This is a genomic window from Actinomadura physcomitrii, from assembly GCF_008923205.2.
Classification (GTDB): Bacteria; Actinomycetota; Actinomycetes; order Streptosporangiales; family Streptosporangiaceae; genus Spirillospora; species Spirillospora physcomitrii.
Genome location: NZ_WBMS02000005.1, coordinates 110,462 through 321,987, shown reverse-complemented (window position 1 = coordinate 321,987; position 211,526 = coordinate 110,462). Strand labels below are relative to the sequence as shown.

Here is a 211,526-nt window from a genome sequence, read left to right as displayed (position 1 = left end):
GGCCGGGGAGCCGCCGGCGGAGGAGCCGCCGCCCGCGGCCGCGCCGCCCGCGCACGTCCCGGAGGCGCCCGCGCCCGAACCGGTGCCGAGCCCGCCGCCGCCCGCACCGCACCCGGCACGGGCGGCGGCCCCGGCCCCCGCGGTCCCGGCCGCTCCGCACGCGCCGCCGCGCGTACCGAAGCCGCCGGCCTCGCCGCACCCGGTCAACCGCGCCGCGACGTCCAAGCCGAAGACGCTGGAGCAGCGCCGTGACCCGCTGAGCACCTCGCTGGTCCTGGTGGTCATCGCGGTCGTCGTCAGCGCCGGGACGGCCATCGCGTTCGCCCGCTGACCCGGCGGCCCCGCCCGCGGGCCGCCGGTCGGCGCGTCCCGCTCGTCCCCGCCGCGCCGGGGCCGGGCGGGGACGCGCCCCGCACCGGCCCGCACGCCGCACGCCGTCGCCGGCCCCCCGCAGGTCAGGGGCGGCGGCCGACCCCGCCGAACACCAGGAACCGCTCGGGGTCCTTCACCTCGTCATCGTCGTCGGGGCGCCACAGCGGCACGTGCACCAGGCCCGGGTCCAGCAGGTCCCAGCCGTCGAAGAAGCGCAGGATCTCCGCGTGCGAGCGCGACTGCTGGCCCTCGCCGGCGGGACCGCCCGGCACTTCGCCGTCCCGCACGGGCTGCCGCTCGGGGTGTCGGACCCGGCGCACCCGCCCGAGTACGAGCAGGTCTCCGCGGTCGTCCCGGCGGGCGCGACCCTGGCGTTCTACACCGACGGGCTGGTGGAGAGCCGGATGCGCAACCTCGACGAGGGCATCGCCCGGCTGGCGTCGGCGCTGGTCGCCTCGCAGTCGCCGGCGCTGGACGCGACCGCCGACGGTGTCCTGGCCCTGCCGGCCGACCAGCAGGGCCACGACGACATCGCCCTCCTCCTGGTCCGCGCCGCCGGCCCCGGCGGCGCCGGGTCCCGCTGACCGGACCGGCGGCCCCTACAGGCCGGGGATGAGGTGGTTGCGGAACGCGTCGACGAAGTACTCGTGGTCGCGGCGGACGACCTCGGCGTAGCCGGTGCCGAACGCGACCATGTCCGCCACGAACGCCGACTCGTCGGCGCCGATCACCGCGTTGATGGCGTCCTCGACCTGGAAGCCGACCAGGGTGTGGTCGGAGTCGGTGTCGGACACGCAGTGCACCTTGGCGGTGGCGCGGCCGAGGTCGTCCAGCACCGACAGCATGTCCTCGGGCTCGGTGAGGCCGCCCCAGTCCAGGTCCTCCTCGTAGGGCGACAGCTCCTGCACCACGTAGCCGACCCCGTCGATCTGGGTGTAGCCGAGCCACGGGTCGGTGTTGGCCTGCAGCGCCCGCCGCGACACCGCCGTGCGGTGCCCGTGGTGCTGGAAGTACTCGCGGATGCGGGCGTCGTCGACGACCCGGCTCGGCGCGGCGACGTTGCCCTGCTTCATCGACAGGATGACGTCGTTCTCCAGCGCCTGCGTGTTGCCCTCCACCAGGATGTTGTAGGCCGACAGCCCGGCCGAGCCGATCCCGAAGCCGGACGCGCCGACGATGTCCTTCACCTCGTAGGTGAGGCTGCCGAACCGCTTCTCCGACGGGATGGTGCGCAGGTAGTCCTGGTAGGCGGCCTCCACCTTGGCGCGCTCGGCGTCGTCCAGGCGGCGGACGCCGGCGCGGTCGCGGAAGCGGCGGTCGGGGCCCTCGACGACCGTCATGCCGTCCAGCAGCCCGATCCGGGTGCCGCCCATCGCCTGGACCAGCACGTCGCGGACGTACCCGTCGGAGTTGTCGAGGGTCAGCGCGAACTTCTCGTCGCCCGTGTGCGCCGCGAACCGGCGGACCTGGTCGACGTAGCCGCGCACATAGGTCTCGATGAGCCGCCGGATGTCGTCGTCGGAGATCGCCTTCTGCCAGGCCAGCAGCGCCAGGCTCGCCACCAGCCGCTTGACGTCCCAGGTGAAGTGCCCGACGTAGGCCTCGTCGAAGTCGTTGACGTCGAACACGAACACGCCGTCGTCGTTCATGTAGGTGCCGAAGTTCTGCGCGTGCAGGTCCCCCTGGATCCACACCCGGCTCGTCCGCTCGTCGGTCCACCGGTCGTCGTCGTGCTGGACGTCGGCGTAGAACAGGCAGGCGCTGCCCCGGTAGAACGCGAACGGGTCGGAGGCCATCTTGCGGAACCGGCGGCGGAACTCGGCGGGGCTGCGCTCCATGAGGTCGGAGAACGCCTGCACCAGCACGTCCACGATCTGGGTCTGCCGCTCCTTCGGATCACGCCCGTGCAGTTCCTCGACCACGCTCGCCATGCTCTCTCCCTCGATGATCACCTGGTCCCGCCGGTTGCGCGGGATTCGACGATCATTCTGCCGAATCGGCTCCCGCCCGGGCGGTGAACAGCGGGAGAAGGGCCGGTTCCGACCGCAGCAGGCCGAGCGCGGTCTCGGCGTGCCCCGGGACGTAGCCGTTGCCGATCAGCATGGTGACGTCGGCGGCCAGGCCCTCGGCGCCGAGCGCGGCGGCGGAGAACGAGGTCGCCATCGAGAAGAACACCACGGTCCCGCCGGGCGCGGTGGCGAGGATCGCGCCGTGCTCGCAGCCCGGCACGTCCACGCACACCACGGTCACGTCGGCGGGCTCGCCGATCGCCGCGGCGACCGCGACCGGGTCGCGGGCGTCGGCGCGCACCACGGTGTCGGCCAGGCCGGTGGCGGCGAGCCGCTCCTCCTCCTGCGCGGTGGGGACGAGCCCGATCGTGCGGGACGCGCCCGCGCGCCGCGCCGCCGCCAGCGACAGCGAGCCGCTCTTGCCGGCACCGCCGAGCACCGCGACGACCGGGCGCTCGCGGGACGCGACGACCCGCTCGGTGAGCGCCGGCGCGCCGCACACGTCCATCACCGCGAGCGCGACCGGCACCGGCAGGTCGCCGGGCAGGACGGCGGCGATGGAGCGGGCGAACAGGATCGCGTGCCCGTCGGCCGGGACCTGCTCGGAGCGGCCGTCCCAGCGGGCCAGGCCGTCGGCGATCGCGAGCGGGGTGAGGGTCAGCGAGACCAGGGTGGCGACGCGGTCGCCGGGCACCAGCCCGAGCGGGGAGTCCGGCCCGGCCTCCTCGACGGTCCCGACGAGCATCCCGCCGGACCCGGTGACCGGGTTGTGCATCTTGCCGCGCTCGCCGACGATCCGCAGCACCTCGGCGCGGATCGCGTCGGGGTCGCCGCCGTGCGCGGTGTGCAGCTGCCGGTAGGACGCGGCGTCCAGGTTGAGCCGCTCGACGCGGACGCGGACCTCGTCGGGGCGGATCGCCGGGTCGGTGTCCAGCCGCCGCGCGGCCTGCGGCAGCACGCCCGCCGGCTCCAGCACCCGGTGCAGCCCCACCGCGGTCCCCGCCCCCGCCGCCGTCCCGGCTCCGCTCATCCCCGTGCCCCTTCGCAACGTCCGTGTCCCGTGTGAACCATGGTGATGCCCCGGAAGATATACCGAGGACCCCTGGTTTCAGTGGAAGTCTTCCCGTAACGTCGGCTCCATACAAGACTTTTATGCGATCGATGTGACGCGAGGAGGCGGTCGACGATGACCACTGCCCTGCATCCGGACCCGGACGCGGCCGTCCGCGCCCAGGCGGCCGGCCGGGACGCGGCGGGCCAGCCCTACGCCTACCGGCGCCGGCCGCTGGAGGAGCCCGACTGGCGGCGGCTGCCCGGCTGGCGCGACGTCACGGACGCGGAATGGGAGTCGGCGCAGTGGCAGCGCGCGCACTGCGTGAAGAACATCCGCCAGCTCCGCGCGGTCATGGGCGACCTGTTGGACGAGCCGTTCTACGCCGACCTCGAGCGCGACCAGGCGGAGCGGGCGACGATGTCGATGCTGCTGCCGCCGCAGATGCTCAACACGATGGACACCTCGTCCACCGAGGCCTTCTACGCCGACCCGGTGCGCCGGTACATGCTCCCGGTGTTCAGCGACCGGCGCACCGACTGGCCGTCGCACCCCTACGCCACCCGCGACTCCCTGCACGAGGCGGAGATGTGGGCGGTCGAGGGGCTGACCCACCGCTACCCGACCAAGGTGCTGGCCGAGCTGCTGCCGACCTGCCCGCAGTACTGCGGGCACTGCACCCGGATGGACCTGGTCGGCAACTCCACGCCCAACGTCGACAAGCACAAGTTCACCATCCGGCCCCCCGACCGGCACGAGGCGATGCTCGACTACCTGCGCCGCACGCCCGGCGTCCGCGACGTCGTGGTGTCGGGCGGCGACGTGGCGAACCTGCCCTGGCCGCGGCTGGAGTCGTTCGTCGGCGCGCTGCTGGACATCGACAACATCCGCGACATCCGGCTGGCCAGCAAGGCGCTCATGGGGCTGCCGCAGCACTGGCTGCAGGACGAGGTCCGCGCCGGCATGGAGCGGCTCGCCGCCAAGGCGCACGAGCGCGGCGCGCAGATCGCGATCCACACCCACGTCAACGCCGCCCGGTCGGTGACGCCGCTGGTCGCCAGGGCGGCGCGGGCGATGCTCGACACCGGCATCCGCGACGTCCGCAACCAGGGCGTGCTGCTGCGCGGGGTCAACGACTCCCCCGGCGCACTGCTCGACCTGTCGTTCGCGCTGCTCGACGAGGCGGGCATCATGCCGTACTACCTCTACATGTGCGACATGATCCCGGGCAGCGAGCACTGGCGGCTCGCGGTCTGGGAGGCGCAGGAGCTGCAGCACGCGATCATGGGCTACCTGCCCGGCTTCGCGACGCCGCGCATCGTGTGCGACGTCCCCTACGTCGGCAAGCGCTGGGTGCACCAGCTCTCGGACTACGACCGCGAGCGCGGCGTGTCCTACTGGACGAAGAACTACCGCACCGGGCTGGAGCTGTCGGACCCGGACGCGCTGACGCGCCAGTACGAGTACTACGACCCGATCCACACGCTGCCCGACCGCGGCCGCGAATGGTGGCGGGAGCGGGCCGAGGCGGCGTGACCGCCCGGCGCCTTTACAATGTAGATCTGTTACGGGGTCGATCGGGCGGAATATCCTCGGGCGGGTGGCCTCCGAGCCGACGTCCCGTTTCCCGGCCGGCGCCACCGCGACGGTGGCCGAGCTGGAGGACGACCCGCATCCCCTGCCGGCCCGGCTGCGCGCCGCCGAGCCCGTCTCCTGGCTGCCCGCCCTCGGCGGCTGGCTGGTCACCTCGCGGGACCTGGCGCAGCGGGTGATGCGGGATGCGGCGGCGTTCACCGTCGACGACCCGCGCTTCTCCACCGCGCGGGTCGTCGGGCCGAGCATGCTGTCGCTGGACGGGCCCGTCCACACCCGGCACCGCGACCCGTTCGCCCGGCCGCTGCGGCCCGCGCGCACCGGCGAGCGCTTCACCGCGTTCGTCGAGGCGGAGGTCGCGCGGCTGGTCGGCGGCCTCGCGCCGGCGGGCCGCGCCGAGCTGCGCGGCGAGCTCGCCGGACCGCTCGCCGTCGCGGTCGTCGCCGAGGCGCTCGGGCTGGTCTTCCGCAAGCCGCCGCACCTGCACGTCGTGTGGGACCGGTAGCGGCCGCTCCCGCGCGGGTACCGCGGGCCGGGACGGCACCGTTTATGGGAGCATTCCGCTCATGATCGTGGAACGCCGGGTCGAGCTGCGCTTCGGGCTCGCGAGCCGGGAAGCCGGGACGCACACCAACCTGTCCGCCGTGCGCCAGGACGGCCGCTGCCTGTGGGTGGCGGGCGACGAGACGGCCACCATCGAGCGGCTCACCGCCGTGCTCGACGCGGACGGGCTCGTCACCGGCTACGAGGGGCACACCACCGTCGCGCTCGCCGACCTGGTCGACCTGCCCGCCGGCCCCGACGAGGAGGCCGACATCGAGGGCCTGGCGCGCAGCAACGGCTGGCTGTGGGCGATCGGGTCGCACAGCCTCAAGCGCAAGAAGATCAAGCCGGGCCAGACCGGGTCGAAGGCCCGCAAGCGGCTGGCGTCGGTGGTCCGCGAGGACAACCGCTTCGTGCTCGCCCGCCTGCCCCTCGCCACCGGCGCGGACGGGCTGCCCGAGGTCGTCCGCGAGGACGGCGACCGCACCGCCGCCGTGCTCGGCCTGCGCGGCGACTCCGTCACCGACCTGCTCCAGGACGACCCGCACCTGGCGCCGTTCCTGTCGATCCCCAGCAAGGACAACGGCATCGACATCGAGGGGATCGCCGCCCACCGCGACCGGCTCTACATCGGGCTGCGCGGGCCGGTGCTGCGCGGCTGGGCCGTCCTGGTGGAGATCCGCCCGGACACCCACCCCGGCGACCCGCGCCGGCTGCGGCCGCTGCCGGTCGGCGACGGCAGGGCCCTCTACCGCACGCACTTCCTGGACCTCGGCGGGCTCGGCATCCGCGACCTGTGCCCGCAGGGCGACGACCTGCTGATCCTCACCGGCCCGAGCATGGACCTGGACGGCCCGGCGCGGGTGCACCGCTGGCCGGGGATCGCCGGCGTCGACGCGCCCGAGGTCGTCCCCGCCGAGCAGCTGCCCCTGCTCGGCGACGTGCCCTACGGCGACGGCGACGACCACCCCGAGGGCCTCGCCGTCCTGGACGGCCTGCACGGCGAGGGCGCGCGGCTGATGGTCGTGCACGACAGCCCGTCCCCCGAGCGGCTCACCGCCGGCGGCGGCGTGCTGGCCGACGTCGTCCGGCTACCCGAATAAGCGCTCGCTTGCCGGATCTGCTTGGATGGTGCCCGCAACCTGCGGGAACCGGAAGGGCGAGGCTGAGCATGATCGAGTGGTCCGACGAAGACCTGATGATCCGGGACGCGGTCCGGGGCTGGATCGACGCGGAGGTCCGGCCGAACCTGGACGCGCTGGACTCCGGCGAGCTGCCGCCCTACGACCTGCTCCGGAGCCTGTACAAGACGTTCGGGATGGACGAGATGGCGCGCTCGTCCTTCCACGCCCGGATCGCCAAGGAGCGCGAGGGCGGCGGCAAGACCGACGGGAAGGCCGGGAAGAAGGACGCCGACGGCGCGGGCGGCGGCAACGCGACGATGACGATGCTGCCGATCATCGAGCTGTGCAAGGTCGCCCCCGGCATGGTCTCGGCGATGGGCGTCGGCCTCGGCCTCGCCGCCGGGACGATCATGAAGCGGGGCACCCCCGAGCAGAAGGAGCGCTGGGCGCTGCCGCTGCTCACCATGGAGAAGGTCGGCGCCTGGGCCATCACCGAGCCGAACTCCGGGTCCGACGCGTTCGGCGGCATGCAGGCCACCGCGAAGAAGGTCGGCGACGAGTACGTCATCAACGGCGGCAAGACCTTCATCACCAACGGCCCCTACGCCGACACGATCGTCTTCTACTGCAAGCTCGACGACGGCCGCGACCCCCGCGACCGCGAGATCCTCACGTTCGTGCTCGACCGCGGGATGGAGGGCCTGGAGCAGAGCAGGCCGCTGCGCAAGATGGGCCTGCACTCCTCCCCCACCGGCGAGCTGTTCCTCACCGACGTGCGCGCCGGCGCCGACCGGCTGCTGTCGTCCGGCTCGCAGGGCGGCAAGGAGTCGGCCAGGCAGAACTTCGTCACCGAGCGCGCCGGCGTCGCCGCGATGGCCCTCGGCGTCATCGAGGAGTGCCTGAAGCTGTCGGTCGAGTACGCCAGGACCCGCGAGCTGTGGGGGCGGCGGATCGGCGACTTCCAGCTCATCCAGCTCAAGCTCGCCAAGATGGAGGTCGCCCGCCTCAACGTCCAGAACCTGGTGTTCCGGCACATCGAGATGCAGCGCGCCGGCCGCGCGCCGACGCTCGCCGAGGCGTCGGCGATGAAGCTGTACGCCGCGCAGGCCGCCAGCGAGGTCGCGCAGGAGGCGGTGCAGCTGTTCGGCGGCAACGGCTACATGAGCGAGTACCGGGTGGAGCAGCTGGCCCGCGACGCCAAGTCGTTCCAGATCTACGCCGGCACCGACGAGATCCAGGTGACCCACATCGCGCGGGACCTGCTGTCCCGCTGACCCGGCGCGGCACCGGAGAACCGCCGTCGCGGGCCGCGAGGAACGCCGGGAGCGCTCCCGAACTTCCGGCGGCCCGGAGGCATCGAAAAGGTGGAGGGCGGGTGAGGGCGATCGCCCGCCCTCCACCTGACGGCCTTTCTGGACAGCCGACGACGGGGACTGGATACTCACAGCCATGGACGGTCAGCCCTCTTACCCGGTGCGAGCGTCCGACACCGAGCGGGACCGGGTGCTGCGCGTCCTCAGCGACCGCGTGTCCGAGGGCCGGATGTCGCACGAGACGTTCGAACGCCGCGTCGACCAGGTGCTGCAGGCGCGCAGCCGCGCCGAGCTCGCCGACATCGTGCACGACCTGCCGCCGACCAGCCGCGTCGTCGGCCGGCTGACCGGCCTGGTCGCGACCGTCTCGCAGGTGACCGCGCGGATCGAGGCGGCCTGGCGGGGCCCGCGGCTGCCGCGCTTCGTGCTGCCGCCCGCCGGGTCGTCCCGCATCGTGGTCGGCCGCGCCCCCGCCTGCCAGTTCGTGCTGACGGACCTGACGGTGTCCCGCTTCCACGCCGAGCTGTACCAGGCCGACGAGGGCTGGATGGTGTCCGACCTGGGGTCGATGAACGGCACCCGCGTCAACGGCTGGCGGCTCACCGGCCCGGCGCGCGTGCGGCCGGGCGACGAGATCGGGTTCGGCAACGTCGGCTTCATCGTCGCCGCCCCCTGACGCCCCGCCCGTCCCGCCTGTTCCGCTCGCCGCGCGCACGGCGCGCGCGCCGCCGGGGGGAGGCGTTCCGATGCCCGCGAGTCCGGTAGATTCGGCGCTTTGACCAAGCCGCACCAGGCCCCGCCCTTGACGCTGTAAGGTGCGGCCCGACGAGGAGGAGGAGCGCCGTGCAGATCGGGTTCGCAGTACCGGTGACGGGGGCGTGGTCCACCCCGGCCAACCAGGTGCTGATCGCGCAGCGGGCCGAGGAGCTCGGCTACCACTCCCTGTGGACGCTCCAGCGCGTCGTCAACCCGGCCGGCTCGGCCGACCACACCTATCGCAACGTGCCCGACCCCCTGGTCACACTGGCCTACCTCGCGGGCTACACCAGCCAGGTGCGGCTGGGCGTCGCCGTGGCGAACATGCCGTTCTACTCCCCCGCCATGCTCGCCAAGCAGGCGATCACCCTGGACCACGTCACCGGCGGGCGGCTCGACCTCGGCCTCGGCAACGGCTGGATGCCCGAGGAGTTCGCCGCGGTCGGCGCGTCGATGCCGCGGCGCGGCGCCCGCGCCGAGGAGTTCCTCGCCGCGCTGCGCGCGATGTGGACGGGCGAGCCCGGCGAGGTCAGCGAGTTCCACGGCGAGTTCTACGACGTCCCGCCCGTCACCATGGACCCGAGGCCGCTGCAGCAGCCCGAGCCGCCGATCCTGCTCGGCGGCGCGTCGGAGGGCGCGCTGCGCCGCGCCGGGCGGCTCGCGGCCGGCTGGGTCAGCTCCAGCCGCGCCGACCTCACCGCGATCGGCCGCTCGATCGAGATCGTCCGGGACGCCGCCGCCAAGGCCGGCCGGGACGCCGGCGCGCTGCGGTTCGTCTGCCGGGGCGCGGTGCGGGTGCGCACCGAGGAGGCCGCACCGCCCGAGGACGAGCGGCGCCCGCTGACCGGCACCTACGAGCAGATCATCGGCGACTTCGCCGCGCTGGAGGAGCAGGGCGTCACCGAGCTGTTCGTCGACCTGAACTTCGACCCGGAGCTGACCGGCCCGGACGCCGACCCGTGGGACTCGATGTACCTGGCGCGCGAGGCGCTGGAGGCCTTCGCCCCGCGTTCGTGAGCGGGCGCCGCCGCCGGGGGCGGCCGCCCGCGCTCGTCCTCACAGCGCCGGGCGCCGCCCCTCCCACGGGGTGCTGAGCACGACGGTGGTCCGGGTGGCGACGTTCGCGGCGGCCCGGATCTGCTGCAGCAGGTCCTCCAGCTCGTTGGGGGACGCGACCCGGACCTTCAGGATGTAGCTCTCGTCGCCCGCCACCGAGTGGCAGGCCTCGATCGCCTCCAGGTGCGCCAGCCGGTCGGGCGCGTCGTCGGGCGCCGCCGGGTCGATCGGCTTGATCGACACGAACGCGGTGAGGGGCAGCCCGATCTGCTCGTTGTCGAGCTGGGCGGTGAAGCCCCGGATGACGCCGCGCTTCTGCAGCCGCCGCACCCGCTGGTGCACCGCCGACACCGAAAGGCCCGTCCGCTTGGCCAGATCGGTGAAACTCATCCGCCCGTCGTCGGCCAGCAGCGCCATGATCTGACGATCGATCTCCTCCACGCGGGAAATCTAGCGCGCCGCGGCCGGTGGGCGTGCCCCCGGCAGATCACAGATCAGCTCTAAATCGCCGGTTCCGCGCGGGGGCGGGCCCGTCCGGTGCCCGGGGTCAGCGGCGGGAGCCGCGCAGCGCGCCGCAGCTCCCCCGCACCACCAGCTCGGCCGGCAGCAGCAGCGGGCCGCCGCGGCTCCGCCGGGCCCGGTCGCGCAGCAGCAGCTCGCAGGCCCGGTGGCCGATGTCGCGGGCCGGCCGCGCCACCGCCGTCAGCGGCGGGTCGCACAGCTCGGCCCACACCACGTCGTCGATCATCGCGATCGACACGTCGGCGGGGACGCGCAGGTCCAGCTCCCGGGCGACCAGCACGGCCGCCTCGCCCAGCAGGTGCCCGGCGGCCAGCACGGCGGTCACGTCGGCGCGGCGCTGCAGCAGCCCCGCCGCGGCGGCGTACGCGGCGTCCCGCGCGGGCCGGGCCGCGACGACCAGGTCCTCCTCCACCGGAACGCCGAGCCGGGCGAGCGCGTCGCGGAACGCGCGCTCGCGCACGCCGGGCGGCTCGCCGGGCGCGGCGCCGCCGAGGAAGGCGATCCGCCGGTGCCCGAGCCCGGCGAGGTACTCCACCAGGGACCGGACGCCGCCGGCGTCGTCGGCGAGCACCGCGGGGATCTCCGGCAGCCCCGGCAGCACCCGGTCGGCGAACACCACGCTGGAGCACACCCGGACGGCGGCGCGCCAGTCGGCCGCGTCCCCGGCGGGCAGCGCGATGATCCCGTCCACCCGCTGCTCGACGAGCCGGTCGACGATCTCGGCCTCCCGCTCGGGATCGCCGTCCGAGGCCTCCACGATCACGTGCCCGCCGAGCGTGCGGGCGCTGGCCAGCACGCCGGCGAGCAGCTCGGCGTGGAACGGGTCGGTGACGCCGGGCAGCACGAGGCCGATGCCGCCGCTGCGGCGCAGCTTGAGGCCGCGGCCGAGGGCGCTCGGCCGGTAGTCGAGCTCGGCGGCGGCGGCCAGCACCCGCTCTCGGGTGGCCGCGGCGACCGAGCCGCCGGAGAACACCCGGGAGACCGTGGCGATGCCGACGCCCGCGGCCGCCGCCACGTCCTTGATCGTCGCCGACCGTCCGTCCCCCACCGGCTGCCCGCCCTTCATATCCGCAGATCTGCGATCTTATCCTGATCAACTCTCCCATGGAAACGATTCCATGTTGTTTACTCCAGCCAGTGAGCGAAGGCCCTGCTCAGCAGGGGTGAATCGGAAACGTTTCCAACAAGGGGGCGGGATGGCCGAGATCAAGCTGGACCGGGTGGACAAGATCTACTCGGGCGGGGTCAAGGCGGTGGACGGCCTGGACCTGACGATCGAGGACGGCGAGTTCATGGTGCTGGTCGGGCCGTCCGGCTGCGGCAAGTCGACCGCGCTGCGGATGATCGCCGGCCTGGAGGAGATCAGCGGCGGCAAGATCTCCATCGGCGGCCAGGTGGTGAACGACCTGGCGCCCAAGGACCGCGACATCGCGATGGTGTTCCAGAACTACGCGCTCTACCCGCACATGACCGTCGAGCAGAACCTGGCGTTCGGCCTGAAGCTGCGCGGCACGCCGAAGGCGGAGATCAAGCAGAAGGTGCACGAGGCCGCCAAGATGCTCGGCCTCGAGCAGTTCCTGTCCCGCAAGCCCGCCGCCCTGTCCGGCGGCCAGCGCCAGCGCGTCGCGATGGGCCGCGCGATCGTCCGCGAGCCGCAGGCGTTCCTGATGGACGAGCCGCTGTCCAACCTGGACGCCAAGCTGCGCGTGTCCATGCGGGCCTCGCTGAGCCAGCTGCACGAGCGGCTCGGCGTCACCACCGTGTACGTCACCCACGACCAGATCGAGGCGATGACCCTCGGCTCGCGGGTGTGCGTGCTGCGCGAGGGCAAGCTGCAGCAGGTCGACACGCCGCAGCGGCTGTTCGACAACCCGGTCAACATGTTCGTCGCCGGGTTCATCGGCTCGCCCGCGATGAACTTCGTCTCCGCGCAGCTCGCCGGCGGCGACGGCGGCGCGCAGGTCTCCTTCGCCGGGTTCACGCTGCCGGTGCCGGACGCGATCCTCGACGAGCGGCCCGCGCTGCGCGACCACCTCGGCCGCGAGGTGATCCTCGGCGTCCGGCCGTCCGACTTCGAGGACGCCGCGCACGCCAACGCCGACTGGGCGCCGATGTCGGTGAAGAGCAGCGTCACCGAGGAGCTCGGCAGCGAGATCAACGTCATCTTCACCATCGACGCCCCGCCGGTCGAGCACAAGGACACCGCCGACCTCGCCGAGGACGCCGCCGAGGGCGACGCCGACATGGCGATCCCGCTGGTGGACAACAAGGCGCTGTGGACCGCCCGCGTCAACTCCCGCTCGCACGTGCGGCCCGGGCAGGACATCGACCTCGCCGTGGACACCAAGCGGCTGCACTTCTTCGACCCGGCCAGCGGCCTCGCGATCGGCCACCCGGGCGCTGCGGCCGCCGCCGCGCCGGACCTGGAGAAGGCCGCGGACCCGAAGAAGGGCTGACCCGGAGCCCCATCGCGGACACGCGCGAAGGCCCGTGCGGGACGGCTCATGATCTGAGTCGTCCCGCACGGGCCTTTTCCGTGTCCGCTGAGCGGCGGCGGCGCGCCCGGCTACTTGACCGACCCGGCGAGGACGCCCTGGACGAAGTAGCGCTGGAAGGCGAAGAACACCACCAGCGGCACCAGCAGCGACAGGAACGCGCCGGGCGCGAGGATGTCGATGTTGCCGGTGAACTGCCGCATCTGCGACTGCAGCCACTTGGTCATCGGCTGCGCGCCGGTGTTGGCGAACACCAGCGCGACCAGCAGGTCGTTCCACACCCACAGGAACTGGAAGATGCCGAGCGAGGCGATCGCCGGGCCGCCCAGCGGGAAGATCACCCGCCGGAAGATCGTCCACTCCGAGCCGCCGTCCATCCGGGCGGCCTCCAGCAGGTCCCGGGGGATCGCGGCGAAGAAGTTGCGCAGCAGGAAGATCGCGAACGGCAGCCCGAACGCCACGTGGAACAGCACCACGCCGGTGATCGAGCCGTACATCTTGAACCCGCCGACGTCGATGTTGCCGTACAGCTTCGCGACCGGCAGCAGCGCGACCTGCACCGGCACCACCAGCAGCGCGACGACGACCAGGAACAGCCAGTCGCGGCCGGGGAACTCCAGCCACGCGAACGCGTACGCCGCCAGCGAGGCGATCACGACCACCAGCACCGTCGCCGGCACCGTGATCAGCACGGTGTTCCAGAACGAGTCGACGAAGTCGGGTTTGTCCAGCAGCGAACTGTAGGCGCTGGCCGTGATCTGGGACGGGTGGGAGAACACCTTCCACCAGCCGCCGGCGTTGTTGTCCTCGGTGGAGCGCAGCGACTCCACGAACAGGCCGAACGTCGGCACCAGCCAGAACAGCGCGACCAGGACCAGCAGCACCTGCGCGACGGTGCCGCCGGCCCGGCCCACCAGGCGCGACGCCAGGCTCCGGTGCGGCGCGCCTGCGGCACCGTTCCCCGCGCCGTTCCCGGCACCGTTCCCCGCGCCGTTCGCAGCCCGGCCCTTCGCCGGCGCGCCGGCGGTCGCGGCGTCCGTGCCGCCGCCTTCCGGCGCGCCGTCCGGGGTGACGTCAGTGCCGTCCGCGGTGCTCATTTCCGCTCCTGCCGCAGTCGCCGGATGTTGAACAGCATGGCGGGCAGCACCAGCAGGAACAGCAGCACCGCGATCGCGCTGCCGGCGCCGGGGTCGTTGCCGCCGCCGAACGACTTGGTCCACATCTCCAGCGCCAGCACGTTGGCGTTCGGATCGCCGCCGCCGATGATGAACACCAGGTCGAAGACCTTCAGCACGTTGATGACGAGCGTGACCAGCACGACCATCAGGACCGGCGCGAGCAGCGGGATCGTCACCCGCCGGAACACCTGCCACTCGGTCGCGCCGTCCACCCGGGCCGCCTCCAGCGCGTCGCGCGGGATCGCGGCCAGGCCCGCGGCGATCAGCACCATCGCGAACCCGGACCACACCCACAGGTACGACCCGATGATCGCGGGCGTGATGAGGGTGCTGCCGAGCCATTCGGCGCCGCCGTAGGAGGCGGTGAAGTTGCTCTTGGGCAGCCGCACCGTGACCGCGCCCGACACCTTCTTCAGCGTGAACGTGCCGTCCTCGCCGGTGGTGGCCGAGGCGACGACCTTGCCGCCGCGCACCGCCTCCACCTTGACGCCGGGCAGGCCGGACTCGCCGGCGTTCGGCTTGTTCGGCTCGCCGCCGCCGCCCTTGGTGAAGTCGAACCAGACCGCCCCGGTCACCTGCCCGGCCTTCGCCGCCGGCGGCTGCGCGGCCGGCTTGGCGTCCTTCGGCAGGTACTCGGGCTTGACCTTCACCAGGGGCATCAGCGCGGTCTGCCCCGCCTGCACCGGTGCGGATCCGAGCACCGCGCCGCCCTGCTCGTGGACGGGCTGGTCGCCGCCGGTGCGCGGGCCCGCGCCCGGATAGGTCGTGCCCGACTTGAACGTGTCGTGGATCGCGACCAGCGCCGCGTTCGCCACGCCCTGGTCGGGGTCCTGCTGGTACACCAGCCGGAAGATGACGCCGGAGGCGAGGAACGAGATCGCCATCGGCATGAACACCACGAGCTTGAACGCCGTCGCCCACCTGATCCGCTCGGTGAGGACGGCGAAGAACAGCCCGATGATCGTGACGAGCGTCGGCGCGACCACCACCCAGACCACGGTGTTGCGCACCGCGACGAGGTCGTCGTGCCCCTGGAACACCCCGGTGTAGTTGTCGAAGCCGACGAACGAGCCGCCCGAGGCGTCGAAGAAGCTGCGGATCACCGAGTACACGATCGGGTACACGACAAGGAAGCCGAGCAGCAGCAGCGCGGGCAGCAGGAACAGCAGCGCCAGCCACGACGGCGGCGTCAGCCGCTCGCGCGCGCCGCGCCCGCGGCCCGGTGCGGCCGGGGCGGTGACGGCGGCGGCGCCGCCGGCCGTGGCGGCCGGCGGCACCCCCTCATTCGAAGGCTTCATCCGGGGTCGTCCGCTCCCCTACTTGAACGCCTTGGCGGCCGCGGCCTCCAGCTTGGCCTGCGTCCCCTTGACGTCGGTCGGCTTGCTCACGAACTGGCGCAGCGCCTCCCACTCGCCGGCGCCCGGCGTCGCGCCGAACGCGGCGGGCGCGAGGTCGGACATGTCGTAGCGGGCGGCGTCGCCGGCCTGCTGCATCTGCTGGATCAGCTGCTTGGCGATCGGGTCGGAGTAGGCGTCCGGCGGGACGGACTTGTTCGGCGTCAGGTAGCCGCCGAGCCCGGCCCAGACCTTCCCGGCCTCCGGGGAGGCGAGGAACTTCATCAGCGCCTGCGCGCCCTTGCCGTCCTTCATCGCGACCGCGACGTCGCCGCCGATGACCGCCGGGGCGGTGTCGCCGGCCTTCGGGAACGCGAACACCTTCGCGTCGGTGCCGACCTTGGCCTTGGTGGTGGCGATGTTGGCGGCGGCGAAGTCGCCGCCGTAGGCCATCGCGGCCTTGTTCTGGCCGAACACCTGCGTGATCGACTCGTCGAACTTGGTCTTGGTCGCGGTGGCGACGCCGCCGTTGAGCAGCTGCGGCTTGCCCCAGATCTCGGCGAGCGTCTGCAGCGCCTTGGCGACCGTCGGGTCGGTCCACTTGATCTCGTGCTTGGCCAGCTTGTCGTAGTTGTCCGGGCCGGCCTGCGAGAGGTAGACGTTCTCGAACCAGTCGGTCAGCGTCCAGGAGTCCTGCGGGCCGGCGGCCAGCGTGAACGGGGTGGTGCCCGAGTCCTGCAGCGTGCCGGCGTCCTTCACCAGGTCGGCCCAGGCCGCCGGGGGCTGGACGCCCGCGTCGGAGAACGCCTGCGGCCGGTACCAGATGATCGACTTGTAGGCCGCCTTGGCGATCACGCCGTAGGTCTTGCCCTGGTAGGAGCCGAGGTCCTTCCAGTACGGCGAGAAGTTCTGCGACACCTCCGCCACTACGTCGTCGGCCAGCGGCTTCAGCTGGCCCTTGGCGGCGTACTGCTGCATCAGGCCCGGCTGCGGCAGGATCGCCACGTCCGGCGGGTTGTGCGCCGCCAGCTTCGGCCCGAGGTAGGCGTCGGTGTTCTCACCGGTCGAGGCGTACTGGACGGTCGCGCCCGTCTGCTTCTCGAACGCCTTCAGGACCTTGCGGAAGTTGGCCTCCTCCGTCCCGGTCCACTTGGCGGCCACCGAGACGGTGACGCCCTTGAGCTCCGTCCCCCCGGCCGAGGTCTTCGAGCCGTCCCCCTTGTCGTCGTCGCCACCGCCGCACGCGGCCGCGGCCGACAGCAGCAGTCCCGCCGCGACGGCGGCGCCCACCGTCCGGCGGCCCATCCCTCTGCTGACCCTCATCCCTCATCCTTCCTGGGCGAACCGGCCGCGTCCGATCCCCAGATCGACGCGCCGGACTCGATATCGAAGAAGTGCAGGCGACCGGTGTCGACGCGGATCGTCACCGGGTCGCCGACCTTCACGCGGGTGCGGGGGCTGAACCGCGCGACCAGGTCCGTGCGGGGCCGCTCCATGTGCCCCAGCACGTCGGTCCCCGCGTCGCGGGCGAGCTCCTTGGTGTCCTCGGTGACGACCTGGGCGGCCTCGACCGCGAAATGGACCAGCACGTCCGAGCCCATCGCCTCCACGAGGTCGGCGGTGGAGGACAGCCCGGACCCCTCGGGCGCCTCCACGAGCTCGGAGTCCTCCATGTCCTCGGGGCGGATGCCGACGACGACGTCGCGCCCGAGGTAGGACGCGAGGGCGGGGCGCTCGTGCAGCACCGCGGCCGGCAGCGTCAGGGTCTGGCCGCCGATCTGCAGGCGCGGGTTCGCCGCGTCCCCGGACAGCGAGCCGTGCAGCAGGTTCATGGCGGGTGAGCCGATGAAGCCGGCGACGAACAGGTTCGCCGGCCGGTCGTAGAGCTCCTGCGGCGGTGCCACCTGCTGGAGCTCGCCCTTCTTCATCACCGCGACCCGGTCGCCGAGCGTCATCGCCTCGGTCTGGTCGTGCGTGACGTAGATCGTGGTGACGCCGAGGTCGCGCTGGATGCGGGCGATCTCCGCGCGCATCTGCACGCGCAGCTTGGCGTCGAGGTTGGACAGCGGCTCGTCCATCAGGAACGCCTGCGGCTCGCGGACGATCGCGCGGCCCATCGCGACCCGCTGGCGCTGGCCGCCGGACAGGTTGCGCGGCTTGCGGTCCAGGTGGTCGGTGAGGCCGAGGACCTCCGCGGCGCGGTCGACCTTCTCGCGGATCTCCTTCTTCGGCAGCTTGCGCAGCGACAGCCCGAACCCGATGTTGTCGCGCACCGACAGGTGCGGGTAGAGCGCGTAGCTCTGGAAGACCATGGCGACGTCGCGGTCCCGGGCGGGGACGCGGTTGACGACGCGGCCGCCGATCGTGACGGTGCCCTCGGAGATGTCCTCCAGGCCGGCGACCATCCGCAGGGCGGTGGTCTTGCCGCAGCCGGACGGTCCGACGAGCACCAGGAACTCCCCGTCGGCGATGCTGAGGTTCAGGTCGGTCACGGCCCGCGTCCCGTCGGGATAGACCTTCCCGACGCTGGTCAGGTCGACCTCTGCCACGGCGTCTCCTCTGCTTGACAAGCGCTACCCCGGCGTAACTCGAAACAAGGTGGTACAGGGCCGGACGGCCGGACCGCAATACGCGCGGCACCGGCTGACCCATTTGGTGCAGAGATCGTTACCGACCCGTTTCCGGGTTATTTTCCGCCGCCCGAAACAAGCCGAAGGCGCGGACGAAAACGCCCGCGCCTCCGCGCCCTCATCATCCCCCGGACGGGCCCCGGGGGCCGGTGGTTCAGCCGACGACCGCCAGTCCCCGCTCGATGACGTTCATGGCCTCGTAGCCGTCCTCGGTGCACACCACGATGTCCTCGATGCGCGCGCCGTGCGGGCCCGGGTAGATGCCCGGCTCGATCGAGAACGCCATGCCGGGCTCCAGCGGCTCGCGGTTGCCCGCCACGATGTAGGGGTCCTCGTGCGACTCCAGGCCGATGCCGTGCCCGGTGCGGTGGAAGAAGTGCTCGCCGTGCCCCGCCGCCGCGATGACCTCGCGGGCCGCCGCGTCCACCGCCTCCGGCGTCGCGCCCGGCCGGACCGCCTCGCGCGACAGCCGCTGCGCCTCCTGCAGCACCGCGAAGTACGCCGCGTAGTCGGCGGGCGGCTCGCCCACGCAGTAGTTGCGGGTCGAGTCCGAGCAGTAGCCGCTCGGCATCGTCCCGCCGATGTCGACCACCACGGGCTCGCCCGCGCGGATCACCCGGTCCGACAGCTCCGCGTGCGGGTTCGCGCCGTTCGGGCCCGACCCGACGATGACGAAGTCGACGGCCGCGTGGCCCTCCGCGATGATCGCGTCGGCGATGTCCCGGCCGACCTCCCGCTCCGTCCGGCCGGCGCGCAGGAAGTCCGGGACGCGCCGGTGCACCCGGTCGATCGCCGCGCCGGCCTCGCGCAGCGCCGCGACCTCGGCCGCGCTCTTGCGCATCCGCAGCTCCCGCAGCACGCCGCCCGCCGCGACCTGCTCGGCGGCCGGCAGCGCCGCGCGGAACCGCAGTGCCATCACCGCCCACATCCGGTCGGCCACCCCCACCGACGCCAGGCCGCCCGGCAGGCGCCGCGCGACCAGCGCGTACGGGTCGTCGGTCTCGTCCCACGGCACCAGCTCCACGCCGAGCGAGCCCGCGGGCGACGCCTGCGCCGCCGGCAGCTCCAGCCGCGGCACGACCAGGAACGCCTCGCCGTCCGCCGGCACCACCAGGCAGGTGAGCCGCTCGAGCTGCTTGGCGTCGTAGCCGGTGACGTAGCGCAGGTCCGGGCCGGGCGTCAGCAGGACCGCGCCGAGCCCCGCCTTCGCGGTCGCCTCGCGCACCCGCCCCACCCGCTCGCGCGGATACAACTCCGTTGTCACATCCGTCTCCATACCGGTCGCGGTGCCGGGCCGCCCCGCCGCCGGGCGTGGGCCGCGCCGCGGACCACCGCTTCCTCCTCCCCTGTGACCTGCTCCTGTTACATTCTGTCCGTGCTCCGACACAGTTCGCACCGCCTCGGATACCGCACCAGCATCCCAACAACGCCGTCCCGGCGCCGCCCCGGCCCGCCCGCGGCGCCGCGGCGCCTCTGAGCCGATGCGGCGCACCCGGGACACCGCCCCGGTCGAGCGGGCGACCGTCGAACAAGCGAAGGGCGTGCTGGCCGAGCGGTTCGGCTGCGATGTGGAGACCGCCTACGACCGGCTGCTGGAGCTCGCCGCCGGCGCCGGCGTGGAACCCGAGACGGCGGCGGCGCTGCTGCTCGGGGCCGTCCCGGACGCGGCGCCCCGCGCTCGCCACCCGAGCGCGCCCGCCCACGGGCACGGCGAGGTGCCACTGCCACGCGGCGGCCCCGGCGCGGCAGACGACGCCGATCCCGCCGCGCAGCTCGCGCTCGTCGAGCGGCTCGGCGGCCTCGGCTGGGCGCGCTGGGACCTCGTCACCGGCGAGGCCCGCTGGTCCGCCGGGCTGTTCGCGCTGTTCGGGCGCGACCCCGCCGCCGGGCCGGTGCCCCTGGACCGGCTCGCCGAGCACGTCGTCCCCGCCGACCTGCCGCACGCCGAGCACTTCACGCGCACCCTGCTCGGCCGGCTCGAACCCGCCGAAGCGGAACTCCGCGTCCGCGCCGGGGGCGCCGTCCGGCTCCTGCGGGCGGTGGCCGAGCCGGTCCTCGGCGCGGACGGCGCGCCCGCCGCGCTCCGCGCCGTCTTCCAGGACGCCGCGCGCGGCCCCGGCGGCGAGCCGCTGGCCGCGACCCGGCTGCAGCTGGCGCGGCGGCACCGCCGCATCGCCGAGGAGCGGCGCACCGCGGTCGAGCTGCAGCGGGCCCTGCTGCCGCTGCCCCGCGGCCCCCGCGAGCTGCCGGGGCTGCGCGCCGCCGTCCGCTACCTGCCCGCGTGCGGCGGGACGCGGGCCGGCGGCGACTGGTACGAGGCGACCGCGCTGCCCGACGGCGAGGTCTTCCTCGCGATCGGCGACGTCGCCGGGCACGGGCCTCCGGCCGCCGCCGCGATGGCGCGCGTCCGCAACGCGCTCAGCGGCCTGGCCTGCACCGGCGCGCCGCCCGACCGGCTGCTGGCGGCGCTGAACCGGATGCTGCTGAGCCGGACCACGCTCGACGGGCCCGCGCACGGGCGGGACCGTCCGCCGGCCGCGAGCGCCGTCGCCGCCCGCTACGAGCCCGGACCGGGCGTGCTGACCTGGGCGCGGGCCGGGCACCCGCCGCCGCTGCTGGTCCGCGACGGAGCCGCCGCGCTGCTGGAGTCCCCCGAGGGCGTGCTGCTCGGCGCGCATGAGGCCCCGGACCTGGCGCCGGTCATCACCCGGCTGCACCGCGGCGACCTGCTGCTGCTCTACACCGACGGGCTCGTCGAGCGCCGCGACCGCGACCTCGCCGACGGGTTCCGGACGCTGCTGGCCGCGGCCGCGGCGCGGCCGGGCGCCGGGCCCGACGCCGTCATCGACCACGTGCTGCGCTCGCTCGGCGCCGCCAACCCCGACGACGACACGTGCGTGCTCGCCGTCCAGGTCGTCTGAGCCGCCGCGATGTCGGCGGCGGCGAGACATGTCAGCCACGAGCAGGTTAATGCTGCTCAATACACCGCTGTCATATCACCCGACGACCGAGCATGCGTCGAGACGCGTCATCGGGTACGCCCGGATCTCGAAGGCCACGGACGAGAGCACGTCCATCGAGCGCCAGCGAGGCGTCATACAGGCCGCGTGCCACGCACGCGGATGGGCACTTGCCGACATCATCGAGGACGTCGACGTATCCGCCACGAAGACCCGCCTCGACCGTCCTGGGCTTGCCCGCGTACGGGATGCCGTCGCGGCCGGACGCGTCGACACAGTGATGGTCTGGCGCATCGACCGCGTCGCCCGGTCTGTGGCCGACCTATCCGCGCTCACCGAAGAGTGGAATCACGCCGGGGTCGCTCTCGTGTCTGCGACCGAGGCATTCGACATGACTACATCGTCCGGTCGTGCGCTCCTTCAGATGCTCGGCATCTTCGCCGAGTTCGAGGCGGCCACCATTCGCGACCGCGTCACCGCCGCCCGGGCCGCCCTGGTGAAGGCCCAGCGATGGCCGGGGGGCTCGGCCCCGTACGGATACCGCATCGTCGACAACCCCGACGGCGCCGGAAAGGCCCTTGAAATCGACCCCGTCGAGGCCGCGTACGTCCGCAAGGCCGCCGACCTGGTGCTGAACGGGAAATTCGAATACGTGAGCCTCGGTATGACCTTCGCGGAAGCCTGGGAAGCGCGCGACACCGACGGACGGCGCGATCTGCTGTCATCCGCGCTTGAGCACATCGTCGTCAAGTCGGGCGTGCGCGGACGACGCGGCATCGACCCCGATCGGCTCGACGTCCACTGGCGCGGCTGACGGCACGGCCGATGGCCCGCACCGGGAACCCCCGGGCGGATCACCCGGGCGGTGGCCGTCCGCCTGCCGACCACATGACGGCCGAGCCGACGCCCCTGGGACACTCCCGGGGCAATCGCCGTTTCGGGACGCCCAGCGTGCAGCAGTGCGATCCTGACCGCATGACCACCAAGCCCAAAAGACTCCTACTGCTAGATACACCTTCACTGTACTTCCGTGCCTTCTACGGGGTGCCCGAGTCGGTGACGGCGCCGGACGGCACGCCGGTGAACGCCGTCCGCGGGCTGATCGACATGATCGCCCGGCTCGTCCAGGACCGCTCCCCCGACCGCCTCGTGTGCTGCATGGACGCCGACTGGCGGCCGGCGTTCCGGGTCGAGGCGCTGCCGTCGTACAAGGCGCACCGCGTCGCCGACGACGGCGGCGACCAGACGCCCGACGCGCTCGAGGCGCAGCTGCCCGTGATCGACGCCGTGCTGGACGCGTTCGGGCTGGCCCGCGCCGGCGTCCCCGGCTACGAGGCCGACGACGTCATCGGCACCCTCGCGGTGCGGGGCGCGGCGGACGGCCCGGTCGACATCGTCACCGGCGACCGCGACCTGTTCCAGCTGGTCGACGACGCCGGCCCGGTGTCGGTGCTGTACACCGCGCGCGGCATCCGCAACCTCCAGGTCATGGGCGAGGCGGAGGTCGCGGCCAAGTACGGCATCCCCGGCCGCGGCTACGGCGACTACGCGACGCTGCGCGGCGACCCCAGCGACGGGCTGCCGGGCGTGCCGGGCGTCGGCGACAAGACCGCCGCCGCGCTGATCACCCGGTTCGGGTCGGTCGACGGGATCCTGGCGGCGCTGGACGCGGGGACCACCGACGGGTTCCCGGCGGGGGCGCGCAAGCGGATGGAGGCGGCGCGGGAGTACCTGGCGTCCGCCGAGACCGTGGTCCGGGTCGTCACCGACATCGACGCGCCGGAGCTGGCGAAGCTGGACGACCGGCTGCCGTCCGAACCGCGGGACGCCGAGGCGCTGGTGGAGCTCGCCGACACGTGGAACCTCTCCAGCCCCGTCAACCGGCTGCTGAACGCCCTGTCACGCTAGCCCGCCCGTCCCGGCGTGCCCCGGAGCGCGCGCGGGTCTCGGCGCGGGGAATTCTTCGCTGCAATTTTCCGCGAAAGTGTCAGAAGACGCAGACGCGGTGCGCCCGCGCGCGCAGCATGTGGATCAATGAGGGGTTCTCCTAGGGACATGCGGAGAGCACGCACGCCGCCGCGGGACGGGCGATGACGGCCGTCGACCGGGCACCGGGTCCGGCCGCGGCGGCCGCACGAGCGGACCGGTATCCGCGGCACTGGGCCTCACCGCCCCACTCCCCCCATCTGCCGCGGGTACCGGTTCACCGAGCGGCGCGCACCGGCGCGCGCCCGTCCGTCCCGACCCGTGAGCCCCGCGGGGCTCGGAAAGCCGGCACCCCGTGAACACCAGGACACCGCACCTCGGCGGCCTCGCCGCTCCCGCCGCGCCCGGCGGCGACGGCTTCTGGACCGAGCTCGACCGGGCCCAGCGCGCCGCGCTGGCGGCGGCGGCCCGGCAGCGCAACTACCCGGCGCGGACGCCGCTGTGCTACCAGGGCGAGGACTCCGACCACATCATCGTCATCCGGTCCGGCTGGGCGAAGGTGACGTCCACGACGCCGGACGGCCATGAGGTGGTGCTGGCCGTGCGCGGCCCCGGCGACCTGGTCTGCGAGAGCGCGGTGCTCGGCAGCCGGCACCGGTCGGCGACCGTCACGGCGCTCACCCCGGTCCGCGGGCTGGTGGTCCCGGCCGGCCGCTTCACCTCCTTCCTGGACGCCCATCCCGAGGTCTGGCGGCTGGTGAGCGGCACGTTCGTGCGGCGGCTCGACGACGCGGACCGGCGGGTCCAGGCGAACGTCTCGGCGCAGGGCCCGCAGCGGCTGGCGATGCTGCTGGCGCATCTCGCCGAGCTGTCGGCGGCGTACGCGCCGCCGGCCGTGGACGGCTCGGTGGACATCGGGCCGCCGCTGTCGCAGGAGGAGCTGGGCAGCTGGATGGACGCCTCGCGCGAGACCGTCGCGCGGGCGCTCGCGGTGCTGCGCCGCGCGGGCCTGGTCCGGACTGGCCGCCGGCGGATCACCGTGGTGGCGCCGGGCGCGCTCCGCGCGTTCGCCCGCGACCTCGCCGAGTGACCGGCCCGGCGCCTTTACATTGTAGATCAATAACCGTCGGCGATGCCGCGGTACAGCCGCATCGCGTTGCCGCCGAGGACGAGCGCGACGGTCTCCTCGTCCAGCCCGAGGCCGGCGATCGCGCGCGCGTTGCGGGCGACGCCGGGGACGCCGGGCCAGTCGGTGCCGAACACGAACTTGCGCGCCAGCCGCTTCAGGTCGTAGCGGGCGTAGTACTCGGGGAGGCGGCACGGCGGCAGCCCCGACAGCTCGATCCACACCTCCTCGCGGGACAGCGCGAGGAACGCCGCCGCGTCGTACCACCAGCCCCGCCCGCCGTGGGCCAGCACGAACGCCAGCCCGGGGAACAGCCGGAGCACGTCGTCGACCGGGGTCGGGTCGGCGTACCGGTTCGCCGAGCCGGGGAAGGAGCTGGTGCCGCAGTGCACGACGACCGGCAGCCCCGCGTCCCGGCACAGCGCGTACGCCGGGTACAGCTCGGGATCGGCGACGGAGAACCCGCCGTGCACGGGGTGCAGCTTGAGCGCGACGGCACCGAACCCGAGCTGGCGCTCCAGCTCGGCGTCGACGGGGTAGTGCAGGTGCGGGTTGAGGTTGGCGACGGGCTTGAAGCGGCGCGGGTTGTGCTTGAGCAGCGGCACCAGGTCCTCGATGGGCTGGTACCCGGTCGTCCTGGGGCTGTACTCGCACAGCAGCAGCGCGACGTCCACGCCCTCGGCCTCGAAGTAGGCGTCGACGCGGTCGGGGACGAGGGCGCCGGAGTCGTCGTAGAGGTCCTGCCAGGGGTGCGCGGAGCCGAACTCCTCGGCCCACTGCCGCCAGGCCGGGGGCAGGGTCGGCAGCCGCGCCGCGTGGACGTGGGCGTCGACGAGGGGACGTCCGTCGAGCATGTGCGCCTCCCCCGCGTCAGTCCTGGATCCGCCTGAGCTCGGCGGCGTAGCGGCGCCCGTTGGCGACGTACCCGCCGACCGCCAGGCCGTGCCACTTCTCGTCGATGCCGCCCGGCCTGATCTTGGCGGGGACGCCGAGGGCGGTGTGCCCGGCCGGGACGACGGCGCCCTCGGTGACGACGGCCCCGGCGCCGACGACCGCGCCGGTCTCCACGCGGACGCGGTTGAGCACGACGGAGCCGGACCCGACGAGGCAGCGGTCCTCGACCACGCAGCCTTCGAGGTGGGCGTTGTGGCCGACGACGCAGTCGGCGCCGATGACGGTCGGCCACTCCTCGGTGGTGTGCACGACGGTGCCGTCCTGGACGGAGGTGCGGGCGCCGACGGTGATCGTGCCGTAGTCGCCGCGCAGCACGGCGCCCGGCCAGACGGAGGCGCCCTCGCCGAGGGCCACCGACCCGATCACGGTCGCGGCGGGGTGGACGTACGCGGTCGGGTGGATGTCGGGGACCTGGTCTCCCAGAGCGTAGACGGCCATGCGGCGGAGCCTACCGGCCGGTCCCGGCGCGTCCGCCTAGGCGTCCACCGACTCCTGCTCGTCGAGCCAGGAGACGATCCCCTCCAGCGCGTCGCGGCAGCTCCCGCAGCCGGTGCCCGCGCGGGTCCGCCGGGAGACCTCGTCGGCGGTGCGGGCGCCGTCCTGCCAGCAGGCGCGGATCTGCCCCTTGCTGACGTTGTTGCAGTTGCAGACCGTCGCCGCGTCCGGCATCCGCACCGGCGACGCCGCCTCCGGAGCGCCGCCGAGCCCCGGGAACAGCAGGTCGAGGCGCTCGGACGGCAGCGGCGAGGCCCGGTCGTAGAGCTGGGTGAGCGTCCCGGCCGCGGACGTCTCGCCGAGCAGGATCGCGCCGATCAGCCGGCCGTCCCGGATCACCGCCTTCTTGTAGGTGCCGCGCGCCGCGTCGGTGAACCGGACGACCTCCACGCCGTCGTCGTCGTCGCCGAAGTGCGTCTCCCCCATCGACGCCAGCTCGATGCCCGCCGCCTTCAGCCGGGTGATCTGCCGGGCGCCGGTGAAGCGCGCGGCCGGGTCGGTGCCGGCGAGCAGCCCGGCCAGCACGGCCGCCTGCTCCCACGCGGGCGCGACGAGTCCGTACACCTCGTCGCGGTGCTCCGAGCACTCTCCGATCGCGCGGACGGACGGGTCGGTGACCGAGCGCAGCTCGTCGTCGACGACCACCGCCCGGCCGATCGCCAGGCCGGCGTCGCGGGCCAGCGACACCTCGGGCCGCACGCCGCACGACAGGATGACCAGATCGGTGTCCAGGACCTCCCTGCCCCCGTCCGGCAGCGCCAGCTCGACGCCGGTGACCGTGCGGTCGCCGCCGGTGCCGGTGGTGCGCAGCCCGGCGACGTTCGCCTGCAGGCGGGTGCCGATGCCGAGGCTCGCGAGCGTCCGCGCCAGCACCTTGCCCGCGGCGGGGTCGAGCTGCCGCTCCATCAGGTGCCCGGCAAGGTGCAGGACCGTCACCTCCAGCCCGCGGCCCATCAGCCCGCGCGCCGCCTCGATGCCGAGCAGCCCGCCGCCGACCACGACCGCGCGCTTCGCCGACTCGGCCAGCTCGGAGATCCGGCGGCAGTCGTCGAGCGTGCGGAACACCAGCGCCCCGACGGGCAGCCCGTCCCGCAGGCCCGGCATCGGCGGGACGAACGCGGTGCTGCCGGTCGCCAGCACGAGCGTGCCGTAGCGGGTGACGGTGCCGTCGGAGGCGTGCACGGCGCGCGCCTCCCGGTCGACGCGGACGACCTCCACGCCGAGCCGGGCGTCCACCCCGTGCGAGGCGTACCAGGCCGCGTCGACCAGGCTGATGTGGTCCGGCCTGGTCTTCCCGGCGAGGACGTTCGACAGCAGCACCCGGTTGTAGGGCCGCTGCGTCTCGGCGCCGAACACCGTGACGGGCACGCCGGGGTCGCGGGAGCGCAGCTCGCTGACGAACCGGGCCCCGGCCATCCCGTTCCCGACGACGACGATCCGTTCGCGGTTCACCTGACCTCCAGCGGCAGGAGCACGGGCTTGATCTGCTCGCGCTCGACCTCGAACTCGATGCTCGGGTCGGGGGTCTGCGGCGCGTTGACGAACGAGACGAACCGGCGGAGCCGGTCGGGGTCGTCGAGGGTGTCGCGCCACTCGTCGGAGTAGGCGGCCACGTGCCGCTCCATCGCGGCGTCCAGCTCGGCGCAGATGCCGAGCCGGTCGTCCACGATCACCTCGCGCAGGTAGCCGACGCCGCCGTCGAGGGCCTCCAGCCAGCTCGCGGTGCGCTGCAGCCGGTCGGCGGTGCGGATGTAGAACATCAGGAACCGGTCGATGGTGCGGATCAGCTCCTCGTCGGACAGGTCGGAGGCGAACAGGTCGGCGTGCCGTGGCCGCATGCCGCCGTTGCCGGCGAGGTAGAGGTTCCAGCCGTTCTCGGTGGCGATGACGCCGAAGTCCTTGCTCTGCGCCTCCGCGCACTCGCGGGCGCAGCCCGACACCGCCGACTTCAGCTTGTGCGGGGCGCGCAGCCCCCGGTACCGCAGCTCCAGCCGGATCGCCATCGCGACCGAGTCCTGCACGCCGTAGCGGCACCAGGTGGAGCCGACGCACGACTTCACCGTCCGCAGCGCCTTGCCGTAGGCGTGCCCGGACTCGAACCCGGCGTCGACGAGCCGCCTCCAGATCTCCGGGAGCTGCTCGACGCGGGCGCCGAACAGGTCGATCCGCTGCCCGCCGGTGATCTTGGTGTAGAGGCCGAAGTCGCGGGCCACCTCGCCGATCACGATCAGCTTCTCCGGGGTGATCTCGCCGCCGGGGACCCGCGGCACGACCGAGTACGTGCCGTTCTTCTGCAGGTTGGCCAGGAAGTGGTCGTTGGTGTCCTGCAGCGCGGCCTGCTCGCCCTCCAGGATGTGCCCGTTGCCGAGGCTGGCGAGGATGGACGCGACGGCGGGCTTGCAGATGTCGCAGCCCCGGCCGCGGCCGTGCTCCTGGACGAGCTGGGTGAAGCTGGTGACCCGCCCGCCCCGGATGATGTCGAACAGCTCCGCGCGGCTGTAGTCGAAGTGCTCGCAGATCGCCTTGCTGACCTCGATGCCGGCGGCGGTCAGCTCGGCGTCCAGGATCTTCTTCACCAGCGGAACGCAGCTGCCGCAGCTCGTCCCGGCCTTCGTGCAGCCCTTGACCGCGGCCACGTCGGTGAGCGACTCCGCCGCGATCGCGCCGCGGATCGTCTCGGCGGTGACGTTGTTGCAGGAGCAGATGACGGTCGCGCCCGGCAGGTCGCCGCCCGCGGCCTCCGTCCCGCCGAACAGCATCTGCTCGGGGGCGCCGGGCAGGTTCCCGCCGACGTAGGCGCGCAGCGTCCCGTAGGACTCGGCGTCGCCGACCAGCACACCGCCGAGCAGGGTCTTCGCGTCGTCGCTGACCACGAGCTTCTTGTAGACGCCGGCGACCGGGTCGGTGTAGGTGACGCCGAGCGCGCCCTGGTCCGGGCCGGCGAACGGGTCGCCGAAGCTGGCGACGTCCACGCCCATCAGCTTCAGCTTCGTGGACATGTCGGCGCCCTCGAACGCCGCGGTGCTGTCCGGGTTGAGCAGCCGGTCCGCGACCACCTCCGCCATCGAGAAGCAGGGCCCGACCAGCCCGTACACCGTCCCGTCCACGAGCGCGCACTCGCCGATCGCCCAGATCGCCGGGTCCTCGGTGCGGCAGGACGCGTCGACGACGATCCCGCCGCGCTCCCCCACCTGCAGCCCGCAGCCGCGGGCCAGCTCGTCGCGCGGCCGGATGCCGGCGGAGAACACCACGACCTCGGCGTCGATCCGCCGCCCGCCGGCGAGCGCGATGCCCGCGACGGCGCCGCCCGCGCCCGCCTCGAGCCGCTCCATCGGCTCCCCGGCGTGCACGGCCATGCCGAGGGCCTCGATGTGGCGGCGCAGCATCGCGCCGCCGCCCTCGTCGAGCTGGCGCGGCATCAGCCACGGCGCGACCTCCACGACGCCGCTGCGCAGCCCGAGCCCCTGGATGGCGCGGGCGGCCTCCAGGCCGAGCAGGCCCCCGCCGACCACGGCGCCGGTCGCCCGGCCCTTCGCGTACTCGCGGATCGCGTCCAGGTCGTCGATGGTGCGGTAGACGAACACGCCGGGCAGGTCCCGGCCCTGCACCGGCGGCACGAACGGCGCCGACCCGGTGGCCAGCACCAGCGCGTCGTAGCGGACGGTGCGTCCGGCCGAGGTCGCCACGGTGCGGGCGGCGCGGTCGATCGCGGTGACCTGCTCGCCGGTGACGACGGCGACCTCGCCGCCGTGCGCCGGGTAGGCGAGGTCGGCGCCCTCCAGGTGGGTGGTCAGCGCCACCCGGTCGTAGGCGGTGCGCGGCTCCTCGCCGATGACGGTGACCGTCCACGTCCCGGCGGCGTCGCGCTCGCGCAGGGCCTCCACCAGGCGGTGCGAGGCCGGTCCGTGGCCGACCACGACCAGGTGCATGTCCGGTTCGTTGCGGGCTTCCATGCCTTGATCCTCGGAGAGCCTTATTTCCCGTATGGGTCCCGAACGTCACCCCCGCGTTAACTGGCGCTCACACCCGCGGCGCGGGTCCGGCGGGCGCGGGCGGCACTGTGCGGCACTGGGCGACCGCACAGAATTTCGATTTCCCACGGCGTACGCATTCATTTCGCCGCCTTCTTGGCGGACGATGTGCGGACCGGGCGCGCGCCCGGTGATCGGGGACGCGGGAGCCGGAAACGACGAGGAGGCGGCATTGCGCAACGTCATCGGCATGGTGCTCACGGGTCTGGGCGCGTTCCTCCTGATCACCGCCGTGCTGGTCCGCTTCTACGTCACCCCTCGGCTGATCGCCGCGCCGACCGACGTCTACCAGGTCACGCGGCTGCGCGCCGACAATGCCACCTATTTCGACGCCGCGTCCGTCAAGCAGGTCACCGGCGCGACCGTGGTCGCCACCAACACCGTCCGCGGCGACGTGACGTCCTCGCACGGCGACGTCGCCGTCTGGGACTCGGCGACGGTGATCCAGGACGTCGCGCGCGGCACCACGATCGAGGTCCAGAACCAGCGGGTCGCCTTCGACCGCCGCACCGGGCGGCTCACGGCCTGCTGCGGCGCCTCGGTGGACGGCGACGTGTCCGCGCGGCAGACGGGGCTCGGGCTGTTCTGGCCGGTGCACGCCACCAAGAAGGCCAAGCCGGTGTACGACCCGGCGACGCGGCGGGCCTGGCCGGCGGTCTACGCCGGCACGGAGCGGGTGCACGGCATCGTCGCCTGGCGGTTCGTCCAGCACATCCCGGACACCAAGGTGGCGGGGAAGGCCCTGCCGGACGTGCCGGGCGAGCTGCTCGGGCGCGCCAAGGGCGGCCCCGCGGTCCCGGTCGACCGCTACTACCAGGCGGACGCGACGTACTGGGTGGACCCGCGCACCGGCAACCCGATCGACCAGGAGCAGAAGGTGCTGTCCACCCTGCGGCCGAAGAGCGGCCCGGGCCGCCTCGTCGTGGGGCGGATGGACCTGCGGATGACGCCGGAGTCGCAGAGATCGCTGCGGGCGAAGTCGGCGGACGGCGCGTCGAAGATCGACCTGCTGCGGATCGCCGTCCCGGTCGGCGCGGCGGCGGTCGGCGCGGTCCTGCTGGCGGCCGGGGCCGTGGTCGGCGGGGCGGGGCGGCGGCGGTCGCCGGGCGGCCGGCAGCGCGGCGAGCCGCTCGCCGCCACCCGCGGATCCGCCCGTTGAGTCCCTGATTTAGGGGTACGCCCTTCGGGACGCCCGGACCGGACCTGTGGGCGGCGGCTGCCGCAGGCGGCGCTCAGGCGGGGGTGAGGACGAGCGCGGCGTCGTGGCCGCCGAACCCGAACGAGTTCGACAGCACCGGCGCCGCCGCGGGGATCGCGCGCGCCTCGCCGTGGACGACGTCGATCAGCCCGGTCTCCTCGTCCGGACCGGCGAAGTTCGCCGTCGGCGGGACGAGCCCGGCGGCGGCGCAGCGCAGCGCGACGATCGCCTCCAGGGCGCCGCCCGCGCCCAGGATGTGGCCGGTCACGCCCTTGGTCGCGGTGACGGGCGGGGCGTCGCCGCCGAAGCAGCGGTCGATCGCCAGGGCCTCGGCGCCGTCGTTGCTGCGCGTCCCGGTGGCGTGCGCCGAGACGTGCCCGACGTCGCGCGGGCCGAGCCGCGCGTCGGCGAGGGCCGCGGCCATGCAGCGGGCGGCGACGCGGCCGTCCTTGCGCGGCGCGACGATGTGCGCGGCGTCGCTCGCGGCCGCGTACCCGGCGATCTCGCCGTGCACGCGGGCACCGCGGGCGGCCGCGCGGTCGGCGCGCTCCAGCACCAGGAACGCGGCGGCCTCGCCGACGACGAACCCGTCCCGGTCCGCGTCGAACGGGCGGCTCGCGGTGTGCGGCGCGTCGTCGCGGCGGGCGAGCGTGCCGATGCGCGCGAACGCCGCCATCACGAACGGCGTGAGGACCGCGTCGACACCGCCCGCCACGGCCGCGTCGATCCGGCCGGCGCGGATCGCGAGGGCGGCCTCGCCGATCGCGGTGGCGCCGCTGGCGCAGCCGGTCGAGTACGTCGGGCACGGGCCCTCGAACCCGTGCCGGATCGAGATGTTCGCGGCGGTCGCGTTCGGCATGACCATCGGGACGGTGGGGACCGGGACGCGGTGCAGGGTGCCGGCGTGCTCGTGCCCGCCGAGCGCGACCACCGAGGCGAGGTTCGCGGCGGCCGTCCCCACGTACACGCCGCGCCGCCAGGGCGCGGGGGCGTCCGGGCCGCCCAGGGCGGCGTCGGCGAGCGCGTCCTCGGCGGCGGCGACGCCGAGGCGCGTCATGCGGTCGAGCCGCCGCATCTCGGGGCGGGTGAAGTAGCACTCCTCCTCGAACGGCTGCGCGGGGCATCCGTAGGAGACGGCCGTCCCCGCCTCGAGCAGCTGCTGGACGTGGACGGCCTGCGACTTCCCGGAGAAGACGGCGGCGACGACCTCGTCCGGGGTGCCGCCCGCCGGGCTCTTCACGCCGAACCCGGTGACCACCACCCGGGGAGTTCCGTCGGCCCGGCGCGCAGTCGCCATCCGTCACCTCGCGGTCGTCTCGGAAACGCAGGGATTGGACGCTAGCGGCCGCCCGCGCGCCGCCACTTGCCTCTGCGGGCACATTTCCGGCGGGTGTTTTTGTCACCACCACGCGAGAACTCCGGAAACGCCTTTACCGCGGCGCGGATGAAGGGGCGCCGGCGCCCCGCGCTCCCGGCGAGGGCCCGGGCACGGCCGGCTCAGCGTTCGCGGCCCGCGGCCGACGTCATGGGCAGGCGCGGGTCGGCGGCCAGGCCGGCCCAACCGTCGCGGACCCATGCGTGCGCCGGGTCGTCGCAGATCCGCCAGGCCCGCTCCTCCCCCGGGCCCGCCATCACGTTCAGGTAGTACAGGTCGTAGCCGGGCACCGCCATCGAGGGCCCGTGCCAGCCGTGCGGGATCAGCACGACGTCGCCGGTCCGGACCTCCTCCAGCACGTCGATCGGGCGGTCCGCGGTCCCGTACACCCGCTGGTAGCCCATGCCGGGACGGCCGCCGGGACCGTCCGCGACCTCGAAGTAGTAGATCTCCTCGAGCACCGATTCGGTGGGCGTCGGCTCGTCGTGCTTGTGCGGCGGGTAGGACGACCAGTTACCGCCGGGGGTCAGCACCTCGCAGGCGATGAGCCGGTCGGCCTCGAACGCGTCCGGGGTGCAGAAGTTGTTCACCTGGCGGCTCGCCGATCCGGCGCCGCGCAGCTCGACCGGCACCCGCTCGGCGGGGCCGTAGCGCGGCGGCAGCCGGCGCTCGCAGCGGGCGGACGGCAGCGCGAACCGGCCGCCGTCCCGCGACGACACGGCCACCGCGGCGTCGCGCGGCGCGTAGGCGAAGTCGGTGACGCGGGAGAAGACGTCGGCGCGCCCTCGCAGGTCGAACGTCACCTCGTCCTCGCCCGGGATGGTGACGGCGGCGCGGAACGACCCGGCGAGCGGCAGCACGAGCGTCTCGGCGTCCCCCGTCTCGACGGTCGCCTCCTCACCGGGGCCGAGCGTCAGGACGCGCAGGCCCGAGTAGGCCCATCCGGCGTCCGCCGGAGCGATGTCCACATCGGTCATCGCGTCCTCCTCGCAGGTGTGCACGGCGCCGCCACGATCCCGGCGGGGGCGGCGCGGCGTTCGGCGAACATTCCCGTGCTCACGCGGTGGCCTCCTCGCCGGAGCCCGGCGCGCGCCGGGCGGTGAGCAGCCGCTCGACCTCGCCGGCGGTCGGCATGGCGTCGGCGCAGGCCCGCCGGGACGCGACGATCGCCCCGGCGGCGCCGGCGAACCGCACGGTCCGCTCCAGGTCCCAGCCGCGCAGCAGCCCGTGGCAGAGCGCGCCGCCGAACGCGTCCCCGGCGCCGAGCCCGTTGACCACCTCGACCGGCGTCGGCGGGACCTCGACGGCGCCGTCCGCGGACGCGGCGAGGACGCCGCGCGGGCCCTGCTTGACGACGGCGACCGACACGCCGAGGTCCAGCAGGGCGCGGGCGGCGGCGCGCGGCTCGCGCTCGCCGACGGCGACCTCGCACTCCTCGAGGTTGCCGACCGCGACGGTCGCGTGCCGCAGCGCCTCGCGCACCCGCGCGCGGGCCGCGTCCGGCGACTCCCAGAACATCGGCCGGTAGTCCAGGTCGAGGACGGTGGTGCCGGGGTGCGCGGCGAGCGCGGCGACCGTCGCCGCGCGGCTCGGCTCCTGCGACAGCCCGGTGACCGTCGCCCAGAAGATCCGGGCGGCGGCGATCGCGTCCAGGTCCAGCTCGGCGGCGCGGATCTGCATGTCGGGCGCCTTCGGGTACCGGTAGAAGTACAGCGGGAAGTCGTCCGGCGGGAAGATCTCGCAGAACGCCAGGGGCGTCGGCAGGCCCGGCACCTCGGTGACGAACCGGTCGTCCACGCCGTAACCCTTGAGCGCAGCGCGGACGAACCGCCCGAACGGGTCGGCGCCGGTGCGGGTGACGACCGCCGTGCGGTGCCCGTACCGGGCGGCGGCGACCGCCACGTTCGTGGGGCTGCCCCCGAGGTACTTGCCGAACGTCTCGACGTCCTCCAGCGGGACCCCGATCTGCTGCGGGTAGACGTCGACGCTCACCCGGCCCATCGTGATCAGGTCGTGGGGCGCTCCGGTCTCGGGCGCGGGCGTCATCGGCGGACCTCCTCGATCGCGACGGTGCGGCGCTCGCGGCGGGAGATCTCGCACGCCTCCGCGATATAGAGCGCCTCGAGGCCCTCCTCGGGCGGGCACGGGCTGGCCGTGCCGTCGGCGACCATCCGGGCGAACGCCGCCAGTTCGGCGGCGTAGGCGTCGGCGAACCGCTCCAGGAACCCGGTGTGCGCGGGCCCGGCCGGGCGGATGCCCCCGGCGGCCGGGGACAGCGGCGTCCCGTCGTCCAGCCCGGCGACGACCCCGTCCAGCGACCCGAGGACCTCCAGCCGCACGTCGTAGCCGGCCGCGTTGTAGCGGGTCGCGGACACCAGCGCGAGCGTCCCGTCGTCCAGCGTCAGCGTCGCCGCGCCGGTGTCGACGTCGCCGGCCTCGGCGAAGGCGGCCGAGCCGCGGTTGGCGCCGGTCGCGGTCGCCTCGGTCACCTCGCGGCCGGTGACGAACCGGACGGCGTCGAAATCGTGCACCGAGCAGTCGCGGAACAGCCCGCCGGAGCCGGGGATGTAGTCGTCCGGCGGCGGCACCGGGTCCAGCGTGCAGGAGCGGACGGTGTGCACCCAGCCGAGCCGGCCCGAGCGCACCGCGTCGCGCGCCGCGGCGTGGCCGGGGTCGAAGCGGCGCTGGAAGCCCACCTGCACGGGCACCCCCGCGCCGCGCACCGCGGCCAGGACCTCGATCGTCCCGGCCAGGTCGGGGGCGACGGGCTTCTCCACGAACACCGGCGTCCCCGCCTCGACGGCGCGCATCACCAGGCCGGCGTGCGCGTCCGTCGGCGCGGCGACGACCAGCGCGTCCAGCCCCGCGGTGAACAGCGCGCCGACGTCGGCGGCGGCCTGGACGCCGAGCCCGGCGGCCGCCTCCCGCGCCCGGCGCGGGTCGGCGTCGGCGACGACGACCTCCGCGACCCCGGGCAGCGTGCGCAGCGTCCGCGCGTGCGCGGTCCCGATCCGTCCCGCTCCAGCGAGCCCGATCCTCATCGCACCCCTTCCGGCCGTGAATCCGGACCGAGTCTCATGGAACGCTCCAAGAGCTGTCAACATTATGTCCTGACATGATGTCTTAATTATCTCCAGACGGCCGGTGGACTAGGCTGCCTCCCGACCCGCGAAAGGAGGCCCGCGTGCACGGACCGACGGTCACGCTGGACCGCGGCAGCCCGGTGCCGCTGTACTTCCAGGTCGCCCAGCAGCTCGAGGCGGCCATCCGGTCCGGCGAGCTGCCGCCGGGCGCCCGGCTGGACAACGAGCTCGACCTCGCCGCCCGGTACCGGCTGTCCCGGCCGACCGTCCGGCAGGCGATCCAGCACCTGGTCGACAAGGGGCTCCTCGTCCGCAAGCGCGGCGTCGGCACCCAGGTCGTCCAGGCGCAGGTGCGGCGGCCGATCGAGCTGACCAGCCTGCACGACGACCTCGCCGCGGCGGGCGCCGAGCCGCGCACCCGGGTGCTGGAGTTCGGGCCCGCGCCGGCCGGCGACGAGGCCGCCGAGCGGCTCGGCGTCCCGCCCGGCACCGAGGTGCTGCGGCTGCGTCGGCTGCGGCTCACCGGCGGCGAGCCGCTGGCGCTGCTCACCAATGTGCTGCCCGCCGGGCTGATCGACGTCACCGCCGAGCACCTCGCCGAGCACGGCCTGTACGAGACCCTGCGCGCGGCCGGGGTCAACCTGCGGATCGCGCACCAGACGATCGGGGCGCGCGCCGCGACCGCCGCGGAGGCGCGGCTGCTGGACGAGCGGAGCGGCACCCCGCTTCTCACCATGACCCGCACCGCCTTCGACGACAACGGCACCGCCGTCGAGTACGGCGACCACGTCTACCGGGCCGACCGGTACTCCTTCTCCCACACGCTCGTGGGCCGCTGACCCTCCCGCCGGCCGCGCGCCGGCGGGAGGCCGCCGCGCTAGGCGGGAGGCCGCCGCGCTAGGCGGGAGGCCGCCGCGCCGGGCGCGGGCCCGGCGCGGCGGCGCCGCTCACCGGCTCAGCCGGGCGATGCTGCTCGCCGTGCCCCCCTTCTCCGCCTCGAACGCGACGGCGAGCAGACCGCTCGCACCCGGGACGGTCACGGACTGCGCACCGGCGCGCTTCACCTCGACGGTCTTCGTGCCGAGCACCTTGCCGTCCCAGACCGTCACGTGCGCGGTGCCGGGACCGGTCGCCCGCAGCCGGAAGGTCGTCGAGCCGCCGGACACCTTCGGCGCGCCGGTGATGCGCGCGCTGTCGGAGCGCGGCGCGGCCGTGCCGCCCGCGAGCGCGATCCCGGTGCGGACGGCCTGCTCGATCGACTCGGGCGAGTTCACCGAGGCCGCCGCGTCGGTCGGCATCACCGGCGCGGGCGGGGTGGTCGGCAGGCCAGGGTCCGGAGTGTAGCCGGGCAGGGTCGTCTGACCCCACCGGTACGGGTCGCCCTGCACGCCGCCCCAGGTCGACCAGCCGATCCGGGTCTGGCCGGTCTTGTCCTGGGTGTCGGAGTCGTAGACGAACACGTTCAGGCCCATCCGCGCCGGGTCCACGGCGGTCGGCAGGTCCTTGAACGGGATCTTCGCCTCGATGGTGTAGCCGTCGTAGGGCTGGTTCACCGTGGCTGCCACCTGCATGCCGGGCGCGGCGTCGGCGCCGCCCTGGTGGGCGTCGGCGTCGCGCTCGAAGCACGGCTTGCCGTCCGCCATCTGCGGGAAGATGCCGGTCTTGAAGGTGGTCGAGGTGTTCTCGGAGTCGCCGCGCGGGTCGATCCCGATCTCGACCGAGTCGGTGCGCCAGTGCCGCTTGCAGTCGTCGGCGCCGAGAACCGTGCCCTGCTTGTCGTCGCGGACCTTGACCAGCACGTTCAGCGCGTCGTCGGTCCAGGTGACCTTGCCGGTCGCCGAGCAGTCGGCGGCCGACGCGCAGGCGTCGCCCTCCCACACCCGCGACAGGTTCAGCTCGGCGCCGGCGTACTCGCCGGCCTCCTCCTTGCCGTCGATCTTCGGCGCGGCGGACGCCTTGGGGATCTCGGCGACGGGGACCAGCTCCAGCGCCGCCTGCTCCACGTCGGCCGGGCCGGACGACGGGGTGGTGGTGATGGTGTAGTCGTAGTCGCCGCCGGAGCCGCCCTCGTTCGAGGTCGGCAGCGAGGCGTCGGTGTCGGTGACCGTGAAGGTCGCCGTGCCCTTGGCGCCGGCCGCGAGCGTGTACGGCTTGGACGCGGCGTCGGCGGAGAAGCCCTTCGGCAGGTCGAGCTTGACCGTGCCGGACTGCGCGGACGAGGTGGTGTTCACCAGGTCCACCCGCACGTCGCGGGACTTGCCCGATCCGACCGTCAGCACGCGCTTCATCTGCCCGATGAGCGCGGGCACGCCGGTCTTGGCGGCCCAGGTGTCGAAGTCGTCGACGCGGGGCAGCGGCTGCTGCTGCCCGGTGACGGGCGGCTGGACGTTCACCATCGTGGCGGTCTGGCCGGTGGCGCGGCCGGACGCCAGCGTCGCGGCGATCCGCGCGCGGCCCACGGAGGCGCCCGCGGGCGGCGTCACGGTGAACGTCGCGGTCCGCTCACTGGATCCGACTTTGCCCAGGTCACCGCTGCCTGTCACGTTCCATCCGGACGGCACGGACAGCGCCGCCCGCGCGTTCTTCAGCTGCTTCGGCGCGCTCGCGTGCGCCGTCACCTTGAACGCCGCGCCGGGCGTCACCCCGTACGACGCCGTCGTCAGGTAGAACTGCGTGCCGAGCGGCAGGCCGCCCTTGCCGGGCGTCACCGCGCCCTCCAGCGGCGCCGACGGGTCGGTGTTGCCGAGCGTGAACGGCACGCGGCTCGCGATCTGCGTGAGGTAGTCGCAGCCGATCTTCGACGGGTCGGACGGCGCGTCCGGGAACCCGGCCCAGCCCTGGCTGACGTACAGCCGCTGCGCCTCCCGCTCGACCTGCGCCCACGTCTTGCCGCCGTTGCGGGCCGACGCGCGGCCGCCCCAAACCCCGTACGCCACCGACGCCGGCGTGTCGGGGGTGACCTTGGCGGCGCACTCCTGCCCGGTCGGGCCGGTCGCCCCGCCGCCCTGGAACAGCCGTCCCGGCGCCCAGGTCTTCAGGCCCTCCTTGCTCAGCTGGGTGGGGAACGCCTTGGGGTCGGCGGCGGCGTAGTACGCCTCGGTCGCCAGCCGCGCGGCCTCCTGGTGGTTGCCGTGCTGGCCGGGCAGCGGCGCCGGGTTCATCGTCACGATCACCTTGGGCCGGGTCTCGCGGACGATCCGCACGACCTTCGCCAGGGCGTCGTCGTGGCCCCAGGTGTCCTCGGTGAGAGGGGCGCTCACCGTGTAGTAGAAGTCGACCTTGTCGAGGTTGTGGACGTCGGTGACGCCCGCCTTGCCGACCGCGCGGCGCTCCTCGTCCTCGCGGAGCAGGCCGAGCGCCGGGCCCTCCTCGGTCCCCGCGGCGTTGCCGCCGCCCTCGCCGCGGGTGACGGTCAGCACGCCGGTCCTGGCCTTGTCGAACTCGTTCCACTGGCCCAGGGTCGACAGGGTGCCGGACTCGTCGTCGGGGTGCGCCCCGACGAACAGCACGTCCAGCCGGCCCCGCTCTGCCGGTGCCGTGCGGTCGGACGGTGCCGTCCGCGCCTGCGCGGGCTGGCCGGCCAGCGCGATGGCCGAGCCCGCCAGCGCGGCGGACAGGACGGCGGGTAGGGCGAGTCTTCGCATGAACTCTCCTGTTCCATTGCGGGGCCGCTGGGGGGCGGCCCCGGACTCCCTACTCCTTGATGGCCCCCGAGAGCATCCCTGCAATGAACCGCCGTTGCAGGAAGACATAGACGATCACGATGGGCGCGGCGATGATCAGCGCGCCCGCCATGAGCAGCGAGTAGTCGGTCTTGTGCGCGCCCTGGAAGAACGACAGCCCGAGCGGCGCGGTGCGCAGCCCCTCGTCGGAGTTGACGATCACCAGCGGGAGCAGGAACTCGTTCCAGGTCCACATGGTGATCAGCACGACCATGGTGAGGATGGCGGGCCGGCCGATCGGCACCAGCACCCGCCACAGGGTCGTCCAGCTCGACGCGCCGTCCATCCGGGCCGCCTCCATCAGCGACGGGGGGACGCTGCGGAAGTAGGCGCGCATCCAGAACGTGCCGAACGCGACCGACATGGCGACCTGCGGCAGGATCAGCCCGGCGTAGGTGTTGTCCAGCCCGGCCGAGCGCAGGTCGAAGTACAGCGGCACGACGACGGCCTCGGTGGGGATCGTGAGGCCCGCCAGGAACAGCAGGAACACCGCCCCCGCGCCGCGGAAGCGCATGACGCCGAGCGCGTACCCGGACATGATCGAGAATACGCTCGCCAGCACCACCGTGACGGCGGTGACGATGACGCTGTTGCGCAGGTAGCCGGCGAAGTGGCCCTCGTTCCAGGCGACCCGGAAGGTGTCGAACGACAGGCTGCCGGGCAGCTTCAGCGCCTGCGCGACGATGCCGATCATCGGGAACAGGGCGACCACCGCGAACAGCGCCAGCACGGCGTGGTTGAGGATCCGCTCGTAGCGCCTGCTCATTCGCCCTTCCCCTCGACCAGGCGGCCGATGCCCGCGGTGATCGCGAACGCCAGCACGGCCAGCGTGACGCCGATGGCGCAGCCGAGGCCGACCTCGCCGGTGTTGAACGTGCGGTTGTAGACCTCGTAGGCGGGCACCTTCGTCGAGTCGCCCGGGCCGCCCGAGGTCGCCATGTAGATGAGGTCGAAGTTGCGCACCGCCATGATCGTGGTGAGCGTCAGCGCGACCGACAGCTCGCGGCGCAGCCCCGGCAGGGTGACGGTGAAGAACTCCCGGACCGCGCCGGCGCCGTCGATCCGCGCCGCCTCGTACAGCTCCCGGGGGATCTTCTGCACGCCGGCGAGGAACAGCACCAGCGCGAGGCCGATCTCCACCCAGGTGCCGACGAGCCCGATGGCGGGCAGCGCGAAGGTGAAGTCGCCGAGCCAGCCGTGCCGCCAGTCGGGCAGCCCGAGGTCGTGCAGCCAGCCGAGGACGGTGTTGACGGGCCCGTGCGTGGAGTACACCCACTGCCACGCCACCGCGACCGCGACCATCGCGATGACCTGCGGCATGAACAGCACGGTGCGGAAGAACGTCAGGCCGCGGATCTTCGTCCGGGACATGACGGCCACCAGCACGAACGCGATGCAGCACGGCAGGATCGCGTAGAACACGATCAGCACCAGCAGGTGCCCGAACGCGCCTCGCAGCGTCGGGTCGGTCCAGGTGGCGGTGTAGTTGGACAGCCCCGCCCAGGTCGCCCGGCCGATGCCGTCCCAGTGGTAGAGGGAGAACTGCGCCCCGCGCACCAGCGGCCACAGCAGGAACGCCCCGTACACCGCCAGGGCCGGCAGCACGTACAGCCAGCCGACGGAGCGGGGCTCCCCCGGCGGCCGGGACCTGGCCCGGCGCCCCGCGGGCCGCCCGTTGCTCGAGCCGGTCGCCTCGGGCCCCGGCTCGGGGGTCTTCTGCCGCGCGACGGTCGTCATCTGCGCGCTCCTCGCTGTCACCTCGTCGGCGCGGGCCGCCGCCGCGTTCCGCGCGGGGGCGGCCGGTGCCCCGCCGCCGCTCCGGGGTGCCCGGGGCGGCGGCGGGACCGGCGGTCACGCCGGGCCGGTCGTCACTACTTCTTCTTCTGGAAGGCGCTGTAGTCGTCCTGGGCCGCCTTCATGGCCTCCTGGGCGGACATCTTGCCGGCGACGAGGCCCTGCAGCGGACCGCCGAACGCGTCGGTGAACGTCGGGGTCGTGTAGTCGATGTAGGGGGTGGTGCCGTCGTTCTTGCTGAGCTCGGCCCAGGCCGCCGACACCTCCTTCATCAGCGGCTTGTCCGGCTGCGCGGTGGCGGGCAGCACGGGCAGGCTGCCGGCCTGCACCGCCACGTTCATCGCCTCGGGCGAGGTGATGAAGTTGATGTAGGCGGCGGCGACATCGGCGTGCTCGGACTTGGAGGTGATCGACCACGGCAGGCTCTCACCGCCCATCGTCGCCACCGGCCGGCCCGCCTGCGGCGCGGGCGGCAGCGCGAAGCCGACCTTGTCCTTCATCCGGTCGCTCAGGTCCGGCGCCCACCAGGTGCCGCCGAACATGAACACGCCCTCGCCCTTGGCGAAGTTCACCGGGGTGTCGTCCCACTTCACCGAGTTGGAGTCCTTGGTGAGGTAGCCCTTCTTGGCCCAGTCCGCGAGCTTCTGCGCGGCCTGCACGTTGGGGGCGTCGGTCCAGGAGCCGCCGCTGCCGAACACCAGCTTGCGGACGGCGTCCTTGCCGGTCGCGGCGTCCTGCAGGATGCCGTACAGCTGCATCGCGGGCAGCTTCTCCAGGTTGCCGAACGCGATCGGCACCTCGCCCTTGCCCTTGGCGGCGGCGAGGTCCTGCTCGAACTCGTCCCAGGTCTTCGGCGGCTGGATGCCGAGCTTGGCGAGCTTCTCCTTGTTGTAGTAGAGCCCGACGATCTCGCCGTTCAGCGAGACGCCGTACAGGTCGCCCGAGCCGATGAGCTTGCCGTCCTTGGTGACGCTGTTGAGGTCCAGCAGGCCCTTCGGGTACCGCTTGGACCACCCGTAGGCCTTGTCGTAGGCGCCGAGCGGCAGCAGCATGCCGTCCTTGACGTACTGCGCCATGGACGCGTAGCCCTGGTTGGCCTCGACGACGTCGGGCGGGTTGCTGCCCGACAGCGCGAGCCGCAGCGTCTTCTGCAGGTCGCTGAAGGAGCGCGACACCCGCTTGATCTTCACGTTCGGGTACTTGGCCTCGAACTGGGCGTTGAGCTTCTCGATCTGCTCCTTCAGCCCGCCCTGGACCTCCTGGTCCCAGACGGTGAGCGTGACGTTGCCGGCCTTGGCGACGTCGGTGCTGACCGCCGCGGGCGCCTTGCTCGCCGGCTTGTCATCCGACGAGCCCGGCGCGCAGGCGGCGGCGAGCGCGGTCACCAGGGCCGCCGCCGCGGCGACCGTGCTCCGTCTCGTGAGCGTCGGCATTCCTGCGGCTCCTTTCTGTGCTGCTGCCCCGCGCCGGCGCGGGGCCGCGCCGGCACGGGTCCTGGGGTGGGGCGGGGGGCGGGACGGTCCGTCAGGGAGAGTGCTGCAGGTCGTCGCGGAGCGTCGGCTCGGCCCGCACGACGGTGTCGGTCGCCGAGTCGGGAATGTAGTCGACGACGAACGCGTACGGTTCCAGGACCTCCTCGGGGACCTCGCCGGACTCGCCGAACGCGGCGATCTCCCCCCAGCAGGGGGCGCCGAGCGAGCCGCTGCGGTGCCGGACCGACAGGCCCGCGCACAGGTTGGCGAACCTCAGCCGCTCCGCCAGCGGAAGCCCGGCGAGGGTGCCGAACAGGAACCCGGCGCCGAACACGTCGCCGGCGCCGGTGGCGTCCAGCGCCCGGACGGGCAGCGCGTCGGTCTCGGCGACCTCGCCGGTGCGGGCGTCGATGGCGATCGCGCCGGCGCCGCCGCGCTTGACCACCACGACCGGCACCCGCTCCGACAGGGCGCGGGCGGCGGCCTCGGGCGAGGCGGTGCGGGTGTAGGCCATCGCCTCGACCGCGTTGGGCAGGAACACGTCGACGTGCTCGAGCCGGTCCAGCACCTCGCTGGACCAGGTCTCGGTGGCGTCCCAGCCGACGTCGGCGAAGACCGCGGTCCCGGCGGCGCGCATCTCCCGCGCCCAGGCCGGCACCGGCCGCTCGATGTCGATGAAGCAGGCCCGCGCCGACGGCGGCGCCGACCCGAGCACCTCCTCGTAGGAGCCGTCGGCGGAACCGTCGGCGGAGCCGATGTCGGGGACGGGCTTGGCGTAGGTGACCATGCTGCGGTCGGCGTCGTAGGCCAGCGACACCGTGACCGGCGTCGGCCAGGCCGGGACGCGGCGCGAGTGGCCGAGGTCCACGCCCTCCTGCTCGGCGAGGGTCCGCCACAGGTAGGCGCCGAACAGGTCGTCGCCGAACGGGGCGGCGAGCCCCACCCGCAGCCCGAGCCGGCTCATCGCGACCGCGATGTTGGCGATGCCGCCGGGCGCCGAGCCGAGCCCGTCGGTGAACAGCTCGGTGCCGGGCGGCGGCAGCCCGGGCAGCCCGGTGAAGATCATGTCCATGAAGACCTGGCCGGACAGGAACACGTCCAGGTCGGGCGCCGGCCCCTCGCCGCCGTCCGCGCGCGCGGCGAGCAGCCGCTCGGTCACCGCGCCGCGCTCGGCGCACGGGTCGGCGAGCGACGGCTCGGGCGGCCGGCCGGGCGCCCCGGCCCCGCCCTCGGGCGCGGCGGCCTCGTCGCGCCCGGCGGCGGTCGGAGCCCCTCGCAGGGTTCCTGCTGTCATTGCGCCTCCTCACGAGGGCCGTCAGAGATGGGACCAGGATGACCGAATGTCCGGACAAAACGGGGTGGGGTGCGGGCCGGAACGGGCGGCGGTGCCGCGGCCGGCCTGCGGCCCGTCACGTCCCGCCCGCGAACACGGCCGCGACCTCCGGGATGCGGGCGGCGTAGCCGTCCAGCAGCCGCCGCCCCACCGACACCGAGTCGACCAGCGGGTGCAGCGCGAACGCCTTGGCGGCCTCGGCCCGCGAGCCGGTCCGCGCGGCGCTGATCGTCAGCCGCTCCACCGCCTTGACCTGCTGCATCAGGCCCGCCTGGTGCAGGTCGGGCTGCGCGAGCGCCAGCGGGTGCACGCCGCCGGAGTCCACCAGCACCGGCACCTCCACCACGGCGTCCTCCGGCAGCGCCGCCACGGTCGTCCCGTTGCGGACGTTCAGGATCATCGTGGCGGGCTCGTTGCGGCTGATCGCGGCCATCACGCTCAGCGCGACGCCCGCGTATCCCTCGTCGACCGGGTCGACGCCGGAGTGGCCCGCCAGCTCGGTCCCGGTGGCGGCGCCCTTCATCTCGGCCATGTAGCTCGCGCTGCGGGACGCGACGGTCTCGCGCCACAGCTCCATGGCAGCGCCGCCGGACGCCGCGGCGATCCGCTCGTAGAACGCGGCCTGCTGCCCGGCCAGGAACTCGCCGCGGGTCTGCGGCGCGTCGAGGGTGGCACGGACCGCCTCGCGGTTGAAGTAGTAGTAGTACAGGTACTCGTTCGGGATCATCCCGAGGTCGCGGAGCCAGTCGCGGCCGAACACCACGCCTTCCTCCAGCGAGCCGAGCAGGTCGTCGTCGGCGAGCAGCCGCGGCAGCACGTCCACGCCGTCGTGCAGGATGCGGCGCATCCAGCCGAGGTGGTTGAGCCCGACGTAGTCCAGCTGCACGCGGGCCGGGTCGAGGCCGAGCGCCGCGGCGGCCCGGGTGCCGAGCCCGGACGGGGTGTCGCAGATGCCGAGCACCCGGTCGCCGAGCACCGACTGCATCGCCTCGGTGATCATCCCGGCGGGATTGGTGAAGTTGATGACGTAGGCGTCCGGCGCGAGCGCCTTCACCCGGTGCGCGATGTCGAGCATGACCGGGATGGTGCGCAGCCCGTAGGCAAGGCCGCCGGGGCCGGTGGTCTCCTGCCCGAGCACGTCCAGGTCCAGCGCCACCCGCTCGTCGCAGACCCGCCCGGCGAGCCCGCCGACGCGGATCGCGGCGAAGACGAAGTCGGCGCCCTCCAGGGCCCTGTCCAGGTCGGTGGAGGTGAACACCTTCGGCGCCGGGCCGGCCCCGTCCCCGCTCTCCGCCGCGAGCGCGGCCAGCACCGCCGCCATGCCGTCGAGGCGGCCGGCGTCGGAGTCCTGCAGCCAGACCTCCTCGATGCGCGGGGAGCCGTGGTCGCGCAGCAGGGCCTGGTACACGTAGGGCACCCGGAACCCGCCGCCGCCGAGAATGGCCAGCTTCATGCGATGAACACCTTCCCGCCCGCCTGCCGGCAGAGCTCGAGAGTCTTCGGATCGGCCCCGGCCGTGGTGACGAGCGCGTCCACCTGGTCGAGGGAGCACACGCGCAGCGAGCCGGTGCCGGGGAACTTGGCCTCGGAGGCGACGAGCGCGACCCGGTCGGCGGACTCGATCATCGCCTGCTTGATCGGGGTCTCGACCTCCATGTCGTCCACCACGAGGCCGTTCGGCCGCACCCCGGTGCAGCTGAGGAACACCAGGTCGGCGCGGACCTGGCGGAGCGCGGCCTCGGTCAGCGACCCGACGAGCGTCAGGTAGTTGCGCCGGACCACGCCGCCGAGCAGGCACAGCCGGACGGCCTCGTCGTCGCGCAGCTCGTCCAGCACGGCCAGGTTCGCGGTGATCACGGTGACCGGGCGGCCGCGCAGGTGCCGGGCGAGCAGCCGCGTGCTCGTGCCGATGTCGAGCACGACGACCATGTCGTCCTCGACCAGGGCGGCGGCCCGCGCCGCCACCGCCTCCTTCTCGGCGCTGTCGTGCTCGGCCGACGCCGCGAAGGAGATCTCCGGGGCCGCCGCCCGCGGGGTCAGCGCGGCGCCGCCGTAGGTGCGGACCAGCTCCCCGTTGCGGTCCAACAGGTCCAGGTCCCGGCGGATCGTCGACTCGCTCACCTGAAGGCTCTCGGCCAGTTCCCTGACGGAGGCCGCCCCCTTCGTGCGCAGCGAGGACACGATCTGCGCGCGTCGCTTGCTCGAGGTCACGCAGGGGAACGTAGCACCTATGACCGACTTCGGTCATCACCTGGTGGAAAGTTGCTCGAACTCCGTCATGCACGCACCTGACCTGCACATATCCCGGTCATCCCTTGGCAGGAGTCAGTCAGTGCTGTCAAGACCATTCCGGGTGCGGACGCGCCGGCGGTCACCGTCTGTCAGGGCGTTCGGTCAACCGTCCCGTCGTGCACCATGGAGAGGTGACGCAGGTTGCAGAGGAGCGGGCGGAGGCGGTCCCGGGGCTGGCGGCCCTGGCGGACCTGGTCGCCGACGGCGACGTGGTGGTGCTGAGCGGCGCCGGACTCTCCACAGAATCCGGCATTCCGGACTATCGCGGCGAGACCGGCCGGCGGCGGCGCGCCGAGCCGATGACCTACCAGCGCTTCACCGGGGACGCCGCGGCGCGGCGCCGTTACTGGGCGCGCAGCCATCTCGGCTGGCGGCACATCGCGGGCGCCCGGCCGAACGCGGGCCACCGCGCGGTCGCCGAACTGCAGCGGCGCGGCCTGCTGGCGGGGATCATCACCCAGAACGTCGACGGGCTGCACCAGGCGGCGGGCGCGGACGGCGTCGTCGAGCTGCACGGCGGCCTCGACCGGGTGGTGTGCCTCGGCTGCGGCGAGCGCACCCCGCGGACGCGGCTGGAGGAGCGGCTGCGCGCCGCCAACCCGGGCTGGGACGCCCGTCCTGGCATGATCAACCCCGACGGCGACGCCGTGCTGTCCGACGCCGACGCCGCCTCGTTCCGGACGGTGGACTGCGCGCGGTGCGGCGGGCTGCTGAAGCCCGACGTGATCTTCTTCGGCGAGAACGTGCCGCCCGCGCGGGTCCGCGACTGCTACGCGCTCACCGAGTCCGCCGGCACGCTGCTGGTGCTCGGGTCGTCGCTGACGGTGCTGTCGGGGTACCGGTTCGTCCGGCACGCGGCGCGGCACCGCGTACCCGTCGCGATCGTCAACCGGGGCGCGACGCGCGGCGACCCGCACGCGCTGCTGACGCTGGACGCGCCGCTCGGCGCGACCCTGGAGGAGCTCGTCGCCCTGACCTCGTGACGGCCCCGCCGGGGGGTTGCGGGAAACGGCGGATGCCTCCGGCTCCGTCCCGCTACGGTGATCATCATGGACATCGGGGCGGAGGACGCCGCGGAACTGCTCGCGCGGATGCTGGCGGAGGGGCACGCGCTGCCCGCGTCGGCCGCCGGCGCGGAGGTCGACGTGGCGGGGACGGGCGTGCGGATCGCGATCGCGGCGCCGCAGCCGCAGGACGACGGGCTCGTCCAGCTGCCCATCGGGGTGTCGCATCCGAGCTTCGGCGGGATGTTCGCCTGGGACCAGGCGGTGGGCGTGCCCGGCGGCGACCGGCCCCCGGCCGCCGACGCGCTCGACGGGTGGGCGCACACGGGGTTCCCGGTGTTCGCCGCCGCCCTGCTGCCCGGCTGCGACCTCGCCGCGCACGCGACCGCGGTGCCGCTGGACGGCGGCGGCCGCGAGGCGGAGGTGTTCTACGGGCCGGCCGCGACGCGCGACTTCGGCGGCCTCACCGGCGCCGACCGGGCGGCCATGGCCGCCCGACCGCCGACATGGGTCGTGATCGAGGAGCTGTTCACCGGGTACGCGCTGCCGGACCGCCCGGTGTGGGCGTTCACGTTCTGCGCGCGGCTGCCGTCCGGGCCGGTCACGGAGGTGACGCTGCTGAACGGCGAGGCGGGCTCGTCGTTCGGGCACATCGCCGACCACCTGCCCTGGCACGGGCACGGCTCGGTCAAGTCGTGGGCGCTGGTGATGCCGCGCGGCTGAACCGCCGGAGCCGCGGGAGCCGCGCGGGGGCAGGCCCGTCAGGTCCAGCCGAGGCGGGCGAGGTTGGTGAGGGGCGGCTCGCCGCCCGCGTCGTTGAAGGCGCGCAGCGCGGCGACCAGCGCCCGGCGCTGCCCGGGCGGCATCCGGGCGACGACGGCGGCGATGCCGGCGCGGCGGCGGGCGGTGACGTCGTCGACGATGCCGCGGCCCGCCGCGGTGAGCTGGATGCGCACCTCCCGGCCGCTGGCGGGGCTGGCCTGCCGGTCGACCAGCCCGGCCGCGGCCAGCCGGTCGACCATCCGCAGCGCGGTCGAGGGGTTGACCTCCAGCAGCCCGGCGAGCGTGACGAGCTTGGCCGGCCCCTGCGCGGACAGCACGACCAGCAGCCGGAACTGCGGCAGGGTGACGGCGTCCTCGACGGCGGCGAGGGACCGCGCGGAGATCGCGACGAGCAGCCGCGACGCGGTGAGCAGCGCGGAGGTGACCTCGTCGGCGCCCTCGCCCCCTTCCTCGGTCATGACGACTTTCTACCGCTCCGCGACCGGCGCCGCCAGCGCCGCCCCCGTCCGGCGCGGTGGACGGGGCGGCGGGCTCTCGGCCCGCGTCCTCGGTCCGGCTCTCAGTCCCGGCCGGCGCCGTCCGGGAGCAGGTCGGCGAGAAGTTCGGTCCGGGCGCATACCCGTGCCGCCCGTTTCAATCCGAAACCGCCGCCGGGCCGCACGCCCGGCGGCCTCCGCGATCGCCCGTGCCGGGCGCCGCGTTTGGGATAGGGTGTCGGCCGGTTCGAACTGATCTTGTCTCGGGGGACGTCGTTGCAGGGTGCCCGACCAGCCGGTGATCTCACGCCCGAGCTGCTCCGGTCGCCGGTCTGGCACGATCGGCAGGTGCAGGCCGCGGGCATCCCGCTCTACGACGTGCCGCTGGTCACGGTCGGCGGCGGGCTGGGCTCGTTCACGCTGGTGGACGTCCTGCGGATCCAGGGGGCCGCGGCGGGCGCGATCCGGGTGCTGTCCGGCCGGGACGCGCCCTGGCAGTCGTGGGAGTACCTGACCCGGGTGTCGCAGCTGCCCGCGGGCGAGCGGATCCGCTCCGACGCCGGCGCCCGGCCCGACAACATCTGGGGCTTCCCGTCCTACGCGCTGCACGAAGCGTGGCAGGACAAGTCCGTGAAACTGCTGTGGCAGGTGCTGACCGAGCCCATCCTCACCGACTTCTTCAGCCCGCGCGCCGCGACGGTGTTCGAGACCGTCCGCCGCGAGGCCGACCGGATCTCCTACTGGCAGATGCTCTCCAAGGGGCAGGTCCGGATGGTGCGGCGCCGCGCGGGCGGCGGCTACTTCACCGTCCTGACGCCGCCGCCCGGCACTTCCGCGACCAAGCGGGTGGTGATGCGCTCGCAGTACGTGCACCTGGCGGTCGGCTACCCCGGCCTGAAGTTCCTGCCCGACCTGCAGCGGTTCCGCGAGACCCACAACGACTACCACCGCGTCGTCAACGCCTACGAGCCGCACGAGCACGTGTACGAGACGCTGAAGTCGCGGCCCGGCGTGGTCGTGGTGCGCGGCGCGGGGATCGTCGCGTCCCGCGTCCTGCAGCGGCTGATGGACGACCGGGAGCGGTTCGGGCTGCAGACGCAGATCGTGCACATGTTCCGCACGTTCGTCACCGGCGCGCACGGCCAGGGGATGTGGATGCGGCGCAAGGGCGGCGACGGCTGGGCGTACCAGGCGTTCACGCTGCCGAAGTCGGCGTTCGGCGGGCAGCTGAAGGCGCAGTTCCGGCGGGCGGGGCCCGAGCGGCGCGCCGCGCTGTCCAAGGCCGTCGGCGGGACGACCACGCCGAAGCTGCGCCGCTGGCAGGAGCAGATGCGGCGGGGCCGCGCGGGCGGCTGGTACCACCCGTTCCAGGCCGTCGTCGACCGGGTCGAGCCGACCCCGGACGGGCGGCTGGTGTCGCTGACCCGCGGCGACGACGGGCGCCTCGGCCGCTACACCTCGGACTTCATCATCGACTGCACCGGGCTGGAGGCCGACATGCCCGAGCACCGGGTGCTGGCCGACCTGCTGCAGTACGGCGGCGCGCGGCGCAACGGCGCGGGCCGGCTCGCGGTCGGCGAGCACTTCGAGGTGCTCGGCGCCGAGAGCGAGGGCGGCGTGCTGTACGCCTCCGGCGCCGCGGCGGCGGGCAACCACTTCCCCGCCGTCGACAGCTTCCTCGGCATGCAGACCGCCGCGCTGGACATCGCCGCGGACCTGGCCCGCCGCGGGTTCTGCGCGCGGCTCGGCCCGGTGCGGTCGACCCGCCAGTGGATCAGGTGGATGACGGGCCGTCCCGTCTGACCGCCGCCCGGCCCCGCCTCTCTTCACTCCCCTCCCCCGACGCAGGAGTTCGCACCGTGATCCCCACCCTCGCCGGACGCCTGCAGACGCGGATCTTCGTGCTGGCCACCGTCGGCGCGCTGCTGACCGCGCTGGTCGTCCCGGTTTCGCCGGGCCGGCCGGGCTCGCTCGGCGCGGCGTACCGGACCGCGTACCCGATACTCCTCGCGGTGATCGTGGTGGGGCTCGCGTGGGAGCTGCTGTACCACCTGCTGATGCAGTTCCGCTGGGACAAGGACTGGCCGACGCTCTTCGGTCTGGTCACCATCGTTCCTGAGGGGGCGGTGATGTGGACGCTGCTGAACACCGGGCTCGTTCCCGGCGTCGGAGACCATGTGCCGGCGTCGATGTTCCTGACGATGTTCGTGTTCGTGTGGCTCGGCCAGTGGCTGTTCGTCAACGGGCCCATGCGGGTGTTCTTCGTGCAGTGGAGGCTGCGCGGCGGACGGCTGCTGTGAGCGGCCGGTCCCGGGCGTTCGCGCGGCCGCTGCCCGGCGACGGGCTGGTCGCGCAGGAGGGCGAGCTGTCGCTGGTGTGCGCGGCACCCGACGCGGTCGCGGCGCCGCTGGTGGACGCGCTGCTGACCGCGCTGCGGGACGTCGCCGAGGCGGGCGGCGACGGGGCGGAGCTGGTGCGCCGCGCCGCCCGGGCGCTGGCCGGCCGGGCCGGGGCCCGCCCGCCGGCGTGCGCGGTCGCCGGGCCGTCCGGGCCGTCGGGACTCGCGGTGCTGGTCAGCGGCGAGGCGACGGCGCGGGTGATGCTGGCGGACGGCGGCGAGGTCCGCGTCCGCGCAGGCGCGCACGGGCCGTCGGAGCGGACCTTCGAGGGACCCGTGGCGAGCCTGGAGCTGACGCTCGGCGGCGCGGGCCGGGCCGAGCCGCGGCTGCGGCTGGCCTCCGGCGTGGTGCGCGGCGGCGGCCTGCGCCGCGCGCTGCGCCGCCCCGCCGCCGCGTCCGCGCCGCCCGCCGACGTTCCGGCCGCGGGCGGGCCGCGGGTCGTCCCGTCCGAGCGGCTCAGGACGGTGCTGGACGAGGCGGCCCCCGCGCTGCGGCGAACTCCCTCCCCGGGCCCGCCGGTCCCCGGGCCGCCCGCGCCGCGTCCGGTCGCGCCGGCCCGGCCGACGACGGCGGAGCCCGCGCCGCCGCCGGCACCGGCCGACGGCGCGCCCGCCTCCGCCCCCGGCGCACCCGCCTCCGGTGCACCCGCCTCCGGCGGGGCGCCGCCGGAGAAGGTCAGCCTGATCCGCAGGCATCCGAAGCGGCGCCCGGGCGGGCCGCGGGTGCTCGGCGTCAACTGCAAGAACGAGCACTTCAACGACCCGCGCGCGCACTACTGCGCGGTCTGCGGGATCTCGATGCTGCAGCTCACGCTGTCGCCGTTCCACGGGCCGCGGCCGCCGCTCGGCGTGCTGCTGCTGGACGACGGGCAGGCGGTCCCGCTCGAGGACGACCACCTCATCGGGCGGCGGCCCGAGCGGGCGCCCGAGGTGGCCGAGGGCCGCGCGCATCCGCTGCGGATGACCGACGCCGAGGAGTCGATCTCCCGCCGGCACGTCCTCGTCCGGCTGGAGGAATGGCAGGTCAGCGTGGTCGACCTCGGCTCGGCCAACGGGACCGCGGTGCGCGCTCCCGGCGCCGCCGACTTCGTCCGGCTGCCGCCCGGCGCCCCCGCCGAGCTGGCGCCCGGCGCGACCGTCCGCGTCGGGCTGTCCCGGACGTTCCGCTTCGAGTCCAACCGGAAGGTCTGATTTCAGATGGCCGGAACCGGACTCGCACCGCACGACCCGGCGCTTCGTCCCACTCCCCGGGCGCCGCGGCGGCTCCCACCGCGGCCGGCTCGCCGGCCTCGTCCCCCCTCGAAAGGACAGTGATGCGAACACGGCCCGTGGGCGGTATCACCTTCGCCCATCCGCCCGCCTTCTGGACCGGGTTCATCGCCTGCGTCGCGGGCGTCGCCCTGCACCTGCCGATGTACATCGACTCGGCGGACATGCACTACATGATGCGCGGCATGTCGATGGACGCCCCGATGATCACCGGGATGGCGCTCATCGTGGCCGGTCTGGCGCTGACCGCCTACGGGCTCATCCCGCGCGGTCTCGCCGCGTCCCGCCGCGGCGGGGAGGCGCGCGTGCGCGCGGCGTACGACGCGCCGTTCCGGCCGGCGCACATCGGCCTGGTCATCGTCATGACGACGGCGGTGACGATCGACGCGATGAAGCCGATCACGCTGTCGTTCGTGGCGCCCGGGATGGGCAAGGAGTACGGGCTGAAGTCGGCGCTGAACCCCGGCGGGCACTGGCCGGTGGCGCTGCTGCCGCTGTTCGGCCTGGCCGGGACGGTCGCCGGCTCGTTCCTGTGGGGCTGGCTCGGCGACCGCATCGGGCGGCGCTCGTCGATCCTGCTGGCCGGGGTCATGTTCGTGACCACGGCGATCTGCGGGGCGATGCCGTCGTTCACGTGGAACCTGGTGATGTGCACGATGATGGGGCTCGCCGCGGGCGGGATGCTGCCGATCACGTTCTCGCTGCTTGCGGAGATGATCCCGGGCCGGCACCGCGGCTGGGTGATGGTGCTGATCGGCGGGAACCTGGCGCTCGCCTACGCGATCACCAGTTCGCTGTCGTCGGCGCTGGTGCCGCACTACTCGTGGCGGATCCTGTGGCTGCTGGGCATGCCGACCGGGGTGCTGCTGATCGCGCTGAACCACTGGATCCCCGAGTCGCCCCGGTTCCTGCTGGCGCACGGCCGGGAGGACGAGGCCCGCGCGATCATGGCCCGGTACGGCGCCGTCGAGGACGTCGCGGAGACCGAGGCGGCCGAGGCGGCCGGGGCGGAGCCGCCGGCCGAGGAGCGCAAGGAGGCCGCGCACGGCGGGGGCTTCACGCCGCTGTTCCGGCCCCCGTTCGCCGGGCTCAGCATCGCGGTGGTGGTGCTGGGACTGGGCATCGGCCTCGTCACCTACGGGTTCCAGCTGTGGATCCCGTCGAACCTGCAGAAGCTCGGGCTGGCCCAGAAGTCGGCCGACGCGGCGCTGCGCGACTCCTCGCTGCTCGGGCTGCCGCTGGTGTTCGTCGCCGCGGCGATGTACGGGCTGTGGAGCGCCAAGAAGACGATCATCGTGCTGACCGCGCTGACCGCGGCGGCGCTGGTGGCGTTCTCCTTCTCCGGCGAGTCCCTCGCGCACGACCGGACGTGGCTGTACGTGCTGCTGGCCGGCCCGATCGTCGGGACCGCCACGATCGCCGCGGTGCTGGCCGCCTACAGCTCGGAGATCTACCCGACGCGGATCCGCTCGCGCGGCTCGGGCCTGTCGGCGGGCGTCGGCAAGCTCGGCGGGGTGGTCGTGACGATCGTGCTGGTGGTGGGTGCGACGGTGCCGTCGATCAACACGACCGCGCTGCTCGGCGCCGTCCCGCTGCTGCTCGCGGTGCTGGTCGTCGCGGTGTTCGGGGTGGAGACGAGGAGGCGGGCCGCGAGCGGCGGCGCCCCCGCCGCCCGGCCGGCGGACGCCTGAGCCCCGGCCGGGCGGCCGGGACGGTGTCGTCCTGGCATGTGCCGCGCGGCGGCGCTTCCGGTGGGGTGACTCCCCATGGAGGCGCCGCCGGTCCGGGCCACGGTGATCGTTCCTCGGACGCCGCCATCGCACCGCGGCGCCGGGTCAGCCCGAGCGCTCCCGGACGAGGGCGCCCAGGTTCTGCCGGGCGAGGGCGCGCAGGCCCGGGCGCTGCGCGAGGAACGCGACCGCGAGGACGGCGAGCGCCGACCAGGCGAGCGTGGCGGGCCTGATGTCGGTGTGGAAGGCCATCAGGTCGCTGTTGAACGCGCCGAGGAACGCGCCGGTCGCGAGCCGTCCGAGGATCAGCCCGGGGACGGCGCCGACCGCGACGGCCAGGAGGTTCTCGGTGGTGACGAGCCGGGCGAGCCGGCGACGGCCGACGCCGGAGGCGCGCAGGGTGGCCAGTTCGGTGCCGCGTTCGGCGAGGTTCACCGACAGGGTGGCGAACAGGACGGTGAAGGCGAGCAGCCCGCCGAAGGCCAGCATGACGGCGACGAACACGTAGAACAGCTTCATGTAGCCGTCCATGGTGCGCCTGAGCGCGTGCGCGTCGGTGCAGGCGACGACGCCGGGACGGGCCGACAGGGCGTGCTCGGCGGCGGCGCGGTCGGCGCCGGGGGCGAACCGGACGAGCGCGGTGTCGCGGCGACCCGAGCTCCCTTGGGCGCCGCCGGCGGGCGCCCAGGCGTCGACCTGGGCGAGCGAGGTGTAGGCGTAGGTGCCGAGGGGTTCGTCGACGAACCCGGCGACGGTCGTGGCGGCGGTGCGGCCGCCGGGCAGCCGGAGGGTCACGCGGTCGCCGGCGGTGACGCCGAGGCGCCCGCGCATCGCCCGGCCGAGCAGCACGCCGCGCGCCGGCAGGGCTCGGGCGCCGCCGCCGGGCGTGAGGAACCGGTGCATCGCGGTGCCGGGGCGGTACCCGACCAGCGCGGTGGAGTACGCCTTCCCGCCGGCGGTGACGGTGGCCTGGACCTGCGCGGACGGCTCGGCGGCGCGGATGCCGGGGACGGTGGCCAGCGCCGCGAGGGCGGCGGGGCCGGCGGGCCCGGCGAGGGTCAGTTCGGCGTCCTGCCGCTGCACCTGGTCGAACTGCCGCGACACCGTCGCCTTGGAGGAGTCGAGCATCCCCCACGACACCAGGATGAGCACGAGCGCGAGGACCACGCCGCTCATGGTGTAGACGGTGCGGCGGAACTGGCGGGACGGGCCGCGCAGCACCAGCCACGCGCCCGCGGGGACGGCGCGCCCGACGCGGCGGAGGCGCCCGATGCGGCCCAGCCGTCCGAGGCGGGCGAGGGCGCCGCGCCCGCCGGCGGAGGGGACGATGCCGCGCATCGCCTCGGCGGGCGGGACCCGCGCGGCCGACAGCGCCGGCGCGAGCGCGGCGAGCGCACCGGCCGCGAGCCCGTATCCCAGCCCGGCGGCGACGGTCGCGGCCCGCACGGACACGAACGTCTCCGGCAGGCCGATCGCTTCGCCGTAGAGCCGGGTGACGGTGCCGGCCAGCAGCACGCCGGCGGCGGCGCCGGGAACCGCGCCGGCGAGCCCGGCGGCCAGGCCGGTCGCCAGGTAGTGCCCGACGAGGGTGCGGCGGCGGAAGCCGCTGGCGCGCAGCGTGCCGATGACGACGCGGTCGCGGGCGACCCGGCGGGCCAGCACCACGTACACCGCGACGCCGGCGGCGGCGAGGAACAGCAGCGGGAACAGCACGGCGAGTTCGGCGAATCCCTTGATGTCCTCGGCGAGGGTGGCGTTGCCGGGCTGGTCGGCGCGGGTGACGGCGGCGCCGGCGCCGTGGCGGCGGGCGGCGGCGGTGAGCGCGGCGTCGAGCCAGCCGGTGTGGCGGCGTCCGGCGGCGGTGTAGTAGACGGCGACCTGGTTGGGCGCGGACGTCCCGGCGATCCGCTCGGCGAGCGGCTCGGCGACGAACAGCACGCCGAACGAGCCGGGCGCGGGCAGCGCGTCCTGGCGGCTCGCGGCGGGCCACAGGTACTCGGTGGACGAGGCGGTGCCGCGCACCTCCAGCGGCTGCCAGGCGCCGCCGTGCCACACCGCGACCCGCGCGCCGGGGCGCAGGCGGGCGTGGTCGGCGACGTGCTTCTCGGCGAGGACGCCCGCCGGCGCGGACGCGTCCAGGTAGCGGCCGCGGAGCACCTGGACCTTGTCGACGGCGGGCTGCGACCCGGCGGGCATGCCGATGACGCGGCCGACGAAGGTGCCGCCGTCCGGCATGCGCATCGGCACGTCGGCGACGGTGCGGGCGGCCGTCGCGGCCACGCCGGGCTCGGCCGCGGCGGCTGCGGCGATCGCGGCGGTGTCGCCGCCCGACAGCGTCAGGTCGGCGAACCGGTACCGCTCGAACAGCCGCTGGTACCCGGAGTCGAGGTTCCTGTAGGCGTCGTAGGACGCGCCGAACAGCGCGACGCCGAGCATCACCAGCACCACCACCGACACCAGCTGGGCGGGGCGGCGCCGCAGGTCCCGGCGGAGCTTGACGGTCAGCACGCTCACCAGGTCACCTCCTCGGCGGGCGCGGGCGCGGCGTTGCGGGCGACCTCGACGATCCGGCCCGACCGCATCCGCACGACGCGGTGCGCCATCGACGCGATCGCGGCGTTGTGGGTGACGACCATGACGGTGCGTCCCTCGCCGTTGAGGTCCTGCAGCACGCGCAGGACGCCGCGCCCGGTGTCCAGGTCGAGGGCGCCGGTCGGCTCGTCGCACAGCAGCAGCGCCGGGTCCTTGGCGATGGCGCGGGCGATCGCGACACGCTGCTGCTCGCCGCCCGACAGCTGCGCGGGGAAGCGCCCGCCGCGCTCGGCGAGGCCGACGGCGGCGAGCGCGGCGGCGGACCGCTCGCGGTCGCCGCGGCCGGTGAGCTCGGCGACGAGCCGGACGTTCTCCAGCGCGGTCAGCGACGGCACGAGGTTGAAGAACTGGAACACGAACCCGACGGTGTCGCGCCGGTAGGCGGTGCGGCCGTCCTCGTCGAGCCGGGAGATGTCGCGGCCGCCCGCGACGACCTGCCCGGCGGTGGGCGGCTCGATGCCGCCGATGAGGTTCAGCAGGGTCGTCTTGCCGGACCCGGACGGGCCGAGCAGCACCACCAGCTCACCCTCGGGGACCTCCAGGTCCGCCTCGCGCAGCGCGTGCACCGCGGCGTGGCCCTTGCCGTAGGTCTTGGACGCCCCGCGCAGCAGGACCGCCGCGCGTTCCCGCGCGCCGTCCGGTCCGGGCGCGGGCTCGGGCGCGCCGTCCCGCGCGGACGCCGGGGCCCGTTCACTGCCGTGCCGCATCGTCATCGTCTCCTTCGTCGGCCGGGGGACGGCCGGTCGGTTCGCCGGACACGCCGTCCGGGGCGGGGGCGGCGGCGCGCAGCAAGGCGGTGAGGGACGCCGCCGAACCGGCGGCGTCGGTCTGCGGGTCCATCACGGCGTGCAGCAGCAGCCCGTCCAGCAACGCGGTGATGACGACGGCCAGCGCGGCGGGGTCGGCGTCGGCGCGCAGCCGTCCCGCGTCGCGGTCGGCAGCGAGCCGGGACGCCAGCAGGTCGCGGAACATCCGCACCTGCACGGCGCTCTGCTCGCGCAGTTCCGCGTCGCGCAGCCCGGCCACCAGCGCCTCGGCCATGACCCGCTGCCCCGGGCTCGCGGCGCCGCGGGCGGCGAGCCCGGCGACGGCCTCGACGACGCCGTCGAGGACGTCGGGGGCCTGCAGGATCGCGGTGACCGGGCCCTCCAGCTCCGCCTCGATCCCGTGCATCACCGCCGCGCGGCGCAGCGCGTCCACCGAGCCGAAGTAGTAGTGCACGAGCGCGTTGTTGGCCTGCGCGCGCTCGGCGACGGCGCGCGAGGTCACCGCCGCCCAGCCCCCCTCGGCCATCACCGCGACGGCCGCCTCCAGCAGCCGCACCCGCGTCGGCACCTCGCCGGACGCCATCCCGCCTCCCCTGTTGGTCATTTGCTTAAAGCATCTGACCAACAGGGTAGCTCCGGACCTTTGCACGATGCAACGGTCGCGGCGACGGCGGGTGCCGGGGCGAAAGGGGCGGCGCGGGCGATGGACACCTGACCCGGCGGTGCGGGTTCCGGAACTTTCCGGCCGTCCCGGACGCGGCGGCGCTACCGTGGCGATACCGGATCACGGCGGCCGTCTCCCCCCGCGCGGCGGCGCCGGGCCCGCAGGGCCGCCCCGCCCGCGGCGGCGCCCGCTCCCCCTCCCACCGCCGTCCAGAGGTGAGACCGTGCGCACCACCACGGGGTGGCCGGTCCCCGACGACCCCGCGCAGGTCGCCGCAGCCCGCGTCCGGATCCGCGAGGTGCTGCGCGAGTGGGGCCACGCCGCGGGCGCGGACGTGGTGCTGCTGCTGGCCGACGAACTGCTCGCCAACGCGCTCACGCACGGCCGCCCGCCCGTGCATCTGCGGCTGGAGGCCGACACGGCGGCCGGGACGCTGCGCTGCGAGGTGTCGGACGCCGACCCGCGGCCGCCGCGCCACCGCTCCCCCGGCGCCTGGGACGAGCACGGCTACGGGCTGCTGCTGGTACAGGCGCTGTCGGTGGCGCGCGGCTGGCACCGGACCGCCGGCGGGAAGGTGGTGTGGTTCCGCACGGCCCTGGACCCGGGCGGCTGACCGCCCGGGGCCGGGGCGGCGGCGTCGTGGGGCGTCAGGCGTCGCGGCGCCTGAGCAGGAACGCGGCGAGGGCCATCAGCGCGGCCGTCCACGCGGCGAACACCGCGTACCCCTGCCAGGGGGTGAGCAGGTCGTCCTTGCCCTGGTGCGCCTTGGCGATCAGCTGCCCGGCCTCGGACGGCAGGTAGGCGTGCACGTGGTCGCCGAGGCTGCCGGGCAGCAGCGCGGCGAGCGGCGCGAGCACCAGCACGAAGCCGATGACGCCGGTGATGCCGCCGGCGGGGTGCCGGACGATCGCGCCGATCGCGAGCGCGAACAGCCCGAGCATCGCCAGGTAGAGGCCGCCGCCGACGACGGCCCGCAGCACGCCCGGGTCGCCGAGCGCCACGTGCACCTTGCCGCCGAGGATCGCCGCGCCGATGAAGAACGACACGAACGACACCACGACGCCGAGGACGAGGACGATCAGCCCGAACACCACGGCCTTGGCCCACAGCATCGGCAGCCGGCGCGGCACGGCGAGCAGGCTGGCGCGGATCATGCCGGTGGAGTACTCCGAGGCGATGACCAGCACGCCGAGGACGCAGACGGTCAGCTGGCTGAGGAAGAAGCCGCTGCCGAGGATGGCGGAGACGGGGTCGGCGGCGATCTGCGCGCGGTCGCCGGCGTCGGTCTTGTCCCACTGGCCGACGGTCAGGCCCATGAACAGCGCGGTGAAGCCGAGGTCGAGCAGCACCAGCAGGATGAGCGACCACAGCGTGGAGCGGACCGAGCGGATCTTGGTCCATTCGGCGATCAGCAGCCGGCCGAAGCCGGGGCGGGCGAACGCGCCGGGGTCGCTCGCGGGCGTGCGGGCGGGCGCGTCGGCGGCGGTCATCGGTTCTCCCCCTGTTCCGCGGGCGCGGCGTCCGGCGCGGTTCCGGCGCCCCGCGCGGGCGGGGCGCCCGGCGGCGCGGGCGGCGGTACGGCCGCCGCGTCCGGCCCGGCCGCGGCGCCGTACTCGACGCTGTCGCGGGTGAGCTCCATGAACGCGGCCTCGAGGGAGCCGCGGCGGGGCGTCAGCTCGTGCAGGACGATGCGCTCGGCGGCGGCGAGCTCCCCGACCCGGGGCGCCTCCATGTGGGTGACGGTGAGCGCGGTGTCGCCGTCGGGGGCGACCTTGGCGCCCTCGGCGGCGAGCACGTCGGCGAGCCGGGCCGCGTCGGGGCTGCGGACGATCACCATCTTCTCGGTGCTGCGCTCGATGAACTCCTCGGTGGAGCAGTCGGCGATGAGCCGGCCCCGGCCGATGACGATGAGGTGGTCGGCGGTGACGGCCATCTCGTTCATCAGGTGGCTGGAGACGAACACGGTGCGGCCCTGCGCGGCGAGCCGCTGCATGAGGGTGCGGATCCAGACGATGCCCTCGGGGTCCAGGCCGTTGACGGGCTCGTCCAGGATCAGCACGGACGGGTCGCCGAGCAGCGCGGCGGCGATGCCGAGCCGCTGCCCCATGCCGAGGGAGAACCCGCCGGCGCGCTTGCGGGCGACGTCGGTGAGGCCGACGAGGTCGGCGACCTCGTCGACGCGCCGGCGTCCGATGCCCTGCGTCTGCGCCAGGCACAGCAGGTGGTTGTAGGCGCTGCGGCCGGTGTGCACGGCGCGGGCCTCCAGCAGCGCGCCGACCACCCGCATCGGCGCGGGCAGGTCGCGGTAGTGGCGGCCGGCGATGCGGGCGTCGCCGCGGGTGGGCCGGTCCAGCCCGAGCAGCAGCCGCATGGTCGTCGACTTCCCGGCGCCGTTCGGGCCGAGGAAGCCCGTCACCCGCCCGGGCACGACGGTGAAGGACAGGTCGTCCACGGCGGTCTTGTCGCCGTACCGCTTGGTGAGGTGCTCGGCCTCGATCATGCGCGCGTCCCCGGGGGTCGGTTCCAGTGATCGGGATCACAGTAGCGCGCCGGGCGGCCGGCACGGATCCTCCCGTGAGCCGATGCGTCTCCACCTCCGGTAGGGGATCGGCGGCCGGGGACGGCCCGCGCCTACCGCGCGGGGAGCAGCCGTGATCACTCCCGGCGCCGGACGCCTGAGCGGGCGCGTTCCGGGGAGGATGAGCGGGACCCCCTGGAGGAGTGCGATGACCGCCGTGCCCGATCCGCCCGCGCCGCCGTCCGGCGCGACCGCCGTCCCGGCGCCCGAGCCCGCCGGGCGCCGCCGCCCGCGGCTGCGCAGATGGGGGCGGCGGCTCCTGATCGTCGCGGTGGCGCTGCTCGCGGCGGTCACGGTGTTCTCGTTCGCCTACAACGCGGCGACGGCGGGCCGGGCGAAGGCCCCGGCCGGTGCGCTGTTCACCGAGGCGGACGGCGTGCGGACCAGGTACCGCGAGTGGGGGGCGCGGGGGACGCCGGTGGTGCTGGTGCACGGCGCGTTCGAGTCCGCCGACACCTGGTCGCGGGTGGCGCCGCTGCTGGCCGCCCGGCACCGCGTGTACGCGCTGGACCTGACCGGCTGGGGGTACAGCGAGCGGCGCGGCCCGTTCGACGCCGCGCGCCAGGCCGCGCAGCTGCTGGGGTTCCTGGACGCGCTGCGCCTGGACCGGGCGACGCTGGTGGGGCACTCCAGCGGCGCCGGGGTGATCGCGGCGGCGGCGCTGAAGGCGCCGGGGCGGGCGGCCGGGCTGGTGCTCCTGGACGGCGACGCCCTCGACACCGGCGCCGGCGAGGGCGCCGACAAGCTGCGGTCGGTGCTGCGCGACCCGTACCGCACGACGGTGACCCGGCTGGTCGTCCGGTCCGACTGGGCGATCCGGACGATCTACCGGGCGCAGTGCGGCCCGGCGTGCCCGCGGCTCTCCGAGGCGGGCGTGGAGCAGTGGCGGCGCCCGTTCCAGATGCCGGGCGCGGAGGACGCGCTGTGGCGGATGCAGGCCGTCGTGGGGCTGCCGAAGGGCCGGGTGGCGGAGCTGGCGCGGCTCCGGGCGCCCAAGGCGGTGGTCTTCGGGGCGGACGACGACGTGTTCTCGCGCCGGTCGCCGTCCGAGACGGCGCGGCGGATCGGCGCCCCTTCCCCCGTGATCATCCCCGGGGCGCGCCACCTGTCGCTGGTGTCGCATCCCGGGCAGGTGGCGGACGCGATCCTGGCGGCGGCGCCCTGAACCGGGGCGATGCCGGCGGCCCGAAGGGGCCCGGGGACGGCGGCGCCCTCCCCGCGGGCGTGCGGGGAGGGCGCTCGGCCGTCGCGGGCGCGGGAGATCAGGCGGTGACGCCGTCGGCCGCGTTGACGTCCTTGTGGAACCGCTTGTGCACGTAGAGGCGCTCGCCGAGCGAGTCGCAGCGCCACCACAGGCCCGACGGCGGGCCGATCCGGATGTGCCGGGGCAGCTCGCGCAGCACCTCGTTGACCGGGGTCGTGCGCAGCCGCCCGGACCGGCACACCAGGATGCGCCGGTCGGTGACCACCACGACCCGGTAGGCGTTGGTGAACAGGATGATCCAGTACGACAGCAGCGCGAAGTACTGGCTCGTCGTCTGGGCTCCGAAGACGGCCTGGACGTTCTCGCCCGGCTGCAGGACGTGGGCCGCGTTGGCGCGCATCTTGTCGCGGATGGCCACGGGGCTGGGACCTTTCTCGCGGAGCGCGTGGGCGGCCCGGCCGGCCGCCGTCACGGCGCCGCACCGGCGGTCCCACTGCCCTCGGGGGTTGTCAGAAGCCTCGATTGTGCCATCACCGGCCCGCCGTAGTGCATCATTTCGTGTGTTACGGCCATATCTAACGACGATTCCGTGCAGGCCGGGTGCCGTGGCGCGGCCGGGACGGGACGCGGCGCCCGCGGCCGGACCGCCGCCCACGGCGCGACCACGTTTATTGACGCACTGCCAATAGTTGCGGGAGGATGGCGGCAGGAACAGGCCGCCGACCCCGGGAGGCCCCGTGACCACCCCCCGCGCCTCGTCCGCGCACGTCCCCGCCCGCGACCTGCTCGCCGAGCGGCTCGCCGACCGGGACGTGCTGCGCACCCTCGCCGCCGAGCCGCTCGTCGGCCTCGGCGCCGGCCGCGCGCTGCTGATGCAGCTGGCGCACCCGGCGGTCGCGCGGGGCGTCGCCGAGCACAGCGACTTCGCCGACCGGCCCCTCGCCCGGCTGTTCGGCACCCTGGACTTCCTGCTCGTCACCACGTTCGGGACGCCGGACGAGGTCGCGCGGATCGCCGCGAAGGTCCGCGGCGTCCACGGCACCGTTCGCGGCGACGGCTACTCCGGCAACGACCCGGACCTGCAGCTGTGGGTGAACGCCACCCTCATCGACTCCGCCCTGCACATCTACGAGCACCTGATGCGGCCCGGCGGCGGCGAACCCGGCCTGGCCGAGGAGTACTACCGGCAGGCGCGGATCGTCGCGGAGGTCCTCGGCTGCCCCCTGGACGCCCAGCCGCCCGACCTCGCCTCGTTCCGCGCCTACATGGCCGAGACGGTCGCGTCGCTGGAGGTGACCGACACCGCGCGCGAGGTCGCCGCCGCCGTCCTGCACCCGCGCAAGCTGCGCGCGCTCGCCCCCGCGCTCGCGGTGTTCCGCCTCGTCACGACGGCGCTGCTGCCGGAGCCGCTGCGCGACCAGTACGGGCTGCCCTGGACCCGCGACCGGCGCCGCGCCGCCCGCCTGGTGCTGGGCGGCGCCACCGTCCTGCACCGCCTCACCCCGGCGTTCCTGCGGCGCCCGCCGCGGCCGCTGCTGGTCCGGCTGGCCCGGCACCGCGTCGACCGCACCCTCCAGAGCCGCCGGGACCGCCGCCGGCGCGGCCGCCCCTCACCTCCCGATCAGCCGCCCTCTGATCAGCCGACGGAGGTGTAGGCGACGACGCCGCGGCGCATCGCGTCCATCGCGCGGCGCGCCGTCTTGCGCAGATGGGAGTTCTCCGGCGCCGCGTCGACGACCTGGCCGAGCAGGTCCAGCAGCTGCTTGACCGCGCGGACGAAGTCGCCGGCGGTCAGGTCGCTCTCCAGCAGCACCTCGTCGAGGTCGTCGCCCTTGGCCCACCGGTACGCCGTCCACGCGAACCCCAGGTCCGGTTCCCGCAGGAACGACACCCGGTTGTCGCGCTCGACGGCCTCCAGCTCGCCCCACAGCCGCACCATCGCCGCCAGAGCGTCCTGGGACGGGCCGGTCGGGGTGCGGGGCGGCGCCGCGTCGTCGGGCTGCCGCGACTCGTACACCAGCGCCGACACGCACGCGGCCAGCTCGGCGTGGTCCAGCTTCTCCCACAGCCCGGCGCGCAGGCTCTCGGCGGTCAGCAGGTCCAGCTCGTTGTAGATCCGGCCGAGCCGGCGGCCCTCGGCGGTGACGTCGTCGCCGTCGAGGTACCCGAGCTGCTGCAGCACGGCGCAGACCCGGTCGAACGTCCGGGCGATCACCTGGGAGCGGCCCTCGACGCGGCGCCGCAGCTGCTCGGTCTCGCGGTCCAGGCGGTGGTACCGCTCGGCCCAGCGGGCGTGGTCCTCGCGCTTGTCGCAGCCGTGCACCGGGTGCGCGCGCAGGTCGGCGCGCAGCCGCGCGATCTCGGCGTCGTCGGTGGCGGCGGAGTCGCCGCGAGTGCGGCGCCGCTCCCGCACGTCGCCGGGCACCCTGGTGCGCAGCGTGGACGCCAGGTCGCGGCGGTCCTGCGGGTTGCGGGGGCTGAACGACTTCGGGATGCGGATCCGGTCGACCGGTTCCACCGCGTGCGGGAAGTCCTGGATCGACAGCCGCTGCACCGACCGGTTCACCGTCAGCACCAGCGGCGCCGGCCCGTCCGAGCGGCGCCCCACCCCCGGGTCCAGCACGACGGCGAGGCCCGACCGCCGCCCCGACGGCACCAGGATCACATCGCCGGGCCGCAGATGCTCCAGTGACCTGGCGGCCTCGGCGCGCCGCGACGACGACCGCTCCCGCGACAGCTCCGCCTCCCGGTCCGACAGCCGCCGCCGCATCGCGGCGTACTCCATGAAGTCGCCGAGGTGGCATTCGGCGGCCTCGGCGTACCCCTGCAGCGCCTCCTCGTTCTTGCGGACCTGACGCGCCAGCCCCACCACGGCCCGGTCGGCCTGGAACTGCGCGAACGACTCCTCCAGCAGCGTCCGCGCCCGCTCGATCCCGACGGCGCCGACGAGGTTCACCGCCATGTTGTACGACGGCCGGAAGCTGGAGTTCAGCGGGTAGGTGCGGGCCCCGGCCAGCCCCGCGACCGACGCGGGCTCCACGCTCGGGCCCCACACCACGACGGCGTGGCCCTCCACGTCGATGCCGCGGCGCCCCGCCCTTCCCGTCAGCTGCGTGTACTCCCCCGGCGTCAGGTCGACGTGCGCCTCGCCGTTCCACTTGTCGAGCTTCTCGATCACCACGGTGCGGGCCGGCATGTTGATGCCGAGCGCGAGCGTCTCGGTGGCGAACACCGCCTTGATCAGCCCGCGGGTGAACAGCTCCTCGACGATCTCCTTGAACGTCGGCAGCATCCCCGCGTGGTGCGCGGCGACCCCCCGCTCCAGCGCCTCCAGGAAGTCCCCGTACCCGAGGATCCGCAGGTCCTCCGGCGAGATGTCGGACGTGCGCAGCTCCACGTGCGCGCGGATCTCCTCCGCCTCCTCCTTGGAGGTCAGCCGGATCCCCGCGTGCAGGCACTGCAGCACCGCCGCGTCGCACCCGGCGCGGCTGAAGATGAACGTGATCGCCGGCAGCAGCCCCGCCCGCTCCAGCCGCTCGATCACGTCGGGGCGCGCCGGCGGCCGGAACCGCTGCGGCCGCGGCGCCCGCCGGCGGCCGGTGCGGCGCCCCTGGTTGACCTTGGCGCGCCGGACCTCCTCCACCGCCATCCGCGTCAGCTGCGGGTTCAGCCGCGCCTGCCGGTCCTTGCCCTTGCCGGTGTCGACGAACAGGTCGTACAGCCGCGTCCCCACCAGCATGTGCTGGAACAGCGGGACGGGCCGGTGCTCGTCGACGATCACCGCGGTGTCGCCGCGGACCTCGTGCAGCCACTCGCCGAACTCCTCGGCGTTGGACACCGTCGCCGACAGCGCCACGATCCGCACCGAGTCCGGAACGTGGATGATCACCTCTTCCCAGACCGCGCCGCGGAACCGGTCGGCGAGGTAGTGCACCTCGTCCATCACCACGAACGCCAGCCCCGCGAGCGTCGGGGACTGCGCGTACAGCATGTTGCGCAGCACCTCGGTGGTCATCACCACGATCGGCGCCTCGCCGTTGACGCTGTTGTCGCCGGTCAGCAGCCCCACCTTGTCGGGCCCGTAGCGGCGGACGAGGTCGGCGTACTTCTGGTTCGACAGCGCCTTGATCGGCGTGGTGTAGAAGCACTTGGTGCCGCCGGTGAGCGCCAGGTGGACCGCGAACTCCCCGACGACGGTCTTGCCGGATCCGGTCGGCGCGGCGACCAGCACGCCGCTGCCGTCCTCCAGCGCCCGGCACGCCTCGATCTGGAAGGCGTCCAGCTCGAAGTCGTACAGGGTGCGGAAGTCCAGCAGGGCCGGGCCGTTCCCAGCGGTGCGCGCGCGGTACGCCGCGTACCGCCCGGCCGGGCTGTCCGCGGCCTGCGCGGTGTCGGGGGAGGTCATGACATCGAGCCTACGGTTTCGACCGGCCCGATTCCCAATTCGGGACGCCTTTTCCCTCGCGTTCCCACGCGTCCCTTCAGGACGCCCACGTACCGGCCCCCGGAAGCCCCGGATACGGCGGTCAGCGGGTGCGGCCGCCGCCCTCCAGCTCGGCGTCGATCGCCTCCAGGTCCAGCGGCGACGCCTCGTCGTCGGACAGCTCCGCGTCCGGTTCGGGCCTGCGGGCCTTGCGCCGGTCGTGGAAGAACGCCAGCACCTCGGCGATCTCGAACAGCACCACCGTCGGCAGCGCCAGCGCCAGCATCGTGAACGGGTCCTGGCTGGGCGTCGCGACCGCCGCGAACAGGAACACCCCGAACACCAGCAGCCGCCGCGACTTGCGGATCCGCTCGTGCGTGAGGACCCCGGCGAGGTTCAGCATCACCACGAACAGCGGCAGCTCGAACGTCAACCCGAAGATCAGCAGCATCGCCTGGGCGTACCCCAGGTAGTCCTGGATGCCGACCAGCACCTTGGTGTCGCCCGGCGCGAGCCCGATGAAGATCTTCAGGCCCTTGTCCATCGTCAGGTACGCCAGCGCCGCGCCCGCGAGGAACAGCGGGACCGCCGCGCCCATGAACGTGTACGTCCAGCGGCGCTCCCGCCTGTACAGCCCCGGCGCCACGAACGCCCAGATCTGGTACAGCCAGATCGGCGACGACAGCACCGCCCCGACGATCAGCGCGACCTTCAGGTGCACGAAGAACCCGTCGAAGATGCCGTGCACCACGAGGTCGCACTCGCCGCCCAGGCAGTGCTCCTGCGGGATCCGCGTGTAGGGCTTCTGCAGGAACTTCCAGATCGGGTCGAACAGCAGCCACGCCACGACCCCGCCGGCGACCAGCCCGAGGATCGCCTTGATCAACCGGTTGCGCAGCTCGCGCAGGTGGTCCATGAGCGGCATGCGGCCGTCGGGCGCGCTGCTCTGCCTGGGCTTCATGACGGGCTTTCCGGGGCTCGGTTCGGCTGGGGGTGTGCGGCCTGGTCGGCCTGGTCGGGCGGTCAGCCCTGGCGCATCCGGCCCGGGTCCGACACCGGCACGCCCTCGATCGGCTCACCCGACGCCAGCGCGCCCCGGCTGCGCTGCGCACCCTCGGCGGCGGCCGCCTCGCGCTCCAGCCGCGCCGCCTCCTCGCGCAGCCGCGCCGCCCTGTCGCGCGCCTCCGCCGACGGCTCGGCGGCGGTCGGCGCCGCCGGGGCGGCCTTGGCGTCCTCGGCGCCGTCGTCGTGCAGGCCCTTGGTCTCGGCCTTCAGGATCCGCGCCGACTTGCCCAGGGACCGGGCGAGCTGGGGCAGCTTCGCCGATCCGAACAGCAGTAGAACGACCACCAGAATGATCAGAATCTCGGGCGTACCCAGTCCAGCCATGACAATCCTCTTCAGCAGGGGTCCTCAGGACGATCGTACGCCGTCCCCGGGCGCTTGTGGCACTCGAGCGTCCTGGAGTTCGGACAGTTCATCGCGCAACGCCGACTGTTTGGGCGCCAGCCGCCGCCTGGTGCGCTCCAGTTCACGACCGAACCGCCGGACGCCCAGGTACACGCGGAACGCGCACCAGGCGAGGACGGCTAGGCCGACGAAGCCCAGCGACACCGACACCCCAACCCACGACACGCCGCCACCGTAGCCGATCCCCCGGCCCGGCGCCCCACCGGCACGGCGCGAGCACCCCGCCGGGGTCTTCCCGGCGCGTCCCGGCGCGTCCCGCAGTGCTGCACGCGGGTGCGCGAGCTCACACCATCCCGTACAGCGCCAGCGCCCGCGACGCGTCGTCGCGCACGCCGTCCGCCAGGTCCTCCGGCGACACCACCCGGCCCTGGTCGCCCAGCCGCAGCGCCAGGCCCCGCACCCACCGCGTGTCGGGCGTGCGCAGCACCACCCGCAGCCGCCCCTCCCCGAGCTCCTCCACGCTCTCGCACGGGTAGTAGTCGGCCACCCACCGGCCCCGCGCCGTCAGCTCCAGCGTCACCGCCACGTCCTGCGGCGACGGCCGGAACAGCCCCGCGTCCACGTCGATCGGCTCGGCCTCGTCGGGCACCTGCGCCGGCACGTCCAGCACCGTCAGATCGAAGATCCGGTCCAGCTTGAACAGCCGCACCGCCTCCGCCCGCCGGCACCACCCCTCCAGATAGGTGTTGCCCTCCACCACCAGCAGCCGCATCGGGTCCACGTCCCGCTCGGTGTTCTCGTCCCGCGCCGGCACGTAGTACCGCAGATGGACGCGGCGCCCCTGCGCGATCGCGTCCCGCAGCGTCCCGAGGCCCGTGCGAGCCGAGTCCGCCGACCCGCCCCGCGCGTCCACCTCCACCGCCACCTTGCTCGACACCGCCGCCGCCGCGCCCGCCGCCGACTCCAGCTTCGCGATCACCCGCGACAGCGCGTCCCGGTCGTGCAGGTCCGGGATCCCCGCCAGCATCCGCAGCGCCACCAGCAGCGCCGACGCCTCGTCCACCTTCAGCCGCAGCGGCCGCGCGATCGACTCCGCCTCCGCCACCGTGATCTCCCCGCCCTCATAGGACAGGTCGATCGGGCAGTACGGGTCCGGCGCCCGCAGCTCCACGCACCACAGCAGGTTCAGGTCGTCGATCAGCTGCTTCTCGGTCACCCCGAACGCCGCCGCCGCCTCGCCCAGCAGCACCGAGTCCCGGTTCACCACGTACGGCACCAGCGCCAGCAGCCGCGCCAGCCGGTCCGTCGACGTCGTCGCCGGCGCCCTGCCCGCCTTCGCCCCGGACTTCCCCGCCGCCTTGCCCGCAGCCTTGTCCGCCTTCGCGTTCGCCATCGCCCCGCTCACCCCAGCACCGACTTCAGCTGCTGGATGACCGCCTCCCGCAGGTCCGGCGGATCCAGCACAACCACGTCATCGGCGAACCGCGCCAGATACGGCGCGAACCGCTCCACGTCCCGGAACGTCAGGACCGCCTCGTCCCACTCCCCGTCGCCCGCCGAGCGCACGTCCCGCGCCCACCGCCGCGGCCCCTGCGCCGCACCGGCCCGCAGCCGCACCGTCGCCGGCCGCGGCTCGGTCACCGGGTCGCCCCAGTCGAACGCGATCTTCCGCACGTCCACCCCGTCCGGGACCGTCACCGACCCGTCCGGCCCGTCCGCCGCCACCTCGCCCACGATGCGGCTCAGCCGGAACACCCGCTCCTCCTCGCGGTCCCGGTCGAACCCCACCACGTACCAGCGGCCCCGCCGCGACACCACGCCCCACGGCTCCAGATGCCGCCGCGCCACCGACGTCCGCCCGATCCCCTGGTAGTCGAACGCCACCGGACGGCCGTCGCGGACCGCCTCCCACAGCGCCGGGAACGCCGGATCGCCGGTGTTCACCCGCGGCTCCACCCCCACCGCCGTCGTCACGTCCGTCTCCACCCCGGCCGCCCGCAGCTTCAGCAGCGCCCCGGACGCCGCCTCCGCCATGCTCGCGCGCTGCCACACCCGCGCCGCCAGCCCCAGCACCGCCGCCTCGTCCGGCGTCAGATGGATGTCGGGCAGCTCGTAGGCCTGCGGCGGGATCCGGTACCCGATCTCCTCACCGCCGCCGCCCTGCTGGTCGCTGCCCACCTCCAGCGGCACGCCAAGCTCGCGCAGCTCCTCCTTGTCCCGCTCGAACATCCGCTTGAACGCCTCGTCGGAGTCCGGATAGCCCGGCACCGCCCGCCGGATCTGCTCGGCGGTCAGATAGCGCCGGGTGGCGAGCAGGCAGACCACCAGATTCAGCAGGCGCTCGGTCTTGCGCCGCGACACTTCGCCACCAACCCCTTCCGCGGAGCCTCGCGCTCCGCCCTCCGCTCCGCGACCTCCGGCGGCCCCGGCCGGGCCGGCCGCCCGATCGCGCCCCCGCCCGTCGCCCAGGACGCTACCGTTTCCCGGTGTGATCCGATGGCGCAAAGGCACAGTAGAGGGCATCCGCCGCGAATGGCCGGGGGCGGTCGAACTCGACGTCGTGATCGAGGGCGACGGCGCGCACCGCGCACTGGCCTACCCCGACCTGGTCGGACGACCCGAACCCGGCGACACCGTCCTGCTCAACACTACGGCCTTGGCGCTCGGGCTCGGCACCGGCGGCTACGCCATGGTCGTCGCCGTCCCCGACCGGCTCCCGCCCGACCCGACCGGCCCCGGCCACCTCGTCAAGGCCCGCTACACCCCGCTGCAGGCCACCGTCCTCGGCGCCGACGAGCAGGACTCCCCCCACCACGACACGCTCCGCGACGCCGACTCCCTCGGCGGCATGCCCGTCGTCGTCGCCGACCTGCACTCCGCCCTCGCGCCGATCCTCGCCGGCCTGCTCGCCGCCCGCCCCGGCACCCGCGTCGTCTACCTCATGCCGGACGGCGGCGCGCTGCCGTCCTGGTTCTCCATGTCCATCGCCCGCCTCAAGGACGCCGGCGCCCTCGCCGCCACCGTCACCACCGGGCAGGCCTTCGGCGGCGACCTGGAGGCCGTCACCGTCCACACCGGCCTCCTCGCCGCCCGGCTCGTCCTGGACGCCGACGCCGTCGTCCTCGCCCAGGGCCCCGGCAACCTCGGCACCGGCACGAAATGGGGCTTCTCCGGCGTCTCGGCGGGCGAAGCCGTCAACGCCGCCGCCGTGCTCGACGGCCGCCCCGTCGCGTCCCTGCGCGTCAGCGAGGGCGACAGGCGGGAACGCCACATCGGCGTCTCCCACCACTGCCTCACCGCCTACGGCCGCGTCGCCCTCGCCCGCGCCGACGTCCCCGTCCCCGAACTCGGCGGCGCGTTCGGCGCCCGCGTCGCCGCCGAGGCCGCCCCGCTCGGCGACCGCCACACCCTCGTCCCCGTCCCCGTCGACGGCCTCCACGACGCGCTCGGCACCGCCGAGAAGAACTGGGGCGTCCGCCTGTCCACCATGGGCCGCCGCCTCGACGAGGACCTCGCCTACTTCCTCACGGCCGCCGCCGCGGGCCGCCACACCGCCGCCCTCCTCGGCTGACGCGCCGGGGCCGGCGTCCCGGCCCCGGCCCCGGGCCCGCCCTCACAGCGCCGCCGGCTCCGCCTCGTCCGCCACCGCGCCGGCGGCCGCGGCCTCCTCGGCCGTGTACGCCGCCGCGAACGTGAACGCGCGCGGCGACGGCCCCTCCTCGCGCACCAGGCTCAGCCGCTCCAGCGCCTCCTCCACGGTCGGGGCGCGCCCGGCCGGGATCCACCACAGCACCACATGCGCCTCCGCGTGCCGGTGGAACCACTCGCGGCGCCGCCGCATCGCCGCCAGGTGCGTGCTGCGGTACACGAAGTCCCACAGCGCCTCCTGCGACTCCCACACCGAGAAGGTGATGATCACGTCGTCGCCGGCGGGGCGCAGCCGCGTCGCGTCCGCCTCCCCCTCCTCGACGAGCCGCCACACGAACCCGGGCGCCCCGTCGGCGGCCGCGTTCACCGGATCGAGCAGCGCCACGAAGTCCGCGGTCCGCGGGTCGTCCAGCGGGTGGCGGAGCGTGGCGACGTTGAACTGGGCGAGATGCAGGCCGGCGCGAGCGCCCTCATGTGCGGTCATGGCGTCACCTCACCATGCCCCCGCCTCTATGTCAATGCTCATTGTTTTTAGAAGGTTCGGCCACCACACAGCACCACCCCGGCCGCGAGTCCATCCGCACCCGCACCCCCTCCGCCCCCTCCACCAGCCCCTCCAGCAACGCCAGATTCATCCCGCACACCAACGGAGGGAACCGCTCCGCCACCGTATGGAACGGGCAATTGCGCATCCGCAGCACCGGCCCGCCCTCCCCAGCGCCCTCACCGCCCTCAAGGACCGGCTCGTAACCACGCGCCACCAGCACCTCCGCCAACGCTTCCAGATCACCGCACGGCGCACCCGCCGCCAGCGCCGCACCCTCCCGGCGCGCCGCCTCCTGCACCTCCCCGTCCAACCCCGCACGCTCCACCGCCTCCGCCAGCAGCCCCGCCACCGTCCGGTAATCCCGCGCCGGCAACGACACCCCCCGCTCCACCGCCGACCGCCGGTACACCTTCGCCGGACGCCCCGCCCCCGGCCCCGACCGCCCCGACAACCGCCGGCTCCCCGCCTCCAGCAGCCCCCCGTCCACCAGCTTGTCCAGATGGAACGCCGCAAGCGTCCGCCCCACCCCCACCGCCTCCGCCGCCTCGTTCCGCCCCACCTCGCGGCCCCGGCCCACCACGAACTCGTACAACCGCCGCCGCACCGGATCCTGCAGCAGCGCCACCGCCTCGATGTCCTCCACCCCGCCATTCTAAGAACAGCGGACATGGAACATAGAAACGCGAACGGCCGCCACCGGAGACGTCGATGCCCCCGGCGACGGCCGGCCCAGCCAGGTCAAGGCACGCGGATCAGTGCACGCGGATCAGTGCACCCAGGTCAGTGCGCGCCCAGCAGATCCACCACGAACACCAGCGTGTCCGACCCCCGGATCCCATACTGCGCCAACCCCTTCGACCCGTACCCCAGCGACGGCGGCACCACCAGCAGCAACCGGCTCCCCACCCGCTGCCCCAGCAACGCCTGATCCCACCCCTTCATCACCTGGCCCGTCCCCACCACCACACCGAACGGATGCCCCGCCGACCACGACGAATTGAACACCCGCCCATCACGCCAGAAATACCCCGCATACTGCGTCGCCAGCAACTGCCCCTTCCGCAGCACCGGCCCATCACCCCGCACCAGCGTCCGCACCTGCAACCTCTTCGGCGCCGCCACCTTCGGCACCGTCACCACCGGCGCCTGCCCCGCCGGCGCATCCGACACCCTCGGCAACGCCGGATCGTCCAACGGCGCCTGCTTCACCCCATGCGGCCCCGCCTTCCCCGAATACACCCCCAGCACATCCAGCACGTACACCAGCGTGTCCCCAGGACCCACCTGATGCCGCGCATCACCCGCCGCCCCGAACCCGTCCTTCGGCGGAATCCGCGCCACCACCCGCGCCCCCGCCCGCGCCCCCTCCAACGCCTTCACCAGCCCCGGCACCAGCTGCCACGTCGAAAAGAACCCCGGACGCCCGTCCGCGTAACTGCTCGCCACCAGCTTCTTGCCCGACTTGTTCCAGCGGTACCCCACATAGTCCGCCATCACCAGATCGCCCTTGCGGGCCGCCGCGCCCTTCCCCTCCTTCAGCGTCTTCACCGCCAGCGACCCCTCCGGACCGCCCTTCGGAAACGACACCTCCGGCAGACGCCCGAACGCGCCCTTCACCGACACCTTCACATCCGACCCACCCGAACACCCAGCGACGAGCGGCACCGCCAGCACGGCGACGGCGGTCAGGGCGACGACACGACGGAGAACACGACGGCGCATACGGGTCCTTCAGGGGGTGATGAGCGCTGCTGCGCGCTCACCCTACCCCCAAGTGACCAGCCGGTAGCCCACACCACGCGAGACGCACCGACCACATCCGCCCCGAGCGCCGTCGCCCTGCGACGGCCCCCGGAACCGGCCCCCGAAACCGGCCGTCACATCCCCGCGATCAACTTGTCCACCCGCTCGTCCACCGACCGGAACGGATCCTTGCACAGCACCGTCCGCTGCGCCTGATCGTTCAACTTCAGATGCACCCAGTCCACCGTGAAGTCACGCCGCTTCTCCTGCGCCTTCCGGATGAACTCCCCCCGCAACCGCGCCCGCGTCGTCTGCGGCGGCACCGACTTCGCCTCGAAGATGTCCAGATCCCGCGACACCCGCTCCACCGAACCCCGCTTCTCCAGCAGGTAGTACAACCCCCGATCACGATGCACATCGTGATACGTCAGATCCAGCTGAGCCACCCGCGGCGACGACAACGGCAGATCGTACTTGCGCCGATACCGCTCGATCAGCTTGTACTTCATCACCCAGTCGATCTCCCGCGACACCAGATCCAGATCCCCCGTCTCCACCGCCCGCAACGTCCGCTCCCACAGATCCAGCACCCGCTTCGCCGTCGCGTCCCCGCCCCGCGAATCCACGAAGTCCCGCGCCTTCCCGAAGTACTCCTTCTGGATCTCCAGCGAACTCGCCTCACGCCCGTTCGCCAACCGCACCTTCCGCCGCCCCGTCATGTCATGACTGACCTCACGGATCGCCCGGATCGGGTTCTCCAGCGTCAGATCACGCATCACCACACCCGCCTCGACCATCCGCAGCACCAGGTCGGTCGCCCCGACCTTCAGCAGCATCGTCGCCTCGCTCATGTTCGAGTCACCGACGATCACATGCAGCCGCCGGAACCGCTCCGCGTCCGCATGCGGCTCATCCCGCGTGTTGATGATCGGACGCGAACGCGTCGTCGCCGACGACACCCCCTCCCAGATGTGCTCCGCCCGCTGCGACACGCAGTACACCGCACCCCGCGGCGTCTGCAGCACCTTCCCCGCACCACAGATGATCTGCCGCGTCACCAGATACGGGATGAGGACGTCCGCCAGCCGCCCGAACTCACCGTGCCGCCCCACCAGATAGTTCTCGTGGCACCCGTACGAGTTCCCCGCCGAATCCGTGTTGTTCTTGAACAGATAGATGTCGCCGGCGATCCCCTCCTCCCGCAACCGCCGCTCCGCATCCACCAGCAGACCCTCCAGGATCCGCTCCCCCGCCTTGTCATGCGTCACCAGGTCCACGACACTGTCGCACTCCGGCGTCGCATACTCCGGATGACTCCCCACATCCAGGTACAACCGCGCACCATTGCGCAGGAACACGTTGCTGCTCCGGCCCCACGACACCACCCGCCGGAACAGATAGCGCGCCACCTCATCCGGTGACAACCGCCGCTGCCCCCGGAAGGTGCAAGTGACGCCGTACTCGTTCTCAAGCCCGAAGATGCGCCTGTCCACACCCCGACCCTATGCGGCCCGGCCCCGACTTGGCAGTCTCAAAAGCCCACCGTTTCCCCCACGAAACAAACCCGCCGCGGCCGGACGGCACCACACCACCCGGCCACGACGGGCCAAACTCACCCCGGCGCCACAAACCCCCCGCGCCACCGGCAGACGATCAACCCTCGCCGTCCCCCAGCACGTCGTCCACATCCTCCACCGACGGACCCGCCGACGACCCGCCCGACGACCCCGACGACCCCGCGGACGACCCGCCACCGTCACCCGCCGCCAGCAACTCCTCTATCCGCCGCGCCGGCAACCGCCGGAACAGACGATGCTCCCGATTACGGTCCAGCACCGCCACCTCCAGCGACTTCGCCTCCAGCCGCCGATCCGAATCCTGCGCCTCCAGCGCACGCACCGCCGTCCGCAGCGCCACCTCCAGCGACGCCCCCTCCTCGTACCCGTCCTTCAGCGCCTGCGCCACCGACTCCGTCTGACCGCCCATCGCCACATAACCGTGCTCATCGGCCACCGACCCGTCGAACGTCAACCGGTAGATCTGGTCCGTCTCCGCGTCCTCACCGACCTCCGCGACGACCAGCTCCACCTCGTACGGCTTGTTCGTCTCCGTGAAGATCGTCCCCAGCGACTGCGCGTACACGTTCGCCAGCCCCCGCGCCGTCACATCACGCCGGTCGTACTGGTACCCGTTGATGTCCGCGTACCGGACCCCGCCCAGCCGCAGATTCTCGAACTCGTTGTACTTCCCCACCGCCGCGAACGCGATCCGGTCATAGATCTCACTGATCTTGTGCAGCGCCCGCGACGGATTGTCCGCCACGAACAGGATGCCGTCGTCGTACTGCAGCACCACCACACTGCGGCCACGCGCGATCCCCTTACGCGCATAGTCCGCCTTGTCCTTCATCTGCTGTTCGGGCGACACATAGAACGGCATGGACACCGGTCGGCTCCCTTCTATCGCAGCGGGGCGGTCGGACCGCCCGGCGAGTCGTAACGTCCATCCACGACGGCCTGCGCCAACGCGCCCACCTCGTCCTCACCCAGCCGGCGATACCCCTCCGACGTCACCGACGCCACCACCGGGAAGATCCGCCGCATCAGATCGGGACCGCCCGTCGCCGAATCATCGTCCGCCGCGTCGTACAGCGCCTGCACGCACACCAGCGCCGCATCCTCCGCCGACAGATCCGCCCGGTACAGCTTCTTCAGCGCACCCCGCGCGAACACCGACCCCGAACCGATCGAGTGGAAGTCCCGCTCCTCGTACCGGCCGCCCGCCGGATCATAGGAGAAGATCCGCCCCCCGTCCCGCTCCTCGTCATAGCCCGCGAACAGCGGCACCACCGCCAGCCCCTGCATCGCCATCGCCAGGTTCTGCCGCACCATCGTCGCCAGCCGGTTCGCCTTGCCCTCCACCGACAGCGTCCGGCCCTCACGCTTCTCGTAATGCTCCAGCTCGACCTGGAACAGCCGGACCATCTCGATCCCGATCCCGGCCGTCCCCGCGATCGCGATCGCCGAGAACTCGTCCGCCCGGAACACCTTCTCGATGTCCCGCTGCGCGATCACGTTCCCCGCCGTCGCCCGCCGGTCCCCCGCCATCACCACCCCGCCGGGGAAGCTCACCGCGACGATCGTCGTCCCATGCGGGACCTCATCCCCCACCGGCGACACCGGCACCGCGCGCCGGCCCGGCAGCAGCTCCGGCGAGTACACCCCCAGGAACTCCGTGAACGACGACGTATCGGGGCTCGCGAACAGCCCCGGCAGACGTCCGGTGTGCGAATCGTGGGACGCCACGCGACTCCCTTCCCTCCACCAGGCGCCGGTGACCCTCGCATACCCCACCGGCGCAGACGACTACGACCCTACTGTTCAACCCTCACCCGGCGCATGCCGCGTGATCCACCACCGCGTCAGCCCACGGCGAACCTTCCCCCGCGAACGGCCGCTCACCCGCACCCGACGAACGCCGGCACGACGAACGCCGAAACGACGAACGCGCACACGACGGGCCGGTCGTGCGCGCGTCTCGCCACCGTCCGCGTCCGGTGACCCTCAGGAGTACGTCAGGAGTAGACGAAGTAGCCCTCCTCGTCCGTCCCCACCCACGTCGGCATGTCGAGCTCCTCGTCGAACGGCAGCGTCTCCTTGCGGTACCGGCCGTCCTCCTCCCAGAGCTCCTTCCACCCGCCCCTCGGCACCGTCGCCGGGTCGACGTCCGGAACCGTCAGCGACAACCGCGTACCGCCATCGGGCGTCTCCACCGTCCGCACGAGCCGCCCCTCCACGTAGTCCGCCGCCCGCCGAAGCGCGATGGGATCGTCCCTCAGCTGCCCCATGCCCGTGTTGCAGCCCGAACAGGCCAGGCCCCGCACCGCGCCAGTGACGTGGTCATGGTCGACGTGCTCCGCCGGGTTATCGGCGCAGACCGCACAGAGGCCGACCTGCACCTTCAGGAGCCACTTGGCGTCCTCATCGTTGATTCCGTACTTCTGCCGCAGGTGGTAGTGCCGCGCCGACTGCAGCTGGTCCCCGCGCGTCCGCCAGAACGGATCCCACCGGACGCGATCCGGGCCGCCGAGGACCGGCGCCCCGATCTCGATGCGCAGCCTCCGCGCGTGCGAGCCCCGCAGCTCGAGGTAGTCCGCCGCCAGGCGGAGCACGGACGGGTCGTCGTGGAACTGGCCGAGCCCGCCGTTGCACTTGAAGCAGAGGATCCGGCGGACGAGGCCCGTGAGGTGGCTGTGGTCGACGTGCTTCGCGTCCGCCCGCAGGCAGATGACGCAGACGCCGCCCTGCTCGGCGACCATCCGCGCGACCTCCTCCTCGGTCACCCCGTAGCGGAGCTTGAGCAGGAAGTTCCGCTGGCTTCCGTGCTTCTCCCTCTTGTGCTCCGCGATCACCTGATTGTGACAGGGCTTGCAGTATGTGGAGAGACCGGACGTTCGAGAGCGATTACGTCCGAACTCGTCGATGCTCTTGACCGTTTCGCACCGAGGGCAGTACTTCATCCCCTCAGGGACCTTGCGGCGCCTGCGATAGGGCTGCACGGTTTTGCCGAGGCGTTCCTGCCTCCTGCGCCTCGAAGCCGCGTTTCGCAGCCCGAAGCACTCCCTGCAGTACAGGGCCAGGCCATCCGCGGATGCCGCCCGCTTGAAGAAATCCGCGGCGGGCTTTGTCTGGCCGCAGTCGCGGCACGTCTTATAAGACATGGGCGAGACTTTACAGGTCCGCCCATGTCTTGAATCGAGTTTTCGAATATTTTCTTGTGCGGAGCCCTATCGGTTTCGAACCATAGGCGGCATGTCCGTTTTATTCACTGACCGCCCTTTTGTATGAAACCGCGAACAAATTCCTCTGCGTTCTCTTCGAGGACTTCGTCGATTTCGTCGAGAATTGAATCGACGTCGTCGGTCAGCTTCTCCTGCCGCTCCTGGACGTCGTCGGTGGTCGTGGCCTCGGTCTCCTCGACCTCTTCCGTGCGCCGGGTGGTCTGCTTCTGACCGCCGGTGTCCTTCGTGGCCATTCCGTACCTCCGCTTCTTGCCGGTACCCCGACCCTATCTCCGATCTTCCTAGACGAGCGGATCTTATGGTCCGTTTCGTCCGGTAGCTCTAGGCGCCGGGGGCCTGATCCGGTTATCGCCCGTCTACTGACCCGCGAAACAGGCAAAGCGGTCACGAAACCGCGACATCGCCCGTCGCCGCAGGTCAGCGCGGGATGTCGCTCGATAGCAGCACTATCCAACGGGCGCCGCCCGAAATCGGACGGCGCCCGTGTGGTGTCGGCCCTCGGAGGGGCTCCGTTCAGCTCTGGCCGGTCAGCGTGGCCACCAGGTCGGCGGCGGTGCGGCAGCGGTCCAGGAGGGCGCCCACGTGCTGCTTGGTGCCGCGCAGCGGCTCCAGGGTCGGGACGCGTTGGAGGGACTCGCGGCCCGGCACGTCGAAGATGACCGAGTCCCAGGAGGCGGCGGCGACGGAGTCGGCGTACTGGCGCAGGCAGCGGCCGCGGAAGTAGGCGCGGGTGTCCTCGGGCGGGTCGTCGATGGCGTGCTCGACGTCGGCCCCGGTGATGAGGTGCTCGATGCGGTCGCGGGACGCCAGGCGGTTGTAGAGGCCCTTGTCGGGCCGGATGTCGGCGTACTGCAGGTCGACGAGGTGGAGGCGGGGGTGGGACCAGTCGATGCCGTCGCGGCTGCGGTAGCCCTCGAGGAGGGCGAGCTTGGCGACCCAGTCGAGCTCGCGGGACAGCTGCATGGGGTCGTCGCCGAGGCGGTGCAGGACGGACTCCCAGCGGTCCAGGACGTCCTTGGTCATCTCGTCGACGTCGGCGCCGTAGCGGTCCTCGACGTACTTGCGGGACTGCTCGAGGTACTCCATCTGGAGCTGGACGGCGGTCATCTTGCGGCCGTCGCGGAGGGTGAGCAGGTGCTTGCAGGACGGGTCGTGGGAGACGGCGCGCAGGGCGGCGACGGGCATGTCGACGGACAGGTCGACGGTGAGGAAGCCGTCCTCGATCATGGCGAGGACGAGCGAGGTGGTGCCGAGCTTGAGGTAGGTGGACAGCTCGGCCATGTTGGCGTCGCCGATGATGACGTGGAGCCGCCGGTACTTCTCGGGGTCGGCGTGGGGTTCGTCGCGGGTGTTGATGATGGGGCGTTTGAGGGTGGTCTCGAGGCCGACCTCGACTTCGAAGAAGTCGGCGCGCTGGCTGATCTGGAAGCCGTCGCCGCGGCCGTCGACGCCGATGCCGACGCGGCCGGCGCCGCAGACGACCTGGCGGGAGACGAAGAAGGGGGTGAGGTGGCGGACGATGTCGGCGAAGGGGGTCTCGCGGCGCATGAGGTAGTTCTCATGGCAGCCGTAGGAGGCGCCCTTGTTGTCGGTGTTGTTCTTGTAGAGCTGGATGGGGTGTGTGCCGGGGACCATGGCGGCGCGGGCGGCGGCGTCGGCCATGACGCGTTCGCCTGCTTTGTCCCAGATGACGGCGTCGCGGGGGTTGGTGCATTCGGGTGCGGAGTACTCGGGGTGGGCGTGGTCGACGTAGAGCCGGGCGCCGTTGGTGAGGATGATGTTGGCGAGGCCGAGGTCCTCGTCGGTGAGCTGGGTGGGGTCGGCGACCTCGCGGGCGAGGTCGAAGCCGCGGGCGTCGCGGAGGGGGTTCTCCTCTTCGAAGTCCCAGCGGGCCCGGCGGGCCCGTGCGGCCGACGCCGCGAGGTAGGCGTTGACGACCTGGCTGGAGGTCACCATCGCGTTGGCCCCTGGCTGCCCGGGTACGGAGATGCCGTACTCGGTCTCGATGCCCATCACCCGCCGAACACTCATATCGTCGAGCCTATCGGGGCCGGGAGGGTGGAGCCATGGGGCCGGTCTTTCCCGGGGCGTGTCGGGGCGTCCGGCGGGGTGCGGGAACGGCAGGCGGCGGCCGCCCCGTGGTGGGGGCGGCCGCCGCGTGGCCGTTGGTGTGGTGCGTCTTACAGGTACTGGCCGGTGTTGGCGACGGTGTCGATGGATCGGCCGGCTTCGGCGCCCTTGGTTCCGGAGACGAGGGTGCGGATGTAGACGATCCGTTCGCCCTTCTTGCCGGAGATGCGGGCCCAGTCGTCGGGGTTGGTGGTGTTGGGCAGGTCCTCGTTCTCGCTGAACTCGTCGACGCAGGCGGCGAGGAGGTGGTTGACGCGCAGTCCCTTCTGGCCGGTGTCGAGGAACTGCTTGATGGCCATCTTCTTGGCGCGGTCGACGATGTTCTGGATCATCGCGCCGGAGTTGAAGTCCTTGAAGAAGAGGACTTCCTTGTCTCCGTTGGCGTAGGTGACCTCGAGGAAGCGGTTCTCCTCGCTTTCGGCGTACATGCGTTCGACGGTCCGCTGGATCATGGCCTCGACGGTGGCCTCTTCGGAGCCGCCGTGCTCCTTGAGGTCGTCGGGGTGCAGCGGGAGGCCGCTGAGGATGTACTTGGAGAAGATGTCCTTGGCGGCTTCGGCGTCGGGCCGTTCGATCTTGATCTTGACGTCGAGGCGGCCGGGCCGCAGGATCGCGGGGTCGATCATGTCCTCGCGGTTGGAGGCGCCGATGACGATGACGTTCTCCAGGCCTTCGACGCCGTCGATCTCGCTGAGCAGCTGCGGGACGATGGTGTTCTCGACGTCGGAGGAGACGCCGGATCCGCGGGTGCGGAAGATGGAGTCCATCTCGTCGAAGAAGACGATGACCGGGGTTCCGGCGGAGGCCTTCTCGCGGGCCCGTTGGAAGACCAGGCGGATGTGCCGTTCGGTCTCACCGACGTACTTGTTGAGGAGTTCGGGGCCCTTGATGTTGAGGAAGAAGCTCTTGCCCTCCTTGCCGGTCTGCTCGGCGACCTTCTTGGCGAGGCTGTTGGCGACGGCCTTGGCGATGAGGGTCTTGCCGCATCCGGGCGGTCCGTAGAGCAGGACGCCCTTGGGGGGCCGGAGCTTATGCTCGCGGAACAGGTCGGCGTGCAGGTAGGGCAGTTCGACGGCGTCGCGGATCATTTCGATCTGGGAGCCGAGTCCGCCGATCTCCTCGTAGGAGATGTCGGGGACCTCTTCGAGGACGAGCTCTTCGACCTCGGCCTTGTGGATCTTCTCGTAGGCGTAGCCGGAGCGGGGTTCGAGCATCAGGGAGTCGCCGGCGCGCAGCGGGACGCCGCGGAGCGGTTCGGCGAGCTTGATGACGCGTTCCTCGTCGGCGTGGGCGATCACGAGGGCGCGTTCGCCGTCGTCGAAGAGCTCCTTGAGCATGACGACCTCGCCCTGCTCTTCGAACTCGAGTGCTTCGACGACGTTGAGGGCCTCGTTGAGCATGACCTCCTGGCCGCGTTGGAGTTCGTCGACGTCGACGGCGGGGCTGACGTTGACGCGCAGCTTGCGTCCGCCGGTGAAGATGTCGACGGTTCCGTCGTCGCGGGTTTCGAGGAACACTCCGAATCCGGAGGGTGGTTGCGCGAGCCTGTCGACCTCCTCCTTGAGCGCCACGATCTGTTCGCGAGCCTCTTTGAGGGTCGCTACGAGTCGCTCGTTCTGGCCTGTTACGGCGGCCAGGTTCGCTTGTGCCTCATGGAGGCGTTCTTCCAGGACACGTACTTGGCGCGGGGATTCCGCGAGCTTGCGGCGCAGCACGGAGATCTCCTCCTCCAGGAAGGAGATCTGCGTTTGGAGGTCCCTGACCTCCTTGTCGTGCTGCGCCCTGCGCGCCCCAGCATCGTCACGAGCGGCCACGCCCCGTCACCTCCTCACGAAGAGAGCCGACGACCTACTGAGACCCTACCTATCTGGAGGGCTTCCGTAACCTGCCCATTCGGTACTCGTGTCGTGCGGGTGTGGTTCGGGTGGTGTTCGGGGGGCGGGCCGGGGGTGGTGTTGGTGGTGATGTTGTGCTGGGCGGACCTGGGGTTTTGGGTGTGGGGGCGTGTCGGGGTGGAGGGTTTGTCGATTTCGGGGTGTGCGGGGTGGCGCACGGCGTGTCGCTGTGCCTATTGCAAGCCGTTCGCAGGGTTCGGGTCTGTTGCGGGGGCGGGGTGGGCGCCTTTGGCGGGGCGTCGGCGGCGGACGGGCGGGGTGACGCCGTCGGCGAGGCGGCGGGCGGTGACGAGGAAGCCGGTGTGGCCGACCATGCGGTGGTCGGGGCGGACGGCGAGGCCGTCGACGTGCCAGGTGCGCAGGAGGGTCTCGAAGGCGTAGGGCTCGGCGAAGGCGCCGTGGTTGCGCAGGTCTTCGACGACGCGGGACATCTGGGTGGTGGTGGCGATGTAGGCGCAGACCATGCCGCCGGGGATGAGGGCTTTGGCGACGGCGTCGAGGGTCTCCCAGGGGGCGAGCATGTCGAGGACGACGCGGTCGGCTTCGGTCTCGGTGAGGGCGTCTTCGAGGGAGCCGACGGTGAGGCGCCAGGAGGGGTGGGGGCCGCCGAAGAACTTCTCGACGTTGGCGCGGGCGATGTCGGCGAAGTCGGGGCGGCGTTCGTAGGAGGAGACGAGTCCGTGTTCGCCTACGGCGCGCAGGAGGAAGCAGCTGAGGGCGCCGGAGCCGGCGCCGGCCTCGATGACGCGGGCGCCGGGGAAGATGTCGGCCATGGCGACGATCTGGGCGGCGTCCTTGGGGTAGACGACGGCGGCGCCGCGGGGCATGCGGACGGCGAAGTCGGCGAGGAGGGGGCGGAAGGCGAGGTATTCGACGCCGCCGGTGGAGCGGTAGACGGTGCCTTCGGGGCTGCCGATGATGTCGTCGTGGGGGACGGAGCCTTTGTGGGAGTGGTAGAGCTTGCCGGGTTGGAGGGTGATGGTGTTGATGCGGCCTTTGGGGTCGGTGAGCTGAACCTGGTCTCCGGGCCGGAACGGGCCGTGCGGGATGCGGCCGGTGGAGGGTGCGGGCTCGGTGGGCTGGGGTTCGCTCATGGTGGTCAAGGCTAGCGCCGGGTGACCGGGGCTCGGGCCGTCCGGCGGGCGCTCCGGCGGGAGGTTCTGCAGGCGCTCCGGGCCGGTGGGACGGTGGGCGGCGGGGTGCGGTCAGACGCCGGCGAAGGCGCGGTCGACGTCGCTGACGGCGAGGACGCCGTAGAGGCGGCCGTCGGGTTCGGTGAGGAGGTATTCGGAGGCGGGGTTGCGGCGGAGGGCGGCGATGAGGTCCTCGCCGGTGAGGTCGGCGGGGAGGGTGAGGTCGGGTTCGAGGCCGCGGGACAGTTCGCCGACGGTGATCCAGGGGCGGCGGTGCTCGGGGGTGGCGGTGACGGCCTTCTCGCTGACGAGGGCCTGGGGGTTGCCGTCGTGGTCGGCGATGACGAGGGCGCCGGCCTGGTCGGCGTGGGCGCGGCGGACGGCCTCGGCGAGGGGGGTGTCGGCGGTGACGAGGGTGGCGCGGCGGGCGAGGCGGCGGGCGGACAGCAGGGGGAGGCGGTCGCGGAAGCGTTCGGCGCGGATGGCCTGGGTGGCGCCGACCCAGATGAAGGAGGCGACGAGGGCGGACCAGAGGAGGGCGAGCCAGCCGAATCCGCCGTTGCCGTTCTCGTCGGTGCGGTAGGTGGCGAGGTAGGCGCCGGAGATGAGGCAGGCGACGGCGACGGCGCGGCCGACCCAGCCAGCGAAGATGGCGCCGCTGCGGCTGTGGCCGGTGGCCTTCCAGACGGCGGCGCGGACGAGGCGTCCGCCGTCGAGGGGGAGGCCGGGCAGGAGGTTGAAGGCGCCGACGAGGAGGTTGGCGAAGGTGAGGGCGTCGATGAGGAGGAGGGCGACGTCGGGGAGGGGGAGGGCGGCGTGGGCGAGGAGGCCGAGTCCGGCGAGGACGAGGTTGACGAGGGGGCCGGCGAAGGCGATGAGGAATTCGCGGCCGGGGGTGGCGGCCTCGCGTTCGATGGAGGTCTCGCCGCCGAGGATGTGGAGGGTGACGGAGCGGACGGGGAGGCCGAGGACGCGGGCGGTGACGGCGTGGCTGAGTTCGTGGACGAAGACCGAGCCGTAGAGCAGGACGGCGTAGGCGAAGGCGACGAGGTAGCTGGCGGGGCGGTCGATGACGCCGTTGACCTGGCCTTCGAACATGACGGTGACGAGGATGGCGACCAGGAACCAGCTGGGCGAGACGTAGACGGGGACGCCGAAGGGGCGGCCCATGTAGAGGCCGGGCCGGGCGTCGGGGCCGCCTTTGCGGGGGCCGGGGTCGCCGGCGGGCGTCTTGCCCTGGGTCGGGGGCGCGCTGTTGGTCACGTCTCCGATGCTACGGCCCTGCGGGTGCGGGTCGGCGGGCGGTGCGATGATCATGGCGGGTGGTGCGGGGGTGCGGGATTTCGTCGGGGGTGTCGCCTACGCTGCTGTGCCATGACGACGACCGAGGCCGGTGGTGGGGTGTCCGTTCCGTCTCCGCGGGGTGGGGGCGGGCCCGTGGTGGAGGGGTCTGCGGTGGAGGGGTCCGTGGTGGAAGGTCCGGTGGTGGTGGGGTCGCTGTCGCCGTCGCGGGCGGGTGATTTCATGACGTGTCCGCTGCTTTACCGGTTCCGGGTGATCGATCGGCTTCCGGAGCGGCCGTCGGCGGCGGCGGCGCGGGGGACGCTGGTGCATGCGGTGCTGGAGCGGCTGTACGACCTGCCGGCGGGCGGGCGGACGGTGGGGGCGGCGCTGGAGCTGCTGGGTCCGCAGTGGGAGCGGCTGCTGTCGGCGGAGCCGGAGCTGGCGGGGTTGTTCGGGGAGGACGAGGCGGGGGCGGCGGAGCGGGCGGAGTGGCTGGCGCAGGCGGAGCGGATGGTGGAGCGGTATTTCACGCTGGAGGATCCGCGGCGGCTGGAGCCGGCGGAGCGTGAGCTGTTCGTGGAGACGGTGCTGGATTCGGGGTTGAAGCTGCGGGGGTACATCGACCGGGTGGACGTGGCGCCGAGCGGTGACGTGCGGATCGTGGACTACAAGACGGGGACGGCGCCGCGGGCGGATTTCGAGGCGCGGGCGTTGTTCCAGATGAAGTTCTACGCGCTGGTGCTGTGGCGGTTGCAGGGGCGTGTGCCGCGGTTGCTGCAGCTGATGTATCTGGGGAACGGCGAGGTGCTGCGGTACGAGCCGGACGAGCGGGATCTGCGGGCGACGGAGCGGAAGGTGGAGGCTCTGTGGCAGGCGATCCGGCGGGCGATGGATTCGGGTGAGTGGCGGCCGCGGACGAGCCGGTTGTGCGACTGGTGCGATCACAAGGAGCGGTGCCCGGAGTTCGGGGGCACTCCCCCGCCGTTGCCGGCGGTTCCGGTGCGGCGTCCGTCTCCGGCGGATCTGGAGGGTGCGGCGGCGGGCGGCGCGGTGCGGGAGCGCGACGACCTGTAGCGGCGGCCGGTGGCGGCGCCGCGGGGAGGACGGCTCGCGGCCGCCCGGTGGCGCAGGGGGCGGTGTGCGGGGTCATCCTTGGGGAGGAGCGCGGATCCGCGCGCAGGATGGGTCGCGACCTGCTGTGACCTCCTAGGGTGAGAGTCGTGTCACCCCGCATCCGTGGTCTTCGTACCTTTCGTGCCTGGCTGCAGGCGCGTCCGCAGGCGGCGGACGCGTTGCTCGCGCTGGGGCTGCTGCTGGTGGGCCTTCCGCAGCTGTATCTGCAGGCTTTCCCGGAGAGCGGTGACTACGCGGCGTTCCGGTCGCCGGACGCGGTGAACGGGCTGATCGTCGTGGTGGTGACGATGGCGCTGGCGTGGCGGCGGCGCCGTCCGCTGCCGGTGCTGCTGGTGATCGTGGCGGGTGAGCTGGCGCTGGCGGTGTGGGGGTATCCGCCGTCGGTGCCGGACGTGATGGCGTTCCTGATCGGGATTTACAGCCTGGCGGCGCACCGGGGGCTGGCGCAGAGCGCGCTGGGGGGTGTGGCGGGTTTCGTGTCGTTCCTGGTGTCGCTGGTGATGCTGCCGGTGGGGATGTCGCCGGTGGTGCTGGTGAGCGATTGCGCGCTGGTGGCGGGGGTGTGGGTGCTGGGCCGGAACCTGCGGTTGCGGCGGGCGTACTTCGCGGAGCTGGAGGACCGGGCGGCGCGGTTGGAGCGGGCGCGGGGGACGGACGCGCGGGCGGCGCGGATCGAGGAGCGGTCGCGGATCGCGCGGGAGCTGCACGATGTGGTGGCGCACCATGTGAGCGTGATGACGGTGCAGGCGGGGGCGGCGCGGCGGATCATCGACCGGGATCCGGGGAGCGCGCGTGAGGCGATGTCGACGATCGAGGAGGTCGGGCGGACGGCGCTGAGTGAGATGCGGCGGATCGTGGGGGTGCTGCGGACGGAGCGGGACGCCGATCAGGCGGGGCGGGAGCTGGCGCCGCAGCCGGGTCTGGGTGATCTCGGGGAGCTGCTGGACCATGTGCGGGAGACGGGGCTGTCGGTGCAATTGTGGATCGAGGGTGAGGCGCGGACGCCGTCGCCGGGGGTGGACGTGGCGGCGTTCCGGTTGATCCAGGAGGCGTTGACGAACACGTTGAAGCATGCGGGGGCGCAGGCGCGGGCGTGGGTGCGGTTGTACTACACGGACGCGGATCTGACGGTGGAGATCGAGGACGACGGGCGGGGGACGGCGACGATCGTGGCGGACGGGCCGGACAATCCGGGGCACGGGTTGGTGGGGATGTACGAGCGGGTGGCGTTGTACGGGGGTGAGCTGCGGATCGGGCCGCGGGTCGGCGGGGGGTTCGGGGTGCGGGCACGGTTCCCGTTGGAGGCGTGAGCGGTGCCGGTGCGCGGTTGGGGAGGGCATAGGGTGGCGTTCACCGGTGCGAGGCGAGGAGCGGGGTCGATGGACGCAAGCGGGGTGGCCGGGTGAGCGCGGTTCGGGTGCTGCTCGTGGACGATCAGCCGTTGCTGCGGACGGGGTTCCGGTTGATCTTGGAGGCCGAGGCGGACATCGCGGTGGTCGGTGAGGCGGGGGACGGTGCGGCGGCGGTGGAGATGACGCGGTCGCTGCTGCCGGATGTGGTGCTGATGGACATCCGGATGCCGGGTGTGGACGGGATCGAGGCGACCCGGCGGATCATCCGGGAGGGTGCGGCGTCGCATGATCCGAAGGTGCTGATCCTGACGACGTTCGATCTGGACGAGTACGTGATCGAGGCGGTGCGGGCGGGGGCGAGCGGGTTCCTGTTGAAGGACTCGCCGCCGGAGGATCTGGTGCAGGCGATCCGGATCGTGGCGGCGGGCGATGCGATCGTGGCGCCGAGCGTGACGCGGCGGTTGCTGGACCGGTTCGCGACGCGGTTGCCGGCGGTGCGGGACGCGGCGCCGCCGCCGGGGCTGGACACGCTGACCGAGCGGGAGCGCGAGGTGCTGACGCATGTGGCGCGGGGCCAGTCGAACGCGGAGATCGCGGCGGAGCTCGTGGTGAGCGAGACGACGGTGAAGACGCATGTGGGGAACGTGCTGGCGAAGCTGGGGCTGCGGGACCGGGTGCAGGCGGTGGTGTACGCGTATGAGACGGGGTTGAGCCGTCCCGGTCAGAGCTGACCGTCTCGTCGCGGCGTTCCGGTCGGGGGTGCTTCTCCCCCGTGTGCCCGGGCTGCGTCCGGGGGTGTCCCGGAGCCTGTGGGGCGGGTGTCGTGGCTGGTGGGGCGGTGGTGGACGGCCCTGGTCTCAGGGGCGGCCCCTGAGCGGACCCTTCCTTCGCCGGTGGGGCCCCTACTCCGGGAGGACGACCCCGGTGCCGTCTCTCCTGCCAGGGATGGAGTGGTAAGTCCATTCCTGGGGTGCATCTCACGGAGCCGCCGGACTTCTACTGTTCTGAGGGACGGATCGCCGGGGGACGAAAGCGCGGTCCGCGCAGCTCGATTCCACCCTCATCAACTCACACAGGGGAGTTCACGTGACGAACACCGCCCCATCGGCCGCTGACGCGCATTTCGCGCCCGGGGCGGACGACTTCGCCGCACGGGCCCATCAGATCGCCAAGGTGTACGGGCGCGGCGACGCCCAGGTGGTCGCGCTGGATTCGGTGACCGTGGGGATCCCCCGCGGCCGGTTCACCGCGATCATGGGCCCGTCGGGTTCGGGGAAGTCCACGCTGATGCACTGCATGGCGGGTCTGGACTCGGTGGACTCCGGGCAGGTGTTCATCGGCGGCACCGAGCTGACGGGGCTGAAGGACAAGCAGCTCACCCGGCTGCGCCGCGACAAGATCGGGTTCATCTTCCAGGCGTTCAACCTGGTTCCGACGCTGACGGCGCTGGAGAACATCACGCTGCCGATGGACATCGCGGGCCGCAAAGCCGACAAGGCGTGGCTGGACGCGGTGATCGACACGGTCGGGCTGCGGCCGCGGCTGAAGCACCGGCCGTCGGAGCTGTCGGGCGGGCAGCAGCAGCGGGTGGCGTGCGCGCGGGCGCTGGCGTCCCGCCCGGAGATCATCTTCGCGGACGAGCCGACCGGGAACCTGGACTCGCGGTCGGGCGCCGAGGTGCTGGCGTTCCTGCGCGACTCGGTGCGGCGGATGGGCCAGACGATCGTGATGGTGACGCACGACCCGTCCGCGGCGGCGTACGCCGACCAGGTGCTGTTCCTGACGGACGGGCAGATCGTCGACACGATGACGGGACCGACCGCCGAGCGGGTGCTGGAGCGGATGAAGGGCTTCGAGACGTCGGGCCGTCCCGCCGCGGCGCCGGGCGCGCAGGAGCCGGGGGTCGCGGCGCGATGATGGGCAAGGTCACGCTCCGCAACCTCGCGGCGCACAAGATCCGGCTGGTGCTGACGGCCGTCGCGGTGATCCTCGGCGTGGCGTTCGTGGCCGGCACGCTGATCTTCACCGACAGCATGAACAAGCGGTTCGACGACCTGTTCAGCCGGGTCGGCAAGAACGTCGCCGTGGACGTGCGGGCCAAGAAGGTCGTCGGGGGCGACGACGACGGGCAGGCGGCGCAGCCGGTGCCGGCGTCGGTGCTGACGGCGCTGCAGGGCGTCGACGGGGTGAAGAACCCGCAGGGCAACGTGAGCGGGTACGCGGCCGTCGTGGGCCGCGACGGGAAGATCGTCGGGTCGGGCGGGGAGGGCCCGCCGCAGCTCGGCACGAACTGGAACGCCGACGGGTCGTTCGACCTGAAGGCGGGCCGGGTGCCGCGCGGCCCCGCCGAAGTGATCATCGATGCGGGGACCGCGAAGAAGGGGAAGCTGGCGGTCGGCGACACCGTCGGGGTCGTGTCGTCGGGTGGGGCGCGGCGGATGCGGCTCGTCGGGCTGATCGACACCGGGAACCTGATGGGGGCGAGCGTCACCGCGTTCGACACCCCGACCGCGCAGCGGCTGATGCTGAAGCCCGGCTACTTCAGCGACATCGAGATGGGGTCGTCGGGGCCGTCGGAGACGCAGCTGCGGGACCGGGTCGCGAAGGTGCTGCCGGCCGGTGTGGAGGCCGTCACCGGCACGAAGATGCGCGATGAGAACAAGAGCGACGTCGCGCAGATCATGGGGTTCTTCCGCACGTTCCTGCTGGTGTTCGCGCTGATCTCGATCTTCGTCGGGGCGTTCATCATCTTCAACACGTTCTCGATGCTGGTGGCGCAGCGGACGCGGGAGCTGGCGCTGCTGCGCGCGATCGGCGCGGCGCGCCCGCAGGTGACGCGGGCGGTGATCGGTGAGGCGGTCGCGGTCGGGTTCGTCGGGTCGACGCTGGGCCTGGCGGCCGGCGCGGGGCTGGCGGCGCTGCTGCAGGGGCAGATGGGCGACGCCGGGTCGGGCGGCCTGACGTTCACCGCGACGCCGGTGATCTGGTCGTACGTCGTCGGGATCGTGGTGACGGTGGTGTCGGCGTACTTCCCGGCGCGGCGCGCGGCGAAGATCCCGCCGGTCGCGGCGATGCGCGACGATGTGGCGCTGCCACAGCGGACGCTGCGGATCCGGGTGGCGCTCGGTTCGCTGCTGGCGCTGATCGGGGCGGGCCTCATCGGGGCGGGCCTGGCCGGGAACGGCGGGAACCCGGCGGTGCCGGTCGGCGCGGGCGCGTTCGCGGTGTTCATCGGGGTGGCGATGCTCGCGCCGGTGATCAGCGTCCCGGTGGTGAAGGTGCTGGGGTGGCCGTTCGCGCGGCTGATGGGCGCGCCGGGGCGGCTCGCCCGGCAGAACGCGCTGCGCAACCCGCGCCGCACCGCCGCGACCGCCGCGGCGCTGATGATCGGCCTGGCGCTGATCACCACGGTGAACGTGCTCGGCGCGACGATGCGCGCCTCGATCGACCAGCAGGTGGACGCGCAGTTCGGCGCGGACTACCTGGTGCAGGCCAAGGGCGGCGACATCGCTCCGGACGCCGCGCAGAGGATCAAGGCGGCGCCGGGGGTGGAGTCGGCGTCGGCGGCCTACGAAGGCACCGCGAAGATCGCTGGGAAGCGCGGCACGTACATGTCGGGCGATGTCGGCGTGATCGCGAAGGCGGCCCGGTTGAAGATCGTGTCGGGTGGCACCGCGATCGGCGCGGCCGGGCTGATGGTGAACGAGTCGACGGCGAAGGACAACGGCTGGCATGTCGGGTCGACGGTGCCGGCGCTGTTCCCCGACGGGAAGACCGAGCAGCTGAAGGTGACGGGGATCTTCGCCAAGAGCGACCTGATCGGCAGCCGGCTCGTGTCGCAGCAGGTGTACCTGCGGCACACGGTGCGGCCGTCGGTGGACGCGGTGCTGGTGAACGCGGCGAAGACGGACGCGGCGACGAAGACGTCGATCGAGTCGGCGCTGAAGGCGTACCCGAACCTGAAGGTGTCGGACCAGTCGTCGCTGAAGAAGGACGCCCGCAAGCAGGTGGACGGGTTCGTGACGTTCCTGTCGATCCTGCTGGCCATGTCGGTGATCATCGCGGCGGTCGGGGTGGTCAACACCCTCGCGCTGTCGGTGATCGAGCGGACCCGGGAGATCGGGCTGCTGCGGGCGATCGGCATCAGCCGCCGCCAGCTGCGCCGGATGATCCGGATCGAGTCGATCGTGATCGCGGTGTTCGGCGCGGTGCTCGGCATGGGCATCGGCGTGGCGTTCGGCGCGGCGCTGCAGAACGCGCTGAAGGACGACGGTCTCGGGGTGCTGGCGGTGCCGTACGGGACGCTCGGGGTGTACCTGGTGGTCGCGGCGGTGATCGGTGTGCTGGCGGCGCTGTGGCCGGCGTGGCGCGCCGGGCGGATGGACGTGCTGAAGGCCATCTCCGCCGAGTAGCCGGCGGTTCCGGCGTCCGGAGCCCCGGCCCCTTCCGCCAAGGGGGCCGGGGCTTCGGCTTGCGGAGGGGTGTGCCGGCTCAGCCGTGGCTGCCGGACGGGAGGGGCGGCGGCGGGAACGAACGGCGAAGCCCCGGTCCCCCTGTGCGGGGGCCGGGGCTTCGGTGTGCGGGAGGCGCGTCCGAGCGCGAGCGGGGGCCGGGGCTACTCGCCGGTCTCGGCGTCGGCCTCGGCGGCCGGCGCGGCGCCGGGCGCCACCGCGGCCTTGGCGACCTCGTCGGTCGCCGACACGGTGGTGTTCTCCGGGAAGTGGCAGGCGGCCTGGTGGCCGTGGCTGAGCTCGATCAGCGGCGGCTCGACCTGCTTGCAGATGTCCTGCGCCTTCCAGCAGCGGGTGTGGAAGCGGCACGCGGGCGGCGGGTCGAGGGGGCTCGGCACGTCGCCCTGCAGCCGGATCCGCTGCCGGTTCCCGCGCTCGCTCGGGTCGGGGACCGGCACCGCCGACAGCAGCGCGTTGGTGTAGGGGTGCATCGGCCGCTCGTACAGGTCGTTGCGGTCCGCGATCTCGACGATCTTGCCGAGGTACATGACGGCGACCCGGTCGGAGATGTGCCGGACGACCGACAGGTCGTGCGCGATGACCACGTAGGTGAGGTCGAGTTCGTCCTGCAGGTCCTCCAGCAGGTTGACGACCTGCGCCTGCACCGACACGTCCAGCGCCGACACCGGCTCGTCCGCGACGATCAGCTTCGGCTTGAGGGCCAGCGTGCGGGCGATGCCGATGCGCTGGCGCTGGCCGCCGGAGAACTCGTGCGGGTACCGGTTGTAGTGCTCGGGGTTGAGGCCGACGAGCTCCAGGATCTCCTGGACGGCCTTCTTCACGCCGTTCTCGGTCTCGATGTTCTGCAGCCGGAACGGGGCGCCGACGATCGCGCCGACCGTCTTGCGCGGGTTCAGCGACGAGTACGGGTCCTGGAAGATCATCTGGAGGTCGCGGCGGAGCGGCCGGAGCCGCCCCTGGGACATCGTGGTGATGTCCTCGCCCTCGAAGGTGATCTTGCCGAAGCTGGGGTCCAGCAGCCGCATGATCATCCGGCCGGTGGTGGACTTGCCGCAGCCCGACTCCCCCACCAGGCCGAGGGTCTCGCCCTTGCGGACCGAGAACGACACGCCGTCGACGGCCTTCACCGCCGCGACCTGCCGGCGCAGCAGCCCCGCGGTGACGGGGAAGTGCTTGCCGAGGTTGTCCACCTCCAGCAGCATCTCCCCGTCCCGGGCGGGACGGGCCGCTGCCGCGTCGGCGGAGGTCTCCGCGGCGCCGGGGACGGCGGTCCCCGCCGCGGCGGTGTCAGAAGTGCTCACAGTCTTGTTCCCACCCGTGCTCGTCACAGCTTCGGCCGGATCTCGGATTCCCAGATCTCCTGCTTCTTCTCCAGCGGGAGATGGCAGGCCACCTTGTGGCCCGGGACCGCCTCGACCAGTTCGGGGCGCACCGTCGTCGACTTGTCGCCGTTGAGGTCCTTGTAGGCGCACCGCGGGTTGAACGCGCAGCCCTGCGGCACGTTGATCAGGCTCGGCGGGGTGCCCTTGATCGGCATGAGCCGCTCGGTGCGCTCCCGGTCCAGCCGCGGCATCGAGCCGAGCAGCCCCCAGGTGTAGGGGTGCAGCGGCCGGTGGAAGGCGTCCTCCACCGATGCGTACTCGGCGCAGCGGCCCGCGTACATCACCAGGATGTCGTCGGACAGCTCGGCGACCACCCCGAGATCGTGGGTGATCATGATGACGGCGGAGTTGAACTCCTCCTGCAGGTCCCGGATCAGGTCGAGGATCTGCGCCTGGACGGTGACGTCCAGCGCCGTGGTCGGCTCGTCGGCGATCAGCAGCTCGGGGTCGCAGGACAGCGCCATCGCGATCATCGCGCGCTGCCGCATGCCGCCGGAGAACTGGTGGGGGTAGTCGTCGACGCGCTTGTCGGGCTTGGGGATGCCGACGCGGCCGAGCATGTCGATGGCGTGCTTGCGCGCGACCTGCTTGGACACGTCGTTGTGGACCCGGTAGGCCTCGATGATCTGGGCGCCGACGGTGTAGAACGGGTGCATCGACGACAGCGGGTCCTGGAAGATCATCGCCATCTTGCGGCCGCGCAGCCGGCGGACGTCGGCGGGCGAGGCGCCGACGAGCTCCTGGCCGTCCAGCCAGATCTCGCCGGACACGTTGGCGTTGTGGCGGTTGTGCAGCCCGAGGACGCCGAGGCTGGTGACGCTCTTCCCGGAGCCGGACTCGCCGACGATGCCGAGGGTGCGGCCCTTCTCCAGCTGGAACGACAGCCCGTCGACCGACTTCACCAGACCGTCGTCGGTCGGGAAGTGGATCTTCAGGTCGCGGACCTCGAGGAACGCCGTGGGAGCGTCCCCGGAGCCCGTGGCGGGCCCCGCGGCCGGCGTGGTGTCGGTCATCAGCCAAGCCTCACTCTCGGGTCGATCACGGCGTACAGCAGGTCGACGACCAGGTTGATCACGACGATGAAGGTGGCGGCGAGGGTGGTGACGCCGAGCACCATCGGCAGGTCGCCGGTGCCGATCGAACTGATCGCCAGCTGCCCGAGGCCGGGGATGCTGAAGGTGTTCTCGGTGAGCACCGCGCCGCCGATCAGCAGCCCGAAGTCCAGGCCGAAGACGGTGAGGATGGGCGTCAGGGAGGCGCGGAGCGCGTGCCGGGTGATGACCGTCTTCTCCGGCAGGCCCTTGGCGCGGGCGGTGCGGATGTAGTCCTCGTTCATCGTCTCCAGCATGCCCGCTCTGGTGAGCCGCGCGTACATCGCGGCGTACAGGAACGCCAGGGTGACCCAGGGCAGCACCAGCGACTCGAACCATTTCACCGGGTCCTGGCTGAAGCCGACGTAGCTGCCTCCGCCGGGGAAGATGCCGAGCTTGTAGGAGAACAGCGCGAGCGACACCAGGCCGGTGAAGTAGATCGGCAGCGACACTCCGCTGAGGGCCACCACCATCGCGGCGCGGTCCCAGATGCTGCCTCTCTTCAGGGCCGAGACGACGCCGGTGGCGACACCGGCGACGAGCCAGACGATCGCGGCTCCCACGGCCAGCCCCAGGGTCGCCGGGGCGCGGTCCATCAGCGTCGGGAGCACGGGCTGGCTGGTGCGGAAGGAGTAGCCGAGGCAGGGCGCGGGGCAGTGGTCGGTGACCGGTCCGGCCTTGAAGTCCTCACCGGCGACGATGCCCTTGAGGTAGTTGCCGTACTGCACCACGATCGGCTTGTCGAGGCCGAGCCGCTCCTTGGTGGCCTCGATCGCCTCCTGCGTCGGGGCCTTGCCGACATAGGACGCCGCGAGCTGGTCGGTGGTCTGACCGGCCAGCTTCGGAAGCCCGAAGAAGATGCCGAAGGTCACCAGGGTGATGAGCAACAGCATGAGAACGACGCCGACGAGGCGCCGGATGATGTATGCGAGCACACTTCGCGGCCCCACCCGCCGGCCGGCCGGACCTGTGGGCCCGGTACCGGCCGGCGGGCATCGCCTTCACCTGCCTTCAGATGAACGCACGGACGGAGGGAGAATTACTTCTCCACGCCCATGTTGAGGTAGTCGTACATTCCGCCATAGCCCATGGTGATACCGACGTTGGTGACCCTCTTCGGCCGGTACAGCAGCGCCTTGGCGTAGATCAGCGGGACCTCGACGGCGTCCTGCATGACCATCTGGTCGATGTCGCCGTAGGCCTTCATGCGGGCCGCCTTGTCCGGGTTGGCGATCGCCTGGTCGAGCGCGTCGTTGACCTTCGGGTTGTCCTCCTCGGCCAGGTTGTTGCCGCCGGAGGGCTTGATGGCCCGGCCGTCGACGATCTGGGAGAGGAAGCCGTAGCCGGTCGGCCAGTCCGCCGCCCACGCCATGAGCATCATGCCGACGCCGTGCTGGTGCACGTAGTTCGGGACGCCGACGTACTTGTTGAAGTAGTCGCCGGCCGGCCACTGCACGATGCTGACGTTGATGCCGACCTTCTTCAGGCCCTGCTGGATGGCCTGCGCCATCGCGACTTCCTTCGGCCGGTCGGACCGAGCGGAGATCTTGGTGCTGAAGCCGTTCGGCTGGCCGCACGCCGCGAGCTCCTGCTTGGCCTTCGCCAGCGTGGCCTGGTCCAGGCCGTTGCCGCCCGACGCCTGCTTCTGCGGGTACAGGTCGAACTTGCGGTAGCCGGCGACCGACGGGGGCAGGATCGTGGTCGCGACGTCACCGCCGGCCAGCGGGCCTCCGTAGGCGGTCTGCGCGGCGACCTTGTCGGTCGCGTACTGCACGGCGATCCGGCAGTGGATATTGTCCAGCGGCTTGACGTGCTGGTTCAGCGACATGAACCGCAGGTAGCCCTGGATCGGGTTGTCGGTGTAGGGCTTCTGCTGCGGCGTCAGCACCTTCGGCTGCGTGCCGGACTGCACACCGACGCCCGCGACGTCCATGTCGAGCGAACCGGCCAGCAGGCGGTTGTCGATGTCGTCGGCGTTCTGCTTGAGCTGCAACTCGATCCGGTCGGGCAGCGCCTTGCGGATCGGGTCGGTGCTGGGGTCCCAGTTGGGGTTCCGCGACAGCGTCATCGACTTGCCGCGGGTGTAGTTGTCGACCTTGTACGGGCCGCTGGAGACGATCGACGACTCGTACTTCAGGCCGGTGTCCTTGGCCTTCGGCACCGGGATCGTCTGCGACATCGCCACCAGGTAGTCGAACTCCGCGAACGGCTTCGACAGGTGGAAGACGATCGTGTTGTCGTCCGGCGTCTCGATCGACTTCAGGCCCTCGTCGCTCTTGTCCTTGTAGGGACCCTTGTACGCGGGCTTGTTGTCGACCAGGTAGGTCTTGAAGTACTTCGGACCGAGCTGCAGCTCGTCGGTGAAGTTGCTGCGCTCGACGGCGTACTTGACGTCCTTGGAGGTGACCGTCGTGCCGTCGTCGTACTTCACGCCGGTGCGCAGCTTGTAGGTCCAGGTCTTGCCGCCGTCGGCCATCTGGCCGGGCGCGGTCGCCAGGTCGGGGATGACGTTCAGGCTGTCCTTGCCCGCGGCGGGCTTGAACGTCATCAGGCCCCGGCCGTAGAGACGCGAGAAGTTCTGGTCCCACGCGTAGTACTGGTTGCCCGGGTCCGGCGCGTCGAAGTCGTCGGACATCGCCAGGCGGAGCGTGCCGCCCTTCTTGTCCGACTGGTTGACGATCTTGTCGATGGCCGCGCCGTAGCCCGGCCCGCTCCCCGAGCCGCCCGAGTCGCCGCCGCCGCAGGCGGCGAGGCCCGCCGCGGCGAGCGCGCCGGCGGCGAGGGCCGCGATTGGTCTCATCTTGTTCATGTGCAGGCGCACCCCATTCATTTCGCCGGGTCGGAAGAACCCGAGGTCACTTGGCCCGAGGGTCGAGAGCGTCCCGCAGCCCGTCACCGAGCAGGTTGAAGGCGAGGACGGTGATGAAGATCGCCACACCGGGGACGATCATGTACATCGGGTCCGAGGAGTAGATCGGGACCGCGAGGGTCAGCATGCCGCCCCAGGACGGGGTCGGCGGGATCACGCCGACGCCGAGGAACGACAGCGCCGCCTCGAACAGGATGTTCGTCGGGATCAGCAGGGTCGCGTAGACCAGGATCGGCGCGACGAGGTTCGGGAGGATCTCCTTGAACAGGATGTAGGAGTTCCGGGCGCCCATGCTGCGGGCCGCGTCGACGAACTCGCGTTCGCGCAGCGACAGGGTCTGGCCGCGGATGATGCGGCCGATGTAGGGCCAGTTGAAGAAGCCGATGACGACGACGAGCACGCCGATGCGCAGCCCGTTGCCGCTCAGCCCGAACGAGCCGTCGGAGATGACGGCGACCAGCGCGATCGCGAACAGCAGCAGGGGGAACGCCAGGAACGCGTCCATCGCCCGGCTGATGAGCATGTCGACCCAGCCGCCGAAGTAGCCGGCGGTGATGCCGAGGATCGTGCCGATGACCACCGACAGCAGGGTCGCCAGGAACGACACCAGCAGCGAGATCCGGGCGCCGTGCACGATCCGGGAGAGCAGGTCGCGGCCGGTGCCGGGCTCGACTCCGAGGAGGTGGTCGGCGCTGATGCCGGTGTGCCAGATGCCGGTCTTCGGGCGGTTGTAGGTCGGGTCGATCAGGTTCTGGTGGTAGTCCAGCGGCGACTGCACCAGCAGCGGCCCGAAGATCGCCAGGAGGATCAGCAGGATGACGATGACGCCGCCGGCGAGCGCGACCTTGTCGCGCTTGAGTCGCATCCAGGCGATCTGGCCCAGGGAGCGTCCCTGGATCGCCTTGCCGTCGACACCGGCGAGGACCGCTTCCGGCTGCGCTTCGGTGTCGGACCCGGTCACCTCAAGGGGTGCGGCCACGCTCTGTACCTCCTACCGTCCGGCCACTGGTTCGGCCATGCCGCCGCCGGCGCGGTGACCGGCGGTCGCGGAGATCATCCGCTGACCCCGTGCCCGTTACGCCGCGTTTGCTGAAGGGAAAGGTAGCCCCTCGGCCATGACTGTCCATCCGTGAGCCGGGCTGCGCCAGTACCCGTATCTGAGTTGTGATCTCGTTGTCATCTCGGGCACACGTGCTCGGCGGCACTGTGGGCAAATCGCCCGAATAGTACGTTCGCCTGTGCCGTGCTCCGCAACACGAACGCGGTCTAGACCGGCAAGCTTTACCGTACTGAGTCCGTTCTGAGATCGATCGTCCGCAGGTCAGCGCCCCGGAACGCAGAAACGGCGGGCCGAGACGCCCCTGCTGGGGACGTCCCGGCCCGCCGCGGGCCCCGCCGGGGCGGGGCGTCAGGAGATGCCGCGGTCGCGCAGGATCTTCTCGATCTCCGCCATCTCGGGGTCGCCGGACGGCTGCGCGCCGCCCACCTCGCCCTTGGGCCTGCGGCCCGCGCGGCCCGCCGCCTTCGGCTCGTCCGCGCCGCGCGCCGCCGCGTTCCCGCCGGCCCGGCCGTTCCCCTCGGCTCCGGCGCGGCGGCTCAGCATCGCGCCCGAGGTCAGGTAGAGCAGGACGGCCAGTCCCGCCACCCCGACCCCGGCCCACTTCACCGGGCTGAACGCCAGATCCACGAAGAACTCGGTCACCCCGGTCATCGCCGCGGCCAGCGGCACCAGCGACAGCGCGGCGCCGCGCATCCCCGACGCCGCGCCGCGGCGCCGGTAGACACCCCAACTGATGACCAGCCCGACCAGGGTCACCCCGAGGCTGATCAGATCGATCGCCGTGTCGCTCATGTCGGCCCCTCACTCCGTACGGTGCTGCGCCGCCGGCCTGCCGCTCCGGTGCTCTCGTGCTCTCGTGCTCTGGTGGTTCGCCGGCGGTGCTCCCTCCATCGTCACACGTCCGGGCGCCAATCACGCTCCTCCCGGCGGACGGTTTCCGGAGATTCCGGTCTCCTCCTCCGGCGTGAACCGTCCCCTAGGGACCGCCCCCGAGGTCGCGGGCGCGGCCTGCCGCCGCGGGAGCAGGCCCCCGCTGCGCCGCCGCTCCGGCCGGCGTACCCGCCCGGCGGAGATCAACATCTCGCAACGGTTGGACGTCGAACCGGTCGAGCGGGCGGTCCCGGCGGCCCCCGGGACCTCATCCGACCAGCGACAACAGCCGCTGCAGGGTCACCTCGCGCAGCGAGCCGACCACGGTGCGTCCGGGCGCCGGCGGGATCGGCAGGACGTTCGGCACCGCGACCGTCACGCAGCCCGCCGCCTCCCCCGCCGCGACCCCGTTCGGGGAGTCCTCCAGCACGACGCAGCGGCCCGGGACCGCGCCCAGCCGGGCCACCGCGGTCAGGTACGGCTCGGGGTCGGGCTTGGTGCGTGCGACCTCGTCGCCGGCGACGCTGAGCGCGAAGAACTCCCGGCCGACGGCGTCCAGCACCGGCTCGATCAGCCGCCGGTGGCTGGAGGACACCAGCGCCGCGGTGACGCCCGCGTCCTTCAGCTCCGCGAGCAGCTCCTTGGCGCCGGGCATCAGCGGCACGCTCTCGCTCAGCCGCTCGTGCATGCCGTCCAGCATCCAGCGCCCGACCTCCTCCGCCGGGACGTCCGCGCCGGTCATCTCCAGCATGTAGTCGGCGGCGACGCTGAGCGACCCGCCCACCAGCGCCTTCTGGTGCTCCTCGTCCCACCGCCCGCCGAGCCGGGCGACCACCTCGAACTCGACCTCCAGCCAGACCCGCTCGGAGTCGACGAGCAGCCCGTCCATGTCGAACAGCACGGCCTGCAGGCCCCCGTGACCGTCCCCCACAACGTCCTTCCCTTCCTCGTCGCAGCCCCCGGCACGTCCCGGCCTCCGGATGGGCGGCGCTCCAGACTATCCGCGGGCCCGCGGCGCGCTCCGATGCGTCCACATGGCGGACCACGCCCCGCGGGGCCCCGGGCGGCGGGACCGGGCGGCGCCCCGTGGAACTGGACGGGCCGTGCAAGAAGACGGTGACGGATGGGTCACCCGACCGATAACGTGCCCCAGGAAACTACCAACGGGTAAGGGTAAGGAACGGCATGAGCGCGTACCGCATGATCCTCGTCGGCACCGACGGCTCGGACTCCTCGTTCCGCGCGGTCGACCGGGCCGCGCAGCTGGCCGCCGCCACCGGCGCCACCCTGCTGCTCGCCTCCGCCTACAGCCCGATGCCCGAGCGCGAGCGCGCCAGCGCCGCCGACCGGCTCGGCGACCTGGCCTACAAGGTGCAGGGCTCCACCCCCGCCGACGACGCGCTGCGCGCGGCGCGGGAGCGGGCCGTCGCCGCGGGCGCCCGCGACATCCAGCAGGAGTCGGTCGAGGGCGACGCCGTCGACGTCATCAGCCGCCTCGCCAAGGACCGCGGCGCCGAGCTGGTGGTGATCGGCAACCGCGGCCTCAACAGCCTCGCCGGCCGCATCCTCGGCTCCGTCCCGGCGAACCTGTCGCACCGCTCCCCGTGCGACGTGCTGATCGTGCACACCACCGACGGCAAGTGATCCGATCGTGACCCGCGTTCCGCCGCGGGCGTACAGCGCGGGCGTCTGGCGGCGGAACGGTGGGGTAGGTCACTGTCAGGACGTAGGCTGACAGCCACCGATCATGAGCGGGGCCCCCGACCCCGGGAATGAGACCCCCGCCGGTGACGCTGTACCCAGGCGTCGGAAGGAGGCAGCGCGTGATCGAGCTGGAGAGCGTGCCGGAGCTCGTCGAACCGGTGCTCGTGGCCGCCTTTGAGGGATGGAACGACGCCGGGGAGGCCGCCAGCGGGGTCATCCAGCACCTGGAGTCCAGCTGGGACGCGGTACCGGTCGCCGAGCTCGACCCCGACGACTACTACGACTTCCAGGTCACCCGCCCGATCGTGGAGATGGTCGACGGGGAGACCCGCGACATCACCTGGCCCACCACGCGCATTTCGTGGGCGCGGCTCCCGAACGGCAGGGACGTCGTGCTGATCCACGGCATCGAGCCGAACATGCGGTGGCGGTCGTTCTGCCGCGAGCTGGTCGGGCTGATGCTGGAGATGGACGTGCGGAACGTGGTGCTGCTCGGCGCGCTGCTCGCCGACGCGCCGCACACCCGTCCCGTCCCGGTCACCGGCGCCGCGTCCGAGGCCGGGCTGGTCAGCACCCTGCACCTGGAGCCCGCCCGGTACCAGGGCCCCACCGGGATCCTCGGGGTGCTGCAGGACGCCTGCGCCAAGGCCGACCTGGATACCGTGTCGCTGTGGGCGGCGGTTCCGCACTACGTCGCGCAGCCGCCGTCGCCGAAGGCGACGCTGGCGCTGCTGCGCCGCGTCGAGGACCTGCTGGACGTCACCGTCCCGCTGGGCGAGCTGCCCGAGGAGGCGCGGGCCTGGGAGAACGGCGTCAACGAGCTCGCCGAGGAGGACTCGGAGGTCGCCGAGTACGTGCGGACGCTGGAGGAGCAGAAGGACGCCACCGAGCTGCCGGAGGCGAGCGGCGACGCGATCGCCCGCGAGTTCGAGCGGTACCTGCGGCGCCGCGACCCGGGCTGACCCGGCCCCGGCCGACCCGCGGTCCCGCGGCCCGGCGGCGGCCGGTCAGTCCCCCGGCTCGTCCGGGCGCTTGACCGACGCGAACACCACCAGTGCGACGAGGACGCCCGGCAGCAATCAGCCCATGCGCCGGACCCTACCGTTCCTCAACGGTGTCCAGGAGTGTGCTTTGTGTCCATGTCCTGGTGCTGCGCGCGTCCCGAACGGTGTTGGACGTGCTGGTCGCCCGCGTTCTCGGTGCCCGCCTCCGGGGGCCTGCATCGTGTGCAGGCTCCATGACGGGGTGGCGGGGTCCCTCACGCCCTGGGGTACCCGGTCCGGCCTGGACGCTCCGATGCCCGCGATCATCGCTCTGGTGATGGCGGGGCGGTGCCGTCCGTCTCCGGATCGGGTGCCCCTAGGGCGCGTCTCGCGCACCGCCACCCCCGACGGCCCCGCCACCACGAACGGTGTGGCGAACCGTGCTGCCGACCGTGCTGCGGACGGGGGGTCCTCCCCACCACCGAAAACAGTTCGCAACATGGTCGGTACTTTAAGTTACCGCATTCGAACGCGCAATCGACATCATGCAGACAAGCCCCGAAGGCACGGCCCCGCCGTCGCCCATGGTCCGCCCGTCCCTCAGCACGCCGACCAACGCGTCCCGAACACCCCTCTCGACGCTTATGAAACCGCATGGACACTCAGACGCCAGCAGTTCCGACCCCGCTACACTCGCGGGGGTAACGGACCCGCCGGTGATGGCCCGCGCACGCCGACAAGTGCGCCCACCATGAGCATCAGCGATGTGAAGGGCGGCGCCGCCCGGAGGCGGTGACCCGCCCCGCCCGGCCGCCCGCGATCCGCGTGCGGACCCCCCGCGAGCTGCGGCGGCAGCGCCGCGGCCGCGCCCATTCCTGCTGGGACCATCTGATCGCCGCGCCGCTGTGGCCGCTGCACGGCGCGAACCTCGGCACCCTGCTGCGGACCTGCGACGCCGTCGGCGCGTGCCTGGCCGTGCCGCGGTTCCCGTGGGTGCCCGCCGCGCTGGAGCGCGGCAACACGCTGCGCCGCCCGGCGTGCGTGCACTGGGTGAACGACCCGCTCGGCTGGCTGGAGCGCGCCCGCGGCGACGCCGGCACCCGCGTGGTCGGGGTGGAGCTGGCCGACGAGGCGGTGCGGCTCGCCGACCTGCCCGCCGCGCGGACCCGGACCGTCGCCGTCCTCGGTCACGAGCAGCACGGCATCCCCGCCGAGGCCCTCGACCTGCTGGACGCGGCCGTCGAGATCCCGATGGTCGGGGACGGCAGCAGCCTCAACGTCGCCGTGGCCGGGTCGCTCGTCCTCTACAAGCTCGCCGGCCTGCTGTGAGCCGCGACGCCGCGGCCGTGCTCACAGGGCGACGCCGAGCAGAGCGTCGGCGAGGGCGCGGACCTGCGCCGGCGCCGCCTCGTCGGTGCCGTCCGCGGCGGCCCACGCGTCGATCGCGGCGAGCGCCGCCGGGGCGTCCAGGTCGTCGGCGAGGCGCTCGCGGACCGTCTCGGCCACCGGCCCCGCGGGCGGCCCGGACGGGCGCGCCAGGGCCGCCCGCCACCGGTCCGCGCGGGCGTTCGCGGCGTCCAGCTCCGCGTCCGTCCACTCCCAGTCGGAGCGGTAGTGGTGGGCCAGCAGCGCCAGCCGCACCGCCATCGGGTCGACGCCCGCCTCGCGCAGCCTCGACACGAACACCAGGTTGCCGCGCGACTTCGACATCTTCTCGCCGTCCAGGCCGACCATGCCGGCGTGCACGTAGGCGCGGGCGTGCGGGCGCTCCCCCGTCGCGACCTGCGCGTGCGAGGCGCCCATCTCGTGGTGCGGGAACGCCAGGTCCGACCCGCCGCCCTCCACGTCGAAGCCCATGCCGAGGTACTCGATGGAGATCGCCGAGCACTCCACGTGCCAGCCGGGGCGGCCCTCCCCGAACGGGGAGTCCCAGCCGGGCTCCCCGGGCCGCTTCGCCATCCACACCAGCGGGTCCAGCGGGTCGCGCTTGCCGGGCCGGTCCGGGTCGCCGCCGCGCTCGGCGAACAGCGGCGCCATCTCCTCCCGCGTCAGCCGGCTGACCTGCCCGAACGCGGGGTCCGCGGTGATCGGGAAGTAGACGTCGCCGTCGACCTCGTAGGTGGCGTCCCGGCCGCGCAGCTTCTCGATCATCTCGACGATCAGCGGGATCGCCTCGACCGCGCCGACGTAGCGCTCCGGCGGCAGGATCCGCAGCGCCGTCATGTCGTCGCGGAACAGCTGGATCTCCCGCTCGGCGAGCTCCCGCCAGTCCTGCCCGGTCTGCTGGGCACGTTCCAGAAGGGGGTCGTCGACGTCGGTGACGTTCTGCACGTAGTGCACCGCGTGGCCGAGGTCGCGCCAGACCCGGTTGACGAGGTCGAAGGTCAGGTAGGTGTTGGCGTGCCCGAGGTGCGTCGCGTCGTAGGGGGTGATCCCGCACACGTACATCCGCGCGGTCTCGCCGGGCTCCGTGGGCCGCACCGCGCCCGTCCCGGTGTCGTACAGGCTGAGCCGCCGCGCCGCGGCGGGGAGTCCCGCGTCGGTGAGGCTGGGGACGCTGGAAGCGGGCCACGATCGCATACGGAAAGCTTATCCATGCGTACCTCGCGGCATTACTCCGAGATCGCGTTGACCGTCCCGAGTGTCCGCATCGTGACCCGGCCCGGACGCCGTCACGACAGCCGGACCCGCGGATCCAGGAACGAGTAGCCGATGTCGACCAGCAGGTTCGCCACGATCACGAAGAACGTCACCATCAGCGTCACCCCGATGATCACCGGGGTGTCGCCGAGCGCGATCGACTGGTACACCAGTTGACCCACCCCCTGCAGCCCGAACACCTTCTCGGTGACGATCGTGGAGCCGATCAGCGCGCCGAGGTCGATGCCGAACTGGGTGACCACCGGGGTCAGCGCCGCGCGCAGGCCGTGCCGGTAGACGACGCGGCGCCGCGACAGGCCCTTGGCGCGGGCCGTCCGGACGTAGTCCTCCCCCAGCACGTCCAGCATCGCGCCGCGCGTCAGCCGCGTGTACGCCGCGACCATCAGGAACGCCAGCGCGATCCACGGCAGGATCATCCGGCGCCAGAAGTGCATCTGCAGCGGCGGGCCCGCCTCGAAGAAGTAGACGCCCGCCTCGCTCAGCTTGGTGGAGAACAGGTACAGCAGCACCAGCGCCATCACGAACGGCGGCGTCGACAGCCCGATCAGCACGAACACCGTCACCGTCCGGTCCGCCAGGCTGCGCGCCCGGGTCGCCGACAGCACCCCGGTGACGACGCCGCCGACGAACCAGATGACGCCGGCGCCGAACACCAGCCACAGCGTGGTCGGCAGCCGGTCCCCGATCAGGGTCGTCACCGGCTCCCCGTTGATGTAGGAGTCGCCGAGGTTCGCGTGCAGCAGCCGGCCGAGGAACTGCCCGTACTGCACGATGACCGGCTCGTCCAGCCCGAGGTTGCGGCGGATCTGCTCGAGGGTGTCGGTGGTGGCGCGCGGCCCGCCGATGACCCGCTCCACCGGGACGGGCGAGACGTGCAGGAACACGAACACCAGCGTGGACACCAGCCACAGCACGACGACCGCGTACAGCAGCCGGCGGATGACGAAGCGGATCACAGCGCGCTCACTTCCCCGAGGCCCGGTCGCCGCGCGGGTCCAGGGCGTCCCGGATCCCGTCGCCGAGCAGGTTGAACGACAGCGTGGTCAGCAGCAGCAGGACGCCGGGCACCGCCAGCAGCCACCACGCGGTCTGGAACACGTCGCTGCCCTCGCCGAGCATCGACCCCCACGACGGCATCGGCAGCCGCACCCCGACGCCGAGGAACGACAGCGTCGCCTCGAACACGATCGACGTCGGGATCAGCAGCGAGGTCAGCACGGTGACCTGCGCGACCAGGTTCGGCAGGATGTCCACGAACATGATCCGCGCGTTGGAGGAGCCGAGCGAGCGGGCCGCCTCCACGAACTCCTTCTGCTTCAGCGACAGCACCTGCCCGCGGATGATCCGGCCGAACGCCGCGAACGAGAAGAACGCGATCACCAGGATCGTCAGGGTCAGGCTGGCGCCGACCGAGGAGATCTGGAACGTGGTCGCCAGCATGATCGCCACCAGCAGGTAGGGCAGCGCGAGGGTCATGTCCATCAGCCGGGCCAGCAGCGTGTCCATCGCCCCGCCGACGAACCCGGCGAGCACCCCGACCAGCGTCCCGACGATCGAGGCGAGCACCGCCGACAGGATCCCGACCAGCAGCGAGATCCGCGCCCCGTAGGCGGCGCGGACCAGCACGTCGCGGCCGAGCTGGTCGGCGCCGAGCCAGAACGTGCCGGACGGGCCGCGCGGCTGCCCGTTCACGTCCAGGCCCGTCTTCGGGAACGTAGCGTCGTAGGGGTGGCCGGTCAGGTCCGCCCACACCGGCGCGAGGATCGCGAAGACCGCGATCAGGACCAGCACGACGATGGACGCGACCGCGAGCCGGTCGCGGCGGAACCGCGCCCACGCCAGCTGGAACGGGGTGCGGCCCTGCACCCGGGCGGGCGCGGTGCCCGCCGCCGGGTCGACCTCCTGCGCCTCGAGATCGGTGTAGCTGCTCATTCCTCCGCCTCCGGGAGTTCCGGCTGGGTGGAGACCTGCGCGATCGCCGCGTGCTTGTGCGCGAGGCGCTCGCCCGGCTCCACCGGGAAGTGGCAGGCCGTCACGTGGTCGGGCGGGTCGCCCTCGCGCGGGACCAGCGGCGGGTCCTCGCGGACGCAGCGGTCCGCGGCCTTCGGGCAGCGCGGATGGAACCGGCAGCCGGACGGCGGCTCGATCGGCGACGGGACGTCCCCGGTCAGCACGATCCGCTCGGCGCGCTCGGCTTCGTCCGGGTCGGCGATCGACGCCGCCGACAGCAGCGCCGCGGTGTAGGGGTGGCGGGGCCGGCCGTAGAGGACCTCCGCCTCGGCGGCCTCGGCGACCTTGCCGAGGTACATCACCGCGACCCGGTCGCTGACGTACCGGACGACCGACAGGTCGTGCGCGATGAACACGTACGTCAGGCCCAGCTCGTCCTGCAGGTCCTTGAGCAGGTTGATGACCTGCGCCTGGATCGACACGTCCAGCGCCGACACCGGCTCGTCGCACACGATCAGCTTCGGCTTGAGCGCCAGCGCCCGCGCGACCCCGATCCGCTGCCGCTGCCCGCCGGAGAACTCGGCGGGGAACCGGTTGTAGTGCTCGGGGTTCAGCCCGACGAGCTCCATCAGCTCCTGCACCCGCCGCTTGCGCTCGGCGCCGCCCGCGATCGAGTGCACCGCGAAGGGGTCGCCGATGATGGAGCCGACGCGGCGGCGCGGGTTCAGCGACCCGTACGGGTCCTGGAAGATCATCTGGACGTCGCGGCGGAACGCCTTCAGGCCGGCCCTGCCGAGCCGGGTGATGTCGTCGCCCTCGAACAGGATCCGGCCCGCCGTCACCTGGTGCAGCCCGGTGATGCAGCGCGCCAGCGTCGACTTCCCGCAGCCGGACTCCCCGACGATGCCGAGGGTCTCGCCGCGCCGGACCTGCAGGTCGACGCCGTCGACCGCGTGCACGCGGCCGATCTCCTTCTTGAACACGATCCCCTGCTTGATGGGGAAGTGCTTGTAGACGTCGTCGACTGCGACCAGGACGTCGCCCTGCCCGCTCGCGTCTCCGTTCATGCGGCGCCTCCGTCCCCGCGCGTCCCGCCGTCGTCCTCGCCCTCCGCCGGGCCGTCCCGGTCGGCGGCGCCGGTGTCCCCGCCGTCGCCGCCGTCGGCCGTGGCGTCGACCGCGCCGGAGGCCTCCGGGGCGCCGCCCCGCGCCGCCGCCGCGGGGCGCGCCCGCACGCGTCCCTCCTCGACGGCGCGGCGCCGCAGCCGCTCGGCGTCCTCGCCGAGCCCGAGGGCCTCCAGCGGCAGCCAGCACGCCGACACGTGCGTCGGGTCGTCGTCGCCGGTGACGGGGTCCAGGACCGGCTCGTCGGTGACGCAGCGGTCCATCACGTACTCGCAGCGCGGATGGAACACGCAGCCCGACGGGATGTCGATCAGGCTCGGCGGCTGCCCGGGGATCGGCCGCAGCCGGTCCGCGCCGGCCGCCGCCGACGGCGTCGACTGCAGCAGCCCCTTGGTGTACGGGTGGTGCGGGCGGTAGTACAGCGGGCGCCGCCGCGCCTTCTCCGCGGCCTTCCCGCCGTACATCACCAGCACGTCGTCGGCCATGTCGGCGATCACCCCGAGATCGTGGGTGATCATGATGAGGGCGGTGTCGTACTCGCGCTGCAGCCGCCGCATCAGGTCCAGGATCTGCGCCTGGACGGTCGCGTCCAGCGCGGTCGTCGGCTCGTCCGCGATGATCAGCTTCGGGTTCAGCGCCAGCGCCATCGCGATCATGGCGCGCTGGCGCATGCCACCGGAGAACTGGTGCGGGTACTCCTCGGCGCGCCGCGCCGGCTGCGGGATGCCGACGGTGCCGAGCATCTCCACCGCCCGCCTGCGGGCCGCGTCCCGGCCGGTGTCCGGCTCGTGCGCGCGGATCATCTCCTCGATCTGCCGGCCCACCCGGTACAGCGGGTGCAGGCTGGACAGCGGGTCCTGGAAGATCATCCCGATCTCGGCGCCGCGGATCCGGCGCATCCGCCGCTCCCCCGCGGTGAGCAGGTCGGCGCCCTCGAACAGGGCCCGCCCGCTCACCGTCGCGCCCGGCGTGAGGCCCATCAGCGTCTGGGTGCTGACGCTCTTGCCCGAGCCGGACTCCCCGACGATGCCGAGGGTGCGGCCCCGGTCCACCTCGAACGAGACGCCCCGCACCGCGCGCACCACCCCGTCCGGCGTGCTGAAGGAGACCCGCAGGTCGGTCACCTCGAGAAGACTCATCGACGCCCCTTCGCGTCCTGCATCCGGCCGGCCGGCGGCCCGCGCCCGCGCGGGCGGGGACGGGCCGGTGCCCGGGCGCGGCGCCGCCGGCGGTGCGTCCGGGCGCCGCCGGCTACGAGAGCTTGACCTGGTTGAGGTCGTACGCCTGGTACTGCGGCAGGTACTGCGCGTTCTTCACCCGCGACGAGTGGAAGATCGGGTACTTCTGGTTCATCAGCGGCACGACCGCGGCGTCCTGCATGATCTGCTTGTCGGCCTGCGCCCAGAACCCGGCCGCGGTGCCGGTGTCCTTGGCCTTCAGCGCCTGGTCGATGAGCGTGTTGACCTTCGGGTTGTTGTAGTCGCCGTAGTTGGTGGAGTTCGGCCCGTACTGGCGGCCGTCGAACAGCGGCACGATGTTGGTGCGGCCGTTGTTGCCGTACCAGTCCGGGACCCAGCCGGGTCCGGCGATGTCCCACTTGCCGGCCTTGGCGTCGGCGGGCGTCACCAGCGTGGTGTTGTAGAAGGTGCCGTTGGTGTCGGGCGTGAGGTTCGCGGTGATCCCGCACGCCTTCAGGTTCGCCTGCACCGACTGGGCGACCTTCGGGTGGTTGCTGGACACCCGGTAGGGGAACTTCAGCGTCAGCCCGCGGGGGTACCCGGCCTGCGCGAGCAGCTGCTTGCACTTGTTCGGGTCGCCGGCGTTGCCGGGCGTCGGGTACAGGTTGAACGGCTGGTAGCCGACGCTGCGCGGCGGGATGACCTGGTTCAGCACCTCGCTGACGTCCGGGCCGCCGTAGATCTGGATCAGCGCGGTCTTGTCGATCGCGTAGTTGATCGCCTGCCGGACCCGCGCCTTGCCGAGCGCGCCGTTGTTGTTGGGGCTGAGGGTGTTGAAGACGAGGTAGGGGTTGCTGGACGACCCCTCCATGATCTTGAAGTCGGGGTTGGACTTCAGGCTCGGGATCCGGGAGGTCGGCACCGGCTGGTCCCAGGCGAGGTCGGCGGAGCCCTGCTCCATCTGCTGCTGGACGACGTCGGGCGAGTCCTGCCCCATGGTGACCTGGATCCGCTCGGGGTTCTGCGCCCGGGTCGGGTCGGAGGCGGCCCTCCAGTTCTTGTTGCGGTCGAGGACGTACTGCTTGTTCGGCGTGTACGAGACGATCTGGTACGGGCCGTCGGAGATCGTGTGCTGGCGGAACTGGGGGCTGTCGGGGATGTACCCGTCGTACTCGGCCGGGGCGGCCGCCGCGAACTCCAGCGCGAGGATGTTGGTGAAGTCGCTCGCGGGCTGGGTCAGCCGGATGACGAGGGTCTTGTCGTCCTTGGCCGTCAGCCCGGCCACGTCGTGCCCGTTCTGGTAGGCGGCCATCGCGGACGCGCTCTTCGGGTCGACGCTCCCGTAGCCCTTGCAGAAGGCGCTCATCCCGGCGATGGTCTCGGTGTAGTACGCCTTGCCTCCGGACGGCTTGGCCGGGTTGCAGATCCGCTTGATCCCGCGGATGAAGTCCTGCGCGGTCACCTCGCGGGCCGGATTGGTGTTCCACAGCACGCCGCTGCGCAGCTTGATGGTGTAGGTCCTGCCGTCCTGGCTCAGGCCCCCGTTCTGGGTGGTGGGGAGCTCCTGCGCGACGTCCGGCTGCACCTTGATGGCGTCGTCGAAGTTGTTGGCGGCCTTGAACCCGAACAGCGTCCGGGCGAACTGGCGGGCGAGCATGTTGCCCCAGGTCGTGTAGACGCTGGAGGTGTCGAGGTGGTCGACGTCGGAGGACCCGACGACCTTCAGCGTGCCGCCGGCGCTCCCCCCGCCACCGCCGCCGCTTCCGCAGGACGCCAGCGCGAGCACCGCCGCGCCGAGCCCGGCGGTGACCGCCGCACCTCGCCTCACTGCTGTCATCTGCGCACTCCCCCCGTCTGCTGATGACCGACTGCCCCAGAGCGATCCGCGGGCCGGGCCCGCGCACGACACCCACGAAGATCGCATTAGGTAGTCAAATTAGCACCCAGCGTCGTGATCGCGGGGAGGCGGGGACGAAAACCGCCGCGGCCGGTCAGAGCACGCGGGTCCAGGCCGCCGCGTCGCCGGGGGCGGCGGAGAAGTCGTAGCGGACGCCGTCGGGGGTGAGCGCGGCGAGGCTGACGGAGGTGGTGCCCCAGACGCGGCCGTCGCCCATGTCCAGGATCGGCAGCAGCGCGCGGTGGTCGGCGCGCGGCAGCCCGTCGCCCTCCAGCAGCGGAAGCCACGCGCCCCACGCCGCCCGCACGTCCTCGCCGGACCCGGGCTCGGGCCTCGCGGCGGCGGCCAGGCGGGGGCGGAAGTGGGCGAGGCGGGCCGCCATGTAGGCGTCCTCGGTCTCGCCCTCCTGCTGGCCCTCGCCCTCGAGCCCGCTGTTGACGATCATGTGGAGGCCGCGGCCGAGGTCGCGTTCGGTGAGGTCCCGGCCGTCCCAGCTCCACAGCCGCACCCGGTCCGGTTCCGCGCCGACGAGGTGGAACGGGTCGAACGCGGCGAGCTCCAGCTCGCCGAGCTTGCCGTCGGCGGCCATCCGCAGCGGCAGCTCGCCGCGGGTGGCGCGGCCGTCCTCGGGCGCCATCCGGCCCCGCCCGTTGAGCACCAGCGCGACGCGCGGGGCGGCGGGCTCCACGGCGAACCAGGTGCCGCCGGCCCGCAGGTCGCGGCCGCCGACGAGGCCGGGCCGGTCGGGCCAGTGCCGCCCCGGCGGCTCCCACTCCCGGGCGATGAACTCGTCCCGCACCCCCGCGACGAGCACGGGGACGGGGGCGGAGGGCTCGACACCGATGATCGCCGTGCACATACCCCAATTGGAGCACTCCCCCCAAAACACCCCGAACCCCGGGGTCCCGCGAACCCGCGCGACGCGACCACGAGCAAGGCCAGGCCCGAGCCCGCGAAAGCCCGACCGCGCAGCGAGACCTTAGCGCCGAGTCGGACCTGGACGCCCGCAACGCTTGAACCGCGACCACGCGACAACCTCGAGCGCTGCGATCGCGTGCGAAGCCAGGTTCGAGCCTGCGAGAACCTGATCGCGCAGCGAGGCCCCCAGGGCCGAGTCGGAGCGATGCTAGCGATCGCCGCATCGCCCGCCGAAGGAAGGCCGTCTAGCGGCCTGACGCCAAGGGCGATGCAATCAAAGGGGCGGCCACGGGATGGCGGGCCAGTCCTCGGGCGGGTACGGGTGGATGCGGTGCTTGAGCATGAGCTCGACGCGGCGGCGGGTGGCGTCGACCTCGTCCTCGGTGAGCAGTTCGGCGAGGCGGGCGGCGAGGGGGCCGCCGCGCAGCGCGCGGTCGACGCGGGTGAGGGCCTCGACCGCCTCGGGGGTGAGCGGCTTGCCGCGCCACTGCCACAGCACCGTCCGCAGCTTGTACTCCACGGAGAAGCAGACGCCGTGGTCGCAGCCGTAGACGCGGCCGTCGCCGGGCGGCAGCAGGTGCCCGATCTTGCGGTCGGCGTTGTTGACGACGGCGTCGAACACCGCCATGCGGCGGATCGCGTCGTCGTCGGAGCGCGACAGCGCGACCAGGTCGATGTCGGGGTCGGGCTCGACCCACAGCTGCACCATGCCGGGCCCGTACGGGCCGTCGCGGTGGACGGTCGGGGGGACGGTGCCCCAGCCCATGGTCTTGGACACCTCGTAGGCGGCGACCTCGCGCTCGGCGAGGGTGCCGTCGGGGAAGTCCCAGAGGGGCCGCTCGCCCGCGACGGGCTTGTAGACGCAGGCGGCGCTGACGCCGTCGTGCTCGACCGTGCAGTACAGGGTGGCGTTGGAGGCCTGGACGAGGCGGCCCTCGATCGCCAGCCGGCCGCCCAGCAGCAGCCGCTCGGCGGCGGGGACGTCGCGGGGGGAGACCCGGTCGCCGGCGGGCTCGCCGGCGGGGGCCCGGTCCCGGGAGGACTGCGTCATGCGCTCATTCTCCCGGGCGGCCCGTCCTTGATCCAGTGCGGGTCCCGGTCAGGGGCGGCGGGGCCCCGCCCCGGTGTGCCGACCGCGCGCATCTCAGCCCAGGTATCCGTTCTGGCGGGGGCAGACGTGGCCATCGGCGTCCAGCGGCAGGCCGCACAGCGGGCACGGGGGCCGCCCGGCGGCGACCACCTGCAGCGCCCGCTCGGCGAACGCGCGGGCCTGGGCGGCGCTGATCCGGACCCGCAGCACCGCGATGGCGGGGTCGTCCTCGCCGACCTCGGCGTCCTCCTCGTCGCCTTCGGTGACCTCCTGCGCCTCGATGACGACCCGCTCGTCGTCGGGGTCCCAGGCGAGGGCCATCGTGCCGACCTTGAACTCCTCTTCGACCGGCTGGTCCAGCGGGCCGTCGTCGCGCAGCTCCGAGGGGGTGACGGCGGGGACGTGCGCCTCGCCGCCGCTGCGCCGCAGCACCTCGTCCAGCAGCTCCTCGAGCCGCTCCGCCAGCAGCGTGACCTGGAACTTCTCCAAGCCGACGCTGGTGACGCGGCGGCCCGCGCGGGCCTGCAGGTAGAAGGCGCGGTCGCCGGGGCGCCCGACGGCGCCGGCGACGAACCGCTCCGGCAGGTCGTAGGAGATGACGGGCATGGCATCGACCCTACGCGCCGCCGCCGACGACCGCGTCACTCGCCCCGGATCCGGTTTTCCCGTCATCGCCCTCGTCCGGCTTGGGGACGAGGGCCGCGACGTCGCCGCCGGTGTCGTTGAGGCGGACGACGAACGGCCGCAGCTCGGTGTAGCGGATCGCGGTCACCGACGCGGGGTCGGCCTGGATCCGCTGGAACTGGTCCAGGTGGAGGCCGAGGGCGTCGGCGACGATCGCCTTGATGATGTCGCCGTGGCTGCACACCGCGTACAGGGCGTCCGGGCCGTGCGCGGCGGCGACGCGCTCGTTCCAGTCGCGGACGGCGGCGACGGCGCGGTGCTGGGCGTCGGCCATCGCCTCGCCGTCCTCGCCGGGGAACCGGGCGGCGCTCGGGTGGGCCTGCACGACCCGCCACAGCGGCTCCTCGGCCAGCTCCTTGAGGGGGCGGCCCGTCCAGTCGCCGTAGCGGACCTCGCCGAACCGCTCGTCGATCTCGACCTTGTCGACGGCGCCGCCGGCGTCGCGGGAGTGGGGGGCGGCGACGGACTCGGCGGTCTCGACGCACCGGTCGAGGGGGCTGGAGACGACCGCGGCGAGCGGCAGCGCCGCCAGGCGCCCGGCGACCGCGGCGGCCTGCGCGCGGCCGCGCTCGTCCAGCCGCACGCCGGGGGTCCAGCCGGCGAGCACCGGGCCGGTCATAGCGGTCAGGCCGTGCCTTACCAGGAGAAGGGTCGTCACAACGGCCACTGTAGGAGATGCGCGGACCGGATGTGATCACCGGCGCGATTCCGCGCGGCGGACCGCATGCGCGACAATGCCTAGCGTGATCGTGGACAAGGCCATCTACGCGGGCGGCGTCCGCAGCGACATCGAGGGCGACATCAGCGACGCCTTCGACCTGGCGCGGGCGGACGGCGACTGCTTCCTGTGGATCGGCCTGTACGAGCCGGACGAGGAGGAGTTCGAGCTCGTCAAGGACGAGCTGCGGCTGCATCCGCTCGCCGCGGAGGACGCGGTGTCGGCGCACCAGCGGCCGAAGATGGAGCGCTACGACGACACGCTGTTCGTGGTGCTGAAGACGCTCGCCTACGTCGACGAGACGTCCGACATCGAGGTCGGCGAGATCATGGTGTTCCTCGGCGCGGACTTCGCGGTCACCGTGCGGCACGGCGCCGGCAATCCGCTCGGCCCCGTCCGCAAGCGGCTGGAGGAGGACAAGGACCTGCTCCAGCACGGCGCGACCGCGGTGCTGTACGCGGTGTGCGACGAGGTGGTGGACCGGTACGGGCTGGTCGCGCACGAGGTCGAGGTCGACATCATCGGGCTGGAGCGGGCGGTGTTCGACCCGCGGGCCCGCGACGTCACCGCCGACATCTACTCGCTGAAGCGGGAGGTGCTGGAGTTCCGCACCGCGGAGGACCCGCTGGTGCCGGTCCTGCGGGAGATCGTGAAGGGCCGGGTGTCGGAGTGCGTCGGGACCCGGGAGTACTTCCGCGACGTCCTCGACCACCTGCTGCGGGTGGACGCGCAGGTCGACGCGCACAACGAGCTGCTGAACAGCGTGCTGAACGCGCATCTGGCGCTGCTCGGCAAGCGGCAGAACGAGGACATGCGCAAGATCTCGGCGTGGGCGGCGATCATCGCGGTGCCGACCGCGATCGCCGGGATCTACGGCATGAACTTCACGCACATGCCGGAGCTGGCTTGGCCGTGGGGCTACCCGGTGGTGCTGCTGGTGATGGCGGCGATGTGCGTCCTGCTCTACCTCAGGCTCCGCAAGAGCGGCTGGCTGTAGGGCGCGGGCTAGTAGGCGGCGTCGCGGCCGGGCGTCCTGCCAGGGAGCAGCTCGGGCGGCGGCGCGGCCAGGAGCACGGCCCACAGGTGCGACTCGGCGCCCTGCGCCTCCAGCCGGCGGCGCACCCGCTCGACCCCGCCCCGGGTCGGCAGCGCCAGCCACAGTAGCAGCGGGTAGCCGACGGCGAACCCGGCGACGAACACGACCACGGCGTGCCCGATCATCGCCAGCGGGAGGCCCAGCAGGATCACGCCCTCGGCCAGCGCGAACCGCAGCAGCACCGCCTGCCGGAACTGCGTCAGCGCCAGCCGCGCCGCTGCGGGCGGCTCGGCGCCCGGCGGCATCGGCAGCGGGGCGCGCGGCCCGGCCAGTGCGGCGACCGCCGCCGCGAGCAGCAGCGGCGCGTAGATCCACGGCGGGGCGCCCCCGGCGGCGCCGCCGCGGTTGTCGACGATCAGCGGGGTCAGCGCGAGGATCAGCACCGGCGCGCCGACGAGCACCAGCATCATCAGCCGCATCCGCCCCAGCACCGTGGCGTTCCGGAGCGAGGCGAGATAGCCGGGGTCGTCGCCGGGGCCGGCGCCGAACACCGGGTCGGCGGACGGGCCGCCGTCGCCCTCCGGGAGGTGCTCGGAGTACGGGGGTGGGGCCATGGCCCGGCACTTTAGCCCGGCCGCGACCGCCGGAACAGATCCCATCGGGATCTCCGTGCCGCCGGTCCGCCGCGCCGGACGGACGGGACGGCGCGCGAGGGTCAGGTCGCCGAGATCGAACCGGCGGCGAGCAGGCCCATCAGGACGCCTCCGAGCGCCACCCGGTAGAACACGAACACGTTCGTGGAGTGCCGGGTGAGGAACTTCAGCAGCCAGGCGATGCACGCGTAGCCGACCACGAACGACACCGCGGTCGCGATCAGGGTGGGGACGACCTCCAGCGACCCGTCGAACGCCTTGCGCAGCTCGAACAGCCCCGACAGCACCACCGCGGGGATCGACAGCAGGAACGAGTACCGGGCGGCGGCCTCGCGGGTGTAGCCGAGGAACAGCGCCCCGGTCATCGTCGACCCCGACCGCGACGACCCGGGGATCAGCGCGAGCGCCTGGAACCCGCCGATGATCAGCCCGTCCCGCATGTTCAGGTCGGCGACCTCGCGCTTGCCGATGCCGGCCCATTCGGCGACCATCAGCAGCAGCCCGAGGACGATCAGCGAGGACGCGTTCAGCCACAGGTTCCGGGCGCCGTTCTCGATGAAGCCGTTGAGGGCGAGGCCGATGACCGCTACCGGGATCGTGCCGAGGCCGATGTACCAGCCGAGCCGCGCGTCCTGCCGCGGGCGCAGCTCCGGCGTCCACAGGCTCCTGGTCCACGTCGTCAGGATGCGGACGAGGTCGCGCCAGAAGTAGATGACGACCGCGGCCATGGTGCCGAGCTGGATGACGGCGGTGAACGCCGCGCCCGGGTCCTTCCAGCCGAGCAGTTTCGGCACGATGAGCAGGTGGCCGGAGCTGGAGATCGGCAGGAACTCGGTGAGCCCCTGGACGACCCCGAGCACGGTCGCTTCCACGACGTTCACGAGCGGCGGGTTCCCTCCGAATGCGAGATCGGCCACGGCGCCGACCCCGGTGAAGCGTATCCGCCGCGCGCCGCGCTCCGAATCCGGCCGCGCGCCGGCCTGCCCGCGGGATGCCCCGCCACCTGCGGCGACACCCCCGCCCGTCACCGGCGGGACCGATCATGCTCATGCCCCCGTCACCTGCCGTTCACCTGTCTCCGCGCACGTCACCGGGCCGGTGCGGACGGTGACGGCGCCGTGGGAGGGCCGCGATGACCGCTAGATTGACCGCCTATGAAGGAGCGTCACCTCGGGCGGAGCGGGCTGCTGGTGTCCCGGCTCGGGCTGGGCACCATGACGTGGGGCCAGGACACCGGCCCGGACGAGGCCGCGGCGCAGCTCGTGGCGTTCGCGGAGGCCGGCGGCACGCTGGTGGACACCGCCGACGTCTACTGCGACGGCGACAGCGAGCGGATCCTCGGGGCGCTGCTGCGCGAGGTCGTCGACCGCGACTCCCTGGTCGTCGCCACGAAGGCGGCGATCCGGCCGAACGGCCGCTACGACGGGTCGCGGCGGCACCTGCTGCGCGCCCTGGACGCGTCCCTGGACCGGATGGACCTCGACCACGTCGACCTGTGGCAGCTGCACGTCTACGACCCGGCGACGCCGCTGGAGGAGACGCTGTCGGCGCTGGACGAGGCGGTGGCGTCGGGCCGGGCCCGGTACGTGGGCGTGTCCAACTACGCGGGCTGGCAGGTGGCCAAGGCGGCGGCGTGGCAGCGCGCCTGGCCGGGGCGCGCCCCGATCGTGTCGGCGCAACTGGAGTACTCGCTGCTGAGCCGCGACATCGAGCGCGAGGTGGTGCCGGCGGCGCTGGACGCGGGGGCCGGGCTGCTGCCGTTCTCGCCGCTCGGGCGGGGCGTGCTGACCGGCAAGTACCGCACCGGCATCCCCGCCGGGTCGCGGGCCGCCGCGCCGCGCTTCGCCGACTTCGTCCAGCCGTACCTGGACGAGGAGTGCGCGCGGATCGTGGAGTCGGTGGTGACCGCCGCCGAGGGCCTCGGCGTGTCGCCGCTGAGCGTGGCGCTCGCCTGGGTGCGGGACCGGCCGGGGGTGGCCGCCCCGGTCGTCGGGGCCCGCACCGCCGCTCAGCTGGAGGCGATCCTGGACAGCGAGGACCTGACGCTGCCGAACGAGATCCGGTCCGCCCTGGACGACGTCTCCGACATGTCCCCGGCGCACCAGTGACCGCGCCCGCCCCGTGGCCGCCCGCGTGACCGCCCCCCGCGTGCCGGCCTGCGTGACCGGCTCCGCGACCGGCCCTGTGCCCGCTTCCGTGACCGGGCGGGCCGTCCGTGGCACGCTCGGGACGGTCCACCGCCAACCGTGAGAAGCCGCGACGGGAAGCCCGTGACCGACACCCCACCCGACATCGACAACTCCTCCTCCGAGTCCCCGCGGGAGCGGGCCGCGCGCGCCGCTGAGGCGCTGCGCGCGGCCGAGGCCGCCGGAGCCCGCGCCGCCGAGGCCGCCCGCCCGGACGGACCGCCGGCCCGCAGGGGGCCGGGCCGCAGGGACCCGCCCGCCCCGGGGCGCCCGCGCCCGCCGACACGCCCGCCGACGCCGGGGAGGGCCGGGCCGCTCTCGACGAGCTGTTCGCCTCCGCGGGCGTCCCCGCCGCCCTGGCCGCCCGGACGGCGGCGCGGCTCGGCCCGGGCGCCGCCGCGCGGCTGCGCGAGGACCCGTGGCGGCTGCTCGCCGTCCCCGGCGTCCGGCCGGAGCAGGCCGACCACTTCGCGCGCGCCCTGCTCGGCCCGGACGCCCGGCCCGGCGATCCCCGGCGCGGCGGCGCGCTCGTCCTGCACCTGCTCACCGAGGCGGCCCGCCGCGGCCACACCGTCACGCCCCTCGCCGACGTGGTGTCCGCGCTCGAGCGCGCCCGCGTCGCGGACGCGCGCGCCGCGGTCGAGGCGGCGCTGGACGGCGGCGAGGTCGTCACGCTCACCGAGGAGCCGGAGTTCGACGAGGAGTCCTTCGACGAGGACGCCGAGCCACCCGAGCCGGAGGAGACGCTCGGGCCGGCGCGGTGGGCGCTGGCGGAGGAGGCGGCGGCCGAAGGGTTCCAGCGGCTGACGCTCACCGCCGCGCCGCTGCCGGACGACGCGGCCGTCAAGGAGCTGCGGGCCGGGCTGCCCGAGGACCGCTCGCTCGCGCTCACCGCCGCGCTGCGCACCGGCGTCAGCGTGCTGCGCGGCGCGCCCGGCGCCCTCGCCGAGGCCGCCGCCGGCATCGCGGCCGCCGCCGCGTCGCGGGGGCTGCGCGCCGCGGTGGCCGCGCCGACCGAGCGGGCCGCCGCCGACCTCGCCACCGCGCTCCCCGAGGCGCTCCCCGGCGAGGGGACGGCACCGGTGGTGGCGAGCCTGCACCGCCTGCTGGAGCCGCAGGACGGCGCCGCGGCGGCGCCCGGCGCCGTCGTGTACGGGCGCGGGGAGCAGCGGCCGTTCGAGCTGGACCTGCTGGTGGTGACGGAGGCGGCGGCGCTCGACGTCGAGCTGTGCGCGGTGCTGGTCGAGGCGTGCCCGGACGGCGCGCACCTCGTGCTGTGCGCCGAGCCGGGCTCGCCGCCGCCCGCCGGTCCCGGCCGCCCGCTGGACGACCTGGAGGCCTCCGAGACCGTCCCGGTGGTCGAGCTGGACGCCGGGCCGCCGGCCGGTCCCGTCGCGGCGCTCACCGAGGCGGTGCGGGGCGGCGAGCTGGCGGCCGTGGACGCGCCGGGCCGCGAGGTGGTGATCGTGCCCGCGGGTGACCCGGCCGAGGCGGTGCACCGGGCCGTGCAGCTCGTCACCGACTCGATCCCCCGGGCGCTCGGGATCGCGGTGGAGGACGTCCAGGTCGTCGCGGCCGCCGCGGGCGGCGAGGCGGGCACCGCGGCGCTGAACGCGGCGCTGAAGGCGAAGCTGAACCCCGGGCCCGGCGCGTTCGGCGGGATGGACCCCGGCGACCGGGTGGTGGTGGCGGCGCCGCTGCCCTCGGCGGCGGTCGGCGAGACCGGTGTGGTGACCGCAGGCGGCCCGCGCGGGCTGGAGGTGGAGTTCCCCGGCGGAGCGGTGACGATCGCGCCGGCGGACGCGGCGCGGCTGCGGCACGGGTGGGCGGTGCCGGTCGCGCAGGCGCGCGGGACGCGCCGCCCGGCGGTCGTCGCGGTGCTGGTGCCGGACGGCCTGTCGCGGCCGCTGGTGGCCACCGCGTTCGGGCTGGCGCGCCGGCACCTGTCGGTGGTGCAGGCGGCCGGACCGGCGCTGGCCAGGGCGGTCAGGGAGACCGGGGCGCGCGAGCGGCGGACGCGGCTGGCGCGTCTGGTGATGCGGTAAAGAAAGCGCCGTGTCGCGGTTTACGGTCGGCCATTCATGGGGCACGATCTGACCAATTGGCGCGCGTTTTGACCGTGACCTCTGCGTCCTCCTTTCGTTGGACCAGATGTCAACAACAGCATCACCGGTAGGCGGAGGAGCGACATGCCCCAGCGGCTCAGGCGGCTCGGTACGGCTTCGGCCGCGGTCTCGGCGGGCGCCCTGGTCCTGGTCCTGGCCGCGCCCGCGGGCGAGGCGGCGGCGGAGACCTGCAAGAAGGGCACCGACCCGGCCAGCACCATCGAGAACTGGAAGTGCAACCTCGGCAACCTGCGCAAGGCGCTGACCCCGACACCGACCCCCACGCCGAAGCCGACGCCCACCGAGCAGACCAAGAAGCCCGCCGCCCCGAAGGCGCCGAAGAAGACCAAGGCGCCCGCCCGCAGTGGCAGATCAAGCGGATCGGGCGGATCGGGCGGATCGGGCTCGGCGCCGTCCGGCGGCGCGGGCGGCGGGGCGTCCGCGATGACCGGCGGCGAAGGCCTCAAACCCTACGACGGCAAGGCGCCCCTGCCCTCCTCCGGGCTGCCGGGCGTCCTGCCCACCCCCGAGATCGCGGCCGACCCGAACGCCTACCGCGCCGCCCCGGGCACCGCCGCGATGCCGCAGACGCGCCTCATCTCGCCCGTCGCGTCCTCCGAGCGCGACGGCGACCAGATGCTCTGGGTGGCCGCCGCCGCGGGCGCCGCGGGCGCCGTGGCCGCGCTCAACATCAGCGTCGCGGGCCGCTCGCTGCGCCGGTCCGCCGCCGCCCGCCGCCGCTGACGCGAACACGAAAGGCCCCTCCCCCGGTCGGGGGGAGGGGCCTCGTCATCCGCCCGGACTACACGTCCGGCGCGCCGATCGAGTGCAGGCCGCCGTCCACGTGGACGATCTCGCCGCTGGTGGCGGGGAACCAGTCCGACAGCAGCGCCACGCACGCCCGCGCGGTCGGCTCGCTGTCCTTGATGTCCCAGCCGAGCGGCGCCGCCTTCGGCCACAGCTCCGTCATCCCCTCGAACCCGGGGATGCTCTTGGCCGCCATCGTGGCCAGCGGGCCCGCCGCGACGAGGTTGACGCGGATGCCCTGCGGGCCGAGGTACTTGGCCAGGTACCGGGCGCACGACTCCAGGCCGGCCTTCGCCACGCCCATCCAGTCGTACACCGGCCACGACTTGGTGGCGTCGAAGTCCAGGCCGACGACCGAGCCGCCGCCCTTCATCAGCGGCAGGCACGCCATCGTCAGCGACTTCAGCGAGTACGTCGAGGCGTGCACCGCCGTCGCGACGTCCTCCCAGGGCGTCTCCAGGAAGTTGCCGCCGAGCGCGGTCTGCGGCGCGAACCCGATCGCGTGCACGACCCCGTCGAGGTGGTCGAAGCCGTGCGCGCGCAGGTTGCCCTCGAGGGCGTCCAGCTGCTCGGTGTTCATCACGTCGAGCTCGATGACCGGCGGCGGGTTCTCCGGACCGGACGGCAGCCGCTTCGCGGTCCGCGCGGTGAGGGTCGGCCGCGGGTAGGCGGTCAGCACCACCTCGGCCCCCTGCTCCTGCGCGACCCGCGCGACGTGGAAGCCGATCGAGGCGTCGGTGAGGACGCCGGTGACCAGGATGCGCTTGCCTTCGAGGATTCCCATGCCGTCAGTGCCCCATTCCCAGGCCGCCGTCCACCGGGATCACGGCCCCGGTGATGTAGGCGGCGTCCTCGCTCGCCACGAACGCCACCGCCTTCGCGACCTCCTCGGGCCGCGCGATCCGGCCCAGCGGGATCGCCGCGGTGATCCCCTTCTGCTGGTCCTCGGTCAGCACCGCGGTCATGTCGGTGTCGACGAACCCCGGCGCGACCACGTTCACCGTGATGTTGCGCGACCCCAGCTCGCGAGCCAGCGACCGCGCGAACCCGACCAGGCCCGCCTTGGACGCGGCGTAGTTCGCCTGTCCCGGCGAGCCGAGCAGCCCGACCACCGACGACACCAGCACGATGCGCCCCTTGCGGGCCCGCATCATCCCCTTCACGCCGCGCTTGGCGACCCGGAACGCGCCGGTCAGGTTGGTGTCGAGCACCGAGGTGAACGACTCCTCGCTCATCACCGCCAGCAGCGTGTCCTTGGTGATGCCCGCGTTGGCGACGAGCACCTCGACCTTGCCCTGCTCCGCCTCGACCTTCGCGAAGGCCGCGTCGACGTCCTCGGCGCTGGTCACGTCGCAGCGGACGCCGAACAGCCCCTCCGGGGGCTCGCCCGACCGGTAGGTGACGGCGACGGCGTCGCCCGCCGCGGCCAGCTCGCGGGCGATGGCCAGGCCGATGCCCCGGTTCCCCCCGGTCACGAGGACAGAGCGACTCATCACGACCCTCTCGTAGGCTGTTATCCGTTCCGGTCTCCGGCGCGCGGCTCGCGGCGCGCGCGGGGCCGCCCGCGGCGGGGCGGCCGCCTCCGGAGTCGCCGTCCTGGGACGACATCGCCTGACCCTAGCGGCCCCCGCGCGGGAACAGGATGTGCCTTACCGACAAGATCCGCACCCCCGCTTTGTTCGCCACGCCGCACCGGTGGGGCGGGAGCGATCTCCGGGTAGGTTGCGGAAGGTGCATGACATCGATCCCGCCTTCACCGCGCTGCCGCTGCGCGCGCTGGCCGACGCGGCCCTCGCCCGGGCCCGGGAACTCGGCGCCGAGCACGCCGACTTCCGCCTCGAACGCATCCGCAGCCAGACCCTCGCGCTGCACGACGCCGCCCTGGAGACCGCGCTGGACGCCGACGACGTGGGCCTGTCGGTCCGCGTCGTCAAGGACGGCACCTGGGGCTTCGCCGCCGGCATCGACCTGACCGCGGCCGGCGCCGCGCGGGTCGCCGAGCAGGCCGTCGAGGTCGCCGCCGTCGCCCGCGCCGTCAACCGCGAGCCCATCGAGCTGGCGCCCGAGCCCGCGCACGGCGAGCGCACCTGGGTGTCCGCCTACGAGACCGACCCGTTCGACGTGCCGACCGGCGAGAAGATCGCGCTGCTGGCCGACTGGAGCCGCGGGCTGCTCGCCGACGCCCGCGTCGACCACGTCGACGCGACCCTGCTGCAGGTCAAGGAGAACAAGTTCTTCGCCGACCTCGCCGGCACCGTCACCACCCAGCAGCGCGTCCGGCTGCACCCCGTCGTGAACGCCGTCGGCATCGTGGGCGGCGTGTTCGACACGATGCGGACCCTCGCGCCGCCCGCCGGATACGGGTGGGAGTGGCTGACCGGCGCCCACTGGGACTGGGACGGCGAGCTCGCCCGCATCCCCGAGCTGCTCGCCGAGAAGCTCGCCGCGCCCAGCGTCGAGGCCGGCGCGTACGACATCGTCGTCGACCCGTCCAACCTGTGGCTGACCATCCACGAGTCGATCGGGCACGCCACCGAGCTGGACCGCGCGCTCGGCTACGAGGCCGCCTACGCCGGCACCTCGTTCGCCACCCCCGACAAGCTCGGGAACCTGCGGTACGGCTCCGAGGTCATGAACATCACCGGCGACCGCACCACCGAACACGGCCTCGCCACCATCGGCTACGACGACGAGGGCGTGCGGGCCCAGTCGTTCGACATCGTCACCGGCGGCCTGTTCACCGGCTACCAGACCGACCGGCGCATCGCCCGGCTCACCGGCGCCGACCGCTCCAACGGCTGCGCCTTCGCCGACGCCGCGTCCAGCATGCCGATCCAGCGGATGGCGAACGTGTCGCTGCGGCCCGCGCCGGGCGGGCCGTCCACCGACGAGCTGATCTCCGGCGTCGACCGCGGCATCTACATCGTCGGCGACAAGAGCTGGTCGATCGACATGCAGCGGTACAACTTCCAGTTCACCGGGCAGCGGTTCTACCGGATCGAGAACGGCCGGCTCGCCGGCCAGCTCCGCGACGTCGCCTACCAGGCCACCACCACCGACTTCTGGAACTCGATGGAGGCCGTCGGCGGCGAGGACACCTACGTGCTCGGCGGCGCGTTCAACTGCGGCAAGGGCCAGCCGGGGCAGGTCGCGCCGGTCAGCCACGGCTGCCCGTCCGCGCTGTTCCGCGGCGTCAACATCCTCAACACCCTGCAGGAGGCCGGCCAGTGAGCACGATCAGGCCGCAGGAGGCCGTGGAACGGGCGCTCGCCCTGTCCCGCGCCGACGACTGCATCGTCATCGCCGACGAGTCCACCACCGCGAACCTGCGGTGGGCGGGCAACACCCTCACCACCAACGGCGTCACCCGCTCCGCGCGGCTCACCGTGATCGCGCTGCGCCGCACCGGCGACGGCGTCGCCGCGGGCGTGGTGTCGCGGTCCGCCGTCGGCGCCGACGGCATCGAGGACCTCGTCCGCGCCGCCGAGGCCGACGCCGCCGGCAACGAGGCCGCCGAGGACGCCGCGCCGCTCGTCACCGACGGGCCCGCCGCCACCGGCTGGGACGACCCGCCCGCCGAGACCGGCATCGGCGTGTTCGCGGGCGTCGCGCCCGCCCTCGGCGAGGCGTTCGCCGCCGCCGAGTCCGCCGGGAACCGGCTGTACGGGTTCGCCAACCACGTGCAGACCTCGACGTTCCTCGGCAGCTCCGCCGGGCTGCGGCTGCGCCACGACCAGCCGACCGGGCTGCTCGAGCTGAACGCCAAGGGCGCCGGCGGCTCCGCCTGGACGGGCGCCGGCACCCGCGACTTCACCGACGTCGACGTCCCCGGCCTGGCCGCCGGCCTCGCCCGCCGGCTCGGCTGGGGCGACCGCCGCGTCGACCTGCCCGCCGGGCGGTACGAGACGATCCTGCCGCCGTCCGCCGTCGCCGACCTGATGATCTACCTGTACTGGTCCGCGGGCGCGCAGGACGCCGCCGACGGCCGGACGGTGTTCAGCGCCCCCGGCGGCGGCACCCGCGTCGGCGAGAAGCTCGCGAGCCTGCCCGTCACGCTGTCCAGCGACCCCGCCGCGCCCGGCCGGGAATGCGCCCCGTTCGTCGTCGCGCACGCCTCCAGCCGCGAGGCGTCGGTGTTCGACAACGGCCTCCCCCTCGGCGCCACCGACTGGATCGCCGACGGCACCCTCACCTCGCTCGCCCAGACCCGGCACTCCGCCGAGCGCACCGGCCTGCCGCTCACCCCGTCGATCGACAACCTGTCGATGACCGGCCCCGGCGGCGGCGCGTCCCTCGATGAGATGATCGCCCGCACCGAGCGGGGGCTGCTGCTCACCTGCCTGTGGTACATCCGCGAGGTCGACCCGCAGAGCCTGCTGCTGACCGGCCTCACCCGCGACGGCGTCTACCTCGTCGAGAACGGCGAGGTCGTCGGGGCCGTGAACAACTTCCGGTTCAACGAGAGCCCCGTCGACCTGCTGTCCCGCCTCGCCGAGGTCGGCGGGACCGTCCCGACGCTGCCGCGCGAATGGTCGGACTACTTCACCCGCGCCGCCATGCCCGCGCTGCGGGTCGCCGACTTCAACATGTCGACGGTGTCGCAGGCGTCTTAAGTGTGTGTGGGGGGCGACCCCCCACACCCCCCGCTGCGGGGTTGACCGTCGCCTCGCGCTCCGCTGGCGCTCCGCTCTAGGCTCCGGTCAACCCCGGTGGGGGATCCGCCCCCACACCCCCGGCGCCTTTGGCGCCTTGCTCAGGTGTCTTCTAGGCGGAAGCCGACCTTCATGGTCACCTGGTAGTGCGCTACCTCGCCGTCCTCGATCTGGCCGCGCACCTCCTTCACCTCGAACCAGTCGAGGTGGCGCAGGGTCTGCGAGGCGCGCCTGATGCCGTTGCGGACGGCGGTCTCCACGGACTCCGGCGAGGTCCCGACGATCTCCGTCACCCGGTACGTGCGGTCCGTCATGTGATGCCTCCCATGTCTTGACCGTCCTGCTGTCGCCTATCGGACTCCATGGGCTTACCGTGGAATGGTGAAGGTCAATCACCATCGGGGACCGGAGGTCTACACGGTCACCGACGCTCCCCGCCCGATGTCCGAGGACATCGGCCACCGGCAGCGGCGCTACCTGTGGTCGATGGGAGTGCGGACGGTCTGCTTCGTCGGGGCGGTCGTCAGCGTGGTGGCCGGGGCACCGGTGTGGCTGGCCGCGCTTCTGGTGGTCGGGGCGCTGTTCCTGCCGTACGTCGCGGTGATCTTCGCGAACGGCGGCCGGGAGCCCACGCCGTCGGCGCGCTTCGAGGACCACGAGGGCCACGAGGGCCACGAACAGAAGCGGGTTTCCGGACAGCGACCGGAAATCGGGTCGTGACATTCTCTTGACTAACCGCGGGGGGTTTCGGTGTACGATTTGTACCGGCGCTCTGGTCCCCCGTCGGAGCGCCCGTGCCGGTGTTCCGGGCCCCCGTCGGAACACCGATGATGCGGCGCCGGGTGGGTTGCCCCCGTATCCACCCGGCGCCGCTTTTCATATCTCCTGGTCCTCGCACCACCGCCCCGATGCCCCGGCTTGACCCGGGCCGGCGGCCCCAGCACATCTCCGCGAAAGCGCAAGTCCCCGCGCTGGCCTGCTCCGGCCACGAGCCGAAACCCGGACGGTTCGAACTTTTTCCTCTCTGATCCGTGCCGGGTCCGCGGTGCGTACTGCACCGTGGGTAACGCCATCCCCGCGCCAGAGGGGAGGTCCCGTGGATCCGGGTTTTCTGCTCGACGGCCGGTACCGCATGGAGCGGCGCCTCGCCCGGTACGGCCGGACGCAGGTGTGGTGCGGGCACGACAGGCCATGGCGACGGGCGAGGTCCGGCCGGGATTCGGCACGGAGCTCGCGACGCAGGTGACCACGCTGCTGGACGAGGTGGACGGCGGCGCGCCCGTCGACCTCGGACGGCGGATCGAGGGGCTGCGCTGGGCGCTGGCCGGGCGGGGTCCGGGGGACGTCGCGCCCGCCCGCGCGGCCGGGCTCGGCGCGCTGCTCGACGAGGTCCCCGTCCCGTCGTGACGCCGTTCTCCTCGCGCTTCCAGTCCGGTACCGGCGAAACAGGGCTCGGTGTTCCTCGACCACCCCGTCGCCGTCACGTGGCCGAGACGCCGCGGCAGATCCAGGGGATCTTCCTCAGGGCGGTGTCGCGGCGCGTCTGCGAACCGTCCTGCTGACCCTCCGAACGGAACGCTAGATTCCGTAGTGTGGGTGCCGGGTGCCGGGTGCCGGACCCGCGCTTCTCCGGTATTTGCTGCTAGAACGAGATTCGAGCTAAGTTAGCGTTCTGTTAGTTACGCAGCGAAAGGGGCCGAGCGTGCGCCGCACCCTGTTCAATGAGGACCACGAGGCGTTCCGGGAGACGATCCGGGACTTCATCCAGGCCGAGGTCGCTCCCGTCTACGAGGAGTGGGAGCAGGCCGGGCACCCGCCCCGCGACTTCTACAACAAGCTCGGCGAGCTGGGCGTGTTCGGCATCCAGGTGCCCGAGGAGTACGGCGGCGCGGGCGAGACCAGCTTCAAGTACCAGGCCGTGATCTCCGAGGAGTGCGCCCGCGCCGGGGTGAGCTTCGGCGGCTACGGCGTGCACGTCAACCTCGTGCTGCCCTACCTGCTCAAGTACGCCTCCGAGGAGCAGAAGAAGCGCTGGCTGCCGCCGTTCATCAGCGGCGAGATGATGACGGCCATCGCGATGACCGAGCCGGGCACCGGCTCCGACCTCGCCGGCATGCAGACCACCGCCAAGCGCGACGGCGACCACTACGTCCTGAACGGCGCCAAGACCTTCATCACCGGCGGCGTCCTCGCCGACCGGGTGCTGGTCGTGGCGCGCACGTCGCCCGCGACGCCGGAGAACCGCCGCGCCGGGCTGTCGATCCTGGCGGTGGACACCAAGAGCGAGGGCTACTCGGTCGGCCGCAAGCTGGAGAAGATCGGGCTGCGCAGCTCCGACACCGCCGAGCTGTCGTTCGTCGACGTGAAGGTGCCCGTCGAGGACCTGCTCGGCGAGGAGGGGGCGGGTTTCGGCTACCTGACCCACAACCTGGCCGAGGAGCGGCTCGGCATCGCCACCAGCTCCTACGCCTCCGCGGCGGCGGCCGTCGAGTTCGCCCGCAAGTACGTGCAGGAGCGGACGGTCTTCGGCAAGACCGTGTCCTCGTTCCAGAACACCAAGTTCGTCCTCGCCGAGTGCGCCACCGAGGTCGAGGCGGCGCGGTCGCTGGTCGACCGCTGCATCGAGGCCCTCGACGCCGGCGAGCTGACCCCGGCCGACGCCGCGGTCGCCAAGCTGTTCTGCACCGAGGTGCAGCAGCGCGTCGTCGACAAGTGCCTGCAGCTGCACGGCGGCTACGGCTACATCCTGGAGTACCCGATCGCGCGCCTGTACGCCGACGCCCGGGTCACCCGGATCTACGGCGGCACCAGCGAGGTGCTGAAGACCATCATCGCCAAGGACATCCAGGTCTGACGAAGGTTCGAGGAAGGGCAGGGAGCACCACATGACCGACACCAGGGTCGCCATCGTCACCGGTTCCGCGCGGGGAATCGGCGCCGCCACGGCCGTCCGGCTCGCCCGCGAGGGCTTCGCCGTCGCGGTCTGCGACCTCGACGAGGCCGCCTGCGCCGGCACCGTGGAGACCATCGAGAAGAACGGCGGGAAGGCGCTCGCCGTCGGCGTGAACGTCGCCGACTCCGGGCAGGTCGCCGCCGCCGTCGCGCGGATCGCCGGCGAGCTCGGCCCGCCGGTCGTGCTGGTGAACAACGCCGGCATCACCCGCGACAACCTGCTGTTCAAGATGTCCGACGACGACTGGGACTCGGTCATGTCGGTGCACCTGCGCGGCTCGTTCCTGATGAGCCGCGCCGCGCAGGAGCACATGACCAAGGCCGGCTGGGGCCGCATCGTCAACCTGTCGTCGACGTCGGCGCTCGGCAACCGCGGCCAGGTGAACTACTCGGCGGCCAAGGCGGGTCTGCAGGGCTTCACCAAGACCCTGGCGATCGAGCTGGGCAAGTTCGGCGTGACCGCGAACGCGATCGCGCCCGGCTTCATCGAGACCGAGATGACCGCGGCGACCGCCGAGCGGATCGGCGTCGGCTTCGAGGACTTCAAGACCGCCGCCGCCAAGGAGATCCCGGTCCGCCGCGTCGGCAGGCCCGAGGACATCGCGGGCGTGGTGGCGTTCCTGGTCAGCGAGGACGCCTCGTTCGTGTCCGGCCAGGTGATCTACGTGGCGGGCGGCCCCAAGGCGTGACCGCTCCGCAGCCGGGGCGCCGGGACGAGCGGACCCGCGACCGGGACGCGACCGAGGAGTCGCTGCGGGCGGCGGCGATCGCGCTGCTGCGCCGCGGCGGCGTCCTCGCGGGCCTCAACCTGCGGCAGGTCGCCGACGAGGCCGGCGTCAACCGCGGGCTGGTCTACCAGTACTTCGGGTCGCGGCGGGCGCTGCTGCGCTCGGCGCTGTTCCACCGGTCCCGGCCGAACGCCGAGGACGCGGCGGGCGCCGCGGGGCTGCCGCTGCGCAAGCGGCTGTCGCGGCTGTTCTGGACGAGCCTGCGCCACCCCGAGCCGGTGCTGCTGGCGACGCTGCTGGTGCTGGACGGCGACGACCGCCCCCGGGTGCTGCTGAACCGCGGCGAGGGCCGCAAGGACCTCGCCGCGGAGGCGGCCCGGGGCGAGCTGCCGGTCGAGGACGTGGAGGCCGTGCAGGCGGCGATCGCGTCCACGATCTACGGGTACACGCTGCTGCGCGAGCACCTGGCGCGGGAGATCGACGTCCCGGCGGAGGAGCTGGACGGGCGGATGGCGCGCTGCGTGGAGGCGATGTTCACCCGCCGCCCGCCCGGCGGCGAGCAGGAAACCGGTCAGTAGGTCCGGGCCGCCGCGAGCCGTTCGCACAGCTCGGCGGGCGCCTGGACGAGCGACGGGCCGTACCAGGTGAGGTGCCGTCCGCCGACCAGCGCGACGTCGGTGCCGGGGAAGCACTCGGGGCCGTCGTCGGCGGTGAACCGGTACGGCTCGTCCGGGAGGACGACCAGGTCGGCGCCGGCGGCGTTCAGCTCCTCCAGCGGGATCTTCGGGTACCGCTCGGGGTGGCCGGCGTAGACGTTGGCGACGCCGAGGCGGGCCAGCACGTCGCCGGTGAAGGTGTCGCGGCCGACGACCATCCACGGCCGCCGCCAGATCGGGACCACCGCGGCGCGCGGCTCGCCGGGCGCCGCGTCCGCCCAGGCGCGGGCGGCCTCGTCCAGCCAGTCCGGGGCGGGCACGCGGCACGCTTCGGTGAGCATCCGGCGCAGCGAGGCCAGGGCCCCGTCCACGGTGCGGATCTCGGTCATCCACACCGGGACGCCGGCGGCGCGCAGCGCCTCGACGTCGGCGGGGCGGTTCTCCTCGGTGTTGCCGAGGACGACGTCGGGCCGCAGCCGCCTGATGCGCTCCACGTCCGGGTTCTTCGTTCCGCGCACGCGCGGGACGTCGAGGCCCTCGGGGTGCGTGCACCAGTCGGTGGCGCCGGCGAGGAGGCCCGGCGCGCTCACCGCGACCGTCTCGGTCAGCGACGGGACGATCGACACCACCCGGCGCACCCGCTCCGGCACGGGAACGGGCACGCCGGTGTCGTCGCGGGCGGTGTCGTCGAACGCGGGCATGCGGCGCGGCGCTCAGACGTTGCGGCGGTACTGGCCGCCGACCTCGAAGAACGCGTCGGTGATCTGCTGGAGGCTGCACACCCGCGCCGCGTCCATCAGCACCGCGAACACGTTGTCCCCGGCCCGCGCCGCCTCCTTCAGCGCCGCCAGCGCGGCCTCGGCCTCGGTGCCGTGCGCGGCCTGGTAGGAGCGGACCCGCTCCAGCTGGGAGCGCTTCTCGTCCTCGGTGGCGCGGGCCAGCTCGATCGTGTCCGGCGTGCCGTCGCCCGCGTCGGGCAGGCGGAAGGTGTTGACGCCGACGATCGGCAGCGAACCGTCGTGCTTGCGCTGCTCGTACAGCATCGACTCGTCCTGGATGCGGCCGCGCTGGTAGCCGGTCTCCATCGCGCCGAGGACGCCGCCGCGCTCGCTGATCCGGTCGAACTCGGCGAGGACGGCCTCCTCCACCAGGTCGGTCAGCTCGTCGATGATGAACGACCCCTGCAGCGGGTTCTCGTTCATCGCCAGGCCCCACTCGCGGTTGATGATGAGCTGGATCGCCAGCGCGCGCCGCACCGACTCGGCGGTGGGGGTGGTGACGGCCTCGTCGTAGGCGTTGGTGTGCAGGCTGTTGCAGTTGTCGTAGATGGCGATGAGCGCCTGCAGCGTCGTGCGGATGTCGTTGAAGTGCATCTCCTGCGCGTGCAGGGAGCGGCCCGAGGTCTGCACGTGGTACTTGAGCTTCTGGCTGCGCTCGTTGGCGCCGTACCGGTCCCGCATGGCGACGGCCCAGATGCGGCGGGCGACGCGTCCGAGCACGTTGTACTCGGGGTCCATGCCGTTGGAGAAGAAGAACGACAGGTTCGGCGCGAAGTCGTCGATGTCCATGCCGCGCGCCAGGTACGACTCGACGTACGTGAACCCGTTGGCGAGCGTGAAGGCGAGCTGGCTGATGGGGTTCGCGCCGGCCTCGGCGATGTGGTAGCCGGAGATCGACACCGAGTAGAAGTTGCGGACCTTGTTGGCGATGAACCACTCCTGGATGTCGCCCATCATCCGCAGCGAGAACTCGGTGGAGAAGATGCAGGTGTTCTGGCCCTGGTCCTCCTTGAGGATGTCGGCCTGGACGGTGCCGCGCACGGTGGACAGCACCCGCGCGCGGATCCGCGCGGCCTCCTCGGCGGACGGCTCGCGCCCGTTCTCCTCGCGGAACCGGTCGACGCCCTGGTCGATGGCGGTGTTGAGGAAGAACGCCAGGATCGTCGGCGCGGGGCCGTTGATGGTCATCGACACCGACGTGGTCGGCGAGGACAGGTCGAACCCGTCGTAGAGCGCCTTCATGTCGTCGAGCGTCGCGATCGAGACGCCGGACGTGCCGACCTTGCCGTACACGTCGGGACGCTCGTCGGGGTCGCGGCCGTAGAGGGTGACCGAGTCGAACGCGGTGGACAGGCGGGTCGCCGGCTGGCCCTCCGACAGCAGCTTGAAGCGCCGGTTGGTGCGGAACGGGTCGCCCTCCCCCGCGAACATGCGGGCCGGGTCCTCGTTGTCGCGCTTGAACGGGAACACCCCGGCGGTGAACGGGAACCTCCCGGGCAGGTTCTCCGCGCGCAGGAACCGCAGCAGCTCGCCGTGGTCGGTGTAGCGGGGCAGCGCGACGCGCGGGATGCGGCTGCCCGACAGCGACTCGCGGGTCAGCTTCGTGTGCAGCTCCCTGTCGCGGATCTTCACGACCTGCTCGTCGCCGGAGTAGGACTCGACGACGGCGGGCCAGCCCTCGATCAGCTCCGCGTTCTGCGGAGCGACGGCGCGGCGGGCCTTCTCCAGCAGCCCTTCGACCTCGGACGCGTCGGTCAGCTCGGCGCGGACCTCGTCGAGGCGCTGCACCCGCCGGACGGCCTCGGCCTGCGCCGCGGTGTCGGCGTGGTAGCCGCGGACGGTCTCGGCGATGTCGGACAGGTACCGGACGCGTCCCGGCGGGATGATCGTGGCGGCGCCGGTGGAGACCCTGGTGTCGACGCGCGGCAGCGTGCCGTCCTCCAGCCGCAGGCCGTGCTCGGCGAGCATGCCGCCGAGGTGCTGGTAGAGCGCGGTGACGCCGTCGTCGTTGAAGGTGGCGGCGCTGGTGCCGAACACCGGCATGTCCTCGGGCCTCAGTCCGAACGCCTCCCGGTTGCGCACCAGCTGCCGGGACACGTCGCGGCGGGCGTCCTCGGCGCCGCGCCGCTCGAACTTGTTGATCGCCACGACGTCCGCGAAGTCGAGCATGTCGATCTTCTCGAGCTGGGACGCGGCGCCGAACTCCGGCGTCATGACGTACAGCGAGACGTCCACGAGGGGGACGATCGCGGCGTCGCCCTGCCCGATGCCGGGCGTCTCCAGGACGACCAGGTCGTATCCGGCGGCCTTGACGGCGGTGAGGATGTCCTCGATGCCCTCGGGCAGCTCGCGGGCGCCGCGGGTGGCGAGCGAGCGGAAGAAGACCTTGTCGCCGTCCAGGGAGTTCATCCGGATGCGGTCGCCGAGCAGCGCGCCGCCGCCGCGCCGCCGGGTCGGGTCGACGGCCAGCACCGCGACGCGGAGCCGGTCGCCCTGGTCGACGCGCAGCCGGCGGATCAGCTCGTCGGTGAGCGACGACTTGCCCGAGCCGCCCGTGCCGGTGATGCCGAGCACCGGGACGCGCCGTCCGGACGCCGCGTCGGCCAGCGCGGCGCGGTCGGCGCCGGCCAGCTTCCCGGCCTGCAGGCAGGTGATCGTCCGGGCGAGGGCGCGCCGGTCGCCGGCGACCACCGCGTCCGCCGGGACGGGCTCGGCGGCGAGGTCGACGTCGCAGTCCCGGACCAGCTCGTTGATCATTCCGGGCAGGCCGAGCCGCTGCCCGTCCTCCGGGGAGAAGATCCGCACGCCCGCGTCGGCGAGCCGGGCGATCTCCTGGTGCACGATCACGCCGCCACCGCCGCCGAACACCCGCACCTGCTCGGCGCCGGCCTCCTTGAGGCTGCGCGACAGGTACTCGAAGTACTCGACGTGGCCGCCCTGGTAGGAGCTGATCGCGACGCCCTGGGCGTCCTCCTCCAGCACGGCGTCGACGACCTCGCGGACGGACCGGTCGTGCCCGAGGTGCACCACCTCGGCGCCCTGCGACTGCAGGATCCGCCGCATGATGTTGATCGCCGCGTCGTGCCCGTCGAACAGCGCGGCGGCCGTCACGAAGCGCACCGGGTTGACCGGCTTGTGGAGCGGTTCGGTCACGTCCCCCACCTCAACCTTTGGACGTCTAATATTTGGAAGTTAAAATAGTTTCCGTGCGCGACGAGGTCAAGACGCCTTACGGTGGGGCGGTGCCCGACATTCCCGACCCCATCTCCGAGGCCCACCGGCAGTGGAGCGCCCGCTGGCCCGAGCAGGCCGACCGCATGGCGGCCGTGACCTCGGTGATGCGGGCGCAGCAGCTGCTGCTCGGCCGGATCGAGGCCGTGCTGAAGCCCCACGGTCTGACCTTCGCCGCCTACGAGGCGCTCCGGCTGCTCGCCTTCACCCGCACCGGCACGCTGCCGATGGGCAAGATGGGCACCCGTCTCATGGTGCACCCGGCGTCGGTCACCAACGTGATCGGCCGGCTGGAGCGGCGCGGGCTCGTCGGCCGCGCCCCCTCCCCCGACGACCGCCGCGTCGTCCTCGCCACCATCACCCCCGCGGGCCGCGGCCTCGCCGAGGAGGCCACCGCCGCGCTCAACGAGGCCGGCTTCGGCATCGCCGCGCTGCCCGCCGAGCACGCCGCCGAGATCACCGCCGCGCTGCGCGCCGTCCGCGTCTCGGTGGGCGAGCTGCCCGAGGAGTAGCGGGCGCACGGCCCCGCCTTGCCCGCCGCGTTCGGGCGGTGACACCGTGGGAACGATCAGCGGTACCGGCTTCGAGGGGGCGGACATGGCGAACGAGACGGTCTTCACCTACGGCGCGCCGCAGCTGAAGTTCGGCACGGGCGCGGCCGAGGAGATCGGATACGACCTCGTGCAGTACGGCGCGCGGCGGGTCCTCGTCGTGACCGACCCGGGCGTCGCCGCGACCGGCGGGCCGCGGCGGGTCGCCGACGCGATGAAGGCCTACGGGATCGAGGCGGCCGTGTTCGACGGCGTCCGCGTCGAGCCGACGGACGCGAGCATGCGCGAGGCGGTCGGGCACGCGCGGGACACCGGGCCGTACGACGCGTACGTCGCGGTGGGCGGCGGGTCGAGCATCGACACCGCCAAGGCCGTGAACCTGCTCACCACCAACGACGGCGACCTCGCCGAGTACCTCAACCCGCCGATCGGCGCGGGACGGGCGCCGGAGCGGCCGCTACTGCCGCTCGTCGCCGTCCCCACCACGACCGGGACCGGCGCGGAGAGCACGACGGTCTGCGTGCTGGACGTCCTGGACCTGCGGGTCAAGACGGGCATCAGCCATCCGCGGATGCGCCCCGCGCTCGCGGTCGTCGACCCCGACCTGATGGTGACGCAGCCGTCCGGGGTGACCGCGTCGGCCGGGATGGACATCGTGTGCCACGCGCTGGAGAGCTACACCGCCAGGCCGTTCGACGCGTACGAGCGCAAGCGGCCCGAGCAGCGCGTCCCGTACTGCGGCGCCAACCCGGTCTCGGACATGTGGTCCGAGCGGGCGCTCGGCCTGATCGCCCGCTCGTTCCGCGCGGCCGTCCGGGACGGCGAGGACCGGCGGGCCCGCGCCGACATGGCCCTCGCCGCGACGTTCGCGGGCCTCGGATTCGGGAACGCGGGCGTGCACATCCCGCACGCCAACGCCTACCCGATCGCCGGGCGGGTCAAGGACTTCCGGCCCGCCGGGTACCCGGACGGGGAGCCGATGGTCCCGCACGGGATGTCGGTGTCGCTCACCGCGCCCGAGGCGTTCCGGTTCACCTTCCGGGCGCGGCCCGAGCGGCACGTCCGCGCGGCCGAGCTGCTCGCCCCGGAGATGGACCGGCCGGACGACCCGGCCGAGCATCTGCCGCGCGCGCTGCTGAGCCTGATGCGCGACATCGGCATCCCGGACGGGATCGCGGGGGTCGGCTACGGGGAGGCCGACATCCCCGGCCTGGTCGAGGGGACGATGCGGCAGCAGCGGCTGCTGGTGGCGTCGCCGCGTCCGGTCACCGAGGACGACGCGGCGGGCATCTTCCGGCGCTCGCTGCGGCTCTGGTGAGCCCGCGCCGCCGCACGTAGGGCGGATTGCCGGATATGTCCGCCGCTGGCGCACCCACCGGCCGAATGGGCAGAACGATCCAATATGCTGCGGACCACATCCGTTGTGTCGCAAGGAGGCGGTGATGGCGGATTCGCCGACGATGACGTACGGCGGGTACCTGCGGCTGGACCGGCTCCTGGACTGCCAGGAGCCCGAGACCGACGCGCACGACGAGCTGCTCTTCGTGATCATCCATCAGGTCTACGAGCTGTGGTTCAAGCAGATCCTGCACGAGGCCGCGCTGCTGCAGCGCCGCCTGGAGGAGGGCCGCAGCGCGGGCGCGCTGCACACCGCGCGCCGGATCGCCAAGATCCTCAAGACGGTGGTCGGGCAGCTGGACGTGCTGGAGACGATGACGCCCCGGCAGTTCGCGGGGTTCCGGCACGCGCTCGGCACCTCCAGCGGGTTCCAGAGCGACCAGTTCCGCGAGATCGAGGCGGTGCTCGGCCGGCGCGAGTTCCCGGCGTCGGTGCTGCGCGGCGACGAGCGGCTGCGCGCCGCGGTCGCGCGGCCGTCGATGTTCGACTCGCTGCTGCGCTACCTCGCCGTGCAGGGCCACCCCGTCCCGCGCGAGGCGCTCGAACGCGACACCTCGCGGGCGTGGGAGCCCGACGCCGGCGTCCAGAAGGTGCTGCTGGCGGTCTACGCCGACGAGAACGGGCCCGCCGCCGAGGTGTGCGAGGCGCTCGTCGACGTTGACGAGGGCGTCCAGGAGTGGCGGTACCGGCACCTGAAGATGGTCGAGCGGACCATCGGCGCCAAGCTCGGCACCGGCGGCTCCGCCGGCGCCGACTACCTGCGCTCCACGCTGTTCGCGCCCGCGTTCCCCGACCTGTGGGAGGTCCGCTCGCAGACCGAGCAGCCCACCACCGGGGAGCAGCCCACGACCGGGGAGGAGCCCGCCCATGGCGGCTGAACGGCGGAACGAGCGGGTCGCGATCGTCGGCGCCGGACTCGCGGGCAGCCTGCTCGCGGTCCTGCTCGGCCGCCGCGGCATCGAGGTGACCGTGTACGAGCGGCGCCCCGACCCGCGGATCGCGGGCGCCGAGCGGGGCCGCTCGATCAACCTGGCGATCTCCGCGCGCGGGCTCGCCGCCCTGGAGCAGGTGGGTTTGCGGGACCAGGCGCTCAAGCAGGCGCTGCCGATGCACGGCCGGATGGTGCACCCGCTCGGCAAGGAGCAGAACTTCCAGCCCTACAGCGCCGATGGCGAGCGCGCCATCAACTCCATCAGCCGGGCTCAGCTCAACGAGTCGCTGCTCGACACGGCCGAGGCGACGCCCGGCGTGACGCTCCGCTTCTCCCAGCGCGTCACCGGCGTGGACGTCCAGGCCGGGGCGCTGCTACTGGAAGACGGCGGCACCGAGCCCGCCGGCGTGGTCCTCGCCGGGGACGGCGCGTACAGCGCCGTGCGCCGCTCCCTCGGGCTGAACGAGGACGCCGACTTCCTGGAGCACGGGTACAAGGAGCTGACCGTCCCTCCGCGCGACGGCGACTTCGCGCTCGACCCCGACGCGCTGCACATCTGGCCGCGCGGCACCTCGATGATGATCGCGCTGCCGAACCTGGACCGCTCGTTCACCTGCACGCTGTTCTGGCCGAAGTCCGACCTCGCGGCGCTGGACGCGCCCGAGAAGGTCACCGCGTACTTCGCCGAGCACTACCCGGACGTCGCGGACCTGATCCCCGACCTGGTCGGCGACTACGCGCGCAACCCGGTCGGGTCGCTGGTGACCGTCCGGTGCCGGCCGTGGACGCGGCGGGGCGACGGCGCGATCGTCGCGCTGCTCGGCGACGCCGCGCACGCGATCGTCCCGTTCTTCGGGCAGGGCGCCAACTGCGCGTTCGAGGACTGCATCGAGATCGACCGGTGCCTGACCGAGACCGGCGGCGACTGGGCGCGCGCGCTGGCGCTCTACGAGGAGCGCCGCAAGCCCAACACCGACGCGATCGCCGAGATGGCGCTGGACAACTTCATCGAGATGCGCGACCGCGTGTCGTCGCCGGTGTACCGGGCGAAGCAGGCGGCGGCGCACGCGCTGGAGCGGCGGCTCGCGGGCCGGTACGTCTCGCGGTACGAGCTGGTGTCGTTCTCGACGATGCCGTACGCGCGGATCCCGGCGCGGATCCGGCGGCAGAACCTGGCGCTCGCGGGCGCGGCGTCAGCAGCCCTCGCGGGCCTGGCCGTGCTCCTGCGCCTCGCGCTGCGCCAGCGCCGCTGACCGGGCGCGGCGGCCGGCGGCCAGGTCGGCGAGGGCCGCCGCCAGCGCCAGCACGACGAGCGCCAAGACGACGACGAGGCCGCGGCGGAACGCCCCGGGCCAGTCGCCGTGCGTGCTCGCGAGCGCGGAGAAGAACACCGACCCGGTCGCCGCGATCCCCATCGCGGTACCGACCCGCTGCCCCGTCTGCAGCACGCCGGCGGCGCTGCCGCCCTGCGCGAAGTCGACCTGCGACAGCGTGATCGTCTGGTTCGGGGCGATGACGAGGCCGCTGCCGCAGCCCGCGAACAGCAGCGGCAGCGCGGTCGCGACCCCGACGCCGCGTCCCGGCTCCAGCTCGACCGCGAGCCACGCGGCGGCCAGCCCCACTGTGACCACCACGAGCCCGGCGGCGACGAGCGGGCGCCCGTACCGGGCGACGATGCGCCCGCCGACCGCCGCCGCCACGCCCGACCCGACCGCGAACGGCGTGATGGCGAGGCCCGCTTCCAGCGCGCTGTAGCCCAGGCCGTTCTGCAGGTACAGGGTGAAGATGAAGAAGATCGCGGTGAAGCCGGCGAAGTACAGCAGCGCGATCGCCGTCCCCAGCGCGTACGAGCGGAGCCGGAACAGCCCGAGGTCCACCATCGGCGCGCGCGCCCGCCGCTCCCACCAGGCGAACGCGGCGATCAGCAGCGCGCCCGCGAGGAGCAGCAGCCATTTGCGGTTCCCGTGCCACTGCTGCTCCTGGACGAGCGGGAGCAGCACGCACACCACGCCGGCGCCGAGCAGCAGCACACCGGGCGGGTCGAGGCCCTGCTTCTCCCCGCGCGCCGGCGGCGGCAGCAGCCGCCATGCCAGGAACAGCGCCGCCACGCCGACCGGGATGTTGACGTAGAACACCCAGCGCCAGCCCTGCGCGGGACCGGCGAGCGCGATGATGCCGCCGCCCAGCAGCGGCCCGGCGGCCGTCGCGATCCCGATGACCGCGCCGAGCGCGCCGAACGCGCGGCCCCGCTCGCCGCCCCGGAACAGCTGCTGGATCAGGCCGGCCACCTGCGGGTTGAGGATGCCTCCCGCGACGCCCTGGACGAGCCGGGCCAGCACCAGCCACGTCATGGCCGGCGCGATGCCGGCCGCCGCGCTGGCCGCGGTGAACAGCGCCAGCCCCGTCATGAACACCGCCCGGCGGCTGCGCGCGTCGCCGAGCCGCCCCGCCGGCACGAGCACCAGCCCGAAGGTCAGCGCGTAGCCGGACAGGATCCACTGCAGCTCCGCCTCGGAGGCGTGCATCCCCTGCTTGATCGACGGCAGCGCGACGTTGACGATGCTGACGTCCAGCAGCGTCATGAACGCGGCGACGAGGCAGACCGACAGCGCGCGCCAGGGGCGCTGCACCCGGCCCTCCTGGTCGGCGCCCGCCGTGGCCTCCGTCCGCACGAGCGATCTCCTTTCCGGAGATCATCCGGCCAAACCCGGCGCGCGGGGCACCCCGGCCGCTGTGCCAGAGTTGGCCGGTGACCGAATCCGCACCGGGCCCCGGCCCCGACGAACCGCAATGCTCCGCCAAGGGCTGCCGCGCCGCGGCGGTGTGGGCGCTGCGCTGGAACAACCCGAAGATCCACACCCCGGACCGGCGGAAGATCTGGCTCGCCTGCGACGAGCACCGCGAGAGCCTGTCGGCGTTCCTCGCCCGCCGCGACTTCCTCAAGGACGTGGTCCCCGTCGAGGACCGCGACGCCTGACCGGCGCCTGGAGCGGAGCGCCAGCGAAGCGGAAGGCGCCGGTCAGGCTGCTCTTGCCGGGGGGGTGTGGGGGTCGCCCCCCACCCAGATGCATCTTCGGTTTGGGCGTCAGGCCTCGTCGAGGATGCGTTCGCCGGCCTGCTCGGGCACGTCGCGCTGCGCCGCCGGCTCCGCGGCGGGCTCGGCGCCCCAGGCCTCGGCCATCTCGGTGAGCCGGGCGGCGGCGTCCCGGGCGGGCGCGCCGCGGCCGACCGCGAGGCCCAGCAGGTAGGCGGTGAGCGGGGCGCCCGGGCGCGCCACTCCGTGCGCGACGTCGCGGGCCAGGTCGAGCACCAGGTCGCGGTCGATGTCGCCGCGTTCCAGGCCCAGCTCGTCGCAGACCGCGCTCATCCAGTCCTCCAGTACCGACATGGCCGTCCCCCTTCAACGCATCGACGTACGCGATGCCCACTCTCGCACCGTCAAAGCGCGTCCGGCCGGGCGAGGCCGTCGGCGCGGGCGAGGTCCTCAGGGGTGTCGCAGTCGTACCACGGGGGCCGGTCCCCGGCGGGGAGCGCGACCTTCGCCGGGTCCAGCGGGCCGAGGACGCCGCGCAGGGACGCGCCGTTGTACGCGGCGAGCGCGTCCCGCAGCCGGGCGGTGCGCCAGCACCCGGCGAGCCACTGCGCGCGGCCGTCGCCGTCCACCAGCACGGCCCCGGCGCGCTCGCGGGCCGCGTCCAGCAGCGCGGCGACGTGGACGGGACGCAGGAACGGCAGGTCGGCGGCCAGCAGCGCGAGCCAGGGCGCGCGCACCTCGGCCAGCCCGGCGCGCAGCGCGGGCACCGGCCCGGCGCCCGGCGGATCCTCGCGGACCCGGACGGCCCCCGGCGGCACATCGCGCGGGGGGCCGACGACGATCGTCCGGGACGCGCCGGACGCGGCGGCGGCGACCCATTCGATCAGGGCGCGGCCGCCGACCGGCGCGGCGGGCTTGTCGACGCCGCCGAGCCGCCGGGCGCGGCCGCCCGCGAGCAGCACCGCGTCGAACGCGGGCACGCGGGTCAGCCGCCGATCGCGGACATCGGCCGGGCGGGCTGCAGGAACGCCGGGTCGTCGATGCCGTGCCCGGCCCGCTTGGCCCACACCGCCTTGCGCCACCGGTCGGCGATCTCCTCGTCCGTCGCGCCGCCGCGCATCGCGTCGCGCAGGTTGGACTCCTCGGTCGCGAACAGGCAGTTGCGGACCTGGCCGTCGGCGGTCAGCCTGACCCGGTCGCAGGCGCCGCAGAAGGGCCGGGTCACCGACGCGATCACGCCGACCGCCTCCGGGCCGCCGCCGACCGCGAAGGTCTCGGCGGGGGCGCTGCCGCGGTCGTGCGCGGCGTCCGGGGCCAGGTCGAACTCCGCCGACAGCCGGTCCAGGATCTCGTCCGCGGTGACCATGCCGTCGCGGGTCCAGCCGTGCTGGGCGTCCAGCGGCATCTGCTCGATGAACCGCAGCCGGTAGCCGCGCTCAAGGCAGAACCGCAGCAGCGCGGGCGCCTCGTGGTCGTTGACGCCCCGCATCAGCACCGCGTTGATCTTGACGGGGGCGAGCCCGGCGGCGCGCGCCGCCTCCAGCCCGGCGAGGACGTCGGCGAGCCGGTCGCGGTGCGCGAGCCGCCTGAAGGTCGCCGGGTCGAGGGTGTCCAACGAGACGTTCACCCGGTCCAGCCCGGCGGCGGCGAGCGGCGCGGCCAGCCGCGCCAGCCCGATCCCGTTGGTGGTCAGCGAGATCTCCGGACGCGGCTCCAGCTCCGCGGTGCGCCGCACGATGCCGGACAGCCCGCGCCGCAGCAGCGGCTCCCCGCCGGTGTAGCGGACCTCGGTGACGCCCAGCTCGCCGACCGCGAGGCCGACGAGCCTGACCACCTCGTCGTCGGTGAGCAGCTCCGGCTTGGGCAGCCAGTCCAGGCCCTCGGGCGGCATGCAGTACGAGCACCGCAGGTTGCACCGGTCGGTGAGCGAGACCCGCAGGTCCGTAGCGGTACGACCGAAGGTGTCGGCCAGCACGGGCGCCCCTTCCTGCCGGGCGGACGGCGCGCTGGGCGGGCCGTCCGGGTTGCGGTCGTTCGACCCAGCCTATTGCGGCGATCGCGATCCGTCGCATCGCGGGCTGCGGGCACGGCCGGTTCGGACGAGGAGGTACGGGTGACGGCGGCACGGGAGTGGGAGTTCGCGGGCACGCGGGGCGCGATCACCGCGCGGATCTGGGCGGACGGCGAGCCCCGCTACATCGCGGTCCTGGCGCACGGGTACGTCGAGGCGATCCGGGGCGGCGACCTGGCGCAGCGGATCTACCCCGGCGCGCGTCATGAGGTGTTCAACGAGACCAACCGCGACGAGGTGCTCGGTGACGTCACCGCGTTCGTCGACCGCGTCCTCGGCTGACCGGCGGCGGGGGGGGGGGGGGGGCGGCGGGGGGCGGCATCGCCACCCCGCCCCCCCCCCGCAGGCCCGCGCCCGGCGCCCCGGCCTCCCGGGGGCCGCGCGGGGGGCGGGGGGGGGGGGGGGCCGCCGCCCGCCGCGCCGCCGCCGCGCTCGGCTCTTCACGCCCTCAGCCCTTGACGCACACGAGCTGCCGCAGGTGCGCGACCACCTCGACGAGGTCGGACTGCGACTCCATCACCGTCTCCAGGTCCTTGTAGGCGCCGGGGATCTCGTCGATGACGCCGCTGTCCTTGCGGCACTCGACGCCCCTGGTCTGCTCGACCAGGTCCTCGACGGTGAAGTTCTTGCGCGCCTTGTTCCGGGACATCTTCCGGCCCGCGCCGTGCGAGGCGGAGTTGAACGCGGTCTCGTTGCCGAGGCCGCGCACGATGTAGGTGCCGGTCGCCATCGAGCCCGGGATGATGCCGAGGTCGCCGGCGCCCGCGCGGATCGCGCCCTTGCGGGTGACGAGCAGCTCCTCGCCGCCGTACTCCTCCTCCGCCACGTAGTTGTGGTGGCAGGAGATGACCTGGTTCCAGCGGCAGCGCTTCTCGCCGAACCGCTTGGTGACGACGTTCTGCGCGAGCGCCATCATGACCGCGCGGTTGCGGCGCGCGTACTCCTGCGCCCAGAACAGGTCGTGCCGGTAGGCGTCCATCTTCGCGGTGCCGCTGAGGAACACGGCGAGGTCGGTGTCCGGAAGGTCCTGGTTGTGGGGGAGCTTGCGGGCGGCCTCGATGTGGTGCTCGGCGAGCACGTTGCCGATGTTGCGGGATCCGGAGTGCAGGACGAGCCAGATCGCGCCCTCGTCGTCCGCGCACAGCTCCAGGAAGTGGTTGCCGCCGCCGAGCGTGCCCATCTGGGAGCGCGCGCGGCCGAGTCCTGAGCGGACCGCCGGATGCAGGTCCTCGAACTCCTTCCAGAAGTCGTACCAGCCGCGCTCCTTCAGGTTCGGGAGCGCGGACGGGTCGACGGCGTGCTTGTGCGAGCCGCGCCCGACCGGGATCGCCTTCTCCAGCCCGTGCCGGACGCCCGACAGGTCGTCCGGCATGTCCTCGACGGTGAGCGTGGACTTCGCGGCGGTCATCCCGCAGCCGATGTCGACGCCGACCGCGGCCGGCGACACCGCGTTCTTCATCGCGATGACCGAGCCGACCGTCGCGCCCTTGCCGTAGTGGACGTCCGGCATGACCGCGAGCCCCTCCACCCAGGGCAGGGCGGAGACGTTGCGGAGCTGGTCGAGCGCCTGGTCCTCGACGGTGCCGGGGTCGGTCCACATCCGGATGGGAACGCGGCCGCCCTTCAGGGTCTGGTACGGCATGCCTTCTCCTTCTCGACGGGATCCGAACCGTGATCTATGACGCCAGAGCCGCCCATCGCGGTTCAACCGGTTTTCCCGCCGCGACCGGGTTCATCCCGGCCGGCGTCAGCGCCGCCGCTCGGTGAGGCCGAGGCCGTCGAGGTGCTCCAGCAGCGCGACGGCGACGCGGCGGCTCGTGGACAGCGCGTCGCCCGCCTGCCGCGGCGTGAACGGCTGCGGCAGCGCGGACAGGATCCGCAGCGCCTCGCGGTCGGCGCCGGGCAGCAGGACGACGCCGTCGCGCAGCCGCAGCACCGCGCCCGCGCGTTCGGCGGCGGCGAGTGCGCCGCCGGTCAGGCCGAGCTCGGCGAGGCGCTCCTCGGCAGGCGCCTCGAACGGGGCCTCCGCGAGGTCGGCGCGGAGCCGCTCCACGGCCGCGGCCAGCCCCGGCGGCAGCGCCGACCGCTCCCCTTCCGGCCCGTCCGCGGCCGTCCCTCGCGCCGCGGCATCGGGCGCCGGGCCTTCGGCCGCCGGCGCGGCATCATCCGGACCGGCGGTCCCGGACGACCTCGCAGGCCGAGCCGAGATCGCCGAAGCGTGGGCCGTCGGCGCGGGATCGGGCTGCGAGGCGGCGGGCGGGGCGTGGACGCGGCCGGCGTCCAGGCGCAGCGGCGGGCGGACGAGGGCGGCGACGAGGTGCCGGGCGGGCAGCCCGAGCCGCAGCCGCGCGGTCTCCAGCGGGACGCCGGGCGCGTGCGGGGTCGCGGCGGCGTGCCGCGCCGCCTCCTCGGCGAGGCGCGCGTGGAGCGCCTCCCAGTGGGCCGGGTCGGCGAGCCATCCGCCGTCGAGGGCGACGGCGCCGTCCGGCGGCGCGCAGCCCATCAGGTCCAGCTCGGAGGCGCGCAGCACGCCGTGCCGGCGCAGCACCAGCGCGCCGTCCGGCCGGTCGGGCCAGGTCGCCAGCTCGCGGGCGCGGGCCGCGCCCGCGTCGCGCCGCACGAGGGTCGGCGGGCGGACGTCCAGGACGCTGACGCCGGCGATGGCGCGCCGCTCGGGGTCGCGCAGCAGCGCGGTGTCGCCGATGTGCAGGGCGAGCCGGGCGTTCAGGGTGAGGCGGGCGGTGTCGGGGCCGAGCGGGCGCAGCCGGACCGGGACGGCGGCGGCGCCGATGTGCAGGGTCATCCGCCGCGCCAGCCGCCCGGACGCCTCGCCGAACCGGGTGCGCACGTCCACGCAGGTGGTGAGGGACCAGCGGCCGGGGGTGACCAGGGCCATGCCGGCGTCGACCCGGCCGGCGTCGCGCAGCGTGAGGACGACGCGGGAGACGCCGGTGACGCTCTCGCGGGGCCCGCCGGTGCTGCCGATGGTCCGCACGCGGACGCGGCGGCCCGCGGGCATGAGGAGCAGCTCGTCGCCGACCGTGATGGTCCCGGCGGCGAGGGTGCCGGTGACGACGCTCTGCCGTCCGGCGGTGAAGGCGTGCTCGAGCCAGAGGCGCACTGGCGCGGCGGGGTCGGGCACGGGCAGCCGGCCGGCGAGCCGGTCCAGCGCGGCGGCCAGCTCGGCCAGGCCGGCGCCGGTCTCGGTGCTGACGGCGACGGCCTCGGCGCCGCGCAGCGCGGTCCCGGCGAGCCGGTCGCGGGCCTGGCGGAGCGCGAGCTTGGGGTCGGCGACGTCGGAGCGGGTCACGGCGAGCACGCCGGCGCGGACGCCGAGCGCGGCGAGCGCGTCCAGGTGCTCCTGCGACTGCGGCATCCAGCCCTCGTCGGCGGCGACGGCGAACAGCACGGCGGGGACGGCGCCCGCGCCCGCGAGCATGGCGGGGACGGACCGCTCGTCGCCGGGGACGTCCACGAACGCCAGCCGGCGGCCGGAGGGCAGCTCGGTCCAGGCGCCGGGCTCCTCGGGCTCCATGCCGGTGAGGGCGCGCACCAGGGCGGACTTGCCGTGTCCGTGGTGGCCTGCGGTCGCGAAGACCTGCATCAGCGCCCGTCCCGGGTCGCGGCGCGCGGGGCCGCGGGGAAGGGCGCAGGCCCGGCGAGCGCTGCGCGCGCGCCGGCGGGGACTGCATAACGGGGGTTTTGCAGACGTAGGTCCACGGAAGGCAACCCTAAGGACGCCGAGCCCGGGAGCAAAACCGGATCGGACCCACACCGCGAGATCACAAACTTCACTAATTTCGCGTAAACCTCAAGCGGCAATGAATCGTCACGCCTGGGGCACGGCTACCCGGCGGTACGGGACTCGCAGCGCGCGAGGTGCTCGGAATGGGCGAGAAAGTCGTCGACCATCCGGTGCACCAGTCCGGCGAGCTGCTCCCGCTCGTCGGGCGACCACGCCGCCAGCGCGTCGGCCATCCACTGCCGCCAGGCGGCGCGGACCCGCTCGAACGCCTCCAGCCCCGCGTCCGTGATCCGCACGCGCTGCGCGCGGCCGTCGTCGGGGTCGGGGACGCGCTCGACGTAGCCGGCCCGCTCGAGCCGCTGCACCTGGCGGGTGACGTGCGGCGCCTCCACCGCCAGCAGGACGGCGAGCTCCCCCGGCCGCAGCGGGCCGGACGCGTCGGCGAGGGCGCGCAGCAGCGGCACGGCGGCCCGGTCGACCGGGACGCCGGCCTCGGCCACCGTCCGGTCGTGCTGCTTGGCTCGGGTCAGCATGTGCGCGACGCGGCTGATCGCGCGCTCGATCTCCACGATGTCGGGCGGCGCCGCTGCTGCGCCGGTCTTCGGGTGGGCGGCGGACCGCGGCGGGGTGGACATGTGATCCACCGTACAATGCGTTTACTTAACTTAAGTAAGTAGGGTGTCCCTGCACGCCCGCGCTCCCACCGACCTTGACCGTCCCCCCAGGAGGCTTCATGACCGGCGCCCAGACGGCGGCCGCCGCCACGACCGGGCGGCGGCCCGCCGCTCCCCCGCGCACCGGCCCCACCCTGTTCGCGCTGGCGATCGCCGGCATGGTGGTGTCCGTCCAGCAGACCCTCGTCATCCCGCTGCTGCCCGAGCTGATGGGCCGCTTCCACGTCTCGGTGACCGCCGTGACCTGGGTGTTCACCGCCTCCCTGCTGGCCGGCGCCGTCGCCACGCCGCTGCTGTCGCGGTTCGGCGACATGTACGGCAAGAAGCGGATGATCCTGCTCGTGCTGGCGCTGCTGCTGCTCGGCTCGGTGATCTGCGCCGTGTCCGGCTCGCTCGGCGTGCTCATCGCCGGGCGGACCCTGCAGGGCGTGTCGTCCGCCATGATCCCGCTGGCCATCGGGATGATCCGGGACACCTTCCCGCGCGAGCGGATCACTACCGCGATCGGCATCGTCAGCGCCACCATGGGCGTCGGCGGCAGCGCCGGCATGATCGTGACCGGGCTGATCGCCGACCACACCAGCAGCCACCACCCGGTGTTCTGGATCACCGTGGCGCTCGCCGCGGCGGGCCTCGTGCTGGTCGCGGTCACCGCGCACGACACCGGTGCGCGCGCCGGCGGGCGGCCCGACCTCGCCGGCGCGCTCGTGCTGGCCGGCTGGCTGGTCTGCCTGCTGCTGGCGATCAGCGAGGGCAACGACTGGGGCTGGTCGTCCGGCGGGGTGATCGGCCTGTTCGCCGCCGCCGCGGTGCTGTGCGCGCTGTGGATCGTGATCGAGCGGCGGGTGCGCGAGCCGCTGGTGCGGCTGAACCTGCTGGTCGGGCCGAAGTCGCTGTCGGCGAACCTGTCCTCGACGCTGCTCGGCTTCTCGATGTTCGCCGCGTTCACCCTGATCTCCGGCTTCGTCCAGTCCCCGTCCGGCAAGGTCGGGTACGGGCTGGACGGCTCGGTGCTGGACGTCGGCCTCTACATGCTGCCCAGCACTTTCACGATGCTCTTCGCGTCCGCGATGTCCGGCGCCATCGCGCGGCGCATCGGCCCGGCCTACACGCTCGCGCTCGGCTCGGTCTTCGCCGGGCTCAGCTACACCTGGCTGGCCCTGTCGAACTCGCACGGCTACGACATGCTGGCGTTCAGCGCGATCCAGGGCATCGGCTTCGGCGTCGCCTACGCGGCGCTCGGCACGCTCGCCGTCCAGCACGTCCCGATGGACCAGAGCGGCATCGCCAGCGGCATCAACTCCCTCGTCCGCACCACCGGCGGCAGCGTGGCGGGCGCCGTGACCGCCTCGATCCTCGCCGGGAAGGTGATCGCCGGGACCGAGGTGCCGGCGCTCGGCGCCTACGAGCTGTGCTTCTGGATCGTCGCGGCCGGGGCCGTCCTCGCGGCCGCCGTCGCCGTCGTGCACGGCGTCCGGCACCCGCACGAGCGGCCCGCCTGACCGGGGACGGCGCGGCGGCGGTGACCCTCCGCGACCGGGAGGTGGCGGCGCGGGGCCTTGACGAAAGGCACCCGCGCCGTGCCCTATAGGGATGCGCCCCGAAACGCGGATCGGGGCGGGCCGACCGCCACCGGGAGGACGAAATGGGCGCCTACGCGGCCGCGTACGAACGCAGCATCGCCGATCCGACCCGGTTCTGGGGGCTGGCGGCGCGGGACGTGCGCTGGCTCGTCCCGCCCGACCGCGTGCTGGACGACGGCGCCCCGCCGTTCTACCGCTGGTTCACCGGCGGCGAGCTGAACACCTGTGACAACGCCCTGGACCGGCATGTCGACGAGGGCCGCGGCGACCAGCCGGCGCTGATCTACGACAGCCCGGTCACCGGGACGGTCCGCGGCTACACCTTCCGGGAGCTGACCGACCTGGTCGCGCGGTTCGCCGGGGCGCTGCGCGCGCAGGGCGTCGACCGCGGCGACCGGGTCGTCATCTACCTGCCGATGATCCCCGAGGCCGTGATCGCGATGCTGGCGTGCGCGCGGCTCGGCGCGGTGCACTCGGTGGTGTTCGGCGGGTTCGCGGCGCGGGAGCTGGCCGTCCGCATCGACGACGCGCGCCCGAAGGCGGTCGTGTCGGCGTCCTGCGGGATCGAGGGCGGCCGGGTGGTGCCCTACAAGCCGCTGCTCGACCAGGCGCTGGAGCTGGCGAAGCACAAGGTGGAGCGGTGCGTGATCCGGCAGCGCGAGCAGCTGCACGCCGACCTCGCCCGGCCGCGGGACGTGGAGTGGGACGAGGCCGTCGAGGCCGCCCGCCCGGCCGAGTGCGTGCCGGTCGCCGCCACCGACCCGCTGTACATCCTCTACACCTCCGGGACGACCGGACGGCCGAAGGGCGTCGTCCGCGACAACGGCGGCCACGCGGTGGCGCTGCGCTGGTCGATGGAGAACGTCTTCGGCGTGGGGCCGGGCGATGTGTTCTGGGCCGCGTCCGACGTCGGATGGGTCGTCGGGCACTCCTACATCGTGTACGCGCCGCTGCTCACCGGCTGCACGACCGTCCTGTACGAGGGCAAGCCGGTCGGGACGCCGGACGCGGGCGCGTTCTGGCGGGTCGCCGCGCAGCACCGCGTCAAGGCGCTGTTCACGGCGCCGACGGCGATCCGCGCCGTCAAGAAGGAGGACCCGGACGGCGCGCTGCTCGCCGGGCACGACCTGTCGGCGCTCGACACGCTGTTCCTCGCCGGGGAGCGGCTCGACCCCGACACCTACCACTGGGCGTCGCGGGTGCTGGACCGGCCGGTCATCGACCACTGGTGGCAGACCGAGACGGGCTGGCCGATCGTGGCGAACCTGCGCGGGCTGGAGCCGATGCCCGTCAAGCCCGGGTCGCCGTCGGTGCCGGTGCCCGGCTACGACGTGCGGGTCCTCGGCCCGGACGGCGCGCCCGTCCCGCCGGGGACCGACGGCGACATCGCGATCCGGCTGCCGCTGCCGCCCGGCACGCTGCCGACGCTGTGGCAGGACGACGAGCGGTTCGTGGAGTCGTACCTGACCCGCCATCCGGGCCACTACCTGACCGGCGACGGCGGGCACCTGGACGAGGACGGCTACGTGTGGGTGATGGGCCGCACCGACGACGTCATCAACGTCGCCGGGCACCGGCTGTCGACCGGGACGATGGAGGAGGTCATCGCCGCGCACCCGGCGGTGGCCGAGTGCGCGGTCATCGGCGTCGAGGACGCGCTGAAGGGCCAGGTCCCGCGCGGTCTCGTGGTACTGAAGAGCGGCGCCGGGGCCGATCCGGACGAGCTCGCCGCGGAGCTGGTGCGGATGGTGCGCGAGCAGGTCGGCCCGGTCGCGGCGCTGAAGCGGGTCGAGGTCGTCGCGGCGCTGCCGAAGACGCGGTCCGGCAAGATCCTGCGGGGCGTGATGCGGGGCATCGCCGACGGCAAGGACGTGGCGGTCCCGTCCACGATCGAGGACGCGGCCGTGCTGGACGAGCTGCGGCCCGTCCTGCGCCCGCCCGCCCGCTGACCCGCCCGCCGCCCGCGCCCGCTCCCGCTCCCGGTCGGGCCGTCCCGCTCAGCGGCGGGTCCGCGGCGGCCACAGCGCCGCGACCAGGCACACCCCCAGGGCGGCGACGCCGACCTGGAAGAGCGTCGCCCAGACGGTCCAGCCGGACGCGCCGAACCCGACCATCGCGCACAGGCCCGTCCCGGCGAAGGCGGCCACCACGCCGACGGCCACGGTCAGCCAGCCCGGCATGCTCCGCCGGCCCGGCACGACCAGCCGGCCGAGCGCCCCGACGACCGCGCCGAGGACGACGGCGGAGACGATCCCCCCGATGCTCACACCGCCACCCCTACCCTCCCCCGCCTCCCGATCCCGTGCGGGGCGGGACTAGCGGACGACGAGGTGGCGCCGGCCGAGCGGCGCCAGCTCGCCGATCACCGGGGCGCCGGGGATCTCGCCGGCCACCAGCAGCCCGCCGGAGGTCTGCGCGTCGGCGAGGAGCAGCCGCTCCTCCTCGGCGATCCGGCGGAACTCGGTGTGCGGGGAGACCCACGCGAGGTTGCGGCGGGTGCCGCCCGGCACGAAGCCGTCGCGCACGGCCGCGCGCGCGCCGTCCAGGTACGGGACGGCGGCGGCGTCCACGACGGCGGTGACGCCGCTCGCGCGGGCCAGCTTGTACAGGTGCCCGAGCAGCCCGAAGCCGGACACGTCGGTCGCGCAGGCAGCGCCGCGCTCCAGCGCGGCCACCGCCGCCGCCGCGTTCAGCGTCGTCATCGTCTCGACGGCCTCGGGGAACACCTCGCCGGTCGCCTTGTGGCGGGCGTTGAGGACGCCGAGGCCGAGCGGCTTGGACAGCGACAGCGGGACGCCCGCCCGGCCGGCGTCCAGCCGCAGCAGCCGGCCGGGGTCGGCGACGCCGGTCACCGCGAGGCCGTACTTGGGCTCGGGGTCGTCGATACTGTGCCCGCCCGCGATCGGGCAGCCGGCGAGGTCCGCCACGTCCCGGCCGCCGCGCAGCACCTCGCGGGCCAGTTCGGCGGGCAGCGCGTCGCTGGGCCAGCCGAGCAGGTTCAGCGCCATGAGCGGTTCGCCGCCGACGGCGTACACGTCCGACAGGGCGTCGGCGGCGGCGATGCGCCCCCAGTCGTAGGCGTCGTCGACGACGGGGGTGAAGAAGTCGGCGGTGGACACCACCGCGCGGCCGCCCGCGACGCGCAGCACGGCCGCGTCGTCGCCGTCCGCGCCGCCGACCACCAGGGCGTCGCCGCCGCCGGTGAGGCCGGTCACGATGCGCTCCAGCTCGCCGGGCGGGATCTTGCACGCGCCGCCGCCGCCGTGGGCGTACTGGGTGAGGCGGGCTGCTCGGGCGAGACGGTTCACCAGGAAATTTAACGCACAACTACCACAAATGATCAACAAACGGACAGTACGGGTCCGGTCACCCAGGGGTCGCCCTCACCCCCGAGCAGCGCGAAATTCCCGAAGGGCTTGTCCGAACGACGTTCGGCATGATGCGATCCTGTTCTGCAAGTCATCACTTACTCAAGGGGCGACACATGGGGATCGAGGAGCAGCGCGACGAGCTGGACCGGGCCGTCGAGGGACGGACGATCTGCACCGCCCTCGCCGCCACCGCCGCCGAGCACGGGGACCGGCCGGCCTACTCCGACCGGGTCGGCGGCCGGTGGCGGACGCTGACCTGGGCCGAGACGCGGACCCGGGCGCTGGAGACCGCCGCCGGGTTCGCCGCCCTCGGCCTCGAGCCGGGGGACGTCGTCGCGCTGATGATGCCCAACCGGTCCGAGCACGTGCTCGCCGACCTCGGCGCCGTGCACGCCGGCGGAGTGCCGACGACCGTCTACGCGACCCTCGCACCCGACCAGGTCGCCTACGTCGCCGGCCACTGCGCGGCGAAGTACGCGGTGCTGGACGGCGCCGACCAGCTCGCCCGCTGGCAGCCCGTCCTCGACCGGCTCCCGCACCTGCGCAAGATCATCGTGGTGGACGCCGCCGCCTGCCCGTCCGCCGACGACCGCTACCTGAGCTGGGACACCTTCACCGCGCTCGGCCGCGGGGAGCTGGCCGCCGACCCGGCCGCGATCGACCGCCGCCATCGGGCCGTCCAGCCCGGGGACACCGCCACCTTGCTCTACACCTCCGGCACCACCGGCGACCCCAAGGGCGTCCTCATCACCCACTCGATGGTGCTGCACGAGGCCGAGATGGTGCGGCGCAGCTCGGTGCTGCCCGACCACCCGTCCGGCGTCTCCTACCTGCCGTTCGCGCACATCGCCGACCGCGTCCTCAGCTACTACCTGCCCGTCCGGCTCGCCGCGCACGTCCACTTCTGCCCGGACCCCGCGCAGCTGACGACGGTGCTGGCCGAGGTGCGGCCGCACTCGTTCTTCGGCGTCCCGCGCGTCTGGGAGAAGATCATGGCGGGCATCCAGGCGGTGCTGTCGGCCGAGCGGGACCCGGCGAAGAAGGCCGCCGTCGCCGCCGCCCTGGACGCGGGCCGCGCCTATGTGGCGGCCCAGGAGTTCGGGAACACCCTCACCCCCGAGGTGACCGCCGCGTTCGAGGCCGCCGACGCCGCCGTCCTCACCCCGATGCGCGGGCTGCTCGGCCTGGACCGCGTCCGGCAGGCGTCCAGCGCCGCCGCGCCGCTGCCGGTCGAGGTCGCCCGGTTCTTCGCCGGCCTCGGCCTGAAGATCTTCGACGCCTACGGGATGACCGAGACCACCGGCGCCGTCACCGCCAACCTCGCCGACTCCTTCAAGCTCGGCACCGTCGGCCGCCCGTTCGACGGCGTCGAGCTGACGCTCGCCGAGGACGGCGAGATCCTGGTGCGCGGCGCGACCTGCACCCCCGGCTACCTCAACCGGCCGGAGGCCACCGCCGACCTCATCGACGCCGGCGGCTGGGTGCACACCGGGGACGTCGGCCGCCTCGACGAGGACGGCTTCCTCACCGTCGTCGACCGCAAGAAGGAGCTGATCATCACCGCCGGCGGCGAGAACATCGCCCCGTCGATGATCGAGAACCACCTCAAGGAGCACCCGCTGGTCGGCCAGGCGCTCGCGTTCGGCGACCGCCGCCCCTACGTCGTCGCGCTCATCACGCTGGACGGCGAGGTCGCGCCGGTCTGGGCCGCCGCGCACGGGATCGAGACCACCGACCTCGCCGCGCTCGCCGAGCACCCGCTCGTCCTGGAGGAGGTCGCGAGGGCCGTCGAGGACGCCAACGCGCGCCTCGCCCGCGTCCAGCAGGTGAAGAAGTGGCGGCTGCTGCCCGCCGAGTGGACGGCCGAGAGCGAGGAGCTGACCCCCACCCTCAAGCTGCGGCGCCGGGTCGTGCACGGCAAGTACGCCGAGGCCCTCGACGCCCTCTACGCCGGGTGATCGGCCTCCGCGCCGGGTGATCGACTAGGATCGCGGCGGAGGCGCGCGAGCGCCTGGTGGCCTCCGCGGTCTTCAAAACCGTTGGTCCCGAGGATCTCGGGACGGCGGGTTCGATTCCCGTGCGCCTCCGCGAGCACGCCCCGGGCCGCCGGCCGGGCCGACGCGCCGACGCGCCGGCGGCCCGCCGAGCGTCACGCCCGGCCCAGGTAGCCCCAGGCCCCCGCGACGTCCCGGAGCTCGTGCGGCACGTCGCCCGCGCCGGGCAGCGGCCGGGCCGGGCGGACCGTCCCCGACCTGAGGTTCTCGCTCCAGTCGCCGAAGTACGGGCGGAAGGGCCCGTGGTCGTGCCGGCCGTAGTCGAGCATGGCGCGCTCCCACTCCACGTCCAGGAAGGAGCAGACCTCCCTGGTCACCCGGTCCGGCTCGGCCGTCAGCTCCTCGTACCGGACGGTGAGCCCGGGGAGCTCGTGCCGGGCCGCCTCGATGCCCTCCGCGTAGCGGAGGACCTCCGGGACGACCTCCTCGCGCACGGAGTTCGCCCGCCGCGCCAGCACCGACTGGACGATCGCGGCGGGGTGGCGGAGCAGGAAGATGTAGCGCGCCCGCGGCCACGCCGCGGCCAGGCGCCGCCACACCAGGGCGTTGGACGGCGTCTTGTCGACGATCTGCGACTTGCCGCTGCGCTCCAGCTCGAACCGGAGCACGTTGTCCCAGAGCATGTACTCCAGCTCGCGGACGTCCAGGCCCAGCTCGGCCATGACGTCGAGGGTGAAGTCGCGGCCGAGCTTCACCCGCAGGTGGCGCAGGTGCAGCTCGTGCGGCGCCCGGATCTGCGAATGGCTGTTCAGCAGCACCCGTAGGAGGGTGGACCCGGAACGCTGCGGGCAGAGGAGGAAGACCGGCGACTCCACGAGCCGCGGCACCTTGGAAGGGGCGATCTCCCCGCCATTGTCGCCGGCGTTGCCGGCGCCCGGGCCGGCGGGCGGACGGGCCGCGGACTGCGCGCGCACGGGCGGGCGCAATGCCGCCGCCAGCAGATTCCCCCTTCGCTTGAGTCCGGCCTTGACCTGGTTCTTCTTGTTCGGATTCGTGCTCATGAGGTGGTCGCGAAGTACATTTCTGTGCGAGAACGATCACGGTTTCGCAGGCGAATGTAGACCGTTCTTTTCGCGAAACGGGCGCCTCGCCGGGGATCCTTAGACAACTCTCAGCCCGCTCTCATCTGATCGCCCGATTCGCGGGACCGCCGTGACGGTCCGTGTCCGCGGCGCCCCGTCCGGCGACGTAGCGTGGGGGCATGAGACGGCGGAAGCTCGTTTACGGGATCATGATGGGGACGTGCCTCACCTTCATCGTCCTCGCCTGGACGGTCGTCCGGCTGTACTCGACGCCCGCCGCGATCGCGATGTCGGTGTTCGCGATGATCATCCCGCCGTTCGCGACGGTGGTGGCCAACTGGAACATCGACCGCGGCGACGGGGGCGAGTGAGGCCGGGCGCGCCGTCCCGTCCGGCGAAGGACGCAGAAGGGGACGGATCCGTCCGCACTCGTTCGTTAGGCGGGGGCAACGGGGGTACCGTTCGGGCATGGGTCGGATCACCGTGCGCAAGCCCGTCCTGCGGCTCGGCGCCGGCGGGACGGCGGGACGGCGGCCCGACACCCTCGCCGTGGAGGAGCCCCTCGAGATCCGGGTGGCGGGCAAGCCGCTGACGATCACGATGCGCACCCCCGGCCACGACTTCGACCTCGTCGCGGGGTTCCTGGCGGCCGAGGGGATCATCCGCGGCGCGGCCGACCTCACCGCCATGCGGTACTGCGCGGACACCCAGGAGCAGAACACCCTCGACGTCGCGCTTGCCCCCGGAGTGGCGCCGCCCGACGACGCGATGACCCGCGCGTTCACCACCACCAGCGCGTGCGGGGTGTGCGGGAAGTCGAGCATCGAGGCGCTGCGGACCGACCGCCCGTACGAGGTGTCCGCCGACCCCGTCCGGCTCACGCCGGGCGTGCTGGCCGCGCTGCCGGACCGGCTGCGCGCCGCGCAGCGGGTCTTCGACCGGACGGGCGGGCTGCACGCCGCCGGGCTGTTCGACGCCGAGGGCGGGCTGCTGGCGGTGCGCGAGGACGTCGGGCGGCACAACGCCGTCGACAAGGTCGTGGGCTGGGCCCTGCGCCGGGGCCTGCTGCCGCTGGCCGGCAAGGTCCTCATGGTCAGCGGGCGAGCGTCGTTCGAGCTGACCCAGAAGGCGATGACCGCGGGGATCCCCGTGCTCGCGGCGGTGTCGGCGCCGTCGTCGCTGGCGGTGGACCTGGCCGAGGACGCCGGGATGACGCTGGTCGGCTTCCTGCGCGGGGACACCATGAACGTCTACGCGGGCGCCGAGCGGATCCTCCTCTGACCCCGCCCCCGCCCCTGCCCTTGACTTGGCCCGGTGACCGGGCCGTTTGTCATCTCGAGCCGAAAACCAAACGGTAACTTGTTGGCCCGCCCTCAAGACACCGGCCCGGTCACAGGAGTTGACTGCTCCCCCAACGCAATGACGCGCGCGTGCACCCACGCCGCGTCCCGCCCCGGGCGCGCGAAGCGGAGGACTACGGTATGACGAGGCCCCTCACCGGCGGCGGAGCGGCGTCCGGCATCGACGAGCGCCACCCCCCGATCAAGCCGCGGCGGGTGTCCTTCGACTGGTCGTCCACTCCCCTGCACTGGGTGCCCGGCGACCCGCTCGCCACCCACATCATCAACTCCTTCCACATCGTCCTCCCCGAGGGCGAGAAGTGGTTCATCCAGTGCGTCAAGGACGCCCGCCCGCACATCAAGGACGAGCGGCTGCTGGAGGAGATCAAGGGGTTCATCGGCCAGGAGATGGTGCACGCCCGCTCGCACCAGGGCGTGCTCGACCAGATCCTGGAGACCAACGGGATCGACGTCTCCAAGATCACCGACGCGGCGGCCAAGGGCAACGCGGACCGGCCCGCGCAGATGGCGGCGCTGAAGGAGCGCAACCCGCGGGCCTGGCGGCGCCGGCTGCGCTTCGAACTGGCGGCGGTCGCCTCGATCGAGCACTACACCGCCGTGCTCGGCCAGTGGATCATGGACAACGACCGGCTGGAGAAGGCCGGGGTCGACCCGACGATGCTGGACCTGCTGCGCTGGCACGGCGCCGAGGAGGTCGAGCACCGGTCGGTGGTGTTCGACGTCTACAAGGCGATGGGCGGGCGCTACCCGACCCGCGCGGCCGCCTGGGTGGTGTCGCTGTTCTTCCTGTACTGGGCGCTGATCGGCGGCTCGCTGTACCTGATGAAGCAGGACCCGACGGTGACGAAGCGGGTCACGCCGCTGCGGGTCGTCCGCGCGTACCGCCGGTCCGTCCGGCGGGGGCACGTGCCCGGCATCTTCAAGCTGCTGCTCGGTGAGGCGCCGGTCTACCTCAGGCCGAACCACCACCCGTCCAAGGTCTGCTCGACGCCGCGCGCGCTGGAGTACCTGAAGCAGTCCCCCGCCGCGCAGGCCGCGGGCTACGACCCGTACTAGACCGGGTCCGCCGACCCGCCCGGACACCGCGACCGGAGGCTCCGCGGAGACCTCCCCTGAGGGCCCGAACCGCCGCGCCGTACGAGCCCTCGCGCGTGCCGGGTGGCGAGCGTCACGCGCGCCCCCCTTGACCGGGGTTCGGAACGGGCGGTTAATTAACATCGTGTCCAATAATGTGACGCTCGCCCGCACCCACGACGAGGCGGAACTCGAGCGATTCCGCGACGTCCAGCGCCTGTGCTACCAGTGCGCCGAGGAGGTCGCCGCCACCCTCGAACCGGGCGTGACCGAGCGCGAGGCGTGCCGCCGGATGCGCCGCCTGCTGCGCGGGCGCGGTGTCGACGACTGGCTGCACACCCCCTTCGCCTGGTTCGGCGACCGGTCGGCCTTCCGGGGCTTCAAGCTCCCCACCCAGTTCCTCCCCAGCGCGGCGCGGCTCGAGGAGGGCATGCCCTACATCCTGGACGTGGCGCCCGTCCGCGACGGTTACGCCGCCGACATCGGCTACGGCGGCGTCCTCGGCGAGAACCGGATCTGGGAACGGCTCGACACCGACCTCGCCGGATACCGGACGCTCATCCTGCGCCTCGTCCGCGAGCGCCGCACGTTCGCCGACATCTACGCCGAGGTCGACGCGCTGATCGAGCGGCAGGGCTACCGGAACCGGCACGCCGAGTATCCCGGACGGGTCATCGGCCACCAGGTCGGGATCATCGGCGGCGTCCTCCCCAAGCGCGTCGGATTCCCGTTCGGTGTACGGTTCCTCCAGACGATCGGCCGCGAACTGGTCAAGGAGCGCCTCGAGGGCCGCTCCCCGCTCTGGAACGGGGCCGCGCAGTCCCAGCACCCCCCGACGCCCGGGCTGTGGGCGGTGGAGCCGCACATCGGCTTCCGCGGCGTCGGCGTGAAGTTCGAGGAGATCCTCGTGGTCACCGAGGACGACGCGTACTGGCTCGACGACGACCTGCCCCACGTGCACCGGTGGGCGCGACGGGAGGCGCGATGACGCAGACCATCACCACGGGCGCCGCCGCCCCCGCGGCACCCGTGCGGCGCCGCCGGGTCCGCGGCGACGGCGTCGACCTCGCCGTCTACGAGCAGGGCGACCCGTCCCGGCCGACCGTCCTGCTCATGCACGGCTACCCCGACACCCACGCGGTGTGGGACGAGGTCGCCGCGCGGCTCGCGGCCCGCTACCACGTCGTCCGCTACGACGTGCGCGGAGCGGGCGCCTCGTCCCGCCCGTTCGGGCGCAAGCGCTACACCTTCGACTACCTGATGTCGGACATGCGGGCGGTGCTGGACGCCACCGCCCCCGAGCGCAAGGTGCACCTCGTCGGGCACGACTGGGGCTCGATCCAGTCGTGGGAGGCGGCCTGCACGATGCCGGAGCGGTTCGCCTCCTTCACCTCCATCTCCGGGCCCTGCCTCGACCACGTCGCGCACTGGACGCGGCGCAACCTCGCCCGCCCGACCCCGGCGAACCTCAGGCGCGCCGCCGGGCAGGGCGTCCGGTCCTGGTACATCTACTTCTTCCAGACGCCCGTGCTGCCCGAGCTGATGTGGCTCGCCGGGCTTTCCCGGCCGTTCAACCGGGCCCTGGAACTCGGCGAGGGCGTCGCGCCCCGCGAGGGCCACCCGGCGCGGACGATGCCGCGGGACGGCGCGTCCGGCGTCGGCCTGTACCGGGCGAACATGGTGCAGCGGCTGCGCCGCCCGCGCGACCGCCGCACGGACGTGCCCACGCAGGTCATCGTCCCCACCAAGGACCTGTTCGTGTCGCCGCACCTCGTCGGCGGGCTGAGCGCCCGCGTGCCGAACCTGTCGCTGCGCCCGATCGCCGCGGGCCACTGGGTGCCGCGCAGCCACCCGGACGTCATCGCCCGCTGGATCACCGAGCACATCACCGGCGTCCAGGGCGGCCCGCTCACCGCCGCCGAGTCCCGGGCGCTCAAGCGCGCCCGGGTCGGCCGGGACCGGCGCGCCTTCGACGGCTCGCTGGTCGTCGTGACCGGCGCCGGCAGCGGCATCGGCCGCGCCACCGCGCTCGCGTTCGCCGAGCGGGGCGCGGAGGTCGTCGCCGCCGACCTCGACCTCGCCACCGCGCAGCGCACCGCGGAGCTCGCCGGGCTCGTCGGCCCGGCCGGGCACCCCTACCGGGTGGACGTGTCCGACGCCGCCGCGATGGAGGACTTCGCCAAGTCCGTCCTGCACGACCACGGCGTCCCGGACGTCGTGGTGAACAACGCCGGCATCGGCATGGCCGGACCGTTCCTCGACCACACCGTGGACGACTGGGACACCGTCCTCGGCGTGAACCTGTGGGGCGTCGTGCACGGGTCGCGGCTGTTCGCCGCGCAGATGGCGGAGCGGGGGCAGGGCGGCCACATCGTCAACACGTCCTCGGCCGCCGCGTACACCCCGTCCCGGACGCTGCCCGCCTACGCCACCAGCAAGGCGGCCGTGCTGATGCTGTCGGAGTGCCTGCGCGCCGAGCTGAAGGGCAAGGGGATCGGCGTCACGGCGATCTGCCCCGGCATCGTCGACACCAACATCACCCGGACGTCCCGGTTCGTCGGGCGCGGCGCGCGGGAGCAGGCGCGCGGCCGGGAGAAGGCGGCGCGGGCGTACGCGCTGCGCGGCTTCGGGCCGGAGGGCGTCGCGAAGCAGATCGTCAACGCGGTCCGCGACGACCGGGCGGTCGTGCCGGTCACGCCGGAGGCGCGGCTGGGCTACCTGACGTCCCGGCTGTCGCCGCGCGCGATGCGGCTGCTGGCCCGCATCAACGCCGGCTAGGGCGCCCGCGCCGGGGTAGGACGCCCGCACACGCCCTAGGGTGATCACCGGGAGGCGGTGCGGGATGGCGGACGCCGTGGTCGTCGGCGCGGGGCCCAACGGGCTCGTGGCGGCCAACATGCTGGCCGACGCGGGATGGGACGTCCTAGTCCTGGAGGCGCAGCCCGAACCGGGCGGCGCGGTCCGCAGTGACCGGGGCGTCCACGCCGACTACGTCAGCGACCTGTGCAGCGCGTTCTATCCGCTGGGCGTGGCGTCTCCGGTGATGCGGGCGCTCGGCCTGGAACGGTACGGGCTGCGCTGGAAGCACGCTCCGGCCGTCCTCGCGCACCCGCTGCCAAATGGTCGCAGCGCCGTGCTGGAACGCGACCCGGACGCGACGGCCGCGAGCCTCGACGCGCTCGGCGCGGGCGACGGCGACGCCTGGCTGCGGCTGTGGAGCCTGTGGGAGGAGATGGGGGACGCGGTGCTGCGCGCCCTGTTCACCCCGTTCCCTCCGGTCCGGGCCGCGCTGCCGCTGGCGGCGTCCGTGCGCCGGGCGGGCGGGCTGCGCGTCCTGCGCTCGCTGCTGGCGCCCGTCCGGACGTTCGGCGAGCAGGAATTCGCCGGGCCCGGCGGGCCGCTGCTGCTCGCCGGGTCGGCGCTGCACACCGACATGTTCCCGGAGAGCACCGGCGGCTCGGTGTTCGCCTGGCTGCTCGCCATGATCGGGCAGCGGTACGGGTGGCCGGTGCCGGAGGGCGGCGCGGGCGAGCTGACCGCCGCGCTGGTGCGCCGGCTGGAGTCGCGCGGCGGGCGCGTCCGCTGCGACACGCCCGTCGCGTCGGTGATCGTGCGGAACGGTCGCGCCCTCGGCGTCCGCACCGCGTCGGGCGAGCCGGTGCGGGCCGTGAAGGCGGTGCTGGCGGACGTCTCCGCGCCCGCGCTCTACGGCGGGCTGGTCGGCTGGTCCGACCTGCCCGGCTCGCTGCGCGCCGACATGCGCCGCTTCACCTGGGACCACGCCACCTTCAAGGTCGACTGGGCGCTGTCCGGCCCGATCCCCTGGGCCTCGCCGGACGCGATGCGCGCCGGGACCGTCCACCTGTCCCCCGGCCTGGACGCCATGACCGGCTACAGCGGCCAGATCGCCACCGGCCGCGTCCCGTCCGAGCCGTTCGCGCTGCTCGGCCAGATGACGACCGCCGACCCGGCCCGCTCCCCCGCCGGCACCGAGTCGGTGTGGGCGTACACGCACGTCCCGCACCGGGTGAAGGGCGACGCCGGGCCCGACGGCATCACCGGCGCGTGGGACGAGCGCGAGCGGGACGCCATGGCCCGCCGCGTCGAGGGGATGATCGAGCGCTTCGCACCCGGCTTCCGCGACCGCGTCGCCGCCCGCCGGATCACCGCCCCGCCCGCGTTCGCCGACCACGACGCCAACCTGGTGAACGGCGCGCTGAACGGCGGCACCGCGATGCTGCACCAGCAGCTGGTGTTCCGGCCCGGCCCCGGGCTCGGCCGCGTCGAGACGCCCGTCGCCGGGCTCTACCTCGCGTCGGCGTCCGCGCACCCGGGCGGCGGCGTCCACGGCGGCTGCGGCGCGAACGCCGCCCGCGCCGCCCTCGCCCACGCCTCCCCCGCCGGCCGCCTCCTCACCCCCGCCCTCCGCTCCCTGACCACCCTCCTCGCCCCTGAACCACGTTGACTTGTGGCGTGTCGTGGTTATGAGGGGGCTTGAAACCACGACACGCCACAAGTCAACGAAGCGGGTCAGGGTCTTTGTGTGGGGGCGCCCCCCACACCCCCCGACGCCTTCCACTCCGCTGGCGCTCCGTTCCAGGCGCCGGTCAGGCATGCTCGGTGAGGTTCAGGCCCGTCTCCGGTTCGAACAGGTGGATCGAGGCCGGGTCGTACTCCAGGTCCAGCATGCGGCCCTCGCTGGCCTGCGACCTCGGGTCCAGGCGCGCGACGATCTGCGCGTGCCGGTGGCCCGGGGAATGGCCCTGGAACGCGTCCGCGAGGTGCTCGGAGTCGACGACCGTGCCCGGCTCCAGGTCGATGTAGGCGAACTTCTCCGCGCCGAGCGACTCCAGGATCTCCACCCGCCCGCCGAAGCGGAGCTCGCCGGCGTCCTGCTCGCGGCGGCGGTCGAGGCTCGCGTCCGCGAACGCCTCCGGCCGCACGCCCATCACCACCCGGTCCGGCGAGTGGTGCGCCGCCAGCGCCCGCCGCATCCGGTCCGACAGCGGGATCTCGCCGAGCACCGAGTGCAGCGCGCCCCCGGAGATGTCGGCGGGCAGGAAGTTCATCGACGGCGAGCCGATGAACCCCGCCACGAACAAATTGTGCGGATGGTCGTACAGCTCCTCCGGCGTGCCGACCTGCTGGACGATCCCCCGCCGCATCAGCACGATCCGGTCGCCGAGCGTCATCGCCTCGGTCTGGTCGTGGGTGACGTACACGGTGGTGGTGCCGAGCTGGTTCTGCAGCCGCGAGATCATCGTGCGCATCTGCACCCGCAGCTTGGCGTCCAGGTTGGACAGCGGCTCGTCCATCAGGAACGCCTTGGGGTTGCGGACGATGGCGCGGCCCATCGCCACCCGCTGCCGCTGCCCGCCCGACAGGTGCGCGGGCCGCCGGTCCAGGAACGGCTCGATCGCGAGGATCCGCGCCGCCTCCTCGATCTTGGCGTTGGCCTCCGCCTTGCCCATCCGGGCGAGCTTGAGCGGGAAGCCGATGTTCTCGCGCACCGTCATGTGCGGGTACAGCGCGTAGGACTGGAACACCATCGCGATGTCGCGGTCGCGGGGCGCCCGGTCGTTGACGCGCCGGCCGTCGATCAGCAGCTCGCCCTCGCTGATGTCCTCCAGCCCCGCGATCATGTTCAGGGTGGTGGACTTCCCGCAGCCGGACGGCCCGACCAGGATGATGAACTCCCGGTCGGCGATCGACAGGTCCAGGTCCTGCACCGCGGTGGTGCCGTCGGGGTAGCGCTTGGTGACCCCGGACAGAACGATCTCAGCCATCGCGCCACCTCATCCCTTCACCGCGCCGGACGTCAGCCCGGCCACGATCCGGCGCTGGAACACCAGCACGAACACCACGATCGGCACCGTGATGACGATGGCGGCCGCGGCGATCGACCCGGTCGGGTTCTCGAACTGCGACGACCCGGTGAAGAACGAGATCGTCGCCGGCGCGGTCCGCGCCCGGCTGGAGGACGTCAGCGAGATGGAGAACAGGAAGTCGTTCCAGCACACGATGAACGCCAGGATCGCGGTCGTCACCACACCGGGCGTGGCCAGCGGCACGATGACCCGCCGGAACGCCTGGAACGGCGTGGCACCGTCCATCTTGGCGGCCTTCTCCAGGTCCCACGGGATCTCCTTGAAGAACGTCGACAGCGTGTAGATGGTCAGCGGCAGCGCGAAGGTGATGTACGGCAGGATCAGGCCCGGCCAGGTGTCGAAGAGCCCGAGCGTCCGCTCGATCTCGAACAGCGGCGTGACCAGGGAGATCTGCGGGAACATCGCGATCAGCAGGGACAGCCCGAGCACCAGCGGCTTACCGGGGAAGTCCAGCCGGGCCACCGCGTACGCGGCCATCGTGCCGATCAGGATCGCGACCAGGGTCGACACCAGCCCGATGCCGATCGAGTTGCCGAGCCCGCGGACGAAGTCCGCGTTCTCGAAGATGCCGCTGTAGTTGCGCAGCGTCCACTTGGTCGGGAAGAACGTGCCGTCGGTGAAGGTGGACGGGTCCTTGAACGACAGCGACGCGATCCACACCACCGGGACCAGCGCGTACAGCAGGACCAGCAGGTTGACCAGGCTCCAGCGGGTGATCCCGCCCGAAGTGCGGTCCATCAGCGCCTCCCCGCGTCGGGCGCGCTCGTGCCGAGCACCTTGACGAACACGAACGCGATCAGGGCGACGGTCACGAAGATCAGCACCGACATGGCGGAGCCGATGCCGAGGTTCAGCCCGCCGATCAGGTTGTGGTAGGCGATCAGCGACACCGAGCCGGTGTTCTGCGCGCCGTTGGTGAGCACGAAGATGTCGTCGAAGATCCGGAACGCGTCCAGCGTGCGGAACAGCAGCGCGGCCAGGATCGCCGGCTTCATCAGCGGCAGCGTGATCCGGGTGAACCGCTGCCAGGCCGTCGCGCCGTCGGTCGAGGCGGCCTTCAGCGCGTCCTCCGGGACGAGCGCCAGCCCCGCCATCAGCAGCAGCGCCATGAACGGCGTCGTCTTCCAGATCTCCGCGAGGATGATGATCCCGATGGCCGGGAAGTGGTCGGTGAGCGGCGCCGCCCCCGCCGGCAGCAGCCGCGTCAGGAACCCCGTGCCGGGCGTCCAGGCGTACTTCCAGCCGTAGGCGGCGGCGACGGTGACGATCCCGTACGGGATCAGCACGACGGCCCGCACCAGCCCGCGGCCGACGATCGTCCGGTACATCACCAGCGCGATCACCATGCCGAGGACCAGTTCCACCGCGACGCTGACGAAGGTGACGAGGACGGTGACGGCGAACGCGTTCCACCAGAACGGGCTGCCGAGCACCGTCGCGTAGTTGTCCACCCCGATCCACGCCTTGCGGGCGGGGAAGCGCAGGTCGAAGCGCTGCAGCGACAGCAGCATCGAGTAGACGATGGGCCAGCCGGTGACGGCGAGCATCACCACGGCGGCGGGCGCGCACAGCATCCAGCCGAGCCGCCGCTCCGACCTGCGGTTCGCGCTCGGCACGGGGATCGCGCGGCCCGGGACCGCGACGACGTCCGTGCTGCTCGCGTCCTCGTTCATGGAAGCACCCCTTTGCTCTGCAGCGCGTCCCCGATCAGCTGCCGCAGCGAGCGCAGCGTGCGGGGCGGGTCGATGGCCGACGGCGGCGAGAGCCGCACCGCCGTGACCGTCGACACGTTCTGGTAGGTGGGGGTCATGGGACGGGCGGCGGCGGTCTTCAGCGAGTCGAGAATCGCCTGCCGCATCGGGTACGCCTTGGCCATGCCGGGCGCCCAGTACACCGACTCGACGGCCGGCGGGAGCCCGTCCTGGATCGCGGCGGTGCGCTGGCTCTCCGGGTCGCGCAGGCACAGCGCGGCCTGGAACGCGGCGTCCGGTTCGGCGGAGTAGCGGCTGACGGCGAAGTTCGCCCCGCCGAGCGGGGCGCGCCCCGGCCCGGTGATGCCGGGGTAGGGCGCCCACTTGAACCGCTTCAGCAGCTTGGGCTGCAGGTCCGCCATCGACGCGTAAACGAACGGCCAGTTGATCTCGTAGGCGCCCCGTCCCGACTCCACCGCCAGCCGCGCGTCGTCCTCCTTGGTGTTGGAGATCGACGGGTCGGCGGCCTTGGACCGGGCGTAGGCCCGCATCGTCCGCAGCGCGGTCAGCGCGCTCGGGCCGAGCTCGAGCCGCTGCCCGTCGGGGCTGAGGATCCGCCCGCCGGCGGACGCGACGAGGCTGTTGAACCAGACGACGAGCCCCTCGAACTGCGCGCCCGTGACCTCCCCGTAGTGCGGCTTGCCCTCCGCCGCGAGCCGCTCCGACTCCTTGATCAGCCCTGCCCAGGTGGACGGCGGGTGCGGTATCAGGTCCGAGCGGTACCAGAGCAGCTGCACGTTGGTGTTGTAGGGCGCCGCGTACAGCCGGCCCTCCCAGGTCGCGGTGGACAGCGGCCCCGGCAGGGTGCCCTTGCGGGCCTCGGCCGCGTACCGGCCGGTCCATTCGCGGATCCAGCCGGCCTGGGCGAGCTCCGCGGTCCAGGTGACGTCGAGCCCGAGGACGTCGAGGCCGGAGTCGCGGGCGGCCAGCCGCCGCACCAGCTGCTCGCGCTGGTCGTCGGCGCCGCGCGGCAGCGTGTTGACGACGATCCGGAACCGGCCGTGCGCCTCCCGGTTGCACCGCGCGGCGATCGCGCCGATGCTCTCCTGCGGCGCGTTGTACAGGTTCACGACACGGGTGCCCGAGGCGCCCGACGCGCAGCCGGCCGCCAGCCCCGCGGTCAGTACGGCCGTCACCGCCGCCACCGCGCGGCTCCCGGCGGAGGCGGCGCCCGCCGGGAACAGTGCCCGCCCCATCGGCAGCGACCTCGTCACAAGCTGTGCTCGATGTCGACGAGGCTGCTGGTGCGCGGATCGAGCAGCCCCAGCCGGATCAGGTCGTCGCCGGCCGTCGCGTGGATCAGCCACTGGCCGAGCACCCTCGCGCGCGCCGACACCGACGGGACCGTCGCCAGGTGGTAGCCGCGGGTGACGGCCTGCGCGACGACGCCGGTCAGTTCCACGCCGAGGGGCCGCGCGACCGCCTGGACGCCGCCGAGATCGACGACCAGCCCGAGGTCTTTGTGCCGGTACTGACGGGGCTCGTGGCCGAGCAGCGAGGCGGCGACGTTGTGCGCGGCGACGCGGCCCTGCCGGGTGGCGTGCTGCGCGGTCGGCGGGCACATCGCGTCGCCTCCTCCGGCGAGGTCGGGGACGGCGGCCGCGTCGCCGACGGCGAACACGTCGGGGAAGTCGGCGAGCCGCAGGTCCGCGCCGACCCGGACCCGGCCTCGGTCGGCGGGCAGGTTGAGCGTGGAGACCACCGGGCTGGGGGTGACGCCCGCGGTCCAGATCGCGGTGCGGCACGGCAGCGTCGTCCCGTCGGTCAGGTGCGCGCAGTGCGGTTCCAGCCGCTCCAGGGTGGTGCCGAGCCGGATGTCGACGCCGCGGCGGCCGAGCAGCCGCATCGCCTCCCGGCCGAGCCGGTCGCCGAGCTCAGGCAGCAGCTTCGGCGCGATGTCGATCAGCGTCCAGGTCAGCAGCGCCGGGTCGAGGCGCGGGAAGCGGCGCAGCGCCTTGGTGGTGAGCAGCTGCAGGTTCGCGCAGGTCTCCACGCCCGAGTAGCCGCCGCCGACGACCAGGAAGCCGAGCCGCGCGGCCCGTTCCGCCGGGTCCATGCTGACGTTGGCCAGCTCCAGTTGCGCGATCACGTGGTCGCGCAGGTAGACCGCCTCGGCGAGGTTCTTCAGCCCGTGCGCGTGCTCCTTCAGGCCGGGGATGTCGAAGGTGCGGGTGACGCTGCCCGCCGCGAGGACGAGCCGGTCGTAGCGCAGCGACACCTTCGTCCCGTCGATCTTCTCGACGTCGATCGTCCGCTCGTGCAGGTCCGCGCCGCGCACCTTGCCGGGCAGCAGCTGGGTGCGGCGCAGCAGCCGGTGCAGCGGCCCGGCGATGGCCCGCGGGTCCAGCACGCCGCCCGCCACCTGCGGCAGCAGCGGCTGGTACAGCGTGTAGCCGAACGGCGCGACCATGACGATCTCGGCCTTGGCGGGCCGGAGCAGGCGCTCCAGCGTGCGGGCTGTGTTGTAGCCGGCGAAGCCGGCGCCCATGATCACGATTCGCGGTACGGGCACGGCGGGCTCCCTGGTCACCTTGGACGGCCTTCACTGAGTGATCAGGAGACCACATTACGTGACCTGTGATCCACTTCCCCGGACGGGGCCGGGTTAACACGACGTGTCATGACCCGCCGGGCATCCGCCGGCGCGGCGCCGGTCCGGAAATGATGTACCGTGCCGGGGTTTTCCCGGACGCCGAACCATGCGACCTTGTCAGGAACGACCAACCCCCAACGCCCGCCACGGGCCCGAGACCGGCACCGGAGCGTGAGCCATGCGGATTCGCGAGATCCTGCGGAGGAAGGGAGACGCGGTGGCGACGGTGGCGCCCGACGCCACCGTGCGGCGGCTGCTCGCCGTCCTGGCCGAGCACAACATCGGGGCGGCGGTGGTGTCGCCGGACGGCGCGTCCATCGCCGGCATCGTCACCGAGCGCGACGTCGTGCGCCGGATGCACGACCGCGGCGCGGCGCTGCTCGACCACCCCGTCTCCGAGATCATGACCACCGACGTGCACACCTGCGGGCCCGCCGAGGACGTCGAGGACCTGCGGCGCACGATGACCGAGAACCGGTTCCGGCACGTCCCGGTCGTCGACGGCGGGCGCCTCGCGGGCATCGTCAGCATCGGCGACGTGGTGAAGAGCGCCATCGACGAGCTGGAGAGCGAGCGCGAGCACCTCGTCGACTACATCCAGCGCGCGCCGTGACGGCCGCCCGTCACACGTAGGCGGGCAGCGGCCGCGGCGCCGGGGCCGCCTGCACCTCGCGGTAGGCGAGCGCGAGCCGCTCCACCGCGTACCTCAGGGTGTCGGGCGGCAGGACGTAGGGCAGCCGGACGTAGTCCTCCAGGACGCCGTCCACCCCGAACACCGGGCCCGCGACGACCCGCACGCCGAGCCGCTCGGCGGTCTCGGCGAGCTGGGTGGCGACGGGCGCGCCGATGCGCGCCCACAGGGACATGCCGCCCTCGGGCAGCCGGAACTCCCAGCCGGGCAGCAGCTCCCGCAGCGCGGCGGCGAGCGCGTCCCGGTTGCGCAGCAGGGTCGCGGCGCGCTCGGCCCGCACGTCGTCGATCCGCAGCAGCAACTCCCGGACGATCAGCTGGTCGAGCACCGGGCTGGCCATGTCGAACGGCTCGCGGGCCAGCACGAGCCGGCGGGCGAGCGGCCCGGTGGTGCGGATCCAGCCGATCCGCAGCCCGCCCCACATCAGCTTGGACGCCGACCCGATGGTGGCGACGCGGCCGCCGGTGTCATAGGCGGCGACCGGCGGCAGGCGCGGCGCGCCGGGATCGTGGGCGAGGTCGGCGAAGGTCTCGTCGACGACGACGAACGCGTCCGCGCGGCGCGCCGCGTCCACCAGCGCGGCCCGGTCGTCGGCGCCCATCAGCAGGCCGGTCGGGTTGTGGAAGTCGGCGATCGTGTAGGCCATCCGGACGGCGGCCTGCCGCATGCTGCCCGCGACCAACTCCATGTCCCAGCCCTCGTTCACCCCGACCGGGACGAGCCGGGCGCCGCGCCGGCGCAGCGCGCCGAGCGCGTGCGGGTAGGTCGGGCGCTCCACCATCACCGGGTCGCCGGGCTCCGCGAGCGTCTGCGTCAGCAGCGTGCACGCGTGCTGCGCGCCGGTGGTGACCACGATCTGGTCCGGGCGGGTCGGCACGCCGCGCGCCTCGTATCCGGCGGCGATCACCTCGCGCAGCACCGCCAGCCCGGCGGGCTCGTAGCCGGGCCCGCCGCTGTAGCGGGGCAGTTCCTCCACCGCCGCGGCGACCGCCTCGTTGAAGATCTCCGGGGCGCCCGGCGTGGCGCAGCCGAGGTCGACGAACGCCGGGTCGTCGGGTACCGGATGCGCCCTGCCGTACCGCCCGCCGGGCGCCGGCTCGGACGACATGCGGACCGGTGGCAGCGCCGTCCAGCTCCCGGCGCCCTGCCGGCTCTCGATGTAGCCCTCCTCGCGGAGCCGGTCGTAGGCGGCGGTCACCGTGGTGCGGCTGACCCCGAGCGCGGCGGCCAGGTCCCGCTCGGCGGGCAGCCGGGTCCGCAGCGCGAGCCGGCCGTCGAGGACGAGGGTCCGGACGGCGCGGGCCAGCGCGGCGTAAACGGGACGCTCGCGCGGGACGTCGCCGAGCAACCGGGCCAGTTGGACGCCGCTGACGTATCGCATGCTCACACAGACCACTTTCGCATATTGGCCCTGGCATTACCAGGCCACTGAAAGCATACTGGACCAGCAAGCGGACAAAACTTCACCTGGAGCAGGAAATGGCCTTGACGGCACGGCGCCTCGTGCAGCTCTATGCGGGATTGGCCTTGTACGGCCTGGGCATAGCGCTGCAGGTGTCCTCCCGGCTCGGAAACGACCCGTGGGACGTCTTCCACCAGGGCCTGGCCCGCCGGTTCGGGCTGTCCATCGGCGCCTGGATCATCATCGCGGGTGCCGTCGTGATGCTCGCCTGGATCCCGCTGCGGCAGCGGCCCGGCCTCGGCACCATCAGCAACGTCCTGCTCGTCGGCGCGTTCGCCGACCTGTTCCTGTGGCTCCTGCCGAGCCCGGACGCGCCGGCCGCCCGCTGGGCGTTCCTGCTGCTCGGCGTGCTGGCCGGCGGCTTCGCCACCGGCTGCTACATCGGCGCGGGCCTCGGGCCCGGCCCCCGCGACGGCCTGATGACCGGCCTGGCCGCGCGCGGACACTCGATCCGGGTCGTGCGCACCGGGATCGAGCTGAGCGTCCTGGCCGCCGGCTGGCTGCTAGGCGGCACCGTAGGCGTCGGCACCATCCTGTACGCCGTAGCGATCGGCCCCCTATCGCACGTGTTCCTACCGGCCTTGCAGATCAAGCCCCCGGAACCAGCCACGGCGTGACCCGGGTGCCAGGGAAACGAAGAAGGTAAAGGGCCAAGCCCCTACCGGGGGTGTGGGGGCGGAGCCCCCACCGGGGGGTGTGGGGGCTGGCCCCCACCGGGGGGAGCGGCACCCGTAGCGGAGCGCCAGCGGAGCGAAGGGGGCCGCTCACCCCGCAGCGGGGGGTGTGGGGGGTCGCCCCCCCACATAGAGACGCACTACCTGTTCAGTAAGGGTGGTGAGGAGGGGTGCGGCGTGGGTTTTGAGGGCGTCGAGCGCGCGGGGTCCGTCGGCGATGCTGAACGCGGCGGTGAGGCCGAGGCCGTGCAGTTCGTCGAGGGGGCCGGTGACGCCGCCGGCGAGCGCGATCGCGGGGATGGCGCGGTCCCTGGCGAGGGCGGCGACGGCGGAGACGACCTTCCCGCCGGCGCTCTGGCCGTCCACCCGGCCCTCGCCGGTGATCACGAGGTCGGCGCCGTCGAGCGCGTCGTCCAGGCCGACGGCGGCGGCCACCAGCCCGGCCCCGCCGGACGGTTCGGCGCCGAGGACGCCGACCAGGCCGCCGCAGGTGCCGCCGGCCGCGCCCGCGCCGGGCAGGTCGTGGACGCGGACGCCGAACCGGCCGGCGACCACGTCGGCGAACCGGGTGAGCGCCGCGTCCAGCTCGCGGACCTGCGCGGGGTCGGCGCCCTTCTGCGGCCCGAACACCGCGGCCGCGCCGTCCGGGCCGACGAGCGGGTTGGTGACGTCGCACGCGACCCGGAACCGGGCGGCGCGCACCGCGTCCGGGACGCCCGAGTCGTCGATCGTCTCGAGGCGCGCCAGCGCGGCGCCGCCAGGCGGCAGCTCCGCGCCGTCCGCGTCGAGGAAGCGGACGCCGAGCGCGCGCAGCAGCCCGGTGCCGCCGTCGGTGCTGGCGCTGCCGCCGATGCAGACCAGCACGTCGCGCGCGCCGCGCCGGACGGCGTCGGCGATCAGCACGCCGGTGCCCGCGGTGCCGGCGTGCAGCGGGTCGGGCGCGTCCTCGACCAGCGGGAGCCCGGACGCGGCGGCCAGCTCCACGACCGCGGACCGGCCATCGCCCGACAGCGCGTAGGCGGCCTTCACCGGACGGCCCACCGGGTCGGTCGCGGCGACCTCGACCAGGTCGCCGCCGCGCGCGGCCATGAAGCAGTCGAGGGTGCCCTCGCCGCCGTCGGCCATCGGCACGCGGACCACCTCGGCGCCCGGTGCGGCGCGCCGCGCCCCGGCCGCCACCGCCGCGCAGACCTCCGCGGCCGACAGGCTGCCCTTGAACGAGTCGGGCGCGATAACGATCTTCACCCTCAGTACTCCGCCGTCGATGTGGCCAGCACGGAGGTGAACTCGCGCGGCAGGACCAGCGAGTCGCCCTCGTAGCGGGTCTCCAGGTAGGTCAGCTCCCCGCCGCGCCACCAGTACAGGTGCGGGCTGAGCGACCCCGGCCCCTCCTCGTAGGCGCGGTGGGCCTGCGCCTGCAGCTCGTTCGCGGCGGCCACGGCGGCGCGGTAGCGGGCCCTCGGGTGGACCTCCGACATCCGCAGCGCGTGCGCGACGATCAGGCTCCGGTTCGGGGCGATGACCAGCGCGCCGTGCGGGCCGATCGGCAGGTACTCCTCCAGCCACGCCAGGTGCGTGACGGCGTAGAACGTCCAGCCGTGCAGCACCGACACCCGGACGCCGCCGAGGTCCTGCTCGTCGAGCTGGAGCGGTCCGTCCGCGCGGACGTTGGCGCGGCCCAGCATGAACAGCGCGTCGCCGGAGACGGGCCAGCCGTTCATCTCGTCGGTGGTGACGGTCCGGACGGTGGTGGGGGTGTCGACCACGACGGCCTCGATCAGCCCGGGCGCGAACGGCCGGGCCGCGAGCACGCCGTTGTCGGCCTCGGCCGGGTAGATCCGGGTGCGCAGCAGGTGCTGGGCGAGGTCGAAGTCGCTGAGGTCGAGGGGCTCCTCGATCGCGGTGACGATCGTGGTGACGTGGTCGGACACCAGCGCCGGCCAGTCGTCGCGCGGCACCATGCGGGCGAGCTGCCGCAGGTCGCGCATGCTCACGTGCAGCCTGTTGGCGCCCTCCAGCAGCATCACCTCTCCGGGCGCACGGTGGCAGGCGTAGCCGAGGCTCTCGGCCACCAGTACCAGCAGCGAGTCGAGTGTTCCGTCGTCCCACGGGTCGGGACGGGCGTGCCGGCCGCTCATCGCACACCTCCCGGCGCTTCCAGGGTCAATACGCCGCCGTCCGGCCCGCGGTTCAGATCATCGGGCGCCTCGAGCACGGCGGGCGCGCCGAGCTCGAGGGTGGCCTGGCGGGCGCCGTGCCCGGCGGGCAGCCCGGCGAGGACGGGGACGCCGAGCGGCCCGAGCCGCGCGGCGAACACGGCGTCCAGCTCGGCGGGGTCGCCGGAGCGTTCCCACGAGCCGAGCGCGACGCCCGCCGCGCCGTCGAGCCAGCCGGCCTGGAGCAGCTGGACGAGCATCCGGTCGATCCGGTACGGCGCCTCCGTGACGTCCTCCAGGAAAACGATGCCGCCCTTCGCGGGCGGCGGGGCGTACGGGGTGCCGAGCAGTGCGGTGATCAGGCTAAGGGTGCCGCCGGTGAGCGGGCCCGCGGCGCGCCCCGGACGCAGGGCGTGCGTGCCGGGCAGCGTCACGGTGCCGCCGAACAGGGCGGTGCGCAGGCCGTCGAGGGCGGCGGCGAGGTCGCCGCCGGGGTCCGGGGCGGGGTCGGGGGCGCCGAGGTCGGCGATGATGCCGGCGGGCATGGGGCCGAAGGAGCTGGTGACGCCGAGCCGTGCGCCGAACGCGGCGTGCAGCGCGGTGATGTCGCTGGAACCGTGCAGGATCTTCGGGGCGTCCCCATCCGCGGCGGCGGCGAGCGCGTCCCAGTCGAGGTGGTCGAGGACCCGGGTGGCGCCGTAGCCGCCGCGCGCGCAGATCACGGCGCGCACGCGCGGGTCGCACCAGGCGGCCTGCAGGTCGGCGGCGCGGTCGGCGTCGGTGCCGGCGAGCCGGTGCCAGTCGTCGCGCACGGGCCCCGGGGCGCCGAGGTTGACACGGTCGAGGGCGTGCTTGCCGACCACGACGTCAAGGCCGAGGTCGCGCAGCACCGCGCAGCCCGCCTCGAGCCGCGCCGGCTCGGCGGGGCCGCTCGGCGCGACGACCGCGACCCGGTCCCCCGGGCGCAGGCGCCGGTACCTGCGGACCCTCCCCCGTGCCGGCCGTTCGCCGGGCATGCCTGCGGCGGGCGCGTCGGACGGCCCCTCGACCCCCTCCGCGCGGGCGCCCCCGCTCATCAACCCGATCCCTCCTCGCACCGCAACGGATAGAGCTTGTCAGGATCCGGCCGCCAGCGGAAGGGGCGCCCGGTCACGACCCGCCAACGGATCAGCGGCCGGTGCCGAGGGCGATACGGGCCAGCCGCGGCAGGGCCTCCCCGATCGGTGTGCGCAGCACCGCGTCCGCGAGCCCATCGTAGGGGGTCGGCTCGGCGTTCATGATCACCAGCCGGGCGCCGTGGTCGACGGCCTCCAGGCACAGCCCGGCGGCGGGCTGGACGGTCAGCGAGGTTCCGACGGCGAGGAACAGGTCGCAGGAGCGCGCCGCGCTGATCGCCGCGTCCAGCACGTCCTGCTCGAGCGCCTGGCCGAACGAGATCGTCGCGGACTTCTGGATGCCGCCGCAGGCGGTGCAGGGCGGGTCGTCCTCGCCGGCGTCGACCCGGGCGAGGACGTCGGGCATCGGGGTGCGCAGGCCGCAGGACAGGCAGACCGCGTCGCGCATGGTGCCGTGGATCTCGATCACCGTCTCCGCGCCGGACCCGGCCCGCTGGTGCAGCCCGTCGATGTTCTGGGTGATCAGCGCGCGGAGCCGGCCGGCCCGCTCCAGCTCGACCAGGGCGGCGTGCGCGGCGTTCGGCTCGGCGTGCCAGGCGGGGTGGTCGCGGCGGGCCCGCCAGGAGCGGCGCCGCACCTGCGGGTCGGCGAGGTAGGCGCCGATCGTGGACATCGCCTCGGCGGAGGGGTCCTTGGTCCAGACGCCCTGCGGGCCGCGGAAGTCGGGGATGCCGCTGTCGGTGGAGATCCCGGCGCCGGTGAGGACGGTGATCGACGTCGCCCGCGGCAGCAGCCGGGCGAGCGTGAGGGGTTCGCCCATTCCTCAAGGTTAGGGGCCGGACGATCGGGCCGCGTCCCGGTTCCGGGCGGCCGCTACGGTGCGTCACGGCCCGACCGGCTTCCAAAAGGTGACAAACTTGGCCCGGTATGAGGTCCACGCCGCACATCCTGGTGATCAACGGCACCAAGGTCCACCGCCCGGTCTTCATCCTGGGCGCGCCGCATTCGGGTGCCGATCTCCTCGCGCGCGCCGTGAAGCGGTCCGCCGGGTTCCACCTCACGACCGGGCGCCCCGGCGTGCTCCGCGTGGTCTACGCCTTCGCCCGCCGACCCGCCATCGCGACCGAGCGCGGCGCGGGGGCGGCCCGGGTGATCCGGGACGCCTACGCCGAGGCGTGGCAGATCTCCGCGCGGGCCTGCGCGGAGTGCCCGGACGAGTGCCGCGGCCTCGCCGGGCTGCCGCCGCGCCCGGCGGTGCTGCGCGACCGGCCGGTGCACGACGGCGACGCCGAGGGGCCGTGCGTGCAGCCGCGCGGCATCAGCCGCTACGCCGACGCCTCCCCCGACCTGATCTACAGCGCGGACGTGCTGCTGGACGCCTTCCCCGACGCCCAGCTCGTCCAGGTGATCCGGGACGGCCGGGACGCGGTCGCCGACATGCTCGCCGACGAGCGGTGCCTGGCGTGGTTCAAGCCGGGGCTGGCCAACCTCGACACGGTGTTCCCGAACCCGTTCTTCGGGGTCGAGGACCACACCGAGCGCAACCGCTGGCCGCAGGCGGCGGCGGCCGTGAAGTGCGCGCTGCGCTGGCGCGGCTCGGTGCGGCTGAGCGCGCGGCTGCGGCGGCAGGTGCCGGAGGAGCAGCTGTTCACCGTCCGCTACGAGGACCTCGTCGCCCGCCCCCGCCGGGTCGCCGGCGAGATGGCGCGGTACCTGGACGCGGACCTGTCGAAGACGACCCTGTCCGGCCTGGTCCGGGCCGGGGCGCGCGGGTCGGACACCGCCGGCGCCGAGCCCGCCGTCGGCGCCTGGCGGGACCGCCTGACGCCCCGCCAGCTCGCGCAGGTCGAGAAGGTCGCGGGCACGGAGCTGCAGCGCCTCGGCTACCGCCTCAGCACCGACGCCTGAGGGCGCCGCTCAGACGAGCGCCGCTCGGACGAGCGCCGCTCGGACGAGGGCGCTACTCGGCGCCCAGCGGCTCGGTCGCCCGCTCCTCGTCCTTCTGGTGGGAGAACTGGGTGCGGTACAGCTCGGCGTACAGGCCGCCCTCCAGCAGCAGCTCCTCGTGCCGGCCGCGCTCGGCGACGCGTCCCTCCTCGATGACCAGGATCTGGTCGGCCTCTCGGATCGTGGACAGCCGGTGCGCGATCACCAGCGAGGTCCGGCCGGCCAGCGCGGTGCGCAGCGCCTCCTGTACGGCGGCCTCGGACTCGGAGTCCAGGTGCGCGGTCGCCTCGTCCAGCACCACCACCGACGGCGCCTTCAGCAGCAGCCGCGCGATCGCCAGCCGCTGCTTCTCGCCGCCCGACAGCCGGTAGCCGCGGTCCCCGACGACGGTGTCCAGGCCCTCGGGCATGCTCGCGACCAGCCGGCCGATCTGCGCGGCGTCCAACGCGGCGAGGATCTCCTCGTCGGTGGCGTCCGGGCGGGCGTAGCGCATGTTCTCGCGGATGGAGTCGTGGAACAGGTGCGCGTCCTGGCTGACCACGCCGACCTCGGCGCGCAGCGAGTCGAGGGTGACGTCGCGGACGTCCACGCCGCCGATCAGCACCGCGCCGTCCGAGACGTCGTAGAGGCGCGACACCAGGTGCGTGATGGTCGACTTCCCGGCGCCGGACGGCCCGACCAGCGCGACGAGCTGCCCCGGCTCGGCGGTGAAGTCGACGTCGTGCAGCACCTGCTTGCCGGGGGCGTGGTCGGTGCGCGCGATCGACTCCAGCGACGCCAGCGACACCTCGTCGGCCGACGGGTAGGCGAACCGGACGTGGTCGAACCGGATCGCCGGGGCGCCCCGCCGGGCGGCGCCGTTCCCGTTGGCCTTGGCCAGGGCCGCCGTCCCCGCCTCGCGCGCCTCGGCCAGCGTCCGGGCGCCGTCGCGGTCGCGGATCAGCGGCTTGAGGTCGAGGACCTCGAAGACCCGGTCGAAGCTGACGAGCGCCGTCATGACGTCCACGTGGACGTTGGACAGCGCGGTGAGCGGCCCGTACATCCGGGTGAGCAGGGTGGCGAGGGCGACGAGCGTGCCGAGCTGGAAGCCGCCGTCGACGACCAGGTAGCCGCCGACGCCGTAGACCATCGCGGTGGCGAGCGCGGCGACGAGCGTGAGACCGGTGAAGAACACCCGCCCGTACATGGCGGAGACGACCCCGATGTCGCGGACCCGCGCGGCGCGCCCGGAGAAGTTCTCCTCCTCCTCGGCGGGGCGGCCGTAGAGCTTGGCGAGCATGGCGCCCGCGACGTTGAACCGCTCGGTCATCAGCGAGCTCATCTCGGCGTCCAGCACCATCTGCTCGCGGCTGATCCGCGACAGCCGCTTGCCGACCCACTTGGCCGGCAGGATGAACACCGGCAGCAGCAGGAGGGCGATCACCGTTACCTGCCAGGACAGGATCATCATCGTGATCAGCACCAGGACCAGGCTGATCACGTTGGACACCACCGACGACAGCGTGGTGGTGAGCGCCCGCTGCGCCCCGATGACGTCGTTGTTGAGCCGGCTGACCAGGGAGCCGGTCTGCGCCCGCATGAAGAACGCGACGGGCTGGCGCTGGACGTGCCCGAACACCTCGCTGCGCAGGTCGTAGATCAGGCCCTCGCCGATGCGGGCGGAGTACCAGCGCTGCGCGAGCCCGAGCGCCGCGTCCAGCAGGGCGAGCCCGGCCACCGCGACGGCGAGCCAGATCACCAGGTCCTGGCGGTGGTGCAGGATGCCGCGGTCGATGATCGACTTCAGCAGCAGCGGGTTGGCGACGACGACCAGCGCGGCGAGCGCGTTCAGGCCGAGGAACAGGACCAGGTCGCGGGTGTAGGGGCGGGCGTAGCCCGCGATCCGCTTGATGGTGCCGGGCTTGAGCCGCTGCTGGGTGACGGAGTCGTCGCGGCGGAACGAGGCCATCACCTGCCAGCCGTTGCCCGGCATTCCCGGCATGCCCACTACTGCCTCCGAGGGATCTCCGCGCGCCCGGCGCGTTACGGGCGCGCGTGAAACGTAATCAAGTAAGCATCTCAGTATCCGGGCGGGACAACGCGCGCCCGGCCGGCGCGCTTCCCGGCTCCGCTCACGGCGTAACGGCTCTGGACTTCCCGCCCGAACCGGTGGTTAATGTGATCAACAACTTCAGGCTCTCACCCCCCAGGAGCCCCTGTGCCCCAGCGCTCACCACAGCGCACGCGCATGCGCCCGCCACGAGCGGGCGCCCGTGCTGTCACCCTGACCACCGGTGTCGCACTGGCCGCAGCCGCGCTGCTCGCCACCGCACTGCCCGCCGCGTCTGCGTCCGCGAGATCCGCGCCCGCCGCGCCGCCGCACCGCCTCACCGTCGCGAACGGCGAGACCCAGCCGGTGTTCTCCCGCGCCGACGCCGTCACCCAGACCGTGAACATCGAGACCACCGCCGACAGCGACCGCGACGGCGTGCGCGACCGCGTGCAGCTGCGGATCATGCGGCCGAAGGAGACCGACACCGCCGGCCTCAAGGTCCCGACGATCATGGAGCCGAGCCCGTACTGGGCCGGCATCAACGACGTCCCGAACCACCCGGTGGACATCGGCGACGCGCAGGCCCGCGCGCTGACCACGTCCCAGCGGAACCTCGCCGAGATGTTCCCCGGCTACTACGACAACTACTTCCTACCGCGCGGCTACGCCGTCGCCGACCTGGACAGCATCGGGACGGGCGGCTCGACCGGCTGCCCGACATCCGGGGACCGCAGCGAGCAGGCCGGCGCCAAGGCGGCCGTCGACTGGCTGAACGGCCGCGCCCGCGGCTGGGCGCCCGACGGCACGCCGGTCAAGGCCACGTGGTCGACGGGGAACGTCGGCATGATCGGCCAGTCCTACGACGGGACGCTGCCGAACATGGCCGCGGCGTCCGGCGTCGAGGGCCTGAAGGCCATCGTCCCGATCGCCGGGATCAGCAGCTGGTACGACTACTACCGCGCGGGAGGCGGCGTCGTCGCGCCCGGCGGCTTCCAGGGCGAGGACCTCGACGTCCTTGCGAAGGCCGTGCTGACCCGCCGCGACCCCGAGGTCTGCGCGAAGGTCATCGACGGCATCGAAGCGACCCAGGACCGCGAGACCGGCGACTACGGCAAGGTCTGGGCCGAGCGCGACTACGTCGGCCAGGCGCGGAACGTGCACGCCGCCGTCATGGTCGTGCACGGGCTGAACGACTGGAACGTCAAGCTGAAGAACTCCGTCCAGTGGTGGAACGCGCTCAAGAAGGCGGGCGTGCCGCGCAAGCTGTGGCTGCACCAGGGCAACCACTCCACGCCGTTCCGCTGGCGCGTGGAGGAGTGGCTGCGGCAGACGCTGCACTGGTTCGACCGGTACCTGTACGGCATCCGCAACGGCATCGACAAGGAGCCGCGCGTCGACATCGAGCACGCGGACGGGACGTGGGAGACGGCGAAGGACTGGCCGGTCCCCGGCACCCGCACGGTCCCGGTCCGGCTGAACGCGGGCCCGTCCGGCCAGCCGGGCACGCTCGCCCTGCGCGCCGGCGCCGGCGCGACGCAGGGGTTCACCGACGAGGGCGGGACCCGCACCGCCGAGGACCTGCTGGCGAACCAGGACCAGGCGGACCCGAACCGGCTCGCCTACCTCACCGGGGCGCTGGACCGGCCGGTCCGGATCGACGGCACGCCGTCGGTGTCGCTGCGCGCGTCGCTGGACGGCCGGTCGCCCTACCTGACGGCGCTGCTGGTCGACTACGGCACCGACAGCCGGCCGACCGGCGCCCGCGTCGACACCGGGCAGAAGGTCTGCTACGGGCAGAGCGTGCCGGGCGACGAGGGCTGCACCACGCGGCAGGCCCTCGCCGTGCAGACCGCTCCGTACAAGATCATCACGCGGGGCTGGCTGGACGCGCGGAACCGCAAGAGCTTCAGCCGCACCGACCCGATCACCCCCGGACGCGCCTACACCTTCCGCTGGGACCTGCAGCCGACCGACTACACGGTCAAGGCCGGTCACCGGCTCGGCGTGATCGTGCTGTCCACCGACCACGACTACACGCTGCGCTACCCGGCCGGCACCGGCGTCACGGTGCGGACCGGCGTCAGCCGCGTCGACCTCCCGCTCGCCCGCGGCGGCCGCGAGGCCCTCGGCTGACCGAACCACGTTCACTTGCGGCGAGTCGTCGTTATGCGACCGGCCATGACGACGACTCGCCGCAAGTCGACGATGGGCGCGGGGTCAGGTGCCGAAGAGCTCGCGGAGGCGGCCGATCTGCTCGCGGCGCTCGGCGGCGCACTGCTGCTCGAGGGTGTTCTCCGCGGCCTCCCACAGCAGCCGCTTGGTCGCGACCGCGGCGCCGGGGTTCACCGCGAGCAGGGACGCGACGAGCTCGGCGACCGCGGTGTCCAGGCCGTCGCGCGGCACGACGGTCTCGGCGAGGCCGAGCCGGGCCGCCTCCTCGGCGTGCACGGTCCGGGCCGTGAGGCACAGCTCGAGGGCGCGGCCGATGCCGACGATCTCCACCAGCGGCTTGGTGCCGGTGAGGTCGGGGACGAGCCCGAGCGCGGGCTCCTTCATGCAGAACTTGACGTCGTCGGCCGCGACGCGGATGTCGCAGGCCAGCGCGAGCTGGAACCCGCCGCCGATGACGTGCCCGTGCACCGCCGCGACGGTGACGATCTCGGGGCGCCGCAGCCAGGTGTACCCCTCCTGCAGCTCGGCGATGAAGCGGTCGGTCGCCGCGGCGTCGGAGCCGTCGGCGAAGCCCTCCCCGCCGCCGCTGAACATCGACAGGTCGATGCCCGCCGAGAACGAGGGGCCGGCGCCGCGCAGCACGACCACCCGTACGCCGTCCGGCAGGGACCGGCCGATCGCGGCCAGGCCGCGCCAGGTGGCGAACGTCATGGCGTTGCGCCGCTCCGGCCGGTTCAGCGTGACGGTCGCGACCGCCCCGTCGACCTCCAGCAGCAGCCCGGCCGCAGCCAGCTCCTCCTCGGCCGGCCCGGCCGCCGCGGCCGTCTCCGCTCCGGCGTTCGCGTCCGCCATCCGCCATCCCCTTCCGAATGAGCACGGCGGGCCCGCCCCGCCGTCCACGGGGCGGGACCCGACCTGCCCGCCGCCGCGACCGAACCCTACTCGGCGGGTCGCGGCGGCGGATCAGGCGGTGCGCTCATCCGGGGGAAGCCGCCCGTCGCGGGCCCGGGACCGTGGTGGAACCCGCGCCCGTTCCGGACGTTCGTCCGTCAGGACTTCTTGCCCCGGGTCGCGCCGCCGCGACCGCGCAGGTTGACTCCGGACTCGGTGAGGATCCGGTGGATGAAGCCGTACGAGCGGCCGGTGGCGGCTGCCAGGGCGCGGATGCTCTCGCCGGAGTCGTACCTCTTCTTGAGGTCCGCCGCCAGCTTGTCGCGCTCGGCACCGGTCACGCGGGTGCCCTTCTTGAGGGTCTCGGCCACGAGTACCTCCCGTAGTGATGTGGTGACCGCTGCGTTATCCCCCGCCATGATCAGTCATTCCCGCGCGTTCGGCTACCCACTCGGCCAGAAAAGATCTGCGGAAGGCACCCTGCAGGTCACGCAAGTGCCACCAGATCGGCAAACTCGTCACTCCAGATGTCTTCGACACCATCGGGCAGCAAAATCACTCTTTCCGGCCGCAGCGCGTCCACCGCACCCTCATCGTGGGTCACCAGGACGATGGCGCCGGCGAAGGTGCGCAGCGCCCCGAGGATCTCCTCGCGGCTCGCCGGATCGAGGTTGTTGGTGGGCTCGTCCAGCAGCAGCACGTTGGCGCTGGACACCACCAGCATCGCCAGTGCCAGCCGGGTTTTCTCGCCGCCGGACAGCACGCCCGCGGGCTTGTCGACGTCGTCGCCGGAGAACAGGAAGGAGCCCAGGATCTTGCGGACCTCGACGGGCGCGAGGCCGGGTGCGGCCGCCTGCATGTTCTCCAGCACCGAGCGCTCGACGTCGAGCGTCTCGTGCTCCTGGGCGTAGTAGCCGATCCGCAGGCCGTGACCGGCCACGACGGTGCCGGTGTCGGGCTTGTCGACCCCGGCCAGCATGCGCAGGAGGGTGGTCTTGCCCGCTCCGTTCAGGCCCAGCACGACGACCCGGCTGCCCCGGTCGATGGCCAGGTCCACGTCGGTGAAAATCTCCAAAGATCCGTACGATTTCGACAAACCCTCGGCGGTAAGGGGGGTTTTGCCACAAGGTGCCGGGTCCGGGAAGCGAATTTTGGCCACCTTGTCGGCCTGCCGCTCCCCCTCGACCCCGGCGAGCAGCTGCCGGGCCCGCCGGTCCATCTGCTGCGCCGCCTTGGCCTTGGTCGCCTTCGCGCGCATCTTGTCGGCCTGCGACAGCAGCGCCGACGCCTGCCGCTGCGCGTTGGCCGTCTCGCGCTTGCGCCGCCGCTCGTCCGTCTCGCGCTGGTCGAGGTACTTCTTCCAGCCGACGTTGTAGATGTCGATGACGCTGCGGTTGGCGTCCAGGTGGAAGACCCGGTTGACGACCACGTCCAGCAGGCCGACGTCGTGGCTGATCACGACCAGGCCGCCCTGGTGCGACTTCAGGAAGTCGCGCAGCCAGACGATCGAGTCGGCGTCCAGGTGGTTGGTCGGCTCGTCCAGCAGCAGCGTGTCGGCGCCGGAGAACAGGATGCGGGCCAGCTCGACGCGGCGCCGCTGCCCGCCCGACAGGGTGCCGAGCGGCTGCCCCATCACCCGGTCGGGGAGCCCGAGGCTGGAGGCGATCGAGGCGGCCTCGGCCTCGGCGGAGTAGCCGCCGAGCACGTGCAGCCGCTCCTCGAGCCGCCCGTACCGGCGGACGGCCTTGTCGCGCTCCTCGCCGGTCGCGGTGGCCATCGCCTCCTCGGCGGCGCGCAGCTTGCGGACGACCTCGTCCAGCCCCCGCGCCGACAGGATGCGGTCGCGGGCCAGTTCGTCGAGGTCGACGCCGCGCGGGTCCTGCGGGAGGTAGCCGATGGTGCCCGAGGACGTGACGCCGCCCTGCGCGGGGATCGACTCCCCGGCCAGCACCTTGGTGAGGGTGGTCTTGCCGGCGCCGTTGCGGCCGACGAGGCCCACCCGGTCGCCGGGGTTGACCCGGAACGAGGCGGACTCGATCAGCAGCCGGGACCCGGCGCGCAGCTCGATGTCTTTCGCGATGATCACAGTGACAGGGCTCCCCTGACGGACGGCTCGATGGACAGGCGCACGAAACAGCGCGCCGCGCGGTCCATCCGACCGGGGGCGCGCTGGGCGGCCTGTCAGCTCGGGAGCGAAACCATCAGCCCAGTGTACGTGAAACGGGGGCCGCTCCCGGCCATGCCGATCCCGTCCGGGCCGATCCCGTCCGGGCCGATGTGTGAACGCCGCGCCTCGGGCCAGGATGGGAGTACGGCGGGCGGCGCAGGACGCCGGGGCCGCGAGGCCCCTGCACGAAGGAGTGTGAGTCGGATGACCCAGGTCACGAGCAACGTGCCGGAGGGCACCCCGAACTGGCTCGATATCGGCCTTCCGGACCTGGACCGGGCCAAGACGTTCTACGGGACCCTTTTCGGCTGGCGGTTCGAGGACGCCGGGGCGGAGGCGGGCCACTACAACCAGTGCAAGCTGCGCGACGTGCCGGTGGCCGGGATGATGCAGAACCCCGAGGACCAGCCGGACGAGTACTGGTGGACCGTCTACATCGCCGCAGACGACTGCGACGGGATCGCCAAGCGCGCCGCCGACGCCGGCGGCGAGATCGTCGTGCCGCCCATGGACGTGATGAGCATCGGCCGCATGGCGATCGTCAGGGACCCGCAGGGCGGGCAGTTCGGCCTGTGGCAGGGCCGGGACCACCACGGCTCGGGGATCGTGAACGAGCCGGGCTCGTTCGTCTGGAACGAGCTCGTCACCCCCGACTCCAAGGCCGCGGGCGACTTCTACCAGGCGGTGTTCGGCTACGAGCTGGAGCCGATGCCGGGCGACATGGACTACACCGTGCTGAAGCGCGCCGCGGACGGCCGCTACATCGGCGGCATCCTCGGCGGGGCCGAGCTGGTGCTCGGCAACGGGCGGACCGCCGTCCCCACGTGGACGACCTACTTCGCGGTCGAGGACGCCGACGAGGCGGTCCGGAAGGTCACCGCGGGCGGCGGCACGGTCGACTCGGGGCCGGCCGACAGCCCGTACGGCCGGTCCGCGGCCGTGCGGGACCCGTTCGGGGTCCCCTTCCACGTGATGAAGCCGGCGCCCGAGCAGGGGTGATCCGCGCGGCACGGGCCGTCCGCCGGACGGCTTCCGTGGGCGGTGAGGCCGCGGGGGCCCGGGTCCGCCCGGGCCCCCGCGTCAGCCCTGCCGCTCCGCCGACAGGCGCCGGCTGATCGTCTGCTGGAGCCGCTGCAGCCCCGACGTGCCGACCATCCCGATCTGGCCTTCGAGGTCGCGCAGCAGGACGTCCTCGTTCATCACGACCTCCGAGGACTGCATCAGGACGGTGCCCGCGCCGGTGAAGTCGAACTGGTGCTCCTCGCCCGACGACCCGCCGATCCCGAACACCATCCGGGCCGCGCCGAACGCGCCGCGCATGTAGGAGTGGTCGTAGTGGTGGCAGGGCGACGGGCAGTCCGCCCAGCCAAGCAGCGCCTGCGGGTCGACCCGGATCGGCGGCTCGACGAAGTGCACCGGCCCGTTGGAGGCCGCGACGAACCGGCCCGTCCCGATCAGGGTGAGGAACCCCGGGATGATCGACTGCTTGAGCTCCAGGCCGGGCTCGAACGCCAGCAGGTTCCCGGCGCGGACGGTGAGGTTGCCGTCGTCGAGGTCGAAGGAGTTGACGTCGAACCCGCGGTCGGCGAGGACGAGCTTGCCCCGCCCCTGCGCGACGATCCAGTCGTGCGCGTACAGCGGCGAGTTGAAGGTGTGCGCGACCAGGGCGTCCAGCGGCCCGGCCGACAGCGCCTCGAACCTGATCTGCCCGTAGTAGGCGATCATCTTGCCCTTCTGCGCGAACCACTCGCCGTTGAGGTCGACGCTGAAGGCGTAGGGGTTGACGTTGTCGTTGGACGGGAGGGTGACCGCGTTCCAGGTCTGCGTGCCGAAGCTGCTCACGGGTCAGATCTTCCTCTCGCTGGCCTGGACGTAGACGACGCCGGAGCCGCTCAGCTCGAGCTGGAAGCCCTCGCCCGAGCCGCGCCCGATGAGGTCGCGCAGGCCCACCGCCGTGGTGAGCCTGTTCTGCACCTGGCCGCGGTGGGCCACATAGGCCTGCGGGTCGACGTGGACGGGGCGCTGCGGGCCGATCGGCAGCTCCATGACGCCGCCGTGCGACAGCAGCGCGCACGAGCCCTGCCCGGACAGCGTGGTGGTGAACAGGCCCTGCCCGGTGACGGCGCCGCGCACGATGCCGCGCACGCCGCCCTGCTCGCCCATGAACATGGTCCCGACCTGCAGCGACGCGTCGTGCACCAGCAGCCGGTCGGCCTCCACGAACAGGGTGTCGGCGCCGGACAGGTCGACGACGGACACGTGCAGCCCCGCGTGCCCGAACATGACCTCGCCCTGCCCGGTGACGTGCATCATCGCGCTGCGCTCGCCGGCGACGGCGCGTCCGATGGCGCCGCCGATGCTCTGCCCCGCCGTGGTGGACGCCGCGAACGCCACCGACCCGGTGTAGGCGAGCATCGCGCCGCGCTTGCTGTAGACCTCCCGCCCGGGCCCGACGGGCACCTGGAGCATCTTGGAGGTGATCTTCTGGTAGCCGGGCATCAGTTCCTCCCGAGGGGGGACGACCCCCCACGCCCCCCGCACGACTTCGTCGTCATCAGATCTCCAGAATCCCGCCGCGCTCGGCCGGCTGGACGTACACCAGGCCGTGCCCCTGGTACCGGAACTGGACGCTCTCGCCCGAGCCCTGGCCGATGACGGTCCGCCAGTTGACGTCGGTGACGACGTCCTGCCGCAGCTGCCCGTGGTGGCCGACGTAGGCGTGCGGGTCGACCGACAGCGGCGTCTCGGGCGTCACCTCCAGGGCGATCGCCGGCCCGTCGGACACGATCGCGACCGTGCCGTGCCCTTCGACCTTGGTCGTGGCGAGGCCCTGCCCGGTGCCCATGCCGCGCAGCCCGACGAACTGCACGCCGGTGCGCAGCCCGCCCTCCAGCGCCAGGAGGCTCTCGGACTCCACGAACAGGGTGTCGCCGGTCAGCCGGACGAGGGTCACCTCCGCCGCCTCGCTCGCGAGGTACACCGTGCCCTCGCCGGTGACCTCCATCAGCGTCATGCCCTCGCCGGCGATCTTGCGCTTGAGCGCGCCGCGCAGGCCCTCTCCCCCGGTCATCCCCTCCCGTTTGAACGCCATCCGCCCCTCGTAGGCGACCATGGCGCCGTTCAGCGCCCTGATCGTCTCCCCGGCGAGATCGACGGCCAGCATCTTCGAGCCGTTCAGTCGAAATTGCGCCACGATGCGAAAAGATACCGGCCGGGACCCCGCGCGGTCCCGGCATCGGCGCGGTCCCGCCCGGCCGGCGCGCGGACGCCCGCGTCCGGCCTTCATCGCGGCGGGACCGGCGCGTTGCCGGTCCCGCGCGTCCGCCGATCGGAGAGGATGTGCTCATGTGGATCGCTCCCGAACGCCGCAGCCTCAGCCGGTGGGCCGTACCCGGGCTCGTCCTCGGCGCCGGGGTGGTGGTCGGTGCCGTGCTCGCCGCCGACGGACGCGACGGCACCGCCCTCATCGCGCTCGCCGCCCTCGCCGGGTACGCCGGCTACCTGGCCTACCGCCGCAACGAGCCCGCGCTGCCGCTCAGCGAGGGCTTCGGGTCCGGCCACCGCGCCCGCACCCACCTGCGCGCCGCCGCGATGACCGGCGACGTGCTGACGGTCGCGGTGATCGGCGGGCTCGTCGTGCAGGCGCTGCGCGGCGGCGACATCACCGCCTACGTGTGGCTGGCCGCCGTCGCCGGGGTCAGCTACGCGCTGTCGGCGATGGTCGGCGGGCGCGGCCTGTAGCCGCGCCGCGAAGGACCAAGATCATACTATGACCTGCGCGAACTGTGCGTTAACTCTTCCTGACAAGGGTGGTTCCGGACGCCATGGGAGCGGCATGATGCCGCTGTGTCAGCCGTAGATGTCCTGGTCCCGGCGAGGGCGGTGTTCCATCCGGTCGTCGATCTCGGCACCGGCACCGTCGTCGCCGTGGAGGCGCACGCGGGGCCGCCCGCCGCGACCGGGGGGCTGCCCCCGCGGGTCGATCCCGTGTCCGAGGACCTGCGGCGCGCCGCCGAGGCGGCCCGCGCCGCCGCGGACCTGCGCACGCCGCTGCCGCTGCAGATCGGCCTGCGCGCCGAGACCCTCGCCTTCGGCGACCCGGTGCTGGCCGAGCTGCACCAGGGTTTCGCGGGGGCCGGGCGCCGCCCGCAGGAGATCATCATCTGCGTCACCGGGGGCTTCCCGCCGGCGCAGCGCGCCCCCGTCGCCGCCGCGCTGTCCGCGCTGCGCCGGGCCGGATACCTGGTCGGGCTCGGCGGCGTCGGCGCCGCGCACGCCCCGCTCGACCTGCTCGTCGAAGGCGCGTCCTACCTGCTGAAGCTGGATCCCGGGCTGGCCCGCCGGGCGCCGTCCGAACCGCGCCGCTCCGCGCTCGTGGCGAGCCTGGTGGAGCTGGCGCACCGGCTGGAGACGCACGTGCTGGCGCCCGGCCTGGAGACCGGCGAGCAGGTGCTGCACCTGCGCGAACTCGGGGTGCGGCTGGTGCAGGGGCCCGCGCTGGCGCCGCCGGAATGGCGGCCCGGGATGCCATCACCGTCCCCGTCGCGGCGCGCGGCGCCCCGGATCCCCGCGACCGCCCCGACCTCGGCCCCCGTGTCTCGGAGTTCACCCTCCCCGGCGTCACGATGCCGCACACCGCGACCGCCGAAGAGGTGCTGGACGCGCTGAACGCCGAGACGGGCATCACCAGCATCGTCCTCGTCGACGAGCGGCAGCGGCCGCGCGCCACCGTGGACCGCACCCGCTTCCTGCTGCGCCTGTCGGGCGCCTACGGCCACGCGCTGCACGCCCATCGGCCCGCCGCGCGGCTGGCCGACCCGCCCCGTCCGGTCCCGCGCACGGTGCCCGCCGTGGCGGCGCTGCGCGCGGCGGGCCAGGAGGACGAGCGCGTCTACGACGACTTGGTCGTGGTCGACGAGCTGGGCCGCTGCCTGGGGATCGTCCGGGTCTCCGACCTGATCCGCGGCCTGTCGCCCTGACCCCTCACCGCCTCGGGCCGGCGCGCCCCATCGCCCCCGCGCGGAACCGGGACGATCCCCCCGGCCCGCGCGGAACCGGACGATCCTCCTCGACCCGGCGGGCCCGAGCGGGCTCAGCCCGCGCTGAGATCGCCGCTGCCGGTCCCGGGCGCGTCCCGGCCCCTGCCGTCCCCGGGCGGCGCGGAAAAGCCGGAGGCGGCCAGCTCCTGCGCGAGGATGGCGGCCTGCACCCGGCTGCGCAGCCCGAGCTTGGCGAGGATGCGGCTGACGTGCGTCTTCGTGGTCGTCTCCGCCATGGACAGGCGCCCGGCGATCTCCCCGTTCGACAGGCCCTCCCCGAGGCACGCCAGCACCTCCCGCTCCCGCGGCGTCAGCTCCGCCACCGCGGCCGGGCCCGGCGCCGGCGGCTCCGGCCGGGCCGCGAACGCGCCGATCAGCCGCCGCGTCACCTGCGGCGCGATGATCCCGTCCCCGGCCGCGACCGTCCGCACCGCCTCCACGAGCCGGTCGGCGTCCACGTCCTTCAGCAGGAACCCCGCGGCACCCGCCCGCAGCGCCCCGAACACGTACTCGTCCAGGTCGAACGTGGTCAGCACCAGCACGTCCGCGAACCCGGCGATCTGCCGGGTCGCGCTGATCCCGTCCAGGCGCGGCATCCGCACGTCCATCAGGACCACGTCGGGGCGCAGCTCGCGGGCCAGCTCGACGGCCCGCTCCCCGTCGCCGGCCTCGCCGACCACCCGCACGTCCGGCGCCGCGCCGAGGATCAGCACCAGCCCGGCCCGCACGGCCGCCTGGTCGTCGGCCACCAGCACCCCGATCACCGCGCTCCCTCCTCGCCGCGCGCGGGCTCCCCGTCCAGCGGCAGCTCGGCGTGCACCCGCCAGCGCCCGCCGTCCGGCCCGGCGGAGAACTCCCCGCCGAGGATCGCCGCGCGCTCCCGCATCCCGATCAGCCCGCTGCCCGACCCCGGCAGCCCCGCGCCGTCCCCGAGGGGGCTGTGCACGTCGATCACCACCCGTCCCCGCGCGTACCGGACCGACACCTCGGCGCACCCTGGCCCGGCGTGCTTGAGCGCGTTGGTGAGCGACTCCTGGACGATCCGGTAGGCGGCCAGCTCGACCGGCGCCGGCAGTTCCGGCAGTTCGCCGTCCGCCCGCAGGCGCGCCGTCAGGTCCGGGCGGCCGGTGCGGCCGACGAGCCGGCCGAGGTCGGCCAGCCGCGGCGCCTCCGCCGGGTCGGCGCCGCCCGCCCCGCCCTCGCGCAGCAGCCCGATCATGCGCCGCATCTCCGCCAGCCCCTGCACGCTGTTCTCCCGGATCACCGTCATCGCCCGCTCCAGGCCCTCCCGGTCCAGGTCGCGGACCTTCAGCACGGCCGAGGAGTGCAGCGCGACGGCGCTCAGATGGTTGGCGATCACGTCGTGCAGCTCGCGCGCCATCCGGGCCCGCTCGGCGTCCACGGCGGCGCGCCGGTCCATCTCGGCGAGCCGCGCCACCTGCCGGGCGCGCTGCCGCTCAGCCTCGGCCCGCGACCGGTGCTCCCGGACGAGCATCGCGGTCAGCACCGGCGTCACCCACACCGCCGCCGCGAGCGCGCCCGCGACCACGCCCAGCGCGAGGTCGCGGGCCAGCGCGCCCGCCGCGGCCAGGACCGCGACGGTCCCGGTGAGGGTCGCGCCGAGCAGCCACTCCGCCGTCCGGCGCGGCCGCCCGTAAAGGCTCGCCGCGTACAGGGCGTCCCCGTAGATCATCGCTGTGGCGATGGACGGGCCGAACGCCACGTCGAGGAAGTTGAACGGGGTGGAGACCGCCAGCGCGGTGAGCGGCGCCGTGCGCCGCAGCAGCATCGCCCCGCACAGGCCCGCGAGCGGCAGCAGCCGGAGCCCGCCGGGCGGCCAGTGGTCCGTCCAGGTGCTGTACCCGTGCGCCGCCAGCAGCACCAGCCCGGCCGCCATCGCCCCGGCGGCGATGAGCGCGTCCTGCGGGGTGGTGAGGCGGCGGACCCTGGAGAGCACGCAACCATCTCAGCATCCCGCCGCGACCGCCGCGTCCACCTCGCTGAGGGCGGCCCGTACATCCTTCGGAGGACCCCGAAAACCTCATCGCCGACGACGCCCCGCCCCTTCCGGACGCCCGACCATCGAAGGGCAGGGCGATCGAGGGAGAGACCAGAGTCATGCGGACCATCGGAGTCATCGTCGCCGCGGTCGGCTTCATCTCGGCCGCGTACCACTACACGGGCGGGGAGAACATCGAGCTGATGAGGTGGTCGGAAGGGCACCAGCCGCTCGCCGGGCTCGGCGTCGGCGCCGCCGGGCTGCTCCTGACCGCGGCCGGCGCGGCCCTTTCCCGGGACCGGTGACGCCATGCTCGTCGGTGTCATCGCCGCGTGCGAGATCGGGTTCTGGGTCGTGCTCGCGGCGGGCCTGGCCGCCCGCTACCCGCTGCGGATGCGGCGGACCGGCGCGGCGCTGCTGCTGGCCGTCCCGCTGGTCGACGTGGTGCTGCTCGTGGCCACGGTCGCCGACCTGCGCGGGGGCGCGACCGCCGGGTTCGCCCACGGCCTCGCGGCGGCCTACCTCGGCTACTCGCTCGCGTTCGGGCACAGCATGGTCCGCTGGGCCGACGAGCGGTTCGCGCACCGCTTCGCCGGAGGCCCGCCGCCGCGCCGCAAGCCGCGGTACGGCCGGGCGCGCGCCCGCTACGAGTGGGTCGAGTTCGGCAAGGCCGCCGTCGCGACGGCGATCGGCTGCGCGCTGCTCCTGGCGATGATCGCGCTGGTCGGCGACGCCGGCCGCACCGCCGCCCTGACCGGCTGGACGGCCCGGCTCGGGCTCGTCCTCGCGGTCTGGTCGCTGTGGCCGATCACCCACACGCTGTGGCCGTCCGAGCCGAAGGTCGGCGCGGCTAGCCGGCCGCCCGCAGAGCGCGCGCGGCCAAGGTGACGATCGGCAGGTCGAACTCGCCCTCGGCGGTCTCCGGCGTCCCCCGCAGGAACCGGCAGCGGGATCGCCTCCGCGCTCCCGCCGAACGACGAGGCCCGCCGCGCCACCAACCCGGGATCACTGTCAGGAAAGGCATCCTTCACACCGCCCCACCCTAAACGCTCTTGAAGGAGGGCCCTGCTAAGTACCCTGACTAAGGTGGGTGGTATGGAAGGGCATTTGTTCGACGCGGACACGATCGCCAAGGCACTCGAACAACTCTCGGAATTCGCCGAGACGAGGGGCTTCACCTTCGCGAAGTTCGAGTCGATCGGTGACCAGATCGTCATGCTCGCCGGCACCCGATGGGAACACGACGACATCATCGCCCAGATCAGAGAACAGGTGCCCCGGCACCGCCGTTGCAAGATCACTAACGTCGATCTCCAGCTCACCAGCGAGCCACGGGAGCCGATTCCCGACCTCATCGTCCTGCCGGAACCGCTGGCCCAAGGAGAGAAGCCTTGGGCTCATGAGACCGAGCTCCTCGTGGAGGTCGTCTCCCAGCGCAACTACCGCGAGGATTATGAGGGCAAACGACGGCGGTACGCGCAGTCGGGAGCCCCGCAGTACCTGCTCGTGGATCCGCGGGACGGGGTGTGCGTGCTCTACACGGAGCCGATCAAGTCCGAGGGCACCTACAAGGAGATCGTGAGCACGGACTTCGGCGAGCCGATCAGGGGCGTGCTCTGCATGGACGGCGCCGACCTGGACACGTCCGAGTTCCTCAGGTACACCTGAGGCCGCGCCCAAGCGGGGGCGCGGCCTCCTGAGGCGTCGCGGTCAGACGTTGAAGCCGAGGGCGCGGAGCTGGTCGCGGCCCTCGTCGGTGATCTTGTCCGGGCCCCACGGCGGCAGCCAGACCCAGTTGATCTTGACGTCCTTGACCAGGCCCTCCAGCGCGCTGTGCGCCTGGTCCTCGATCACGTCGGTGAGCGGGCAGGCGGCGCTGGTGAGGGTCATGTCCAGCGTGACGACCTCGTCGGCGAGGTCCACCCCGTACACCAGGCCGAGGTCGACCACGTTGATGCCGAGCTCGGGGTCGACGACGTCCTTCAGCGCCTCGAGGATCTCCTCGTCCGGGACGGTGCCGGCCGCGGCGGTCGCGGGGGTCTCCTCCGGTGCGGTGTCGCTCATGATGCCTCTCCGAGTGCGCGGGCGGTCGCGTCCTTCCACGCCATCCAGGCGAGCAGGGCGCATTTGATCCTGGCGGGGTACTTCGACACGCCGGCGAAGGCGACGGCGTCCTCGAGGACGTCCTCGTCCGGCTCGACGTCCTGGCCGCGCGACTGCATCAGCGCCAGGAACTCCTCCTGGACCGCCATCGCCTCCTTGACGGACCTGCCGATGATGAGATCGGACATCACCGACGCGCTGGCCTGGCTGATCGAGCAGCCCATGGCGTCGTAGGAGACGTCCGCCACCGTGGCGTCCTGGCCGTCGCCGTCCAGGTGGACGCGGAGCGTCACCTCGTCCCCGCAGGTCGGGTTGACGTGGTGCGCCTCGCCCTCGTACGGCTCCCGCAGCCCCTTGTGCAGGGGGTTGCGGTAGTGGTCCAGGATGACCTCCTGGTACATCGCCTCCAGCTGCATGGCGTCCTTTCCAAGCCTTTCTCGCTACAACCGGGCTCCGGCGCGGGCTGTTCCTGCGGCCGTCAGGAGACGGTGCCGAAGAACCTCTGCGCCTGCCGCACCCCGTCGGCGAGCGCGTCGATGTCCGACAGGGTGTTGTAGAGGTAGAACGTCGCGCGGGTGGTGGCCGGGATGCCGAAGCGGCGGCAGATCGGCCACGCGCAGTGGTGCCCGACACGCACCTCGACGCCCAGGTCGTCCAGCACCTGGCCGACGTCGTGCGGGTGGATGTCCCCGACGGTGAACGACACGGCCCCGCCGCGCGCCTCGGTGCTGCCCGGGCCGATGATCCGGACGCCGGGGATCTCGCCGAGCCGCTCCAGCGAGTAGGTGATCAGCGCCTCCTCGTGGGCGTGGACGCGGTCCATGCCGATCCCGGTGAGGTACTCGCAGGCCGCGCCGAGCCCGATCGCCTGCGCGGTCATCGGGACGCCGGCCTCGAACCGCTGCGGCGGCGGCATGAACGTGGTCGCCTCCATGCGCACGACCTCGATCATGGATCCGCCGGTGATGAACGGCGGCATCGCCTCCAGCAGCTCCGAGCGGCCCCACAGCACGCCGATGCCGGTCGGGCCGAGCATCTTGTGCCCGGAGAACGCCAGGAAGTCGGCGCCGAGCTCGGCGACGTCCACCGGCTGGTGCGGGACCGACTGCGCGCCGTCCAGCAGGACGAGCGCGCCGACGGCGTGCGCCCGCTCGGCGATCAGCCTGATCGGTGGGACCGTTCCGAGGACGTTCGACTGGTGCGTCAGCGCGACGAGCTTCGTGCGCTCGTTGACCAGCTCGTCCAGGTGCTCCAGGTCGAGGCGGCCGTCGTCGGTGATGCCGAACCAGCGCAGCGTCGCGCCCGTGCGCCGGCAGAGCTGCTGCCACGGGACGAGGTTGGCGTGGTGCTCCATCTCCGAGACGACGATCTCGTCGCCGGGGCCGACCTTGAAGCGCTCGGCCTCCGGGCCCGCCGTGGCGGCGTTGCTCATCGCGTACGCCACGAGGTTGATTCCCTCGGTGGCGTTCTTGGTGAACACGATCTCGCCGGGCGTCGCGCCGATGAACCGGGCGATCGACGCGCGGGCGTTCTCGTACGCCTCGGTGGCCTCCTCGGCGAGCAGGTGCGCGCCGCGGTGCGGCGCCGCGTTGTGCCGCTCGTAGAACTCGCGCTCGGCGTCCAGCACCCGCGTCGGCTTCTGCGACGTCGCGCCCGAGTCGAGGTACACCAGCGGGCGCCCGCCGCGGACGGTGCGCTGCAGCAGCGGGAAGTCCTTCTTGAGCTCCTCGGGGAGCAGCGTCCCCTCGGACAGAAGCGTCATAGGGTCGCCTCCGCCTTCACGTACTTCTCGTAGCCCTCGTTCTCGAGCTGGTCGGCCAGCTCCGGGCCGCCCTCGGCGACGACGCGGCCGGCGGCGAACACGTGCACGAAGTCCGGCTTCACGTACCGCAGGATGCGCGTGTAGTGCGTGATCAGCAGGACGCCGGTCTCGCCGCCCGCGGAGAACCGGTTGACGCCCTCGGACACGACCTTCAGCGCGTCGACGTCCAGGCCGGAGTCGGTCTCGTCCAGCACGGCGACCTTCGGCTTGAGCATCTCCAGCTGGAGGATCTCGTGCCGCTTCTTCTCGCCGCCGGAGAAGCCCTCGTTCAGGCTGCGCTGCGCGAACGCCGGGTCGATGGACAGCTCGTCCATCGCCCGCTTCATCTCCTTGGAGAACTCGCGCAGCTTCGGCGCCTCGCCGCGCACCGCGGTGACCGCCGAGCGCAGGAAGTTCGACACCGACACCCCGGGCACCTCGACGGGGTACTGCATCGCCAGGAACAGCCCGGCGCGGGCGCGCTCGTCGACGGACATGCCGAGCACGTCCTCGCCGTCCAGCGTCACCGTGCCGGAGGTCACCTCGTACTTCGGGTGGCCGGCGACGGCGTAGGCGAGGGTGGACTTGCCGGAGCCGTTCGGCCCCATGAGCGCGTGGGTCTCGCCGGCCTTGACGGTCAGGTCGACCCCGCGCAGGATCTCCTTCGTCCCGTCGGACCCGTCGGCGACGGAGACGTGGAGGTCGCGGATCTCAAGCGTGGCCATGGTGGTTGTCGTTCCTCAATCGTCGGAGCCGAGCGAGACGTAGACGTCGCCGTCCTCGACCTTGACCTTGTAGGTGGCGACCGGCTGCGTGGCCGGCGGGTTGGTGGGCTTGCCGGTGCGCAGGTCGAAGCAGGACCCGTGCAGCCAGCACTCGATGGTGCCGTTGTAGATCTCGCCCTCGGACAACGACACCTCGGCGTGCGAGCAGATGTCGTTGACGGCGTACACCTCGCCGCCGGTGCGGGCCAGCGCGACCGGCGTGTCGCCGATCTCGACGCCGAGGGCCCCGTCCTCGGGGATCTCCTCCAGCGCGCACACCTTGACGAAGCTCATCGGTCACCCGCCCGCACGTCCAGCTCGGCCTCGATCGCCTCGGCGACCTTCTCGCGCACCTCGGCGACCTCGATCCGCTCGACCAGCTGGCCGAGGAACCCGCGCACCACCATGCGGCGCGCCTCGTCGAAGGTGATGCCGCGCGCCTGCAGGTAGAACAGGTGCTCGTCGTCGAGCCGGCCGGACGCCGAGGCGTGCCCGGCGCCGGCGACCTCGCCGGTGAGGATCTCCAGGTTCGGCACCGAGTCGACCCGCGTCCCGTCGGTCAGGACGAGGTTGCGGTTCAGCTCGTAGGTGTCGGTGCCCTCCGCCTCCGCGCGGATGATCACGTCGCCGATCCAGACGGCGTGCGCGTCCTGGTCCTGCAGCGCGCCGCGGTAGTCGACGCGGCTGCGGCAGTTCGGCACGGCGTGGTCGACCAGGAGGCGGTGCTCCAGGTGCTGGCCGCCGTCGACGAAGTACACCCCGTACAGCTCGGCGTCGCCGCCGGGCCCGTCGTAGGCGACGGACGGGGAGATCCGCACGAGGTCGCCGCCGAGCGAGACGTTGTGCGAGACGAACCGGGCGTCGCGGCCGAGGCGGGCGTGCTGGTGCGAGACGTGCACGCTGTCGTCGGCCCAGTCCTGCAGGCTGATCACCGAGAGGCGGGCGCCGTCGCCGACGACGAACTCGACGTTGTCGGCGTAGGTCGCCGAGCCGCGGTGCGCGAGCACCACGGTCGCCTCGGCGAACGGCTCGAGGATCACGGTGGTGTGCCCGTAGGCGGCGGCCGACGCGTCCTCGCCGCGCAGCCGGATCACGGTCGGCGCCGAGGCGACGGCCTCCTTCGGCACGGTGACGACGGTGGCGTGCGTGAACGACGTCCACGCCTGCGCGCTGACCCGGTCGGCGGGCGTGTAGGCCTTGCCGAGCCGGGCGTCGTCGCGGCCGACGGTCTCGACGGTCACCTCGGGCGCCGCCTCGACCTCGGCGATGACCTTGCCGTTGGGCTCGGCCGTGCCGTTGTGCAGGCCGCGCAGGCGGCGCAGCGGGGTGAACCGCCACTCCTCCTCGCGGCCGGTGGGCACGTCGAAATCGCCCACCTCATACGATGCCTTCTCGTGCAGGGTCGAGAGCGGCTTGCCGGTCTCCAGCCCCATCAGCCGACGGCCCCTTCCATCTGCAGCTCGATGAGCCGGTTCAGCTCGAGCGCGTACTCCATCGGCAGCTCGCGCGCGATGGGCTCGACGAACCCGCGCACGATCATCGCCATCGCCTCGTCCTCGGTCATGCCGCGGCTCATGAGGTAGAACAGCTGGTCCTCCGACACCTTGGAGACGGTGGCCTCGTGGCCCATCTCCACGTCGTCCTCGCGGACGTCGACGTAGGGGTAGGTGTCGGACCGGCTGATCTGGTCGACCAGCAGCGCGTCGCACTTGACGGTGGACTTGCTGTGCTCGGCGCCCTCCTGGATCTGCACCAGCCCGCGGTAGGAGGTGCGGCCGCCGCCGCGCGCCACCGACTTGGAGATGATGCTGCTGGAGGTGTTCGGCGCGGCGTGCACCATCTTGGCGCCGGCGTCCTGGTGCTGGTCCTCGCCGGCGAACGCGATCGACAGGGTCTCGCCCTTGGCGTGCTCGCCGAGCAGGTAGACCGCCGGGTACTTCATGGTGACCTTGGAGCCGATGTTGCCGTCGACCCACTCCATGGTGGCGCCCTCGTAGGCGACGGCGCGCTTGGTCACCAGGTTGTAGACGTTGTTCGACCAGTTCTGGATGGTCGTGTAGCGGACGCGGGCGTCCTTCTTCACGACGATCTCGACGACGGCGGAGTGCAGCGAGTCCGACTTGTAGATCGGCGCGGTGCAGCCCTCGACGTAGTGGACGTAGGAGCCCTCGTCGGCGATGATCAGCGTCCGCTCGAACTGGCCCATGTTCTCGGTGTTGATCCGGAAGTAGGCCTGCAGCGGGATCTCGACGTGGACGCCCGGCGGCACGTAGATGAACGAGCCGCCCGACCACACGGCGGTGTTGAGCGCGGCGAACTTGTTGTCGCCGACCGGGATCACCGAGCCGAAGTACTCCTGGAAGATCTCCGGGTGCTCGCGCAGGCCGGTGTCGGTGTCGACGAAGATGACGCCCTTCTCCTCAAGGTCCTCGCGGATCTTGTGGTAGACGACCTCCGACTCGTACTGGGCGGCGACGCCGGCGATGAGGCGCTGCTTCTCCGCCTCGGGGATGCCGAGCTTGTCGTAGGTGTTCTTGATGTCCTCGGGGAGCTCTTCCCAGGACGCCGCCTGCTTCTCGGTCGAGCGGACGAAGTACTTGATGGTGTCGAACTCGATCGCCGACAGGTCCGAGCCCCAGGTGGGCATCGGCTTCTTGGCGAAGAGCCGGAGTCCCTTGAGGCGCAGGTCGAGCATCCAGTCCGGCTCGCCCTTCTTGGCCGAGATGTCGCGGACGACGTCCTCGTTCAGGCCGCGCCGCGCGGAGGCGCCGGCCTCGTCGGAGTCGGCCCAGCCGAACTTGTACCTGTCGAGCCCCTCCAGCTCGGGGTGGGCTGTAGTCATAGGGACGTCCTCCCGGACTCCTCGTCACTGGTGTGTGTTCTTTCGGGGGACCGCTCCCCCGCGTCCCCGCCAGGGGTGACGCTCGCTCCGGGATCCTCCGTCCGCCCCGTCCCGCACAGGGAGCGGGGGCTGACGTGGGTGGTGCAGATCCCGTCGCCGTGGGCGATGGTGGCCAGCCGCTGGACGGGGGCTCCCAGAAGCCGGCTGAACGCCTCGGTCTCGGCCTCGCACAGCTGCGGGAACTCGGCCGCGACGTGCGCGACCGGGCAGTGGTGCTGGCACAGCTGCTCGCCGCCGCCCGGCTGGGGCGCCTTGCCGGCGGCGGCGGCGTAGCCGTCGCCGGAGAGCGCCTCGGCGAGCGTGCGGACCCGCTGCTGCGGCGGCGCGTCCTGCACGACGGGCCGGTAGCGCCGCTCGAGGTCGGCGATCTGCCGGCGGGCGAACTCGGCGACCGCGTGGTCGCCGGCCGTCTCGGCCAGGAACCGCAGCGCGCTGCTCGCCAGGTCGTCGTAGGCGTGCACGAACGCGCTGCGCCCCGCGTCGGTGATCGCGAACCACTTGGCGGGACGGCCGCGGCCGCGGCGGATCTGCGGCGTCCGCGCCTTGCGGATCTCGATCATGCCCTCGGCCAGCAGCGCGTCCAGGTGCCGGCGGATCGCGGCGGGCGTGAGACCCATCCGCTCGCCGAGCGTGGACGCGGTGACCGGGCCGTGCTCGAGGATCAGCCGCGCCACCCGGGCGCGGGTGTCGCGCTCGGTATGGGAGGCGGCCGACGGCACGCCGGACGGGCGCACGGGTGCGCCTTCCGGGGTCGCCTGATCCTCGCTCACGTTTTTCACAACATCAGTGTGCCGTAATTGCTTCCCGCGAAACACCGGAACGGGAATGTCCTAGCTCACGCAGGTTAGCCTTACCTAACCTCGACCTTCTCGCCAGGCGAAAGCGCAGCAGGCCGGCAGCTCACCCGGAAGCATATCGACGGCCGCCGGCGCTTCGGCGACCCCCGTTCCGGCGACCGCCCCTGGTCATCGCGGCCCCCTTCCGGGGACGCCGGACGTCTCGGCCGCCAGCCGCGAGTGGCGGCGCCCGTACAGAAAGTAGGCGACCAGCCCGGCCAGGGTCCACAGCGCGAACACGATCCAGGTCACGCTGCCGAGGCCTACCATCAGGTACACGCAGAGCGCGATGCCGATCAGCGGCGTCAGCGGGTACAGCGGCGTCCGGAAGCCGCGCGGCAGGTCCGGCCTCGTCCGGCGCAGCACGATCACGCCCAGGCTGACCAGCGCGAACGCGAACAGCGTGCCGATGCTGGTGGCGTCCACGAGCCGGCCCAGCGGCACCGCGGCGGCGAGGACCGCGATGAACGCCGCGACGATCACGGTGTTGGCCACCGGCACCGCCCGGCGCGGGCTGACCCGCTGGAACACGTGCGGGACGAGGCCGTCCCGCGACATCGCGAACAGGATGCGGGTCTGCCCGTACATGACGGTGAGGACGACGCTGGCGATCGCGACGACCGCGCCGAGCGACAGGATCATCGACGGCCAGGCCCGGCCGGTCGCCTGGTCCAGCACCAGGGCCAGCGACGCTTCCGAGCCGCTGAGCGAGAACCGGGTCCAGTGCATGGCGCCGACCGCGGCGAGCCCGACCAGCACGTACACCGCCGTCACGATCGCCAGCGACAGGACGATCGCGAGCGGCAGGTCCCGGCGCGGGTTGCGGGCCTCCTCACCGGCGGTGGACGCGGCGTCGAACCCGATGTAGGAGAAGAACACCTTGGACCCCGCGGCGCTGATGCCCGCCCAGCCCATCGGCGCGAACGGGCTCAGGTTGCCCGAGCGGAACGCGGTGAAGGCGACCGCGCAGAAGAACAGCAGCACGGCGATCTTCAGGAACACCATGATCGTGTTGGCGCGGGCGCTCTCGGAGGTGCCGCGCAGCAGCAGCAGCGCCGCGAACACCACCACGACCACGGCCGGGAGGTTGAGCAGCCCGCCGTCCCCCGGCGGGCCGCTGACCGCGGCGGGCATCGTGCCGGCGCCCGCCTTTTCGAGGAACTCATTGAGGTAGGAGCCCCATCCGACCGCGACCGCCGACACCGAGACCGCGTACTCCAGCAGCAGGCACCACCCGCACACCCACGCCACCAGCTCGCCGAGCGTCGCGTAGGCGTAGGAGTAGGACGAGCCGGACACCGGGATCGTCCCGGCCAGCTCGGCGTAGGACAGCGCGGAGAACAGCGCCGTCACGGCGGCGAGCACGAACGCCAGCACCACCGCCGGGCCCGCCTTCGGCACCGCCTCCCCGAGCACGACGAAGATTCCCGTGCCGAGGGTCGCGCCCACGCTGAACAGGGTCAGCTGCAGCAGGCTCATCGAGCGCCGCAGCTCGCCGCCCTCGCCGTGCCCGCCCTCGGCGACGATCCGGTCGACCGGCTTGGTCCGCACCAGCGAGCGTGCGAACGACCCCCGGCCCGCCCCCGCGCCCGTCCGGGTCACAGCGCGCCCGCCCGGGTCACGGCGTGCTCGCCGGCGGCCAGGTCGTGCGGGGTCACGATCGTGCCCGCCTTTCGCCTCCTGCCGGTCCGTGTCGTGGTGCCGCATCCGCGCTGGGGCCCGGCGTCCGCCGTCTCACCGCGCTTGACCAGCACGGTCCCGCCGAGCACGACGACCCGCATGGCCCCCCTCCCCGCGGCCCCGGCACCGGTCCGCCCCCGGCGACAGGCCGAGAGCTTCCCGCCGCCCCGCGGGCGAAACCAGCCCCGTCACACGCCGAGCCGTCCTGGCTCCGCCCCTTTACCCGGCTTTCACCCGGTACAGCGGCGGCACCCCGCGCGGAGCGCCCGGGCGGCGGACCTAAACTCATTGCCATGACGACCCCCGGAGACGGCGCCGTCGAGCTGGACACGCTCGTCAAGCGCTATGGCACGGCGACGGCCGTGGACGGCCTGTCGTTCAGCGCCGCCCGGGGCGCCGTCACCGCGCTGCTCGGCCCGAACGGCGCGGGCAAGACCACCACGATCGAGATCTGCGAGGGCTTCCGGCGCGCCGACGCGGGCACCGTCCGGGTCCTCGGACTGGACCCGGTCGCCGACGCGCGGGCGCTCAAGCCCCGCGTCGGGGTGATGCCGCAGTCGGGCGGCGTGCCCGGCACCGCGAAGGCCGCCGAGTTCCTGCGGCTCGTCGCCTCGTTCCACGCCACGCCCCTCGACCCGGCGGCGCTGCTGGCGCGGCTCGGCCTCACCGAGCACGCCCGCACCGCCTTCCGCCGGATGTCGGGCGGCCAGCAGCAGCGGCTGTCGCTCGCGGTCGCCGTGGTCGGACGTCCCGAGCTGGTGTTCCTGGACGAGCCGTCCACCGGCCTCGACCCGCAGGCGCGGCACGCCACCTGGGAGCTGATCGAGGAGCTGCGCGCGGCCGGCGTGTCGGTGGTCCTCACCACGCACAACATGGACGAGGCCGAGCGGCTCTCCGACAAGGTCGTGATCGTCGACCACGGCAAGGTCGTGGCCGAGGGCAGCCCGCAGGAGCTGACCGGCGCCGAGCGGCAGCTGCGCTTCCGCGCCCGGCCCGGCCTCGGCCTGGAGGAGCTGCTGTCGGCGCTGCCCGCCGGCAGCGCCGCCAAGGAGTCGCCCGCCGGGCACTACCTGATCGAGGCCGACGTCAGCCCGGAGCTGCTCGCCACCGTCACCACCTGGTGCGCCTCGCACGGCGTGATGACCGAGGACCTGCGGATCGAGCGGCGCACGCTGGAGGACGTCTTCCTGGAACTGACCGGACGGGAGCTGCGCTCATGACCACGACACCGGCGGCGACGCCCGCGGCGCTGGACCTGTCGCCGGCGCCGGGGGCCGTCCCGCTGCCGCGGATGATCCTCTCCCAGGCCGGCTACGAGTTCCGGGCCGTGGTGCGCAACGGCGAGCAGCTGCTGCTCACCCTGATCATCCCGGTGGTGCTGCTGACCCTGTTCAGCGCCACCTCCCTGCTGGACCTCGGCGCCGGCCGCCGCGTCGACTTCCTCGCGCCGGGCGTCCTCGCGCTCGCGGTGATGTCCACCGCGTTCACCGGCCAGGCGATCGGCACCGGGTTCGAGCGCCGCTACGGCGTGCTCAAGCGGCTCGGCGCCACCCCGCTGCCGCGCGGCGGGCTGATCGCCGCCAAGACCCTGTCGGTGGTCGCCGTCGAGATTTTGCAGGCGGTCGTGGTGTGCGCGGTCGCGCTGGCGCTCGGCTGGCACCCGCACGGCGACCCCGCCTCGGTGATCGTCCTGCTGCTGCTCGGGACGGCCGCGTTCAGCGGGTTCGGGCTGCTGATGGCCGGGACGCTGCGCGCCGAGGCGACCCTCGCCGCCGCGAACCTGGTCTACATCCTGCTGCTGGCCGTCGGCGGCGTGGTGTTCCCCCTCGACAAGTTCCCCGGCGCCGTCCGGGACGTGCTGGAGCTGCTGCCGATCTCGGCGCTCGCCGACGGGCTGCGCCAGGTGCTGCAGCACGGCGCGGCGTTCCCGGGCGAGCCGCTGCTGGTCCTCGCGGTGTGGGCGGCCGCCGGCCTCGCCCTCGCCGCCCGCTTCTTCCGCTGGGAGTGATCGTTGGCACTCGCCGAGGCCCCCGGGTCCTACGGTGCGGCGGGCCGGGCGGCCCGCCGCGCCCGCACGCTGTCGCTCGGCTCGGTGCCGCCGCCCGCCATGATCCTGCTCGGCATCGTGTCCGTGCAGGTCGGCGCGGGCCTGGCCAAGCACCTGTTCGAGCGGCTGCCGCCGACGTCGGTGGTGTCGATCCGGCTGCTGGCCTCGGCGCTCGTGCTGGGCTTCCTCGCCCGCAGGGGGCTGCGGACGATCCTGCGCGACCACTCCTGGACGAGCCTGGCCGTCGTCGCCGGCTACGGCGTCGCGCTCGCCGGCATGAACTTCGCGTTCTACCAGGCGCTGTCGCGGATCCCGCTCGGCGTGGCGGTGACCATCGAGTTCCTCGGGCCGCTGTCGGTCGCCATCGCCGGCTCGCGCCGCCCGCGGGACCTGCTGTGGGCCGCGCTGGCGGGCGCCGGCGTGGTGATGCTCGCCCGCGGCGGCGGCGACGTGAGCCTCGCGGGGATCGCGTTCGCGCTGGTCGCCGCGGTCGGCTGGGCCTGCTACATCCTGCTGACCGCCGCCACCGGGCGGCGGATCCCGGGCAGCACCGGCCTCGCCCTCGCCAGCATCATCGGCACGCTCGTCGTGCTGCCGGGCGGCCTCGCGGCCGGCGGCGGCGCCGTGTTCGACCCCGCGCTGCTGCCGATCGGGCTCGGGGTCGGGCTGCTGTCGTCGGTGATCCCCTACTCGCTGGAGCTGGAGGCGCTCCGGCGGGTGCCCGCCCGGGTGTTCGGCATCCTGATGAGCCTGGAGCCCGCCGTCGCCGCGCTGGTCGGGGTGGTCGTCCTCGGCGAGATCCTCAGCGGGCGGCAGTGGGTCGCGATCGGCTGCGTCATCGTCGCGTGCGCGGGCGCCACGCGGAGCCGGAAGGAGCCGCGGGAGGTCCCCGAGGCCTGACGGGAGCATGGAACGGGGCGAGCGTGGCAGGATCGGTGGAAGGATCACCGCAGGAGCACCACCCAGCAGAGAGGAGCCGCCGTGACCGGCCGGACCGATGACCAGGGACTGCCGCCGGAGTTCTTCGAGGCGGGACCGGCGTCGTTCGTCGACTTCCTGCGCCTGCACTCCCCCGACCTGCTGCCCGTCAACCGGGTGCCGGACGCCGGGACGGTCCCGGAGCTGCCGCACGGCACCACCGTGCTCGCGCTGACGATCGAGGGCGGCGTCATGATGGCCGGGGACCGCCGCGCCACCCAGGGCAACCGGATCGCCTACCGGGAGCTGGACAAGGTCCAGCGGGCCGACGAGTACTCCGCCGTGGCGTTCGCCGGCACCGTCGGGCTCGCGCTGGAGATGGTCCGGCTGTTCCAGGTGGAGCTGGAGCACTACGAGAAGATGGAGACGGTCCCGCTGTCGCTGCCGGGCAAGGCCCGCCGGCTCGGCGCCGTCATCCAGGCCAACCTCGCGCAGGCCATGCAGGGGCTCGCGGTCGTCCCGCTGTTCGCCGGGTACGACCCCGACTCGGGCGACGCCCGCATCTACACCTACGACATCACCGGCGCCCCGCAGCTCGCCCGCGACTTCCACGCGGACGGCTCCGGCTCCCCCTACGCGCTGGGCGCGCTGAAGAAGCTGTACCGGCCCGAGCTGCCGGTGGAGGACGCCGCGAGGGTGTGCGTCCAGGCGCTGTACGACGCGGCCGACGACGACACGGCCACCGGCGGGCCCGACCTGTCGCGGCGCATCTACCCGACGATCGCGGCCGTCGCCGCGGACGGCTACCGGCGGCTGCCCGAGGAGCAGATCTCCGCGATCGCCGCGGAGGTGCTGGAGGGCCGGATGCGCGAGCCGAACGGCCCGGTCGCGCCGCTGCGCTGACCCGCCGCCGGCGACGGCGGGCGATACAGGAGGTCGCACAGGGTCACGGATGCCTTGCGCTCCGCGACCCCGCCGCCTCCGGGAACGTCGTACCCGGCTCATAGACTCGGCGTATGGCACGCGCGAACGACGAGGCCGCCGCCCTCATCCAGGAGCTGGCCGACCTGCTCTCCATCACCGGCGGCGACGCCTTCAAGATCCGGGCGTACGAGAAGGCCGCGCGCGCGATCGCGGGCCATCCCGACGACATCTCCGACCTCGACCTGGCCGGGCTGCGCAAGATCCCGACGGTCGGCGAGGCGATCGCGAAGAAGGTCCTCGACTACACCGCCACCGGGACGATCCGGCAGGTCGAGGAGCTGCGCGCGCAGATCCCCGCGGGCGTCCGCGCGCTCACCGCGATCCCGACGCTCGGCCCGAAGAAGGCCCTGGCCGTCTACGAGGAGCTCGGCATCTCCTCGGTCGACGAGCTGGCCGACGCGATCAAGGAGGGCCGGCTGCGCGGGCTGAAGGGCTTCGGGACCAGGACCGAGGACAACATCCTGCGCGGCATCGAGCTGATGCGCAGCTCCGGCGAGCGCGTCCTGCTCGACGCGGCGGCGGGCGTCGCCGACGAGGTCGTCGCGGCGCTGTCGGCGCTCCCGCAGGTGGAGCGGTGCATGCACGCGGGCTCGCTGCGCCGGATGCGCGAGACGATCGGCGACGTCGACGTGCTCGCCGCGTCCGCCGACCCGCACCCGATCATGGCGGCGTTCACCGCGCTGCCGCTCGTCGCCGAGGTGGTCGTCGGCGGCGACAAGAAGACCTCGATCCGCACCGACCGGGGCCTGCAGGTCGACCTGCGGGTCGTCCCGCCGGAGTCGTGGGGCGCGGCGCTGCAGTACTTCACCGGCTCGCAGGCGCACAACATCCGCACCCGCGAGATCGCGGTGAAGGCGGGGCTGAAGCTGTCGGAGTACGGGCTGTTCGACGCGGACTCCGGCGACCTGATCGTGTCCAGCACCGAGGAGGAGGTCTACGAGCGGCTCGGCCTGCCGTGGATCCATCCCGCCCTTCGCGAGGACACCGGGGAGATCGAGGCGGCGCTGAAGGACGAGCTGCCCCGCCTGGTCACCGTTGAGGACCTGCGCGGCGACCTGCACAGCCACACCGACCTGACCGACGGCATCGCCTCCCTGGAGGACATGGTCGCCGCCGCCGCGGACCGCGGCCTGGAGTACTACGCGATCACCGACCACGCGCCGAACCTGTTCATGCAGCGGATGACCGACGAGAAGATGCTCGCCCAGCGCGAGCGGGTCCGGAAGCTGCAGAAGAAGTACCCCGGGCTGGTCCTGCTGCACGGCACCGAGCTGAACATCGACCCGGACGGCGGGGTCGACTGGGACGCCGGCTTCCTCGAGGGGTTCGACGTCTGCGTGGCGTCGATCCACTCGCACTTCACCCAGGACGAGGCGGCCGTGACGCGGCGCCTCGTCCGCGCCTGCGAGAACCCGCACGTCCACGTGATCGGGCATCCGACGGCGCGCAGCATCGGCCGCCGCCCGCCGGTGAACGCCGACTGGGACGAGGTGTTCCGCGCCGCCGCCCGCACCGGCACGGCGATGGAGATCGACTCCTTCCCCGACCGGCTCGACCTGCCCGCCGACCTGATCCGCCGCGCCAAGCGGTTCGGGGTGCGGTTCTCCGTTGACACCGACGCGCACTCGCTCGGCCACCACCGCAACATCCGCTACGGGGTCGGCACCGCGCAGCGGGGCTGGCTCACGCCCGACGACGTGATCAACACCTGGCCGCTGGAGCGGCTGCGCGCCTTCCTTCGCAAGGACGGCGCGCGGTGACCGGCGGGCCGGAGCCGGGCGAGTCGGGTCAGGCGGGCTGAGCGGCCTCGGCCGGACGCGCGGCCACCGTGCGCGGCTCCGCGGCCGGCATCGGGCCGCGGTCGCGGAGCGCGAAGAACAGCCGGAACGCCGCGATCCACATCAGCACGGCGCCGAGCATGTGCAGCAGCACCAGCCCGGCCGGGACGCCCAGGAAGTACTGCGCGTAGCCGACGGCGCCCTGCGCGACGATCAGCGCGATCAGCTCCAGCGCGCGGCGCTTGGCGGCGGCGGGGCCGCCGGTGCGGTACAGCGCGATGGTGACGGCGATCGTGAACGCGATGGTGACCCAGGCCAGCTCGCCGTGGATGCGCGCCACGTCCTCGATGTTGAAGCCGTAGCGGCGCGACGAGGCGTCCCCGGCGTGCGGGCCGGTGCCGGTGACGACGGTGCCCGCGACGAGCACGGCCGCGGCGGCGACCAGCAGCAGCGCGCCGAGGCGGCGCGTCCACGGGCCGGCGAGCGGCCGGGCGGGGGCGTCGCCCTCGCCGGCGCGCACCCACAGCGCCACGCAGAACACCAGCAGCGCCGGGGAGACGAGGAAGTGCGCCGACACCGCCGCCGGGTTCAGGTCGGTGAGCACCACGATGCCGCCGATGACGGCCTGCGCGACGACGCTCATCGGCTGGGCGAGCGACCACCAGACGAGGTCGCGGCGGCGCGGGACGAGGCGCAGCGCGGCGACGAACACCAGCACGCCGATCCCCAGCACCACGAACGTGATCAGCCGGTTGGAGAACTCGACCGCCATGTTGAACGCGTGGTGGTCGGCGTTGTGGGTGGGCACGAGGCTGTCGCCGGAGCAGCGCGGCCATTCCGGGCAGCCGAGCCCCGACTCGGTGAGCCGGACGAGGCCGCCGCTGACGACGATCACCACGTTGCCGATGACGCCGAGCAGCGCGAGCAGCCGCACCGATCCCGGGGTGGGGTGCCAGACGGCGTCCCGGGCACGGATCAGCGGGTTCGTCGACGACTTTCGCTCAGCCACGCGTCAATCGTATGGCCGCCCTCCCGTGCCCCCGACGCACCCCCCGGTTACCGCGCGTACGGGCCGGGCGGGGCCGGCGGCAGGAAGCCGGACGGCCCCTGCGGCGCCCACGGCGGCGCGCCGGACGCGGGCCCGCCGGGGCGCGGCGGCGTGCGCAGGAACGCCTGCCGGGCCAGCGACATCAGCTCCAGGAGCGAGTCGCGGCGGGCCGCGAACCAGTGCGGCTCGGCGTTGCCGCGGTCGGCGCGCTTGTGCAGCAGCGCCAGCTCCGTCGCGGCGAGCTGGTAGTCCACCATGGCGCGGGCGGCGGGCGGGCCGCCGACGGACTTGGCCCAGCGGCGGGCGGCCCGCCGGGTCGGGATGGCGCGCAGCATCCGCACGTCCTGCGGGGTCACCAGGCCGGTGCCGGAGTAGATCGGCAGGTACGCCTCGATGCGCCGGACGGTGTGCCGCCGCTCGACGGCGACGATGACGATCAGCGTGACCAGGACGCCGAAGTCGAGGAGGTACACGATGCCGAGGCCGCCGAGCCCGAAGGCCGTGGCGCCGTTCCACAGGCCGTGCAGGATCATCGCGCCGAGCAGCCCCAGGGCGGGCGCGGCGAGCTGGCCGCGCCGGTGGGTGGCGGCGTAGGCGACGCCGAGCCCGGTCATCGAGGTGAACAGCGGGTGGCTGAGCGGCGCGATCAGGCCGCGCAGGATGAACACGGTCTGCAGCTGCTGGGCGCCGCCGTCCTCGAAGGCCCGCATGTAGTAGGTGATGTTCTCCATCATCGCGAAGCCGAGGCCGACCATGGCGGCGTAGATGATCCCGTCGGCGAACCCGTCGATCTCGTTGCGGCGGAACCACAGCATGCCGATCAGCACGGCGCCCTTCAGCGACTCCTCGATGACGGGCGCGCCGAAGGTGGCGCTGACGAAGTGCCCCTTGGTCTCGCCGAAGATCGGGACGGTGACGTACAGCAGGCCGAGGGTGTTGAGCACCAGCGCACCGAGGACGGCGACGCCCGCGCCCCACATGAACGCGAAGACCAGGGCGCGCGGCGGCTCGGGCTCCAGCCGGTCGAGGGTGAGGGCGAGCGCCACCAGCGCCGGGATCGGCAGGATCGCCAGGACGACGCCGACCCAGAAGCCGGCGCCGCCGGACAGCACGTCGGCGGCGAGCGCGAGCACCACGCACAGCGACGAGACGGTCAGCCCGACGATCAGGCCGACCGGGGGCCGGCCGGGGATCCGGCCTTCGAGCACGGCCTTGGGGTCCACACGCGCCATGACGTGAGCGTAACGGGTCCGTGCAGGTCCTCGCGGGGGTCAGGCCCGCCACCAGGCCGCCGCGCGGGAACCGCGCGGGGGCTCAGTGCAGCAGCGGGTCGACGGCGACGGCGGTGAACAGCAGCGCCAGGTACACGTTCGACAGGTGGAAGAACCGCATCGGCCGCAGGTGGACGCCGGTCACACCGGCGCGGACGGCCTTGAGCAGCCGGTGCCCCTCGCCGAGGAAGACCAGCCCGAGGACCACCGCGACGGCCCCGTACACCGGGCCCATCCCGGCCACGGGCCACAGCGCGAGCGAGCACGCGACGGTGGCGTAGCTGTAGACGAGGCTCTCGGTGACGACGCGGCGCTCGGTCGCGACGACGGGCAGCATCGGCACCTTGGCGACCGCGTAGTCCTCGCGGTAGCGCATGGCGAGCGTCCAGGTGTGCGGCGGGGTCCACAGGAACACGACGCCGAACAGCACGAACGGCGTCCAGTCCAGGCCGCCGGTGATGGCCGTCCAGCCGATGAGGACCGGCATGCAGCCGGCGATGCCGCCCCACACGACGTTCTGCGACGTCCGGCGCTTGAGCAGCAGCGAGTAGACCAAGACGTAGAACAGGATCGCGAACAGCGACCCGGCGGCCGACAGCGGGTTGACCGCGAGGAAGAACCCGGCGGTGGACACCAGCGCGAGGGTGATCCCGAACACCAGGGCGCGGGCCGGGGTGACCTGCGCGCGGGCCAGCGGGCGGCGCCGGGTGCGGCGCATCTTGGCGTCGATGTCGCGGTCGATGTAGCAGTTGACCGCGTTCGCGGCGCCGGCCGACATGGCTCCGAAGGAGAAGGTCAGCAGCACCGTCGACAGCGGCGGCACGCCGCGCTGGGCGAGGAACATCACCGGGATCGTGGTGATCAAGAGCAGCTCGATCACGCGCGGTTTGGTGAGCGCCACGTAGGCGCGCACGCTGGCGCCGATCGACCGGCGGGCCGTGGCCGCCGGCTCGGGCACGGCGGGCGCCCCCGGCTGCCCGTCGAGCGGCAGCGGCTCGTCGAGCTCGACCCCGCGCTTGTTACTGAGCACCGTCACAATCGGGTCCACGTCCAACTAGGCATGAAGAAATCGCGTACCACCTCGGCGGCGCCCCCGCGATCCGGGCCGGCCTCGGTCGAGTGCAACTTCGGCTTGGTGATCCTGCTGTCTCGGCCGCCGTCGTCGGCCGCGCCATCACTGTAGTCCGACCCCTGCCAGGGGCGTGCACCGGGGCACCGGACGCGCCGGTCCCGCCCCGCGGAGCCCATTCCACGGGCCGTCCCCCGGGGGCGGGGGCGGAAACCCGTTCCCCCCTCGGTATCACCCGTGCGGGGGGTTAGCGCGGGGACCGATCGGGCAAGGGTGCAGGGAAGCGGCGGCGGTCCTGGCGCGGGCGGCGGCGCCGTTTCGGCGTGTTCTCGCTCTCGCCTGCGGCGGCCCGCCCGCGCGATAGGCTCGCCGGGGGCGCGGCATGATCTTCACGGGGCCACGGATCCGGTGGCCGCAAGGGGGCCCGAGGGAAGACGGACGGCGCCGCCGGACGTTGCGGCAACAGGGGGCCGCGGCAGGGGCGCCGGTCATGCCGCGCGGCGGCACATCGCTAATGAACTCTGTACGACAGCGGTTCGAGAGGAGCCTGGCGTTCCGTGAGCAGGGACAGCAGCACGTTTGAATGGTCCGACCTGGACCGGCGGGCGGTGGACGTCATCCGCGCCCTCGCCATGGACGCGGTCGAGGAGGCGGGCTCCGGCCACCCCGGTACGGCCATGAGCCTCGCACCCGCCGCCTACCTTCTGTTCCAGCGGTTCCTTCGGCACGACCCGACGGACCCGGACTGGGCCGGCCGGGACAGGTTCGTCCTGTCCTGCGGCCACTCCAGCCTGACCCTCTACATCCAGCTCTACCTTTCGGGCTACCCGCTGACGCTGGCCGACCTGAAGGCGCTGCGCAAGTGGGGCAGCCTCACCCCCGGCCACCCCGAGCACGGGCACACCGCGGGCGTCGAGACCACCACGGGCCCGCTGGGGCAGGGCATCGCGAACGCGGTCGGGATGGCGATGGCGGCCCGCCGCGAGCGCGGCCTGTTCGACCCCGACGCCCCGGCCGGCGAGTCCCCCTTCGACCACACCGTCTGGGCGTTCGCGTCCGACGGCGACATCGAGGAGGGCATCAGCCACGAGGCGAGCGCCCTCGCGGCGCACCAGCGGCTCGGCAACCTGGTCCTGCTGTACGACGACAACCACATCTCGATCGAGGACGACACCGCGATCGCGCTGTCGGAGGACGTGCGGGCCCGCTACGAGGCGTACGGCTGGGACGTCCACCACGTCGACTGGACGGTGAACGGCGACTACGAGGAGAACGTGGCCGCGCTGGCGGCGGCGTTCGAGGCGGCCAAGGCGGAGACGGCCCGGCCGTCGTTCATCGCGCTGCGCACCATCATCGGCTGGCCGGCGCCGAACAAGAAGAACACCGGCAAGGCCCACGGCTCGGCGCTGGGCGCCGAGGAGGTCGCCGCGACCAAGCGGATCCTCGGCCTGGACCCGGCCGAGTCGTTCATCGTCCCCGACGACGTGCTGGCGCACGCCCGCGAGGTCTCGGACCGGGGCCGCGCGCTGCACGCCGAGTGGGAGAAGGCGTTCCAGGCCTGGCGGTCGGCGAACCCCGAGCGCGCCGCCGAGTACGACCGGATCAGCGCCCGGCACCTGCCCCCGGGCTGGGAGGCGAAGCTGCCGGAGTTCCCGGCGGGCAAGGACGTCGCGACGCGCGCCGCGTCCGGCGAGGTGCTGGGCGCGCTGGCGCCGGTGCTGCCGGAGCTGTGGGGCGGGTCGGCCGACCTGGCGGAGAGCAACAACACGACGATGAAGGGCGAGCCGTCCTTCATCCCCGAGGAGTTCCAGACCAAGGAGTTCCCCGGCGGCCGGTACGGCCGGACGCTGCACTTCGGCGTCCGCGAGCACGCGATGGGCGCGATCTCCAACGGCATCGCGCTGCACGGCGGCACCCGGCCCTACGCGGGCACGTTCCTGATCTTCAGCGACTACATGCGGCCGGCGGTCCGGCTCGCGGCGCTGATGAAGCTGCCGGTCACCTACGTGTGGACGCACGACTCCATCGGCCTCGGCGAGGACGGCCCGACGCACCAGCCGGTGGAGCACCTGTGGGCGCTGCGGGCGATCCCCGGGCTGGACGTGGTGCGCCCGGCGGACGCCAACGAGACGGCGGTCGCGTGGCGGACGGTCCTGGAGCACACCGACCGCCCGGCGGGCCTCGCGCTGACCCGGCAGAAGCTGCCGACGCTGGAGCGCGACGGCGAGATCGCGTCCGCCGAGGGCGCCGCCAAGGGCGGCTACGTGCTGGCCGACGCCGCGGGCGGGCAGCCCGAGCTGATCCTGATCGCCACGGGCAGCGAGGTGCAGCTGGCGCTGGAGGCCCGCGAGACGCTCCAGTCCCAGGGCACCCCGACCCGCGTGGTGTCGATGCCGTGCGTCGAGTGGTTCGAGGAGCAGCCCGACGCCTACAAGCAGCAGGTCCTGCCCCCCGGGGTGCGAGCGCGCGTGTCGGTGGAGGCCGGTGTGGCGCTCGGCTGGCGGACCTACGTCGGCGACGCCGGCACGTCGGTGTCGCTGGAGCACTTCGGCGCGTCCGCCGACTACAAGACGCTGTTCGAGCAGTTCGGCATCACCGCCGAGCGTGTCGTCGCGGCGGCGAAGGCGAGCCTGATCAAGGCCGGTGTCAAGCACGCCGGCCGCGGCAGCACCACCGGGAACTAGGGCCGGCGGGCCCCCGGCGGCCGCCCCGGCGGGCCGGGGGCCCGGCACGGCCGGCCCCCGCGGAACTCGACGACGAGGAGAAAGCGATGAGTGACATCCTGAAGGCGCTCTCGGACGAGGGAGTGTCGATCTGGCTGGACGACATCAGCCGGGAGCGGCTGCGCACCGGGAACCTGGAGCAGCTGATCAAGGAGCGGAACGTCGTCGGCGTCACCTCCAATCCGACGATCTTCGCCAAGGCGCTGAGCAAGGGCGACGCCTACGACGACCAGGTGCGCGACCTGGCGGTGCGGGGCGTGGACGTCGAGGAGGCGTCCCGCGCGATCACCACCTATGACATCCGCTGGGGCTGCGACGTGCTGCGCCCGGTCTACGACCGGACCGACGGCCTGGACGGCCGGGTGTCGATCGAGGTGGACCCGCGGCTCGCCCGCGACACCGAGAAGACGGTGGCCGAGGCGCGGGCGCTGTGGTGGATGGTGGACCGGCCGAACCTGTTCATCAAGATCCCGGCGACCGAGGAGGGCCTGCCCGCGATCACCGCGGCGCTGGCGGAGGGCATCAGCGTGAACGTGACGCTGATCTTCTCGCTGGAGCGCTACGGCAAGGTCATCGACGCGTTCTTCGCGGGCCTCGAGCAGGCCCGGACGAACGGGCACGACCTGTCGACGATCGCGTCGGTGGCGTCGTTCTTCGTCAGCCGGGTCGACACCGAGATCGACAAGCGGCTCGACAAGATCGGCTCGGACGCGGCGAAGGGCCTGCGGTCCAAGGCGGGCCTGGCGAACGCGCGGCTGGCGTACGCGCTGTACGAGGAGAAGTTCGGCACCGACCGGTGGAAGGCGCTGAAGGACGCGGGCGCCCGCCCGCAGCGCCCGCTGTGGGCCTCGACCGGCGTGAAGGACCCGAACCTCGTCGACACCCTGTACGTGGACGAGCTGGTGGCGCCGGGCACGGTCAACACGATGCCGGAGGCGACGCTGGTGGCGGAGGCCGACCACGGGCAGCTGCGCGGCGACACCGTCCGGGGCGCCTATGACGACGCCCGGGCGCACAT

Annotated in this window: 193 protein-coding genes and 1 tRNA gene (1 of these 194 cut by a window edge); 78 read left to right on the top strand and 116 right to left on the bottom strand. The window is 73.3% G+C overall.

Features of this window, described 5'->3' with window-relative positions; genetic code table 11:
• Positions 1 to 331, top strand: a 331-nt coding sequence (locus tag F8568_RS09175; protein WP_202124674.1) for a hypothetical protein, incomplete at its 5' end; no start/stop codon positions are given.
• Between the two features lie 124 nt (positions 332 to 455).
• Here the strand turns inward: F8568_RS09175 and F8568_RS46645 are convergent.
• On the bottom strand, positions 456 to 659 hold the full coding sequence (locus tag F8568_RS46645) for an SAM-dependent methyltransferase (RefSeq protein WP_328600789.1): 204 nt from the start codon (positions 657 to 659) through the stop codon (positions 456 to 458).
• On the opposite strand from F8568_RS46645, the gene F8568_RS46640 reads away from it, so the two are divergent.
• Positions 600 to 956, top strand: a complete 357-nt coding sequence (locus tag F8568_RS46640; RefSeq protein ID WP_328600788.1) for a SpoIIE family protein phosphatase — start codon at positions 600 to 602, stop codon at positions 954 to 956. The two genes, F8568_RS46645 and F8568_RS46640, sit on opposite strands and share 60 nt — an antisense overlap.
• A 15-nt stretch (positions 957 to 971) precedes the next feature.
• Here F8568_RS46640 and F8568_RS09165 read toward each other — a convergent pair whose 3' ends face one another.
• Positions 972 to 2,303, bottom strand: coding sequence for a DUF2252 domain-containing protein (locus tag F8568_RS09165; protein WP_151593054.1), 1,332 nt, complete (start codon positions 2,301 to 2,303; stop codon positions 972 to 974).
• A gap of 52 nt (positions 2,304 to 2,355) precedes the next feature.
• The gene (kdd, locus tag F8568_RS09160; protein WP_151593053.1) at positions 2,356 to 3,411 is read right to left on the bottom strand and encodes an L-erythro-3,5-diaminohexanoate dehydrogenase; all 1,056 of its coding nucleotides are present in this window, start codon (positions 3,409 to 3,411) and stop codon (positions 2,356 to 2,358) included.
• Positions 3,412 to 3,567: 156 nt separating this feature from the next.
• Here kdd and F8568_RS09155 point away from each other — a divergent pair, with 156 nt between their 5' ends.
• The 6 genes from F8568_RS09155 to F8568_RS09130 all read left to right on the top strand — a co-directional run bounded on the left by F8568_RS09155 (position 3,568) and on the right by F8568_RS09130 (position 9,778).
• Positions 3,568 to 4,968, top strand: coding sequence for a KamA family radical SAM protein (locus F8568_RS09155; RefSeq protein WP_236008535.1), 1,401 nt, complete (start codon positions 3,568 to 3,570; stop codon positions 4,966 to 4,968).
• A gap of 64 nt (positions 4,969 to 5,032) precedes the next feature.
• Positions 5,033 to 5,530: a cytochrome P450 family protein gene (locus tag F8568_RS09150; RefSeq protein ID WP_236008534.1), complete on the top strand. Its 498-nt coding sequence runs from the start codon at positions 5,033 to 5,035 to the stop codon at positions 5,528 to 5,530.
• A 61-nt stretch (positions 5,531 to 5,591) separates the two neighbouring features.
• Entirely contained in the window at positions 5,592 to 6,671 is a 1,080-nt protein-coding gene (locus tag F8568_RS09145) for a DUF3616 domain-containing protein (RefSeq protein ID WP_151593052.1), read from the top strand.
• A 68-nt stretch (positions 6,672 to 6,739) separates the two neighbouring features.
• Complete coding sequence (locus tag F8568_RS09140) at positions 6,740 to 7,966, top strand: acyl-CoA dehydrogenase family protein (RefSeq protein WP_151593051.1); 1,227 nt, start codon at positions 6,740 to 6,742, stop codon at positions 7,964 to 7,966.
• 175 nt (positions 7,967 to 8,141) lie between these two features.
• Positions 8,142 to 8,681 (top strand): DUF1707 and FHA domain-containing protein, encoded by a 540-nt coding sequence (locus F8568_RS09135; RefSeq protein WP_151593050.1) that lies wholly within the window; start codon positions 8,142 to 8,144, stop codon positions 8,679 to 8,681.
• Positions 8,682 to 8,848: 167 nt separating this feature from the next.
• Positions 8,849 to 9,778, top strand: coding sequence for a TIGR03619 family F420-dependent LLM class oxidoreductase (locus F8568_RS09130; RefSeq protein WP_151593049.1), 930 nt, complete (start codon positions 8,849 to 8,851; stop codon positions 9,776 to 9,778).
• A 39-nt stretch (positions 9,779 to 9,817) separates the two neighbouring features.
• Here the strand turns inward: F8568_RS09130 and F8568_RS50245 are convergent, their stop codons facing one another.
• The gene (locus F8568_RS50245; protein ID WP_151593048.1) at positions 9,818 to 10,258 is read right to left on the bottom strand and encodes an Lrp/AsnC family transcriptional regulator; all 441 of its coding nucleotides are present in this window, start codon (positions 10,256 to 10,258) and stop codon (positions 9,818 to 9,820) included.
• A 106-nt stretch (positions 10,259 to 10,364) separates the two neighbouring features.
• Positions 10,365 to 11,405 (bottom strand): LacI family DNA-binding transcriptional regulator, encoded by a 1,041-nt coding sequence (locus F8568_RS09120; protein WP_151593047.1) that lies wholly within the window; start codon positions 11,403 to 11,405, stop codon positions 10,365 to 10,367.
• 130 nt (positions 11,406 to 11,535) lie between these two features.
• Here F8568_RS09120 and F8568_RS09115 point away from each other — a divergent pair, with 130 nt between their 5' ends.
• The gene (locus F8568_RS09115) at positions 11,536 to 12,795 is read left to right on the top strand and encodes an ABC transporter ATP-binding protein (protein ID WP_151593046.1); all 1,260 of its coding nucleotides are present in this window, start codon (positions 11,536 to 11,538) and stop codon (positions 12,793 to 12,795) included.
• A gap of 110 nt (positions 12,796 to 12,905) precedes the next feature.
• On the opposite strand, the gene F8568_RS09110 is transcribed toward F8568_RS09115, so the two are convergent.
• The 5 genes from F8568_RS09110 to F8568_RS09090 form a co-directional block, all read right to left on the bottom strand.
• Positions 12,906 to 13,931, bottom strand: coding sequence for a carbohydrate ABC transporter permease (locus F8568_RS09110; protein ID WP_151593045.1), 1,026 nt, complete (start codon positions 13,929 to 13,931; stop codon positions 12,906 to 12,908).
• Entirely contained in the window at positions 13,928 to 15,310 is a 1,383-nt protein-coding gene (locus F8568_RS09105) for an ABC transporter permease (RefSeq protein ID WP_151593044.1), read from the bottom strand. Before F8568_RS09105 ends, F8568_RS09110 begins: the two co-directional genes overlap by 4 nt.
• 18 nt (positions 15,311 to 15,328) lie before the next feature.
• The gene (locus F8568_RS09100) at positions 15,329 to 16,669 is read right to left on the bottom strand and encodes an ABC transporter substrate-binding protein (RefSeq protein ID WP_151593043.1); all 1,341 of its coding nucleotides are present in this window, start codon (positions 16,667 to 16,669) and stop codon (positions 15,329 to 15,331) included.
• Positions 16,666 to 17,895: an ABC transporter ATP-binding protein gene (locus tag F8568_RS09095; RefSeq protein ID WP_151593042.1), complete on the bottom strand. Its 1,230-nt coding sequence runs from the start codon at positions 17,893 to 17,895 to the stop codon at positions 16,666 to 16,668. The genes F8568_RS09100 and F8568_RS09095 overlap by 4 nt, the downstream gene beginning before the upstream one ends.
• A 235-nt stretch (positions 17,896 to 18,130) precedes the next feature.
• Positions 18,131 to 19,240, bottom strand: coding sequence for a M24 family metallopeptidase (locus tag F8568_RS09090; protein WP_328600787.1), 1,110 nt, complete (start codon positions 19,238 to 19,240; stop codon positions 18,131 to 18,133).
• A gap of 217 nt (positions 19,241 to 19,457) precedes the next feature.
• On the opposite strand from F8568_RS09090, the gene F8568_RS09085 reads away from it, so the two are divergent.
• The 4 genes from F8568_RS09085 to F8568_RS09070 all read left to right on the top strand — a co-directional run bounded on the left by F8568_RS09085 (position 19,458) and on the right by F8568_RS09070 (position 23,952).
• The gene (locus tag F8568_RS09085) at positions 19,458 to 20,897 is read left to right on the top strand and encodes a SpoIIE family protein phosphatase (protein WP_151593040.1); all 1,440 of its coding nucleotides are present in this window, start codon (positions 19,458 to 19,460) and stop codon (positions 20,895 to 20,897) included.
• A 49-nt stretch (positions 20,898 to 20,946) separates the two neighbouring features.
• Positions 20,947 to 21,750 (top strand): recombinase family protein, encoded by an 804-nt coding sequence (locus tag F8568_RS09080; protein WP_160573551.1) that lies wholly within the window; start codon positions 20,947 to 20,949, stop codon positions 21,748 to 21,750.
• A 161-nt stretch (positions 21,751 to 21,911) separates the two neighbouring features.
• Entirely contained in the window at positions 21,912 to 22,844 is a 933-nt protein-coding gene (locus tag F8568_RS09075; RefSeq protein WP_151593038.1) for a 5'-3' exonuclease, read from the top strand.
• A 373-nt stretch (positions 22,845 to 23,217) separates the two neighbouring features.
• The gene (locus tag F8568_RS09070) at positions 23,218 to 23,952 is read left to right on the top strand and encodes a Crp/Fnr family transcriptional regulator (RefSeq protein ID WP_151593037.1); all 735 of its coding nucleotides are present in this window, start codon (positions 23,218 to 23,220) and stop codon (positions 23,950 to 23,952) included.
• Positions 23,953 to 23,978: 26 nt separating this feature from the next.
• On the opposite strand, the gene F8568_RS09065 is transcribed toward F8568_RS09070, so the two are convergent.
• The 4 genes from F8568_RS09065 to nirB are packed head-to-tail and all read right to left on the bottom strand — an operon-like array spanning position 23,979 to position 29,390.
• Positions 23,979 to 24,842: an amidohydrolase family protein gene (locus F8568_RS09065; RefSeq protein ID WP_151593036.1), complete on the bottom strand. Its 864-nt coding sequence runs from the start codon at positions 24,840 to 24,842 to the stop codon at positions 23,979 to 23,981.
• A gap of 16 nt (positions 24,843 to 24,858) precedes the next feature.
• Positions 24,859 to 25,380, bottom strand: a complete 522-nt coding sequence (locus F8568_RS09060; RefSeq protein WP_151593035.1) for a gamma carbonic anhydrase family protein — start codon at positions 25,378 to 25,380, stop codon at positions 24,859 to 24,861.
• A gap of 36 nt (positions 25,381 to 25,416) precedes the next feature.
• Positions 25,417 to 26,889 carry an FAD-dependent oxidoreductase gene (locus F8568_RS09055; RefSeq protein ID WP_328600786.1) on the bottom strand — a complete coding sequence of 491 codons (1,473 nt, stop codon included), beginning with the start codon at positions 26,887 to 26,889 and terminating at the stop codon, positions 25,417 to 25,419.
• Entirely contained in the window at positions 26,886 to 29,390 is a 2,505-nt protein-coding gene (gene nirB, locus F8568_RS09050) for a nitrite reductase large subunit NirB (RefSeq protein ID WP_407924464.1), read from the bottom strand. Before nirB ends, F8568_RS09055 begins: the two co-directional genes overlap by 4 nt.
• 250 nt (positions 29,391 to 29,640) lie before the next feature.
• Between nirB and F8568_RS09045 the strand changes: the two genes are divergently transcribed.
• Positions 29,641 to 30,627, top strand: coding sequence for a DUF3068 domain-containing protein (locus F8568_RS09045; protein WP_160573550.1), 987 nt, complete (start codon positions 29,641 to 29,643; stop codon positions 30,625 to 30,627).
• A gap of 73 nt (positions 30,628 to 30,700) precedes the next feature.
• Here F8568_RS09045 and F8568_RS09040 read toward each other — a convergent pair whose 3' ends face one another.
• The 4 genes from F8568_RS09040 to F8568_RS09025 form a co-directional block, all read right to left on the bottom strand.
• Positions 30,701 to 31,963: a beta-ketoacyl-[acyl-carrier-protein] synthase family protein gene (locus F8568_RS09040; RefSeq protein WP_151593033.1), complete on the bottom strand. Its 1,263-nt coding sequence runs from the start codon at positions 31,961 to 31,963 to the stop codon at positions 30,701 to 30,703.
• A 200-nt stretch (positions 31,964 to 32,163) separates the two neighbouring features.
• Complete coding sequence (gene iolB, locus F8568_RS09035; RefSeq protein ID WP_151593032.1) at positions 32,164 to 33,018, bottom strand: 5-deoxy-glucuronate isomerase; 855 nt, start codon at positions 33,016 to 33,018, stop codon at positions 32,164 to 32,166.
• A 79-nt stretch (positions 33,019 to 33,097) separates the two neighbouring features.
• Positions 33,098 to 34,087 (bottom strand): 5-dehydro-2-deoxygluconokinase, encoded by a 990-nt coding sequence (gene iolC, locus F8568_RS09030; protein WP_151593031.1) that lies wholly within the window; start codon positions 34,085 to 34,087, stop codon positions 33,098 to 33,100.
• Positions 34,084 to 35,082: a Gfo/Idh/MocA family protein gene (locus tag F8568_RS09025; RefSeq protein WP_151593030.1), complete on the bottom strand. Its 999-nt coding sequence runs from the start codon at positions 35,080 to 35,082 to the stop codon at positions 34,084 to 34,086. The genes iolC and F8568_RS09025 overlap by 4 nt, the downstream gene beginning before the upstream one ends.
• A 143-nt stretch (positions 35,083 to 35,225) precedes the next feature.
• On the opposite strand from F8568_RS09025, the gene F8568_RS09020 reads away from it, so the two are divergent.
• Positions 35,226 to 35,963, top strand: coding sequence for a GntR family transcriptional regulator (locus F8568_RS09020; protein ID WP_151593029.1), 738 nt, complete (start codon positions 35,226 to 35,228; stop codon positions 35,961 to 35,963).
• A gap of 108 nt (positions 35,964 to 36,071) precedes the next feature.
• Here F8568_RS09020 and F8568_RS09015 read toward each other — a convergent pair whose 3' ends face one another.
• The 7 genes from F8568_RS09015 to F8568_RS08985 all read right to left on the bottom strand — a co-directional run bounded on the left by F8568_RS09015 (position 36,072) and on the right by F8568_RS08985 (position 45,656).
• A complete protein-coding gene (locus F8568_RS09015) occupies positions 36,072 to 38,768 on the bottom strand; it encodes a sugar-binding protein (RefSeq protein ID WP_160573549.1) in 2,697 nt (898 codons plus the stop codon).
• Between the two features lie 49 nt (positions 38,769 to 38,817).
• The gene (locus F8568_RS09010; RefSeq protein WP_151593027.1) at positions 38,818 to 39,612 is read right to left on the bottom strand and encodes a carbohydrate ABC transporter permease; all 795 of its coding nucleotides are present in this window, start codon (positions 39,610 to 39,612) and stop codon (positions 38,818 to 38,820) included.
• Positions 39,609 to 40,583: a carbohydrate ABC transporter permease gene (locus tag F8568_RS09005; protein ID WP_151593026.1), complete on the bottom strand. Its 975-nt coding sequence runs from the start codon at positions 40,581 to 40,583 to the stop codon at positions 39,609 to 39,611. The genes F8568_RS09010 and F8568_RS09005 overlap by 4 nt, the downstream gene beginning before the upstream one ends.
• Positions 40,584 to 40,717: 134 nt before the next feature.
• Positions 40,718 to 42,073, bottom strand: a complete 1,356-nt coding sequence (locus F8568_RS09000; RefSeq protein ID WP_151593025.1) for an extracellular solute-binding protein — start codon at positions 42,071 to 42,073, stop codon at positions 40,718 to 40,720.
• Between the two features lie 91 nt (positions 42,074 to 42,164).
• Positions 42,165 to 43,406 carry a carbohydrate kinase family protein gene (locus F8568_RS08995; RefSeq protein WP_151593024.1) on the bottom strand — a complete coding sequence of 414 codons (1,242 nt, stop codon included), beginning with the start codon at positions 43,404 to 43,406 and terminating at the stop codon, positions 42,165 to 42,167.
• 115 nt (positions 43,407 to 43,521) lie between these two features.
• On the bottom strand, positions 43,522 to 44,898 hold the full coding sequence (locus F8568_RS08990; protein ID WP_151593023.1) for a 6-phospho-beta-glucosidase: 1,377 nt from the start codon (positions 44,896 to 44,898) through the stop codon (positions 43,522 to 43,524).
• Positions 44,895 to 45,656 (bottom strand): DeoR/GlpR family DNA-binding transcription regulator, encoded by a 762-nt coding sequence (locus tag F8568_RS08985; RefSeq protein WP_151593022.1) that lies wholly within the window; start codon positions 45,654 to 45,656, stop codon positions 44,895 to 44,897. The genes F8568_RS08990 and F8568_RS08985 overlap by 4 nt, the downstream gene beginning before the upstream one ends.
• Positions 45,657 to 45,868: 212 nt before the next feature.
• Between F8568_RS08985 and F8568_RS08980 the strand changes: the two genes are divergently transcribed.
• Together F8568_RS08980 and F8568_RS08975 are read left to right on the top strand one after the other, a co-directional pair.
• A complete protein-coding gene (locus tag F8568_RS08980) occupies positions 45,869 to 46,720 on the top strand; it encodes an NAD-dependent protein deacetylase (protein ID WP_328600785.1) in 852 nt (283 codons plus the stop codon).
• A 66-nt stretch (positions 46,721 to 46,786) separates the two neighbouring features.
• Complete coding sequence (locus F8568_RS08975) at positions 46,787 to 47,464, top strand: hypothetical protein (RefSeq protein WP_151593021.1); 678 nt, start codon at positions 46,787 to 46,789, stop codon at positions 47,462 to 47,464.
• A 38-nt stretch (positions 47,465 to 47,502) separates the two neighbouring features.
• On the opposite strand, the gene F8568_RS08970 is transcribed toward F8568_RS08975, so the two are convergent.
• Positions 47,503 to 47,982, bottom strand: coding sequence for a MarR family winged helix-turn-helix transcriptional regulator (locus F8568_RS08970; RefSeq protein ID WP_151593020.1), 480 nt, complete (start codon positions 47,980 to 47,982; stop codon positions 47,503 to 47,505).
• Positions 47,983 to 48,348: 366 nt separating this feature from the next.
• On the opposite strand from F8568_RS08970, the gene F8568_RS08965 reads away from it, so the two are divergent.
• The 4 genes from F8568_RS08965 to F8568_RS08950 all read left to right on the top strand — a co-directional run bounded on the left by F8568_RS08965 (position 48,349) and on the right by F8568_RS08950 (position 53,358).
• Positions 48,349 to 49,803, top strand: coding sequence for a hypothetical protein (locus tag F8568_RS08965; protein ID WP_328600784.1), 1,455 nt, complete (start codon positions 48,349 to 48,351; stop codon positions 49,801 to 49,803).
• 56 nt (positions 49,804 to 49,859) lie between these two features.
• Positions 49,860 to 50,300 carry a hypothetical protein gene (locus F8568_RS08960; RefSeq protein ID WP_151593018.1) on the top strand — a complete coding sequence of 147 codons (441 nt, stop codon included), beginning with the start codon at positions 49,860 to 49,862 and terminating at the stop codon, positions 50,298 to 50,300.
• Positions 50,297 to 51,589, top strand: a complete 1,293-nt coding sequence (locus tag F8568_RS08955) for an FHA domain-containing protein (RefSeq protein WP_151593017.1) — start codon at positions 50,297 to 50,299, stop codon at positions 51,587 to 51,589. The genes F8568_RS08960 and F8568_RS08955 overlap by 4 nt, the downstream gene beginning before the upstream one ends.
• A 122-nt stretch (positions 51,590 to 51,711) precedes the next feature.
• Positions 51,712 to 53,358, top strand: coding sequence for an MFS transporter (locus tag F8568_RS08950; protein ID WP_151593016.1), 1,647 nt, complete (start codon positions 51,712 to 51,714; stop codon positions 53,356 to 53,358).
• 144 nt (positions 53,359 to 53,502) lie between these two features.
• Here F8568_RS08950 and F8568_RS08945 read toward each other — a convergent pair whose 3' ends face one another.
• The 3 genes from F8568_RS08945 to F8568_RS08935 are packed head-to-tail and all read right to left on the bottom strand — an operon-like array spanning position 53,503 to position 57,360.
• The gene (locus F8568_RS08945) at positions 53,503 to 55,911 is read right to left on the bottom strand and encodes an ABC transporter permease (protein WP_151593015.1); all 2,409 of its coding nucleotides are present in this window, start codon (positions 55,909 to 55,911) and stop codon (positions 53,503 to 53,505) included.
• Positions 55,908 to 56,702, bottom strand: a complete 795-nt coding sequence (locus F8568_RS08940) for an ABC transporter ATP-binding protein (protein WP_236008533.1) — start codon at positions 56,700 to 56,702, stop codon at positions 55,908 to 55,910. Before F8568_RS08940 ends, F8568_RS08945 begins: the two co-directional genes overlap by 4 nt.
• Positions 56,680 to 57,360, bottom strand: coding sequence for a TetR/AcrR family transcriptional regulator (locus F8568_RS08935; protein ID WP_151593014.1), 681 nt, complete (start codon positions 57,358 to 57,360; stop codon positions 56,680 to 56,682). Before F8568_RS08935 ends, F8568_RS08940 begins: the two co-directional genes overlap by 23 nt.
• Positions 57,361 to 57,643: 283 nt before the next feature.
• Here F8568_RS08935 and F8568_RS50240 point away from each other — a divergent pair, with 283 nt between their 5' ends.
• On the top strand, positions 57,644 to 58,033 hold the full coding sequence (locus F8568_RS50240) for an ATP-binding protein (protein WP_160573548.1): 390 nt from the start codon (positions 57,644 to 57,646) through the stop codon (positions 58,031 to 58,033).
• A 34-nt stretch (positions 58,034 to 58,067) separates the two neighbouring features.
• On the opposite strand, the gene F8568_RS08925 is transcribed toward F8568_RS50240, so the two are convergent.
• A complete protein-coding gene (locus tag F8568_RS08925; protein WP_151593012.1) occupies positions 58,068 to 58,910 on the bottom strand; it encodes an ABC transporter permease in 843 nt (280 codons plus the stop codon).
• Positions 58,907 to 59,920: an ABC transporter ATP-binding protein gene (locus tag F8568_RS08920; protein WP_151593011.1), complete on the bottom strand. Its 1,014-nt coding sequence runs from the start codon at positions 59,918 to 59,920 to the stop codon at positions 58,907 to 58,909. Before F8568_RS08920 ends, F8568_RS08925 begins: the two co-directional genes overlap by 4 nt.
• A gap of 226 nt (positions 59,921 to 60,146) precedes the next feature.
• Between F8568_RS08920 and F8568_RS08915 the strand changes: the two genes are divergently transcribed.
• Positions 60,147 to 61,163 carry an alpha/beta fold hydrolase gene (locus tag F8568_RS08915; protein ID WP_151593010.1) on the top strand — a complete coding sequence of 339 codons (1,017 nt, stop codon included), beginning with the start codon at positions 60,147 to 60,149 and terminating at the stop codon, positions 61,161 to 61,163.
• Positions 61,164 to 61,260: 97 nt separating this feature from the next.
• Here the strand turns inward: F8568_RS08915 and F8568_RS08910 are convergent, their stop codons facing one another.
• Complete coding sequence (locus F8568_RS08910) at positions 61,261 to 61,620, bottom strand: hypothetical protein (protein WP_151593009.1); 360 nt, start codon at positions 61,618 to 61,620, stop codon at positions 61,261 to 61,263.
• A 319-nt stretch (positions 61,621 to 61,939) separates the two neighbouring features.
• Here F8568_RS08910 and F8568_RS08905 point away from each other — a divergent pair, with 319 nt between their 5' ends.
• Positions 61,940 to 62,857, top strand: a complete 918-nt coding sequence (locus F8568_RS08905) for an oxygenase MpaB family protein (protein ID WP_328600783.1) — start codon at positions 61,940 to 61,942, stop codon at positions 62,855 to 62,857.
• Here F8568_RS08905 and F8568_RS08900 read toward each other — a convergent pair.
• The 6 genes from F8568_RS08900 to F8568_RS08875 all read right to left on the bottom strand — a co-directional run bounded on the left by F8568_RS08900 (position 62,839) and on the right by F8568_RS08875 (position 69,396).
• Positions 62,839 to 65,607 carry a DEAD/DEAH box helicase gene (locus F8568_RS08900; protein ID WP_151593008.1) on the bottom strand — a complete coding sequence of 923 codons (2,769 nt, stop codon included), beginning with the start codon at positions 65,605 to 65,607 and terminating at the stop codon, positions 62,839 to 62,841. The genes F8568_RS08905 and F8568_RS08900 overlap by 19 nt on opposite strands.
• Positions 65,608 to 65,728: 121 nt before the next feature.
• On the bottom strand, positions 65,729 to 66,586 hold the full coding sequence (gene tatC / locus F8568_RS08895; protein WP_236008532.1) for a twin-arginine translocase subunit TatC: 858 nt from the start codon (positions 66,584 to 66,586) through the stop codon (positions 65,729 to 65,731).
• 62 nt (positions 66,587 to 66,648) lie between these two features.
• Positions 66,649 to 67,014, bottom strand: a complete 366-nt coding sequence (tatA, locus tag F8568_RS08890) for a Sec-independent protein translocase subunit TatA (RefSeq protein ID WP_151593007.1) — start codon at positions 67,012 to 67,014, stop codon at positions 66,649 to 66,651.
• 24 nt (positions 67,015 to 67,038) lie between these two features.
• Entirely contained in the window at positions 67,039 to 67,260 is a 222-nt protein-coding gene (locus F8568_RS08885; protein WP_151593006.1) for a hypothetical protein, read from the bottom strand.
• A gap of 118 nt (positions 67,261 to 67,378) precedes the next feature.
• Positions 67,379 to 68,428, bottom strand: coding sequence for a helix-turn-helix transcriptional regulator (locus F8568_RS08880; protein WP_151593005.1), 1,050 nt, complete (start codon positions 68,426 to 68,428; stop codon positions 67,379 to 67,381).
• Between the two features lie 8 nt (positions 68,429 to 68,436).
• Positions 68,437 to 69,396, bottom strand: a complete 960-nt coding sequence (locus F8568_RS08875; protein ID WP_151593004.1) for a helix-turn-helix transcriptional regulator — start codon at positions 69,394 to 69,396, stop codon at positions 68,437 to 68,439.
• Between the two features lie 127 nt (positions 69,397 to 69,523).
• On the opposite strand from F8568_RS08875, the gene F8568_RS08870 reads away from it, so the two are divergent.
• Complete coding sequence (locus F8568_RS08870; RefSeq protein WP_151593003.1) at positions 69,524 to 70,606, top strand: DUF3866 family protein; 1,083 nt, start codon at positions 69,524 to 69,526, stop codon at positions 70,604 to 70,606.
• 42 nt (positions 70,607 to 70,648) lie between these two features.
• On the opposite strand, the gene F8568_RS08865 is transcribed toward F8568_RS08870, so the two are convergent.
• The 12 genes from F8568_RS08865 to F8568_RS08810 all read right to left on the bottom strand — a co-directional run bounded on the left by F8568_RS08865 (position 70,649) and on the right by F8568_RS08810 (position 84,195).
• Positions 70,649 to 71,167 (bottom strand): DUF3291 domain-containing protein, encoded by a 519-nt coding sequence (locus tag F8568_RS08865; RefSeq protein WP_151593002.1) that lies wholly within the window; start codon positions 71,165 to 71,167, stop codon positions 70,649 to 70,651.
• A gap of 31 nt (positions 71,168 to 71,198) precedes the next feature.
• A complete protein-coding gene (locus tag F8568_RS08860) occupies positions 71,199 to 71,873 on the bottom strand; it encodes a helix-turn-helix transcriptional regulator (RefSeq protein ID WP_151593001.1) in 675 nt (224 codons plus the stop codon).
• Between the two features lie 137 nt (positions 71,874 to 72,010).
• Positions 72,011 to 72,952, bottom strand: a complete 942-nt coding sequence (locus tag F8568_RS08855; RefSeq protein ID WP_151593000.1) for an FKBP-type peptidyl-prolyl cis-trans isomerase — start codon at positions 72,950 to 72,952, stop codon at positions 72,011 to 72,013.
• Positions 72,953 to 73,107: 155 nt separating this feature from the next.
• Entirely contained in the window at positions 73,108 to 74,466 is a 1,359-nt protein-coding gene (pafA, locus tag F8568_RS08850; protein ID WP_151592999.1) for a Pup--protein ligase, read from the bottom strand.
• A gap of 160 nt (positions 74,467 to 74,626) precedes the next feature.
• Positions 74,627 to 75,412, bottom strand: coding sequence for a proteasome subunit alpha (prcA, locus tag F8568_RS08845; RefSeq protein WP_151593083.1), 786 nt, complete (start codon positions 75,410 to 75,412; stop codon positions 74,627 to 74,629).
• 20 nt (positions 75,413 to 75,432) lie between these two features.
• Positions 75,433 to 76,278, bottom strand: coding sequence for a proteasome subunit beta (gene prcB / locus F8568_RS08840; protein WP_151592998.1), 846 nt, complete (start codon positions 76,276 to 76,278; stop codon positions 75,433 to 75,435).
• Positions 76,279 to 76,547: 269 nt separating this feature from the next.
• Positions 76,548 to 77,384: an endonuclease VII domain-containing protein gene (locus tag F8568_RS08835; protein ID WP_202124670.1), complete on the bottom strand. Its 837-nt coding sequence runs from the start codon at positions 77,382 to 77,384 to the stop codon at positions 76,548 to 76,550.
• A 413-nt stretch (positions 77,385 to 77,797) separates the two neighbouring features.
• Positions 77,798 to 78,007, bottom strand: coding sequence for a ubiquitin-like protein Pup (locus F8568_RS08830; RefSeq protein WP_151592997.1), 210 nt, complete (start codon positions 78,005 to 78,007; stop codon positions 77,798 to 77,800).
• 280 nt (positions 78,008 to 78,287) lie between these two features.
• Positions 78,288 to 79,805: a depupylase/deamidase Dop gene (gene dop / locus F8568_RS08825; protein ID WP_151592996.1), complete on the bottom strand. Its 1,518-nt coding sequence runs from the start codon at positions 79,803 to 79,805 to the stop codon at positions 78,288 to 78,290.
• A gap of 149 nt (positions 79,806 to 79,954) precedes the next feature.
• On the bottom strand, positions 79,955 to 81,718 hold the full coding sequence (gene arc, locus F8568_RS08820) for a proteasome ATPase (RefSeq protein ID WP_151592995.1): 1,764 nt from the start codon (positions 81,716 to 81,718) through the stop codon (positions 79,955 to 79,957).
• A 254-nt stretch (positions 81,719 to 81,972) separates the two neighbouring features.
• Positions 81,973 to 82,893 carry a tRNA (adenine-N1)-methyltransferase gene (locus tag F8568_RS08815; RefSeq protein ID WP_151592994.1) on the bottom strand — a complete coding sequence of 307 codons (921 nt, stop codon included), beginning with the start codon at positions 82,891 to 82,893 and terminating at the stop codon, positions 81,973 to 81,975.
• A 111-nt stretch (positions 82,894 to 83,004) separates the two neighbouring features.
• Complete coding sequence (locus F8568_RS08810) at positions 83,005 to 84,195, bottom strand: site-2 protease family protein (RefSeq protein WP_151592993.1); 1,191 nt, start codon at positions 84,193 to 84,195, stop codon at positions 83,005 to 83,007.
• Positions 84,196 to 84,399: 204 nt separating this feature from the next.
• Between F8568_RS08810 and F8568_RS08805 the strand changes: the two genes are divergently transcribed.
• From F8568_RS08805 to F8568_RS08785, 5 genes are all read left to right on the top strand, one after another.
• Positions 84,400 to 85,290: a RecB family exonuclease gene (locus F8568_RS08805; RefSeq protein ID WP_328600782.1), complete on the top strand. Its 891-nt coding sequence runs from the start codon at positions 84,400 to 84,402 to the stop codon at positions 85,288 to 85,290.
• Positions 85,291 to 85,436: 146 nt separating this feature from the next.
• Entirely contained in the window at positions 85,437 to 86,660 is a 1,224-nt protein-coding gene (locus F8568_RS08800; RefSeq protein WP_151592991.1) for a sensor histidine kinase, read from the top strand.
• A gap of 92 nt (positions 86,661 to 86,752) precedes the next feature.
• Complete coding sequence (locus F8568_RS08795; protein ID WP_328600781.1) at positions 86,753 to 87,433, top strand: response regulator transcription factor; 681 nt, start codon at positions 86,753 to 86,755, stop codon at positions 87,431 to 87,433.
• Between the two features lie 355 nt (positions 87,434 to 87,788).
• The gene (locus tag F8568_RS08790) at positions 87,789 to 88,619 is read left to right on the top strand and encodes an ABC transporter ATP-binding protein (protein ID WP_151592990.1); all 831 of its coding nucleotides are present in this window, start codon (positions 87,789 to 87,791) and stop codon (positions 88,617 to 88,619) included.
• Positions 88,616 to 91,114, top strand: a complete 2,499-nt coding sequence (locus F8568_RS08785) for an ABC transporter permease (protein ID WP_236008531.1) — start codon at positions 88,616 to 88,618, stop codon at positions 91,112 to 91,114. Before F8568_RS08790 ends, F8568_RS08785 begins: the two co-directional genes overlap by 4 nt.
• Before the next feature lie 203 nt (positions 91,115 to 91,317).
• On the opposite strand, the gene F8568_RS08780 is transcribed toward F8568_RS08785, so the two are convergent.
• The 7 genes from F8568_RS08780 to F8568_RS08750 all read right to left on the bottom strand — a co-directional run bounded on the left by F8568_RS08780 (position 91,318) and on the right by F8568_RS08750 (position 99,377).
• A complete protein-coding gene (locus F8568_RS08780; protein ID WP_236008563.1) occupies positions 91,318 to 92,376 on the bottom strand; it encodes an ABC transporter ATP-binding protein in 1,059 nt (352 codons plus the stop codon).
• A 122-nt stretch (positions 92,377 to 92,498) separates the two neighbouring features.
• Positions 92,499 to 93,569: an ABC transporter ATP-binding protein gene (locus tag F8568_RS08775; RefSeq protein ID WP_151592988.1), complete on the bottom strand. Its 1,071-nt coding sequence runs from the start codon at positions 93,567 to 93,569 to the stop codon at positions 92,499 to 92,501.
• A complete protein-coding gene (locus F8568_RS08770) occupies positions 93,569 to 94,582 on the bottom strand; it encodes an ABC transporter permease (RefSeq protein WP_151592987.1) in 1,014 nt (337 codons plus the stop codon). Before F8568_RS08770 ends, F8568_RS08775 begins: the two co-directional genes overlap by 1 nt.
• Positions 94,583 to 94,686: 104 nt before the next feature.
• A complete protein-coding gene (locus tag F8568_RS08765) occupies positions 94,687 to 96,447 on the bottom strand; it encodes an ABC transporter substrate-binding protein (RefSeq protein ID WP_151592986.1) in 1,761 nt (586 codons plus the stop codon).
• A gap of 55 nt (positions 96,448 to 96,502) precedes the next feature.
• Positions 96,503 to 97,495 carry an ABC transporter permease gene (locus F8568_RS08760; RefSeq protein WP_151592985.1) on the bottom strand — a complete coding sequence of 331 codons (993 nt, stop codon included), beginning with the start codon at positions 97,493 to 97,495 and terminating at the stop codon, positions 96,503 to 96,505.
• A gap of 429 nt (positions 97,496 to 97,924) precedes the next feature.
• On the bottom strand, positions 97,925 to 98,368 hold the full coding sequence (locus F8568_RS08755; protein WP_151592984.1) for a hypothetical protein: 444 nt from the start codon (positions 98,366 to 98,368) through the stop codon (positions 97,925 to 97,927).
• A gap of 346 nt (positions 98,369 to 98,714) precedes the next feature.
• Positions 98,715 to 99,377 (bottom strand): HAD family hydrolase, encoded by a 663-nt coding sequence (locus F8568_RS08750; protein WP_328600780.1) that lies wholly within the window; start codon positions 99,375 to 99,377, stop codon positions 98,715 to 98,717.
• 254 nt (positions 99,378 to 99,631) lie between these two features.
• Between F8568_RS08750 and F8568_RS08745 the strand changes: the two genes are divergently transcribed.
• From F8568_RS08745 to F8568_RS08735, 3 genes are all read left to right on the top strand, one after another.
• On the top strand, positions 99,632 to 100,090 hold the full coding sequence (locus tag F8568_RS08745; RefSeq protein WP_151592983.1) for a universal stress protein: 459 nt from the start codon (positions 99,632 to 99,634) through the stop codon (positions 100,088 to 100,090).
• Positions 100,091 to 100,269: 179 nt separating this feature from the next.
• Positions 100,270 to 101,112, top strand: coding sequence for a PAC2 family protein (locus F8568_RS08740; protein WP_151592982.1), 843 nt, complete (start codon positions 100,270 to 100,272; stop codon positions 101,110 to 101,112).
• A gap of 813 nt (positions 101,113 to 101,925) precedes the next feature.
• A complete protein-coding gene (locus F8568_RS08735; RefSeq protein ID WP_151592981.1) occupies positions 101,926 to 102,462 on the top strand; it encodes a TrmH family RNA methyltransferase in 537 nt (178 codons plus the stop codon).
• A gap of 21 nt (positions 102,463 to 102,483) precedes the next feature.
• Here F8568_RS08735 and mshC read toward each other — a convergent pair whose 3' ends face one another.
• From mshC to F8568_RS08685, 10 genes are all read right to left on the bottom strand, one after another.
• The gene (gene mshC / locus F8568_RS08730) at positions 102,484 to 103,713 is read right to left on the bottom strand and encodes a cysteine--1-D-myo-inosityl 2-amino-2-deoxy-alpha-D-glucopyranoside ligase (protein ID WP_151592980.1); all 1,230 of its coding nucleotides are present in this window, start codon (positions 103,711 to 103,713) and stop codon (positions 102,484 to 102,486) included.
• Between the two features lie 92 nt (positions 103,714 to 103,805).
• Positions 103,806 to 104,750 (bottom strand): ABC transporter permease, encoded by a 945-nt coding sequence (locus F8568_RS08725; RefSeq protein WP_151592979.1) that lies wholly within the window; start codon positions 104,748 to 104,750, stop codon positions 103,806 to 103,808.
• Between the two features lie 7 nt (positions 104,751 to 104,757).
• Complete coding sequence (locus tag F8568_RS08720) at positions 104,758 to 105,726, bottom strand: ABC transporter permease (protein ID WP_151592978.1); 969 nt, start codon at positions 105,724 to 105,726, stop codon at positions 104,758 to 104,760.
• The gene (locus F8568_RS08715; RefSeq protein ID WP_151592977.1) at positions 105,723 to 106,811 is read right to left on the bottom strand and encodes an ABC transporter ATP-binding protein; all 1,089 of its coding nucleotides are present in this window, start codon (positions 106,809 to 106,811) and stop codon (positions 105,723 to 105,725) included. The genes F8568_RS08720 and F8568_RS08715 overlap by 4 nt, the downstream gene beginning before the upstream one ends.
• Positions 106,808 to 108,007 carry an ABC transporter ATP-binding protein gene (locus tag F8568_RS08710; protein WP_151592976.1) on the bottom strand — a complete coding sequence of 400 codons (1,200 nt, stop codon included), beginning with the start codon at positions 108,005 to 108,007 and terminating at the stop codon, positions 106,808 to 106,810. Before F8568_RS08710 ends, F8568_RS08715 begins: the two co-directional genes overlap by 4 nt.
• 112 nt (positions 108,008 to 108,119) lie before the next feature.
• Positions 108,120 to 109,883 carry an ABC transporter substrate-binding protein gene (locus F8568_RS08705; protein WP_151592975.1) on the bottom strand — a complete coding sequence of 588 codons (1,764 nt, stop codon included), beginning with the start codon at positions 109,881 to 109,883 and terminating at the stop codon, positions 108,120 to 108,122.
• 154 nt (positions 109,884 to 110,037) lie between these two features.
• A complete protein-coding gene (locus tag F8568_RS08700) occupies positions 110,038 to 110,802 on the bottom strand; it encodes an NRDE family protein (RefSeq protein ID WP_151592974.1) in 765 nt (254 codons plus the stop codon).
• Positions 110,803 to 111,135: 333 nt separating this feature from the next.
• A complete protein-coding gene (locus tag F8568_RS08695) occupies positions 111,136 to 111,912 on the bottom strand; it encodes an SCO1664 family protein (RefSeq protein WP_151592973.1) in 777 nt (258 codons plus the stop codon).
• Between the two features lie 93 nt (positions 111,913 to 112,005).
• A complete protein-coding gene (locus F8568_RS08690; protein ID WP_151592972.1) occupies positions 112,006 to 112,557 on the bottom strand; it encodes a DUF3090 domain-containing protein in 552 nt (183 codons plus the stop codon).
• Between the two features lie 10 nt (positions 112,558 to 112,567).
• The gene (locus F8568_RS08685; protein ID WP_151592971.1) at positions 112,568 to 113,293 is read right to left on the bottom strand and encodes a histidine phosphatase family protein; all 726 of its coding nucleotides are present in this window, start codon (positions 113,291 to 113,293) and stop codon (positions 112,568 to 112,570) included.
• Between the two features lie 85 nt (positions 113,294 to 113,378).
• Between F8568_RS08685 and corA the strand changes: the two genes are divergently transcribed.
• The gene (corA, locus tag F8568_RS08680) at positions 113,379 to 114,350 is read left to right on the top strand and encodes a magnesium/cobalt transporter CorA (RefSeq protein WP_151592970.1); all 972 of its coding nucleotides are present in this window, start codon (positions 113,379 to 113,381) and stop codon (positions 114,348 to 114,350) included.
• Between the two features lie 8 nt (positions 114,351 to 114,358).
• Here the strand turns inward: corA and F8568_RS08675 are convergent, their stop codons facing one another.
• Complete coding sequence (locus F8568_RS08675) at positions 114,359 to 115,003, bottom strand: hypothetical protein (RefSeq protein WP_151592969.1); 645 nt, start codon at positions 115,001 to 115,003, stop codon at positions 114,359 to 114,361.
• Positions 115,004 to 115,104: 101 nt separating this feature from the next.
• A complete protein-coding gene (locus F8568_RS08670) occupies positions 115,105 to 115,923 on the bottom strand; it encodes an undecaprenyl-diphosphate phosphatase (protein ID WP_151592968.1) in 819 nt (272 codons plus the stop codon).
• Positions 115,924 to 116,196: 273 nt separating this feature from the next.
• Between F8568_RS08670 and F8568_RS08665 the strand changes: the two genes are divergently transcribed.
• The 3 genes from F8568_RS08665 (at position 116,197) to F8568_RS46635 (ending at position 120,077) form a co-directional block, all read left to right on the top strand.
• Positions 116,197 to 117,150, top strand: a complete 954-nt coding sequence (locus tag F8568_RS08665) for an aldo/keto reductase (protein ID WP_151592967.1) — start codon at positions 116,197 to 116,199, stop codon at positions 117,148 to 117,150.
• A gap of 404 nt (positions 117,151 to 117,554) precedes the next feature.
• Positions 117,555 to 119,273, top strand: coding sequence for a helix-hairpin-helix domain-containing protein (locus tag F8568_RS08660; RefSeq protein ID WP_151592966.1), 1,719 nt, complete (start codon positions 117,555 to 117,557; stop codon positions 119,271 to 119,273).
• Positions 119,274 to 119,417: 144 nt separating this feature from the next.
• Positions 119,418 to 120,077, top strand: coding sequence for a hypothetical protein (locus F8568_RS46635; protein ID WP_151592965.1), 660 nt, complete (start codon positions 119,418 to 119,420; stop codon positions 120,075 to 120,077).
• Positions 120,078 to 120,135: 58 nt separating this feature from the next.
• On the opposite strand, the gene fabI is transcribed toward F8568_RS46635, so the two are convergent.
• Both fabI and F8568_RS08650 read right to left on the bottom strand, forming a co-directional pair.
• Entirely contained in the window at positions 120,136 to 120,924 is a 789-nt protein-coding gene (fabI, locus tag F8568_RS08655; RefSeq protein ID WP_151592964.1) for an enoyl-ACP reductase FabI, read from the bottom strand.
• A 4-nt stretch (positions 120,925 to 120,928) separates the two neighbouring features.
• Entirely contained in the window at positions 120,929 to 121,633 is a 705-nt protein-coding gene (locus tag F8568_RS08650) for a beta-ketoacyl-ACP reductase (RefSeq protein WP_151592963.1), read from the bottom strand.
• 238 nt (positions 121,634 to 121,871) lie between these two features.
• Here F8568_RS08650 and F8568_RS08645 point away from each other — a divergent pair, with 238 nt between their 5' ends.
• Both F8568_RS08645 and F8568_RS08640 read left to right on the top strand, forming a co-directional pair.
• A complete protein-coding gene (locus F8568_RS08645) occupies positions 121,872 to 123,371 on the top strand; it encodes a TldD/PmbA family protein (protein ID WP_151592962.1) in 1,500 nt (499 codons plus the stop codon).
• Between the two features lie 5 nt (positions 123,372 to 123,376).
• Positions 123,377 to 124,753 (top strand): metallopeptidase TldD-related protein, encoded by a 1,377-nt coding sequence (locus F8568_RS08640; protein WP_151593079.1) that lies wholly within the window; start codon positions 123,377 to 123,379, stop codon positions 124,751 to 124,753.
• Between the two features lie 140 nt (positions 124,754 to 124,893).
• Here the strand turns inward: F8568_RS08640 and F8568_RS08635 are convergent, their stop codons facing one another.
• Positions 124,894 to 125,106 carry a dodecin gene (locus F8568_RS08635; protein ID WP_151592961.1) on the bottom strand — a complete coding sequence of 71 codons (213 nt, stop codon included), beginning with the start codon at positions 125,104 to 125,106 and terminating at the stop codon, positions 124,894 to 124,896.
• 64 nt (positions 125,107 to 125,170) lie between these two features.
• Here F8568_RS08635 and F8568_RS08630 point away from each other — a divergent pair, with 64 nt between their 5' ends.
• The 5 genes from F8568_RS08630 (at position 125,171) to F8568_RS08610 (ending at position 129,050) form a co-directional block, all read left to right on the top strand.
• Positions 125,171 to 125,512 (top strand): DUF3099 domain-containing protein, encoded by a 342-nt coding sequence (locus tag F8568_RS08630; RefSeq protein WP_151592960.1) that lies wholly within the window; start codon positions 125,171 to 125,173, stop codon positions 125,510 to 125,512.
• Positions 125,513 to 125,965: 453 nt separating this feature from the next.
• On the top strand, positions 125,966 to 126,199 hold the full coding sequence (locus F8568_RS08625) for a hypothetical protein (RefSeq protein ID WP_151592959.1): 234 nt from the start codon (positions 125,966 to 125,968) through the stop codon (positions 126,197 to 126,199).
• A gap of 295 nt (positions 126,200 to 126,494) precedes the next feature.
• Positions 126,495 to 127,646 (top strand): acyl-CoA dehydrogenase family protein, encoded by a 1,152-nt coding sequence (locus tag F8568_RS08620; protein WP_151592958.1) that lies wholly within the window; start codon positions 126,495 to 126,497, stop codon positions 127,644 to 127,646.
• A 31-nt stretch (positions 127,647 to 127,677) separates the two neighbouring features.
• Positions 127,678 to 128,433, top strand: coding sequence for a 3-oxoacyl-ACP reductase FabG (fabG, locus tag F8568_RS08615; RefSeq protein WP_151592957.1), 756 nt, complete (start codon positions 127,678 to 127,680; stop codon positions 128,431 to 128,433).
• Positions 128,430 to 129,050: a TetR/AcrR family transcriptional regulator gene (locus F8568_RS08610; protein WP_151592956.1), complete on the top strand. Its 621-nt coding sequence runs from the start codon at positions 128,430 to 128,432 to the stop codon at positions 129,048 to 129,050. The genes fabG and F8568_RS08610 overlap by 4 nt, the downstream gene beginning before the upstream one ends.
• Here F8568_RS08610 and F8568_RS08605 read toward each other — a convergent pair.
• Complete coding sequence (locus F8568_RS08605) at positions 129,044 to 129,829, bottom strand: helical backbone metal receptor (RefSeq protein WP_151592955.1); 786 nt, start codon at positions 129,827 to 129,829, stop codon at positions 129,044 to 129,046. The two genes, F8568_RS08610 and F8568_RS08605, sit on opposite strands and share 7 nt — an antisense overlap.
• A gap of 12 nt (positions 129,830 to 129,841) precedes the next feature.
• Positions 129,842 to 133,060 (bottom strand): fused isobutyryl-CoA mutase/GTPase IcmF, encoded by a 3,219-nt coding sequence (gene icmF / locus F8568_RS08600; protein WP_151592954.1) that lies wholly within the window; start codon positions 133,058 to 133,060, stop codon positions 129,842 to 129,844.
• 53 nt (positions 133,061 to 133,113) lie between these two features.
• Here icmF and F8568_RS08595 point away from each other — a divergent pair, with 53 nt between their 5' ends.
• From F8568_RS08595 to F8568_RS08580, 4 genes are all read left to right on the top strand, one after another.
• Positions 133,114 to 133,650, top strand: coding sequence for a MarR family winged helix-turn-helix transcriptional regulator (locus F8568_RS08595; protein ID WP_328600779.1), 537 nt, complete (start codon positions 133,114 to 133,116; stop codon positions 133,648 to 133,650).
• Positions 133,651 to 133,735: 85 nt separating this feature from the next.
• Positions 133,736 to 135,007, top strand: a complete 1,272-nt coding sequence (locus tag F8568_RS08590; protein ID WP_151592953.1) for a hydroxyacid-oxoacid transhydrogenase — start codon at positions 133,736 to 133,738, stop codon at positions 135,005 to 135,007.
• 124 nt (positions 135,008 to 135,131) lie between these two features.
• Entirely contained in the window at positions 135,132 to 135,965 is an 834-nt protein-coding gene (locus F8568_RS08585) for a tryptophan 2,3-dioxygenase (protein WP_151592952.1), read from the top strand.
• Entirely contained in the window at positions 135,955 to 137,271 is a 1,317-nt protein-coding gene (locus tag F8568_RS08580) for an FAD-dependent oxidoreductase (protein WP_151592951.1), read from the top strand. Before F8568_RS08585 ends, F8568_RS08580 begins: the two co-directional genes overlap by 11 nt.
• On the opposite strand, the gene F8568_RS08575 is transcribed toward F8568_RS08580, so the two are convergent.
• Positions 137,212 to 138,690 (bottom strand): MFS transporter, encoded by a 1,479-nt coding sequence (locus F8568_RS08575; protein ID WP_328600778.1) that lies wholly within the window; start codon positions 138,688 to 138,690, stop codon positions 137,212 to 137,214. The two genes, F8568_RS08580 and F8568_RS08575, sit on opposite strands and share 60 nt — an antisense overlap.
• A 77-nt stretch (positions 138,691 to 138,767) precedes the next feature.
• Between F8568_RS08575 and F8568_RS08570 the strand changes: the two genes are divergently transcribed.
• Positions 138,768 to 138,995: a hypothetical protein gene (locus F8568_RS08570; RefSeq protein WP_151592950.1), complete on the top strand. Its 228-nt coding sequence runs from the start codon at positions 138,768 to 138,770 to the stop codon at positions 138,993 to 138,995.
• A gap of 108 nt (positions 138,996 to 139,103) precedes the next feature.
• Here F8568_RS08570 and F8568_RS08565 read toward each other — a convergent pair whose 3' ends face one another.
• Genes F8568_RS08565 through moaA form a run of 3 tightly spaced genes read right to left on the bottom strand, consistent with a single transcriptional unit; the run spans position 139,104 to position 141,027 of the window.
• A complete protein-coding gene (locus F8568_RS08565) occupies positions 139,104 to 139,406 on the bottom strand; it encodes a DUF6457 domain-containing protein (protein WP_236008529.1) in 303 nt (100 codons plus the stop codon).
• A 50-nt stretch (positions 139,407 to 139,456) separates the two neighbouring features.
• On the bottom strand, positions 139,457 to 140,041 hold the full coding sequence (mobA, locus tag F8568_RS08560) for a molybdenum cofactor guanylyltransferase (protein ID WP_151593076.1): 585 nt from the start codon (positions 140,039 to 140,041) through the stop codon (positions 139,457 to 139,459).
• A complete protein-coding gene (moaA, locus tag F8568_RS08555; protein ID WP_151592949.1) occupies positions 140,038 to 141,027 on the bottom strand; it encodes a GTP 3',8-cyclase MoaA in 990 nt (329 codons plus the stop codon). Before moaA ends, mobA begins: the two co-directional genes overlap by 4 nt.
• Before the next feature lie 138 nt (positions 141,028 to 141,165).
• On the opposite strand from moaA, the gene F8568_RS50970 reads away from it, so the two are divergent.
• Complete coding sequence (locus F8568_RS50970; RefSeq protein ID WP_151592948.1) at positions 141,166 to 141,405, top strand: hypothetical protein; 240 nt, start codon at positions 141,166 to 141,168, stop codon at positions 141,403 to 141,405.
• A gap of 166 nt (positions 141,406 to 141,571) precedes the next feature.
• Here F8568_RS50970 and F8568_RS08545 read toward each other — a convergent pair whose 3' ends face one another.
• From F8568_RS08545 to F8568_RS08535, 3 genes are all read right to left on the bottom strand, one after another.
• Entirely contained in the window at positions 141,572 to 142,765 is a 1,194-nt protein-coding gene (locus F8568_RS08545; protein WP_151592947.1) for an RtcB family protein, read from the bottom strand.
• A 105-nt stretch (positions 142,766 to 142,870) separates the two neighbouring features.
• Positions 142,871 to 144,727 (bottom strand): selenocysteine-specific translation elongation factor, encoded by a 1,857-nt coding sequence (locus F8568_RS08540; RefSeq protein ID WP_151592946.1) that lies wholly within the window; start codon positions 144,725 to 144,727, stop codon positions 142,871 to 142,873.
• A gap of 242 nt (positions 144,728 to 144,969) precedes the next feature.
• A complete protein-coding gene (locus F8568_RS08535) occupies positions 144,970 to 145,503 on the bottom strand; it encodes a MarR family winged helix-turn-helix transcriptional regulator (RefSeq protein ID WP_151592945.1) in 534 nt (177 codons plus the stop codon).
• 98 nt (positions 145,504 to 145,601) lie between these two features.
• Between F8568_RS08535 and F8568_RS08530 the strand changes: the two genes are divergently transcribed.
• Together F8568_RS08530 and F8568_RS08525 are read left to right on the top strand one after the other, a co-directional pair.
• Positions 145,602 to 147,044 (top strand): MFS transporter, encoded by a 1,443-nt coding sequence (locus F8568_RS08530; protein WP_151592944.1) that lies wholly within the window; start codon positions 145,602 to 145,604, stop codon positions 147,042 to 147,044.
• Between the two features lie 143 nt (positions 147,045 to 147,187).
• Positions 147,188 to 149,074: a propionyl-CoA synthetase gene (locus tag F8568_RS08525; RefSeq protein ID WP_151592943.1), complete on the top strand. Its 1,887-nt coding sequence runs from the start codon at positions 147,188 to 147,190 to the stop codon at positions 149,072 to 149,074.
• A 48-nt stretch (positions 149,075 to 149,122) separates the two neighbouring features.
• Here the strand turns inward: F8568_RS08525 and F8568_RS08520 are convergent, their stop codons facing one another.
• Together F8568_RS08520 and selD are read right to left on the bottom strand one after the other, a co-directional pair.
• Entirely contained in the window at positions 149,123 to 149,392 is a 270-nt protein-coding gene (locus F8568_RS08520) for a GlsB/YeaQ/YmgE family stress response membrane protein (protein WP_151592942.1), read from the bottom strand.
• A 48-nt stretch (positions 149,393 to 149,440) separates the two neighbouring features.
• Positions 149,441 to 150,433, bottom strand: coding sequence for a selenide, water dikinase SelD (gene selD / locus F8568_RS08515; protein ID WP_160573546.1), 993 nt, complete (start codon positions 150,431 to 150,433; stop codon positions 149,441 to 149,443).
• A gap of 176 nt (positions 150,434 to 150,609) precedes the next feature.
• Here selD and F8568_RS08510 point away from each other — a divergent pair, with 176 nt between their 5' ends.
• Both F8568_RS08510 and F8568_RS08505 read left to right on the top strand, forming a co-directional pair.
• Positions 150,610 to 152,454, top strand: coding sequence for an AMP-dependent synthetase/ligase (locus tag F8568_RS08510; protein WP_151592940.1), 1,845 nt, complete (start codon positions 150,610 to 150,612; stop codon positions 152,452 to 152,454).
• 37 nt (positions 152,455 to 152,491) lie between these two features.
• A tRNA-Sec gene (locus tag F8568_RS08505) sits at positions 152,492 to 152,584 on the top strand.
• Between the two features lie 61 nt (positions 152,585 to 152,645).
• On the opposite strand, the gene F8568_RS08500 is transcribed toward F8568_RS08505, so the two are convergent.
• Positions 152,646 to 153,551, bottom strand: a complete 906-nt coding sequence (locus F8568_RS08500; protein WP_151592939.1) for a sulfotransferase family protein — start codon at positions 153,549 to 153,551, stop codon at positions 152,646 to 152,648.
• Positions 153,552 to 153,751: 200 nt separating this feature from the next.
• Between F8568_RS08500 and F8568_RS08495 the strand changes: the two genes are divergently transcribed.
• From F8568_RS08495 to F8568_RS08470, 6 genes are all read left to right on the top strand, one after another.
• Positions 153,752 to 153,943 (top strand): DUF3099 domain-containing protein, encoded by a 192-nt coding sequence (locus tag F8568_RS08495; RefSeq protein WP_151592938.1) that lies wholly within the window; start codon positions 153,752 to 153,754, stop codon positions 153,941 to 153,943.
• 97 nt (positions 153,944 to 154,040) lie between these two features.
• Positions 154,041 to 154,853 (top strand): formate dehydrogenase accessory sulfurtransferase FdhD, encoded by an 813-nt coding sequence (fdhD, locus tag F8568_RS08490; RefSeq protein WP_151592937.1) that lies wholly within the window; start codon positions 154,041 to 154,043, stop codon positions 154,851 to 154,853.
• 200 nt (positions 154,854 to 155,053) lie between these two features.
• Positions 155,054 to 155,989: a metal-dependent hydrolase gene (locus F8568_RS08485; RefSeq protein ID WP_151592936.1), complete on the top strand. Its 936-nt coding sequence runs from the start codon at positions 155,054 to 155,056 to the stop codon at positions 155,987 to 155,989.
• Positions 155,990 to 156,152: 163 nt separating this feature from the next.
• The gene (locus F8568_RS08480) at positions 156,153 to 156,995 is read left to right on the top strand and encodes a M24 family metallopeptidase (RefSeq protein WP_328600776.1); all 843 of its coding nucleotides are present in this window, start codon (positions 156,153 to 156,155) and stop codon (positions 156,993 to 156,995) included.
• The gene (locus F8568_RS08475) at positions 156,992 to 158,785 is read left to right on the top strand and encodes an SDR family oxidoreductase (RefSeq protein WP_151592935.1); all 1,794 of its coding nucleotides are present in this window, start codon (positions 156,992 to 156,994) and stop codon (positions 158,783 to 158,785) included. The genes F8568_RS08480 and F8568_RS08475 overlap by 4 nt, the downstream gene beginning before the upstream one ends.
• Before the next feature lie 64 nt (positions 158,786 to 158,849).
• Complete coding sequence (locus F8568_RS08470) at positions 158,850 to 160,472, top strand: phytoene desaturase family protein (RefSeq protein ID WP_151592934.1); 1,623 nt, start codon at positions 158,850 to 158,852, stop codon at positions 160,470 to 160,472.
• Between the two features lie 142 nt (positions 160,473 to 160,614).
• Here F8568_RS08470 and F8568_RS08465 read toward each other — a convergent pair whose 3' ends face one another.
• Genes F8568_RS08465 through F8568_RS08445 form a run of 5 tightly spaced genes read right to left on the bottom strand, consistent with a single transcriptional unit; the run spans position 160,615 to position 166,158 of the window.
• Positions 160,615 to 161,793 carry an ABC transporter ATP-binding protein gene (locus F8568_RS08465; protein ID WP_151592933.1) on the bottom strand — a complete coding sequence of 393 codons (1,179 nt, stop codon included), beginning with the start codon at positions 161,791 to 161,793 and terminating at the stop codon, positions 160,615 to 160,617.
• Between the two features lie 9 nt (positions 161,794 to 161,802).
• Complete coding sequence (locus F8568_RS08460) at positions 161,803 to 162,633, bottom strand: carbohydrate ABC transporter permease (protein WP_151592932.1); 831 nt, start codon at positions 162,631 to 162,633, stop codon at positions 161,803 to 161,805.
• A complete protein-coding gene (locus F8568_RS08455; RefSeq protein ID WP_151592931.1) occupies positions 162,633 to 163,568 on the bottom strand; it encodes a carbohydrate ABC transporter permease in 936 nt (311 codons plus the stop codon). Before F8568_RS08455 ends, F8568_RS08460 begins: the two co-directional genes overlap by 1 nt.
• A complete protein-coding gene (locus tag F8568_RS08450) occupies positions 163,565 to 164,842 on the bottom strand; it encodes an ABC transporter substrate-binding protein (protein ID WP_236008528.1) in 1,278 nt (425 codons plus the stop codon). The genes F8568_RS08455 and F8568_RS08450 overlap by 4 nt, the downstream gene beginning before the upstream one ends.
• Positions 164,843 to 164,856: 14 nt before the next feature.
• On the bottom strand, positions 164,857 to 166,158 hold the full coding sequence (locus F8568_RS08445) for an NAD(P)/FAD-dependent oxidoreductase (protein WP_151592930.1): 1,302 nt from the start codon (positions 166,156 to 166,158) through the stop codon (positions 164,857 to 164,859).
• A 259-nt stretch (positions 166,159 to 166,417) separates the two neighbouring features.
• On the opposite strand from F8568_RS08445, the gene F8568_RS08440 reads away from it, so the two are divergent.
• Positions 166,418 to 166,852, top strand: a complete 435-nt coding sequence (locus F8568_RS08440; RefSeq protein ID WP_151592929.1) for a CBS domain-containing protein — start codon at positions 166,418 to 166,420, stop codon at positions 166,850 to 166,852.
• A gap of 10 nt (positions 166,853 to 166,862) precedes the next feature.
• On the opposite strand, the gene yczR is transcribed toward F8568_RS08440, so the two are convergent.
• Positions 166,863 to 168,311 (bottom strand): MocR-like transcription factor YczR, encoded by a 1,449-nt coding sequence (gene yczR, locus F8568_RS08435; RefSeq protein WP_151593073.1) that lies wholly within the window; start codon positions 168,309 to 168,311, stop codon positions 166,863 to 166,865.
• Positions 168,312 to 168,409: 98 nt separating this feature from the next.
• Between yczR and yczE the strand changes: the two genes are divergently transcribed.
• On the top strand, positions 168,410 to 169,009 hold the full coding sequence (yczE, locus tag F8568_RS08430) for a membrane protein YczE (protein ID WP_151592928.1): 600 nt from the start codon (positions 168,410 to 168,412) through the stop codon (positions 169,007 to 169,009).
• Between the two features lie 147 nt (positions 169,010 to 169,156).
• On the opposite strand, the gene F8568_RS08425 is transcribed toward yczE, so the two are convergent.
• The 4 genes from F8568_RS08425 to F8568_RS08410 all read right to left on the bottom strand — a co-directional run bounded on the left by F8568_RS08425 (position 169,157) and on the right by F8568_RS08410 (position 173,157).
• Positions 169,157 to 170,311, bottom strand: coding sequence for a glycerate kinase (locus F8568_RS08425; RefSeq protein ID WP_202124662.1), 1,155 nt, complete (start codon positions 170,309 to 170,311; stop codon positions 169,157 to 169,159).
• 2 nt (positions 170,312 to 170,313) lie between these two features.
• Positions 170,314 to 171,204: a hypothetical protein gene (locus tag F8568_RS08420; protein WP_151592927.1), complete on the bottom strand. Its 891-nt coding sequence runs from the start codon at positions 171,202 to 171,204 to the stop codon at positions 170,314 to 170,316.
• Positions 171,201 to 172,298: a S66 peptidase family protein gene (locus tag F8568_RS08415; protein ID WP_151592926.1), complete on the bottom strand. Its 1,098-nt coding sequence runs from the start codon at positions 172,296 to 172,298 to the stop codon at positions 171,201 to 171,203. Before F8568_RS08415 ends, F8568_RS08420 begins: the two co-directional genes overlap by 4 nt.
• A gap of 91 nt (positions 172,299 to 172,389) precedes the next feature.
• The gene (locus F8568_RS08410) at positions 172,390 to 173,157 is read right to left on the bottom strand and encodes an SIR2 family NAD-dependent protein deacylase (protein WP_151592925.1); all 768 of its coding nucleotides are present in this window, start codon (positions 173,155 to 173,157) and stop codon (positions 172,390 to 172,392) included.
• Positions 173,158 to 173,264: 107 nt separating this feature from the next.
• Between F8568_RS08410 and F8568_RS08405 the strand changes: the two genes are divergently transcribed.
• Complete coding sequence (locus F8568_RS08405; RefSeq protein WP_151592924.1) at positions 173,265 to 174,245, top strand: sulfotransferase family protein; 981 nt, start codon at positions 173,265 to 173,267, stop codon at positions 174,243 to 174,245.
• 52 nt (positions 174,246 to 174,297) lie between these two features.
• Here the strand turns inward: F8568_RS08405 and F8568_RS08400 are convergent, their stop codons facing one another.
• Entirely contained in the window at positions 174,298 to 176,256 is a 1,959-nt protein-coding gene (locus F8568_RS08400) for an ABC transporter ATP-binding protein (RefSeq protein WP_151593071.1), read from the bottom strand.
• A gap of 255 nt (positions 176,257 to 176,511) precedes the next feature.
• Between F8568_RS08400 and F8568_RS08395 the strand changes: the two genes are divergently transcribed.
• Complete coding sequence (locus F8568_RS08395) at positions 176,512 to 178,449, top strand: Xaa-Pro dipeptidyl-peptidase (RefSeq protein ID WP_151592923.1); 1,938 nt, start codon at positions 176,512 to 176,514, stop codon at positions 178,447 to 178,449.
• A gap of 84 nt (positions 178,450 to 178,533) precedes the next feature.
• On the opposite strand, the gene F8568_RS08390 is transcribed toward F8568_RS08395, so the two are convergent.
• The 3 genes from F8568_RS08390 to F8568_RS08380 form a co-directional block, all read right to left on the bottom strand.
• Complete coding sequence (locus tag F8568_RS08390; RefSeq protein WP_151592922.1) at positions 178,534 to 179,340, bottom strand: enoyl-CoA hydratase/isomerase family protein; 807 nt, start codon at positions 179,338 to 179,340, stop codon at positions 178,534 to 178,536.
• A 197-nt stretch (positions 179,341 to 179,537) separates the two neighbouring features.
• Positions 179,538 to 179,750, bottom strand: a complete 213-nt coding sequence (locus F8568_RS08385) for a helix-turn-helix domain-containing protein (RefSeq protein ID WP_021596738.1) — start codon at positions 179,748 to 179,750, stop codon at positions 179,538 to 179,540.
• Between the two features lie 116 nt (positions 179,751 to 179,866).
• Positions 179,867 to 181,465 carry an ABC-F family ATP-binding cassette domain-containing protein gene (locus F8568_RS08380; protein WP_151592921.1) on the bottom strand — a complete coding sequence of 533 codons (1,599 nt, stop codon included), beginning with the start codon at positions 181,463 to 181,465 and terminating at the stop codon, positions 179,867 to 179,869.
• Between the two features lie 285 nt (positions 181,466 to 181,750).
• Between F8568_RS08380 and F8568_RS08375 the strand changes: the two genes are divergently transcribed.
• Positions 181,751 to 182,545 (top strand): VOC family protein, encoded by a 795-nt coding sequence (locus F8568_RS08375; RefSeq protein ID WP_151592920.1) that lies wholly within the window; start codon positions 181,751 to 181,753, stop codon positions 182,543 to 182,545.
• Positions 182,546 to 182,626: 81 nt separating this feature from the next.
• On the opposite strand, the gene F8568_RS08370 is transcribed toward F8568_RS08375, so the two are convergent.
• Genes F8568_RS08370 through F8568_RS08360 form a run of 3 tightly spaced genes read right to left on the bottom strand, consistent with a single transcriptional unit; the run spans position 182,627 to position 184,739 of the window.
• Positions 182,627 to 183,388, bottom strand: coding sequence for an AIM24 family protein (locus F8568_RS08370; protein ID WP_151592919.1), 762 nt, complete (start codon positions 183,386 to 183,388; stop codon positions 182,627 to 182,629).
• 3 nt (positions 183,389 to 183,391) lie between these two features.
• A complete protein-coding gene (locus F8568_RS08365; RefSeq protein ID WP_151592918.1) occupies positions 183,392 to 184,045 on the bottom strand; it encodes an AIM24 family protein in 654 nt (217 codons plus the stop codon).
• A gap of 55 nt (positions 184,046 to 184,100) precedes the next feature.
• Positions 184,101 to 184,739 (bottom strand): AIM24 family protein, encoded by a 639-nt coding sequence (locus tag F8568_RS08360; RefSeq protein ID WP_328600775.1) that lies wholly within the window; start codon positions 184,737 to 184,739, stop codon positions 184,101 to 184,103.
• Between the two features lie 152 nt (positions 184,740 to 184,891).
• Between F8568_RS08360 and F8568_RS08355 the strand changes: the two genes are divergently transcribed.
• The 3 genes from F8568_RS08355 (at position 184,892) to F8568_RS08345 (ending at position 186,525) form a co-directional block, all read left to right on the top strand.
• On the top strand, positions 184,892 to 185,287 hold the full coding sequence (locus tag F8568_RS08355) for an ABC transporter permease (protein ID WP_151592916.1): 396 nt from the start codon (positions 184,892 to 184,894) through the stop codon (positions 185,285 to 185,287).
• 105 nt (positions 185,288 to 185,392) lie between these two features.
• Positions 185,393 to 186,214, top strand: a complete 822-nt coding sequence (locus F8568_RS08350) for an EAL domain-containing protein (protein ID WP_151592915.1) — start codon at positions 185,393 to 185,395, stop codon at positions 186,212 to 186,214.
• Positions 186,172 to 186,525, top strand: coding sequence for a CBS domain-containing protein (locus F8568_RS08345; RefSeq protein WP_151592914.1), 354 nt, complete (start codon positions 186,172 to 186,174; stop codon positions 186,523 to 186,525). Before F8568_RS08350 ends, F8568_RS08345 begins: the two co-directional genes overlap by 43 nt.
• Positions 186,526 to 186,638: 113 nt before the next feature.
• Here F8568_RS08345 and F8568_RS08340 read toward each other — a convergent pair whose 3' ends face one another.
• Both F8568_RS08340 and F8568_RS08335 read right to left on the bottom strand, forming a co-directional pair.
• Positions 186,639 to 187,349, bottom strand: coding sequence for a response regulator (locus tag F8568_RS08340; RefSeq protein WP_151592913.1), 711 nt, complete (start codon positions 187,347 to 187,349; stop codon positions 186,639 to 186,641).
• The gene (locus F8568_RS08335) at positions 187,346 to 188,542 is read right to left on the bottom strand and encodes a sensor histidine kinase (protein WP_328600774.1); all 1,197 of its coding nucleotides are present in this window, start codon (positions 188,540 to 188,542) and stop codon (positions 187,346 to 187,348) included. The genes F8568_RS08340 and F8568_RS08335 overlap by 4 nt, the downstream gene beginning before the upstream one ends.
• Positions 188,543 to 188,703: 161 nt before the next feature.
• Between F8568_RS08335 and F8568_RS08330 the strand changes: the two genes are divergently transcribed.
• The 3 genes from F8568_RS08330 to F8568_RS08320 all read left to right on the top strand — a co-directional run bounded on the left by F8568_RS08330 (position 188,704) and on the right by F8568_RS08320 (position 190,252).
• On the top strand, positions 188,704 to 188,889 hold the full coding sequence (locus tag F8568_RS08330) for a hypothetical protein (RefSeq protein WP_151592912.1): 186 nt from the start codon (positions 188,704 to 188,706) through the stop codon (positions 188,887 to 188,889).
• Positions 188,890 to 188,893: 4 nt separating this feature from the next.
• Entirely contained in the window at positions 188,894 to 189,472 is a 579-nt protein-coding gene (locus F8568_RS08325; protein WP_151592911.1) for a hypothetical protein, read from the top strand.
• A gap of 207 nt (positions 189,473 to 189,679) precedes the next feature.
• Entirely contained in the window at positions 189,680 to 190,252 is a 573-nt protein-coding gene (locus F8568_RS08320) for a Uma2 family endonuclease (RefSeq protein WP_151592910.1), read from the top strand.
• 42 nt (positions 190,253 to 190,294) lie between these two features.
• Here the strand turns inward: F8568_RS08320 and F8568_RS08315 are convergent, their stop codons facing one another.
• From F8568_RS08315 to F8568_RS47885, 10 genes are all read right to left on the bottom strand, one after another.
• The gene (locus F8568_RS08315) at positions 190,295 to 190,648 is read right to left on the bottom strand and encodes a metal-sulfur cluster assembly factor (RefSeq protein ID WP_151592909.1); all 354 of its coding nucleotides are present in this window, start codon (positions 190,646 to 190,648) and stop codon (positions 190,295 to 190,297) included.
• The gene (sufU, locus tag F8568_RS08310; RefSeq protein WP_151592908.1) at positions 190,645 to 191,103 is read right to left on the bottom strand and encodes a Fe-S cluster assembly sulfur transfer protein SufU; all 459 of its coding nucleotides are present in this window, start codon (positions 191,101 to 191,103) and stop codon (positions 190,645 to 190,647) included. The genes F8568_RS08315 and sufU overlap by 4 nt, the downstream gene beginning before the upstream one ends.
• Before the next feature lie 62 nt (positions 191,104 to 191,165).
• Positions 191,166 to 192,449: a cysteine desulfurase gene (locus F8568_RS08305; protein WP_151592907.1), complete on the bottom strand. Its 1,284-nt coding sequence runs from the start codon at positions 192,447 to 192,449 to the stop codon at positions 191,166 to 191,168.
• Positions 192,446 to 193,213, bottom strand: a complete 768-nt coding sequence (gene sufC / locus F8568_RS08300) for a Fe-S cluster assembly ATPase SufC (protein ID WP_151592906.1) — start codon at positions 193,211 to 193,213, stop codon at positions 192,446 to 192,448. Before sufC ends, F8568_RS08305 begins: the two co-directional genes overlap by 4 nt.
• Positions 193,214 to 193,228: 15 nt before the next feature.
• Positions 193,229 to 193,546, bottom strand: coding sequence for a bifunctional 3-phenylpropionate/cinnamic acid dioxygenase ferredoxin subunit (locus tag F8568_RS08295; RefSeq protein WP_151592905.1), 318 nt, complete (start codon positions 193,544 to 193,546; stop codon positions 193,229 to 193,231).
• Complete coding sequence (gene sufD, locus F8568_RS08290) at positions 193,543 to 194,685, bottom strand: Fe-S cluster assembly protein SufD (protein ID WP_151592904.1); 1,143 nt, start codon at positions 194,683 to 194,685, stop codon at positions 193,543 to 193,545. Before sufD ends, F8568_RS08295 begins: the two co-directional genes overlap by 4 nt.
• Positions 194,685 to 196,094, bottom strand: a complete 1,410-nt coding sequence (gene sufB, locus F8568_RS08285; RefSeq protein ID WP_151592903.1) for a Fe-S cluster assembly protein SufB — start codon at positions 196,092 to 196,094, stop codon at positions 194,685 to 194,687. The genes sufD and sufB overlap by 1 nt, the downstream gene beginning before the upstream one ends.
• Entirely contained in the window at positions 196,091 to 196,924 is an 834-nt protein-coding gene (locus F8568_RS08280; RefSeq protein WP_407924463.1) for a helix-turn-helix transcriptional regulator, read from the bottom strand. The genes sufB and F8568_RS08280 overlap by 4 nt, the downstream gene beginning before the upstream one ends.
• A 195-nt stretch (positions 196,925 to 197,119) precedes the next feature.
• Positions 197,120 to 198,541, bottom strand: a complete 1,422-nt coding sequence (locus F8568_RS08275; RefSeq protein ID WP_151592902.1) for an amino acid permease — start codon at positions 198,539 to 198,541, stop codon at positions 197,120 to 197,122.
• Between the two features lie 47 nt (positions 198,542 to 198,588).
• Positions 198,589 to 198,771, bottom strand: a complete 183-nt coding sequence (locus tag F8568_RS47885) for a hypothetical protein (RefSeq protein ID WP_151592901.1) — start codon at positions 198,769 to 198,771, stop codon at positions 198,589 to 198,591.
• 192 nt (positions 198,772 to 198,963) lie between these two features.
• On the opposite strand from F8568_RS47885, the gene F8568_RS08265 reads away from it, so the two are divergent.
• The 5 genes from F8568_RS08265 (at position 198,964) to polX (ending at position 204,379) form a co-directional block, all read left to right on the top strand.
• The gene (locus tag F8568_RS08265) at positions 198,964 to 199,890 is read left to right on the top strand and encodes an ABC transporter ATP-binding protein (RefSeq protein WP_151592900.1); all 927 of its coding nucleotides are present in this window, start codon (positions 198,964 to 198,966) and stop codon (positions 199,888 to 199,890) included.
• Complete coding sequence (locus F8568_RS08260) at positions 199,887 to 200,678, top strand: ABC transporter permease (protein ID WP_151592899.1); 792 nt, start codon at positions 199,887 to 199,889, stop codon at positions 200,676 to 200,678. The genes F8568_RS08265 and F8568_RS08260 overlap by 4 nt, the downstream gene beginning before the upstream one ends.
• 3 nt (positions 200,679 to 200,681) lie before the next feature.
• Entirely contained in the window at positions 200,682 to 201,617 is a 936-nt protein-coding gene (locus tag F8568_RS08255; RefSeq protein ID WP_236008527.1) for an EamA family transporter, read from the top strand.
• A gap of 81 nt (positions 201,618 to 201,698) precedes the next feature.
• Positions 201,699 to 202,538: a proteasome subunit beta gene (prcB, locus tag F8568_RS08250; protein WP_151592898.1), complete on the top strand. Its 840-nt coding sequence runs from the start codon at positions 201,699 to 201,701 to the stop codon at positions 202,536 to 202,538.
• Between the two features lie 113 nt (positions 202,539 to 202,651).
• Positions 202,652 to 204,379 (top strand): DNA polymerase/3'-5' exonuclease PolX, encoded by a 1,728-nt coding sequence (polX, locus tag F8568_RS08245; protein ID WP_151592897.1) that lies wholly within the window; start codon positions 202,652 to 202,654, stop codon positions 204,377 to 204,379.
• Positions 204,380 to 204,407: 28 nt separating this feature from the next.
• Here the strand turns inward: polX and F8568_RS08240 are convergent, their stop codons facing one another.
• The 3 genes from F8568_RS08240 to F8568_RS08230 form a co-directional block, all read right to left on the bottom strand.
• Positions 204,408 to 205,406 carry a COX15/CtaA family protein gene (locus tag F8568_RS08240; protein WP_151592896.1) on the bottom strand — a complete coding sequence of 333 codons (999 nt, stop codon included), beginning with the start codon at positions 205,404 to 205,406 and terminating at the stop codon, positions 204,408 to 204,410.
• A 47-nt stretch (positions 205,407 to 205,453) separates the two neighbouring features.
• A complete protein-coding gene (locus tag F8568_RS08235; RefSeq protein WP_151592895.1) occupies positions 205,454 to 206,677 on the bottom strand; it encodes a PrsW family intramembrane metalloprotease in 1,224 nt (407 codons plus the stop codon).
• 82 nt (positions 206,678 to 206,759) lie between these two features.
• Complete coding sequence (locus F8568_RS08230) at positions 206,760 to 207,752, bottom strand: heme o synthase (RefSeq protein ID WP_407924462.1); 993 nt, start codon at positions 207,750 to 207,752, stop codon at positions 206,760 to 206,762.
• A gap of 590 nt (positions 207,753 to 208,342) precedes the next feature.
• On the opposite strand from F8568_RS08230, the gene tkt reads away from it, so the two are divergent.
• Both tkt and tal read left to right on the top strand, forming a co-directional pair.
• A complete protein-coding gene (tkt, locus tag F8568_RS08225) occupies positions 208,343 to 210,469 on the top strand; it encodes a transketolase (RefSeq protein WP_151592894.1) in 2,127 nt (708 codons plus the stop codon).
• An 86-nt stretch (positions 210,470 to 210,555) separates the two neighbouring features.
• Positions 210,556 to 211,526: the 5' portion of a transaldolase gene (gene tal / locus F8568_RS08220; RefSeq protein WP_151592893.1), read on the top strand. Its footprint extends 139 nt past the window's final position; only the first 971 of its 1,110 coding nucleotides appear in the window; it begins with the start codon at positions 210,556 to 210,558; its stop codon lies beyond the right edge, outside the window.

What these genes read in the sequence shown, in the direction of transcription:
- F8568_RS08785 (WP_236008531.1), top strand. Translation starts at nt 88,616, where the DNA reads ATGATGGGCAAGGTCACGCTCCGCAACCTCGCGGCGCACAAGATCCGG.
- tatC (WP_236008532.1), bottom strand. Translation starts at nt 66,586, where the DNA reads ATGAAGCCCAGGCAGAGCAGCGCGCCCGACGGCCGCATGCCGCTCATG.
- F8568_RS08780 (WP_236008563.1), bottom strand. Translation starts at nt 92,376, where the DNA reads ATGCTGCTGGAGGTGGACAACCTCGGCAAGCACTTCCCCGTCACCGCG.
- F8568_RS08635 (WP_151592961.1), bottom strand. Translation starts at nt 125,106, where the DNA reads ATGACGGACCGCACGTACCGGGTGACGGAGATCGTCGGGACCTCGCCG.
- F8568_RS08450 (WP_236008528.1), bottom strand. Translation starts at nt 164,842, where the DNA reads ATGGGGCGGGCACTGTTCCCGGCGGGCGCCGCCTCCGCCGGGAGCCGC.
- F8568_RS08665 (WP_151592967.1), top strand. Translation starts at nt 116,197, where the DNA reads ATGAAGGAGCGTCACCTCGGGCGGAGCGGGCTGCTGGTGTCCCGGCTC.
- F8568_RS08410 (WP_151592925.1), bottom strand. Translation starts at nt 173,157, where the DNA reads ATGGGCGAACCCCTCACGCTCGCCCGGCTGCTGCCGCGGGCGACGTCG.
- F8568_RS08295 (WP_151592905.1), bottom strand. Translation starts at nt 193,546, where the DNA reads ATGAGCTTCGTCAAGGTGTGCGCGCTGGAGGAGATCCCCGAGGACGGG.
- F8568_RS08375 (WP_151592920.1), top strand. Translation starts at nt 181,751, where the DNA reads ATGACCCAGGTCACGAGCAACGTGCCGGAGGGCACCCCGAACTGGCTC.
- iolC (WP_151593031.1), bottom strand. Translation starts at nt 34,087, where the DNA reads ATGACGCCCGCGCCCGAGACCGGAGCGCCCCACGACCTGATCACGATG.
- F8568_RS09000 (WP_151593025.1), bottom strand. Translation starts at nt 42,073, where the DNA reads ATGCCGACGCTCACGAGACGGAGCACGGTCGCCGCGGCGGCGGCCCTG.
- F8568_RS08475 (WP_151592935.1), top strand. Translation starts at nt 156,992, where the DNA reads ATGACGCAGACCATCACCACGGGCGCCGCCGCCCCCGCGGCACCCGTG.
- F8568_RS08525 (WP_151592943.1), top strand. Translation starts at nt 147,188, where the DNA reads ATGGGCGCCTACGCGGCCGCGTACGAACGCAGCATCGCCGATCCGACC.
- mshC (WP_151592980.1), bottom strand. Translation starts at nt 103,713, where the DNA reads ATGCGATCGTGGCCCGCTTCCAGCGTCCCCAGCCTCACCGACGCGGGA.
- dop (WP_151592996.1), bottom strand. Translation starts at nt 79,805, where the DNA reads ATGAGTGTTCGGCGGGTGATGGGCATCGAGACCGAGTACGGCATCTCC.
- F8568_RS08705 (WP_151592975.1), bottom strand. Translation starts at nt 109,883, where the DNA reads ATGACAGCAGTGAGGCGAGGTGCGGCGGTCACCGCCGGGCTCGGCGCG.
- F8568_RS08775 (WP_151592988.1), bottom strand. Translation starts at nt 93,569, where the DNA reads ATGACCGACACCACGCCGGCCGCGGGGCCCGCCACGGGCTCCGGGGAC.
- fabG (WP_151592957.1), top strand. Translation starts at nt 127,678, where the DNA reads ATGACCGACACCAGGGTCGCCATCGTCACCGGTTCCGCGCGGGGAATC.
- F8568_RS08700 (WP_151592974.1), bottom strand. Translation starts at nt 110,802, where the DNA reads ATGTGCACGGCGATCATCGGTGTCGAGCCCTCCGCCCCCGTCCCCGTG.
- F8568_RS08715 (WP_151592977.1), bottom strand. Translation starts at nt 106,811, where the DNA reads ATGAACGGAGACGCGAGCGGGCAGGGCGACGTCCTGGTCGCAGTCGAC.
- F8568_RS09065 (WP_151593036.1), bottom strand. Translation starts at nt 24,842, where the DNA reads ATGCTCGACGGACGTCCCCTCGTCGACGCCCACGTCCACGCGGCGCGG.
- F8568_RS09085 (WP_151593040.1), top strand. Translation starts at nt 19,458, where the DNA reads ATGCGGCGCACCCGGGACACCGCCCCGGTCGAGCGGGCGACCGTCGAA.
- polX (WP_151592897.1), top strand. Translation starts at nt 202,652, where the DNA reads ATGGCACGCGCGAACGACGAGGCCGCCGCCCTCATCCAGGAGCTGGCC.
- F8568_RS08535 (WP_151592945.1), bottom strand. Translation starts at nt 145,503, where the DNA reads ATGTCCACCCCGCCGCGGTCCGCCGCCCACCCGAAGACCGGCGCAGCA.
- prcA (WP_151593083.1), bottom strand. Translation starts at nt 75,412, where the DNA reads ATGCCGTTCTATGTGTCGCCCGAACAGCAGATGAAGGACAAGGCGGAC.
- nirB (WP_407924464.1), bottom strand. Translation starts at nt 29,390, where the DNA reads ATGGAAGCCCGCAACGAACCGGACATGCACCTGGTCGTGGTCGGCCAC.
- F8568_RS08495 (WP_151592938.1), top strand. Translation starts at nt 153,752, where the DNA reads ATGAGACGGCGGAAGCTCGTTTACGGGATCATGATGGGGACGTGCCTC.
- F8568_RS08365 (WP_151592918.1), bottom strand. Translation starts at nt 184,045, where the DNA reads ATGCCCGGCTACCAGAAGATCACCTCCAAGATGCTCCAGGTGCCCGTC.
- F8568_RS08545 (WP_151592947.1), bottom strand. Translation starts at nt 142,765, where the DNA reads ATGCCGTACCAGACCCTGAAGGGCGGCCGCGTTCCCATCCGGATGTGG.
- F8568_RS08690 (WP_151592972.1), bottom strand. Translation starts at nt 112,557, where the DNA reads ATGCCCGTCATCTCCTACGACCTGCCGGAGCGGTTCGTCGCCGGCGCC.
- F8568_RS08855 (WP_151593000.1), bottom strand. Translation starts at nt 72,952, where the DNA reads ATGCGCCGTCGTGTTCTCCGTCGTGTCGTCGCCCTGACCGCCGTCGCC.
- F8568_RS08440 (WP_151592929.1), top strand. Translation starts at nt 166,418, where the DNA reads ATGCGGATTCGCGAGATCCTGCGGAGGAAGGGAGACGCGGTGGCGACG.
- F8568_RS08345 (WP_151592914.1), top strand. Translation starts at nt 186,172, where the DNA reads ATGCCGCACACCGCGACCGCCGAAGAGGTGCTGGACGCGCTGAACGCC.
- F8568_RS08970 (WP_151593020.1), bottom strand. Translation starts at nt 47,982, where the DNA reads ATGACCGAGGAAGGGGGCGAGGGCGCCGACGAGGTCACCTCCGCGCTG.
- F8568_RS09140 (WP_151593051.1), top strand. Translation starts at nt 6,740, where the DNA reads ATGATCGAGTGGTCCGACGAAGACCTGATGATCCGGGACGCGGTCCGG.
- F8568_RS08395 (WP_151592923.1), top strand. Translation starts at nt 176,512, where the DNA reads ATGCGCCCGCCACGAGCGGGCGCCCGTGCTGTCACCCTGACCACCGGT.
- F8568_RS08585 (WP_151592952.1), top strand. Translation starts at nt 135,132, where the DNA reads ATGGCGGATTCGCCGACGATGACGTACGGCGGGTACCTGCGGCTGGAC.
- F8568_RS08650 (WP_151592963.1), bottom strand. Translation starts at nt 121,633, where the DNA reads ATGAGTCGCTCTGTCCTCGTGACCGGGGGGAACCGGGGCATCGGCCTG.
- F8568_RS08815 (WP_151592994.1), bottom strand. Translation starts at nt 82,893, where the DNA reads ATGAGCGAACCCCAGCCCACCGAGCCCGCACCCTCCACCGGCCGCATC.
- F8568_RS09010 (WP_151593027.1), bottom strand. Translation starts at nt 39,612, where the DNA reads ATGAGCAGGCGCTACGAGCGGATCCTCAACCACGCCGTGCTGGCGCTG.
- F8568_RS09080 (WP_160573551.1), top strand. Translation starts at nt 20,947, where the DNA reads ATGCTGCTCAATACACCGCTGTCATATCACCCGACGACCGAGCATGCG.
- F8568_RS09115 (WP_151593046.1), top strand. Translation starts at nt 11,536, where the DNA reads ATGGCCGAGATCAAGCTGGACCGGGTGGACAAGATCTACTCGGGCGGG.
- F8568_RS09100 (WP_151593043.1), bottom strand. Translation starts at nt 16,669, where the DNA reads ATGAGGGTCAGCAGAGGGATGGGCCGCCGGACGGTGGGCGCCGCCGTC.
- kdd (WP_151593053.1), bottom strand. Translation starts at nt 3,411, where the DNA reads ATGAGCGGAGCCGGGACGGCGGCGGGGGCGGGGACCGCGGTGGGGCTG.
- F8568_RS09075 (WP_151593038.1), top strand. Translation starts at nt 21,912, where the DNA reads ATGACCACCAAGCCCAAAAGACTCCTACTGCTAGATACACCTTCACTG.
- F8568_RS09165 (WP_151593054.1), bottom strand. Translation starts at nt 2,303, where the DNA reads ATGGCGAGCGTGGTCGAGGAACTGCACGGGCGTGATCCGAAGGAGCGG.
- F8568_RS08530 (WP_151592944.1), top strand. Translation starts at nt 145,602, where the DNA reads ATGACCGGCGCCCAGACGGCGGCCGCCGCCACGACCGGGCGGCGGCCC.
- F8568_RS08950 (WP_151593016.1), top strand. Translation starts at nt 51,712, where the DNA reads ATGCGAACACGGCCCGTGGGCGGTATCACCTTCGCCCATCCGCCCGCC.
- iolB (WP_151593032.1), bottom strand. Translation starts at nt 33,018, where the DNA reads ATGACCGATGTGGACATCGCTCCGGCGGACGCCGGATGGGCCTACTCG.
- F8568_RS08920 (WP_151593011.1), bottom strand. Translation starts at nt 59,920, where the DNA reads ATGATCGAGGCCGAGCACCTCACCAAGCGGTACGGCGACAAGACCGCC.
- F8568_RS08565 (WP_236008529.1), bottom strand. Translation starts at nt 139,406, where the DNA reads ATGTCGGTACTGGAGGACTGGATGAGCGCGGTCTGCGACGAGCTGGGC.
- F8568_RS08265 (WP_151592900.1), top strand. Translation starts at nt 198,964, where the DNA reads ATGACGACCCCCGGAGACGGCGCCGTCGAGCTGGACACGCTCGTCAAG.
- F8568_RS08745 (WP_151592983.1), top strand. Translation starts at nt 99,632, where the DNA reads ATGAGCGCGTACCGCATGATCCTCGTCGGCACCGACGGCTCGGACTCC.
- F8568_RS09110 (WP_151593045.1), bottom strand. Translation starts at nt 13,931, where the DNA reads ATGAGCACCGCGGACGGCACTGACGTCACCCCGGACGGCGCGCCGGAA.
- F8568_RS08325 (WP_151592911.1), top strand. Translation starts at nt 188,894, where the DNA reads ATGCTCGTCGGTGTCATCGCCGCGTGCGAGATCGGGTTCTGGGTCGTG.
- F8568_RS08865 (WP_151593002.1), bottom strand. Translation starts at nt 71,167, where the DNA reads ATGACCGCACATGAGGGCGCTCGCGCCGGCCTGCATCTCGCCCAGTTC.
- F8568_RS08460 (WP_151592932.1), bottom strand. Translation starts at nt 162,633, where the DNA reads ATGGACCGCACTTCGGGCGGGATCACCCGCTGGAGCCTGGTCAACCTG.
- sufB (WP_151592903.1), bottom strand. Translation starts at nt 196,094, where the DNA reads ATGACTACAGCCCACCCCGAGCTGGAGGGGCTCGACAGGTACAAGTTC.
- F8568_RS08720 (WP_151592978.1), bottom strand. Translation starts at nt 105,726, where the DNA reads ATGAGCAGCTACACCGATCTCGAGGCGCAGGAGGTCGACCCGGCGGCG.
- F8568_RS09155 (WP_236008535.1), top strand. Translation starts at nt 3,568, where the DNA reads ATGACCACTGCCCTGCATCCGGACCCGGACGCGGCCGTCCGCGCCCAG.
- F8568_RS08500 (WP_151592939.1), bottom strand. Translation starts at nt 153,551, where the DNA reads ATGAGCACGAATCCGAACAAGAAGAACCAGGTCAAGGCCGGACTCAAG.
- F8568_RS08695 (WP_151592973.1), bottom strand. Translation starts at nt 111,912, where the DNA reads ATGACGCAGTCCTCCCGGGACCGGGCCCCCGCCGGCGAGCCCGCCGGC.
- F8568_RS08315 (WP_151592909.1), bottom strand. Translation starts at nt 190,648, where the DNA reads ATGAGCGACACCGCACCGGAGGAGACCCCCGCGACCGCCGCGGCCGGC.
- F8568_RS08940 (WP_236008533.1), bottom strand. Translation starts at nt 56,702, where the DNA reads ATGACGATGCGGCACGGCAGTGAACGGGCCCCGGCGTCCGCGCGGGAC.
- F8568_RS09120 (WP_151593047.1), bottom strand. Translation starts at nt 11,405, where the DNA reads ATGAAGGGCGGGCAGCCGGTGGGGGACGGACGGTCGGCGACGATCAAG.
- F8568_RS08765 (WP_151592986.1), bottom strand. Translation starts at nt 96,447, where the DNA reads ATGAGACCAATCGCGGCCCTCGCCGCCGGCGCGCTCGCCGCGGCGGGC.
- F8568_RS08355 (WP_151592916.1), top strand. Translation starts at nt 184,892, where the DNA reads ATGTGGATCGCTCCCGAACGCCGCAGCCTCAGCCGGTGGGCCGTACCC.
- F8568_RS08990 (WP_151593023.1), bottom strand. Translation starts at nt 44,898, where the DNA reads ATGAAGCTGGCCATTCTCGGCGGCGGCGGGTTCCGGGTGCCCTACGTG.
- F8568_RS08830 (WP_151592997.1), bottom strand. Translation starts at nt 78,007, where the DNA reads ATGGCCACGAAGGACACCGGCGGTCAGAAGCAGACCACCCGGCGCACG.
- F8568_RS08390 (WP_151592922.1), bottom strand. Translation starts at nt 179,340, where the DNA reads ATGGCGGACGCGAACGCCGGAGCGGAGACGGCCGCGGCGGCCGGGCCG.
- F8568_RS08900 (WP_151593008.1), bottom strand. Translation starts at nt 65,607, where the DNA reads ATGACCTCCCCCGACACCGCGCAGGCCGCGGACAGCCCGGCCGGGCGG.
- F8568_RS08260 (WP_151592899.1), top strand. Translation starts at nt 199,887, where the DNA reads ATGACCACGACACCGGCGGCGACGCCCGCGGCGCTGGACCTGTCGCCG.
- F8568_RS09135 (WP_151593050.1), top strand. Translation starts at nt 8,142, where the DNA reads ATGGACGGTCAGCCCTCTTACCCGGTGCGAGCGTCCGACACCGAGCGG.
- fdhD (WP_151592937.1), top strand. Translation starts at nt 154,041, where the DNA reads ATGGGTCGGATCACCGTGCGCAAGCCCGTCCTGCGGCTCGGCGCCGGC.
- F8568_RS08305 (WP_151592907.1), bottom strand. Translation starts at nt 192,449, where the DNA reads ATGACGCTTCTGTCCGAGGGGACGCTGCTCCCCGAGGAGCTCAAGAAG.
- F8568_RS08935 (WP_151593014.1), bottom strand. Translation starts at nt 57,360, where the DNA reads ATGACCAACAGGGGAGGCGGGATGGCGTCCGGCGAGGTGCCGACGCGG.
- sufU (WP_151592908.1), bottom strand. Translation starts at nt 191,103, where the DNA reads ATGCAGCTGGAGGCGATGTACCAGGAGGTCATCCTGGACCACTACCGC.
- F8568_RS08320 (WP_151592910.1), top strand. Translation starts at nt 189,680, where the DNA reads ATGGAAGGGCATTTGTTCGACGCGGACACGATCGCCAAGGCACTCGAA.
- F8568_RS08540 (WP_151592946.1), bottom strand. Translation starts at nt 144,727, where the DNA reads ATGCAGGTCTTCGCGACCGCAGGCCACCACGGACACGGCAAGTCCGCC.
- F8568_RS08590 (WP_151592953.1), top strand. Translation starts at nt 133,736, where the DNA reads ATGGCGAACGAGACGGTCTTCACCTACGGCGCGCCGCAGCTGAAGTTC.
- F8568_RS46635 (WP_151592965.1), top strand. Translation starts at nt 119,418, where the DNA reads ATGCCCCAGCGGCTCAGGCGGCTCGGTACGGCTTCGGCCGCGGTCTCG.
- F8568_RS08470 (WP_151592934.1), top strand. Translation starts at nt 158,850, where the DNA reads ATGGCGGACGCCGTGGTCGTCGGCGCGGGGCCCAACGGGCTCGTGGCG.
- F8568_RS08420 (WP_151592927.1), bottom strand. Translation starts at nt 171,204, where the DNA reads ATGAGCGGCCGGCACGCCCGTCCCGACCCGTGGGACGACGGAACACTC.
- F8568_RS08455 (WP_151592931.1), bottom strand. Translation starts at nt 163,568, where the DNA reads ATGAACGAGGACGCGAGCAGCACGGACGTCGTCGCGGTCCCGGGCCGC.
- F8568_RS08925 (WP_151593012.1), bottom strand. Translation starts at nt 58,910, where the DNA reads ATGACCGCCGCCGACGCGCCCGCCCGCACGCCCGCGAGCGACCCCGGC.
- F8568_RS09005 (WP_151593026.1), bottom strand. Translation starts at nt 40,583, where the DNA reads ATGACGACCGTCGCGCGGCAGAAGACCCCCGAGCCGGGGCCCGAGGCG.
- F8568_RS08400 (WP_151593071.1), bottom strand. Translation starts at nt 176,256, where the DNA reads ATGCCGGGCAACGGCTGGCAGGTGATGGCCTCGTTCCGCCGCGACGAC.
- F8568_RS08995 (WP_151593024.1), bottom strand. Translation starts at nt 43,406, where the DNA reads ATGACAGCAGGAACCCTGCGAGGGGCTCCGACCGCCGCCGGGCGCGAC.
- F8568_RS08405 (WP_151592924.1), top strand. Translation starts at nt 173,265, where the DNA reads ATGAGGTCCACGCCGCACATCCTGGTGATCAACGGCACCAAGGTCCAC.
- F8568_RS08675 (WP_151592969.1), bottom strand. Translation starts at nt 115,003, where the DNA reads ATGGCCCCACCCCCGTACTCCGAGCACCTCCCGGAGGGCGACGGCGGC.
- F8568_RS08880 (WP_151593005.1), bottom strand. Translation starts at nt 68,428, where the DNA reads ATGGCGAACGCGAAGGCGGACAAGGCTGCGGGCAAGGCGGCGGGGAAG.
- F8568_RS47885 (WP_151592901.1), bottom strand. Translation starts at nt 198,771, where the DNA reads ATGCGGGTCGTCGTGCTCGGCGGGACCGTGCTGGTCAAGCGCGGTGAG.
- F8568_RS09015 (WP_160573549.1), bottom strand. Translation starts at nt 38,768, where the DNA reads ATGCGAAGACTCGCCCTACCCGCCGTCCTGTCCGCCGCGCTGGCGGGC.
- F8568_RS08330 (WP_151592912.1), top strand. Translation starts at nt 188,704, where the DNA reads ATGCGGACCATCGGAGTCATCGTCGCCGCGGTCGGCTTCATCTCGGCC.
- yczR (WP_151593073.1), bottom strand. Translation starts at nt 168,311, where the DNA reads ATGCGATACGTCAGCGGCGTCCAACTGGCCCGGTTGCTCGGCGACGTC.
- F8568_RS08235 (WP_151592895.1), bottom strand. Translation starts at nt 206,677, where the DNA reads ATGGCGCGTGTGGACCCCAAGGCCGTGCTCGAAGGCCGGATCCCCGGC.
- F8568_RS08975 (WP_151593021.1), top strand. Translation starts at nt 46,787, where the DNA reads ATGGACATCGGGGCGGAGGACGCCGCGGAACTGCTCGCGCGGATGCTG.
- F8568_RS08630 (WP_151592960.1), top strand. Translation starts at nt 125,171, where the DNA reads ATGGTGAAGGTCAATCACCATCGGGGACCGGAGGTCTACACGGTCACC.
- yczE (WP_151592928.1), top strand. Translation starts at nt 168,410, where the DNA reads ATGGCCTTGACGGCACGGCGCCTCGTGCAGCTCTATGCGGGATTGGCC.
- F8568_RS08710 (WP_151592976.1), bottom strand. Translation starts at nt 108,007, where the DNA reads ATGAGTCTTCTCGAGGTGACCGACCTGCGGGTCTCCTTCAGCACGCCG.
- F8568_RS08605 (WP_151592955.1), bottom strand. Translation starts at nt 129,829, where the DNA reads ATGCCCGCGTTCGACGACACCGCCCGCGACGACACCGGCGTGCCCGTT.
- F8568_RS08755 (WP_151592984.1), bottom strand. Translation starts at nt 98,368, where the DNA reads ATGAGCGACACGGCGATCGATCTGATCAGCCTCGGGGTGACCCTGGTC.
- F8568_RS08510 (WP_151592940.1), top strand. Translation starts at nt 150,610, where the DNA reads ATGGGGATCGAGGAGCAGCGCGACGAGCTGGACCGGGCCGTCGAGGGA.
- F8568_RS08415 (WP_151592926.1), bottom strand. Translation starts at nt 172,298, where the DNA reads ATGAGCGGGGGCGCCCGCGCGGAGGGGGTCGAGGGGCCGTCCGACGCG.
- F8568_RS08580 (WP_151592951.1), top strand. Translation starts at nt 135,955, where the DNA reads ATGGCGGCTGAACGGCGGAACGAGCGGGTCGCGATCGTCGGCGCCGGA.
- F8568_RS09025 (WP_151593030.1), bottom strand. Translation starts at nt 35,082, where the DNA reads ATGAGGATCGGGCTCGCTGGAGCGGGACGGATCGGGACCGCGCACGCG.
- F8568_RS09040 (WP_151593033.1), bottom strand. Translation starts at nt 31,963, where the DNA reads ATGGCGACTGCGCGCCGGGCCGACGGAACTCCCCGGGTGGTGGTCACC.
- F8568_RS09060 (WP_151593035.1), bottom strand. Translation starts at nt 25,380, where the DNA reads ATGGCCGTCTACGCTCTGGGAGACCAGGTCCCCGACATCCACCCGACC.
- F8568_RS08915 (WP_151593010.1), top strand. Translation starts at nt 60,147, where the DNA reads ATGACCGCCGTGCCCGATCCGCCCGCGCCGCCGTCCGGCGCGACCGCC.
- F8568_RS09105 (WP_151593044.1), bottom strand. Translation starts at nt 15,310, where the DNA reads ATGAAGCCTTCGAATGAGGGGGTGCCGCCGGCCGCCACGGCCGGCGGC.
- F8568_RS09145 (WP_151593052.1), top strand. Translation starts at nt 5,592, where the DNA reads ATGATCGTGGAACGCCGGGTCGAGCTGCGCTTCGGGCTCGCGAGCCGG.
- sufD (WP_151592904.1), bottom strand. Translation starts at nt 194,685, where the DNA reads ATGGGGCTGGAGACCGGCAAGCCGCTCTCGACCCTGCACGAGAAGGCA.
- fabI (WP_151592964.1), bottom strand. Translation starts at nt 120,924, where the DNA reads ATGGGAATCCTCGAAGGCAAGCGCATCCTGGTCACCGGCGTCCTCACC.
- tatA (WP_151593007.1), bottom strand. Translation starts at nt 67,014, where the DNA reads ATGGCTGGACTGGGTACGCCCGAGATTCTGATCATTCTGGTGGTCGTT.
- F8568_RS08485 (WP_151592936.1), top strand. Translation starts at nt 155,054, where the DNA reads ATGACGAGGCCCCTCACCGGCGGCGGAGCGGCGTCCGGCATCGACGAG.
- F8568_RS08465 (WP_151592933.1), bottom strand. Translation starts at nt 161,793, where the DNA reads ATGGCTGAGATCGTTCTGTCCGGGGTCACCAAGCGCTACCCCGACGGC.
- sufC (WP_151592906.1), bottom strand. Translation starts at nt 193,213, where the DNA reads ATGGCCACGCTTGAGATCCGCGACCTCCACGTCTCCGTCGCCGACGGG.